This window comes from Pseudoalteromonas sp. SM9913 (assembly GCF_000184065.1).
GTDB classification, from domain to species: domain Bacteria; phylum Pseudomonadota; class Gammaproteobacteria; order Enterobacterales; family Alteromonadaceae; genus Pseudoalteromonas; species Pseudoalteromonas tetraodonis.
In genome coordinates this window covers 403,700-634,385 of sequence record NC_014800.1, presented here as the reverse complement: position 1 = coordinate 634,385, position 230,686 = coordinate 403,700, and the positions used below count along the sequence as shown (strand labels likewise).

Sequence of the window (230,686 nt, the reverse complement as noted above, 5' to 3'; positions counted from 1 at the left end):
GATGTAGCTTGGCTATTTTGAACAACAGCTAATTGTTTTGCGTAATCATTCGCTTCTTCGAACGAACTATGCGCAACAAACCCACCACAACGGTTATAGTTCTGGTGCATAAACTCACTTAAATTGTTTACTGCGTCACGCGGTACACTGAGTAAATCAACGTCAGGTAAAATACTTGATTTTCTATGCGCAAATTGCATTTTTTGCAAAAATGTACCTTGTTCATGATGATAATGCTGGGCTGCAGTTGAGTCAATGGTGACCCAAATATTGTCTGGATTTTCATTTGCTAAGCAATTAAAACTTAAGGTTAAAGTAGTAATAACTGCTAACTGTTTAAAGTAGTTCATAAATATTCCTTATCTTGTCACTTTTATTTTAAGCATTAAAAAAGGGGCAAAGCCCCTTTTGATATGTATGCCTAATTAGCCGTTACGTTGAGTGTTACGCCGCTTGCTAAGCTGTAACCTCTTAAATCAATGTACCAAGTACCTGCTTGTGGGTTATCAAATGTACATTCTTCATTATTACCATTTTTGTAGGGTCTACATAAGTATGAAGACGTACTTGAAGGCGAGCCAAAGTTTACATAAAGATCAGCATCACCATTACCACCGGCAATACTAATATTTAAAGTGCTATACCCTTCTGATAAATCTTGAGTAAAGCGGCTCCAGTTATTAGTAGTCACATTAATATTAGACTCAGTTCTATTAATTGGCGTCACACCACCATTCCCATCAGAGTAGCTTCCCGTTAGCAATACACCAGATATCGCACTCCATGCTTCAACCATTACATAGTAAGTTCCTGCTTGTGCATTACTTATGTTGCAGCTTTCTGTACTGGTAGATGTTGTGCTATTGCAATCATAGTTATTTAAGCTTGGTCTACTAGCAAATTTAACATATAGGTCTGCATCACCTGAGCCACCCATTGTATTAAATTGAAGATTTGTTGCGCCGTCAGGGACTTCCAAAGTAAAGAATAGTTGCTCTTTTTCTGCGCCGCTAATACCCGTACGGGTTACCCCATTGGTTAACACTTCATCGTCAGTCGGTGGTTGTGGTGTAGCACAATCACTACCTGAACTAAGATTTGAATTAACACCTACCGCAGCCAAAGCGGCTTTTACATCATTAGGGTCATAATTTAAATCACACGCAGCATCCATCACACCGTTACCGGCTAAATCCCAGCCTACACCCGCACTCCAATATAGTTGGTTAGCACGTGCCATTACGATAAAGGCTTTTTGCGTATCCCAACCCGGCGTGGTTGCTAAATTATAAAATGCCTTGTTATAAACACCTGAACTATAATGCACGTCCATACCTGAATAATAGTTACTTTGGTTATCTATTGAACGGCCATCTTGGGTAGGGTTATTCATGTAACGCAGTGCACCATTACCTTTAAAAATATCCTTTCCGACTAGCCAATCGTTGCTGCCTTTCATATAAAATTCAGCGGCTTCACCAGCCATATCCGAAAATGCTTCGTTTAACCCGCCTGGTTTACCATTATAAATTAAGCCTGAATTTTGCTCAGTAAAGCCATGGCTAACTTCATGTGCAGATACATCTAAACTTACCAATGGATAAAACGTATTTTGGCCATCACCAAAGGTCATTGCACTGCCATCCCAAAACGCATTTTCATAGTTACTTGAGTAATGAACCCGCATTTGTAACTGAAAACTCAAAGGCGCAGTCCCTAACCAATCGTTATACATATTAAAAATAACGTTACCAAAAAAATGAGCATCGTTTAGCGGTGAATAAGCACCGTTAATTTCTTTAAACGTATTTTCAGGACATGTAAATGAATACGCAGAAGAGCCACTTGTTCCGCCATTTAAATTAATAGTGCGAACATTTGCGTTATTCATGCTACAAGTATTACCTGATTGACTAACATCTAGGCTGTCAAAATCAGTTCCATATAAATACTTGCCTGTTTTTAGATTACCGCCAGGGCCTGTTGCATTGGCATGTTGCAGGTTATCGTAACTAAGCAAGACCTCACCGGTATTAGCATCAATGATCAGGTATGGCCTTGATGGTGACTTGCCATAAGTAACATAAGACACTTCATAAACTAAATGCGCCTTATTTTGATCGTCAACCCAGATAGCAAGTCTGGATTGCTCATTATGTTTTTTTAAGCCTACTGATTTTGCAGCTATACCCGTTTTAGACCCTTTTAAAATCGCATCTTTTTTTGTCAATTTAGCCGATACATCAGATAAATCTTCATCAATATTATAAACAGCTGCACCATGGGCTTTTTTAAGCATCCCATTATTAAATGTTAAGCTGACCGTATCACCAATGACAGGAATGCCCTGATACGTTTGTTGATAGCGGCGGGTTACTTCTCCGTTATTGCTAGTAAATTCTTTTAATACAACTAATTCGTTCCCTACACTCAACCCAATCAACTGATTTGGACTTACTGATAATAAGGAAGCAGAGTTTGATTGCACCATATTATTAATTGTCGGTTGTTGATTTAGGTATTTCTTATTCGCAGCTACTGCATTTGTTGCTTGAACCAAAGTTAAAGCAGCAAAAGTTGCTATTGTGATTTTAGATAAATTCACGTTTACGCTCCGTTAAAGTTTAAGTTTTTAATATATTTGTATTAATCGGCACACCTTGTACCCGATTAAGGATCAGAGTAGGTTACAAACTTAAATAACGAAAATTAAACATTTAATTTACAATTAAAGTATTAGCTCGGAAATTAATCTATTATTTTACAATGATTTAAAAACTACTGTTTTAACTAATGAAGTCCAGAAACAACATTTCGTATACATATATTTACATAAAACAGCAAGCAAAAAGCATTAGATTTTAAAATCACACGCTTTATTGTTAATCACTAATCGACTGCTCAATGAGCATGTAGTTGCAAGGAAAAGACTTTACCTGTTGAGCTTTAAAAGAGGGGTAATCTATTTTAAATGGGTAGGGAGTAGTTTTAAAAACACGCAGTTCATAGCCATGCACCACTATTTGCTATGTTTAAACAAATTTGCTTTTATTGAGGGCGATTTTAACTTGAGGCAATAACGGTATCGCCAATCACTTGTACTAAGCCCATGTATCTAAATGGGGTTTGTCGTCATCTTCTTCAGCGGTTTTATTGCGCGATTTATTTTCGTCAAACGCCAGCTTATGTTGCTTTTCTACTTCTCTTTTTTTACGCTCTTCTAACTCGACTTTTTTGGCACTGGCACTTTGTTGAACCCCAGCAATATGAAAAGCCCCTTTAGATTCAAGCGTTAAACGCGTAATAGGCCCTAAATAAGGGATCATTATATCCATGCGTGCCTCCATTGAATTGAATGTAATTTAATCACTATAAAACTGTTGATAAATAAAGCAAACCTTTAGTTATTATCGACAGTTATAAGGTATTCTTTAATTTAAGAAAATTTTTCTTGCCATGCTATTGGTTTATGTGTTTTTATAAATGCGAAATTTATTAAACAAGCAACAGCTAAGCGTTAACATAATAACGAATAGCTAAACAGGATAAAAAATGCGCAACACTCTGACAGCAGTACATCACCACCATCATTCATCGGAATAACCTGTCAGGTCTTTCGCTGAGAGGTTGTTCCTAAAAGGAAACCTCTGGCGAATCAACATACCAAGATTCATTTTCGCCCTGAGGTTTCCCTCGGGGTTTTTAGTTTTAAAATTAAAGGAAAATGAGTAATGAATAATAGTAATCGTCTTCGTATCGCCATCCAAAAAGGCGGCCGCCTATCTAAAGATTGTCAAGATCTGCTTAAGCAACTGGGTGTAAAACTCAACCTTCGCGAGCAGCGCCTTATAGCACACTCAACCAACATGCCAATTGACGTTTTACGTGTACGCGATGACGATATTCCAGGTTTAGTTATGGACGGTGTATGTGACTTAGGTATTGTTGGCGAAAACGTTTTAGTTGAAGTACAAGCAGAAAGAGAGCGCCAAGGCGTTCCAAGCGAAGTAACTAAATTATCAAAATTAGATTTTGGTTACTGTCGTCTTGCACTTGCATGGCCACAAGAACTAGGTAAGCAAGACAAAAGCTGGTTTGAAGGCAAACGTATTGCAACCACCTACCCTGAAATTTTAAGCCAATATTTAAAACGTGAAGGCATCAACGCCAGCACTGTTATGCTCACAGGCTCTGTTGAAGTGGCGCCGCGTGCTGGTCTTGCTGATGCCATTTGTGATTTGGTCTCAACAGGTGCAACCCTTGAAGCTAATGGCTTAATGCAGGGTGATACAATTTTAGAGTCAAACGCTTGTTTAATTCAAAACACCCAACTGCAAGATGCTGACAAACTCGCGCTTATCAATAAATTGATGCCGCGTTTGCGTGGTGTTAAGCAAGCCAAAGAAAGCAAATACATCATGCTACACGCACCAAAAGACAAGCTGGATGAAATTTGTGAAATCCTGCCTGGTTCTGGTCAACCTACATTACTTGCACTAGCAGGATCTGACGAATATGTAGCATTGCACATGGTAAGTAGCGAAACGTTATTTTGGGAAACCATGGAGCAACTTAAAGCACTCGGCGCGAATTCTATTTTAGTTATGCCAATTGAAAAAATGATGGAGTAACAGCCATGCTTCGTTGGAATGAAGAATCATCACAGGTTCAAGCAGCGGCGCTGATGCGCCCTGCTGTATCAGCGAGTGAAAAAGTAGAAAGTATTTGCCAAACTATTTTGGCAAAAGTAAATGCGCAAGGCGATGCTGCATTACTGGCGTTAGCAAAAGAGTTTGATAACCGAGCTGAGCCGCGTTTACGTGTTCCACTTGATGAAATTAATGCCGCTGAGAAAATGCTAAGCCCTGAGCTTAAGTATGCAATTGATACCGCTTATGCAAATGTAAAATGTTTTCACCAAGCGCAACTGCCTAAAGATATTAAGTTATCGACTCAACCGGGCGTTGAATGTGAACTGAAATATCAAGCCATCGAAGCGGTCGGTATTTATGTCCCTGGGGGCAGTGCCCCATTGCCATCGTCAGTTATAATGCAAGGTGTATTGGCGCAGTTAAGCGGTGCAAAAACCGTGGTACTCACTACCCCAGTACAAGGCGATAAAGCAATAAATCCTGCTATTTTATATGCTGCTAAATTATGTGGTATCACCACTATTATTGAAAGCGGTGGTGCAGGCGCGATTGCTGCAATGGCCTACGGCACTGAATCAGTACCTAAAGTGAATAAAATTTTTGGCCCAGGTAATAGCTTTGTGACTATGGCAAAGCAGTTAGTTGCACAAACAATTCCAGGAATGGCGATTGATATGCCAGCAGGTCCATCTGAAGTATTAGTGATAGCAGATGAACGAGCAAATCCAGAGTTTATTGCGGCCGATTTACTCTCACAAGCAGAGCATGGCGCCGACTCGCAAGTTATTTTATTGTGTAACAGCGAAACTATTATTAAACAAACACAAGACGCGCTTACTCGTCAATTAGCTAACTTAAGCCGAAAAGACACCGCTGAACAAGCGTTGGCCAATTCGTCACTTATTTTAGTGGATTCAATAGCGCAAGCATTTGATGTATCAGCGCAATATGGGCCAGAGCACTTAATTTTACAGCTGGCAGATGCAAGCCCGTACCTTGATGCGGTTAAAAATGCAGGTTCAGTATTTGTTGGCGACTACACACCAGAATCGGCTGGCGATTATGCATCGGGTACTAACCACGTATTACCTACTTACGGTTATAGCGCGACATACTCAAGCTTAAACTTGCTTGATTTTTTCCGCACATACACAGTACAAACTATTAGTAAAAGTGGCTTAACAGAGCTTTCAAAAGCTATTTTACCACTGGCAGACGCAGAAGGCCTTGATGCCCACGCTAATGCGGTTTCAATTCGTTTAGAGGCAATAAACAATGAGCAATGAGAGCGCCCAAGCAACCAGCTTATTACCCGAGAATATTAAAGCGCTTGCTGCTTACAGCTCGGCTAAAAGTGAAAAGTTAACAGGCACAACGTGGCTCAATGCCAACGAAAGCCCATATGCTAAAAACCTTGAGTTGAGTATTGAAGATTTAAATCGCTACCCCGACCCTCAGCCACAATTGGTTATTGATCGCTATGCAGCTTATACCGAGCTTAAAAGCGACAATGTCCTTATGACGCGAGGTGCAGATGAAGGCATTGAGCTTTTAGTACGCACGTATTGCCAGCCAGCTAAGGACAGTATTGCGCTGTTTTTGCCTACCTACGGTATGTATAAAGTCACTGCTGATACGCACAATGTGGCTATTAACGCGCTTACTCAAGAGTTATTATTAACAGCCAATGTTGATGATATTGTCACTGCGGTCGGTAGCTCAAAACTGGTGTTTATTTGTAATCCAAATAACCCAACAGGTAGTTTAACGCCGCTAGATAAAGTAAAAGCCATTGCCACTGCGCTTGCAGGTAAAGCATTGGTGATTGTTGATGAAGCCTATATTGAGTTTTGCCCAGAGCAAAGTGCAACACAACTTATAAACGAGTTTAGTAATATTGTAGTGCTACGTACACTGTCAAAAGCGTTTGCGTTGGCAGGCCTGCGAACCGGGTTTACCCTCGCTCAAGCCAGTGTACTTGCGCCCATTCGTAAAGTCATTGCACCGTATCCGGTATCGAGCGTGGTAGCGAGTATTGCAGCGCAAGCCATTGCCCCTGATGCCATTACCTCTATGCGTCGCCAAGTGAGCATTTTAAACAGCTTAAAATTAAAGCTAATAGAGTGGTTAAACGCCTCCCCTGCTGTATTAAAAATTCTCACTGGTGAAGGCAACTTTGTTACCTTAAAATTGGCCGATAAAAACAGCTTTAAAGTTGCCCTTGAACAAGGCTTAGTCATGCGAGCATTTACCTTATACGGTGAAGACGACTGGCTACGCATTTCAATTGGTAGCGAACAAGAATTAGAACAAGTAAAAATTTGGCTCGATGGTTTAACCACCCCAACAGCCCTATCACAACAGGAAGTATCATGAGTAATCCCTATTTATTTATAGACCGTGACGGCACCATTATTGAAGAGCCAATCACCGACAAACAGGTAGATAGCCTTGAAAAGTTGGCTTTTTTACCTGGTGTTATTCCGGCATTATTGCAACTGCAAGCAGCAGGCTATCGCTTAGTGATGGTATCTAATCAAGATGGTTTAGGCACTGACAGTTTCCCTACTGCGGATTTTGACATAGCCCAAGACAAAATGATGGACATACTCAACAGCCAAGGGATTAACTTTGAAGATGTACTCATTTGCCCACACTTTGATGAACAAAACTGCGATTGCCGTAAGCCAAAAACAGGCTTACTGACCGAGCTTATGCGCTCTGGCAACGTAGATTTAGCGCGCTCTTTTGTAATTGGCGACCGCCAAACAGATATTGGTCTTGCGCAAAACTTATGTTGTGAAGGTATTTTATACGATGGTAGCTGGCCTGCTATTGTTACTAAGCTTACAACGGCAAACCGTGAAGGCCGTGTTACACGCAATACCAAAGAAACACAAATTGATGTAGCGGTTAATCTTGATCAAACTAAAAACGGTAGCATAGACACCGGCCTTGGCTTTTTTGATCACATGCTGGATCAAATACGCACCCACGCAAACATTGGCTTAAACATTAAAGCCAAAGGCGATTTACACATAGACGAGCATCACCTTGTTGAAGACATTGGTATTGCCTTAGGGGTTGCTCTTAAACAAGCACTTGGCACAAAATCTCAAATTGCGCGTTATGGTTTTGCATTGCCTATGGATGAATGTAAAGCCGAAGCACAAATTGACTTATCTGGACGTGCTTCATTTGTGTTAAACGCAAACTTTAGCCGCGAAAAAGCCGGTGATTTAGACGTACAAATGGTAGAGCATTTTTTCAAAAGCTTAAGTGATAACGCTGCAATTAGCCTTATTTTGTCGGTAAGTGACGGTAACTGTCATCACCAAGTAGAGGGCTTATTTAAAGCGTTTTCACGGGCACTGCGTATGGCAATTGCACAAGATACTAGTCAACAAACAGCCAGCTCTAAGGGGTGTTTATGATAGCGATAATTAATACCGGTTGTGCCAATATCAACTCGGTACGCTTTGCATTTGAGCGTTTAGGTAAAACCCCTACGGTTATTACCTCGCCAGAACAATTAGCGGGCTATGAGCGCGCTATTTTACCTGGTGTTGGCCATGCATCTGTGGCTATGAAGCGCCTAGTCGATAATGGTTGGCAGCAAGCCATTAACGAATATCAGCGCCCGCTAATGGGAATTTGCTTGGGGATGCAACTGCTGTGCGAAAGCACCGAAGAAGGTAACGTGCAATGCTTAGGTAAAATACCAGGCCAAGTAAAAGCACTGGATGTAGGTAGTTTAACGTCACCGCATATGGGGTGGAATAACTTATCTATCCAACAAGCGCACCCACTAACCAAAGGGCTGCATAAAGACGATCAGGTTTATTATGTGCACAGCTTTGCGCACACCGTTAACGATGCCACTTTAGTCAGTAGTGAATACGGGCAAACTTTTTCAGCCATTGTTGCTAAAGATAATTATGCCGGTATGCAATTTCACCCAGAGCGAAGTGCTAAAGTAGGCACTCGTTTATTACAAAACTTTCTAGATTGGCAGTTATAAGCGACTGTTAATAAATAATAAAAGAGATACACAGTGATTATTCCAGCATTAGACGTATTACAAAATCAAATTGTACGTTTGTATCAAGGTAAATATGATACCGCACAGTTTTACCCCTTTGAACTTGGCGCTCGCCTAAAAGAATACGCTGACAGCGGCGCGGGTAAACTGCACCTAGTTGATTTAGAAGGCGCACGCGATCCAAGTAAAAAGCAGTGGCAACATATTCAAGCAGCCACAAAAGCACTGGATGTACCCTACCAAGTGGGTGGTGGTATTCGTTCAGAGCAAGATGTGAGCGATTGGATAAAAGCCGGAGCAAATCAAGTGGTTATTGGTTCAATGGCAGTTGAAAAGCGTGAACAGGTTAAAGCTTGGATTGAACAATTTGGCGCTGAGCACTTTGTGATTGCCCTTGATGTTAATAAAACTGAGTCCGGCTGGGCGCCAGCAACCCATGGTTGGTTAAATGAATCTGAGTTTGGGCTATTTGAACTTATTGATTTTTATGTAGAGCTGGGCATTATTGATTTTTTATGTACGGACATCAGTAAAGACGGCACCATGACCGGCCCCTCTTTTGCGCTTTATGAAGATTTAATTAATCATAATGCAGATATTAAAGTACAAGCGTCGGGTGGGGTAAGTTCGTTAGATGATATTAAAAAGCTAAATGAACTTGGTGTTGGCGGCGTGATTTTAGGCAAGTCTTTATTAGATGGTGCTTTTAGCGTAGAAGACGCGCTTAAATTAAGCTAAAAATATAGCTCTAAAAAAGGCACAGGTGCGAGCGCATCTGTGCCTTTTTTGTATAAAACTATCAGTTTATTTATGCTTACCAGGTAACATAGAGCCTAATACGCCATCTTGCTTTATTAAACCATGATAAAGCGCGGCACTAACATGCATAAAAATAAACAATAAAAATGCGTAAGCAATTAAACCATGTGCTTCACGGAAAAAAGCATATAGTTCAATATCTTTACTAACTAAGCTAGGCAAAGTAAATAAATCAAAAAAGCCCACATGACGGCCATCAGCGCTTTGCATTAACCAACCAGAAATCGGCATTAAAATCATAGATGCATATAAACCCACTTGGGTTAAATGCGCGGCTAATGCTTGAGCCTTAGGCACACTCGGTGGTAATGCAGGACTGGTGGTGACGACTTTATTGATTAATCTAATAGCAACTAACACCAACGCTAAAATACCAAATGACTTATGCAGCGCAATGGCCTCTATTTGCCAAACCGCTAAACTTTGTACCATCGACAAACCAAGAAATAACATAGAAAGTATGATTAACGCCATCGCCCAGTGAATAAGCATACTCGACGCTGAGTATTTATTAATTGTTTTCATTCGATATTTCCTGTTATTAATTATTTAAAAGTACTTCTTTAGCACGACGACGAAATGACTCAGCATAAGCCGCGCCACGGGCACGTAATATAGGATCGGCGCTTGGCTCTATCCCTGTAGGAAGTACCAAGGGATCAAAGTTCATATCAGCACACACGCCTCCTTCTTGCGCCTGAAGCCTTGAGATAACTAACGTACCGGCATTTATGGTTTTACGTGATTGAGGCCATAAAACAGTTGGGTTATTTTCATCATCCTCTTCGGTTGCAAAGCTAAACAGCATGTCGAATTTAACGGGGGCTTGAGCAACTTGATCTTTAAGTTGTAGCTGCAATGCATCGGCTGAATCATTATTAAGTGGTTGAATGTTTTCATCACTTAATTGTGGTTTAGCTATCCAACGTACGGCGTGCTTTTTATTATTTTCATCAACCAAATAAAAGGCATTAATACTGTGGTATTGCTCAGTGGCAAAACTGCTGGTTGGTTTATAACTTGCTTTCCAGTTATTAAATGCGGCACTTTCAGGGTGTGCGGCAAAAAAGGCTTTAATTTTTTCAGGACTGCGTTTTTTAGTTACCGGATCAGGGGATAGCGCTTGTAACTGTTTAAAGAACGCATCTGGCGTCGCTACAGCCATAACTGGAGGCGTGTTCATTGCTACGCGCCATTCTTGGTTATCATCGGTAGTTATAGAAAACGCTAAACTGCGCACCGGTGCTTTTAAATCAGGCGCGGTTGGGTTATTGCCCGCAATAGAAAAACGGCCAACAAAAGGAGTGGCCCCTAAATCAAATACCTTTGCTTGCGAATATTTAGCAAGCTCACCGGTAGACTCAAACGACCCCGCTAAACAAATACCTTTTGCATGGGCTCGACGAAAACCCGCATGGGCTTGATCACCTTGTTGTAAATTAACAAAACGCTGCGCAGTAACCGCATCGCTGTTAAAAGCGCCGGTAAAATATAAAATCGTCAGTGCAAATAAAGTGATTATTGCAATTAAGGTGATTTTTTTACTCATGGTAGGATTAGACCTCGTATGATTATTTTCATGATGATTATGTTTGGAATTTTTCATAGTTTTAATTACGTCTTTAAATTAATGGCTAACCATTACTGAGATATGCTTTAGATCGGATAGCTTTTATTTAGTTATACCGACACGACACTCACAAGACCGACCCCAAGCAATTAATATTTCAATTTAATTAATAAAAACCGCACTTTAAGTATTTTAAATTCCAAAAATATAATCTTTATGAGCTGCGCTTTAAAAAAGCCGATTGTTAATTATACTAATGTTGATACAAAGCAAGCATTAGGGTACTGATTTATTACGTTCTACAAAATCACACAAATTAAAACAAAACCGTACAGCAATAATAAACTGTTGAAATTAAAATATTATTTATTACTCACTCGTTATCTACTGCTTTTTTCAAGTAGTAAGTAGTTATAGCTTAATAAACAGCAGTACAGGTAAATTCGAAAATAAACACATTTACGCATTTTATAATTTTGAACCACACAAAAATGCCAACGATTAACACCGCACTTTTTATTTAAGGTAAGCAAGATGATCAATAAACCATGTTTTACTAAATTTAATTTTATTAGTATTGCGCTACTGTTGTTAGCCGGTTGTTCAGATAGCGAAGTCAGCACTCAAAAGCAAAACAAGCCACGCCCTGTTAAGTTAATAACCATTGATGATGGCTCTCAATCAAAAACACTCACCTATCCTGCCACTATAGATACAATAAACAGCTCAAAACTGGCCTTTCAGGTCAGTGGTAAACTTGAAAAGCTCAACGTTATTGCTGCGCAAAACGTAAAAAAAGGAGACGTAATAGCCGCATTAGAGCAACGAAACTTTGTTAATGAGGTTAAGTCGAGCAAAATACAGTTTGAAACGGCCAACAATGATTATCAACGTGGTTTAAAGCTTGCAAAAGACGGTGTTATTTCACAGCGAGATATAGAGCAACTAAAATCTAAAAAAGAAATGGCCGAATCACAATATGACTCAGCGCAAAAGGCATTATCTGACAGTAAAATCATAGCGCCTTACGATGCCATTGTTGCAGAAGTTCCAGTAAAGCAGCTTGAAAACATCAGTGCTGGGCAACATGTAGTTACCCTATTTGGTAAAGGTGAAATGGAAGCGGTTGTAAATATTCCCGCGTCTATTGTGGCCACGGTAGATTCTAAACAAAACAATGTAGCGACTGTTATTTTACAAGATGTATCGGCTGCGCCTATCCCTGCCACATTTAGACGTGCGAATTTAGAAGCCGACTCAGCCAGTCAAACCTATGAAGTACGCTTTTCGTTTGCTGTACCCAATAACCTTAATATATTACCTGGCATGAATGCCAGCCTAAAAATAGAACGTCAAACAAGTTCAAACGCAACACGACTGGCTGTCCCTACCTTTGCTATTTTTGAAGAAAACGGCCAGCATTTCGTATGGACTGTTGACCAACAAACAATGCAAGTATCAAAAACACTCGTTGCTATTGAGCAAGGTATTGGCGAACAACTGATTATTACTGAGGGCTTAAAAGCAGGTGATGTGATTGTAGGTGCAGGTGCAAACTATGTGACTGAGGGTATGAAAGTACGTCCTTGGACTAAAGCATAGGAGCGCAGTCATGGATTTAGCAAAGTGGACAATAAATAATAAATTAATTAGCACTATACTCATCATTTTAACGCTTGGCTTTGGTTTTTCGTCATACAAAAACATGGCTCGGTTTGAAGATCCCGAATTTATAATTCGCACCGCGCAAGTATTTGTTTCTTATTCAGGCGCGAGCCCGCTTGAGGTTGCTAAAGAAGTGACCGAGCCGCTTGAGCGTGCCATTCAAGAGTTACAAGAAGTCGATACTATATCGTCGACCTCATCAACGGGCTTATCTGAAATTAAAGTAGAAATTAAATCAGAATTTTCGCCAACCAAATCTGAGCTACAAGTTATTTGGACTAAACTCAGAAACAAAATTAACGATACTCGCCCAACACTTCCTCCTGGTACAGGGACCCCCAAAGTGTTTGATGATTATGGCGATGTATATGGCTTAAGTTATTTAATTACTGCCGAAGGTTACTCCCCCGATGAACTGCATGCCTATGCTAAAACGCTACAAAGTGACATTTTACAAGTAGACGGTGTAGCGAAAGTTGCCATGACGGGCGTACAACAAGAGGGAATATTTGTAGAAATTGCTCGAGAAGAGTTAGCCTCTTTAGGTGTATCTATCAATAACATTTACGGTATTTTGGATGAACAAAACGCCGTATTGAGTGCAGGTAATACCCAAATTGGCGATCAACGTATTTTTATTGATCCCACCGGCGAATTAAACTCCGTTGATACCATTAAAAACCTACTGGTAAGTGCCAGCGCTAAAGGTAAAACAATTTACCTAAAAGATATTGCCAATGTATACCGCGGTTTTCAAAGCCCAGCAACCAAGTTAGTGCGCTACAACTCTAAGCCTGCCATATCCCTGGGGGTTGCCAGTGTATTAGGCGCTAATGTGGTAAAAGTGTTTGACCGCGTTGATGATAAAGTAAAGCAAACTGAAAACCTCAGACCGCTTGGCATCAGCGTGCATGAGTTTTACCACCAAGGAAAAGTGGTACAAGACTCAGTCGATAACTTTGTGGTTAATGTATTAGTCGCGCTGGTGATTGTCATGGTCACGCTACTGCTATTTATGGGGTTGCGCTCTGGGATTATTATTGGCGCCGTATTACTGCTAACTATTTTTGCGACACTTGCTACCATGGACTTTAGCGGTATACCCATGCACCGTATTTCCTTAGGTGCGCTTATTATTGCCCTCGGTATGATGGTTGATAATGCGATTGTGGTGACAGAAGGAATTTTGGTAGGCACACAACAAGGGCGTAAAAAGTTAGACATTGCCAGTGAAGTTGTAAAACAAACTAAATGGCCACTACTTGGCGGTACATTAGTCGGCATTGTTGCCTTTGCACCTATTGGCCTCGCACCGGGCGATACCGCTGAATTTACCGGCCATTTATTTTGGGTTATTTTAATCTCTTTGTTATACAGCTGGTTATTTGCCATTACCCTAACTCCCCTGTTTTGTTATTGCTTGTTTAAAGAACAAGATGGCGATACCTCCGGTTCAGCAAAACCTAATAAGCTCATGGCACTGTATCAATCGGTTGTAGTGTCGGCACTTCATCATCGCTGGTTAACGGTTACTGTTGTGGTTGCCATGTTTAGTGTGTCTATGTGGGGTTTTCAATTTGTAAAATCAGGGTTTTTCCCAGCTTCCACCACGCCGCAAATGGTGGTTGATTTTTGGTTACCACAAGGCACCGATATTGAAAAAACCAAAAAAGACATGCTCAAACTGGAAGCGTTTGTAAAACAACAAAACGGCGTTGAAGGCATACAAACGCTTATTGGCGGTGGCGGATTACGTTACATGCTTATTTATGGCAGCGAATCACCCAACAGTTCTTACGGGCAAATTTTAGCTAAAGTCGATGACTATAAAAAACTAGATCAACTCTTACCTAGGGTACAAAACTACATCGATAATAACTTTGTGGATGCGCAAGGCAAAGTATGGCGCTTTGTAATGGGCCCAGGTGGTGGCTCTAAAATAGAAGCCACATTTAAAGGCCCCGATCCGAGTGTATTAAGAGAGCTGGCAGCAAAAGCAAAAGCCATATTAATTGATGATGGCGGTGCGTTATCAATTAAAGACACCTGGCGACAACGCATTAGTGTTATTGAGCCACAGTACTCAGCCATTAATGCACAGCGCGCAGGTGTAACGCGCAAAGCTGTTGCTGAAGCACTGCAACAAAACTTTTCAGGGCAAGTGGTTGGGCAGTATCGTGAAGGCGAAGAGCTCATTCCTATTATCGTCAGAGCGCCACAAAAAGAACGCGTAGACATAAACGACATTGGTAACATTCAAGTGCAAAGCAATATCACCGGTGAAACACTGCCTCTTGCTCAAGTCACCAATGGCTTTAAAACCGTATGGCGCGACGGCATATTAAAACGTGAAGACCGTGAATGGACCATAAAAGCCCAAGCCGATCCACTGCCAGGGGAGCTTGCTTCTGAGTTATTTAATAGAGTAAAACCAAAAATAGAAGCCATTGAACTACCACAAGGCTACCGCCTAGAATGGGATGGCGAATATGGTCAATCGAAAGAGTCTAACGAAATGCTGGCCTCAACTATTCCACTGGGTTTTTTAGCCATGGTACTCATTGTTATTGTGTTATTTAACGCATTAAAACAACCTATTATTATTTGGCTTGTGGTGCCATTAGCCTTAATTGGTGTTGTTTTTGGGCTGGTTACTACACAAATCCCATTAGAGTTTATGGGTATATTAGGATTACTGTCGCTCTCTGGTTTATTGATTAAAAATGCCATTGTATTAGTGGATCAGATGGATATGGAAATACGCCAAGGAAAACCACGCTATGAGGCCATTATCGATTCGGCAAATAGTCGGGTAAGACCAGTAATGATGGGCACACTCACCACCGTACTAGGGGTAATACCACTATACTTTGATGCGTTTTTCCAATCGATGTCAGTGGTACTGGTGTTTGGGTTACTGTTTGCCACCCTACTGACTTTAATTGTGATCCCCGTACTCTACGCGATATTTATGAACGTAAAAACAGATGAACATATACATAGTTAATTGTTGATCACACTGAATCTTGGTCAAATGTTATGAACACTTTGATCAAGATTCACCCTACTTTAGTCAAAAATTACAGAATAAACGCACAACCATAATGGCAATAAACGCACTTTCTAATTATTATATTAATATCAAACAGCAGTATTTTTAAATTAACGATAACAATTCTACTGTCCGCCCTATATTAAATTTAGTCGCTTTTGTTATTCAATAATAATTGGCTCGGAAACTTTATATGCCATTACAACGCTTACTTATTCTATTTATATCACTGGCGTTAAGTGAAGCCATTATTATGATGTTATTGGCATCATTTGTTACGAAATATACAGGCATCTGGTTTTCTGTAATATTAGATGCCAGCCTTATCTCATTCATTGCTATTATTACTATTCACTACTTATTTAATGATAGTGACTTTGTAAAAAACCAACAATCGAGAACCGAATTCCTAACATTTAAAATAGCTATGATCGTTTTTACGATTGAGGCTTTAGTTATGTTTGCCTTTAATTTTGACGAATTTGTTTTACAGCAATGGCAAGTCATAGCAATTGATAGCTTAATACTCAGTAGTCTGAGTGTGCCTATAATTTACTTTTCCATTATTAAACCTGCCTTCTTGCCCTTACAAGAGCAAAATTCGCAAAAGCTAAACACAACCATATTTACTAGCCTACTGACCTATTTTTGCTCTGCAATTATTTTATATATTGCCTTGTATATGTTTTACGAAAACCAAATACAAACGCGTATAGGTTCTGTTATTCAAAAAGAGAAAAATGAGTTAAAACAAGCTAAATATTCGTTTTTACAACAACTTAATCATGCATCTCGTGATCTGTTAATTCTTAAAAATAATCACCACTTTAAGGAACAGCGTTTTTTTAGTAATGAAAACAAAACACTATTAGAACAGGACTATTTTAATTTTATCACCATAAAAAATTATTACACCCAAATAAGAATTCTTAGCTTAAAAGGCCAAGAGTTAATAAGGGTGCAAAGAGAAAATAACAGTACCGTTATCGTACCTCCAGACAAGCTTCAAGATAAAAGCGATCGATACTACTATAAACGCGGGATAAAGCTCAGCCCTGATGATATTTTTATATCTCCATTAGATTTAAATATTGAAAATGGTCAAATTGAAAGGCCATTAAAACCAATGATCCGTTTAGGCTCAGTGCTAGTTGACAAAAACAATGAAAAGATTGGCTTACTTATAATAAATCTCGGAGGTGTGCATTTACTTAGTCAATTAGAAAATATTTCTAAAAGCTCACTAGGTGACATTATGCTCTTTAATGAAGAAAGTTACTGGTTATTTGGTGATGTACAAAAACAATGGGCTTTTATGTTTGCCAATAAACCCCAGCAACGTTTTCAAGATATCCATCCAGATATATGGCAAGCGATGGAAACTAAAACAAATGGGATCATTGAAAAGGATAACAACATTTATATTTTTGAACACATGACCTTACTAGATCAAGTACCAACACTTGATAATCCGAGAAATAGCAACGGGAAATGGCCCAAATGGAAGTTAGTAAATAAGGTCCCTCTATCACTGATTGAAAACGAATTTAGTAGTTTAAAAAAATTGATTGTTTTGCTCTATCTAGGTGTAATGTTATTAATGATATTTGTTATTTACACCTTTGCTAATCACACTATCGCCAGACGAGAATACGAGGCCAAAGTAGAAAGTTATGCGTTTGTAGATAGCTTAACAGGACTTTATAACCGTAGGATATTTTTAGATAAGCTTGATAAAGAACTAAATAAAGCCCAGTTCAATGAGTCACCATTAGTCCTCATGTATTTAGATTTAGATTACTTCAAGCCAATAAATGATGAGTTAGGCCATGGTGCAGGCGATGAAGCACTTAAAGAAGTTGCAACGCGCATAAAAAGCTGTTTACGTAAGCACGATATTATTGCTCGAATAGGTGGAGATGAATTTGCAGCAATTTTGCCACAGTTAAATGATAAAGACGTGATCTCTGAGATAGCACAAAGAATCATTACAAATATTAGCAAACCATTTATTTTATTTGACCAAAAACGCACGCTCGGAATAAGTATAGGAATTACCATCACAAACGGACAAGCTCATACTAGCTTAGAAGTAAAAACACACGCAGACCAAGCACTTTACGAGGCTAAAAATTCCGGTCGAAACTGCTATCGGTTTTCTAAAGAAACACGCTAATTTTTAGTATTTTATGAATTTAGTATACGGTTTCAAGATTGCGCGTTTTTCCGGAATGAATTATCACTTTTAGTTCTAGCTTTTACCATTAACATAGCGCAAGTTTTATTATATAGTGGAGCCAAGAATTCATTGCATAGTAATGCATTTAGATTCATTCATTAAATTAACTATTCATTTTTATTAAAAATATAACATATCAAGTGCAGTCTATGTGTCTTCTAATGAGTTATACCAATAACAAACGTAATAATAACCATATTACAATCCAGAATTTTAAAAACGAGGTAAGCGCATGTTATCAAAACGCATAATTCCTTGTTTAGACGTAAAAGACGGCCAAGTCGTTAAAGGCGTTAAATTTAAGGGCCATGAGGTAGTCGGCGATGTTTTAACACTTGCTAAAGCCTACAGTGAAGCCGGTGCCGACGAACTGGTATTTTACGAGATCAGTGCAAGCGTTGAAAAACGATTACTCGATGTAAATTGGGTAGAAAATATTGCCCGCCATATCGACATTCCATTTTGTGTAGCGGGTGGCATTAAATCGGTAGCCGATGCAGCGCGCGTACTTGAACGCGGCGCTGACAAAATCAGTATTAATAGCCCTGCCATTGCCCGTCCTGAGCTTATAAAAGAGTTACACGATGAGTTTGGCAAGCAGTGTGTGGTTGTCGGTATTGATAGCTTTTACGATGAAAAAACCGGTGAATACTTAGTGTATCAGCTTACAGGCGATCCTAATGCCTCAAGCCGTACTCGTTATAAAACTCAAGAGTGGGTTCAGCGGGTACAAGACTTAGGTGCTGGCGAAATCGTTTTAAATTGTATGAACCAAGATGGTGTTCGCAACGGTTACGACAATGAGCAGCTGAGTAAAATACGCGAGCTATGCGACATTCCTTTAATCGCCTCAGGGGGTGCAGGCACAATGCAAGATTTTGTTGATGTATTTAAACAAAGCAAAGTAGATGGTGCACTCGCAGCCAGCGTTTTTCATAAAAACGTGATTAACATTGGCGAACTAAAACAATTTTTAATAGATAACCAAGTGGCAGCCAGATTATGCTAGTAACGCAAGAAAACCTAACTCAAGTTGATTTCGCAAAAAGCGAGATGATCCCTGCGATTGTTCAAGATGCACGCTCTGGCGTTATTTTAATGCAAGGTTTTATGAATAGCGAAGCGCTTGCTGTCACGCTTGAAAGTAATAAGGTTACTTTTTATTCGCGTTCTAAATCGCGTTTATGGACCAAAGGCGAGTCATCAGAAAACTACTTAAACGTGGTCTCTGTGCATACAGATTGCGACTACGATTCAATTTTAGTATTGGCAAACCCAGAAGGGCCAACGTGCCATTTAGGCACGCAAAGCTGTTTTGGCGATGCTGCAAAACCAAGCTTAAGCTTTTTAGCGCAACTTGAAGATGTGATTGTTGCACGTAAAAACGACGATCCAGCTAAAAGCTACACCGCGTCCTTATTTGCTGAAGACTTAAGCCGCAGCTGCCAAAAAGTAGGTGAAGAAGGCGTTGAAGTGGCGCTTGCGGCAATGAAACACGACAACAATGAGCTTACTAACGAATCGGCTGACTTGTTGTATCACTTAATTGTGTTACTACAGCGTCAAGGCTTAGAGCTCACCGATGCAGTTGCTTGCCTACAAGGGCGTCATAAGTAAAACCGCCTGTTACTGTGTGCGCCATTTTGTGGCGCACTCAGTATGTTAAAACCATAAATTCACTTTAAATTACACCTTGCGAATAGCATTTACTCCCTCCCTTAGGTATTCTTTAACTAGGGTCTGTTGACCTTTGCGGATTAAAATTTGTTCAAACTAGGGGCGGTTTAATCGCGGCGCGAGGTTTGCAACCTAGTGGGCTAAGTCAAAACCGAGCAACAAAGAGTAAATCGCCCCTAGGCAGAACCCGAAGGGCAGCGCCTGTTTGGCATTGATGCTGCGTTAGCACCTATTTATGGGGAATAACAACACTACATAGGCTCTGCCTTGCCTAAATACCAAACAGACTGCTGCAAATTCAACCTTGAAAGGTCAATAGACCCTAATGTTCAAGGAATAGCTATTACAAAAGGATAGCGCATTATGAAAACCTATATATCGCTGGTATTAACTGGCCTAATTTTATCTGGCTGTAGCAGTTTAACCACTGAGCAAAAAGCTAAACTAGATAACCTAACCCCCTGCGAAAAAATGGATGGGCTAATTGCCGCCTATGACAATCGCTTTGAAGCGTTAAAAGACACCAAAGTAAAAACACCTTATTTAGATGTGTGGAGCGCAAAGTACAACGTATTTGGCAATAACTGCCAAGTAACCAGCTTTAACAATCAAACCGTGACCTATCGCTGTCAAGAAAACTACAAAGACCAACAACAAGCCGTTGCCATGCATAAACAAGCCGTTGAGCTCACTCGCCAATGTTTAACAAAAAATAGCAACTGGTTAGAAACACAAAAAGAGTCGGAAACCTCTCTGCGCACCACCTTTGTACTTGATGATAGGTCGCCGGTTATTTCTGTTTATACCAGCAAAACCTTATCAAAAATTAAAACCTGGTCTACCTCGTTAGAAGTAGGAAAGCCCGTCGCCACTAAATAATTACGAGAGAATGTATGCGCCTAACACCCAGTAAACAATCCACTCATTTAAAAACAGACTGTATCGGTGAATGTTATAGAATGAATGGCTACTGTACTGGGTGCGGGCGCACAAGTGACGAAATATTCGACTGGATTATTTTAACCGATGAGCAAAAGCAAGCTATATTGGCCTCCCCTCGTGAAGATGCAAAAAAAGACTAGCTTAAATTTATAACCATTAAGGCGCATTACGTTGTGATGGGTCACGTTTAAAGTCTTTACTTAATCGCTTAGGGTCTAACGCTTCACGTTGTTTGCTAGCACCTTCTGCCCACCAAATTAATTGGTTAAACGTGCGCGAAAAATAGCTATCCCATGATGTTTGCTCTGCCGCATTATTTGCGTCACCACTTTCAATAAACACATCCTGCGCTTTTGGTACATGGATCATTGCTGATACCGGCAAACAGCCCAGTTCACTTAAAAAGCTGCGCATACCAACAGCAGCGCGCACGCCGCCCCACTGCCCTGCAGAATAGGTAACAATTGCGCTGGGTTTATAGCCAAATAAAGAACTACCAAAGTGGTTTAGCAAATTAGCGAGTGCCGGACTCATCGAATGATTATATTCAGGGCTCACCATAACAAAGCCATCGCTGGCTTTAATTTTTGCCGCTAAGTCATCAAGCTGTTTAGGTACCTCAGCCTGCGAATAAGCAAAGTGCGGTTTAAACACAGGGTCAAAATCGTAATCGAGCGGATCAATAACCTCTATTTCATGCTCAGAGTAATGCTCAAGCAAACAACGCTCACATGCTTTCGCTACTCTCTCCCCTAAACGCGCAGGCTTAGGTGGGGTACTTTTTCTAACCGAACCGAGAAAAATTAAAATTTCATGTATCGGCACTCCTTTTTAATTGCGAAAATAAATACCTCAAAAAAGTTTGAGGTATTTACTGTACGATTTAGGCCTTATCGAGCGCTTGGCTTACATCGGCAATAATATCGTCAATGTTTTCAATACCCACCGATAAACGAATTAAATCGCGGCTAACGCCAGCATTGGCCAGCTCTTCATCATTTAATTGTCGATGCGTGGTAGATGCTGGGTGGCAAGCCAGCGATTTAGCATCGCCAATATTTACCAAGCGTAAAATCATGTTAAGGGCATCAATAAACCGCGTACCAGCCTCTAAGCCACCCGCAATACCAAAACTTAAAATACCTGACGCTTTACCATTGGTAATTTTTTGGCTTATTTCGTTATACGGGCTTGATTTTAATCCCGCATAATTAACCCAAAGCACCTTAGGATGGCTCTCTAAATATTCAGCAATTTTTTGCGCGTTTTCACAGTGACGATCCATTCTAAGCCCTAATGTTTCAAGGCCAATTAAAATGTCTGATGCGTTTTTAGGCGCAAGCGCCGCACCGGTATTTCTAAGTGGTACAACGCGGCAACGCCCAATAAATGCCGCTTCAGCAAACGCATCGGTATACACTACATTATGGTACGACGGATCAGGCTCATTCATCATCGCAAAACGGGTTGCATTGGCTTTCCAGTCAAACTTGCCCGAATCAACAATCATGCCGCCAATAGCGGTTCCATGGCCGTTAATGTATTTAGTGAGTGAGTGCACCACAATATCGGCACCTAACTCAAATGGACGACACAGATACGGCGTAGCCACGGTGTTATCTACAATTAAAGGCACCCCTTTGCTGTGGGCAATTTTCGCAAGGCGAGCGATATCAACTATATTCCCAGCAGGGTTACCAATTGATTCGCAAAAAACTGCACGAGTGTTTTCATCAATGGCGTTTTCAAAACCGTCAAAATCATCGGCTTTAATCATTCGCGCCTCTATACCTTGGCGCGGCAAGCTGTGGGCAAATAAGTTATAAGTACCACCATACACTTGGCTGGTGCTTACAATATTAGTACCCACTTCACATAAACATTGAATCGCATAGGTAATCGCCGCCATACCCGAGGCCACAGCCAGCGCACCAATACCGCCTTCCATCGCGGCAATACGCTGCTCAAGCACCGCATTGGTTGGGTTCATTATGCGGGTATAAATATTACCAGGCACTTTTAAATCAAATAAATCAGCGCCATGCTGCGTATTATCAAAGGTGTACGAAGAGGTGTTATAAATCGGCACCGCCGCCGACTTTGTGGTGGCTTCAGATTCATAACCATGGTGCAACGCTAAAGACTCAAGTTTCATAATTTATTCCTTCAATATAGTTACATCTAACGTAGCATTTAATGGTTACAAAATGCACATGAAATATACTAAAGAATGTTGAAAGAAATAGATTTATCGCTGTATCTAGCTAAATGTTCAAACTACCGTTTGCTCATATATTAAATAAAATGAGCCAAGCGCGCATATTATTCCTCTAAGCGTTGCTTAAATACAATAAAAAACTAGTGATAGTAATATGTTAGGTAATTTGTTAAAACTATATAAAATAGAAAAGTGAGCGCAGCGCTGGTATAAATATGCGCGGTGAGCGCACTATTAAATTGTTAGGCATCAGTGTTAACCACAATAGTGGCACCAATATTAGGAGTAAATGTGGAATATATACTCAGTATATTATCAGGTGGTTTGAGTGGTGCCGTATTAGTTTGGTTAGCTAAAGGGTGGATATCTGAAAGGTTGAAACAATCCATTCAGCATGAGTACGCAGAAAAACTCGAAAGCTATAAAACAGAGTTGAACTCGAAAGTTGAGGGTATTAAACATGAAAATCAAGTTTCTCAACTTCGTACATCATTGTTCTTTGATCACCAAAGAGATGCGTTCGCCGCTTTGATAACGAAAATAGCTCAAGTGAATACTGATTGGTTGAAGCACTATGATCCAGACGAAGGGTTATATGAACCTGTACCATTTGAAGGATATCGAGAATTTAAAAGTCTGTTATACAAGCATCAATTGTTTTTGGACGAAGAATGTTTGATGGCAATGTCTTTAATCACTTCTGCATATACAAGATCTTTTCCCTATGATGATCGTAGTGGTGCTCCTCCACACCAAAATGATTCTAGTTCCCATGTTTCATATATTGAATACCTACAACCAAGAATCGCTTCAATTTTCCGAAGTAAAATTGGTGTGGCATCTGATCCCCAACATTTAGTTGATATTGCTGTTCTATCCGCTATCGAGCTTGTTAATGGCTACCACTTTCTAGAGGTTGATATCCCACCTAAAGGGAACTTATCAACAAAGGGCATTAACAACGCCTCTGATAAAGTTGCTTTAGGTTTGAAAAACAAAGATGAATTAATATCTCTACTTGAAAATTTTGATGTGTACTTAAACCGAGATGGTGGTTGGCTTCATGAAGCACAACTTAAAGTAAAACGAACCCTAAATGTACTTAGAAAAATGCCTAACAAGGGCATTCAAGTGGAAAAATAACAGTTGGCCATCGCTTCGCGATTATACGCCAACCATTATTTTCCACTTAATAGCAACGTTATGTCTACAAGGAGGTATTATGCAAGCACCATGGAACGGTGAAAAAGTTAATTTATTTATTCGCTCTTTAGCAATAATATTTATCATTTGCGCACTTATTGCGTTTAGTAGTTTACTAATTGCATTCTTTGAACGGGGTAATGTCAGTTTTGATAATCTAGATTTTAGGGCTGTATTCGGTATGCTATCAGCTCCTTATTTTTTCCTATTATTTTTAAAAGTTGCGGTAACAGGTCATGCGCCAAAATCATGGATTCCATGGAAGTAGTGTAAACATAACAAGCGCTTTAACAAAATATGTTAAAAGTAAAAGGAAATTTATGAGTCTATGTCCTCGCTGTGAACATAAAATAGATGTTTTCAGCCTTTATTTATCTGCATTCCCGTTTTACTTTAAATGTGCCAATTGTCAGTTGAGATTGAAACTTATCAGCTCAAAATTATTTTGGGCTATATTTTTATTGTATTCGGCAGTCGTGTTTACATTGATAATGTATATTCCAATTTTTAGCAAATATGGTTTAGGCGTAATATTAGCCATATTAGGCTGGTTCTTTGTTTACTATAAATCGTCACCTTACATACTCAGCAAAGATAACGTTGCACTATATGGTAGTGACTAGCTAAAAACAGCTTTGTTTTATCTCTTCCTCTAAAAGCGCAGCGTCTCCTGCCCTCTTTGTGCATAAATCACTTAAAGACCTTATTACACAAAGAGAAGTGGATGGGAGGCTTCGGGCTACGAGGCGCGAGTAAAATGCTAATGCCCATAAATACGCGATATGAAATCGCTGCTACTAAAGACATTTACTGATAAAAACAATTTTTTGCACCACAGAGAATCCCGAGGCGCTTTGCGCTACACAGAGGTGGATTGATATCTTTTAAGCATTTCTCTGTGAACTCTGTGTCCTCGGTGGTAAATACTTATTTAGGCTTAACTCTGGCTCGATATGAAATCGCTGCTACGAAAGACATTTACTGATAAAAATAATTTTTGCACCACAGGGAATCTCGAGGCGCTTTGCGCTACACAGAGGTGGATTGATATCTTTTAAGCATTTCTCTGTGAACTCTGTGTCCTCGGTGGTAAATACTTATTTAGGCTTAACTCTGGCTCGATATGAAATCGCTGCTACAAAAGACATTTACTGATAGAAACAATTTTTGCACCACAGAGAATCCCAAGGCGCTTTGCGTTACACAGAGGTGGATTGATATCTTTTAAACATTTCTCTGTGAACTCTGTGTCCTCGGTGGTAAATACTTATTTAGGCTTAACTCTGGCGCAATGTGAGATCGCTGCTACAGGGCAATATATGGCTTTTTTACGTTCACTAAAAGGTCTTATTCTACAAATAGAAGTGAATGAGCAGAAAACACAGGCATAACGTGTACTGGCTCAGACTGAAAAAAATCGTTGGCTAACTTGGTTTTTGGCTATTTTTCATCATTTCTAAATAGCGCCCTTCAATGAATTTTTTTTCTTTTGTAAGGTGTTTAAGTGCGTACTGTGTTTTTTCTAGCTCTTGCTTTAGTGTGTCTAACTCCTCACTACTTTCTGGCCCGTCTGTTTGTAACTGCAATTGCTGTAGTAGTTGGTCTTGCTCTGCAATTTGCCTTTTATATTCGTTTAAAGTGTTAAGTAGTCTTGTTTGATCGGGCGTTGAGGATGTATCTGCGCTTGATGTTTTATCACTATTTTCGCTTGCGGTTTTAAGCGCTTCATAATCTGCTTGTAGCTGGTCTTTTTCTTCTTGAAGCACAGTCACTGCATCATATTGTGCATAGAGCTTTTGACGGGTCACTTTTAATTTTTCAACACTTTTATCGAGATCCCCTTTTAGTTTGCGAATTAACTGATGCGAGCGTTTTAATTTTTTATTGAGATCATCAATTAGCTGTTGTTCTTTTTCGGTAACATGATCTTTGGTTGATGAAGTAACCTCTGTTAATTGCTGTTGTAACAGCATTTGTACACTGATTAACTCAGCGATAGTTTTTCGATTATCGTTAACATAGCTCATGGCATTGTCAACAGACTCTCTGCACATAGCTAACGTCGCATCATCCATTGTGCCGTTACTTTTAACCATACTCAACGCAAAAGCCCTAAACTCTCTGAGTATCAATAAAAGAATATAAAACCACGCGGCTAAAATAAGTAGCCCAAAATTTATAGCAATATAATGATAAACCTCTGGCGGAAAAACGGCATATGGCATTATTAAATTATCTTAAATTAAGTGTTTATTTACTAGAGTTTAGCGCTGTCAAAAAAATCTGCCATAATAACAACAACATTTAAAAAAAAGTAACATGCGTGAAAATACTTATCGTGGATGACAGCCAAGCAACACTCGAAATAGTACGCCGAGGGTTGGAAAAATTTGGCTATCGAAAGTTATTAATAGAAAAAGCTAGCAATGCTAAATCTGCGTTAACGCTGATTGGTAGTTGGCACCCCGATATTGTCCTTACAGACTGGCATATGCCTGATATGTGTGGAGTTACGTTATTACGTGCAATAAAGCAAAGGCAACTTAATATAATAGTGGCAATGCTGACCACCGTTGATGAAAAGTCTCAAATTGAAGAAGCTATTAGCTTTGGTGCATCCTTTGTATTATCAAAGCCTTTCACAGACGCGCAACTACACGATAAATTATTGCCTTTAGTACAGCTTGTTGAAAATAACGAAATCATCCCTGATGAAATTGAATTAAACAGTGATTTAGCGTTACCAAAACTGTCGCAATTAGAACGATTGTTTCATAAACATATAAGTCAGTCCTTAATCGTAAACACAATTCAACCTCAGGTATTTGATGAGTCTAAAGTACCCTGCGTCATGGCTGTTTATGAGGATCCAAAAAGTCAAAAAGTACGTGCCATTGCCATACTTGATATTTATGCTGCCTGCGTAATGGCAAGTGGCTATAGCAGCTTGTCGGCTGAAGATATCAGTAACTCTATATTGTCAGGCGTTGTAACGAATACAGCATTAAGCGCATGTAAAAAAGCGTTAACGGAAACGGCTTTTGCCTTTTTAGACAAACGAACACGCGTTAGTTTACAAATCAAAACGGTCAAAGTGATTACCACGCCTTTTCGTAAACTCACTTTGCTGTATAAAACACCTGCTGAAAAGCGCATTGATTTTAGTTGTCAGCTTGAGGGCATGGCACAAGGTAAAATCATGTTGGTTGGCATTTAGTAAATTAAACGCACGTATTTACCATTATTAAAAAGTTTATATTTAAAAACACCCTGCTCCTACAAAAGCGCAGCGTCTCTGCACCCTCATGGTAAATCAATCACTTAAAAACCTTATTCTACAAAGAGAAGTGAATGAGCAGTAAATTAGTAACCTAAACCACCAAACAACCTTGTTTTATACCTTCCTCTGAAAGCGCAGCGTCTCTTCGCCCTCTTTGTGCATAAATCACTTAAAGACCTTATTTAACAAAGAGAAGTGAGAGCTACGAGGCGCGAGTAAAATGCTAATGTCCATAAATACGCGATATGAAATCGCTGCTACGAAATACATTTACTGATAAAAACAATTTTTGCACCACAGAGAATTCCGAGGCGCTTTGCGCTACACAGAGGTGGATTGATATCTTTTAAGCATTTCTCTGTGAACTCTGTGTCCTCGGTGGTAAATGCTTATTTAGGCTTAACTCTGACGCGATATAAAGTCGCTGCTACGAAAGACATTTACTGCTAAAAACAGTTTTTTCACCACAGAGAATCCCGAGGCGCTTTGCGCTGCACAGAGATGGATTGATATCTTTTAAGCATTTCTCTGTGAACTCTGTGTCCTCGGTGGTAAATGCTTATTTAGGCTTAACTCTGACGCGATATAAAGTCGCTGCTACGAAAGACATTTACTGCTAAAAACAGTTTTTTCACCACAGAGAATCCCGAGGCGCTTTGCGCTGCACAGAGATGGATTCATATCTTTTAAGTATTTCTCTGTTAACTCTGTGTTCTCGGTGGTAAATACTTATTTAGGCTTAACTCTGACGCGATATAAAATCGCTGCTACTAAAGATACTTACTGCTAAAAACAAATTAACTCCCCCCCGCAACCCGAACCTCGCAGCTCGTAGCCCGCAGCCCGTACCCTAAGTTAAATTAATCGCCGAAAATGTTTAAACAAAAAAAGGCGCTTCCGATTAAGGTAAGCGCCTTTTTGTTATTTTAACTGCTTCTTATTTTACGATTTTCATTTCGTCTAATAAGTTTTGGGCGTTATCTACTTTATCCATTACCCACAGCATGTAGCGTGAATCTACATGGATTGAGCGATTTAGCTCTGGGTTGTAATCCCAATCACCAATAATGCTTTCGTACACACCGTCAAACAGTAAACCCACCAGCTCAGCTTTACCATTTAGTGTTGGTGAACCTGAGTTACCGCCAGTTGTGTCTACGTTTGATAAAAAGTTAACCGGTACGGTATTCATGCCACCTGTGTAATCACCATAAAGCTTGGCTTTAATTTGCTCTTGCAGCTTTTTAGGCGCATTAAATGGGTCAACATCGGTGTTTTTAGCCAGTAACCCTTCAAGTGAGGTAAACGGCGTGGCCACTAAACCATCTTGCGGAGAATACCCGCCTACCGTGCCGTAAGTTACACGTAATGTGCTATTTGCATCGGCGTAAACCGGTTTGTTTTGCGCTTTATTAAAGGCAATAATCGCACTCATTAACTCTGGGCGAGCGGCTTGTAACTTACCTGCAAGGGCTTTTGACTTATCTTCCTCAGCTTTCATTACCGTGAATATGGCTTTTGCATATTGCATGAATGGGTCTTGGCTTTGGTTTAATTGGCTAAGCGTTTGCTCAAATAATGAATTACGTACAATTTCGTTATCAAGCGTTGATTTAGCGTACATTTCATCAAGTAATGCACTTTGTTTTGCTTTATCAAACCCATTTTCTAAAGCAAAGGCTTTATCAATTTCACTAAAACGCTCTGCTTTAGGTAATGCTGCATATTGCTCTAAAAAGTGCAGTAATATGGCTTTATCTACGTTTGCGTCAAAGCGACGAGACATACGCTCTAAACCCGATTTAATACGCGGTAAATCACGTTCTTGATAACCCGATTCACGCTCGCTATTTGGCTTTTGTTTTCATAAGCTAAACGGTATAAACGACGTGCCGTGCTGATCATTTGTGAACGGTGAACATAGCCTACCATACGGTCGCGCTCACTGTGCTCTTGCGATTGTGCAACAAGTGCTGATAACTCATTAAGTACATTACCGTAGCGCTGTTTACGTTCGCTATCGCTGTTTATCCAGCTTGTAAGTTCTTGTTCAAACTGCTTTTTACGCTCAAACATGGTGCCTTTTTTAAAGCTTTCGATCATCGAGCCATAGTTTTTAATGTAGTTGTTATAACCAGCTATGGTGCTTTCGTAAGCAATACGCGCTTTGCTGCCGTCTTCTGAGTTTTCTTCAATAAGTGACACGTATTTAGTATTGTGCATGCGCGCTTTAGGGTAGCTGTCGTTAAATACATAATCGACCTCTGCCGCAATACGGTAACGATTGGTTCGTCCTGGATAGCCAGTAACCATGACAAAATCACCCTCTTGCACGCCTTTAGCACTTACACTTAAGTAAGACTCAGGCACGTACGGTACGTTGTCTTCGCTGTATTCTGCTGGTTTGCCGTCTTTACCTACATAGGCGCGGTAAAAACCAAAATCGCCTGTGTGACGCGGCCACATCCAGTTATCGATATCGCCACCGTATTTACCTACGCCCATAGCAGGTGCATACGCTAAACGTACATCTTTAATTTCCAGCGATTTAATAAGGTAAAACTCTAAACCACCATGAAACGAATATACATTACAACGGTAGCTAGCATCAGCTTCACACTCTGCAACGAGGGCTTTTTGATTTTTTTCTAACGCATCGTAGCGTGCTTTTGCACTTAGCTCGTTAGTGCCGCTAATTACTTTATCAGTCACGTTGGTCACTGTTTCTGTAACGTACACACGCGAACCTGGCGCAGCAGGTAAATCTTCAGCCGGTGTTTTTGCTAAAAAGCCGTTTTCAAGTATGTTGTTTTCAGGCGTTGAATTATATTGCACTGAGCCATAAATACAGTGATGGTTAGTAACAACTAAGCCCTTTGGCGAAACAAACGAGGCTGTACATCCGCCTAAGCTAATAACCGCATTCATTGGAAATTCGGTTAATTTTGAAATTGAATCAACACTGATTTCAAGGCCTTTGGCTTTTAAAATTGATTCCAGCTCTGGTAGCTGATGTGGTTGCCACATACCTTCATCGGCATTGGCCGCAGAAGAAAGTGCCAGTGAACAGGTTGCTACCAAAGTGGCAACAAGAGGTTTTAAACGCATTATAGAATCCCTTTTATTATTGAACCTGCAGATTACTCATTAAGTATGAGTAAGGTCAACTGCGCTGAGATAAATTGTTACAATATAGCGCCCAATAAACAAAAAAGGAGCTAAGCTCCTTTTTAAACAAAATGATAAACGATGTTAGTCGTCTTTTTTCACATCATTTGGATGCGCTACACCCATCCATGCTTTAAATAATGCTTTTTGCTCATCAGTGGCATTTTTATTCGCAACCACTTTTTTAGGTTTGTCGAAATCTTCAGACAACACAAGCTCAGTCGACATTAATGCATCACGACGAATAAAATCAACAGTGACTTTATCGCCTGCTTTAAAGGTTTCTAGGCTGGCTGTTAAGTCTTTACCTACATGCTTTTTATTAATAGCGACGAGTTTATCGTCGGTGGTTAAGCCGCCTTGCCATGCTGCACCATCGCGGCGTACATGGGTAAGCGTAAGTAACTCGCCAGTATTTTTAGTCAATGCATCTAAGCTTGGTGTGGCCTTGGCTTTTTCTGGTAACTCTAAGCTTAAACCTACTTTTGCTAGCAGTGCATCAAAATCAAGGTTGGCTGGTGAGCTAACATTTGCCTGCCACCACGCGCTGTAATCACGCCCTGATAGTTGTTTTAAAATAGCCAGTACGTCTTGCTCAGTAAACCCTGCCGGTAATTTATGCTGTTTATAAAGCGCTTTATGTACATCTCTGTAGCTAATTTTACCTTGGCTATTTTCAAGTAGGTCGATATCTAACGCCATCGACAATAATGAACCTTCAAGGTAAATATTAGTGCTGTAGTTACGTGCGTGATCGCCGCCTTGGTTTATCCATTTATCAAAACTGGTTTCGCTGGCACTTTGTACTTCACGCCCAGGGGTAGTGAGGTGGCGGTTAATGGTTTTGCTTAATACTTTAAAAAACTCATCGTTAGTTTGAATACCCGAACGCACTAATAAATGATCTTCAAAATAGCTGGTAGAGCCCTCTGCTATCCATAGCAATTTTGAATAATTAATATTAGTGTAGTCATATGGCGCAAGCCCTTTAGGACGGTACGCTTTTACATTCCAAGTATGAATAAACTCATGAGCTGCCGTACTTATAAAACCTAAATAGTCTTCACGTTTAGCAAAGCGGTCGCGTGGGCGCTGAATAATCGTTGAGTTTAAGTGCTCAGTTGCCCCGCTTGCGCCTGATGTAGCATGTACCATAAATACATAACGTTCATAAGGGTAGCTGTCCCAAATCACATTGCCGGTAGCCACTAGCTTTTTCAAATCGGTTAGCATCAGTTCAATATCGTAATTGCCCTCACCCCATACCACCAGTTCGTACTCACGACCATCAACTTCAAAAGTGCGTAGCTCGTTAATACCGGTTTCGATTGGCGAATCAACTAATACATCGTAGTCACTGGCTTTAAAGCTGTGCTTATTTTTATAATTTTCCATGCCTGACACAGAGCGCCATGCTTTAGGGACGTTTAATTCAACCGTTACTGGCTCTTGGCGAAATGATTCGCTAAACATAAAAAAGCCTGACGCATCAATAAAGGCATGGCTGTCGTCAATATGGCGGGCGCGCTTACCTAGCTCATTGGCATACACTTGGTAATCTATATTTACTTCAGTGGGTTCATTTAAATGAACGCGCCATGTGCTGTGGTCAATCTTTTCCCACTTTAATGCATTACCTTCATCATCACTGGCTTTAAAGTAGCGAACGCCATTGGCAAGATTTAAAATTTCATAACGACCAGTGCGCCATGCTGGAAGTTTCACATCTAAGAAAGACTGCGCCGTTTTAGGAAATTCTACGTTCACATCACCTAAATGATGCTCTGGCTGAGAAATGTTTAAAGCGTAATTAACGTCGGCAAATACCGGTGCTGAACAGGCAGCTAAAATTGATAAGGCAAGTAGCTTTTTCATAAAGGCTCTTTTTTATATAACGTATTGTTGTGCCAAGGTTAACAAGACCCATTTTAAAAGTGAATTAAAAGCGATAAATACACTTATATTTAAGATCGTTCGTATTTTGTTGCTAAAAACATTAAGTTTTTGATCTCATACCTACTATTAATATGTTTTTGTTGTAAACTAAACCAATAAAGGTATTAAAATAATGGTGTGTAGGTGTCTAGGAGCTCCAATACGGTGGAACAAAAACTAAAACAAGCAATTGACAGTAGAAAAGTAATAGAAAGCGCTCGTAAACATCAAGTTGACACCCTTTCTAACTTTGCGGCTAAGTTATCTTTAAGCTGTAAAGGACTTGATATTGAGCTTGATAACCGCCTAGCAAAGTTCCGTAGCGCATTAAACAAAGGAATGGATTTTGAAGACTTCTCTCCTTTGGTAGATGATATTTTGGCCTTGCTAAAAAATCAGGAAGCGATTCAACTAGCGCATCAACGCGACCTGTTAACCAGCGTACAAAATGCAGGAAAACAGTTACAACAAACGAAAGGCCTGCCTGACGAAACCCGCAGAACGCTGCGTCATTTATTAGATAACCAACTTGACGATATACAATCGGTGCATGGGTTTATCCCAATATTAAACCAATTGATCACCTTTTATCATCAAGCTTTAATTGCTAAAAGCAATAATACCTTTGAACCACCCAATCTAAGTGTGCTCACTGAAAAGCTGTTTAAATTAGTTAGTGAGCTCGTACTAGAAGAAGAAGCCAACGAATCACTGTATTTAATAAAAAAACGCATTGCTAAAAATAAAGCCGTTGACCAGCTACTTGATGCCGCAATAGATGTGATTACTTTAATTGTTAAAAGTATTCACGTTGAACGTGAATCAGCGCAAAGCTTTTTAGCTTCATTAAACCAAACACTTGAAGAGCTGCATCGCTCATTGGTATCAACCAGTGAACACTCTGAATCAATGAATGTTGAATTTGACTCAATAAATCAACGCATTGGTGAAAAGCTAGAAAGTTTAAATACACAAACAAAAAATGCGACCTCAATCACAGCGTTAAAGCAGCTAGTTGAAAACGAGTTACGCTCACTCAGTGCAGATATTTTAGAAAAAGAGCAACTCGAACAAAAAGATCGCAGAATTTTAGTTGCCAGCTTTACACAAATAAATGAAAGAATTAATAGCTTAGAAAACAAAGTCAGTAACTATAAAAAACGTTTAAATGAGCAACGGTTTAAAAGCTTACTCGACAGCCTGACAAAACTGCCTAATCGCGCGGCATTTGATGAGCGTTACAACCACGAAATTAATTTATTTAACGAACAACCGTCAGACATAACGCTAGTTGTTATAGACGTCGACCATTTTAAATCAATCAACGATCGATTTGGCCATACTGCGGGCGATATTACTTTACAAGTTATTGCCAAAGCGCTGCAAAAGTCGATTAGGCAATCAGACTTTATTGCACGCTATGGCGGCGAAGAGTTTGTGCTATTAATGCCACGCACTTCACTTGAAAACGCGACAGCGCACCTCAATAAATTAAGACAGTCTATTAAAAAGATACCGTTTAAATTTAAAGACAAACAAATTGAAATTACTGTTTCGCTAGGCGCAACCCAATTTAAAGAGGGTGATACCCCTCTAAAAGCATTTGATAGAGCCGATCAAGCTTTATACGATGCTAAAAATTCAGGCCGGGATCGTCTGTGCATTAGTAAATAGTGTTATGCATTTCTACCTTTGAGTACAAGGCATAATTACGCAGTAAATTTACCCAAGAAGTATCAAGGAGAATGCCGATGCTAATACAGTTAAACCCAACAGGGGTATTAGATTTATTATCGCAGCTAGAAGTAGACCTCTTAGAACAGTCATCAACAAGCGAACGCTACAGGTTATTCAGAAATTGTGTTTTAGCTGTGCTTAATGTAGGCAGCCATACCGATGTAAGTAACGATATATACGAAAAACATAAAGACTTTGATATTCGTTTGGTAAGCCGTGAACGCGGTATTAAAATTGAATTAGAGAACCCGCCGCAAACGGCCTTCGTTGACGGCCACATAGTCACCGGCATACATGAGCACATATTTTCGGTTATTCGCGATATCTTATTTATTTGCCAAAAGTATGAAAAAAATCTCCAAGAAACTAAAGCCATTACCCACATGGTTTTTGACATGCTTAGAAATGCCGACGCTCTTAAAGTAAATAGTGAACCTAACATGATTGTATGCTGGGGCGGCCACTCTATTAACGAAATAGAATATAAATACACTAAACAAGTAGGTTACGAATTAGGCTTACGCGGGTTAAATATTTGTACTGGCTGTGGGCCTGGTGCAATGAAAGGCCCGATGAAAGGCGCCACTATTGGTCATGCCAAACAACGTATAACTAACAACCGTTATTTAGGTTTAACTGAGCCCAGTATTATTGCAGCTGAGCCACCTAACCCGATTGTGAATGAACTGGTTATTTTACCCGATATTGAAAAGCGACTTGAGGCCTTTGTTCGCACCGCTCATGCCATTATTATTTTTCCTGGTGGTGCAGGCACAGCTGAAGAACTATTGTATCTATTAGGCATTTTGTTGCACCCTGAAAACGAAAAGCAATGTTTACCTGTTATTCTTACCGGTCCAAAACAAAGTGAAGCTTACTTTGAGGAGCTGTGTCAATTCATTCAAATGACTTTAGGCGATGCAGCCCTAGATAAATTTGAAGTGATTATTGATGATCCTCAATTAGTAAGCCAAAAGTTAAAGTCGGCAATGAATGGTGTACGCGAATACCGTAAAAGCCAAGGAGATGCGTATTACTTTAACTGGACCTTGAAAATAGACAGTGATTTTCAGCAACCTTTTTACCCCTCTCATGAGGCTATGGCGTCGCTTGATTTACACCTTGATCAACCCAAACAACAGTTAGCGGCTAATTTACGCCGTGCGTTTTCGGGAATAGTGGCGGGAAATGTAAAAGAAGAAGGTTTAAATGCGATTAAAAAAGACGGCCCGTATGTCCTCAGTGGCGAGCCTGATTTAATGAAAGCAATGGACACACTTTTACAAGCGTTTGTAGAACAAGGTAGAATGAAGCTCCCTGGTAGTAAGTATATTCCTTGTTATACAATAAAAGCGTGAGTTTATAATTGAATCCCCATTTACTTCTTATTGATGCGCTTAATTTAATTAGGCGCATCTATGCTGTTGATGCTAACCAAACGCATCACAGCGACGAACATATGTTAAAAGCATGCTGCGCTCGAGTAGCACATGCCTGCAAAAAACTCATAACAACCACTAATGCAACCCATGCAATTGCTGTATTTGATGGCGATAAAAGTTGGCGCTATCACTTTTACAAAGATTACAAACATTCGCGCGCCCCGATGCCACAAACGTTAAAAGAAGCCTTGCCACATTTTAAAGCGGCCATCGAAGAAACCGGCATTGTGGTATTTGAACCGACTAACGATGAAGCTGATGATATTATTGCAACATTAGCCCATAAAGCCGCCAACAATCAGATAAATAACACTATTGTCTCTACCGATAAAGGGTTTTTACCGCATTTAAATGAGCAAATTGAAGTGTATGATTACTTTAAAAAGCAACAGCTCACACAGCAGCATATCCAAGAACGTTTTGGCGTGGCACAACACAAACTCATAGACTTTTGGGCTCTGGCAGGAGACAAAACCAATGACATTCCAGGTGTTAAAGGCATTGGTGTTAAATCGGCGCAACAATTGGTGAATCAGTACAACACTCTCGAAGAGGCATTAAGCGATGAATCATTAAGTGCGCGCTTACAAAAAAAGCTTGCTGATGATATGGATATGTTTGTTATTTCTAAACAATTGGTGAGTTTGCGTACTGATATCCACTTAGGCTTTAGTTTAAAGCAGTTAAGGCTTAATTAGTCGCAAGTTAATGGCACTGAACGATCGCAATACGTATACTAGTAATAGTTATATTGGTCTGGGTAGGCAATGTTTAAAAAGTTTTTTAGGTATTTGATATTGGGATTAGGTTTATATGCACTGATAGCCACGTCGGTTATTATGTTTTATAAAGACGATCCACAAGCAATGATTTGGCAAGACCGCGAAGCATTCAATAAACGCTATATTGAAAAACTGCGCTTAGAAGATTCTTTTACGCTAAATGCTGTGCTTGAATATTTAGGCAGCCCAGATTTAACCTACGCCAAGCGCGATGGTGAACAGGTGTGGCAAGTTATATTTTATCGTACACAACATAAAACCTCGGATGGCATTACCACCATGGATGAATGTACCGGGTTATTATTTAAAAACGGCCAACTAATAATGTGGGGCCCAAGTGCTTATGAAAAATACCTTGAGCAAAATGATGGAACAATTTAATGGAAGCACCACTGTCGGGTAACCTAAAAAAGCTACTCGAAAGCACACAGTTGCTTTTAGGTTCACATAATAATAAAAACCAGTGGCATACTTTTTACCCGATTGTTTGTAAACTTGCAGAACAATACGCAGCGTTATATAAACAAAACCCAGCGGCGTTACAAGCTCAGCTCAATTTGTATAAAACACACTATAGCTTTGCAACCAATTTAGTGGTTAATCAATGTGTTTTAACCTGTGCATTAAGTGCTAGCCAAAATTACGATAAACACTTAACAGAGCTTTATATCAGTGTCTCATTGGTGGAACACCTTTGTGTTGCTAATCAGTTGAATAAACTAGCCCAACAGCAAACATTTACTAATACCGACACTAAAATGTGGCAGTTACGCCATAAACTTGCTGCCAAAGTGATATTGACATCACAACAACCAGCACATCAAATTGCCCATATTTTAGCTAAACTAGCCAAATACAAACACGCATTATTAAACACGCCTAAAGTCATGCTTTATGACGGAGCCAGTGTATTGGTTGCTTTGGCAAATATTTTGGCGCTTAACGTAACCTGCAACGCAAAACAGCAGCATATTAGTTTTTATAAAGCAGTAGCTGATTTGTACATAAGAACCCCCAACTCATTTGCACAGAGGCTATTAAAAGACTTAGTGGCACACGTTGGACAATATGTACCAGGTAGCCAAGTAGTTTATGCTGACCAAACAATGATTTATTTGGCTACAGATTCGGCAGGCCGTCATATTATCGTTAATAATGCCAATTCAAAAATGGCCTGGTATCGGATAAAAGCATCATTAGAGGATGGCTCAAAGGCATGGCCGTGTAATGACGATCGCTTGTTTTTAAAAGTTTGGGACAGTGAGTACCTGCATATTGTTCATAAGAGTGACGATACACAGTCTTCTTTGTACGAATTAGTTAAACAAATAAAAAACCAACAAGAGTACAGTTACAAAGCATTAAGTACATTACTTACCCCTTATCCTAATGTTATAAAATCAGTGTGCCATGCAGTAAAACAGTATAATAAAGAGCTGCAGCCGGCAAAAGATTTAAGGCATAGCTTGTCTATGGTCGGTTACGATAAGGCCCCTGCGATTATTCAAGGCATGGTTTTCGAGCAGTTAGTAAATAGTATTGCCCATCCTTTACATACATTTTTGTGTACCCGCATGGGTTGTTTAATCAACATTGTAGAGCTGTTAGTAAAACACGATAAAAATTTGCAAAGTGAACGCATTAGTTTGAGCCTATATGCCTATTTATATTATCTATTAATTAATTACAGCCCAGAAGTTTCTAGAAAAATCACCTTAGACCAAACACCGAATAAATCCTTAGATACGCCAATATGCACATTTTTTGGCATAAACAATGTTGATACCCCTCATTTAACTAATGAGCTTAATGAATTACTTAGTAGCGACCCTTGGGCAATAGCGTTATTAAAAGCTGAAACATTGCCTAAAAAGCAGCTCGATGATAGCGCTAAGTTGTGGGCAGCTTTGAAAGTTGTAGCCCAGCGCGTACTTAAACCTAACCAGCCATTAACAGCATGGCAACAGCAGATATTAAATCAACAACTCACCCGCCATGGCTGGAAAAGTGAGGCCATTTTTTATCAATCCCTGCAGCAATTAGGTCTGCACAATAGTATTTAGCTGACTTATTATCACTATAAATTAAAGTTATACCCTGTATTTGCAGTATAAACTGGCAAAATGTTCAATAAATTGGTATAAATGCCGGCTTAAATTTAGCACCCCTGTCATATAAGTAGTCTAAACTCTGTGAGTATTTTTTATTTATGTGTGTATCCAAATCTTTAAAGGAAAAGTTCATGGCCAAACAAACCATAACAGTGATCAAAGGCGACGGCATCGGCCCAAGCATTATCGACTCAGCACTTGAAATACTAAAAGCCGCAGGATGCGATTTTGATTATGAATTTGTTGACGCTGGCCTCGCTGCGCTTGAAAAAACGGGCGAATTGCTTCCACAAGAAACAATTGACACGATTGCTAAAAATAAAATCACTTTAAAAGGTCCATTAACGACCCCTGTAGGCGAAGGCTTTACATCAATCAATGTAACACTTCGTAAGCAGTTTGGTTTATACGCTAATGTTCGTCCTGTGAAGTCGTTCGCAGGTACTAAAGCACGTTACGATGACATTGATATTATTACTGTTCGTGAAAATACCCAAGGTATGTACTCAGGTGCAGGTCAAGTAGTGAGTGCTGATGGCAACGAAGCTGAGGCAATGTCTGTTATCACGCGTGAAGGCGCTGAAAAAATCGTTACTTTTGCATACGAGCTAGCTGTACGCGAAGGCCGTAAAAAAGTAACCGCTGTTCATAAAGCAAATATTTTAAAATCAACATCGGGTTTGTTCTTAAAAGTTGCTCGTGAAGTGGCTGAACGTTACCCTGAGATTGAATCAACTGAAATGATTGTTGATGCAACCTGTATGAAACTAGTAATGACACCGGAAGAGTTTGACGTAATTGTAACGACTAACCTATTCGGCGATATTTTATCTGATTTATGTGCTGGTTTAGTTGGTGGTTTAGGCATGGCGCCTGGTGCTAACATTGGTGAAGATGCGGCTATCTTTGAAGCTGTTCACGGTAGCGCACCTGATATTGCAGGTAAAAACCTAGCAAACCCAACGTCAGTTATTTTAGCGTCTATTCAAATGCTAGAGCATTTAAATATGGGCGATACGGCAGAGCGCATTCGTAGCGCAGTGGCTGATGTAATTAAATCAGGCGACCGTACTACTCGCGATTTAGGCGGCAGCCATGGTACAACTGACTTCACTCAGTCAGTAATCGACCGTCTGTAACAGTATAATTGAATTATAAAGCCAACATCTGTTGGCTTTTTTTATGCCTGCTCAAAACCGCTTGTATCACTTTAATGTAATTAATGTGTATTTAAGCTCCCTACTCCTTAAAATTAAAAATGCATAATTTCTGCTTTTAACGTGAGGATATTTCACAACAATTAGAATTTAAGATTAAAAAAGATATAAAAATGAATTTTTAATCCAAAAACGTTAGTTTTGGGTTGACATGAGCGCGCAAAAGCCTTAAAAATAACCACATACAAAAATTGTAATTTAAACAGCATTTTATTTTAAAGAGCAAAACATCATGAACACACAATTTCGTCTTTTAGTCTTACTCGTACTGGTCTTAGTGATAAGCCCAGCGGGGATGTATTAAAAGGTGAAACATGCTTTTTAAAACCCTCGCACTACGCGGGGGTTTTTTTTTGCATAAATCAGTCAACAGAGGAATGAGGATGAGTAAACAAGAATATAATGGCTCTGAATTGGTTGTTAAGTCATTAAAAGAGTTAAACGTTAAGTATATATTCGGTTACCCCGGTGGCTCAGTATTAGACTTATATGATGCGCTATTTCAGCAAGATGATATTGAACATATTTTAGTCCGTCACGAACAGGCCGCCACACACATGGCCGATGGTTACGCAAGAGCAACCGGTGAAGTCGGTGTTGTACTTGCCACTTCTGGACCAGGGGCAACAAACTGTGTAACAGGCATAGCAACTGCGTATATGGATTCTATTCCGATGGTGGTGTTATCAGGTCAAGTGCCAACCAACTTAATTGGCGATGACGCGTTTCAAGAAACGGATATTGTTGGCTGCTCTCGTCCGATTGTAAAGCATAGCTTTAATTGTAGAAGCGCTAGTGAAATCCCCAATATTCTTGCTAAAGCCTTTTATATTGCCAGCTCAGGTCGCCCAGGCCCAGTTGTCGTTGAACTTCCTAAAGACATGCTTAACCCTGAGCTAACTTTTGCTTACAACTTTCCAGCGGCAACAGAACTCAGAACCTACAACCCTAATACCAAGGGTCACTCTAAACAAATTCGTAAGGCCGTTACTGCTATTTTAGAAGCGAAAAAGCTGGTTATTTATTCTGGTGGCGGAATTGTGCTTTCAAATACATCAGAGCAACTAACCCACTTAGTCGAATCGCTTAATGCCCCTATTACCAATACCCTAATGGGACTAGGTGGTATATCAGGCATTCATCCTAACTTTATTGGTATGTTGGGTATGCACGGTACATTAGAAGCAAATAAAGCCATGGCCAATGCTGATGTTATTTTAGCCCTTGGCGCACGATTCGATGATCGGGTTACCAATAACGTACAAAAGTTTTGCCCTAATGCCACTATCGTGCATGTAGATGTCGATCCGACTTCAATTTCCAAAACCATAAAAGCACATATTCCGGTTGTTGGCTGTTTAGCCACGGTACTTGAACAGTTACAAACTGCTATAGATAAAAGCCCAATAAAAATAGACCGCAGTGCACAAGAAGATTGGTGGCGACAGGTGATCAGTTGGCGCGAACAAAAATGCTTAAACTACAATACCGATGGCGATAAAATTAAACCTCAAGCAGTTATAGAGGCTATTTATAAAGCGACTAATGGTGATGCTTATGTCAGTTCAGATGTGGGCCAACACCAAATGTTTGCAGCGCAGTATTATCCATTTAAGCACCCTCGTCAGTGGATCAACTCAGGTGGCTTAGGCACCATGGGCTTTGGCTTACCAGCAGCTATGGGGGTTAAGCTCGCCTTTCCGGATAAAGAGTCTTTATGTGTGACTGGCGACGGCTCTATTCAAATGAACATTCAAGAGCTTTCTACCTGTTTACAATACAACTTAGCGGTAAAAGTGATCTCGTTAAATAACCGTTCACTAGGTATGGTTAGACAATGGCAAGATATGATTTATGGCGGCAGACACTCCTCTTCCTATATGGAATCACTTCCTGACTTTGTAAAACTTGTAGAAAGTTACGGCCATGTAGGAATACGAGTCAATACACTGGATGAATTACAGCCGGCAATAGACAAAGCCATGTCGATAACCGATAGATTAGTGTTTTTAGATATTTTAGTAGACGAAAAAGAACATGTTTACCCGATGCAAATTAAGCACGGTGGCATAGATGAGATGTGGTTAAGAAAAGGAGTAAAGGCATAATGCGTCGTATATTATCTATATTATTAGAAAATGAACCCGGTGCGTTATCACGTATAGTGGGGCTTTTTTCTCAACGAGCTTACAATATTGATAGTTTAACTGTTGGAACCACTGATGATGAGTCACTCTCGCGTATTACTGTCACCACTAAAGGCGATGATAGAATTGTTGAGCAAATCACCAAACAGGTAAATAAACTGGTCGATGTACTTAAGGTGATTGATTTAACCGAAATGAGCCACATAGAGCGCGAACTGTTACTAGTAAAAGTATTTGCTCAAGATGAAGCTACGCGAGCTGCTGTAACGCGGGTTGTAGATGTATTTCAGGGCGCTATTTTAGATATGGGGCGTCAAAGTTACAGCCTACAGTTGGTAAGCAGCACCGATAAAATAGAGTCGTTTTTAGATACCTTACGTCATGAAACAGACATTATAGAAGTGGTTCGCTCTGGCGCGGTCGGCATTGGTCGCGGAGATAAGGCGCTTAAAGCTAAATAAGCGTTAAATTTACGGCAAAAAAAAAGGGCTTAATAGCCCTTTTATTATTTTTATAAACCTAAACCTTATAGGTTTACTTGGTCTTTAAGACCTTTACCTGGTTTAAAGCTTGGAATAGTCGCTGCTGAAATTTGGATTTCTGCACCTGTTTGTGGGTTACGACCTGTGCGAGCAGCACGTTCTTTAACTGAAAAAGTACCAAAACCAACTAATGCAACAGAGTTGCCTTCTTTTAGTGAAGAAGTTACAGCGCCTGTGAATGCATCAAGTGCACGTGTAGCGGCTGCTTTAGAGATTTCTGCGTCAGTAGAGATTTTTTCAACTAGTTGAGCTTTGTTCATTATTAGATTCCTATTCGTTATTATTTTGCCTTCGCAAATCCTATCTTTATGCATTTTCGAAGAGTTAGCAACAGCAAATTACGTTTTTTATCTAAAATACTAAAAAATTAGTAAAATTATAATAATTCACTGTAAAATACAGCGAGTTGGGTTAACAAAAACTTAATTTAAGCACAAATATAGTGCAGCTATGCACTGTGATGAGTCGCTATATTTTTTCTATTACTAAGGTCACTTCCCCGACCTCAACGCCAAACTTAACAATAGATGTGCGGTTTATCAAGCGCGTGTTGGTGACTAAATACATCCAATCATCAAAGTTAACTTCAAAAGTGCTGCCATCGTAAGGAATTTCTACATTGTAGTTCCAATGAAAAACACTGCCTTCACTTTTGCCTGTGGCCGTGCCTAAAACATCAGAAGCAGTACCGGTTAACGTGTTGTCGTCGTTTAAGGTTATTTTCCAAATACGTTTTTGGGTTTCGCCGTCATCATAAACGAAGTCTTCCTCAATAACGCCTTGGTTGCCATCCCACGTAGCGCTCAAGTCTACAACAAGCTTTCGGGTTAATTCGCCTTTAAAGTCTTGTACAACACCGTAGGCTTTTAAATCGCCGCTAAAAAAAGTCTTAAAATCGAAATTAGGTTCTGAGCCTTTGTAATGCTCTACACTCGGCGCTGAACAACTTGCAATAAAGAAGCTTACTACCAGTAGCAAAGTTACTTTGATACGTTTTAGATTAATCATATTAAATCCCTAAAAGTTGATTTCTAATCGATGGTTCTGAGGTGTTCTCACTTAGCCAAATAGCTAAGAAGTCATCTGCAAAAGTGGTGTCTTCTATGCGGCCTATTTCATTGTCATTGTGAAAGAAAATACTGTGTCCTTGCTGATCGGTCAGTAAGGTTAACGATTCACCCTTTTTAATGTCTGGCCATATGGCTAATAATTTATCTGCATAGCGAGCTGATAATTGTGATTTACCTAAATGTTGCCATTGCTCTTTAGTGGCTTTTACAATGTCTTTAGCATCAAAGTCGCGCAGGTAAGTTAAAGTAAATTTAACCGGCGTTTGCTTGGGACTATAAGATCCAGAGGGAGTAAAAAGCGTTGCATCATAAACATCCCAAAAAAGGTATTCCATACGTGCCTCGCCCACTTTGTTAAACTGGGTATCAGCATAAGCAGCATGGTTAAACAGGGCATAAATTAGTACTAAATTTAAAAGCGTTTTCATAATCAGCTCCAAGCAGTAAATACAATTGTTTTATTGCTTAATAAACGCGCCAATTTTACCGTTAATAAATAAAATAACGCTAAACGTTGCAGCCCATAAAGCACCGTATAAAGGCCAAAATTGCCATAACGGCAAGCCGAGCTCTAACACATCGAATCGCGCCCCTGCCCAGTAACTTCCTGGTGCAAACACTAAGCATACAATAAACGCTTGCCAAGGTTTAATGGTTGTTAAAAACGACATAGAGGTGTTAATACATAGCAATAAAGCAGCCCATAAAAACACTAACCAAAGTGGAAATGGCGCTACTTTAAATTCAATCAGACCGAACTTAACCGCGATAAACTCACTTAGTAAGGCTAGTGGTAAGCACTTTAGAAGCAAAAAAGCATCCTGTTTTTTTTGCGCTGACAAATAAAACATTAATGCAATGACTACTGTTGAATAGACAATTGAATGCTGTTCAAGCAGTAGGCATAAAAACCACACTACTTGAAACAGTACAAAATTAATAAGCGAGTGCAATCTCATCATTACTACTCGTAAAACGGGGTTTGCGTGCCATTAAATGCACGGTGCTTGTTGCGCGAGTTCTAAATGCGCCCTCGCAATAAGCAAAATAAAATAGCCATAGACGGTAAAATCGCTCATCAAATTTATTACTATCGAGGTTTGGCCAACTTGCAATGAAACGATCTCGCCAATCAGCAAGGGTTCTTGCGTAGTGAGCACCAATATCGCTAACTGTGTGGATATTCATATCGGTATGATTTTTTATTTGCTCACTCATTTCGTTGAGCGAAGGCAAACACCCACCAGGGAAAATATATTGCTGAATAAAGTCAGAATTTTTTAAATAATGCTGGTAACGCTGGTCGCTAATTGTAATTGCTTGAATAAGCATAGCACCGTCGTCTTTTAATAGCTGACCGCACTGTGTGAAAAAACTAGGCAAGTACTCATGACCAACCGCTTCTATCATCTCAATTGATACTAGCTTATCGTATTTACCGGTTAGTAAACGGTAATCTTGTTTGAGTAAAGTTATTTTATTTTCAAGCCCAAGCTCTTTAATTTTATTTGCAACATAATCGTGCTGTTCATCAGAGATGGTAGTGGTTGTTACATGGCAGTCGTAGTGAGTAGCCGCATAAATTGCAAATGCTCCCCAACCTGTACCAATTTCAATGACGATGTCGCCTTGTTGTAACTCGACTTGTTCACAAATACGCTGTAGTTTGTATTGCTGTGCTTGCTCAAGGGTGGCGTCTTTACTTGGGTATACGGCACTTGAATAAAGCATTTCTTTGCTTAAAAAAGACTCGTATAAGTCATTGCCTAAGTCGTAGTGTGCAACAATATTCTTTTTAGAGCCCGAGTGAGAGTTTTTATTTTTAATGTGGTTTATACGATGAGCAATGTTACTAAAAAAAGCGAATTTCTTTTCAAATGCGTCTAGTTGGTCTTGGTTAATTGCAAAAATTTCTATCAACCGAGTTAAGTTATCACACTGCCACTGCCCTAATATGTAAGATTCTCCCGCGCCAATACTTCCCGAGAGCGCAAATGCTTTATACATAGCAGTATCATTAACGGTTACCGTTACTTTAAGCTCTGATGACGTATCGCCAAATACAGACTGCTGATTATTGTCTACAAGCACTATTTGGCCTGTTTCAATAGACGAGAACGCTTTGAATACTAACTTCTTGTATAAGTTAGTAAACCAACTTGTGCGTTCTTGAACGCGTAAGCTCGATACCTTTTCCATACACTTACCTATATTATTGTTATTACTTGTTAAACAACATAAATTAATAAAAAATTATGATCTACCTGAATGACCTAAAAATGGGACTTTTTTTACAAACAGTTTAAATGCCTGATAGTAAATACCTTTGAAAATAGACCATGTCATTGCTGGAAAACGCTTAAGCAATTTACTCATTTGTGCTGTGCAGAGTGTTTGACGCTGTAACCTTAACGATGCGTCAAAAAGTAATTCGTCATCACGCTTATTTTCTATACGTATCAGTATATTGTCTTGCTTTTGTCGAACAGTCCAATGGTAGTTCATATCTAAGTTCATAAAAGGTGATACGGAAAAAACTTTCTTAAAGTTCACTTTTTTTTGTAGTGGAACCAAGTAGTAATGTCGTTCATTCCATGGGGTATTACTCACCTCAGCGACCATGTAGCTAAATTGATTATCGTCATGGCCAAAAAAATAAAAATTAACGGGGCTAAAGTAAATACCCAAGCAACGTAACTGCCCTAACATATAAACATGACTGAACTTTTCTGTAACCCCTAGCGCAGCTAACTGAGCGTGAGCACGCTCTACAATGGGCTTATTGTCAGTGTTCGCCAATCCTTTCAAATAGTCAGACTGTTTAAATTTTAAAGCCTTAAATCCTGTGGTACCAAGTTGTTTATGTACCCCATTAAGTGCTTCGATGTTATTTAAGTCAACCCACATCATATAAAGCGGGTAACTAAACGCATGATGTTTAACAGCAAAACGGCGATGTTTAACATCGCCTAAATACACTGCATTAGTCAAACTCTACTCCAAGTTGCTTGGCCACATCAACGGCGCTGCGCACACCATCCTCATGAAAACCGTTGTACCAATACGCTCCGCAAAAGTACGTGTTATTTTGTCCATCAACGGTATGTTTTTGCTGTTGGGCGGCAATAGACTCTTGGTTAAATACAGGGTGGTGATAGGTAAATTCACGTAAAATTTTACTCTGATTAATACCTTCTAAATGATTCAAGGTAACGCAGAACTGTGTATCTGATTCTATCCCTTGCAGTATATTCATTTGATACGTAACCACCGCCGCTTTATCGGTATTATTATTGAGCAAATAATTCCAACTTGCCCATGCGGCTTTTCTATCCGGTAATAATGATTCATCAGTGTGAAGTACTACTGAATTTTCTGTGTACGGGATAGCACCCAAAACAGTGGTTTCTTGCTCACAAGGATCGCCAAGCAAAGCTAAAGCTTGATCAGAGTGACAGGCAAAAATGACTTTATCAAACTGTGCTTGCTGATCATCTGCAAAGGTAATTGTTACGCCTTCTGCGTTTCTAGTCACAGACTTAATGTGACTGTTAAGTTTTATGTTGTCGGCAAAACCGGCAATTAAAGGCTTAATGTATTCTCGCGAGCCACCGGGAATAACGTACCATTGAGGTCTATTGGTAATGTCTAGCAAACCATGGTTAAAGAAAAACTTTACAAAAAACTCAACCCCTACATTTTCCATTTCTTTAATGCTAGTAGACCAAATGGCAGCACCCATAGGTAAAATGTAGTGGTATTTAAAGAAATCATTAAAACCATGTTGTTGTAATAATTGACCTAGTGATTGCTCTGTGTAGTGACCTTTTGCGTGCAAAGCCTTACATAACTTATTAAAACGCACGATGTCATACAATAAACGCCAAAATTTAGGTCTAACTATATTTCTGCGCTGAGCAAATAAACTACTAAATGTATGCCCATTGTATTCAAAGCCGGTTGCTTCGTTATGCACACTAAAACTCATTTGTGTCGGTTTACGTTTTACACCAATGCGTTCAAGCAACTTTTCAAAATAAGGGTACGTTCTATCATTAAATACAATAAACCCCGTATCTACCGCGTAATTAATACCGCTGTGCTCTACATCTACAGTTGCTGTGTGACCACCAATATAATCATTTTTTTCAAATAATGTGACATCGTAATGCTTGTGCAGTAAATGCCCGCAGGTTAAACCTGATACGCCAGTCCCAATTATTGCTATTTTTTTCAACGGGTTAATCCTTTTGCAATTTTAAGCCAAAGCGAAAGTGGCAATATTCGCAATGCTTTAAGTATAAGTGTAAAACGATAGGGGAAATGAACTTCTTTGCGGCGTTTAGCGACGCCTTTTATTATATAGTCAGCCGCTTTTTCGGCTGTAACAGCCATCGGCATAGGGAAATCATTTTTATCAGTTAAAGGGGTTTTTACAAAACCAGGGTGTACTAATGTCACATCAACATCGGTTAAATCTACCGCTAGGCTCTTAGCTAAATAACTAACGCCTGCCTTTGATGCACCGTAGGCTTCTGAACGTGGTAATGGTAAATAAGTAACACTTGAACTAACCATTACTAATTGCCCGCCAGAGACTATTTTTGGTAAAAGCGCCTCTAAGCAGTAACCCATTGATAACAAGTTAACGTTAATAACGCGCTCAAATAAGGCGCTATCAAAATTACGTGCATCGTCAACATACTCGCAGTTTCCAGCATTAAGAATTACGCGGTCAAATTGAGTGTACCCTAACGTTGCCGCTTTTATATCTTGTAAATTAGTGGCGTCAAATTGGCAGGTTTCTATGTTGTTGTGTTTGGCAAGTTCAGCGAGCTTTTGCGTATTACGCCCGCAGGCAATCACTGTATCACCCTGCTCGGCATACTTAATAGCAAGTTGTTCACCAATACCCGACGTTGCACCTGTAATAAGGGTAATCATAGTTAACCAGCCCTTTTATCAATAAAATTAATGATATTACCTAGTAATGGGATATGCTTGTATAACAGCTCACCAGCATTAAAGTAATCTCGATGTTTTACAATTTTGTCGCCTTCAAATACCAACTTGCTGTGCCCTTGCACTGTGATTGTTTTACCGGCATTCAGTTTTGGATGAGAGTAATACATTGTCCAATACACAAATGCGTTATTATCGTTGGTAAATGAATCGGTTATGTCAAATCGACAATCCTTAACATTACTGTATAAACCACAAAAATAACGCCTTAAATCTTCTAGACCATTAATTTCGTGCAGCGGATCTATAAATTGTATATTTTTTGCGTAAATTTCGGTTAATAACTCAAGGTTATTTTTATCAAGCTTTTGATATATTTCTACAAATTTATCGACTGATAATTGGTTATCCATATCACACCTTAAATGCATCTAAAGCCCTAGCTCGTGCTGCTTTATGATCAACAATTGCCGGCCAGTAACAGTGTTCACTTTGCCCCGTTGCTGCTAAATAGGTATGAGGAAAATGAATGTGTTTATCTGGGACTTTTTCTAATTCAGGCAGATATTTACGAATAAATTGACCACTTGGATCAAAGCGTTCACTTTGAGTAATAGGGTTAAACACTCTAAAATAAGGCTGTGCATCACAGCCTGTACTTGCCGCCCATTGCCAGCCGCCATTATTCGAGGCTAAATCACCATCAATAAGGTGCTGCATAAAAAACTGCTCGCCCTTACGCCAGTCGATTAAAAGATGTTTAGTTAAGAAACTTGCCACTACCATTCGCAAACGGTTGTGCATCCAACCAGTTTGCAATAGCTGTTGCATGGCAGCATCAACAAGTGGATAGCCAGTGCGGCCTTCACACCAAAGCTTAAACTCAGCCTCATTATCACGCCAAGCAACACTATCGTACTTTTCGTTGAAATTAGCACCGCGCGATAATTTAGGAAATTCGGCAATGAGGTGTTTATAAAATTCACGCCAAATCAGCTCGTTCACCCACGTAAAGGTTTTACTTTTTGAGGTAGTCAAAATATCTGGATACTGCTGTTGTATGTTGACCATTAACTGCTTACTGCTAACAACCCCTAATGCTAAATATGGGCTTAAACCCGATGTTCCTTTTACACTAGGTATATCGCGTACATCATCATAACTTGCTAATTTATCATGGATAAAATTATCGACCACACTCGCTAAGGTGTCGTCATCAACCGGCCATTTCTTTGAACTGTCATCACTGCTGAGTAATTCACACGATTCAATATCAATAGGGTTTGAAGATAATGGCCACGACACCAAGCTAAAGTGAGTATCTTGATACTGTTTTAACCACGCCCGCTTAAAAGGCGTAAACACTTTATACATTTCATTGTTTTGAGTGCGTACACTGCCAACAGGTGCAATGATGTCACCTTCGTATAAAGTAAATGTTATTTGCTGTTGATCGCATTGCGCTTGAATCGCTTTATCTCTATTAAACTCATTAAGCTCATATTCTTTATTGGCTATTATGTGTTTAATCTCATACTGCTGACAAAAATCGAGAAGCTTAGTTTGGCAGTCTGTGAAATAAGGAGCCTCTATCACGTGTAAATTAATGCCATACTCAGCTAATTTTTCACGTATGTAACTGACTCTGCGTTTTAGTAAATCAATTTGAATTGGGGCAGTGTTATGCTGTGCCCATTGTTTTTCGCACACAAAAAAAATGGTGTGTTTAGCACCATTATTTAACGCTTCAATAAGCGCTTCGTTTGAAAAAAGGCGCAAATCACGCCTAAACCAAAATAGTGTATTCATTACAAACCGTAACGTAACTTTAATTCATTAGGATAAGGGTTAAAGTATATTTGCTTGCTTAAATATTCATTAGGATGAACCTTTAAATGATGCTTAAGTAAGGTTAGTGGTACATAAAGCGGTACCAACCCTTGGCGATATTCGTCTATTGCATCTCGCATTTCTTCTTTTTCGATTTTCGATAAATCTCTTTTGAAGTAACCTTGCAAGTGCATTAAAGTATTTGAATTGTTTTTTCTTGACGCAGGACGTTTCAACGCGGTCATTAAACCGAGAATATACTCATCGGCTAATGCGTTTATATCATCACCTAAATAAGTACCAAGCAAGTGGCCTAAGTCACGGTAAGCTTGATAGTTATGAGCCATCAACAAGTATTTGTATTGCGCGTGAAACTGAGTTAACCGATGAACTGTAATAGGTTCTTTCACCAACTGCTGCCAGTTATATAATGTATAAACACGCATAACAAAATTTTCGCGTAAATGAACGTCGTTCAAGCGACCGTTTTCTTCACAGGGCAGTAATGGGTTGTGTTTCATGATTTGTTCTGCAAAAAAACCAATCCCTTCAGAGGTGTTACCGGTTCCTGCTTCATTGTAAATTTTAACGCGCTCCATGCCGCAACTCGGGCTTTTAGCACAAAAAACAAACCCACTTAAATGACCGGCTTGCTCTGTGGCTATTTTTTTGCCGTATTCTGTTAGCTGAGGGCCAACATCACCTGTACCATCTGGACGACACACTTTAATAGTATCAGCAGTTCTTACTTGACGAATTGTCGGGCGCGGTATAGGTAAGCCAACCGCAACCTCAGGACAATACATTTTATATTCAACATGTTTTGCCAGCTCTTCCATACAAAAGTTAGATTTTTTGTGGCCGCTGTCAAATCTTACCTTTTCGCCTGCTAAGCAGGCGCTAATACCTATTTTTATTGTATCTGTTTGCATAGATTCTCTTAATAAATCAAGCTGCCAATTGGATTAAGCAACTTGCTAAGTCCTTTATTGAAATGTAGCGCACTACTGACTACAGTAAAGCACAAACATCCCTCTTTTGTTAAAGGAGTATGTTGATGACGGCCATCTTGCCAAATAAAATCACCTGGTACATAACTGCCTTCTTCATCTGTAAATTCGCCATCAAGAAGTAGCGTAACTTCAAAACCTGTATGTGTATGCTCAGGAATTTCACCGCCTGCGTCTATGTGCAATAAACTCGAGCGCAAATGCCCATCGTCAAGCGCTATACGTGAACGAGCAAGCTTACCTACTTGTGTAAATTTGCTATGAGAAATACGTGTTAATGCTCTTGGTAAGCTGTAATTATAGTCATTCACTTCAATAGTGACAGGTTCAACGGCATAAACTTCATCAATCGAATCGTCTGACGTGATTAATTCAAGCAACCCTGAGTCCGCTATATCGTCGCTTTGCTCATCGTTATTAACATTCATGTTGTCACTAAACACTGCTTTTGCATTACTTGCCTCGAGTTTTTCAACCTCAGCTTGGCATATTGGGCACATATCTACATGAATAGATACGGCTAAGCTTAGTGATGCGGGAAGTGTTGCTGCACAGTATTGTGTCAGTAGTGTTTCACTCGGGTGATGTTTAATCATGCTGATCTCCCATTTCATTACGTAATTTCTGCAAGGCTAAACGTAATCGTGATTTTACCGTGCCTACTGGAATGTTTAATTGTTGAGCAAGCTGCTCTTGCGACATATCTTGAAAGTAAACACCGCGTACCACTTCTCTTTGTGCTTGTGGCAGTTTATCTAGGTAGCGCTTAATTTGTTTATCTTCAAGGTGGTCACTGTATTCGTGATGTGTATCTTCTGATTCATTCAATAACGGCCAGATGTCTTCGCTGATATTTTCTTCTTTGTTACTTTTCATTTTTCGAAGCATATCAAAGGACGCATTACGCATTACCGTATAAACCCACGTAGTGGCTGCGCCTTTGTCGCTGTTGTACAAATGCGCTTTTCGCCACACTGAAGTGAGCGTTTCTTGCACCAACTCCATTGCTTGGGCTTCTACACCAAACTGCTTAATGCCAAAGCGTTTGATCTTTGGTGCAAAATATTCAAACAAGTACGCGAAAGATTTTTTATCGCGAGATTGGGCTACATTAACTAATGCTTCCCTGAGTTCCGTACTTGGCGTTTCTGGCATGGCAGTATACTTACCTGTGTTAGGTTCACAACGTAATGTTTGTTGTTGACTTACCATAGTAAAATGTCCCGTTATAGCTTTTGTAAGTAGCATTACGAGCTAAGATTATAAGTGGATCAAAATTATTTTAGGCAAATTCGTTATTAATCACAGTATGGAGGAAATTCAGCAAGTTATCAAAATTAGTTTCAAATGCAAGTTGTTGTTTTTTCTCAATAGAAATAGGGAGAAGCTCAAGCCATCTGGCAACAACCCAAGTAAGTTGATTAAACTGGGTATGTTTATAAAGAGACTGTAGCTGTGGGTTATTAGAGAATACTTCTTCTAGTGCCACTTGAAGTAGTTGATGTTCACCAATGTCATGGTTACTGCTGTTGTACCAATAAGGTGTATTGCACGCAGAGACCTCGCCATGGCGTAACTCCTGTTCGTCTTGGTACACGTTATCTAGTTGCACACTTTTTGATGCAAAAACATCAATCAACAGCATACCGCTTTCGTCTTGGTCGAAATCAATAATATCCATTAAACACCCTTGGGCGCTTATATTAAATGGTGTGTCGTGTTCGAAGGTGCAAAGTACAAAACCGCTGTTTGTTTTTAATGCGTTTTTAACCATCGTCAAATAACGAGGCTCAAATATACGTAATCGCGTATAGCCTTCAGGTAATATAAAAATCGGTAATGGGAAAATCGCACGTTTCATAAAGTCTACTTCTTTCAAACACTCTGCCTTTATTTACGTGCGCTCTATTGAAGTCGATCAGCTTTAGTTACATCGATTGTTTTACCGTGTAAGTGCATTCGCTAATTAAACCTCGTTCCCACATTTTTTATCATGTAAACGATGTAATATATACTCAGTACACTTGCCACTGGCGCCAACATCAGGGCTAACAATTCGAACTCGCTGTTCATCACTTATTCCCTATTTTTATTGCTTTTGTTGTGTTTTTACTACAAGTTGCTTTTCATCAATGCCACTATTATCAACAACTGGATTGGTTTGTAGTAAACCATCTAAAATAGCTTGGGCATCAAAAGAAACGGCTTCTTTTACTGACTGTTCAAGTTCATGGGTTGCTTGTGATACATAAGTTGTCACCGTTTTAGTCAACATATCTGTAATATCTAAATCGACCTCTGTTGCATGTACTTGAGATGAACCTAATAAAAGTAAACTAGCCAGTGTCATGTTAATTGAAGTTTTCATAATGTTATTCCTTGTTTGTTTATTGGTTAATACACCTAGATACAATCAAGGGCTGTGCCATAAAGAAAAAAATCAATAAACCTTTGTTTTATAAAGATATAAAATAAAAAGGTTAAGATTTATAAAATATGGGTTAGTTAATTTAACTAACAATTTAAAAAATATAACCAAATAATAGTGTATTTTTTAACATACTTTAATCCATAAACTGGCAGCACCATGTCAATCAATTCTAAATTGATAATTTCAGCGCACACTTGTACACTAAACGTTAATTTGTAAGTGGTAGGATCTGTTATGTCTGTTGAAGCGCCCTATTCTAAAAAAGAAGAGCTATTAAATGTTGTTAGCCATGCTTTAGGGATTTTATTTGCTGCATTTGTAATTTGGGATTTATTTAAACAAGCTAACTCTGTAAAAGGTTACGCCAGCACAGTCGTTTATGGCAGCAGCTTATTTATTTTATTTTTGTCCTCTACACTTTATCACGCCAGTGTTCGTCCTAAATTAAGAGCGTTTTATAAAAAATGTGACCACTGTGCTATTTACATGCTTATTGCTGGCACATATACCCCTTTTTTATTACTCTCTTTATCTGGGGTTTGGTCTTGGGCTACCTTGGTATTTATTTGGACAGTAGCTTTAGCCGGTGTTGCTTATAAACTGCTTGTTAAAAATGGCAATAAAAAAGTGTCACTCGCTACCTATTTATTAATGGGCTGGTTTGCACTGGCAATTATATACCCACTTTACTCAAACTTACCTATCAACGCACTATACTGGCTACTTACTGGTGGTTTATTTTATAGCGTGGGTACATTGTTTTACAGCGCTAAAAACACTCAATATAGCCACGCTATTTGGCATCTTTTTGTCATTGGCGGTTGTGTAAGTCATTATATTGCCATTACTCACTATGTGTATTAACTAAATACACATAGTGCCTTCCTAGCTAATCTCACAATGTAGCCTATTATTTTACTCAAGCTTTAGTAAATCACGGTGGTTATTTTAAAGTATAATTAAATCTCCCTAATGCTTTAGATGACTGTTTGCTATACTGTTTCAGGAACTTAAAACGCCATTGTTCTAAATGGACGCGGCTTAAACAACGCTAGGTGTTATTTACATTGTCACCATCTAATACTCGACCACAGATACTGAGCTTGTTTATAAAAGCAAGACTGGTGTTGATCACATTGTTAATCTCAACGCTTGCATCTGTGTATTCAATCTCCTTACTTGATCAATACATTTATCAGCAAAAGCAAAACTCTATTAGAAAGGTGGCGGGTAGCTACGTTAACCATATTAGAAATAACCTTAACCAAGCACTTTCTGCAGCCTACCCAATTGCGGCATTAATTCGTACCCAAAATGGCGAGACTAAAGGCTTTGAAGAACTCGCTTCTGAAATGTTAAGTCTTTATCCAGGTCTTGACGCCTTACAACTTCATAAAAACGGTATTCTTACACACGTTGTTCCACTTAAAGGCAATGAAAGTGCTATCGGTAATAATGTTTTAGAGAACCCACTGCGAACGCAAGAGGCATTTTTAGCCAAAAAAACAGGTAAATTAACCCTTGCTGGCCCTTTTGAATTATTTCAAGGTGGTATGGGTGCAGCGGCTAGGCTGCCTGTGTATCTAGATACCTCACAAGGAAACCAGTTTTGGGGATTTGCCACTGCGCTTATTCGTTTTCCTGATATTCTTCAAGGCGTTAATTTAGCTCAACTGCCACAGGCAGGCATTGGTTATGAGCTTTCAAAAGTCATGCCCGATACAAATGATGTGCAAATCATTGCTACCTCAGACAACCAAATAACAAAAAATACGGTCGACTTTAACATACAAGTGCCAAACGGCGTTTGGGTATTTAAAGCCTACCCTATCATGGGCTGGCAAGACAATAGTATGCTGTTACTTGGTATTGCTATTGCGGTTGCGTTTACTTTTTTAACTACACTTTCATCTTATCTGATAACCCGATTAAGAGCGAGCCACCTAAAATTAGAAAAAAAAGTAGAGCAACGTACTCATGCATTACAAAATAACATTAAAGCACTAACTGATACCGAAAGACGACTTCTTTTAAGCCAAAAAGTGGGAGGAATTGCGACTTGGGAATGGGACATAAAAACCAATATAATCCGCTTTTCTGAACATGGTATAAGACTAATTACCGGCAATGTTAAACAATTAGAAATGACTAAAAATGAATACCTAGCCAGTATTCACCCAAATGATCGCGCCAATATAGTAAGCGATATAAATCAATGTATTGACGCTGCGAAAGAATATAACGTTGATCATCGTATTATTACTAAACGGGGTAACGTTCGTTGGTTTAATACTAAAGGGACTCTTGTTAGAGACAACTCTGGTAGCGCAATTACCATGCTGGGTGTCTCGGTTGATATTACTGAACGTAAATTATTTGAAGAAAAACTGCATTTATCCTCTCGGGTTTTTAGAGATACCCACGAAGGGATAATTATTACAAATGCGGATAAAGTTATTGTTGATGTCAATCCTGCCTTTTGTCATATAACCGGTTATAGCCATGATGAAGTTATAGGTCGCAATCCATCATTTTTAAATTCGGGCAAACAAACTGAGTCATTTTACAAAAACATATGGAAACAGCTCAGCCTATATGGTCATTGGCAAGGTGAAGTATGGAACTGCAAAAAAGACGGTGAACTGTATGCTGAACTACTCAATATTTCAGTTTTAAAAGACGACAACAACGTTACTTTTTACTTAGGAATTTTTACCGATATCACCCAAGCTAAACGCCAACAAGAGCAACTTAGCCGTATTGCACATTATGATTTATTAACTAACTTGCCAAACCGCGTATTGCTTGCCGATAGGCTCAGCCAAACCATGTTGCAATGCCGTCGCCATAACAATTCTCTGGCGGTGGTGTTTCTTGATTTAGATGGATTTAAGCATGTTAATGATTCTCATGGCCATGATATTGGCGATAAGTTATTAATTGCACTTTCAATCCGTTTAAAAGATGCACTTCGTGAAGGTGATAGCTTGGCCCGTATTGGTGGCGATGAATTCGTTGCTGTATTAACTAATTTAGGATCAGTTGCCGATTGCGTGCCCGTACTTGAGAGGCTTCTGGCCGCAGCAGCTAAACCTGTCACTGTTAACGATATTGTTTTGAATGTCTCTGCCAGTATTGGCGTAACAATATATCCAGAAGATAATTTAGATGCTAAACAACTGATGCGCCATGCCGATCAAGCCATGTATATTGCCAAACAAATGGGCAAAAATCGTTATCATTTATTTGATACGAGTCAAGGAGATACAGTTAAATTACAGCAAACCGGTATTTCACTTATCCGTGAAGCCTTAGCCAATAATTGGTTTGTACTTTATTATCAACCAAAAGTAGATATGCGAACGGGCAGTATGATTGGTGTTGAGGCATTAATACGCGTGCAACACCCAGAGCGCGGGTTGCTTAGCCCTATTGAATTTTTACCTGTAATTGAAAACAATGCGCTAATGATAGACGTTGGCGAATGGGTTATTAACGCTGCATTATCTCAAATTAACCACTGGCAAATTTTAACACCTAGTTTAAACATAAAAGTGAGCGTTAATGTTGCCGCAGTTCAATTACAGCAGCCTGAATTTACAGCGCGGCTAACTGAATTACTATTGGCACATCCACAGGTCGATGCTAGAAACCTAGAGCTAGAAGTACTGGAAACCAGTGCGCTTAACGATGTAGCCCACGTATCTAAAACCATGCAAGATTGTAAAGCTTTGGGCGTTGAGTTTTCATTAGATGACTTTGGTACGGGTTACTCCTCACTCACATACTTAAGGCGTTTACCTGCAAGCTTAATAAAGATAGATCAAAGCTTTGTTAGAGATATGCTTGAAGACTCGAACGATTTAGCAATTGTAAAAGGCGTTATTGCACTGGCTAATTCGTTTAAGCGAAGCGTTATAGCTGAAGGCGTAGAGACCCCTGAGCATGCAGCAACACTAATGCTACTTGGCTGTTATCTAGCACAAGGCTATGGTATTGCTAAGCCAATGAAAGCCGAAGATATTCCTATTTGGCTAGACGAATGGACCGCAGATGAAATTTGGGCTTTAACTGACTTACAAAAAATGGATAATTAGTTTATTGCCAGCGGTGTTTTGCCATATTGATTCGTTGATTGTTAAAAGTAACACCCTCAGAAAGTAGCTTTTCTCGTTGCGTTTGATACAGCGCACTCCCCTGTGCAAACGCTATTTTACCTTGGCTGTTAACCACTCTATGCCATGGGATAGTAGAATCTTTAGGCATCTCTTTTAATAATCGGCCAACTAGCCTTGCATTATTAGGATACCCTGCAAGCGCCGCTACTTGGCCATAACTGGCAACACACCCTGAGGGTATACTCGCAATAATAGTATAAATAACCGTTTCTTTATTAACGTCCATTATTGTTTAAGTACTCCTGACTGAGTAATTCAAATTGCTGCCAAATTTTACGGGCAACAGGACCATGGTGCATAGCATGTTGACGAAAAGCACGAATTTGCGCGCTAAACTGGTGCTCTCTGTCTGTTACTATTATTTGCTGTAATGAGCCCGCGGTAATTTCTTTTTTACAGTGGCCTAAGCTCATCATTGCCCATCCTGCACCTGACAATAAAAACGACTTTAGGGTAGATATGTCATCTATTTTCATCACCGCAGCCCCTTTAGAATAAGACAGCCTGTCGCTGTCTATGCTCAAGCCACTTTCAAACATCGCTAAACACGGGTAAAGTTGTAACTCATCGTAGGTAAGCTGCTTAGGTAAAATCCCTTTTGCGCCAACAATACCTATATCGAGCTTGCCTATCGGTAAGCTTTCTAAATCGCCTGTGGCATGAAATAAATCAAACCATGGGCCAATCCCAAGCTCGGCTTGGCCGGTATTCACTTGCTCTAAAGATACAAACCGTTTACCACTGGTTAAACGAAATTCTGTACTAGAAAAATGCTTAAAAGTATTACTTATGATCTCGTTATAACTTTGCACATGACAAATTTGCTCATAGCAAACTCTATATTGCGCTTCATTCCCCAGCGCCAGCTCGGTTGCAAGCTGTGTAAGCTGCTCATTCGCGTTTAAAAGCTGTTTAGCTTCACGATGAAAAATACGTCCTTTTTCGGTAAGTTGTAATCGGTATTTAGAACGGTCGAGTAGATCAAAACCTAATTTCGCCTCTAAGTTTTTAATCGCCAGTGTCAATGCAGGCTGAGTTTTATGTAACTTTAATGCAGCGCCACTTAAGCTCGCACTTTGCACAATAGCATCTAAAATTTGTAATTGATTAAGTTTCATAGTCAGCCCAGCACATTATAAGTAAAACTTATTGAGTTTCTAAAATTTAATGAATTTTATTTTATATGTTTGCAGCGTATGCTGCACTGACTTATTTAGCCTTTTTTTATCATGGAGATATCATGCCACTGTTTCGCTTATGTTTACTATCTGCGACATTACTAAGTTTAATAGGCTGCTCGGAGCCCGAGAAAATAGTTAAAGAAGAGCCGATTCGCCCTGTTAAATTATTTAGTATTGGTCATGATTCGCAAACAAACATACGCAGTTTTCCTGCGGAAGTCGTTGCAAACCAGGGCTCGTACCTGGCTTTTAGGGTCAATGGTGAGTTGGTTGAATTTCCTGTATTAGCCGGTGAGCAGGTAAAAAAAGGGCAACTATTGGCGAAATTAGACCCTGAAGATTTTCAATTACAATATAATGAGCGCAAAGCGCGCTATGAACTGGCTAAGTCGCAGCTAAAACGTATTAAACAACTATTTGATAAAAATATCACCAGTCAATCCGAGCTTGATCAAGCGGTTGCCAATGAACAAGTCGCTGAGTCAGCGTTTAAAATTGCAGAAACGAATTTAGAGTACAGCGAACTTCGCGCTCCTTTTGCTGGCATAGTAGCCAAAGTATTTGTAAAAAACTTTGAAAGTATTCAAGCAAAACAAAATGTTTTGCGCTTAGAAACCCGCGATTTTATGGATGTAGCAATACAGGTTCCTGAAAAAATCGTGGCACGTATTCAAAAAGATACCCAATATCAACCTATGGTTGAATTTGATGGCTATCACGACAAGCAATACAAACTCACGCTTAAAGAATGGGATACCCAAGCCGATCCTGCAACACTCACCTATAAAGTGGTGTTTTCATTACCGGTGCCAGAAGATTTTAACTTACTTGCGGGTATGTCGGGACAAGTGATGATAGATTTGAGCAAAGTTACACGCTCACAAACCCCCTACACTATTTTACCTATTGAGTCGGTATTTTCAGATCCTAATAAAAGCCTAAGCGATAATGCCTATGTGTGGGTTTTTAATCAGCAAACTGGCACTGTGCATAAACAAGCAGTACAAGTGGGTCAATTGCATCACGACACTATTGAAGTTCTTAGCGGCGTAAAAGAAGGCCAACAAATTGTCTCTGCTGGTGTTCACTCTTTACAAGAGGGCATGTCTGTTCGTCCTTGGAATAAAGAGCGAGGCTTATAATTATGGGCTTTGCGCAACTATCTATTGAGAAAAAAGTCATTAGCTGGATGTTTACGCTGTTGCTGTTAATTGGCGGCAGTGTATCTTATTTTGATTTAGGCCAGCTGGAAGACCCTGAATTCACTTTAAAAAAAGCCATGGTGATCACTTTATACCCGGGCGCCTCTCCACAGCAAGTCGAAGAAGAAGTCACATTTCCGATTGAAAATGCCATTCAACAGCTCCCCTATGTTGATTATGTCACCTCTATTTCATCCAATGGTAAATCACAAATTACCGTAGAAATGAAAAGCACCTATCGTAAACAAGAGCTTAGACAAATATGGGATGAAATGCGTCGTAAAATAAACGACCTTAGCCCGTCGCTGCCAAGTGGTGTTTACCCCAGTAATGTGATTGATGATTTTGCCGATGTTTACGGCGTTATGTTTGCCGTCACGGGCGATGGCTACTCGTATGATGAATTAAAAGACTATGTTGATTATTTAAAACGTGAACTTGTTTTAGTCAAAGGAGTGAGCAAAGTTACAATTGCGGGCCAACAGCAGCCACAAGTAATGGTTGAGGTATCGACGCAAAAGCTTGCCCAACTTGGTATTGCGCCTAGTCATATTTATGATTTACTGCAATCACAAAACACCGTATCTAACGCTGGACGTATTCGCGTGGGTGATGAGTCTATTCGCTTGCACCCTACTGGTGAATTTAAAGATGTAAAAGAACTTGAAACCTTATTAATTTCAAAATCAGGTGCCAGCGAACTCATTTATCTAGGCGATGTTGCAAAGGTTTACCGTGAATATGCTGAAGTACCGACCAATGTGATTCATTACAATCAACAACAGGCTCTGCTTATTGGTGTGTCGTTTATGTCTGGGGTCAATGTTGTTGATGTGGGTAAACACATAGATGAGCACTTAGCATCTCTTGAGTATCAACGCCCGCATGGTATTGATATTAGCTCAGTGTATAACCAACCTAAAGAAGTAGAGCAGTCGGTAGATGGCTTTATTGTTAGTTTAATAGAGGCCATTGCAATAGTTATTGTAGTACTACTTATTTTTATGGGCTTTAAAAGTGGGGTTTTAATCGGCGGTATATTATTACTGACCGTATTAGGCACCTTTATATTTATGAAACTGTTTGCGATTGACTTACAACGTATATCATTAGGTGCGCTAATTATTGCACTAGGTATGCTGGTCGATAACGCCATTGTTGTGACCGAAGGTATTCTCATCAACCTCAAGCGCGGACAAACAAAGCTTAAAGCGGCAGTTAATATTGTCGATCAAACTAAGTGGCCACTACTTGGCGCAACAGTTATTGCCATAACCGCTTTCGCACCGATTGGTTTAAGCTCAGATGCCAGTGGTGAATTTGCTGGTAGCTTATTTTGGGTGCTGTTTATTTCTTTGCTCTTGAGCTGGATCACCGCAATTACGCTCACGCCGTTTTTTGCCCACTTGATGTTTAAAGAAACCGAATTTAAACACGAACATAATCAAGAGCATGAAGACCCTTACCAAGGCATCATATTCAATGGTTATAAAGCGATATTAAATTTAGCTATGCGCTTTAGAAAAACAACCTTAGTCCTTATGGTTGCTCTTTTATGCAGCGCTGTAGTGGGGTTTGGTGCTGTGAAGCAATCATTTTTTCCAGCCTCGAATACCCCGATGTTTTATGTCGATTACTGGCAAGATCAAGGCGCTGATATTCGCGCAACCCTTGAGGGCATTAAGCAGCTAGAAGCTTATTTACAAAAGAATGAACTGGTCACAGAAATCACCAGTACGGTTGGCCAAGGTGCGCCGCGTTTTATGCTGACTTACGCGCCTGAAAAATCCTACCCTGCTTATGGACAGTTAATTATTCGTGTCACCAATCGTGAAGCCGTCGCAAAAGTCATGCAAAAAGTGCGCGATTACGCAAAGCAACATCCACTGTCAGCAAAGTTAAAAGTAAAACCAATGGAGATTGGCCCCTCAACTGATGCCAAAATAGAAGCGCGGTTCTCAGGCCCCGATCCGGTTGTTTTAAGACAGCTTTCATCACAGGCTAAAGAGATTATCGCTAAAGACGACGGTGCCTTTAACATTCGAGATGATTGGCGTGCACGCACTAAAATGATTCGTCCGCAATTTAATGAACAAAAAGCGCGCCGTTTGGGGATCACCAAATTTGATCTTGACCAAGTTCTGTTAACGAGCCTGTCGGGTAAGCAAGTGGGTGTGTATCGTGATGGTACGCAATTATTGCCTATTATTGCCCGTTCACCGGCAAGCGAGCGTTTAAATGTAGACAGTGTTCACGATTTACAAATTTATAGCCCTGTTTTACGCGTGTTTGTGCCGGTTACCCAAGTGGTTGATGAATTTATTGTTGAGTGGGAAGACAGCTTAATTATGCGTCGCGATCGTAAACGCACCATTACTGTGATGGCAGATCATGATGTTTTGGGTGATGAAACGCCTGCAAAATTATTTGCTCGGGTTCGCGCTGAGGTTGAAGCAATTGATTTACCCCGTGGCTATGAAATGCAATGGGGCGGCGAGTTCGAATCATCAAGCAAAGCGAAAAAGGCTATTTTTGGCTCGTTACCACTGGGCTATTTAGCAATGTTTGCAGTAACAGTATTACTGTTTAACTCAGTGAAAAAACCTTTGGTTATTTGGGCAACTGTACCGCTGGCTATTATTGGTGTTAGTGCAGGCTTATTAGTGATGAATGCGCCGTTTAGCTTTATGGCGCTACTGGGCTTATTAAGCTTAAGCGGCATGCTAATTAAAAACGGCATTGTACTGGTTGATCAAATAAACTTAGAACTGAGTGAAGGTAAATCGCCATATCAAGCAGTGTTTGACTCAGGCGTAAGCCGTGTACGCCCTGTAGCCATGGCCGCTATCACGACAATACTTGGCATGATCCCATTACTATTCGATGTATTTTTTCAGTCGATGGCGGTCACCATTATGTTTGGCTTAGGGTTTGCCACCATACTTACGCTAATTGTAGTGCCGGTTTTATACACTGTGGTATTTAGGATTGATTACCCCAAACAGTAGGCTAACAAAAAACGCAGCTAAGGCTGCGTTTTTATTTGCTTTTTTACACAAGCTTAATTACTTTTTTAAGCTTAACGTGCCACTGCTGCGGGTTTTGTTTCCTGTGGCAGTATTTGCTTTGTGAGTATTTGATTTACCCACATAAGTAGTAGAGCGTTTTTGGTAAGGGGTATTTCGACTATTTTTTTTAGCGTGCTTTTGTTGCTCGTCATTATTTTCACGACGTAGTTTCCCGCCCTGAAAATCACGCTTATGAGCAGATTTAGCGCCACTATTTTTATCTTGTTCAGTGTACTTGCGCTGTTCAGTATCATCATAAAGTGAGTGTTCTTGCGTTTTACCTGAATCAGCAATTGAATCGTTAATGACCGCCATTTCAGCGTCGCTTAAATGTCGCCACTGCCCTACTTTTAAGCCTTTGAGAGTTACGTTCATAATACGCACACGTTTTAGTGTAACCACTTCGTAACCTAAGTATTCACACATACGGCGAATTTGACGGTTTAAACCTTGGGTTAAAATAATGCTAAATTGCTGCGCACCAGTCTGAGTAACTTTACACTTTTTAGTCACGGTATCTAAAATAGGAATACCGTTCGCCATTTTATTTACAAACTGACGATTAAGTGGTTTGTCTACAGTTACCACATATTCTTTTTCGTGGTTATTGCCAGCTCGTAAGATTTTATTAACGATATCGCCTTCATTGGTTAAAAAAATCAGCCCTTCTGAGGGTCTGTCTAAACGACCAATCGGAAATATACGTTCAGGATAATTAACGGCTTTAACTATATTACTTTGAATTTTACGCTCTGTGGTACAGGTAATGCCCACAGGCTTATTATAAGCAATATACACACGTTTAGGTGGTGCTTTTAATTGTTTACCATCAACCAAAACTACATCTGATTGGGCAACTTTAACACCCATTTCTGGTAATTCGCCATTAACGGTAACACGACCTTGCTCAATATATTTATCGGCTTCGCGGCGAGAGCAAAACCCGGTTTCACTAATAAATTTATTTAAACGCTTCAAGTCTGTCATCAGGCAAATCTTCTTAAATATAAAGGCGCATAGTTTAAACTACTCAAGCTATTTTTTCGCGGTTAATTTTCGCTAATTTACGCCATAGGTATTCAAGCGGGCCTTGCTTAAAATACCGGCAATAAATAGCTGTAAATATAAGCTGTACAATCACTAAGCTAATGGCGAGCAGCCAATAATCGAGTCGATTAAAACCAAGCGTCCACTGCGGAAAAAACACTTTAAACAATAATAACTGCATAATGGTTTGGCTTATGTATAAAGTAAACGCTAAGCGTCCAACTTGTTGGATAAGCCCCCCTATGTGGGCGCTGTTGTCACAAAGTTTAACGATTAAATGAATATAAAGCAGTGCAACACATAAGGCAGCAAGTTCATTAACAGGCTCTTGTAAGGCATAACCAATACCTTGATTGTATGGCACTAACATTAACCTTAAGCTAATAAATAACGCACTTAATAGAATAAGCTTAATAAGCAGCGCCTTACTAAGCCCTTTACTAAACACACCGTATTTGTAAGCCAAAATACCAATTAGCATAAACCCAGCACTAGCCCACAATAATAAAATAGGCACAGCCAACAACATATAGGCGCTCATTGCTATATTTTGGCTAAAGTGAGCACCGATGCTTTGGTAGTAACTAGTGTATATTTCGTAGTACTCGGGGGAATCTCTGTATAAGGGCGTCTCATTAAGTCCTAACATAAATATGGCAATGGTCATTAAAGAAATAAAAGTAAAAAGCGCCGCTTTGTTTTTAAGCTCTTCATTCGTGTAATCTAAATAGCGCAATATAAATAAACCTGACACCCCATACAAAAACAAAATGTCGCCCGCCCACAATAAAAAACCATGTATTAAGCCAAACACAATTAGCCAATGTAATCGTTTTTTTAGTGGCTCAGTGCATTGGTATCGCTGATACTGAATATAAAGACCCGCACCAAACAGTAAAGTGAATAAAGTGCGAAACCGACCTTCAAAAAATATAAGGCTTAGTATGTTTAGAAACTGATCGCTAGGTGGTGGTGTTGTGAGTGGCGTATAATTAAGCTCGAAAATAGCGAAGGAAAAACAGTTAATAAACACCAGACCAAGTACGGCTATGCCCCTTATAAAGTCCATATTATAATTGCGCAAAGCATGAATTCCCTAAATATTATCTTTATAGCTATCGGCCCATTGTACCGCTTGTTTGTATAATTTTGGTAAAAAAGCACTGTCTAAATTAATCAGTAATACCGCTTTCTCAAGCGCCCACCAGCTTCCTGTTTCGTAGGCTTTGACTGTTTCAAGGATATAATATAAGTTATTTTTTTCACCAGTTAACGCTGCTTTTATATCTTCCGGGAATGGAAGTTTATCAACCAGCAAGTCCATTGGCTTGTCTAAAATAGCATCGAGCAGTGAAAAAAGCCCCGTTAAAAATGCTTCACCTTGAACCTGCTTAGCAACTTTAGCGGCTATTAATTCACAAAACCGTGCGCGAATAACGCACATCTGCATGAGCTCTATAGGCTTAGAGCGTGCTGTATGGGCAGTGACAATTAAACTAACAAACTTTTTTAAACGCGCTTGGCCGAGGTAAACTAACGCTTGTTTTAATGACGAAATTTGGCTTTGTAGCGGAAACACACCGCTATTTAATAAACGCAGTAACTTGTAGGCCAATGCCGCATCAAGCTCAAATAAACCGGTGATCACTTTAACATCAGGATCTGGCTTCATTACTTCCGAGTAAATGGCGATCACTAGGCCGTAATTATAGTGAATATCTTTTTGTTCTATCATCACTGGGCGCGCAAAATAATAACCTTGAAAATAATCAAAGCCCATTTTACGGGCCAATTTATATTCTTCATCGGTTTCTATTTTTTCGGCTAGTAGTTTAATATTTTTGTGCTTTTTAAGCTTATTAACCACCAGCGGAATTTCAGCAAGTGGAGTAAGGCGAATATCAAATTTAATTAAGTTGACCAGCTTTAAAAAGCGCTCCCACTGCGGCGTATAAACAAAATCATCAAGGGCTAATTTGTAGTTACTGTGAAATAGTTTGCGACATAGCTCGTAGGTATCGTCGGTGGGCTCTATGGTTTCAAGTAATTCAATGACAACATCTTTACAAGGTAAAAAATCACACAAATCAAGTTTTAACGACTCAGGGCCAATATTGATCAATGCTTTTTTACCCGAGGTAATGTGACGAGTACCTAGGTTAAGCTGGTTTTCCATGATAAGCCTCGCCGTTGCTTGACCATCAGATACACCAGGAAAGCAATTTTCAGGACTATCGCGAAATAGCAGTTCATAAGCAACTACATTTTGATTTCGATTTAGTATTGCTTGCCTTGCCACAAATACAGACACATTACCTACTTTATATTATTTCCACCAGACTAAGTAATTAAAGCGTAAATAAGAACGGATGTCACTGAACTTTATAAAATTTTTTAATATAAGTATGTTATATAATCAGTTACCACACTATCCCAACTAAATCGTGCATCAGCAGCTCGCCTTTTTATTGCTTGCCATTGCTTAGGGTTTGTTTGATATAGGCTAAGTGCCTCAGTTAAACTCTGCAAGAGTGCATCAGCTTGTGTACTTAGCGTATCGCCGTTAAAACAAAATCCACTGACATTATGCTCTACGGTATCTTTTAAACCTCCGACACTGTGCACTAAGCAAGGTTGGCCGGCTCGCATTGCGAGCATCTGGCTAATCCCACAGGGCTCAAAAGAACTCGGCATTAAAAATAAATCACCTAATTGATACATTAAATCGCCAACACCTTGCCCATAGCCTTTTAAAAACAAAAAGTTGTTATTACGTGCCATGGCGCAGGTAAAAAGGTGTTCAAGTTTACTATCGCCTGAGCCAAGTACAAGTAAACGCCCCTTAAATTGATTAATGATCTGACACACTGAATCAATAGTCAGGTCTTTGCTTTGTTGCTGGCAAAGTAACAATACTTTTTGCTCAGTGAGCCGCCCTACACTTGTTACAAGTGGCCCTTGCTTATCACACGCCATAAATTGTAAAACACGCTGATGGGCAATGTAGTGGCTGCTGTGTAATTGCGCGCTTTTTGCCATCCAACTAAACAAAGTCGATTCTATTTGCTCTAATAGCTGACTATAGGTTGCTTCATGTTCGTCTTGAATTGCGTAATCACAGCCGTTGAGTATGCCAATTAATTTGCCTTGCTCAGCCGCTTGTTGTAAATCTCGTTCAAGTCCTTCGCCACCAAAGAATCCGTGGGCGTCATTACTTGCTATTTGCACTTCTTGGCTATAACTCGGTGAAACCACATGTACTTTGTCGGCTAAATTAATGGCACTGCGCATAGGGTTAAAGCAATGCGGATAACGAGGGTCACATAATCGTTGCCCGTCGTAACTTAACGAGGGAAACCATGCTTCTAAGCTGGAATCATCCCCTTTAAAAGGACGAATTCCCTGCAAAGCTAAATTGTGCACCGTATATACCAAGCGCAGCTTAGCAAGCTTGCCATAACGAGGGTTAAATTTAAGTAACACGGCCACACAGGCAATGTGCCAATCATGCAAATGTAATGTGTTGGGTTGTGTTAATACGCCCTGTATCAGGGCTTCACAAATAGCGGCATTAAACAGTGCAAACTTGGTTGCATCGGTAGCAAATGGTCTATTATCGTTGTCGTTACAATACACACTCAATGATTGACTAAAAAGAGGATGACTTATAACTATTTGCCTCACTCCTTTTTGATTCTGTGGAATTTCAAACAAAGATAAAACGTGGGTCTCTGACTTAAATGCCACACTCACTTCACCAATAAAACAGCGCTCACCTAGTTCAAAACCATAATCAGGAATAACCACATCTACCGTCAGCCCCTGCGCCACTAACGCCTTTGGTACATCACGAATAACATCAGCAACACCACCAACTTTGGCATTAGGTAACGCATCATTCTCTGCAGCAACCATTAATACATGCATTAATTTACTCTTATAGTTTGCTGCAAGGCTTTCGCCTTGCTCTTTTAATTATTATTTATTAACGATGTGACTTATTGTCTAACTTCATCAGCATATCGCGGGTGACCAATACAATCCCTTTTTTTGATACCCGAAATCCATTGGCTTCATCGGTTTTACGATCAAAACCAATCTCTAATCCAGGTGGGATCTCACAGCTTCTATCTATAATTGCTCGCTTAATTTTACACCCTCGATTTACAATAGCACCGGGCAAAATAACCGACTCCTCAATGGTACAATATGAACGAATATGTACATTAGAAAATAATAATGATTTTCTCACTAACGAGCCGGAAACAATACACCCACCCGACACCGTTGAGTCAACCGCCATCCCTCGGCGATCATCATCATCAAAAATAAATTTGGCAGGAGGAAGTTGCTCTTGGTAAGTCCAAATTGGCCAAGTAGGATCGTACAAATCCAGTTGAGGCTCCGGCATAACTAGTTCCATATTTGCTTCCCAAAACGAATCTAGAGTTCCCACATCGCGCCAATAGGGTTGTCCTACTTGTGCGGGATCTCTAAACGGGTAGGCAAACACATTATGTTCTTCAATAATGGCAGGAATTATATCATGGCCAAAATCACGCCCTGAGCCCTCTGTTTGCGCATCTTTTTGTAGCTGCTCAAATAAAAACTCAGTATTAAATACATAATTTCCCATTGATGCTAAACAGGTGCCTGGTTTACCAGGCACTGAGCTGGGCTCGGCAGGTTTTTCGTCAAAACGACGTACACGACTTTCTTCATCAACCGTCATCACACCAAAGGTACCCGCAGCTTCTTCAACCGGTACTTCTAAACAGCATACCGTCATGTCGGCGCCATTTTCTACATGCTTTGCCAACAGCCCGCCATAATCCATACGATACACATGGTCGCCAGATAAAATCATCACATATTTAGGTAACTCATGGCGAATGATATCCATATTTTGAAATACCGCATCGGCAGTACCGCAATACCATTCATCACCATGGCGCTGTGACGCAGGTAATATTTCAACTGACTCACCTAATTCCTTTTTAAAATGCCCCCACGCACGATTTACATGGCGAATCAGTGAGTGTGATTTATATTGCGTTGCAATTCCGACACGTCTTACACCTGAGTTAATGCAATTTGATAGTGGAAAATCAATAATACGATGTTTACCACCAAAATAAACGGCGGGTTTAGCACGCCAGTCGGTTAGCTCATGCAAGCGAGAACCGCGACCTCCGGCAAGAATTAAAGCGTAGGTTTCTCTGGTTAAATTACTTATATAACGATTTGCATAACTGGGCATATTACTCTCTCCGTTTAGTGTCAGCTGTTAGTGTCAGTGTTTGTTTTTACTGTTTGGTGTGTGGTATCTAGTGGAGTTAAATGCCATATATCATCACAATATTGACTAATTGTTCTGTCACTAGAAAATGAGCCACTGGCGGCAGTATTTAAAATACTCATTTGAGTCCAGTAGGTTTGATCTGCATAGGCTTTATCAACATCACGTTGCGCAGCTATATAGCTGGCAAAGTCATGAGCGGTTAACCAAGGATCGTTGTTACCTTTAATGCCATTAATCACATCGTCAAATAAGCCAGGTTCAAATAGATTGAAATGGCCACTTTCGAGTAAGTGCATCACACTATTCAAATCAGGGTTATTCGCAATTATTTCACTGGGGTTATAATGCGCTTTTATGTCGTCAATGTGCTCAGCTTGTGCGCCAAATAAGAAGAAGTTCTCAGCCCCAACAGCGTCACGTATTTCAATATTAGCGCCATCTAGGGTGCCTATTGTTAGCGCGCCATTCATCATAAACTTCATGTTGCCGGTACCTGAGGCCTCTTTGCCTGCTGTTGACACTTGCTCCGATAAGTCCGTTGCAGGGCAAATGGTTTCCATGGCGGTGACATTATAATTAGGTAAAAACGCGACTCTTAGAAAAGCAGATACCTGTGGGTCTTTATTGATCACCTCAGCAACATTATTAATGAGTTTAATGATTTTTTTAGCCATCATGTAACCCGGTGCTGCTTTACCACCTAATAAAACGCAACGAGGCACCATACCTTGTGTGTCGCCACGGCGTATGCGGTCATATAAATGAATAACGTGTAAAATGTTAAGTAACTGGCGCTTATATTCGTGAATACGTTTTACCTGCACATCAAATAGCATATTAATATCAAACTCTACGCCACATCTTTGTTTTACTAAATCAACTAAGCGTTGTTTGTTTTGCTGTTTTGCTTGCTGCCACTTTATATGAAACTGCGGGTCATCGTAGTAACGACGTAATTGGCTAATTTGTGCAAAATCACCTATCCAGTCTTTGCCTATTTTTTCGCTAATGATCTGGCTTAAACTCGGATTGCAGTATGCAAGCCAGCGCCGTGGAGTAACACCATTGGTTTTGTTGTTAAATTTATCAGGCCATAGCGCATAAAAATCTTTAAACAAACCCGCGGTTAATAACTGCGTGTGTAGTGCTGCCACACCATTAACAGAATAGCTGCCGACAATGGCTAAAAAGGCCATACGTATTTGCGGCTCGCCCCCTTCTTCAATTAATGATAAATCCCGTTGTTTTTGCACATCACCTGGCCAATGCATGGCCACCTCGGCTAAAAAGCGGGCATTAATTTCATAAATAATCTCTAAAATACGCGGTAATAATTTAGCAAATAACGATACCGACCACTTCTCTAATGCCTCTGGTAGTAAAGTATGATTTGTGTAAGCCATGGTTTTGGTGGTGATATTCCATGCCTGATCCCAATCCAGTTCATGGTCATCAACTAAAATTCGCATAAGCTCGGCAACCGCAATACTTGGGTGGGTATCGTTAAGCTGAAACACATGATGCTGAGCAAATTCAGTAAAATCATTACCGTATTGTTCAATCCATTGTGTAAGTACATCTTGAATACTTGCCGATGATAAAAAGTATTGTTGACGTAATCTCAGCTCTTTACCATTTTCACTGCTGTCGTTAGGGTACAACACCATGGTTATTTGCTCAGCGAGATTTTTTTGTGCTACCGCTTCAGAATAACTTCCAGCATTAAATTCTGTTAAGTTAAATTCGTCCGTTGCTTCAGACTTCCAAAGTCTAAGGGTATTAACAATATTATTTTTATAGCCCGGAATAGGTACATCATAAGGCACTGCTAATACATCTTGAGAACTGATCCATTGGCGATGCTCACGGCCAAATTTATCGGTGTAGCTTTGTACATAACCAGAAAACTTAACCCGTTTAGCTTGCTCCGGTGCGCTCAATTCCCAAGGATGACCTTCTCGTAACCAGTTATCTGGTTGCTCAACCTGATTACCCTCTTTTATTGACTGATTAAACATGCCATATTCATAACGAATACCGTAACCGACCACTGGCAGCGCTAAACTGGCACAGCTATCTAAAAAACAGGCCGCTAGTCGCCCTAAGCCGCCATTGCCTAAACCGGCATCATGCTCAGCTTGTTCAACACTTTCAAGCTCAGTACAGTAAGCTTGCAGTGCCTTTGTAACTTGTGATTCTAAATCTAAATTTAATACTGCATTACCCAGCGCTCTGCCCATTAAAAACTCTAACGATAAATAGGCTGTTTTACGGCGTTTTTGTTGTTTTATTTGTTGATTGGTTTCCCTACAGCGTGCCACTAACCGGTCTCTGATCGTCAGTGCTAATGCATGATACAAATACAGCTGTGACTCGCCCACCACATCACGCCCTAAGGTGTAATAAAAGTGTCGTGTTAAATCATCACTTAAAGTACTTTCGTCAATCACTGGGCCTGCTTGCCAGCCTTTTACTACACACACTTGCTCGTCTTGCTTAGTCATAATCATCGCCTTCTAAATTGGCACTAAAAACCCAACTACTTTGTGCTGAAATATTTACGGTTGCATCTTCTTGAATAACAGATGATGCGTTATTTACACTTGATAATACTAACGTCCATGGCGCGATAATGGGCGATTGTGGTAATTGGCAGACCACAGGCTGTTTACTAGCATTAAGAATAATTAATAACGCATGCTTATTTTGCTTATCAAGTAAGCTATACATTAAAAATTGCCGTGTATCTTCATGCCAATGTGTTTCATCCATTTTTTTACCTTGCTCGGTAAACCACTTAACGGTGAAGCGCTCATCAATATCATCCAAAAACACACTGTGTTTAAATGCACTGTGACCACGCCTGATTTTTAGCGCATCATCAATAAACTGAATCAATGAATGATTCAGTTGTGAGTCTTTCCAGGCAAGCCAGCTGGTGCGATTATTTTGACAGTAAGCGTTATTATTACCGCCTTGCGAGTGCGCCATCTCACTGCCAGCGGCTATCATTGGCACGCCTTTGGAGAGTAATAAGGTGAGTAGAAAGTTTTTTTGTTGTTGTAAGCGCAAACTCATTACTTCTGGGTCGCTGGTAAATCCCTCAATCCCGCAGTTAAACGAATAATTAGCGCTATGGCCATCTTGGTTGTTTTCACCATTGGCCTGGTTATGTTTTTGCTCATAACTGACTAAGTCGGCTAACGTAAACCCATCATGGCTGGTAATAAAGTTAATGCTATTTAGCGGGCCTCGGTTACTGTGTTCAAAAATATCAAACGAGCCATGTAAACGCTTTGCGACATCACTAATAATGCCTTTTTCACTTTGCCAAAAGCGTTTAATCACATCACGATATTGATCGTTCCACTCTCGCCAAGGTGAAGGAAATGCACCAAGCTGATAACCACCAGGGCCTATATCCCACGGCTCACTGATCAGTTTAACTTTATTTAACACAGGATCTTGGGCAATTGCTTGTAAAAAGGTGTGAGACGCACTAAAGCCCGTATTTGAACGCGCTAAAATGGTGGCTAAATCAAATCGAAAGCCATCAACGCCCATAACTTCAACCCAGTAACGTAAGCTGTCGAGTACCAATTGTAAGGTTTTAGGGTGATCGATATTTAACGTATTGCCACACCCTGTATCATTAATATAAACATTGGGTTGCCCCTCAATGGTGCGATAATATGTCAGGTTGTCGAGCCCTCGCAGAGATAAAATAGGGCCATCATTTCCTCCCTCTGCGGTGTGGTTGTATACCACATCCAAAATAACTTCAATATTGGCGCGATGTAACTCACTCACCATTTGTTTAAATTCGTTTATATCGTCATTAACCAAATAGTCTTTATGAGGAGTAAAAAAATTAAGACTATTATAGCCCCAGTAATTTTGCAGTCCTTTAGCGGTTAAAAACTGTTCGCTTATAAAAGCATGCACAGGCAAAAGCTCAATAGCCGTTACCCCTAAACTTTTTAAATGCTCAATAAAACTGGGATGACTCAAACCTAAAAATGTCCCTTGTAGCGCTTTAGGGATATCAGGATGGCGACAGGTAGCACCTTTAACATGGCACTCATAAATAACGGTATTGGCCCAACTATGCTGTGGCTTATTATTTGAATAAGCAACCGGCGCAGTCACTTTTGATTTAGGCATATCTATCGCATTATTAACCACGCTTTTAGTGCCAATGGGCATTTGCCCGTAATGACGTTCGCTCCAAGTAAATTCGTTAAACAAGTCTTTTGCATACGGATCAATCAGTAATTTATGCTCATTAAACAACATGCCTTTTTCTGGGCTGTATTCGCCATCAACCCTAAAGCCATACAATGCGCCTGTGCTTAATGGGGCTATGTGAATGCTCCATACGCCGCCTTCATTAATATTCATGGCTATTTTTAATATTTCTGTATGACCACTTTTATCAAATAAGCACACAAAAGCTTGGCTTGCATTAGGGGCATACAAGGCAAAGTTAACGCCTTGGTTTTGTACACTCGAACCCAGTGGCAAAGGCGCACCCTGAGTAACCTCAAAGCAATTACTCATCATTCACCTTTTCTAAGTAAAGTGTGGTTAAGCCACCAATATTAACTGTAATACTGTGATCAAACCCATGACTTGGCTGAACGACTGAATGGATAAGCTGGTTTTTATCCTCTGTGACACGATAACCTGAGCCAAAAAAGCAAACTTCATCGGTATTTAATACCACTTTATATGTGCCCTTCGCTGGCACACCTAAGGTGTAGTGTTGATAAGCCGTTGGTGTAAAGTTAGCGACAATAACCATAAAGTGGTCAGCATTTTTAGCATAACGAATAAAGCTAAACATACTCTGCTGGCTGTTATTATTATCTATCCATGAAAAGCCCGTTGCACAGCTATCAAGCTCATATAAAGATGGATGCGCTTGATACACTTGATTAAGACGTTTAACCGTATGCTGAATCCCTTGATGGCTTTGATGCTCAAGCAAGTGCCAGTCTAGTGAATGGTCATGATCCCACTCTTTGCGCTGTGCTATTTCGGCGCCCATAAACAGTAATTTTTTGCCTGGATGTGCCCACATAAACGCATAATAAGCACGTAAGTTTGCAAACTGCTGCCAATCGTCACCGGGCATTTTGTTTAGTAGTGATCCCTTGCCATGCACCACTTCATCATGACTGAGCGGTAAAATATAATTTTCACTAAATGCATACACCATAGAAAATGTCATTTTATGATGGTGATATTTTCTAAATAACGGATCTTGCTGCATATAATCTAAGCTGTCATTCATCCAGCCCATATTCCATTTATAACCAAAACCTAAGCCATTGTGTTCAACACTTTGCGTGACCCCAGGCCAAGCCGTTGACTCCTCGGCAACCATCATAATGCCGGGGTTATTTTTATAACTGCGTAAGTTCACTTGTTTTAGGCACTCTATTGCCCCTAAGTTTTCTCGACCGCCATAACAATTAGCTACCCACTGTCCTTCTTTACGACTGTAATCAAGGTAAAGCATTGACGCCACCGCATCTACACGCAGTCCGTCTATGCCAAATTGGCTAAGCCAATACATCGCATTAGAAATTAAAAAGCTTTTTACTTCAGGGCGGTCATAATTATAAATATAGGTGTTCCAATCAGGATGAAACCCTTGGCGCATATCAGCGTGTTCGTATAAATGGGTGCCATCAAAGCAATGTAAGCCATGTGGGTCGCTTGGAAAGTGCCCAGGAACCCAATCAAGTAATATGCCTATGTTAGCTTTATGACATTGCTCAACTAAGTATTTAAAGCTGTTGTAATCACCAAAGCGGCTCGTAGGTGCAAACAGCCCTACTGGCTGATAACCCCAAGAGCCATCAAACGGGTATTCACTGATCGGCATAAGTTGTAAATGCGTGAACCCCATTTCAATCACGTAGCCTACAAGCTTATCTGCAAGCTCGGTGTAGCTTAAGTAACGGTTATGCTCAGCGCGTTGCCAAGAGCCTAAGTGCACTTCATAAATACTAATAGCGGCATCAATATGATTACGCTTTTGGCGATTTATAATCGCTTGTTCACTTAGCAAAATAGGCGCTGGTTTGTACTGTAATATACTGGCAGTGCCCGGTGCTTGCTGCATTTTAAATGCAAAAGGATCGGCTTTATCTAAAACTTCGCCACTGAGCGTAGTAATAGCAAATTTGTAGCACATGTCTGCACTTAAACCCGGGATAAATAATTCCCATACCCCACTTGCCGGATGAAATCGCATAAAATGGCGATTCGCTTGCCAAAAATTAAACTCACCAATAACCGATACACTGGCGGCATTAGGCGCCCACACACAAAAACGAACACCATCTACCCCTTGTTGTGTAGTAAATTGCGCACCTAGGTGAGTATAAGCATGCTCAAGGCTACCTTCGTTAAACAAGTACATAGCCTGTTCATCCAATGTACTGCTGAAGCTGTATTCATCATAAAATCTAACATCGCTATTTTCATAACTAACCTGGCATTGGTAAACACTGCTAGGCATGCTTGATAACTCAGCGATAAATAAATCACTGTGTTTATAGCGTAACGCGCTAATAACTTGACCATCAATTAACAGTTCGACGCGTAATGCCGCTGGCAAATACACGCGTATTTCAGTGCCACTTTGGGTGTTGTGCGCGCCTAAAAAACTAAACGGGTCTTTAAATCGCCCTGCAGTTAATGCGTTTACCTGTGCGTCATAATCAACTAATTGCGTTGATACCCTATTTTTAGTACTGCCCATTTACGCATTCCTTATTGAATGTATTGCAGCCAAAAGAGCAGCATTATCTTTAAAAATATCGTCGCACGTATGTGTGAGTACCCGTCGCCAATTAGGATACTCTTTATCGGTGCCAGGAATATTGACTGGGTAGTGTTGCTTGTCTAAATCATCAAGCTGTAATGCAAATAAACGAGACGGCGATTTAGCTAAACATACAGCCAAAGTGCTATAAACGTCAAAAGCATCCGTGTTAAGTGACAAGGAAGTGTTTTGTGGGTTTAAAAAGCGTAATAACCGGTGTTGCTCTTGCTCTCGCTGCTGAACTAACTGCTGATACTCATCAGTATCAATCAGCCCATACTGCTGTTTAATTTTTAAATCGCTATGCTGCCACCAGCCCACAAATGGCGGTACATCATGATTGGCTATCATCAGCAGGCATTGATCGCTAAGGTCATCGCTGTTTACAAACTCATCATTTTGTTGTTTTTCAAAATAAAATAAGCTGTTTGAGAAAATGCCACTATCAACCAGTGCCTCTTTTACCTCCGGTGGAACAACCCCTAAATCTTCGCCTATTACTATGGCCTGATTAAGATGAGATTCAATTTTTAAAATTGCTAATAAATGCTCAAATGGGTAGTACACATAACAGCCATCTTGGGTATTATTGTTTATGAAACACCACCACAAACGCCTAATCGCCATTACATGGTCGATTCGTAACCCGCCTACTGCATCCATATTGGCGCGTATGAGTGAACGATAAAACTGATAGTTATTGTCAGCAAGGCGCTGCGGGTTTATTGCTGGCAGCCCCCAATTTTGGCCGTTAGGTGCCCAAGGATCTGGTGGTGCGCCAAGGGTTGCATCTTGACTAAATAATCCCTGCTGATATTTAAATTCAGTGCCCTCATTAGCACAGCCCACCGCTAAATCATTAATTAAACCAATCGCCATCCCTTGGGCAATACAATGCTGTTGGCATTGCGTAAGTTGGCTGTGTGCTTGCCATTGGAGGTAATATTCAAATGTGGGCTCTGTGGTTTCTAACATAGCAAGTACATCACTGTACTGTTTACAAAACGCACTAAATTCGTTTTGCCGTGCTTGACTGCCCTGTTGTTGAAAATGCTTAAAAAGCAGCTTAAAAGCAGCATATTTACACTCAGTAACCGTTTTATAATCAATAAAGGCTACACCTTGGTCGCTGTATTTACTTGAGGTATTAGCAGATAACAACTTAGTTAAATCCGAATTGTTAAAGCTGTCTGGCGATAAATTAATTGCGATATATAGCGGATTGAGTAAGGCACGATTGTTTGGGTTGTAGGGGCTGGCGCACTCAGGGTTATCTGCAAACAATAAGTGCAATGGGTTAAGTAAAATATAGTCCATATTTTGCTTTGCACATAAGGTTGCCAACTCAAGTAAATCACTAAAATCGCCAATCCCGAGTCCGGCTTTATTTTTTAATGTATATAACTGAATTGATAAGCCAAAGCGTTTTTTATCCGCTATTTGGTAGGCTTGTTTAGGGGTCGACCAAATTTGTGTTTTCGCTGATTGCTCACCCATCGTTAATAACGCATCATAATAGCCGGTTGGTAAATGCGTCAGTGGTAGCGCTATTTCTATATAACGACACCCATTTACAAAGTACTCACCTAATGCTGCATACTGAGCAATGTGTTCAAATTGCAGCTTTATATTTAATGCTGCCACAGTTAATGTAATTTTGTGATGCGTATCAGCTTCATTAACACGCACCTTTAGCACATTACTAGCCTGATCTATTATGCTAACAGCAGGTGCGAGTGTTAACCACGTAGCCGCATCCAATTGATAATTTAACTGGGTTATTTGCGCCGTATCACGTGTGTCAACGCCACAGCAGTGCAAAGCAGATTTACGGGTGTCTTCGCTAAATATAACGTGTTCACCCGTATACTTAGTGTATTCGTAACCAATACCATGCAAATAAAACAATTGCGATAGTGCGTCCATTCAGCGACCTTAATTAATGCGTTGTGTATTTACTATACTATTTTCTGTACCAAAATTATTAGCAATATACCCATCAGCCTGATGATCGTTATCCCACTGTTTACCATTTATTAAATAGCGAAAATGAAACTCTTTATCAACGGGAAGACGTTGCTTGCATTTAAATACACCAAGCTTTTTGTTGTGCTTCATTGGCACCGGCTGCCAATCATTAAATTCTCCAAGTAAACAGACATCATCTGCATCTGGGTGAGAAAATTCAAAGGTTACTTCTGCTTCATTTTTTGTTTTAAAAAAGCGTTTATTCAACATAATAGGCTCCAACTAAACCATAAGGGTTATTCATCTTTGCCACAGGCCAAACAGCTTAAAAAGGCGATGTGGAATCCATTCATTCACATAAAAACAGCTTTAAAGTTAATCAAAACTTTATTTACGCATTATTACAGTGCGTTATTTATTTTACCGCACTGGTTTGGTGCAATTTTAACCATTAAAACTGATTTTTAAGTAAGCACTGCAACTGAGCAACTTTTAAACCAACTACACCATAACAGCTAATTAATTTGCTTTTGTCCTTAAACACATACTTATTAATTTTTATTACTACATTAAAACTATAAAAACCTTTAGCTTAACAACATCATCAGCGATAATAACTATCTACTCAGCCAACCCGATGAACACTTAAATACAATGTTGAAAAAAAGCATCCTTATTACTTCTGTTATCGTCTTTAGCATCATTACGGCTGTTGTAGGCAGTTCAATTTATACACTATATAGTAAAAAGGTGGTCTCTGTAGACCCAAAACTAAAAGAAATTTCAGGCATTGAGTTTGATAAACATAAACGGCTTTGGGCTATTAACGATAGTGGCGACGAGCCTAAGCTTTATAGGCTCAATGACGATGGTTCAATTGCAAAAGAAGTACTCGTCACGAATGCAAAAAATATAGACTGGGAAGATATGACGCAAAATAAGTTTGGTCATTTCTTTTTAGGCGACTTTGGTAATAATAAAAATGAACGTAAATGGCTAACAATTTATAAAATAGAAAACCCCATAGATATAAAAACCAATACAACAGAAGCTGAAATTATAAAGTTTACCTACCCAGAATTAGATGGCAGCCCAATACAACCTGATCAACGTAATTATGACTTAGAAGCGTTTGTGGCTTTTGGTCGACATTTATACTTGTTTACTAAAAATCGCACAGAGCCATTCGATGGAATTACTAACGTTTACAAAGTAGGTGACCATGCAGCGAATTTTGATGCCCAGCTGATAGATTCATTTAAAACGTGCACCACCATGGAAAAGCTTTGCTGGATCACATCCGCAGCACTTAGCCCAGATAGAACAAAGCTCGCACTATTAGATTCAACCAGTATTTGGCTGTTTGAAAACTTTAAAGGCGATAAGTTTTTCTCTGGCGATGTATTTAAAATTGACTTAGGTATTGTAACCCAAAAAGAGGCAATCACCTTTTATGATGACAATACCATCGCCTTTACCGATGAAGAATTCAAAGGCATTGGCGGCAATGTTTATTTTATAAAGCTCGACCAAGTAACCAAAGTGAAAGTGCAGCGAAGCCATCCTCAGCCGCAGTAGTTTAAAATAAATCTATTTCTGAGGAATTAACTTGTACACTGATTAAGTTCTCGGCAAGTAAATCTTCATAGATACAAAATTTATCTCGGCCATTATTTTTTGCATAATAAAGCGCTTTATCTGCGCTTTCTAGCACTGCAATTGGAAAATCATAAGGACTAATACGCGCTAAACCAGCACTGATCGTCATATTTTCAACAAAAGGAAACGATGTATCTCTAATGAGCTGTATAAATTCAGCCATTTTATTACTGATTGAGTCAGCGTCTGTGGGCTCAAAAACAATCACGAATTCTTCCCCACCAAAACGAAAAATTAAATCTGTTGAGCGAAAAAAGTGACGCATTTTTTGCGCTAATACGAGTAACACTTCATCTCCACAGATATGACCGTATTGATCATTTATATTTTTAAAATGATCAATATCTAAAATAGCCAGCCAAGATGTTGATGCCTGCTTTTGTTGCCTTTTATCCTTATCTCGGGATGAGCCGTGCATTTTTAATACTTGTTTTTCAATTAGCTGTTTTATTTTTTTCTCAAATGTCTGTCTATTTAACAGCCCCGTTAATTTATCTCTTTCGTTTTCATGGAGTATCACTAAATAGTTTTCAAATATGCGGCAAAAAGCATTTAGCATCACTTGAGCCGAACTATCTAAACTTTTTGAAACCACAGAAATGGCAGCAACTGTTTTTTCTTGGCGGGTAATGGGGAGCCAACGGCGTTCAATTCCATCGGCAGACTGAACAGTAATAATACAGGCAGAACGTAAACACGATAGAAGTTCATCCTCAGGCTGTGCAACAATTTGTCGTTGTACCCACTCGAATTGCTTTTCACCCGTGACTTTTAAGCAAAGACTTTGCTCAATAGTCAGTTGGCCTTGAACTTCTATATCTTTATAAACTGAGACTTCTTTACAGCCTATAAATTCTTGGATGGTCGATATCAAACTATATTCAAGAGAATCTACATCTCTATTTTTTGTTATTTTGATGACTGAATTCAGTAAATTTTCTTGCATTGTACTCCCTAAAGCAAACTGGGCGTTTGAGCATTAATAAAATTTAGCATAGACCACGCAGTGGAATATGCTAAATAAAAATTAAAGCATCAATGCTCATCCAGTTTAGGAGCCGCATTATTAATAGATTAAGAACTGTAAGTGCTATTTTAGCTATTGGTCATGCAATTAATAAACTTCTCAGAGAGCTGTGTTATAGCCACTTTATCAGTGTACATAGGCTCGTTATTTTTTATTATAAACTCAGCACATTGTGCTTGAGATTGTTTGAATTTTTGCTTACATGAATTTACCGATTCGCCAATTACTTCTTGGTAGATGCTTTCATCACACAAGCTATCGGCAAATTGACTCGCCCCGGTAATAATTTCATTAATGCTGACAGGAGAGGATTCTAATTTGAAGAATATATCGCTGTAAGTTTCAACCGTTATGCTCTGTGCAGGGTCAAATAAAGTCGCTTTTGCACTTAAATATGAGCCACCTATTAATAATGCCACAGCAGCCATTGTTGTGTATTTCATAACTTTTCCTTGTAAAGTCTTTGCGCAGTGGTGCCAAAAACGTCCTATTTCACTCACACCTTATTAGCCAATGCTAATAAGATTAATAACTGTATTGATGAGATTTTTTAAGTACTGGAGGATTGCAACAAATGCAGGGCTATAAACCTATTGATTTGGTTAAAAACATTCCTTGTTCCTAATATCAAGTAGACTACAATCAAGTTAGCTTAAATGCAAATAATTAATGCTCACTGAATGTACTAAATAAATCGAATTAACGCTTAAATTTAGTCTCTAAAATAACCGATGAACGGGTACGCTCTACCCCATCTAAGTTACCAATATCATCCAGCAAGTGGCTTAACTGCTCAAGGTTCTGTGCTTCTACAATAGCAATTAAATCAAACTCTCCACTAATTGCATACAACTGAGAAATCGCATCAATTTGCTTTAATTCAATATTAGTTTTTGTTGTTAGCTTCTGTTTTACTTTTATTGAAACATGCGCAGAGACCAAGCTATTTAAAAAGTCATCTCCAAAGTCAACGCTATAACCCTTAATGATCCCACTTTGCTCTAATTTTAGCATTCGGCTTTGCACCGTTGAACGAGATAAACTCAAATGCCTTGCAAGATCAGAAATGCTAGCGCGGGCGTTCGTTTTTAATACTGAGAGTAGTTTTTCATCTTGGGGAGTTATCATAATGCTAATTAAATTCGTTAATTTGACTATTATTCTAATCATTTTTCACAAAATAGCACTGCAAATTTCATTCATAACCTTTGATAATGACATTTTTAATAAGTAAAACACATTGTATTGCTGAATCATCCTGACCTTATCGTTATTTTTTCAGCAACGTATTTTTTTATGTGAATAATTTAGGTGTAAAAATGCAAGTAACCAGAGATTTATTTAACGACGTAATGGTCCCTAATTACAACCCTTCAGCTGTTGTTCCTGTTCGCGGTGAAGGCTCACGTGTGTGGGATCAGAACAATAACGAATTTATCGATTTTGCCGGTGGTATTGCAGTTAATTGTTTAGGGCATTGCCATCCTGCATTAGTCGGTGCACTTAAAGAGCAAGGCGAAAAAATTTGGCACTTATCAAATGTAATGACCAATGAGCCAGCTCTTCGTCTAGCTAAAAAAATGGTTGATGCCACGTTTGCTGAAAAAGTTTACTTTGCAAACTCAGGGGCTGAAGCAAACGAAGCAGCATTAAAATTAGCACGTCGCTTTGCACTGGATAAATTTGGTGCTGAAAAAACTAAAATTATTGCTTTCAATAAAGGTTTTCATGGTCGTACATTTTTCACTGTGACAGTGGGTGGCCAAGCTGCTTATTCTGACGGTTTTGGTCCAAAACCTGCTGATATCGTGCATTGTGACTACAATGATATTGCCGCTTTTGAAGCCTTAATTGGTGATGATACCTGTGCGGTAATGATGGAGCCATTACAAGGTGAAGGCGGCATTGTGCCACCAACCAATGAATTTGCACAAAAAGTACGTGAACTGTGTACTAAACACAACGCACTACTTATTTTTGATGAAGTGCAAACCGGCGTTGGCCGTACAGGTCACTTATACGCATACGAAGGCTTAGATGTTATTCCTGATATCTTAACGACGGCTAAAGCCTTAGGTGGCGGTTTTCCAATTGGCGCTATGATCACCACCACGGAAATTGCAGCACACCTAAAAGTAGGCACGCATGGTTCTACATATGGTGGTAACCCGTTGGCTTGTGCTGTTGCAGAAGCGGCATTTGATACCGTTAATACGCCTGCTGTATTAGATGGCGTAAAAGAGCGTGAACAAATGTTCCGTGATGGTTTAAATGCAATTAATGAAAAATACCATGTATTTAGCGAAGTCCGTGGTAAAGGCTTACTAATCGGTGCGGTATTAAATGAGAAATTTGAAGGCCGTGCTCGTGACTTTTTAGTAGCAAGTGCAAATAACGGCTTAATGAACTTAGTAGCCGGTATGAACGTTATTCGTTTTACACCTTCATTAGTGATCCCATTTGAGGACATTAAAGAAGGCTTAGCTCGCTTTGAAAAAGCAGTAAGAGATGTAGTAAACGGTTAATAACTAAGTAAAACATAACTAAGTCCTGAGGCAAACACACGTTTACCTCAGGATTTTATATGTTGTTGGAGCAAGTAGTTAATGCAAGTATTACGTCCTATTACTGTCAATGATTTTGCAGCACTTAAAGAGATTGCCATTGAGTCTGGCCATGGCTTTACCTCTTTACCTGTCGATGATGGGCAACTACAAGAAAAAATTGATCGTGCGCAAAACAGTTTTACTAAAAACGTAGATAAGCCCATCGACGAAAGCTATCTATTTGTTTTAGAAGACAGTGAAACCGGCAAGGTAATTGGTACTACCGCCATAGAAGCGGCCGTCGGGTTATCTGTACCTTTGTATCATTATCATCTAGGTAAAACCGTTCACCATTCACCCACTTTAAACGTTTACAATACCGTAGATATTTTGAGTATGTGTAATGACTACACTGGCTGCTCAGAAATATGTACTTTATTTTTACGTGAAGACAGTAGAAAAGGCTTAACGGGACGTTTTTTATCACGTTCACGTTTTTTATTTATGGCGCAACACAGTGAGCGCTTTGCCGACACAGTAATTGCTGAGATGCGTGGTGTTAGCGATGAAGACGGTCACTCGCCATTTTGGCAATGGTTGCAGGAACACTTTTTTAGCATTGAATTTCCACAAGCCGATCATTTAGTGGGGTTAGGCGATAAAGTGTTTATTAGCGAACTCATGCCTAAATATCCTATCTATGTGAATTTGCTGAGCAAAAAAGCACAAGCGGTGATTGGCCATGTGCATGATAAAACCAAACCAGCACTTAAACTGCTTGAAAAAGAAGGTTTTGAACACCGCGGATATGTTGATTTATTTGACGCAGGCCCCACAGTAGAAGCAAAGCTCGGTAATATTCGCAGTATTCGTGATTCACAGGTGTGCCCTATTACTATTGGCGAGCTTGAACATATCAATGAGCAAAGCTCAGACACCCTTGCTATTTGTAATCAAGGGGTTAGTGATTTCAGAGCCACATTCACCAAACATGCTCATTACAATCAGGCAAAGCACACCTTAATCATCAGCCAAGAAGTAGCTGATGCACTTCATTTAAAACAAGGAGATGCAGCGCGATTTTTCCGCCTGTAACATTATTTATGAACACACAACTAATTAATAATCAATGGCTTGTAGGCAAAGGCCCTGCGTTTGATTCTATTAACCCAAGTAATGGTGAAATTGTATGGCAAGGTAATGGCGCCAACGCAGAGCAAGTTGACAGTGCCATTAAAGCGGCAAGAGCCGCGCAAGTTCAATGGGCAGACATGCCAATTGAGCAACGTATTACCATTTTAGAAAACTTCGTAGCCCAACTAAAAGAACACAGCGAAGAGTTTGCCACTATTATTGCTCGTGAAACAGGTAAACCGCTATGGGAAACACGCACAGAAGTGGGCGCGATGACAGGCAAAGTGGCCATTGCGATCCGTGCTTACAATGAACGTACTGGTACAACCGAAAACCCAATGCCTGGTGCAAAAGCCCTTATTCGCCACAAACCTCACGGTGTGGTCGCTATTTTTGGTCCGTATAATTTCCCTGGGCATTTACCTAACGGCCATATTGTACCAGCCATACTAGCCGGTAATACCGTGGTATTTAAACCATCAGAATTAACTCCTCATGTAGCGCAGTTTACCTTAGAACTATGGTTAAAAGCAGGCTTACCTGCTGGGGTTATAAACCTTGTTCAAGGTGAGTTAGAAACAGGTAAAGCGCTGGCCTCACATCAAGATATAGATGGCCTATTTTTTACTGGTAGCTCAAACACAGGTCATTTATTACATAAACAATTTGCCGGCCACCCAGGTAAAATTTTAGCGCTTGAAATGGGCGGTAATAACCCGCTAGTGGTTAAAGATGTTGCTGATGTCAGCGCCGCCGTGCACGATATTATTCAGTCTGGTTTTATCACCTCTGGTCAACGCTGTACTTGTGCACGCCGTTTATTTATTGAAAAGTCGCCCAATGGCGATGCTATTTTAGAAAAGCTGATCAGCGCCACCAAAAATATCCTAGTAGACGATAGCTTTGCGGACGATCAACCTTTTATGGGTGCTATGATCAGTGAAAAAGCCGCATTAGGCATGGTTGCAGCGCAAGCTGAGCTAGTTAAACAAGGTGCTGAGATTCTTGTTGAGCTTAAACAGTTAAAATCAGGCACTGGGTTTGTAAGCCCAGGCATTATTGATGTCACTAATATAAGCGAAATTGCCGATGAAGAACACTTTGGCCCGCTTATAAAAGTATATCGTTACACTGATTTCAATAGCGCTATAACAGAAGCAAACAACACCAGCTTTGGTTTATCTGCTGGTTTACTTGCTGATAGCGAAGATGATTACAGTCACTTTTTAAAACGTATTCGTGCCGGCATTGTTAACTGGAACCGCCCTATTACAGGCGCATCAAGCGCAGCGCCATTTGGTGGTATAGGTGCCAGTGGCAACCACAGAGCCAGTGCATACTACGCTGCAGATTATTGCGCATACCCAGTGGCCTCTGTAGAGTCAGAAAAAGTTAACTTACCGCAAACCCTCGCGCCGGGCTTAATAATTGAATAACAATTTAAATAGATTTAAGGATTTACCATGCATACTGATGTAAACACATTATTTGATAACCTGTGGCAAAACTACCTAAGCGTAACGCCATCGGCTGACAAAATTCATGACCTATTAGGCTCAACGCAAAAAGACGACATAATCAACGATCATATTGCGCTGCGTACTTTTAATATTGAAAAAGTAGGCCTTGAAAAACTAGCTGCACACTTTTTAGCCATTGGCTACAAAGAATGTGGTGAGTACCATTTTGAAGCAAAAAAACTCTACGCTAAGCACTACGAGCACAGCGATCCAACGCAACCTAAAGTGTTTATTTCTGAGTTATTAGTTGAAAAATGCTCGCCTGAGCTTCAAGCAATTGTTACTGATATGGTTGCACAAATTGACGAAAGTGCGGTGACTGCCGATAACTTTTTATATTCAGGTACACATTGGCAAGTAAGCACTGATACTTACAAAAAGCTATTAGCAGAGAGCGAATATGCGGCGTGGATGTCTGCGTGGGGTTACCGTGCAAATCACTTTACTGTGAACATTAACACCTTAGCTAAGTTTGATAACATCCATGATGTAAACCAAGCTCTTAAAGATGCAGGTTTTTCACTTAATACCTCAGGAGGCGAAGTAAAAGGCTCACCAGAGGTGCTATTAGAGCAATCATCAACTTTAGCTGATGAGTACGCCGTAACCTTTAGCGATGGCGATATGCGCATTCCTAGCTGTTTTTACGAGTTTGCTATTCGTTATCCAAAACCTGATGGTGAAATTTACACCGGTTTTGTCGCTGCCTCTGCAGACAAAATATTTGAAAGCACCAACGCACGATAACCAAAGTGTGTTGAATTTAAAAAGCCCACTTTTGGGCTTTTTTTATGCCTAATGAATGGTTTAAAACAATTTTATGCATCGATAAAACAATAAAAAATGAGAATAATCAATTGCCCCCTTATGGGCATGCAGGCTTATGTGTGTAAACTTAAACGCAGTTGCTTATTCCCACTGCGTTTTTTTGCTAAAAAAGGAGCCGCTTTCCTCTTTAATATTATAAAAACAACGGCTTATAGTCATTTTCTAATTGTTCAAAAGACAAATCGCCAATAAATCGACCAAAGCTGAGCCACGTAGCAAGGCCTCTTAAATCTTTAAAATGAGGCGGCACAAATTGCGGATTTTCAATGACACCTAAGTCATGCAATTGCGATATTAATCTAAAGTCATCAATTGATATTTTACCCACCAGCAATAATGGCAACTGATCAATTCGACCAAGCTGTATCGCCACCCTAATTAAGTTGTAAACTAAAACAAAGCCTTTTATGTAAGCAATATCTTTGGTAAACGGTAAGCCCGTTGCGGTACTGCCTCTAAAAACGCGCTGTGCAAGGGTATAGCTGTCGTCTTTTGATAAACCTTGAGCAACGTAATCTCGGTAAATATCGATAAACTCAGCGCCATCAATCACTTTCGTCACCGCTTGAATACGGTTTACTAATTTGGATAAGCGACGTGGTGTTGATTTAAGAGTAATAATTTCCGTCAGTACTGCAAGCCCCTCTTGGGTAACCGTAGAGCTTGGTGTGCCTTTACTCAAACAGGTTAAATAAGGTTGCGCTAAGCCATTTTGAGTGGTGCCTACATGGATCCAGCCCTCATGCACTTCTAAAATATCTAATTCGCGCTGAGAAAACTTAACATCTTGATTGAGCTTAATATTATTAGCACCTGCTGCCGCATCGCTGACAATACCATCACTTAGCATCACTTCTACGTTTATTCCCGGCATGCTGGTATTGACCTGTTCAGATAAAATCCGCACCGCGTCGCTAGCATCAATATTTTTAGGATCTTCAGGCAAAATATCCGCTGCAAGTAAATTTTTTAAAGGCTGTTCGAGCATATTAGCCAGTTCTGATAGAGATGGCTCACCAGCATGAAACAAATCTTTAGGATGACCAAATAGCTCCACTGATAAGTCATGAAACTCTGGCGTACCGCGGTATTCAAGCATGCTCAGAACCGTTTTATATTCGGTACACATTTTACCCATATATTGTGCAATTGGGTTTAATTGCCCCAACTGGTTAATAATATTGCGGTGCAGTGTTGAAAATGCTTGGCGCAACTCGCTAGGAACAAATCCTAAATCGCGCTGTTGATAATAAGCACGATCAATAAGTGGATTTTTTTGACATTTTTGTCTAAAAAACTCCTCTTTAATTTGTTTATCCCAATTTATTGCATCGAGTATTCTAATGGGTGTTTGCAATGCAATGAGTTGGTCGGATAATTCACGAGTTTTCAAAAGTAACGCTTTGTCTATCATGGTAAAAGCTCAACAAAAAGTGAACTTTGAGCATAATTTATAAATGAAAAATAACAAAGCAATATCATACTTTTTAGACTATTGTTTTTATGATGATCGACCCTCACTTCTATAGCGTATGAGTGATTAAATAAAAGGGACAAACAATGAAAAATGAAATCGACAATAAACAAATTCTAGCGGTTTACGAACGCATTCAACAACGCGGAGAAGTCACAGAAGAAGGTAAATTTTATCAAGGGATCACTGCATATTCTGACATAGATGGCTATACCGTCTATTTACAAGGCAGTGGTGTTTTACTTCGCTTTGGGTTTCATAATACTTATCACCTTGATTATGAACATGACAAACACAAAGACGACTTTTTGAAAAAACTTTATAACATAGCTAATGAAGAGTGATGCGATCAACAAATAGAAGAAACAGACCAACCAGTTCGCGCAATTTGCTGTTTATTAACCAAGTTATTGCGCAATTAAAAGCAGAACCTGAAAAGCTGCAACTCATCAAAAACAACCTTGCTTATTACCGGGCGCAAACGCATTTAAAGCGCGGTTTTTTACTTGCAATAGAACGCTTTGATTGGGTATTTGAAGCGACCGATAATATTGATGAAATTTGCGACCAAATTATGGCAGACGATTATATTGGCAACCGTTTAAGACGTTATCCTTTGCTCTTTAAAGGCGTTGTTGAAACCTAAACAGCGTCTTTATTTATCTCTTCACTAAGTTAACATTTCTGTAAATTAATCTCATATTTCACTTCCTAAATCTTTTTTCTTGGATCTTCCCACAAACTCGCCTTACCGCTTTTTAAAGTAACCTGCCCACAAAAAATACAATTAGTACTCTAATAGTTATCACACTAATAAATAAATCACTAAAAGTTTCACCAATTATGTAAACAAATAATTACACAGCAAAAAGCAATCAAAAAAACACACGTAAAAAATTGTTATTAAATGATATTTTATAAAAATTCAGCTTGTTGATATAACTTCATTTTAGACTTATTTTATTAATTATTTATCCACATTTCAGACACTCACCATTTGCATGAACCTTGAATTGTTAGAGCTATTACCTTAAGCTTATCTTTATTGAACGATCAATTAATAAAAATTATGCCTAAAGTTGGAATGGAACCTGTAAGGCGTCAGCAGCTAATTGACGCAACAATAGAGTCAGTTGCTCAAAAAGGGTTACAAGCAACCACAATTAATAGTATTAGCAAAAATGCGGGGATGTCTTCTGGCATAATTAGCCATTACTTTGGTGGGAAACAGGGGCTAATTGAAGCAACTGTGCGTTACTTACTGTCTAACTTGAAAGATGACTTGATCAGCAAAGTAAATGAAAAGACCACGCCAACTCAAAGGTTAATGTTTATTGTTGAATCAAACTTTGCGCTAGTACAACAACGAAAAGACACCACTCGGACGTGGTTAAGTTTTTGGGCGCAATCAATGCACGACAAGGAACTTCATCGTTTACAAAATGTAAACAGCAAACGCTTGCAAAGCAATTTAACCGTTTCATTTAAGCAATTAATGCCTTTAGCGCAAGCGAATCTCGCGGCAGAGTTAACCGCAGCAATGATCGATGGTTTATGGCTACGAGCCGTATTAAGCCAATCAGACGAAAATCAGTTTAAACACAGTGAATCACTGGCTAAAAACTACGTGCATTCACTTATCAAGCAATATGGAGCCTAACGTGACTACACCTATCTATCAAAACTTTATCAACGGTCAATTCCTTGCAAACAAAAGCGGCGAAACATTTGATGTAGTAAATCCTGCAACCGGCCAAGTAAATTATGCCGTTGAAGTTGCCGATGAATACGTTCAAAACGCAGCAATTGAAAGTGCAAAACAAGGCTTTAAAGTTTGGTCAGCCATGACCCCTATTGAGCGCAGCCGTATTTTATTAAACGCCGTTGCTATTTTACGCAAGCGTAATGATGAGCTTGCACTAGTTGAAGTGCTCGATACCGGTAAACCAATGCAAGAAGCTAACTGCGTAGATGTTGAAACAGGTGCAGATGTAATTGAATATTTTGCAGGCCTTGCCCCTGCGCAAGTTGGTCAACAACAAATGGTTGGCGATGACTTTTACTACACACGCAAAGAGCCTTTAGGTATTTGTGCTGGTATTGGTGCATGGAACTACCCATTACAAATTGCATGTTGGAAGTCTGGCCCTGCCCTTGCAGCGGGTAATGCATTTATTTTTAAACCTTCAGAAGAAACCCCGCTTGGCGCAATTAAATTAGCAGAGGTGTTTATTGAAGCAGGTGTACCCGCTGGCGTATTCAATGTAGTTCAAGGCGCGAGTGAAGTAGGCCAATGGCTTACTGCACACCAAGATATTGAAAAAGTATCGTTTACTGGTGAAGTAGGTACCGGTAAGAAAGTCGTCGCCAGTGCTGCAGGTACATTAAAAGATGTGACTATGGAACTAGGTGGTAAATCGCCGTTACTTGTCTTTGACGATGCCAATATAGAGCAAGCAGTAAGCGCGGCAATGTTAGGGAACTTTTATACCCAAGGTGAAATTTGTACTAATTGCACTCGTATCTATGTTCACAAAAATGTGTACCAGCAGTTTATTGATGAGCTTAAAACTCGCACCGAAAACAATATTATTGCCGGTGATCCACAAGATTTAAACACTAACTTTGGCGCGCTTATTTCTAAAAAGCATCAAGATTTAGTGCTGAGCTACATCAACAAAGGCCTTGAAGAAGGGGCAACGCTATTAACCGGTGGCTCAACGCTTTCACCAGCATCTGCGCCAAATGGTTATTTTGTAGCGCCAACCGTATTTGTTGATTGCAACGATGAAATGACCATCGTTAAAGAAGAAATTTTTGGCCCAGTAATGAGCGTTTTAGTATTTGATGACGAAGATGATGTAATTGCACGTGCTAACGGCACTCACTTAGGTTTAGCTGCAGGCGTTTTCACCAGCGATATTAAACGTGCTCATCGCGTTATTCATCAGCTACAAGCCGGTATTTGTTGGATCAATGCTTACGGTAACTCGCCGGCAGAAATGCCTGTAGGTGGCTATAAGCAATCAGGTATCGGCCGCGAAAACGGCATACAAACGCTTGATCATTACACGCAAACTAAGTCTGTTTATGTTGGTATGGCTGACATAGAAAGCCCATTTTAAGGAATCATTATGAACCACTCTTTTGATTATATTATTGTAGGCGCAGGCTCTGCAGGCTGTGTGTTAGCAAATCGCTTGTCTGAAGATTCAAGTAACAAAGTATTGTTACTTGAAACCGGCGGCAGCGATAAAAGCATCTTTATTAAAATGCCCACTGCTCTGTCGATTCCAATGAATACCGATAAGTATGCGTGGCAATTTCATACGCAGCCAGAAAAGTACTTAGATAACCGTGAAATGCACTGCCCACGCGGTAAAGTGCTTGGCGGCTCATCATCTATTAATGGCATGGTGTATGTACGTGGTCATGCGAAAGATTTTGATGAATGGCAGCAACATGGCGCTAATGGCTGGGATTATCAAGCCTGTTTACCGTATTTTAAAAAAGCAGAAAGCTTTTATCTAGGTGAAAACAGCCATCGTGGTGGAAAAGGCCCCCTTGGCGTTAATAACGGTAATAACATGGAAAACCCTTTGTATAGCGCCTTTATTGATGCTGGTGCTCAAGCGGGTTATGCCACTACAGCTGATTATAATAGTGCTCAACAAGAAGGCTTTGGCCCTATGCACATGACCGTTAAAAACGGTGTGCGCAGCTCAGCCTCTCGTGAATATTTAGATCCGATTAAGCATCGCAGTAATTTAACAATTGTAACCGGTGCACTTGCTCAGCGCGTTATTTTAGACGGCAAAAAAGCAACCGGTGTTGAATACAAGATCAATGGCACAGTTAAAACAGCCACAGCAAGTAAAGAGGTTATTTTAAGTGCGGGCTCTATCGGTTCACCTCACCTGTTACAACTGTCCGGTATTGGTGATACACAAATACTTGAAAAAGCAGGTGTTGAAGTAAAACATCACCTACCAGGTGTTGGTCAAAACTTGCAAGACCATTTAGAGTTTTACTTTCAATATAAGTGTAAACAACCCATTACCTTAAACGGTAAATTAGGCTTGTTTTCTAAAGGTTTAATTGGTGCAAAATGGCTGCTTACCCGAAAAGGTTTAGGCTCAACTAATCACTTTGAATCGTGTGCCTTTATTCGCTCAAAACCGGGTGTAGAGTGGCCTGATATTCAGTATCACTTTTTACCGGCAGCGATGCGTTATGATGGACGCAGTGCTTTTGCAGGGCATGGTTTTCAAGTGCATGTAGGTCATAACAAACCTAAAAGTCGTGGCAGTGTCACTATTGCCTCAGCAGATCCGACGCAGCCGCCAAAGATTGTGTTTAATTATCTTGAGCATCAAGACGACATTGAAGGCTTTAGGGCGTGCGTACGTTTAACGCGTGAAATTATTGAACAAGCTGCCTTTGACGACTTCCGTGGTGAAGAAATTCAACCAGGGCAACAAGTTCAAACGGATGAGCAAATTGATGCCTTTGTGCGCCAAGCAGTGGAAAGTGCTTACCACCCTTCTTGCTCTTGTAAAATGGGTGAAGACGACATGGCTGTAGTTAACTCAAATACCCAAGTGCATGGCATGCAAAGCTTGCGTGTAGTTGACTCGTCGATTTTTCCAACCATACCTAATGGTAATTTGAATGCCCCTACAATTATGGTGGCCGAAAAAGCCGCTGATATTATTTTAGGTAATAAGCCTTTAGCTCATACAGGAGTTGATGTTGTGAATGCCACTGATTGGCAAACTTCACAACGAAATAAAACCCTTTAATTTAGCCTGCCATAAAGGCCACTCTTTTAAGCAAAATGCTTTAAGGAGTGCCTTTATGCGCCTTGCAGTGGCTCACAAGCATAAATAGGTTATGCCTGTGTTAATGCAAGCACAATAAAAAACGGAGTATATATGTGTTATTTTTATTCATTCTGGGAGGGCGATAATGACTATTTGGCTTAATGCAGGCATTATTTTCACCTTACTTGCCATTGTTACTATTTTAATAAAATGGGGCAATGTACGCGTAGTAGGCGTCACACCAGTGAGAACATTCACTTTTATAGCAATCCTGTTTACCTCAGGCCTAGACGTTGGCCTTATTATGTTCCCTTTAACCGAATTTGCCGGTTATGCAGACATAAAAGCAAGCCCAGAATATGCATTTGCCAATCCTCTCTCAATTGAGTTTGGTTATTGGGGATTTTTAATTTGGGGATTTTATTTTCTTACGTGCTTTTATTTCTGTGTAATAGAACCCAAAGTGAAGTTTTTTGAAATTCCATGGGTTAAGTTTTTAAACAACGTGGTCATTATTGGTACTTGTGCGTTTACCGCTTACTTATTACTGAGTAACTTGCCATGGTATTTACCTGAACTCGGTGATGGCTCAAATGTTATTCCTGCGTTTTACTTAATCGTGCTTGCCGCTATTTGCTTTGCGGTGTATTCAAGTACCGATATTAAATATGTACGCTTTTTAAGTATTGCAACTACTTGGTTGTTTATAGCCCTAATTGGCTTTATGTGGGCTGATGCCTTCTTATTTGGCGACAGTGAACTCTCTGCATTTACTAAAAACATCGGATTAATTGGTAATTACTTTGCCAACATCAATGAGTTTGTATTACCACTGAATGATTACCATGAGTTTTACTTATTTTGGTGGTTTGCGTGGAGCATTATGATTGGTCAATTTACATCGCGTTTTGTGGGCGGTTTAAAAACCTATCAAGTCCTTGGTGCTATGCTGATTTTCCCATCGATTCCAATCGCTATCTGGTTTAGTGTGTTATATCACTACCATGAAGCCGGTATTCCAACCGAGGGAATCAAAAACTTTGCTATGGTGTTTGTAGGTATCGTATTTGTTATTAACTCGCTCGATTCACTGATCCGTTTATACACAGATAATTTAAACCTAACCGTAAAACGCTTTGGTAAATTTAAATATATTGCCATGAACGTTGTCGCTTTGTCGCTACTAACACTGCTATTTAAGCTTGAGTTTTTGCAAATTCAATGGGTGGGTGCTTTAGTTATAGGGTTATTCTTTATTTGCCTTGGTTTTATTGCCTACAGCAAACTTAAAACGGTCAGCAATATCGAAGGATCGCCTAAAGCGAATAAAATTGATTACACAAAAATAGAAACTATCAGCTAGTAAAACACATGAACAATAAATTAAAACAACTTTTTATCGCTTTACCGTTCACCGTTTTATCAACAACGGCAGCGGCTAACTGGTCAACAACGATTACGGCTGCATCTGATTACACCTTTAATGGTGTATCACAAACAGATAACGATCCGGCACTGCAAGCAAGCCTTGACTACGCGTATGATAACGGTGTTTATGCCGGTGTATGGGCATCAAACGTAGATTTTGGTGATGACACCGACTTTGAACTAGATGCTTATGTAGGCCGATACATTCAGTTAAACGAACAAGTAAGCCTGGATTACGGTATTGCTTATTACACTTACCAAGGTAATAACAGCGATGGTAACTACGCCGAAGCGTATACTAAATTTGGTTACACCAGTGACTACGGCCAAACAGAGCTTAACTTTTGGTACAGCTGGGATTACTTTGGCTACGATACTGGCCATGTGATTTCTATGATTGCGCACACTTACGAGCTTGCGCCAAATCATGCGATTCGTGCCAGCTTTGATATTTCAAACTCACTCGATGGCAATAAGTTCCAATGGGATGAAGCTAAGGGCGACAAATCGTATTATCACTACCGCTTAGCATACCAAACGAGCTATGAAGGGTTTGGCATTGAAGTGGCTGCTGAGAATACCAGCCTAGATTACGATTACGCAGATGAGCGAATTGTACTTGCTATCTCACGTACATTTGACTTGTAATAACTAGGTTTACCATTTAGTAAACACAAAAAAACACGCTACCCAGTAGCGTGTTTTTTTATTGCCTAGCAAAATCTTACTTTTATATTATTTATAGCGTTATAACTGCCACGCATAACTGACTTTAGTAAAGAAAGTACGTTGGTCTCGCTCAATGCTTTTTAACGAGTCATCCTGATAACCTTTATCTGAATACCCTAAGTAAAATAAGGTTTGTGCGTTAATTTTGTATGAGTACACCAGCTGACTACCGTAATCTTTGTTGATTTCGCTAACCTGATAAAAGTAAGCATCCTCATTTCTGTCTATATCTTCAAACTGTAAAATCAGCTTAAGCATAGCGCGCATACTAAACTTATAATAAAGCCTAAAATCAATAAGGTTTGCGGTAAAAACACGTCGCCCTTGGTAATCATCTAAATGGCTATAATTATGCCTAACATCGACCTGCCAATGGTTATTAATATCCCAAACAGCCTGCGATTGTGTGGTTAAAACATCGCCTAGCTGCTCATTAGTGTAATCTATACGGCTTGCGTATTCGGCATATAACGATAATCTCAGATCTTTTGACGGTCTAAAAGCCGTATAAAAATAACCAATATTTTGGTTATAAAACTTGCCGTTATAATTTTCATAGCGATTTAATAAACCCAGCTCAAATACAGACTGCTTTTGACCTTGAAAGGTCATGTAACCTTCGTATTCTTCTTCAAGTAACTCGCCATTTTGCGCCCAGGTTTTATCCCAATCGGCGGTGTATGACCAGGTTGTTAGCATGTCATGTTCATCACCATACCAAGTTTGTCCGCCACCAAAGCCTACTTTTTCATAGTCTACCTTTTCTTGATAACCTAAATCGGTGCGGTAATCCTCACCAATATTGTCATAGGTCGCGTAGAGCTTATAATCACGCTTATCGCGTGTCAGCTTTAATGCATACGCCATATCCGACTGAGTGTCTGCTAAATTGTAGTTATCAACTAAAAACTGCGAGTTGTTGGTATCAGCATGGGCTATTTGGTAATTAAGCGTATCTGACTGATTAAACCAATAGCTGCCATCAACCGATAACACCGTATTATGGTAATCACTACTTTCTCTATATGTTGAAGTGACACCAATAGTACCTTGTTGGCCAATATCATATTGGTATCGAGCCACCGCCGCCTTAGTTTTATCATTTAGGCTGGCAAAGCCTGAGCCTTGGTTGCTGGGCAGTAAAACATTACTGTTGTCGTCATCGGCAAACATTAGCGCATAACTGTGGCTATCGGTTTTACCGGTGAGCTTTGCACCAATATTAGGCTCAGCTATGGTACGGGTATAAAGCAGTTCAAATAAATTACTTTTAAAATAAGACGCGCCATCTAAGAAAAACGGACGCTTTTCAGCGTAATAAATAGAGTAAGTGGTGTTTACATCCAGTTCTAAAGAATCGGTTTCTACCTGAGAAAAGTCTGGATTTATGGTGGCATTGATCACGGCATCTTTGGTGATTCCCCAACGAAGATCAAGCCCTACTTCAGTGTCTACATCGCCATTATCCCACGCACCCGGTACCTGTGTTTTTTGATCGTTTCTCAGTGCGGTTAATGTTGGCGTTAGCTGTAGGTTTTTACTTGGTGCTAAATTATTAAATCCGCTTATTTTGTCAAACTGACATAAACTACATTTAATATCACGGTCAAAGCCTGTGCTTGATAATTGATACAACACATCACGCTGATAGTTTCGCATTACAGCAAAACCCCAGGTAGATTGATCTTTATTTTGCGCAAATCGCAGCGCTTTAAACGGAATACGCATTTCAACTACGTAACCTTGCTCGTTTATGGTACCGGCACTGTCCCAAATGGCATCCCACGATAAGTCTGACACCCATTCATCGGTATCCGTCATGCGAAGGTCACCTTGAGCGCCCAGTGGGTTTACATAAAACTCATAGCCTGTACGTTCATCGTTAAAGGTATCAATCACCAAACCGACAGTATCATCTTGCCAGAGGGTATCTCTGTCACGAAGCGCCGCGCGAATTTTACTCGGATCGGGGTCGTAAGCTACAAACGCCACATATAAATTATGACCATCGTCATAAAGGTATGCATCTGTTTTTACTGGCGGTGTGCCTTTTTCATTCGGCTCATCTTGGTAATTTACCGCAACATGTGTTGCTTGTTGCCAATGTGGCTCGTTAAGCACGCCATCTACATCAATATTTTTATTAATGTGCGCGAGTTGATAATTAAGCTTATCGGCAAGTGCATTAGGGCTGAGAGTTAAACCGAGGCTGAAGCTGATAAAAAACAGCAATGTTGTTATTTTTATAGGTATAAAGTACTGCATAAACATCCATTTAGGTTTATTTACTTGTTAAAAGTAAACTTTGCTCAGGAGTGTAAATTATACAGGTACATTTGTTAATAGTTGCGCGCTATTATTTGCAATAAAATTAACAAAAAACTAATACACAACGAAGTGGAATGATTATGTGTCGAGAAGTTTTAATTTATTAGCCACACCATTCCAGCTATCGGCATCTTCCGGGGCGGGTTTAACTTGCGTTATACGTGGCCATATTTCTGCTAGCTCCGCATTTAATTGGGTAAACTCTTTTTGCGATTCAGGTAATTCATCTTCTTGAAAAATAGCATCAGCGGCACACTCAGGTACGCATAAACCACAGTCAATACAGTCAATAGGGCTAATAGCCAAAAAATTAGGACCTTCAAAAAATGCATCTGCAGGGCATACTGATACGCAATCAGTGTACTTACATTTTATACAATTTTCGGTGACTACAAACGCCATAATGGTTTAATACCTAATGTTTCACAATAACAGCTGCGGATCATACCCAACCCTTACCAAAACACAATAAATAAGTGCCAAAAGTGGGCAATTTAACGTAACATATGGCGCTTATAAATCAGCGCTTTGTGCACACCCCTTATTGTGAGCGGAATTTAATCCCCGCTATGACACCTAAAGAGATATTAATGATACGTTTAACCGAAATAAAGCTGCCGCTTGACCATGACGAAAATGCCATTGGCCAAGCCATCATCAATAAATTAAATATAAGCCCAGAGCAGCTACACAGCTACAATGTGTTTAAACGCGGTTACGATGCACGTAAAAAAAGCGCCATTTTACTGATTTACACGCTTGATGTTGAAGTGGATAACGAAGCACAACTGTTAACCTCGTTTGAAAAAGACCAACACGTTAAAGTCTCCCCTGACACCAACTACAAATTTGTAGCGCACGCCAATAGCAGTATTAAAGAACGCCCTGTGGTAATTGGCTTTGGCCCTTGTGGCTTATTTGCCGGTTTAGTGTTGGCACAAATGGGCTTTAACCCAATTATTTTAGAGCGCGGTAAAGAAGTGCGTGAGCGCACCAAAGACACCTTTGGCTTTTGGCGTAAAAAGGCCCTTAATACAGAATCAAACGTACAGTTTGGTGAAGGTGGCGCAGGCACGTTCTCAGACGGTAAGCTCTACAGCCAAGTAAAAGACCCTAAACATTATGGTCGTAAAGTCATTACTGAGTTTGTAGAGGCCGGCGCTCCTGAAGAAATTTTATACGTGAGTAAGCCGCATATTGGTACCTTTAAACTGGTAACCATGATTGAAAAAATGCGTGCACGTATTATTGAACTTGGTGGAGAAATTCGTTTTAGCACGCGCGTTGACGATATCCATTTAGACAACGGCCAAGTGACTGGGCTTACGCTTTCTAATGGTGAACAGCTCGAAACTCGCCATGTGATATTAGCGGTTGGCCACAGTGCCCGCGATACGTTTAAAATGATCCACGATAAAGGCATTTATGTTGAAGCTAAACCCTTTTCAGTGGGCTTTAGAATAGAACATAAGCAATCAATGATTGATGAATGCCGCTTTGGCGATAATGCGGGTAACCCTATTTTAGGCTCTGCAGATTACAAATTAGTACACCATTGTAATAACGGCCGTACTGTATATAGCTTTTGTATGTGCCCTGGCGGCACAGTAGTTGCCGCAACATCTGAAGAAGGCCGAGTCGTCACCAATGGCATGAGCCAATATTCACGTAGTGAACGTAATGCTAACAGCGCTATTGTAGTGGGTATTTCGCCAGAAAAAGACTTCCCTGGGCATCCCCTAGCCGGCATTGATTTACAGCGTAAACTAGAAGAGCAAGCCTATGAACTTGGTGGTAAAAACTACGATGCCCCTGCACAGCTTATTGGCGACTTTTTAAAAGGTAAATCATCGGCTAATTTAGGCGATGTACAGCCTTCGTATACGCCGGGCATAAAACTGACTGATTTGAGCAACGTATTACCTCCTTTTGCGATTGAAGCCTTGCGTGAAGCAATTCCTGCTTTTAACAAGCAAATTCGTGGTTTTTCAACTAATGATGGCTTACTAACGGGTGTAGAAACACGTACGTCTTCACCTATCAGCATCAAGCGCGATAAAACTTTCCAAAGCATTAATACCAAAGGGCTTTACCCTGCAGGTGAAGGCGCAGGTTATGCAGGCGGTATTTTATCAGCAGGTATTGATGGCATTAAAGCCGCTGAGGCGGTTGCGTTATCGATGTTAGAAAACGCTTAACTCTATTAGATTATACTTTATCGAAAAACCTCACAACGTGAGGTTTTTTTGTGCTAAAAATAACCTATGTTTTCACAAAATAGATAATAACAATGATTATAAAACGGCTACTTTTAACATTATTTGTTTGTACAATACCTAATTTATACGCAGCGGATAATAATACAGAGCTTAAAACCATTAGTGACATTCACAATGCCTATAAAAATAATACCACCACGGCTGAGCAGCTTACCCGCACTTATATCGACAGAATAAACGAGCTCAATCCTAAATATAATGCGGTAATTAGTATTGAGCCCACTGCAATTGAACAAGCCAAACAACTCGATGCGCTGTTTAAAGCCGGAAAATGGGCAGGCCCTTTACATGGTATTGCGGTATTACTAAAAGATAACATTGAAACAACAGGTACATTACCCACCACAGCGGGTTCATTAGCACTTAAAAATAACGTTACTAATAAAGATGCCTTTGTGGTTAAACAATTACGCCAAGCAGGCGCTATTATTTTAGGCAAAGCGAACTTAAGTGAATGGGCTAATTTTCGCTCATCGTATTCGTCATCTGGCTGGAGTGCCATTGGCGGACAAACCCATAACGCCCATGATGTAACTCGTAATCCGTGTGGTTCAAGCTCAGGCTCTGCTGTGGCGGTTGCTTTAAATTTTGCGCCTATTGCGCTGGGCACAGAAACTGATGGTTCGATTACCTGCCCTGCTTCGGTTAATGGGGTGTACGCCATTAAACCCAGTATGGGGCAAGTTTCACGCGCAGGCGTGATCCCCCTTTCTAGTAGCCAAGATTCGGTAGGTCCAATGGCGCATTCTTTAAAAGATGCACTCGCGGTATTATCAGTCATTCAAGGTGAAGACTCAGACGATGGATCGACACTCAACGTAAATAGAACGCTTGATGGCATAGCGCCTAAGCCATCACTGAGGATAGGCGCGTTACCTGCCAATAAGTTTACTGTGGCAACACAAAAGCTTTACGCTAAGCAGTTACAAACATTAAAAGACGCAGGTCATACCGTTGTCAATGTTGCAGTAAAAGATGACTTAAGCACGCTTTACGTTGATGAATACGCCATCCTACTTTACGACTTTAAAGCCGAAATTAACCACTACTTAAGCAAAACACCAACGCAGGTAACCGTAAAAAGTTTAGACGAGTTAATCGCATTTAATATCGCAAATAAACAGCAGGAAATGCCCTACTTTGAGCAAGATATTTTACAACAAGCTAACGCAGTTGATTTGAGTGAAAAACAACAATACAAAAGCACCAAAGCGCGATATCGCGCACTTGCAAAGCGCGCTATTAGCAATTTATACCGCAATAACAAGCTCGATATTGTGATTGCGCCCACCGTTTCACCGGCTTGGAAAACCGATTTAATTAACGGCGATAACTTTAAAGGCAGTAGCAGTTCATTACCTGCCATTGCAGGGACTACCCATATTACTTTACCGGTTGGCAAAGTAAGCCACTTACCGGTTGGTTTGTCAGTTATTGCTAATCAAAACGATGAAGCGGCTGCTTATGCTTACGCTGCTATCATCGATAATGTATTAGGCACAAAAAAACCTGAGTAAACTCAGGTTTTTTAATGGCTTAGCTGTCTTACTTTTTAAGTGACAGCTTTTCGCCTTTTAAGCTTTTACGTACATTAGAAATTCGCGAGCGGTTTTTCGCTCTCGCTTCACCGGTAGCCTGGCCTGATGGCTTATTAGCACGGGTGCGGCGTAAATGCGCTGGCTTTTTACCAATTTTATCAATCAGTACTTCACGATTACTTACTTCGTAACCTTCTAAGTAAACACGTTTAATTTTTTGACCAATTAAGGTTTCAATTTCAAACAACATGTTTTCTTCTTCGCGACTCACAAACGAAATTGCTTGTCCTTGGTTACCAGCACGGCCTGTACGGCCAATGCGGTGTACGTAATCTTCAGCAAGCCAAGGTAAATCAATATTAATAACGCGCGGTAAACCGTCAATATCAATACCACGTGCTGCAACTTCTGTTGCAACTAGAACGCGTACTTTGCCTTCTTTGAATTCACGTAACGCACGACGACGGTTACCCTGCGATTTATCACCATGACACACTGCCGCTGGGATACCGTCTAGGTTAAGCTCAGTGACTAGCTCATCTGCGGTTTCTTTCATGTTTACAAACACCAGCACTTGCTGCCAGTTTTTCTTACCAATTAGCTCAGAAAGTAACTCTTGCTTACGGCGCTCTTCTACCGGGTAAACCACGTGTTGTACTGTGCTTGCGGTGCTGTTAGTTTGATCAACACGCACAATTTCAGGTTGCTTTAGCACTTTAGAGGCAAATTGTTTAATTGCTGCTGGGAAAGTTGCTGAAAACAATAAGATTTGACGCTCATCAGCACAGCTTTTTATCACGCTTTGCATGTCATTAATAAAGCCCATATCGAGCATACGGTCAGCTTCATCAAGTACTAAGTGTTTTACTTGGGCAAGGCTTAAGTTACCTAAACGAATATGATCAAGTAAACGCCCTGGTGTTGCTACTACAATATCCACACCTTCTTTGAGTGCAATTTCTTGTCCTGCGGTATTAACACCACCAAATAAACTCACTACTTTTAGCGAAGTGTACTTAGCAAAGTCTTTAAAGTTATTCGCTATTTGCTCTGCAAGCTCACGCGTAGGTGCAAGGACTAAGGCGCTTGGCGCATTCGTAGTACTGCTATCTGACTCAAATAACTTTTGGATAATAGGGAGTGCAAAGGCAGCGGTTTTACCTGTGCCGGTTTGAGCACTCGCTAAAACGTCTTTACCTTTACGAACAGCCGGAATAGCTGCGCGCTGAATGGGCGTAAGGGTGTGGTAATTAAGTTCGTCTAACGCCTGAATAAGTTCAGGGGCAAAACTAAAAGATTTAAAATTCATTGCTGTATAACCTGCGGCCACATTATCAAGGGTCGCAAATTATACAGTAAAATCGCTTAAACAGTTAGTTTTAAACACCAGAAACCACTAATTTATAAAATGCGGGGTAATTAGCTATTATTAGACGCTGTTTGAGTTAGCTAAATGATTTTAACTCGCAATATTAATCCTCGCTTATTCACTTCTTTATTGCGATTTTATAAACTTTACACCGTTCTTTTACATTGTGTTACATAACCATTTGCATTTAAATAAAAAAAGCAGGTACACTTTCCCGCCCATTTTGTTGGGTGAATATAAATTAAAGGAAATTAATAATGATAAAAAGATGTTTAACTGCTGCGGTATTAGTAAGCGCGTTTGTTTCAATGCCGTCACAAGCAAAAAGTGGCATCAACCCATGGCAACAATGTGGTATTGGCGCGATGGTTTTCCCAGATAATGGCGTTGCTGCAGCAATTTCTAATATTATTTGGGATTTAGGCACAACTGCAGTGTCTTCTAACATCTCTTCAGTAGAAAGTTGTGAAGGCGCTAACGTAAAAACAGCGCAGTTTATTCAACAAACTTTTCCTGTATTAGAACAAGAAATAGCACAGGGTGAAGGCGAGTATATCGCTGCAATGCTTAACGTACGTGGTTGTGATGTAACTGCACATCAACAAATTATCACTTCGGTACGTAACGATTACGCAAACGCGCCAATAGACAATGCACAAGCATTTTATGAATTAGTTGAAGGTAAAATTACAACTAACTTTTCATCTCAATGCGCTGCAATCTAATAATTAAAGGGCTTAACAGCCCTTTTTTTTGGTTAAACAATGAAACCTCTATTTTATTTAATTAGTGCTTTTTTATTCATCTCTTTCTCAAGCTCTGCCACGCAATCTATCTCTGTTTTAGCCAAACACCCAATATGGTTGAAATTAGGGCATTACAAAAACCAACCAGCTACCATCAGTTATATTACTAACGCATCATTTTTTATTGCAGATAACGGACGTACTGATCCGGCTGCCGAATTAAAAGCAACAATCCATGCTTTTAATAACCTGCCCTCAATGCCATGTCGCTACCCTGCTCGTTACCAATGGCTCAAAGAGCAAGGTTTAACCTTTTCAATGCCAGCTGCAGAGTGCCCAAAATTAAAGCAATGGCGAGAGCAACAAGCAATTCACTCTGTTAGTTTAGTATTTGCATCTGGTTATATGAGTAATCCCGCATCATTATATGGTCATTTATTACTTAAACTTAATCGCTCGACCGAATCAAAAAACAAATTATTAGATTACATTATTAATTATGGCGCACACGTTCCAGATAATGAAAACGGCTTGGTGTATATTCTCAAGGGCTTGTTTGGTGGTTATAAAGCCGGTTTTTCAGATCAATTATTTTATCGCCACCAGCACAACTATGGTGAAATAGAATTAAGAGATTTATGGGAATATACCCTCAATCTAAACGAGCGCGATGTGGTTTTTATTGCTAATCACTTATGGGAAATTTTAGGCACTGAATTTGATTATTACTTTGCCGATGAAAACTGTGCATTTCATCTTGCGCAAATTATTGAACTTGTTATTGGCGATCAACTAACCAGCGAAGGCGCTCCTTGGGTAATACCTGCCACTATTTTTTCAAGGTTAAACTCGGCCACTTACCAAGGGCAATCAGCGGTTAAAAACATCACATTTACCCCCTCGCGCGACACTGTATTTTCAAAATATGTGCAATCTTTAAGTGAAAAAGAGCTCAGCTTTGCTAAACAAATTTTTGCCGAATCAGCAGTACTTAAAAACGAATCGTTTTTAGCTTTGCCAGTGCAGTCACAAAAAGCCATTATTGGCGCTCTATTTGAACTTGTACAAGTTAAACAAATTCAAAAACAAACTCCTGTAAAAATAAGTGAGTTAAAGAATGCGCTAATCAAAGCGCGCTTAAAGCTGCCAATGGGCGAAAACAAAGTTAGATTTCAATTTACCCAGCAGCCACCACATAAAGGCCAAAAGCCCTCTAACAGCTCAGTTTCTGCGGTGCACACGGCTGAGCAAACACAGTACACTTTGGGTTTTAGGTTGAGTTATTTTGATACCCTTGCCTCTGATATTGCCCGCATTCCATTTTCTAATTTAGAAATGTTAGATACCGAGCTGATGTTTACTGATGGCGAAACTTACATAAACAAAGTTCATTTATTAGATTTGGAGTCATTCAATCCAAACCAATTATCTTGGGCTAATGAATCTAAGTGGTCGTGGAAAATTAATGTTGGATTCGACAGACAACCAGCACTGTGCAGAACCTGTAAACGTAGCTTTGTTATGGGGGGAGCCGGACAAGCTTGGCAATTTAGCAACAACACCTTAGCCTATAGCTTAATTAATGGTTATTTAGGTGATTTAGCTAAAAACAGCCACTTTTATGATTCGTCGGTAGAAGTGGGGATTATTACTGGTACTAACTCAGGTATTAAACTTAAAGCATCCTACGAAAAGTCATTCTTAAATGCCAAAAACCCTGCGCAAACCAAACTAGAACTGGCAGTGCCTTTAAGCCAAGATATTGATATTAGATTAGCGGTCACTCGCGCTAATTCAGCTATGTGGCAGCTTAAACTCAACTACTATTGGCAGTGACATAAAAAAGCAGCCTCTGTGTATACAGTAGGCTGCTTTGAAAATTTAGTATTTAATAAATAGTCTAACAGTTTAAGATAAAATCAAAACCTTACTAATATCCACACACTGCGCTCGACTACCGACAAAATCTTGCTCATTAAGCTGATTAATTAGGGTTTCACCTTGTTGCTGTTGCTCATCGCTAAGCGGCACATAAGGCATTCTAAACACAGGGTTTACCGCGCCTGTCATGATCATCGCGGTGTTAATGGCAATTGGGTTTGGCTCGCAAAACAGCCAGTTCATTAATGGTTGTAATGAATTATTTAGCGCATCATTTTTGCTATCCATTAATTGACGGAACAAACCCGGGATCAGGTTAGACGTAACTGAAATAACGCCATGTGCTTTATGAGTATGGCGTGCATCGTGTGCTTCGTCATCATTACCAGACCAACACGCAATACCCTGTCGTTCATAGTGTGCTATACGCTCATTGCCACCACATTCTTTAACACCAATAAAGTGCTCATGCTGGGCCAGTGGTTCAATAATATCAGGGGTGAGGTCTTGACCTGTGCGCCCTGCTACGTTGTAAATAAACGCCGGACCAATATCAAGCACACGTTTAAAGTGCTCTTTAACACCGGCAATTGATGTGCGCCCGTAGTAAGGGTTAATTTGTAATGAGGCATGCATGCCGCTGGCAAAACCATATTTTGTTGCTTTAATTGCTTCGCGCGTATTATTACTGCCGGTGTTACCTACAATCAGTAATTGCTCACCAAACTTATTGGCACTGTGCGCAATTAGCATTAAGTGCTCTTCCCAGTTCATTAACTGGCCTTCACCGGTGGTGCCACCAACAACTATGCCGTCAACACCCGCTGCAATTTGTATTTCAACGAGTTCATCATACTTTGCAAGATCGATCTCACCATTGGCTAAGTAAGGTGTTTTAATTGCAGTAATAAGGCTTGCTTGTTTAATTTGTTCTAGGGTGCGCATAAAAAAATCATTGTTATTAATACTTGCTCTATTTGTACCATATTTACCGCGCTATTTGCAGTGATAGCCAGTATTTAATTATAAAATGGCTTGTGTTATTGAGTTTGATGATACAAAATAAATAACTGTATAAATAAACAGTATTTTGTTTTTTACTATTAAGCGAGCCACTATGCGTTTATCTGACTATTTAAGCACTCACTTTTATCACACTGATGAGTTATGCCAAGCACTCAACATAGACACTGAAACTCTTGAAAATTGGCAAGCACAGAGCATTTTCCCTAAACCCAGTTATTGCATTAAAAATCAAATGAGCTGCAGCTCTTATTCAGGGTTATATGAATGTGAAGAATACGACGATTATTATCCCCGTGGCTGCGTAAATTGGGGGCAAGGATTAGTTAAGCAAAAAATTGAGTCATCTAACCAAGCTTTTAATTTGTTTGCTCAGCACTATACCCAGAGCTTGGCTAAGCTTGCACAGCAAGGCTTTATATTTAACGAAGAATTGTTTGGCTGTGAAATAGAAGAGCATTTACAGCAAGTGTGGCAACAGTTTTTATGCAGCAAATATGGCGTGCTCACCCAAAATGGCCTAATTGATGAAATTGTGGCTGTGGATATTGGCAGATTATTCGTAGACGATATAACCGAACTGCGCAGCAAAGCCAGTTTAGATAAAGATGAGCGCACCCGTATTCACCCTGCCATGAAGCTTTTAAATAAAGCCCTCAGCCATGGCGCCGATCACGAAAAGCAACTCACATTACGTAGCCGCTATATTGATGCTCTTATTTTAAAATACGATTTATCGATTAAGTAAAGGGTCGTGTTTGGCTGAGGAGTTTAGCTATGTATGGATTGTTGGTTTTATTAAACAATGCCAACACTGTGCTTTGCGGCTTATTTTTAGTGCAACGAGACAAACAGTCCGACAACTACGCCTTGTTAATTGCAGATTTACGATTTAGATATGATTTCATTAACCGCATGAGATACATCATCTTTTATTACTGACTCTTCAATAATTGGTATTACCCATGAGACACCAAGCATTTCTAAAGAAAAGCGCCAATCTTTCCATAACTTTCCTTCAATGGTATCAAGACTATCAAGTCCAAATCTTGAAGATGCCCCCCACTGAGCAATTGAAGGCAGCTTAGGATCAACACTTTGCGCACCTAAAATAAACGGACGCTCCATATCTTCTAGCATAATTGCAAAATAATACTCTACTTTTTCAGTCTTATTTAGAAATCTCGAGATAATTACCATTTTTTACCAAACTGAGCTGTCATATAAAAGGATTGAAAGTTTTTTCTAAAATTATGGAAATGTTAATATGGCACTCATCTTGAAAAAAGTTGATAATTTGACTTTATTTTCAATAAATTAAATAACTATAGAAGCTGTAATTATATAAATATACATTGATTCCAACACTAAACTATTTGTAAGGCTGAAGCTTCAACAACTGACATTAGCGCGAAATTGATTGTTCTGTTAGACAATGCGTTTACAAAAATGAGCAGCCTCGGGACATTTCAGGAGAAACGGAGCAAGGCCACTTGAATTTTCAGGCACCCATAACAGCCTAAATTCTCTTTGTGTTGCATAAAGATCAGGCGGTTTTACGAAACCAATACGACCTGGAGGCGACTCCATGCCGGTATAGCTTCGATCTTTGTAAATGACCTTACCTGCAGCAGCTTCTTTTATCTTTTTTGATTTTTCCAAGGATTCAGAAATTAAAACAAAAAAGTCCTTCGGGTTTGTAACTTCTACGCAGTATCGACCAAACGTTTCGCTTAATTTTTCAGGAGAAAATTCTGTAGTTGTGCACAATACATAAGCATCTGGAAGTATGGTTTTCATTGTATTGTTACTTAAGGTTATGTTACTACAACCGGGGCCAATATAAACCCCACTTCTTCGGGCTACCTCAACAAAGCCCGGATCATTACTACCTCCTACAGCATAACCAGAATTGTAGGTTTCATAGGCCTCTTCAGGATCTCCTTGCTCAGGATCTTCGTATGCCCTGCAAGCCTCTAACGTGCTTAACCAAACTTCGCCACGCGCAAGGGCATCAGCTTGCCACTCTTCTTGAAAAAAACGATAAATAGATTGATTGTGCTCACCAAACAACAAAAGTGTATTGGCTGTTCGTTCAATTAATCCATGCTGTTCTAATCCCCTACGCTCTTTTTTTAACCTACTTTTTCTTCCCACGACAATTATCCTTTCGCCTAATCATTTTTTTAAGACTTTTGTCGGTTTATAAACCGTCAAATGTCCCTATATTCCTTTGTGTTTATATTAATCATCAAAAAATATTTGTAAACAATTAGTTAGCTTTTAACCTGCTTATGGCCGTGTAAAGTTACATAAAAAGGGTGTGCTCAGTAATATCAGAAAAACTACTACTACCAATGCAAACAGTATTTCTTATTTAAGATGGCTATTATGAAACAGTCTTTATAAACATCTTTGGGTTTAAGAAAGCAGCTGCAAGAAGTGATATTTGGAAATGACATTTAAAAAGGGAGCTGTAAGTTACAGCTCCTGCTTTGCTATTAACTGAGTGTCATTTAACCAATGGTTTTATATACATCAATATTGGTAGAGGTAATAAATGCACCTACTGCATCACCAAACGCTTTAAAGTGGGGCGCGTTTTTATGGGCTTCAAAATGCTCATTAGACGCCCATTGCTCACTCACTAAATAGGTGGTTTGCGCAGCATCGTTTTTAACTGATAGCTCGTAACGCAGGCAGCCTACTTCTTGGCGAGAGGACTGTTGTAAATTTTCGAGCTCGGTTAAGAGGCGCTCTGCATCGCTATTTTCACTCGATAGTGTGGCAATTACCGTTAACATAGGTGTTCCTTGTTAAAAAAATAAAGGTGCAGCTCAACTGCACCTGTTTTAGTTCTGGCTTTTTGGTTATTGATCCCACTGTGGTGCAAAGTCAGGCGTTGCTTGGCGGTCGTTGCAATCAAGGCCATCAATTCGCGCTATATCTTCATCATCAAGTTTTACCTTGTCGTTAAAGTTATCTTCTAAGTTTTTACGCTTGGTCGATGATGGAATTGTGGTCATGCCGTTCGCATTTTCCCATGCAATAACCACTTGCGCTGGCGTTGCATCATGTTTATTAGCAATATCTATTATGGTTTGATCGTTTAACACTTTACCAACCACAAACGGCATATAGGCTGTTACATGTATGTCATGTTGAGCACAAAAGGCGCGCAGTTTGGTATTGGTTAAATAGGGATGCACTTCTACTTGGTTAGTAAATATTTCACGCGAGTCTAACGTTTGCATCGCTTCTTTTAAGTTCGCAATAGTGAAGTTTGATACACCTATATGTTTGGTTAACCCTAACTTTTTAGCTTTTAGTAGCTCAGTCAGGTATTCGCTCATAGGCTCATTGTTTGATGGTGCAGGCCAGTGAACTAGCAATAAATCAACCGAGTCAACTTGTAACTTTTCTAATGATTTTTCTACACTTGCGATAAAGTCGTTTTTATTGAGTTTATTGTTCCATACTTTGGTAGTAATAAATAACTCATCTCTGGGAATATTACTGTCTTTAATGGCTTGGCCGACTTGCTCTTCGTTGCCATAAATTTGCGCGGTATCAATATGACGAAATCCTACTTCTAACGCCATTTTTACAGATTCATAAGCAGTTTTACCTTCTAAACGAAAAGTACCCATACCTAAGTCTGGCATTTCAATTACACGTTGTGTCATAGCTTTATCCTTATTAAATAATTGGTTTAAAATTCAAACGTCGTGTTTACTAAATACACCGATTACTTTTTGATTTAAAATTTCGACCTCATGAAAATACTGAGGTCATTCATTTTTATTTCAAGACTAACCTACATAAGTTTCGCTTTATTTAGCCTGAACATTTTGTTTATCTAGCCTGCCACTGTACCGGGTGACTATTAAAGCCAGCAATGAAACAACGGCGCCAATCCATGCGGTATCTTTTAGTTCCATGTGCTCTACTACAAGGCCCCCCGTAATAGAACCCAATGCTATGCCAATGTTAAATGCTGCTATATTTAATCCAGATGCAACATCGACTGCGTTAGGAGTATGTTGCTGAGCTTGCTTAACAACATAAAGCTGCAAACCAGGTACATTACCAAATGCAAATGCCCCCCAAACTAATATGGTTAATACGGCAGCAACCTTTGACTCCATGGTAAAAGTAAATATCAGTAGAATTACAGTAAGTGCACTAAAAATAATGCTCAGCGCACTGATCGGGCCTCGCTTGTCAGCTAATTTTCCACCCCATATATTACCAACAGCCACTGAGACACCATATACCAGCATAATTATGCCAATTGTTGAAGATGCAAATCCAGTCTGCTGCTCTAAAATGGGGGCCAAGTAAGTAAACGCAGTAAACGTGTCGCCATAGCCTAAAATTGTCATTAAATACACAAGCAGTAATCTAGGTTTAGTAACAACTTGAAGTTGCTCTTTAAAGGTTGCCGGTATTGATTGCTTTAAATTTTTAGGTACTAATACAGCACTTCCAATTAAAGCGATAATACCAAGTGATGACACCACTAAAAATGTAGCGCGCCAACCAAAGTGCTGCCCTATCCAAGTACCTAATGGCACACCCGTTACTAGCGCTACCGTAAGGCCGGTAAACATAATTGCAATGGCGCTAGCCTCTTTATCTTTACTTACTAAGCTTGTCGCTATCATTGAGCCAATAGAGAAAAATACACCGTGAGCAAGTCCAGTTAAAATGCGTGCTATTATTAACGTTTCGTAGCTAGGGGCTTGCCAAGCTAATAAGTTACCCATAACAAATAAGCCCATAAGACTTATAAGTACCACTTTTCGGCTCCAGCGACCCGTTAATGCAGTGAGAACCGGTGCGCCAATAGCTACACCAACCGCATATAAGCTCACTAGTAAGCCTGCTGATGGTAAGCTCACGCCTAAATCGTTTGCAATAGTTGGCACTAAACCCACTATAACAAACTCTGTTGTTCCAATTGCAAATGCGCTTAAGGTAAGCGCCCATAAAGCCAATGGCATAGTTACATCCTCATTTTTAAAATAGATGTACAGTGTGAGTAAAAATGCCTTTGCAATAAATGGCATAAATGGCAAAATACTTTTGTTTATTTTGCAAATATAAATGAGTGAATTTATGCCTGTTCAAGCTAAAACTGAAGATCTAGAAATGTTTATTACCATTGTTGATTGTGGCAGTTTTTCCGGTGCGGCTAGTTTACTTGATTTAAATGTAGCTAAAGTTTCAAGAGCACTATCTCGTCTTGAAAGCAGGCTAAACTGCACATTACTAAACAGAACAACTCGGCGCTTAGAACTGACCGAGGAAGGGCATATATACATAGAATATGCGCGAAAGGCTTTAAACACGCTGCTCTTAGGGGAAGAAACAATAAAGCTACTAAAGCAAGCACCTAGCGGGCACTTGCGTATAGATGCAGCAAGCCCTTTTGTTTTGCATCAACTAGCGCCACTAGTTAATGAGTTTAAAAAGCAATACCCGCAAATCACGCTCGATATTACCTCACACGACAATATTATTGATTTACTTGAGCGCAAAACAGATTTAGCTATTCGCATTGGAGACTTAAAAGATTCAAACCTGCATGCGCGTAAATTAGGCCAAAGTAAATTAAAATTGGTCGCAAGCACTGATTATTTAAAAAATGCGCCACCGTTACAGCAAGTTTCAGATCTTAAAAACCATAACCTAATTGGTTTCAGTGAACCCAATACTCTTAATCAATGGCCCTTGAAGCATGAGCAATCGCTGCACTTTGATTTAAGGGCTAGCAGCGGCGAAACCATTAGGCATTTATGTATTGCTGATCAAGGCATAGCACTTCTCTCACAATTTATGATTGCAGAAGATTTAGCCAAAAAACGATTAATAGAAGTTTTACCTCACAGCGTAAGTAGCCCAAATAATCGAGAATCTATTTATGGCGTTTATTACAAAAATGAGGCGGTTTCTTCCCGTATCGTTGCATTTTTAGATTTTATACAACCGCGACTGAGTTTATAAATCACTTTTAAATTGAGTTTAAAGAGCAACTTAATGAAATAATTTACATTATTGACGGTTTTAAGATTAAGCTGAGTATAAACATTGCAGTTGCATTATTTAGATGAGGTAGTATGGATTCTTTAACACAAGTTGCGTTAGGTAGCGCCGTAGGGTACGCAGTATTAGGTAACAAAGTGGGCCGCAAAGCGGTGTTATGGGGCGCTATTTTGGGCACTTTACCCGATTTAGATGTGTTTTTACCCTATGGCGGCAGTGTTGAAGCATTTACTTATCACCGTGGCTTTAGCCATTCATTTTTTGTGCACTTGTTAATTAGCCCTTTGATTGTTTGGCTAATTTTAAAAATACACACTGGCATGCAAGCGTATAAAACACGTTGGTTTTGGTTAGTGTTTTTGTGTTTATCAACCCATGCACTATTGGATGCACTTACTGTGTACGGTACGCAATTAATGTGGCCACTTACAGAGCATCCGTTTGCAATTTCAAATATGTTTATTATTGATCCCCTCTACACGTTACCGCTATTAGTAGGGGTTATAGGCACTTTAATACCAAAAATAACCGCCCCAACCGCCTACAAAATTAACGCAATTACGCTCACAGTAAGTACTCTCTATTTATGTTGTTCGCTTATTCTTAAAGTTGTTATTGACGATAAAGTCAACACTGCGCTACAAAACAGAGACATCACAGTCAATGAATACATTAGCACTCCAGCACCGTTTACTACTTTACTTTGGCGGGTGGTTGTGATGTCGGATGGGAAATATTATGAAGGCTATGCATCGGTGTTTGATACACCCAACGAGGTTACCTTAAATGCATACCAAACAACCCCTTCTTTACTAAACGAGATTAAAAATGAATGGGGTGTTAAACGCTTGCAGTGGTTTACAAAAGGGTTTTATTCCGTTCGCGAGCAGCAAGACAAAGTTATTCTCTCTGATTTACGCATGGGCATGGAGTGTGCTTATGTGTTTAATTTTGTTGTCGGTCAGAAAGATGGCTCAGCAATCAGTGTCGGTAATTTTGAAAAAATAAGTCAAAGACCCAACTTAAACAACCTACCTAAAATATGGGATAGAATTTGGCACCCCGATACCGTATTGGCATCGCCATTAGCAAAAAATAATTGTGTAGAGCAATAATACCAACTATAACTGCCATCTTTTGAGTAAACTCAACTCAATACCTTGTTGAGTTTACCTCTATTTAGTTAGGGGTTATCGTATAATTGGGTTCTGTTTTTTCCGCGCTCTTTGGCTTCATATACCGCATTATCGGCTTGGGCAAATAAATCAGTAAACGTCGTTTTCGCAGTACTCAAACTTGCCCCAATACTGGCGGTTACTGGGCGATTACCTACTTTAATTTCAGCAATTAATAAATGCAGCCTTTGGCAAAATGACAAAGTATCTGCTTTATTTGTATCTGGCACCATAATTAAAAACTCTTCACCGCCGTAACGAGAAATAAGGTCGGTTTGTCGACCAAAATGTTTAAGACGTTGCCCCAACTCTTTTAAAACTCGATCCCCTTCTAAATGCCCAAAGGTATCATTAACGACTTTAAAATTATCAATATCGATAATTAACAATGCAACCGACTGCTTTGATCGCATAGCCTGTTCGAGTAACAGCACGCTGCGGCAATTCATCTCTCTTCTATTTAATAAATTGGTTAACTCATCGGTAGACGCTAAAGATTGTAAGCGTTCAGTTTGCGCTTCTAACTTTTCCCGTGTTTTAATCAGCTCGTCGTAAAGCTTATCTCGCTGAGTAGCGTTAAAAAAGCTCCAGTATATATAGCCCTTTTCATCAAGCTGAGCATTAACGGTAACGGCCATACGCTCGCCTTGGGCGCTGAGCATAATTAACTGCATTTCTTGACACGCTTTCTCATGCAGTAAGGTAGGAAGCACATAACTTTGTAAAAATATTTTTGATGATTTAGTTATAATTTTATCAACCGACTTGCCAATAAGCTCATTACAATTCCACTGTAATTCCTTTTGAAAATAAGTATTTGCATAAACAATAATGTTATCTGCATTTGTCACTAATGCACCATTTAAAAAGTGATCTGCGGAATAATCAGCAAGCTTTTCATCTACTTTATCAAGTGACATGTGGCTAACTCACAAAATCAAAAATTAAACGGCTGACTGTTTCTGGGTGCGTCATATGAATACAGTGGCCATGCGCACTAATAACCTTAAGTGTTGCATTTGAAATTTCATTCGCTACAAACTCCCCAACAGAAGGCGCGGCTAAAGCATCATTTTCACTTTGTAAAATTAAAGTAGGCTGTTTTATATGTTCAAGTATAAAACGGTAGTCGGATAAAAACGTGGCTTCTGCAAAGGTTTTTGCAATAAGGGGATCGGTTGAGCAAAAACTTCCCGATAGTTCCGCTATAAATTCATCTGGATGAGAGTTGCCCATTACTAGAGGCGCTAAATAATTTGCCCAACCAATGTAATTTTTATCCATTAGGTTTAGTAATTCGTGAAGGTCTTGTTTTTCAAATCCACCAAAATAATCAGGGGGTAAATTTAAAAAGCACGGTGAGGGGCACACCATAACCAGCTTAGAAAATAGCTCTGGTTGCTCAATGGCAGCAAGTGCGCCAATGGTGCCACTAACCGAGTGGCCTATAAATGTAATATCGGTAAGTTCAAGTGCGGCACATATTTCTAGTACGTCTTTGGCATACCCATCAAGGGTTGAGTAGCGCTGTTTATTATATTTAGACACATCAGAGTTACCTGAGCCTACATAATCAAACAGCACTAAAGTAAAATGTTGTTCAAGGGCAGGAATAATAAATCGCCACATGTTTTGGTCGCAACCAAATCCGTGAGCCAACACTAAGGTTTTATCACCCTTGCCAATTATTTTAACGTTGTTTCTGCTGAGTATTTCATTTAAATGTTGCATGCTGAATTATCCCTTTCTTATTTCAACTTATTAATGGTAGTTCAACTACGAGCCGAAACTACTATTTTAACACTAAATGTAGTTTAACTTATTATAAAGCTTTAAACATCAATTAGTTAGTTGAAAAATAATCAAGGGGCAAAGTACATACTATTGTATTGAATAAGTGTAATTAATTATTTCGCTTATCTATAAAAACAATGCCTTTTTAACATTAAATTACAATCGTATAGCCAGTGTTAGCATAATGACTAATTAATATGCCTAATCCAAACAGTTAGTTTTGGTGCTCATACTGTCCGCGATATACTTCAAATACTTTTAGCACGGTGTGTTGTTCTTTTGAAAGAGAGTCAAACCAGTCATCAAATAACTCATCATCTTCTTGTTCGCTTAATGCTAAATAATGAGCAAGCAATTCAATGATATCGTTATGAGAACATGCGAGTGAGTCAACTTGTTTTGCCAATACACTATGATCGCGCTCCCTAAGAGTGTCCATAACTCCTTGGTCGATTTGGTCCTGTTTCGTTTGAGCGTCACTCATAAACTACCTCTATTCTACGTGTTTAAATTTTTATTATTTTTTTTGCTGAAACTAGTTATAGCAGCCTAAATACTAATAGCCAGTACTTTTGATCTAAGTGCTTATTTTTTGACTAGATTGTGCAAATACCCAGCAATTACGGTGCATTAAAGACAATTTAACCAAAGTTCAAGCTATTTAAAATGATTTGCAAAGGGAAATTAAATGCGCTAAATTAAATGATATACTATCACATAACATTAAAGGCGTTTAATGAAACCAAATATTCACCCTGATTACCATGTGGTTGCTTTTCATGATACTGCAGCCGATTCATATTTCATTATAGGTTCAACCATCAAAACCGACCGCACTATCGAAATAGACGGTAATACATATCCCTATGTGCCTATTGATGTTTCATCTGACTCACACCCATTTTATACAGGCAAACAAAAAACGCTCGCATCTGATGGCCGCGTTGCGCAATTTAATCGTCGTTTTAAAAACTTATCTTCGGCTAAAAAGGAAAGCAAATGAAAGTATTAAGTTCATTAAAAAGCGCAAAGCAACGACCTGGTTGTCAAATTGTAAAGCGTAAAGGGCGCGTGTTCGTGATATGTAAAGATAATCCTAGATTTAAGGCCGTACAGGGTATGAAGAAAAAATAGTGGGATAAAATAATAATGCCGAGTTTATTACTCGGCATTATTGTTAAAGGGTATTTACTTTACTTCAACAGAAAACTCAGGCACTGCCTGAGAGGGCGTTCAGAATTCTGTGTCAGCCTAAGTTGCTAAATATCTAGCACACCATCTAACCTACCTTCGAAGTGGATGGCCAATTGCGACAATGTCAGATTCCAATTATGGATTGGCATTGTCCATTTCTTCGAGGCATTCAATATGCCTGCATACAATAATTTCATCAAGCTGTTTTCATTAGGGAATGCTCCCTTAGTCTTGGTGAGTCGTCTAAACTGACGATGTACAGCTTCAATTGCATTTGTGGTATAAATAGCTTTACGCACGTAATCTGGATACTTGAAGTAAACCGACAGATTGCCCCATTTACGACGCCAAGACTCGATAACGATAGGGTATAACTTGCCCCATTTGGCATCTAATTCGGCGAGAGCGGCTTCTGCTGCATCTTTAGTGGCTGCCTTATAAACGGGTTTCAAGTCAGCCATAAACTCTTTTTGGTGCTTTGAAGCAACATACTTCATCGAATTACGAATTTGATGAATAACGCACTCCTGCACTTCGGCGTCAGGATAGATTGTTGCTATTGCTTCAGGGAAACCTTTTAGTCCATCAACACAGGCAATTAAAATATCGGATACACCACGATTATGTAAATCTGTTAATACTGATAGCCAATAGTTAGCCCCTTCACTTTCAGAGATATATAAACCAAGTAACTCTTTGCGGCCCTCGATATTGACACCTAGTACGGTATAAATAGCCTTACTCACGTAGCGCCCATTTTCTTTAATCTTATAATGAATGGCATCAAGCCAGATAAACGGGTAAAGCGTGTCTAAGCTGCGCGCTTGCCATGCTTTAAGCTCTGGTATCAGTTGGTCTGTTACGGCAGTGATGGTGGCCTCTGATACCTCAACGCCATACATATCCTGTATGTGGCCTCGAATATCTCGGTAGCTCATACCTAAAGCAAACATAGATAGGATTTTCTCATCAATTTCAGGCGTTAACTTGGTTTGGTTCTTTTTAACAAACTGAGGTTCAAACGAACCTGAACGATCTCTGGGCGTTTCAAGTTCGAATTGACCTATGGATGACTTAACTGTTTTTTTGGTTGAACCATTTTTACGGTTAACTTCGGTCTCAGATTCTAAATGCTGCTCTAATTCAGCTTTAAGAGCCGCTTCGGTGAGTTGTTTAATTAATGGTGTTAGAACACCGTCTTCGCCAGTAAGGCCTTTACCAGCTTGAAGTTCAGCTAATGCTTTGTTGAAGTCGAAAGATTGAGTCATGTGTCACTCCTGTTTTCTTAATAATACTGAAATGACACAGATTTCTAAACACTACCCTGCCTGAATAACCTTTTTCACGGTACATGTATTTACAGCAGCAATAAGTGCTTTTTTATATTTATCGGGGAAACCTTCAGGCAACCCAATTTCAATAGAAAAACGTTTTTTACCGTTTTCATCTACATTCTCGTTATTTTGTGTCAGCGTCATGCCGTCGGTTGAGATCTCTCTTTGCTGACAAAATTTACGCGCATAAAAACCAGCGCACAAAACCATGCTAACCAAAAAATAGTCAAATGGTTCTGGGTGCTCTGCCCCACCACCGGCATTGATGCTTTGATCGCTTATTACTTCATGCTCACCAAACTTAGCACTCAACTTTTGACCGTCTAACATTGAAACTGAAATTTCCATTGCTAATCCTTATTTTCCAAACAGTAATTCAAAAAAGCCTGGAGGCTCATGTAATTTATGATATTTTTTGCGTAAATTATCGATGGCTTTAAGTGGTTTTTTTGCAGCTTCGAGTCCCTGCTCATTCGCTACTTTTTTTGCCAACTGAGCTTGAACCAGTACTTTATCGAGCCCTTGCACCGACTTCTGAGCTTCTTTATAAAATTTGGCTTTCTTACCTTGCTCTATCAATCCAATAAATTGATCGATAGCACCATTAAATTCTTGCAGCTGGGTTGCTTCAACACTTTGTTTATAAGCCAGCCCAATATTTTTCATGGTCTTTTCTAAATCACTTACGTCATTAGCGGCAACTGTTTGACTAAAGAGTAATACTATTAACAATAAAACTGCTTTCATTCATAAATCCTAAAAAATTAATTGCTGCATACATGCTAAACTTACTGGGGTATTATATAGCATAACGCTTAGATGTCACCACGGAGCTAGTTAGCAAGGTAAAAATCGAGCTTTATAAAATCTATAGAGAAACATATGCCTTTGTTTAAATTATACCGCCTGATAACTTATACCTGCCTGCTATTCAGTAGTTACAGTATTAATGCCTTAGAGATCATATTCATCAATCCTGGCTTTTCAAATTCCATTGAGGCTGAGAGCAATAAAACAGGTGATTTTTGGTTTCATGTTTCTAAAATTATGCAAAATGCTGCCACTGATTTAGATGTGACATTAACTATAAAGTACGCCAACCGAAATCATATTTTAATGAAAGAGCTGATCCAGCAGGCCATTAACGATAAGCCTGATTATCTGATATTAGTAAACGAAAAAAATGTCACCAGCCAATACCTATCTAAAATAGACAGTAACAAGGTTCCCATTTATTTTTTATTAAATCGCCCTTCCCCTGCGTCTCTCGAGCAATTGCAAAAAAATGGCGTCAATGTGGTCGGCAGTATTACCCCAAATAATCGTGTTGCAGGTAAATCATTGATGCAGCAGCTTTATAAAAAGTTTACCAATAAAACAAAAACGCCAGCTCATACATTAGCTTTACTAGGGGACTACACAACCCCTGCTTCCACTTTACGTACCCAAGGGTTAATGGATTTTTTAGCGCAAACACCCAAAGTAACCTTAACCGCTAAAGAGGTTGCAAATTGGTCTGAGCAAGAAGGCTATATAAAAACCATGGCCTATATGCAACTTGCGCCTGAAATTAACATTATTTGGTGCGCTAATGATGCCATTGCGTTTGGTGCTAAAAGAGCATTAACCCAACTAAACAAACAATCGCAGGTTTTTGTGGGTGGGATTAACTGGGATTCTGCGCCTAATAACGCATACGCGCTTGATATATCGATAGGGGGTCATGTTTTATTAGGGGCTCATGCAATTATAAACTTATTTGATAACCATACTGATTTAAAGCGTTGGCCACTTTTTCACAGCACTAATGATATTTTTCAGCCACTCAACGATACAAATAAGCCTTTATATAATGCAATTAATGCGAATAATCTAGCCGAAATAGACTTTTCGCAGTTTAGTAAAACCCGCCCAGACAAAGTTGAATTTACTATAGAGAACTTACTACTCGCGCTTGAGTAATGTAACTGTAAAGCCCCTTTACAGTTACATTGATTACTTTAAACGTCGTTATTTATGCTCTATTAGATAACCAGAGTGTTTGATACGGTGCTAATTGCATAGTTTTAAGCTCTTCATCCAGCACTGTTTTAGAGAGCAGCTCATACCATTGCTGTGTATTTATTAAGTTCAAATCGGCCAAGGTTAAGCTTTGTGGCTGACTGCTGATATTATAAATACAAAAAATACTTTGCTGGCGGTCAATGCTTTGTCGCCAAAAACCAAATAACCCCTCTCCTAAATGCAAAGTGAACTGTGTTGCATTAGGATGAAATGCCGCTTGCCTTTTACGCACTGCTAATAACTGTTTTACTCCGTTGAATACTTGATGATGATGACTATATTTTTCTGCAATTGCCGCTAATAATTTTGACTCTTGCCAGCGATGACGGTTAATGGCGCGATTGTGCTGCGAATTATCAAAGCGTTCATAGTCATTAGTGGTGCCAAGTAAACTATGTATATACAGCCCTGGGATCCCCTCCATTGCAAACATAATGGCGTGAGCACATAAAAAGCGCTCAAGGCCAAATTTATCCGCGCCATTATGCGTCCCTTGTAAGGCATCAAACAAGGCAATATTTAGCTCATACGGGGTATGTGTGCCATCGTGACTAGTACGCATTGAAACGCGCCCACCAAACTGCATGGTGGTACTGACTAATGAAGCAACCTCACTGGGTTGCAGCAAGCCTTCAATTGGCCTTAAACCAATGCCATCGTGAGAAGCAATAAAATTAAAATACGCAGTGCCGTTTTGTGCAGGCGGCATACTCATCATCCAATGCTTAAGCGCCGTACTATCGCCACTAAGTAAGGTATGCAACAACAACGGCGGCAAGGCAAAGTTGTAAATTGCATGGGCTTCGTTGGCATTACCAAAGTAAGACAAGTTCTCCTGATTGGGAATATTAGTCTCGGTGATGATCACCACACTTGGCTCGGCATGCTCAATCAGCGTTCGTAATAAACGTACTACTTCGTGGGTTTGCGGTAAATTTATACAACTGGTATTAAGTTGTTTCCATAAAAAGGCCACAGCATCAAGGCGAAATAAGCGAATACCGTTGTCTAAATAATGACGAATAATGCCGACAAACTCTTTTAACACCTCGGGATTTTCAAAATCAAAATCCACTTGATCATGACTAAATGTGCACCATACATGTTTTTCACCACTGGTTGTTGTTACCGTATTTAATAGTGGCGATGTACGAGGACGAACTACTTGGCTTAAATCGTCAGTTAAACTGGCTGTTTTAAAGTAATCTTTTCCGGGGTGTGTATCAGTTAAAAAGTTTTCAAACCAAATACTTCGACTAGAGCAATGATTAATGACTAAATCCGCCATCAGTTTTACATCTTTTGCAATCGCGTTAATGTCTTGCCAGTCACCCAGCGCTTCATTAACGTGTGCATAGTTCATTACCGCAAATCCTTCATCTGAGCTATACGGATAAAAGGGTAAAATGTGCAGTGCATTAAGCTGATGATCGCACTGCTCTTTTATAAAGCGATGCAAGGTTTTTAAAGGCGCCTCTAAAGGGGTGCCTACGGCTAAATCACTGTCTTCATGGTTTATTATCGAATCGCCATAGGCAATTAGCACAACATCTTGCTCATCCCAGCGGTTAGTGTGTGGCGTGGGATCGCGAAGTGGGTTATCACCTAAAATTAAGGTGATCAATTCTTCAGTCAATTCGCTTATTGCTATCGGTAATTCAACATCTTGATAAATAGCATGTAAATGTTGTTCAACTCGTTGAAAAAAAAGTTCTTTAACTATATTCACAGGCGCCTCGTTTAATGATGTTAACTGTATTGTTCGTTATCTAGCTCAACGGCTTCTTTTAAACGCTCAAGTACGTCTGGCATTGCCGAGGCCACACGATTCCAACTCGGCACAAAGGGTGCTTCCATTGGGTTTTCTAAAAAGTGCTGACCGGCATTCATGATATTTTGCGCAAACATTTCAACGGCTTTTTCTTCTTGGTGAATATCCAGGGTTAAACCGTTCATTAGTGCATCATTATGATAGGTTTCAATAAAATCTAAACCAATACGGTAATATGTGGCTTTTAATGAGCGAATAGTTTCGCTGGTAAAGGTAACCCCTTGCGTTGCTAATTTTCTAAATAGTGCTTTGGTGATATCAATCGACATTTTAGAAAGGCCAGCGGTTTGGTCGTCGAGCGATAATTCCTGATGTTTATGATCGTAGTTATCGGCAATATCGACTTGGCATAATCGGTTATGAGAATAGTTACGGTACATTTCGCTTAATACGCCAATTTCTAATCCCCAGTCGCTAGGAATACGAATATCGTTTAATACATCGCGCCTAAACGAAAACTCACCCGCTAATGGGTAGCGAAACGAGTCCATGTACTCAAGGTAATCACGGCTGCCTAAAATGGTTTTAAACGAGCGCAATAACGGAGTAACCAATAGCCGAGAGACACGGCCATTAATTTTTCCATTGGCGGTACGCGGGTAAAAGCCTTTACAAAACTCATAGTTAAATCGAGGGTGTGCCACAGGGTATATTAACCGCGCTAATAAGCCTCGGTCATAAGTTAAAATATCACAGTCATGCAAGGCGATTGATTCAACCTCAGCGGTGGCTAATTTATACCCCATGCAATACCACACATTACGCCCTTTACCGAGCTCGCGTGGCGCCACACCTAAGGCTTGAAGCTCTTTGTCGAGCGCTTGTAAGCGTGGCCCGTCGTTCCAAAGTACTTTGTGGTTTTGATCAAGCGCTTTAAAAAAGTTCAGTGCATAACGATATTGGCTTTCGTCGGCTCTGTCTAAGCCTATGGTAATTTGTGATAAATAAGGTACTTTTTGCAGCTCTTTAACAATATTTTGTAGCGCGGGGCCTTCTAACTCACTAAATAATGAGGGCAAAATAAGCCCCATGGGTCGCTGCTTACTAAAACTCAGCAACTCTTTTTCTAAATCGTCTACGGGTCTGTTGGCAATATTATGTAACGTTGTAATGATGCCATTTTGATAAAAATCAGCCATGTAAACTATACTCCTCAAAATTGGGTAAAATGCTGTTAATACAAGGTAATGCAGTGATTTCTTCTACCCAGCCTAACGGCGCTGGCAACTGAGAATAACGCGCTTTGTTATGGGTTAATTTAACCGGCTTTTTACTCTCTGGATTGGCAATAATAATGGCAATATCTGCCTCTTCTAGCATTTGCTTATCGTTATCACTATCCCCAAGCGCAATAATGCTTAGCGGCTTAGTAAACTGCGCAGTAAACTGTTTCACCAGCCATTGCTGCGCCATGCTTTTATCGGTATTTTTACCAATGTGGATAAAGCGCCCGCCTACTTTAACGTCGTAGCCGTACACTGTTATTGCGTTTATAAATTCGTTAAGTTTGTGCTCTTCGCCATGCCAGCAGAGCGGATCTGAATATTGACGATTCTGTGCTTGCGCCGCCTGTATCTCGTTTAACCCTGTGATGTGCATTACCTGCTCACACGATAACTCACTGAATAAACTATATTGGTCGCTGTAGTCTTTTTTTAAATGTGTTAAATCAGCCCATAAATTGCTAATGGGCGCCGCAAATGAATAACACCAATAGCCTTGGTATTCGCTGCAGCCAATGGGTCTGAGGGTAAAGTAATTTTCAGGAATATAGACAGCCGAGCCATTTTCAACAATAAAAGGCTGTTTAATATTGAGCGCTTGTTGCAGTGCCACCACTTCACTAAACGTTTTACTGGTGTTAAATACCACCGGCACACCGCTGTATTGCAGCTCTTGTAATAAAGTGTCGACCGCTTCGGTGTTGTAGTCTCTATGATTTAATAACGTACCATCTAAATCGGTAAAAATAATGGGCTGACCAATATTGTCGCTAGTTAACTGCATTGCGACTACATCACGGTGACTATCAAGCTCTATTAACGCATTTGCTTTGGCACTGAGGGTACTTAAATTTTCTCGGGTAATACGCTCAAAGTGAGAAATAAACCAAAGCAGCTGCTCGTCGGTCATGGTACCTGCGCCTTGGCCTTGTTTTGCGATTAGCTTGTGCTCTTGCTCTTGTCGCCATGCAAATACATCGTCAAAACTCGGCGCTTTAAGCATAATTGTGTAGTCAATTTTATTAAATACGGTTTTATACTCATTGGCTAAACAGCTATTAATACAGCGGCGCCATAGTCCTTGCTGATCGTATGATTTTTCTAGCTCATTAATAGGCTCAATTAAGGTAAAAGGCTGCTGTGGCTCACTGGCTACACACCACCCTTCTAAAATAACAATATCGACTGGCTGGCTATTGGTTAACCATTTATTTTTTGCTACGGGTTCATCTTGTTGTTTGTCAAAACGTGGCAGCGGTACATTAACCTCTTTATTTAACAAGCGACTAATGGTTTTATCCATAAGGGCAACATCATGTGTGCCTGGAACTCCACGGGTGGCAAATAAACAATGCACATCTTGTGCTAGCTGCTGACGTTTTTGGGTTGATAAATAAAAGTCATCAATAGAGAGTGCGACACAATTTAGGTGGGTGTTTTGCTCAAACCAAGTCACTAAATAGTCACCAAGCGTGGTTTTTCCTGAGCCTTGGCAGCCGTTGATGGCAACAAATAAAGGCGCATTTTTTTTGCTGGTTAAAATATCCTGAGCAATCACAGAAAAATACTGCTCACTAATATATTGATATTTCAACGGCAATTGATGTTTTACTAAAAAAGCATTTATATCCACACTATTGGCCTCCAATATAACAATCCCTGATTCAACTATAGGGTATGAATAAGGAAATGCAGTTACTAGACCAATATTATTTATTGTTACTTTTTAGTAGGTTAAAAAAAAAAGCGCATTTAAAATGCGCTTTTTTGGTGCAATATTTTTAACCACAGTGCAAATTTAATTCTCGTTGCTCTGTGCTTTTGGGAATACTAAATTTAATACTATGCCTAAAACAGCGCATAAGCTCACACCTTCAAGGCTGAACTGGCTGCTACCAATGTGCATACCACCAATACCGCAAATTAAAATAAGCGCCACAATACTTAAATTGCGTGGTTCGCTTAAGTCATCGCCCGATTTAACTAAGGTATTTAAGCCAATAACGGCAATAGAGCCAAATAATAAAATCATTATGCCGCCCATTACAGGGACCGGAATGGTTTGCAAACCCGCGCCCATTTTAGCCACAAACGCTAAACAAATTGCAATAATGGCAGTCCACATCATCACTTTAGGGTTAAAGTTTTTAGTTAGCATTACCGCACCGGTTACCTCTGAGTAAGTGGTGTTAGGTGGGCCGCCAAATAATGATGCAGCAGACGTGGCTAACCCATCACCAAATAAAGTGCGATGTAGCCCTGGCTTTTTCAAATAGTCTTTTTTTGTAACTTGGCTAATTGCCATCATGTCACCAATGTGTTCAATAGCAGGCGCAATTGCCACCGGCACCATAAACAAAATTGCTTGCCATTTAAACTCTGGCAGTACAAAGTTAGGCACTGCCAACCACTGTGCATTACTGACTGTTTCAAACTGCACTACACCCATAAATAACGAAAGCGTGTAACCGGCAACAACACCGGCTAAAATTGGGATCAGTTTAAATACTCCTTTGCCCCACACGGCAAACAATAAAGTTACTAGTAATGAGAACATAGAAATAATAATGGCACTGTCGTAGGCAATAATTTGTGTACCACCATCGCCACTTTTACCCATTGCCATATTAACCGCAGCTGGCGCGAGTGCTAGGCCAATCACCATAATCACTGGGCCGACCACAATTGGCGGCAAAATTTTATGTAAGGTTTTTGTGCCTTTAAACTTCACCAATAAACTCAACAGCATATAAGTAAAGCCCGCTGCCATTAAGCCGCCCATAGTGGCGGGTATGCCCCACATTTGCACTGAGGCAATAATGGGTGCAATAAACGCAAATGACGAGGCTAAAAAAATAGGCACTTGGCCTTTAGTGACAAATTGAAACAACAAAGTACCTAAACCTGCGGTAAACAACGCAACACTCGGATCGAGGCCGGTTAAAATAGGTACTAATACCAGCGCACCAAACGCTACAAATAGCATTTGGGCACCCGTTAAAATGGTTTTTATTGAAAACGTAGAATTATTTTGCACTGCTAAACCCTAGTAAACCGTACCGAAAATTTTATCACCTGCATCCCCTAATCCTGGGATAATGTAGCCTTTTTCATTAAGGTGGCTATCAACTGAGGCAGTAAAAATCTCTACATCTGGGTGAGCAGCTAATGTTTTTTCAACGCCCTCAGGCGCAGCAACCAGTACAATAACTTTAATTTCTTTACAGCCCGCTTTTTTAAGCATATCGATAGTGGCGATCATAGAGCCACCAGTAGCCAGCATAGGGTCAATCACTAAGCTCAAACGCTCATCAATATTACCTACTAGCTTTTCAAAATAAGGTACTGGCTCAAGTGTTTCTTCGTTACGCTCTAACCCCACTACACTCACTTTAGCTGCTGGGAGTAATTGCATTACGCCGTCCATCATCCCAAGGCCCGCACGTAAAATTGGCACAACGGTAATTTTTTTACCTTTAATATGCTCAACTTTAAGTTTATTACCGTCCCAACCTGTAATTTCGTTATCTTCTAATTCTAGGTTTTTAGTGGCTTCGTAAGTTAATAATGTCCCAACTTCTGAACACAACTCTCGAAAACTTTTCGTGCTAATTCCATGCGCGCGCATTAAACCTAACTTATGTTGAACAAGGGGGTGAGAAATAACGTGAATAGCCATAGTAATAAACCTAGTGATAAAAAATTTGACGTATTTTATATTAAAACAGGCCGTTTGACTGTTAATTTTAGCCCTGATTTCATAGTTCGTGCCAAAATATTTAATTTAGCCATAACTGTTCAACTTTTTGTGTTTATGAGTTGTTACTGGCTAACCAATTATTTACCTGGGCTTGCATGTAGCCGTTAATTTTTTTGTGCTCGGGGCTCCACCCAAGTAAAAACCGATAAAAGTCTGCCCACGCCACCGGCCATAAATGAGCCCATTGTGCAATAACGTCATCCGCATTCACTGCTGGTTGGTAGTGACTGAGTGCGTTTTTAAACTGGCTAAAATAATAATCGAGGTAAGTTTGTGCGTGTTTGTGAAGCTCAGAATCATCCATACAACTGGTCATAAAATACATAACATCTACCACCCCAACACCCGCACCCACATATTGAAAGTCATAACCGAGTATATGCCCTTGGCTATTAGCGGCAAAATTAGCAAGCTTGGCATCACCATGAATTAACGTTTGGTAGTCACATTGTTTTAACGCGTTATTTAATTGAGTAGCTGCCTGTTTAATATCGGACTTTTCGGGCAAGTTATTAAATTCATCAGGCCGGGTATCTAAATGCCAATAGCTTCCTTGCGGCCATAAGCCATCAAACTTTGTATTTAAATGAAAGGCATGAAACTGTCCCAACCACTTTAATATGGCTTTTATATTCTCGGTGGTTGCTTGGGTGTATCCCAGCTTTGAAAAATCTTTAAACACCAAGGCAAATTCATCGCCTTTGTTGATTGCTTTAATGCATTCAATAGCTGCCGCTTGCTTGGGCAGTTTATGGCTAAATTGCTGATAAAACGTATATTCAACGTGGTAAGAGTCACGCTTCCTAGTCAGCGCAAAGCTGCTTTGTTTAATTTTAGGGTGATTAATATGATCGGGTACTTTAATCGCTTTAATCACACAGGCTTGTTCATCAAGTTGGCACTTCACAATTTGACCACAGCCACTCCAAAGCGAGGTTAGGGTTTCGCCAATAGCTATACGTTGAAAATGCGGGATAAGTAACGGAAGATAAAAAGACATAGCCATATTAGGTTGCTAAATTTTAGTTAGCTTAACATTAGACGGTGTTTTTAATAAAAGGTCTTAGTAAAAAGCTCTGTATGTTTTTTCACAACCCTGTATGTAAAAAACGAATGCTAGTTTTTGAATGGGCGGCAAAATTATCTATGCCACTACAAACTTATCGTCGAATTGAGCGCTTTACCCGCTGAAATACTTTGTTGTATCCATTTTAGTTATGGCTTTGTTTAACAATAGAAAGGATAAGACTATCAATGTCATTATTCACTGCGCAAATACTACTATTACTTAAAATCACATAACCAAAGTTAAGGTCAGTGATAGAGCGTGATAGCGAGACCCAACCACGATTAAATCCAGCAAAGCCAAGACTGCTATTCTTTGCGTCAACAACATAGCTCATACTCCAGCGCCCATTAGTGTTTGGCGCGGGCTTTATCATCAGATCAATTAATTTTTCTGGTAGCAACCCTAAACCATTATAATCACCATCGTTGTTGCGCAACACAGCCATATTAAAGCGTGCTAAGTCTATTGGCGTTGTCTGTAAACCAGCAGCTGCTTTCTCATTAAAATAAACCATGCCCGTGACTTTGCCGGAATTATCGTAAGGTGTTGCCGACTTTTTGATAACTTTTTTAGTAATGTTAAAAGTAGAATCCTTCATATTTAGAGGCTTAAACACGTATTGCTGCATATAGTCTTCAAATGCCATGCCTGACACATCTTCAATTAAAAGTTGCACCACTGAATACCCACCACCAGAATAAGACCATTTTGTATCGGGCACATGAATAAGTTCAACAGATCCGGCGCCATTGTTATTGCCATTTAGTGAGTCAACTATAGATGTTAACTTTTCTGGAGACTCCCAGCCTGTATATGGGCCAAGTGACAAGCCTGAAGTGTGAGATAAGATATTTCTCAATGTTACTTTTTTTGCGTTAAACTCAGACTTAGGGATCTGCCAACGTTTGAGGTATTGGTTTATTGGCGCATCTAAATCGACTTTGCCTTGAGCTACAAGTTGCATTACTCCCCAAACAGTAACCAGCTTAGAAATAGACCCTACGTTAAACATTGTGCTTTGGGTAATCTCAGTTTTGGCTGCTACGTCGGCAAAACCATAGGATCGAAACTCTAGAACTCTATTTCCATTGACAAATGCAAGTGCAACACCAGGAGCTTTGTGTTTATCTAAAATCTTTGGTATGTCATCTTCCAAGCGCTCTGTGATCTCAGACACATCAGTAAACTCTTCAGCGGTAGCAAGACTAGCTAAAAACAATGTAAATATTATCAGTATTGATTTAATCATAACTTTCCTTAGTTCGTAAAACGCCAATATAAACAGACTTGAAATAGTTGGCTAAAATATTAAACAGTGTGAAAACAACCAACGGTTTTTTTTCGTTTGAATATTCTTACTAAATACCGTTTGTTACCGATAAGTATTTGCTTTTACCGAAACTGACATAATAAATAGTTAAAAAAAGCAATTTGAATATATTACTACCAAAAGAATTTTTAATAATAATTCCTTTGTCAGTAATTGAGGCTACAGGAAAAGTTTGGCTTGAACTGTAGTGGTCAACTAATTTTGGCCACAGTTTTAGAATCTTGATATCTAATCTCAGATTCATTCGGCGCTAAACCAGCATTATAATGATGTGGTCTAACATTATTGTAATATCCGTTGATATAATCACTCACACTATATTTAGCGTCTCTAAAGTTTTCATATCCAACTTTTGGCATCCATTCCGTCTTAAAGCTTCTAAAAAATCGTTCCATTGGCGCATTATCCCAACAATTTCCGCGCCTACTCATACTTTGTTTGATTTTATAGCGCCATAAACGTTGACGATATTTTAAACTTGTATAATGACTACCCTGATCTGAATGAAACATCAGTCCTGTCGGTTTTCCTCTGCTTTCATACGCGAGTTCAAGTGCTTTTAGCGTTAAATTAGTATCTGGCGACAACGACATGGCCCAGCCAACTACTTTACGTGCAAATAAATCAATAACAACGGCTAAATAAGCCCAGCGATTACCTACCCAAATATACGTCACATCACCGCACCACACGGTATCTGGCTCAACAACATCAAATTGTCTATCAAGCAGGTTTGGAATTTCAAGGTGTTCATTACCACCACGTTTATATGAATGTTGAGGTACTTGGCAGCTTTCAAGCTTTAATTTAACCATTAGCTTAGCAGCACGATAACGACTCAATTCAAAACCATTGTTCGTTGCTATTGCCGCGATTGTCCGCGCCCCAGCTGAGCCGCCGCTCATTGCATGTATTGCTTTAACTTCAGCCTCTAGCCTTACTTGCTCTGGCGTCGGCGTTGTATCCCGTATAGCCCAATATTTATAGCTGCTCCGATGCACATTGAATACGTTACACAGCACGCTAATTGGGTAACGCTCTCGTTGGTTTAGTTTCTCAATTAACGAGAATTGTTCAGGGAGTCGGACATCAAGAGAGCGGTAGCCTTTTTTAATATATCCTTTTCTAATTCAATGCGTTGGATTTGCTTTTTAAGTTCGCGGATTTCAATTTGTTCGGGCGTCATTGGCGAAGCAGATGGTGACTGACCATTACGCTCTTGCTTTAATTGGGTAACCCATTTACTGACGGTTGATTTACCCACCCCCATAGCCTTGGCTGCATCTTCTTGTGTATAACCTTGGTCCACCACAAGCTGAGCCGTTTCTAATTTGATTGCCGCAGAGTATGTTGCGCGTTTTAATTTCGTCATTTTTTCACCCAAATTTGTATGCTTATTAGCATAACATTTCTTTCTTAATGGGTGACCAAATTAACTATGCCACTACAAACACCAATCTATTTTCGCTTGAATGTTTTTAGTTGAATCAGGGATGTTTACTGTTTGCGTAACCCCTCTTTTTATAGTGGCAACTTCTACGTCATCCGCAAACAACTTATAGTCTCTCGCCATATCCACAAATTGTTTTGGTCTAAAAACTTGAATATTCATCTAAACTCCATTTAGGTATTTAACGCCCCAAAAGAGGCAATAAAATTGTTGGCAAAATTAGAGACGCAGGAACAAAAGCCAACTGTTTTATTCTGCTTAATGTGTTTGTTGACTAAATAAAGCTATTAGCAAGTAATCCTACGCCAAGCCCTAAACCAAATATAGAGAAGTTGCGTAATATATATACTTTTTTTGAGATATCATAAATAGTTTTACCTTTTGTTAATGACTCAACTATATAGTCTTGAGCAATTAAAGAGTTAAGAATTGAAAAACAAAAACAACCTAAAGGAATATAAACCTTTGAGCCAAAGGTAAGTACTTTTAATTGAATAAGTATAACAACAGCACCTATTATTGCTGAGGATAGCCATGCATACTGTTTTAACAACTCAAAATGTAACTCTGTTGTAATAGTTTCATTTTGGATTTTATTTTTTTCTACACTTCGAGATTTCTCTATACTATCTTCATTATTTTTGACTTGAACTGATTCTTCCATAATTAAAATAAAACTCCATATTTTGATGAAAACCTAAAGCCCGGATAATGGGCTGATAATTGTTGGCTAAAATGTGTAACGAAGCGAAACTAAGTCAACTGTTAGCAGTTCCGCGCTCAAAGCGCCTGTTATGTGCACTTGTTGACCGTTGCTAAACCTAAATCTATATTTGCAACAATATAGCCATACTCTTTCTTAGTTAACTTTTTAGCCTGATATTGTTGCTTAGCTAATTCGTGAGTCCAAGCCTTTTCACATGGGGCTAATGGAATGGTTGTATCAACCATTAAAAGGTGTTCTTCCTGAATCACGCCCCCTTTTTTGACAATGCTTTTAGCGCAAAGGCTTAAAGCATATTCAACAGCAAATTTATCAACTCTTGGCATACCTACAAATTCTACATCACAACCAAGTTTCTCATTACCTTTAGTATCAATATAATAAAGCTGACCTGACGTGGTGCAACCAGATATAAATAAGATGATAACGAGTAATAAAATATGTCTGATATTCACTTTGCCTCCTTGTGCAAATAAGCCCGTATAAAGGGCTAAAACGTAACGGCGATTTAGTTAAACTTGGCCAAGCCCAAACTCAATCCCCGTGTAGTTTTGATATCCTAGCGAGATTGCGAGCATTTTGATGTGTTTGTTATTTGCCAGACCTTGAATAGATTGATAGCAAAGGAAACTTACTTTCACCAAAGTTGATGGTTAACGATAGTGTCTCATCTGCTTTGAATGATTGTAAAAACTCCAATGGTGCAATTCGTTGCCCGTCTGCAACGATAGCCATTAGGTGTTTATTAGTTAGACTTCTTCGACCTGATGCCATATTAGTCAAAGTTACTACCGCCCAACGCTCACCAGAATCATTACTCATTAATACAAAATTATTTACACTAAAATCACTCTGCTCTGGCTGAATGTTTGATTCATTTGGAAAGGCTAAATTAAAACTATTAGGTACAACTCTATCAATGGAAAGTACCTCCTCACCTGAATGGGCACCGAATGTACAAACCAGCAATATCAAAGACATCCTTCTCAACATAAATTCTCTCCTAATTTCATATAACACCTTACAACAGGTGCTCATGGGAGCGTTTTGGCCGTTGTTTGGCCAACTAGCATTTGTCCCTGCCTGATTGCTTGTTAGCTATTCTTTGCACTTGAATTGATGATATCAACTATCTTTTTAGACATAGCTTCTAACTGTCTAGAAGTTGTAGCACCGAATATTCCTTCACTAAACTCTGAACGAGTGTCTAGCTGCGATTCACTAACTATTTGGTTTGTGGATAGGTCTACGAGCTTAACGTTTAGCATCAATTCGGCATCACCTACCATTACACCAGCCATAAATCGACCAAACCCTGAAACATAACGAAAATGCTCTATTGTTATTTCCACGGAGATATCAGCCTGATTAGATGAGTTGCTTGGTATCAAATTACCTTTGTAATCTGTAGTTATTAATGTATTAAGTTCAGTGATACTTTTAGTTAAATCTCTACTTTTAGAGATTGAATTAGATGAGGATATAGCTACTGATATACTATTTGGTATGGCTCCTTGCTGCATGTTCGATGTTTTTACTGATTGCTTAATGTTTGCAGCACAACCCGCAATTAAGCTTACTAAGATGATTAAAATAAAGTTTTTCATTGAATGCTAAATTTCCTTGAATAGCTAACTTCTAAATATGGGGCACAAACACGTAGGCTAAACTGCGAAGCAGAGCCTGCGTGTTTGTGTCCCACATAATTATTTTGTTAGGTGCGTTTTTCATAATGCCTTATGATCTTTTTGCAAACATCGACGAGTTCTTCGTGGCTTAAGTCGTTTTTACAATCATTTGTACGCCAACCACAAATTTTAAAATTTGCATGAGATAGTCCGTCGTCCACATGATCTACAGAAGGTAAAAGAGCAAACCGCTTTTTATACTCTCGTTTGAGTTTTTTAGAATCATCGTTGTTATATTGACTAAGCAACGTCCAATCTAGTTTTTCACCAGTGTAAAAATCAAAACCACCGGATTCACAAACCGCTTCATGAATTGCCACTTTATAACTTGATGTGGTTGCGACTACGTTCCCTCTATTTCGATCTCTTTTTATGTGTGCAACTGCCTTACGAGTCAGCCACTTTAAATATGTTTCCTGCGTCTGAATCCCTTCTAAAAAATGAGGCAAAGCAAATTTAACCGACATAGCACCTAACGCCGCAATATGGAGCGTATGAAGCTTGGCTAAAATTAGCGAAGAATGAGCGCCAGCCAAGCTTTAGACGTCCCACCCATAATTGCCTTGTTAGGGTTACCAAACACCACAACCTTCAGCTTCCTTACCGTTAAGCCAACCAACTATTCTACTCGTGTGTTTTTTCCAAGCCGAGCTGATTTCATAGACTTGTACCAATGTAGAATTGTCGTTTGTTGGTTTTATCTCGATTAGCTGTTGATAGAACCGATTCCAACCTGCTTCACCTACTAGTGCAAGTTGTCTTGTGCCATTGGGCAAAATATTATATTCAACATAAGAAGATTGGCTTACTTTAATGGCAGCATTAACAGTAGGTATTGGAATTATCGAAGATATTTCCCGTTATAAAATTCATTTATAGCTTTGGGTGGTGTTGACACACAACCAACCAAAGTAAAAACAAATAAGAACGCTATATATTTCACCGAAACTCCTTGTAACCCTAACGCTTTGCTAAGAGGCTAAAATGGTTGGCTGGCTTTTTTGCGGTACTTTGCAAAAAACGAGCAAACTGTTTTAGTCCTTTTAAGCACCTTGTTATGCGCTACTGCCTATTAATTCAGATACTGTAACAAAGCGATAACCTTTATCTTTTAACTGCTGAACAATTAAAGGTACCGCAGCCATTGAATTACCTCTAGATTTAAACATTACATGTAAAAGAATAATTGACCCTGGCTTAGTATTTTGGACAACGTAATCGGATATATCACTTGCACTAGCATTTTTATCTAAATAAGTTTCAGGCTCCACATCCCACGTAACGGTAGTTATATTATTATTATTTAGATAATAAGGTAGCGAAAACAATTTTTTACCATAAGGTGGTCTAAAATGTATTTCACCTTTATAACCTGCCTCTGTAATTAACTCATTAGTTTTTTCTAGATCATCTGCAACAAAGTTATAACTTTTCAAAACCATTCGTTGATGAGTATATGAATGGTTTCCAACTTCATGACCTTTATCAATGATATTTTTTGTTTCTTGAATGTTTTCTTCTATAGCTTTGCCGACTAGGTAAAATGTAGCTTTAATTTCTGATTCATCTGGGATTTGGAGAAATTCTTTTGTTTTAAGTCTAGTCGGACCATCATCAAAAGTTAATGCGACTACTTTTTCAGTTGTTTCTACTCGATCTATAAGGTTACCAAAAAATTGAAATTTTTCATTCTTACTCAGCTGCCATAAAGCAATAAATATGATCAGCACTAATGCTGATAGTTTGATTATTTTACTCATGCAGACTCCATTTGCGCATAACAATTTTATAGTGTGCTCATCGCGCATATCTCTGCCAGCGCCCCACTAATATATTTATTAATTTCTTTTTAACAAATAAGTTAACACATTGCCAACTTTAAACTTTTAGTCAGGGTGTTCTTTTAATACAGTGCAGAAAAGAGGAAAGCGTCCTCATTTCTTGGCTTTGGAAGAAAACACCAAAAATGCCAAGCGTTTCGAATCTGCTTAAATTGTTTGTTATGTTCGAAGTTTAACGGCTGTGCCAAACACTAATATTTCTGATGCCCCATCAGTAACTGAGCTAGTTGTAAATCGTATTCCTACTATTGCATCGGCATTTAACTTTTTTGCATCTTCTATTAATCGTTCTAACGCTACATTTCGAGCTTCCATCAACATCTCGGTATAGCCTTTGAGTTCGCCGCCCACTATTCCTTTTAAACCAGCCATGATATCTCGACCAACATGTTTAGACTGAACCATGTTGCCATTAACTATGCCCAATACAGCTTCGATTTCCTTACCAGGAACAGTTTCCGTTGTCGTATAAATCATAATTTTTCCCTAAAACATAACAGCTTATTAAACACCACTTTGGGGGTTATAACCCTCAAAACAGCGTATATTATATACGCTCAATAATTCCACTAAACAACTCTAATGTAAACAAGTAATTACGTAGCTTATTTACCACCCATTGTTAAAATACACTAAAACAACGTTTAATAATGTTCTGTACCATCAAATTAGTCGTCATTAGTTATGAGCTTAAATCACCCCCATAAAAAAGCCCCGCTTGATGTTACTCAAGCAGGACTCCACACTAATTTTGTATCAATAAAAGCGCCTAAACTGCAGGCGCTTTGCATTATTGAATTTTATTGGTTAACCACGCTTTTAAGCGGATTAACTGGCTGTGCGTTGTCGTCTAGGATGTTCATATCGAAGTCGAACTCATCAACACGAATCGCTTTTTCACGCTTTTTGTTATAATCACTTAACTGAACAAATTCAGCGTCGTTAATTACTTTTGCAGCAAGTGCATTTTCAAGTGTGATTGAAAAACGCGTACCCGGCTTAAAGGTTTTAGCACGTAGCGCTTTTTTCACTTTTGCTAATAACTCAAGTGACGCCATTTTAGCTTTGTAAGCTTGCTCGTTGATGTGATGACCATCACCTTCAATTGGCTTAACTAAATGGGTAATTTGCGCTTTAAATGCTGTATCAAGCTGAGCTTGTTTCGCTAATTCACGAATTAAATCATCGCTGATTTTTGGCATTTTAGTTGAGTAGTTCATGGTAATGAAACGAATGAACTTACGAGTACCACTTGCAGGGAAGTTATCTAAAAACTTGTGCAATGCTTCTTCAGCACTTTGTAATGCAAAACGAGTCGCATAATGGAAGTAAGGAGCCGCTTGCTCGCGCTCACTACTTGCTACTTTTTGCTCGTAATACTTAATAGATGCCATAGCTGCATATAAGAAGCTCATTACATCGCCTAAGCGTGCTGAAAGCATCTCAGCTTGCTTTAATTTACCGCCAAGTACTAGTAACGAAAAGTCAGCATATACAGCTAATTTAGCTGATAGTTTATGCACTGCTTTTTCGTAGTCACGTACTTCTGGTAATGCCGAGTTTGCACCAGCAGTAAACGGTAATACACCTAAACGGAATGCACGTAAGCTATTTGCTGTACTGTAGCCAATTGTTTTACGTAAAATACCATTAAATTCTGCATCTGCGTTTTTGTCATCGCTGTGGATAGACTCAACCATAGATTGTAAGTATGGGTGACAACGCATAACACCTTGACCAAAGATCATCAGGTTACGAGTCAGAATGTTTGCGCCCTCTACCGTAATGGCAATTGGCTGCGCCACATAACCACTAGCAAGCGTGTTTTGAGGACCATTCTGAATCGCTTTACCCGCTTGAATATCCATTGCTGAGTCAAGCACATCACGGCCAAGCTCTGTCATATGGTATTTAGCAATTGCAGTCACTACCGATGGTTTTAAGCCCATGCCTAAGCCTTCAGTTGTCAGTACACGCATTGCTTCTTGTAGGTATGTTTTACCTGCAATGTCAGCTAGCTTTTCTTGAATACCTTCAAATTGACCAATTGATAAACCAAACTGTTCACGCACTGCTGCGTACTCAGAAGCTGATTTAAATGCAACTTGTGCTGTACTTACACCTAATGCTGGTAATGAAATACCACGACCTGCGCCTAAACAGCTAACTAGCATTTGCCAACCGCGACCGATGTTTTTCTGACCACCGATAATAAAGTCCATTGGTACAAATACTTTGTTACCACGTGTAGTACCGTTGTAAAAACGGATACCCATAGGATCATGACGGTTACCAAGTTCTACACCAGGGTGCTCTTTTGGAATAAGTGCACAGGTAATACCTAGGTTTTCTTTACCACCTAGTAGACCATCGGGGTCAACCACTTTAAACGCTAAACCAAGTACAGTAGCAATTGGCGCGAGTGTAATGTAGCGTTTGTCCCATGTGATTTCTAAGCCGAGTACTTCTTCACCGTTGTACATACCTTTAGTTACAGTACCTACATCTGGAATACCGCCTGCATCAGAGCCTGCTTCTGGGCTGGTTAGTGCAAAACATGGAATGTCTGTACCATTTGCAAGACGTGGTAAGTAGTGTGCCTGTTGCTCCTCTGTACCAAAGTGAAGAAGTAACTCACCCGGGCCTAACGAGTTTGGTACCATTACGGTTACCGCAACCGCTGAGCTTTTAGTAGCAATTGTACCTACAATTGTTGAGTTAGCGTATGGGCTGAACTCTAAACCGCCAAACGATTTAGGGATGATCAGCGAGAAGAAACGCTCTTTTTTCAAAAACTCTAAAATGTCGTTTGGTAAATGAATACCATTTTGAATGACTGAATCGTCAATCATGCCAAGTAATTCTTGTACTGGGCCATCTAAGAACGCTTGCTCGTCTGCGGTTAATTTAGCCGCAGGTACATCGCGTAGCGCGCTGAAATCTGGTTTACCTCGATAGATAGACCCTTCTAGCCATACATCGCCAGCGTCTAGCGCTTCTTGCTCAGTAACTGAAATGCTTGGTAATACTTTTTTTAATTTTGTACGTAAACTCATAACGAACTCATCCGACCAGATAAATAATACCTACATTACGTCATAAAAATCGCTTTAGATCAATTACTCCATTCAATTAATTAACAGTTTTTGCAATTTATTTTCTTTACCTGAACGTAAACTGTTGAAATAAAAGGCTTACATCTGTACGCTGAATTGTTATTTTTTTTTGTTAAAAATTTAATAATTCTGGTTGTTGGCGCCGCAAATACGGATTTGGTAATAAAGTAGAAACAAAAAAACGCAGCCTAAAATTAGGCTGCGTTTTTTAAAAGCGAGAGATTAAATCGAGTCTAACTTATTTTAACTACCTGTTTGCCAGTAAAACCACCTGCTAACTGGTTATTTAGTGCAGCCGAAACAGCGTTTGCATTAAAATCAACAGCTAAAACTTCTGGGGGAGTTATCTCGCCATTTGCTACCGTTTCAAGCAACAAATTACCCATAAAACTCATCCGCTGCTGCGCACATAAGCTGTTAGCTAGCCACGCACCTCCTAAGGAGACAATACTAATATTAGGCGCACGCCGATACATTAGCTGCTGTTCGAAGTTAGGGAGTGGATTTAAACAAGCAATACGACCACAAAAACGCATTAGTTCGATATTTTGAATGGTCGATTCCCCACCCATAATATCAATAACAGCGTCAAACCCTTGTGGACCTAACTCTCGACGAATTTTGTCACATAAGGCTTTATCGTTGTAATCAAAGACCACATCGGCGCCGAGTTGCTTAACTAACTTATGATTGCGCTTAGAGGCGGTGGTAAATACATCTGCACCGCGCTGCTTGGCAAACTGAATAGCAAATTGCCCTACAGCGCCAGCACCACCTTCAACAAAAAGTGTATCGCCCTCAGTTACTGATAGTTTATCTAAGCTGATCAATGCCGCCATTCCGGCGCAGGGTAAAGTTGCAGCTTTGTCACTGGCTAATTGCTTGGGAATAATAGACACCGCATAATTAGGCACTTTTGCGTATTCGCTCAGTACCCCTTGCTCACCTACGCTGGCGTGCCACATAACACGCTCCCCTACCCCCGGGAAAATACCTTTACCCGCTTTAACCACTGTCCCCACTGCATCCAAGCCTAAAACATGCGGGTATTGCCACGTACAAAAGCCAGACTTGGCAAATTGTGCATCCACCGGGTTTAAACCAACGTACTCTACTTTTACTAATAGCTCATTACCTGTGCACTGAGGCACAGGTAACTGAGTATCCGATAAGTTAATATCCTCATTGGGCTCATTTAACACAATAGAGCGCATTAATGTAGGAATAGTATTTGGGTTTGTATCTGCAGTATTAGGCATCAAAAACTCTACTTGTTAGTATTACTTAACGCGTAACTCCATCGCCCATTAAATGACTGGTAGGCATTTACTTTAGCAAGTAGCGATGAAATAGTTGAATCAACGGCATTTTCTTGCGCTATTAAAACATCCTGACGCGCATCTAACAACTCTAAGTAAGGAATTTGCCCTTCTTCGTACATTGCTTGTGCTTGTAAAAATGCATTATTAGCAAATTGATAACGCTCATCAGCAAAGCGCGATTGCTGTGCTTGATTGACCAAGTATTGCAATGAAAGTTCACTCTCGTTAATCGCTTTTAATACCACTTGTTGGTAATCGGTATACGCCGCTTGGCTTAAAAACTGCTGCGCATCGCGTTGTGCTAAAAGCGCAGGGTAACTTAATAATGACCACTGCAATTGCGGCGCTACTTGCCATTGTTGCTGGGTATCACTAAAACCGTTGCTCCCTAAACTTAACACGCCTGCAAAGCCGCTTAAGCTAATATCCGGCAATAAAGCTTTGCTGGCTGCCACACTCAGGCTATTTGCTTGGCTAAAATCAAATAAAGCACGACTTATATCAGGCCTTAATGCTATTGCATCATTAGGTTTTGCCAATGACACCGCAAATGCCTTAGTTAATATAGTACGTTCATCATTAATGCTCAGTGATTGCGTAGTTTGCGCGCTTAATACGGCCAAAGTAGATAAGTCACGGTACTTCGCATATTCAATTGCTGGCACCAAGGCTTGCTGCTGCCTAAGTTGCGCCATAGTGCGGTTTAAGTCGAGCTCATTAGCCACACCTTCATCAACTTGGGCCTGTAGCACTTGAATGCTTTGTTCAAGCGCTTCTATTTGCATCTCAATAATTTGCTGCTTTTGCAGATTACCTTGATAACTCACAAAGCCTTTAACCACAGCCGACACCACTTCAATTTGCAATAACCTAACTTGCTCAGCTTGGCTCATTGCTTGTGAATTCGCGGCATCGACTAGCGCAGTAATTCGACCAAATAAGTCGAGCTGCCAATCAAGTGCTACATTCGCACTTGATTGTCTGCTATTGGTATCGCCTAGCCCGCTTCGCTTTGCACCAACCGCAACACCGTCTTGCGGTAAGTATTGCGCTTGTTGCTCGCCAATACGCGCCAAAGCACTTTTTAATACCAGCTGACTAGTTTGTAAGTCGTAATTATTAGCAAGTGCGTTGATCACCAGTTGGTTTAGCTGCGTTGAGCCCAGCTTGTGCCACCAGTTTTGCTCATCTTCACCCATAAACTGCTCTGCAGATATTGCCTTGGCAACAAACTCATTAATCTGTTGTTGATGAACGGCTGTGTCAATTTTACTCGCACAACCTGATAACACAGCAACCGCTAATGCAGAACTCAACCATGGCGATAATTTAAGAGCGCTTAAGTTAAATTTAGTCATGCGAAGGCTCCTCAACGCGCTGCTTTTTTACCACCAGCATATAAAACACCGGTGTAAATAATAGTCCAAACACAGTTACACCAATCATACCCGAGAACACCGCATTACCCATGGCATGACGCATTTCTGCCCCAGCACCGGTTGCCAATACAAGCGGTATAACACCTGCGGTAAACGCAATTGATGTCATTAAAATTGGGCGTAAACGTAATCGACACGCCGCTAACATCGCCTCAAGGTGTGATAACCCAGTGTCATGCTTATCTTTAGCAAATTCCACCATAAGGATGGCATTTTTAGAAGCCAATGCGACCAGTACAATCAACGCTATTTGGGTAAATATGTTGTTGTCTGAACCTACAAACCACACCCCTAATAACGCTGAGAAAATAGTCATAGGTACAATTAAAATAATGGCCAGTGGTAAACGTAAGCTTTCATACTGTGCAGCCAGTACCATAAACACCAGCAATACAACCAGAGGGAATACATACACCATGGTATTACCTGCTAATACTTGCTGGTACGTTACCTCAGTCCACTCATATTCAATGCCAGTAGGCAATGTTTTAGCTAGTACAGCTTCAATCGCCAATTGCGCTTGATCAGAACTATAACCAGGCGCTGGGCTGCCATTAAGCTCTGCACTAGGGTAGCCGTTGTAATGCATTACACGATCAGGACCAATAGTAGGCGTTACCGTTAATACTGAGCCTAGTGGCACCATATTATCGGCACGATTACGCACTTTTAGGTTTAGTATTTGCTCTGGGTCTACCCTAAAATCAGCATCAGCTTGGGCATTAACCTGGTAAGTACGGCCAAATAAATTAAAGTCGTTTACATACACTGAGCCTAAATAAATTTGCAACGAATTAAACACTTCATCTAATGGAATGCCTTGAATAAGCGCTTGCTCACGGTCAATATCAATATCCATTTGTGGTACTTGAATTCTAAAGCTTGAATACAGCCCCATCAACGCTGGATCTTTTTGCGCCGCAGCAATCACTGATTGCAAACTGTTAAATAAGGCTTCAAAGCCTTTGTTAGCTCTATCTTCTATTTGCAATTTAAAGCCACCTGTGGTACCAAGGCCTTGAATTGGCGGTGGCGGAAACACAGCGACAAAGGCTTCATCAATGGCCGCAAAACGTTGGTTTAGTTGCGCTGCAATAGCCGAAGCCGACATACTCGGATCAGTACGCTCTGCAAAAGGCGCCAGTGGCGTAAATACGATGCCGCTATTTGGGCTATTAGTAAAACCATTCACTGAAAGACCAGGAAACGCCACGGTGTTTGCAACCCCAGGGACCTCTAATGCAATTTGCTGCATTTGTTTTACCACCGCTTCTGTACGGTCTAAACTGGCAGCGTCAGGTAACTGCGCAATAGCGACTAAGTATTGCTTATCTTGTTGTGGAATAAACCCACCCGGTACTGCATCAAACAATTTAATCGTACCGCCAACTAAAGCAATATACGCAACCATAACCACAACACTCATACGAATAAGCTTTTGTACCAGCTTTTCATACCCTTTAGCACCACGGTCAAACACGCGGTTAAAAGGTTGAAATAACCAACGGCCAAATAATTTATTAAGCACGCGGGTAAACGCATCAGGCTCGGCATCATGTGATTTTAACAATAAAGCGGCCAGTGCTGGCGACAGCGTTAATGAGTTAAACGCCGAAATTACCGTTGAAATCGTAATGGTTAATGCAAATTGTTTATAAAACTGCCCTGAAAGCCCAGTAATAAAAGCCGTCGGAATAAATACCGCACATAATACTAATGCAATCGCAATAATAGGGCCGGTTACTTCCGTCATTGCCACGCGGGTGGCTTCAAGCGGTGATAAGCCATCTTCTATGTTTCGCTCAACATTTTCTACAACCACAATTGCGTCATCAACCACAATACCGATTGCCAGTACTAAACCAAATAGCGATAAGGTATTAATAGACACCCCAAGCCACTGCATTACTGCAAAGGTACCAATGAGTGAAATAGGCACCGCAATTAACGGAATAATAGACGCGCGCCAGGTTTGTAAAAATACGATAACCACAATCACCACCAGCACGATTGCTTCGAGTAAAGTGGCGATTACCGCATCAATTGAGCCACGAACAAATACCGTTGGATCATAAACAATGTCGTATTCAACACCTGCAGGAAAGTCTTTTGATAAACGTGCCATGGTTTCACGCACCTGATCAGAGAGCTCAATGGCATTTGACCCTGGACGTTGAAATATTGGCATCGCTAAAGCGGGTTGATTATCAAGCTCAGCACGCAATGCATAAGAATCTTGGCCTAAATCAACACGTGCCACGTCTGACAAACGCGTAAGCTGCCCTTGCTCCCCAACTTTAATAATGACTTGTTTAAACTCTTCAATGCTATTAAGGCGTCCTTTGACGTTTAATAGAATTTGGAACTGACTGTCATTTGAAATCGGTTGCGCACCTAAACTACCTGCTGCAACTTGCTGATTTTGCGAGCGTAGTGCATTGACCACGTCACTTGCAGTAAGCTCACGTGATGCTAGCGCATCGGGGTTAAGCCAAACTCGCATTGCATATTTACCGCCACCAAATAAACGAATATCACCCACACCAGGTAAACGCGCTATTTCATCTTTAATATTTAAATCGGCATAATTTGATAAATACGCGGTGTCATGGCTGTTTTGGGGTGAATATAAATGCACCACCATGGTTAAATCGGGTGATGATTTTTCAGCAACAACCCCTAAACGTTGCACTTCTTGTGGCAAACGCGGCAGCGCACTATTTACTCGGTTTTGCACTTGCACTTGGGCACGGTCTAAATCAGTGCCTAACGCAAATGTCACCGTGAGCGTCATACGTCCGTCACTGGTTGCTTGTGAAAACATATACAGCATGTTTTCGGTGCCATTTATTTCTTGCTCAAGCGGTGTTGCCACTGTTTGTGCAATAACCGTCGGGTTCGCACCTGGATAACTGGCAGTCACAACCACTGTCGGTGGTACGACTTCTGGGTATTCACTGACAGGCAGCTGAAATAATGAAATGCTACCTGCAATTAAAATAATCAACGACAGCATGGCCGCAAAAATCGGTCGCTGTATAAAAAAGTGTGAAAATTTCATCTAATAACCTTATTGCTTAGCAACTAAATCGGCAGGGTTAGCACTTAGCGTAAATGCCACGCCTTGGGTATTAATTGCCACTTTATTTGGTGATATCGGCATACCGGGTCCTACACGAGCAGGGCCGTTTACAGCAATAACATCGCCTTGCTCAAGTCCTGATGTGATGGCTCGCAACGGTCCATAGCGCTCACCTACAGTAACCAATTTATATTGCAGCACATTATTTTCGCCTACAGTTAACACAAAGCGATTTTTTAAATCTGTGCCTATGGCTCTGTCTGGAATAATGACAGTTTCACGCACTGCATTAGCAGCTAACTTAATGCGTGCAAATGAGCCTGAGCGCAGCTCATTACTGCGATCATCAAATACCGCACGAACGCGTAAAGTGCCTGTAGATGCGTTAATTTGATTATCTATAAAGTTAATATGGCCGCTATAGTTAAAATCGTCTTGCCCTACTTTTTGCATTACAACAGGCTGTTTGCTTGCAGCTGTTACTTCGTCAAATGCGCTATTCCAAGTACGTTCATCTACATCAAAGTAAGCGTACATTTTGTCATTAGAAACAATTGAAGTAAGCACGCTTTGCCCTGCAAGTACGTTGTTACCTTTGGTAATATTTGCGCGAGAAATCACGCCATCAATAGGAGAAACCACTGACGTAAACTCTAAATCGAGCTTTGCAGCTTTAAGCTGCGCTTGCAGTGCAGCAAGTTGTGCTTCACGCTGACGTAAAGTCGATGTACGCGCTTGTGCTTGCTCAGTCGAAATGGCTTTTCGCTCAGTTAAGCGTACAGCACGCGATGCTTCGCTTTTTGCTTGTTCAAGTGCTGCTTGAGCACTTTTTACCTGAGCGCTTAAACTGTCAACGGTTGCAGCGAATGAGCGATCGTCTAAACGAAATAATACATCGCCTTGTTTAACGCTATCCCCTTCTTTAAATTCAATTTGCTCAATAATGCCGGATACACGCGGCATTAATGCCACTTTTTGCGGTGACTCTAAGCGTGTTGTATAGGTATGCCAACTTTGAACTGGCTTAACCAAGACTTCGGCTACATCAATAGCTTGTTGTTGCTGTGCGGGGGCTGATTGCGCTGTACTTTCATCGGCACAACCGGCCAGTGTGATTAATGCAACAGATAGTGCTGTAGCAATTAAGTGTTTGTTCATAACGACGCTCCTTTTAATTTAGCATTGCATAATACGGAACATACTTGATGACAAAAACAATAGATTTTTAAATTCATTAGTGCCAAAATGGCATCAATACTCACTAAGTAATGAAATAATGGATACAACCAGTCGACTATTAATGCTGCTTGAAGTGGTAGAGCAAGGCTCATTTGCAAAAGCAGCCGAAATACGAAATATTGACCGCTCAGTGATCTCTAAGCAAATTAGTCGGTTAGAGGATGAACTTGGGGTAAGACTATTAAACAGAACAACCCGCTCATTCTCTCTTACAGCAGCGGGCGCTGAAATGATAAAAAAAGCGGGTGAGCTGCGAAGCCTGCTTGGCGAAACGGTGCGCATGGCAGAAAACTACCACCAAGAGCCTCGCGGCGTATTAAAAGTGACCGCATCGACTTTAATAGGTCGACGCTACTTACAGCCAGTGATCAACGATTTCCAAAAACGCTTTCCACAAGTGGAAGTAGAACTGCGTTTAGATGACCGACTGGTTGATATTGTATCTGAAGGATTTGATTTAGCGTTTAGAGTGGGTGAACCCAAAGACTCATCATTAATTGCTCGTAAAATTGCCCGTAATCGTTTGTTACTATTAGCCGCGCCAGCGTTTATAGAAACATACGGTATGCCAATAACAATCACTGATTTGGCACAATTGCCAGCGGCCAGTTATGCCAGCAACTCACTGCGGGTAGAAGGCATAAATTACTATAACCACACTGGCGAGCACTGCGAGCAAAAAATAAAAAGTGTGTTTAGAGCAAACGATGCAGAAGTATTACTGATGAAAACCCTCTCTGGCACCACCTACTTTTTAGCGCCGGCATTTATTTTAGATAAAGAAGTGATTGATGGGCAACTGGTGCCCTTACTTACCGATGTAAAATTAATGGAACACAGTGCAATGTATGCTGTATACCCACACCGAGATTTACCGGTAAGAACACGATTGTTTTTTGATGCCGTGCGTGAATACATTGGCAAAGAAAGACCGATTTGGGAGAACAGTATTCCTAATTTTGATCAAATGTATTAAGCCGCATTTGCACAGAGGTTAATATCAGAAAAAACCGCATTGCGCCCCGCATCTTTTGCCTTATAAAGTTGCTTATCTGCTTGCGCTATTAATTCAGCCAAATTTTGTTGTTGGTACTTAACAACGCCAACACTGGCTGTTAAATTTATGGTTATACCATTGGCTTCAATATATTTATTTGCAACGGCTTGTCTAAGATTTTCAGCCTTTGCCAGCGCGGATTGTGCACTATCAAAATTGCTCATTAAAGAAAATTCTTCACCCCCTACCCTAAACACATACCCTTTTGCAAAAGTAATCCTAAATAGAGTTGCCAACTCAACCAGCACTTTATCTCCTACATCATGGCCGTATTCATCATTTATTTGTTTAAAGTGGTCAAGATCAATTAAAAACAAGTACAGCTGTGACTTGTCTTTTATCTCCACTTCAAAATAATGACTCATAGATAAACGGTTTCCTGCCCCCGTGAGAGGATCAAGTAAGGCCAAGTTTTTAAGTCGCTTCGAAAATTCGGCCCTATTTCCTTCAAAAACATGAGAAATGACCCATATAATAATATAAATAAACAGTAAGTTGAGCGCTAGGTTAAAAGAGGAAAAATAAGGGCTTGGTAATTTATAAATCAACACTGATGATTGCATAACCAAAAGTGTGGCCGATAACACAATACCGTATTTTCGACCAAGAAGTAGATAATACAAAATGGGTAAAGAAAACGCCCACAAAAACAGACCATTTTTAAGTGGTGCCAAAAAGGTTCCACATAATATAACGAGCGTTACAGTCATACAAACCGTTATGGCATACCAGTTTCGTTGCTTGTTTTTAACCAATTGTATAAAAATATAAAAACAAAGTGCGGAAAAACACACCTCTAAGCCGCCTACAATATAAAAATGATTTTTTGATAGGTTAAACACAGCAAAAATAAATGACAGCAAACCAAAAAATAAACACATCCATTTTAAGACATGCTTACGTAATATTTTTGTACTGTTAAGAGCGGCTATATCCATAAAAAACTTAAATCAAAACTAATCGTTTATGTTAACCCTGAAATGCAATAATCACAATTTTATGCTTAACAACCCCCTTTAAAATAAGCAAAAAGGATTGGTTAAATGCAGCTATTCTGTAAGCAGTTCATTAACTGTGCCAACCAAGTCAGCAAATTCCTCATCAACATGTGCGATTTGTTTAGAGCTTAAGGTTTGATTTAATTTAACCAGCAACTGTGCGTATGCCCTTAAATTTTCCTCATTTCTCTCAATGAGTTCAGCACTCATAAACAGCTCTCGTTCTGTAATGATAGTGCGTAACTGATGCGCAAATTGGGCATCATCAAGGGTTTGCTGATTAAACAGTGCTTCAAGTGCACCTAACCGAGTTAGTTTATAGTCATACCATAAATTGCTGGTACTGATATATTCACTGTTGGCTTGTGACACTAGCGTTCGCTGCTCTGAGGTGAGCTTACCAAGCCATTGTTCGTAGTAGTCTAGTTGCTTGTCTAAACGAGACTGCTGATGCTCCTCTTTGGTTAATGAAGCGTGCTCTTTTATTTCATCATTAATTTGCTCACGAATGTTTTCTACCATTTCACTGCGTTGTGATGGAGTTAACGTTTTTGCCAGCTCAATTAAGGGATCACTCGCGTACAAAAGTAAATTACGCCAATGCTGCTTTACCTGTGTTATTTTTGCCATTAACTGCGCTGTATCGGCTTGTTTATCGAGCAACTGCCTTAAGTCGAGTAAATCGGCTTTATATTTTGGTAACTCAATCTCTCGATGCCAATCTCGGGTGTTATTAATAATCACTTTTAACTGCGTTGATTGGCTTTTGTTTAAGTCGACATAATCGTCTATCCAAAACGAAGACAGCCAACCAAGGTTGTTATAAGCAAAGGAAGTAGAACAACTGGCAATAAACAATAAACTGGTTATAAAAATAATTTTGCTTAGTTTTATATTTTTTAAATTATTTAACATTAACAGACCCCGTTTTATGATGCTTTGGTTGCCAAAAATCATCATAAGTAATTATGTAAGCTATTGCTCGCTTTTATTTTTTTCATTTTTCTATAGAATCGCAAGCTAACGCAATTTATATTATGACTATATGCTTAAGTTTAGAATTTTTGAGCTATAGTTAAAACTACTTGTTAATACGTTTGTATACCTAGGTTATAAACGTTGGCGTTATTAATTTAGCTCATAATTTTTTACCTATCCCTAATAGATTCACTAGGTAAGTTTTACTTTTATGGCGCTTACATAGAACGACAACTAATTTGGAGACATGCTTATGTCACAGTCTAATTTTAAAGCACTGCTACTGGCCGGTATTATGCTCGCTACCCCTCTTGCTCATGCTGGACTAGAAGAAGGGATCAGAGCTGCTAATGCGGGTGAATTTGAAGAAGCACTTAAAGAGTTTAATTATTTAGCTGACAAAGGCTATGCACCGGGTATTTACGAATTAGGTAAGCTATACGAAGGTGGCCATGGCGTTACCCGTGATTATTACAAAGCAGCTGAGCTGTACCAACAAGCCGTTAAAAAGAACCATGTAGATTCAATGTTTGCACTTGCGGTTTTATATGACGAAGGCAATGGCGTTAAATTAGACAAACAAATGGCCATAACCTTATTTGAAAAAGCAGCAAATAAGAACCTTCCCGCAGCACAGTATAACTTAGGTGTAATGTACGCAAATGGCGATGGTGTTAGCCAAGATTATAAAGCCGCCAGAACATGGTATGAAAAAGCCGCTGCTAATAATTACACATTGGCGCAGTTTAATTTAGCACTGATGTATTTTGAAGGCTTAGGAATGCCAAAAAATCTTGAAATGTCGTATGTGTGGAATACCATTGCCGAGTATAACGGCAACATGCAAGCCAGTCACAGCCGTAAACTTGATGAACGTACTATGCTTCCTAAAGAGGTAGCTGAGGCAAAAGAAAAAGCCGATGCAATTTATACCAAAATTTTAGCGGGAACGTATGCTGGCGAAGGACGCCTGTTTTAAGTTAGCTATTAAAAAAGCTGAATGAAGTGATTCATTCAGCTTTTTTGTTTTAAACGCTACAGGCTATTTTACATAAAGCCACTTTAGCACTTTGATCAGTAATTTATTTTGTTTAAGTAATAAACCAATGCGCGGGTTAACCGAGCCAGAGACTAAGGTATTTTTTGCATGGCTAAAGGTGAGAAAACCTTCTTTGCCGTGATAATGCCCCATCCCCGAATGCCCCACGCCACCAAACGGCACATCATCGGCAGCTACTTGTATTAATGTGTCGTTTACCGCAACTGTTCCGCTAAGTGTTTGCTTAATAATGTACTGTTGCGCCTGTTTATCTTGACCTAAAATGTAAAGGGCTAATGGGTGGTCGCGTAATCGAATATAATTAAGCACGTCCTCTAATTTGTCGTAACTCATAATGGGTAAAATGGGACCAAATAGCTCTTCTTGCATTAATGTCATCTCATCTGTTACGTGCGTAACAATATGCAGACCCATACGATGCTTTTCGCCATCTTGCTGGTTTTGTTCAAGCGGTTTAGTAATTTTAGCGCCTTGCTCTTGTGCTTGCTCTAAATAACCTAGCAAACGTTGATAATGTGCAGGGCTTATAATCGAGGTCAGGTTTTTACCTTCAACACCTTGCTTAAAGTGTTTTTTATAAAGGGTACAAAGCGCTTTAATGAATTGATGCTCCAATGCTTTAGGAACAAACACGTAGTCAGGCGCTACACATATTTGCCCTGCATTGGCCATTTTTCCAAATAATAATGCACGCGCGGCTTTATTTACATCGGCTTTTTCTAACACAATGACGGGCGATTTTCCGCCGAGCTCTAATGTTACCGGCGTTAGATTTTTACTGGCCGCGGCCATAACTAACTTGCCAACAGCCGTCGAGCCTGTAAACAGTAAATGCGCAAACGGCAATGATGAAAACTCACTTGCCACGTCGCTACCACCTTGAATAATTGTGCAGTGTTGGCTTAATTCACCTGCAAATATTTTTTCAATATCGGCATTGGTGTTAGGCGTAAATTCACTGAGCTTTAACATCACCCTGTTACCCGCTGCAATCGCAGTAATAACAGGTACCAATGCTAGTTGAATGGGATAGTTCCATGGTGCAATCACACCCACCACACCAATAGGCTGATAGGTGACACTTACTTTTGAGGGCCATAAGCTTAACCCCGCGCTGCGCTGACTAGGCTTAGACCAGCGAGGTAGCTTTTTAATAATATGCGCAAGTCCCTGCATGGTGGGCAAAATATCCCCCACTAAGGTATCGAACGCCGTTCGGTATCCAAAATCTTTAGATACTGCAGCAATCAAGTCTTGCTCTAACGTTACAATGTTAGCGCGTAATTTTTTGAGTAAAGCAAGACGTTGCTCAATGGGTAAATAAGGGGTGTCTTCAAAAGCATGCTTTAGTTCATTAAATTGCGAACGCAAAGACCCTGTAGATAATGTGTCAGTGTTCAAAATAGGCTACCCGATTTATAACGTTTTCAAGACTATAACCTTGTTCTGTTACTCGAGCAATAAAGAGTGATTTTGCAACACGAGGTAAAGGATTGCAAAAACACTCAACAGGTTGGTTGGAACGCATACCGATGCACTGCTTTTGTGTGCATCGGTTATCTGTTTTGTTAGTTGATTAAAGTGGGTTATTAAAAACCAAAAACTTGGGCTGCTATGGTCATTGTTACTAAGGTAATTAAAACAATAGCGACAATATTTAACACAAAGCCAGCACGGATCATGTCTTTCATTTTAATTTCACCCGAGCCAAACACAATCGCATTGGGTGGTGTGGCTACTGGCATCATAAACGCACAACTACACGCAATCGCAGCTGGAATAACCCACACTAACGGACTGCCTGTTACTGACTCAGCAACGGGGCCTAGCAGTGGTAAAAAGCCTGCTGCTGTTGCCGTATTACTGGTTATTTCGGTTAAGAACGTAATCAGCGCAACCACAACAAGAATGCTCATTACTAATGGAATAGTACTCGCCCCTTCAATCATATTGGCAATGTAGTCAGCTAATCCTGATGACTTTATTTGCGAGGCAAGTGTTAATCCGCCACCAAATAAAAGCAACACACCCCACGGCACTTTAGCGGCACTTTCCCAATCTAAAATACGCGCATCGCTGCCTTTATTTGCCGGTAGTACAAACAGTAATAATGCAGCGGCAATAGCAATACCGGTATCTGAAATTTTAAGCCCAGTAACATCGCCTAATAAAGGTCTAAATATCCAACAAATAGCGGCAAGCACAAATACAAACAACACGCCCTTTTCAGCACGTTGCATTAGACCTAAGTCTTTTAATTGTGAAGAGAATACCGCTTTGGTATCAATACGCTTGTTCGCTTGTACATTCGCATCGACTTTATAAGTGAATTTAGTTAACCAAATCCAGCTGATCAGCAACATACCGAGCGCTAATGGCACACCAACAATCATCCACTCGGCAAAGCCAATTTCAATCTGATAACTGTCTGATAGGTACGCAGCCATTAATGCATTTGGTGGAGTACCGATTAAAGTAGCAATACCACCAATACTTGCGCCATAAGCAATCGACAGTAAAAGGGCTTTACCAAAACCTTCATTACTAGGATCTGAGCTTTTAACTAAATGGGTAATAGATAAAGCGATAGGAAGCATCATTACTGCGGTAGCGGTATTAGACATCCACATTGATAAAAATGCAGTCACTAACATCATCGCTAAAATTTGTAAGCTTGGTTTTTTACCTGCATAAAGCATTGTTTTTAGTGCAATACGCTTGTGTAATCCCCAACGCTCCATCGCTATTGAGATTAAAAAGCCACCTAAAAATAAAAAGATCAGCGGATGCGCATAAGGCGCTGCAACACTTTTTATCGCGGCTATATCAACAATCGGCGAAATCACTAAAGGGAGTAACGCAGTAGCAGGAATAGGCACTACCTCACTCACCCACCACGAGGCCATCCAAAATGCTAAGCCTGCGGTTTTAAACGCTGCCGCCGACATACCTACTGGCGGCTCAACTAAGCAAGTAAGTAGCATGACACATGGGCCAAGTAACAAAAACAGCCATTGCATAAATGGCTTTTTATTCGCGTTATTTTCTAAAATACGTTTTGTCATTTGTTCAGCCCTTAAAATTTATATTTAAGACCAAGTGCAACACTGCTATCAGCATTTTCTTCTAGGTCGAGGTCAGTGTATAAAAGGTAAGCTGTGGTTTGCTTGTCAAATACATAATCTACACCCGTGGTCCACTGGGTAGCGTCTGATGTTTGACGTAGTTTTGAATCATCTTTTGCAAATTGTACTTTAGGTACCCATTTGTCTAACTTATAGCTTGCGCTTAGTACATAACCGTTGCCAGACTTAGCGCCGTCAATCGATTCTGAATGCTGGTACAATGCCCCTAATTGTAATTTTTCAAACTTATACACACCCGCAATACGGCTTGCTTTAATGTTATTAAGCGAATCAACATGGCTGATTGAAATAGAGTAAGGTGTTTTATTTAAATTACGATCACCATAAATAAGGGTTGCCGCAAATCCTGCTTCGTTATCTTTGTTGTCATCTTTTGGCGCATAGGTAAATGAAAACTGTGCATTGTGCCAGTACTTAGAGGTATAGGTAATGGTATCGCCTAAGCGATCTTGTCCTGCAATAACTTGTGAAATATCTGCTTGGGTTTCGTTAAAGTTATCAAGCTTGCCTTCAGAGTATTTAAAACGCGTGTCGTTTCGCCCTACGACCACTTCACCAAAAGCACCTTTTAGACCAAGGTAAGTATTGCGTGCTGCAAAAGGCTCATTGGTGTCGTCGTGTTCAAAACCTTTTACTTGAACTTCGTATTTAAATACCGCGGTAAAATACTCATTTAATTTATGGTTACCTTTAATGCCAATACGCGAAAAAGGGGCATCTATTTGCGTGCCTTCGTCAGCGTAACGCATTATGCCTGTATCGGTGTTAGCAATTTGTACTTCGGCTTTACCATACACTGTGTAGTCTGCAGCAAAAGTGGTTGCAGGTAACGTGGCAGCACTGCATAACGCAGCAAGTACTGAACCTTGGAATATATTGTTTTTCATTATGTGTCCTAATTATGTGATGCTACTTGTTGTCTGCACCTACAAAGCAAGAACATGACCAACTAAAAAATAACAATAATTTTCAGTGATTTAAAAAATAAAGGTTTAAAAACAAACACTGAAATGTGCGGGTTTCCACACATAAAAAACACTCAATATCACCATTTCCACCCATTAATCGGTGAACATATCTCGATTAAGGTTATATTTACTCATTTTATCGTAGAGGGTTTTACGCGCAATTTGTAAGGTTGTCATGGTGTCTTTAATGCTGCCATGGTTAAGCTCTAGCGCCTCTTCAATTAAGGATTGCTCATAAAAGCTGACCTTTTCGGCTAGGCTCAAATCTAATGATAGCGTGCTGTTGCTTGAGTCACTTTGTGCAAATGCCAGATCGGGGCCTAGCAATACCACGCGCTCGGCTTGATTTCTCAATTCCCGCACATTGCCAGGCCAATCATGCGCTAGTAAACGTTGTTGTAGTTCTATATTGAGCGCCCCTAACGGTTTATGAAAGCGGGTCGCAGCTATAGAGCTAAAATGTTTAAACAACAGTGGAATATCTGCTTTTCTGTCTCTTAATGCAGGGATGCTGACTTTTACTAAACTAAGTCGGTAATATAAGTCGGCTCTAAACTCACCTTTTTCTACCAGCGAAAGTAAATCGACTTTGGTGGCTGCGACAATACGAATATCAAGCTCGATGGCTTTATTAGCACCAACGGGGGTTACTTTTCGCTCTTCAAGCACCCGTAGTAATTTAACTTGAAGCGATAAAGGAGTGCTTTCAATTTCATCTAAAAAAACGGTGCCGCCTTGTGCAAACTCAAATTTACCTTTGCGATCGTGTGTTGCGCCAGTAAAGGCTCCGCTGATAGCCCCAAACAGTTCGCTTTCTATTAATTGCTCTGGGACTGCCCCACAGTTAATAGCCACAAACTGACAGCTTGAACGGTTACTATGGTCGTGTAAATAACGGGCAACCAATTCTTTACCTGTGCCAGTTTCACCTTCAATCAGCACATCAGCTGGTGTATCAATCACCGTGTTGAGTAGGTTCATCATATGCTGCATTTTAAGCGTATCACCTAAAATACGTACACCGGGCGCCGACGTTTTCTCAACCGCGCGCTTCAGCGCTCTGTTTTCCATTACTAAAGCACGTTTATCTGAGGCTCTGGCAATACAATCTAATAAATTTTCGTTCAGTGGTTTTTCAAATAAATCATACGCGCCTAGTTGCATCGCTTTTACCGCAACAGAAACATCAGCATAACCGGTTAAAAATATCACGGGTAGTTCGCTATCAAATGCTTTTACCTGATCAATAAAGGTTAAACCATCCATAGTGGGCATGTTTATATCACTGAGTACAATGCCACAAAAACTACGATTTAAGCGACTTAAGGCAACACTTGCATCACTGAAACACTGTACCTCATACCCCTCGAGCGTTAATAGCTGATTCAATGAATCGCGGATCATCGCTTCATCATCAATAACAATAATCTGTTTGCAAACAACGGCTTCAATCATTTTTAGTGGCCTCTATGCTTGATAAACTAATAATAAATTGCGCACCGCCTTCAGGGCGGTTATGTGCAGTTAAGTAACCATTAAATGATTCAATAATTTGCTTTGAAATCGATAAGCCCAGCCCTAAACCGTTACTTGATTTGGTGCTATAAAAAGGTTCAAAAATAGACCCCAACACGTGATGCTCAATACCAGAGCCACTATCTAATATAGAAAGCTTAACGCGCTCTTCAAAGCATTCAACATCAAAACTGAGCTCTCTAACTGGCTCACCTTTCATTGCCTGTGATGCATTGGTGATCACATTAACCAATACTTGTTCAAACTTTAACGCATCGACCCACACAGTGATCTCTTGCGAAAACTGCGGTGCACTTACGTTAACATCGTCTTGTTTAAGTTGCGGATGGGTGATCATCAACGCATTGTTTAATAACGCCGACAGTGGATGAGGCCGAAGTTGCATGGTCGCCGGTTTACTAAAGTGTTTAAGCTGCGCCACTATTTTATGCACCCGCTCTACTAAATTCTCGATAATGATTAAGTTTTCATTTAATGCGTTGAGCTTTCCCTTTTTTAGGAAAATTTTAGCACTGGCTAAATAGGTGTTCATTGCGCTGAGCGGTTGATTAATTTCGTGATTAATGCCCGCACTCAATTGCCCTATGGTGGCTAACTTTGCCGACTGTACTAATGCGGTTTGGGCTTTTTCGAGTGCTTGAGTACGCTCTAGTACTTCGAGCTCTAAACTGTGACGCGAATACAGTAATTTTTTATACCCGGCAAAGCGTGCCAATAAGCTATATCCAACAAAAATAAACACCCAATAAAATAACACTAGCCATAGTAATCTAGGCACCTGTAAGGCGTTAATGTTTGAAATATCAACAAGCACTGTCATGGTTGCATTCAGATGCGTTAAGGGTCTTGAGGCGGCAACGTATTCATCTTTAGCAATTTTAAATTGCTCAATGCCTTGGCTTTTGTAGCGCTGTTGTTTAATTTGTAACGGTTGATGATCTAAGTAAGCACGGCGCTGTTTAATATCACGACGCGCGGTAATATCAAGCTCTGTAAAACTATTTAAACGCCATGCGGGTTCATCCGACATGGCAATAATATTATCGGCAAGTTGCAAATAAAAATGGCTTCCTTTTGAGGTATTTAAAAGCGAACGATCGTTTTCAAATTTAGCGACATTAATTTTAAGCGCCACCACGCCAATGGCTTTTCCATCTAGGTAAATAGCTTGAGAAAAATAAATTCCGCGCTCTTTTGAGCGCTGACCAAGTGCAAAGTATGCGACCTTTTCACCGGCAAACGCTTGTTTAAAATAAGGTCTAAATGCAAAGTTACTACCTAAAAATGTATAGTCGGTTTGCCAGTTACTACTGGCAATAACATCGCCATGAGTATCTAGTATGTATACATCTGAGGCACCACTGGCTTGTTGAATATCAGCAAGGTAATTGTTAATTGCATTAAAGTGTTGTGATTCATTATTAGTAAAACGAATCAATACGTTATTTTCAGTTAGCAGCTGAGGGATAGCCGCAAATCGAGCGAGTTCGTTATCGATATAATTATTTAATTGGATGACTTGTTGATCAGCTTGAATTTTGGCTTGCCCTAAATCATAAGCACGACCAAACGAAAAGGTGACCACCAATAATAGTACTAACAATATACAGGCAAAAATAATTTTTTTGGGGATGGAGAACATAAACGCCTATGACAACTATGATGCCAATAATAAGTAATAGCCAATATTGTAACGAGTTATCCCCCTTTGCAGAAGAAACTTTTTGTTAACAATTGTACTGAAACTAAAAAACCGTGAAATATTACATTCCACGGTTTAATCACCTTTTAAGGTGTGCTGTTTTAGCTTAATTTACGCTTTTACAACGACAGGTTTGTCTTTAAAGTATTTGTATAAGCCAATTAATGAGGCTGCAATCCAGAATATTTCAATCACAAAGCTTGCTAAGTTAAAGTTATAACAAAGGCTAATAAGTAACAAAATAGCGCCACTTAAATTCATTAAGTTATACGTTAAACTTTTAGGTGAAACTTTATTTAGTTGCAGCAAAAAAAATGAACCAACCACTAAAAAAGTGCCACTCATACCAACAATATCAAATAAAAGTGCGATCACACGTCTATCCTTTTCCATTTTAAAACCCAACTGACTGGCCCAATCCATGGGGAGGGTTTTTTTCAATCATTGAAACAGCAAAACCAGCGAAGTTTACCAGTGAAATAAAAGCAAACAAGGGCTTATGTCCGCCCCTCACTACTTTAGACTATAAACAAAACGTTTATTTAAACGTGACTTTGCCACCAATCATTTTATAGGCTGGGGTTCCTCTTATAATTGTAGGGCGGGCAAAAGGTCGTTCACAGCCTGGGCATACACATTCAGTATGGGTGTGATCTTGGGTTATTCTTTCTATAAAACATTTTACTAAAGCACCTTTGCCACCTTTACGGTATTTGAATAACGGTGCCTTACACGCAGAACAAAATATATCGACCGTTTTTGTAGGCCCTTTTTTATTGGGCTTAGCCATACTTCCTCAATAATTACTTTACGATTAGTTAATAGCATAATGCTATCACATCAGCGGTAGAAAATAATGAATGGCTGTTGCGCTAATATATTTTTTAAACAGTCGGTAGATAACTCTACTTTATAAACGATTCGCTTTAGGCTTTTATCGATAAACGGGTTAATTGAGCTGATAACACATTCATATTAAAAGGCTTTACGATAAACCCTGACACTTTAGCATTAATCGCTTTTTTGACAGTCGAAGAACTATCTTCACAGGTCACCATAAGTACAGGAAGGTTTTTCAGCTCGGCATCTTTTCTAATATTATCAAGTAAAGTAATGCCATCCATTTTAGGCATATGAAGATCTGTTATAACCAAATCAAACATTTGATTTTGCAGTATGTTTAATGCTTGAAGCCCATCTGTGGCTTCAACAATATCTTTATAATCTAACTGCCTTAACATATTAATTAATACATGACGCATTAACGGCATATCATCAACAACAAGTATTTTCATGCGTATGTTTTACCAAAATAGCTGCGAGCAAATTTTCATTAAAACAAAGTAAAGGCGACACGCCAATCTAAAAGGTATTAACAAAAACGTGTTATGTAAAGTAACAACATTAGTTAACAATACCTATTGCCGCAAGTAATCAGATGGATACTTATATCCCTTATTTTAGCTAAACAAAAGTTTAAAAAACTGCAAACGAAGCTTGAGTTATATGTGCTAAGCTTTTTGCACTTAGTGTTACTTCTAACCCTCGTTTTCCGGCACTAACATATATCATTTCAAAATCTAACGCACTGGAGTGTATGTATGTTTTTAGCCGTTTTTTTTGGCCAAGGGGGCTTACTCCTCCCAAAATATAACCGGTACTCGCCTGCACTTTTTGTGGGTCTGCCATCATCACTTTTTTTACTGTACAAAGCTTCGCAAGCTGTTTTAAATTAACCTGCTGAGTGACGGGAGTCACCGCTACAATAAGCTGTTGCTCTGAGGTTTCAAGCACTAGGGTTTTAAATACTTGGGCGCTATTTAGATTTAGCTTTTCAACCGCTTCGAGGCCGTAATTAGTATTGTTTATATCGTGCTCGTAACTAAGTATGTCAAACTTAATATCGCTTTTTTTTAGCTGCTCTATAGCGGGGGTCATCTGATAAAGTCCAAAATAAATTTCCCTAATAATTTAGCACATTAAACATAAAAAAACGGCGCTAAAAAAGCGCCGTTTTTACTAGGGTCTATTGATCCGACTAATTACTTAGTTAAGTCATCAAAAAACTTTTTAACCCCATCAAAAAAGCCTTGCTCTTTAGGACGGTTTTTTGAGCTGTCTTTGCCCATACTTTCATCTAATTCTTTAAGTAAGTCACGTTGACGCTCGTTTAAATTAACTGGCGTTTCAATCACAACCTTACAAATTAAATCGCCTTGAGCACCACTGCGTACTGACTTAACACCTTTGCCACGCATACGGAACATTTTGCCCGTTTGTGTTTCTGACGGTATTTTAAGTTTTGCACGCCCATCAAGCGTTGGCACTTCAATTTCACCGCCAAGGCCTGCGGTGGTAAAGCTTATTGGTACTTCACAATATAAATTATTAGCTTCACGAACAAATATTTTGTGTTCACGAACAGATACTTGCACATACAAGTCACCTGCTGGTGCACCATGCATGCCTGCTTCGCCTTCACCTGATAAGCGAATACGATCGCCAGTATCTACGCCTGCCGGGATTTTAACCGATAGCGTTTTAGTTTTTTCTACACGGCCTTGCCCATGACATTTATTACAAGGATCTGAAATGATCTGACCTTGTCCATGACACGTCGGACAGGTTTGCTGTACGGCAAAAAAACCTTGGCGCATTTGTACTTGGCCTGCACCATGACAGGTTGTACATGTCTTTGGCTTTGAACCCGCTTTAGCACCACTGCCATCACATGGTTCACAACTAACCCAAGTAGGTACTTTAATCTCAACGTCTTTACCACGAACCGCTTCTTCTAAGCTTAAGTCCATGTTGTAACGTAAATCTGAGCCACGTTGCTGGCGTGATTGACGTCGACCACCGCCGCCACCAAAAATATCACCAAATACGTCTCCAAAAATATCACCAAAATCACCTTGGCCGCCGCCAAAGCCACCGTGACCACCGCCACCACCTTGTTCGAAGGCTGCATGGCCGTATTGGTCATACATTTGACGCTTTTGCGCATCAGTCAGTATTTCGTAAGCTTCTTTAACTTCCTTGAATTTAGTTTCAAGGTCTTTATCACCGGCGGTACGATCGGGGTGATATTTCATCGCTAAGCGTTTATACGCTTTTTTTATGTCTCGCTCACTCGCATCTTTGCTTACGCCGAGGACTTCGTAATAATCGCGTTTTGACATATCTATCACACTACTCTTTTCTATTTACAGCGTTAGCTGCTGGACAAACCGATAAATCATATCGATTTATCATTGAATTTTTAAAGCGTTTTATTCACTTCTCTTTACATGCAAAAGGCGCGTTAAGCTTTAGCCTACGCGCCTCATGTGTTCATCCTAACTCAAACACTTGATTTGGTCATGTGTTTTAAATTAGCGAGAAGCGTTAGCAACAATTACTTGTCGTCTTTAACTTCTTCGAACTCTGCATCAACAACATCGTCATCTTGTTTAGCTGACTGTTGTTGTTCACCAGCGTCACCACCAGCTTGTTGTGCTTTAGCTTGAGCGATTTCCATTAGCTTTTGAGACTTTTCAGCAAGCGCTTGCGTTTTCGCTTCAATCTCTGCTTTGTCGTCACTCTTAATTGCTGCTTCTAGGTCAACAACAGCCGCTTCAATCGCGTCTTTGTCTTCGCTTGGCAGAGCATCACCCGCTTCTTCAATTTGCTTACGTGTACCGTGAACAAGTGCATCAGCTTGGTTACGTGCAGCTACTAACTCTTCAAACTTTTTATCGTCTTCAGCGTGCGCTTCTGCATCACGAACCATTTTTTCAACTTCTTCATCGCTTAAGCCAGAAGATGCTTGAATAGTGATTTTTTGCTCTTTACCTGTATCTTTATCTTTTGCAGATACATGTAAGATACCATCGGCATCAACATCGAATGTTACTTCGATTTGTGGCGTACCACGTTGTGCTGGGCGAATGCCTTCTAGGTTAAATTGACCTAGCGATTTGTTATCACTTGAACGTTTACGCTCACCTTGTAACACATGAATGGTTACTGCAGATTGATTATCTTCTGCTGTTGAGAATGTTTGCGATTTCTTAGTAGGAATCGTGGTGTTTTTCTCAATCAGTGCTGTCATTACTGACCCCATCGTCTCAATACCTAGAGATAATGGTGATACGTCTAGTAATAGTACGTCTTTCACGTCACCTGCAAGTACACCACCTTGAATCGCAGCACCCACAGCTACCGCTTCATCAGGGTTAACGTCTTTACGTGGTTCTTTACCAAAGAATTCAGCAACTGTTCTTTGAACAAGTGGCATACGCGTTTGACCACCCACTAGAATGATATCGTTGATATCGTTCACAGACAGGTCAGCATCAGCTAGTGCGCGTTTAAGCGGTTCAATCGACTTAGTCACTAAGTCTTCAACCAGTGACTCAAGCTTAGCACGTGTTAATTTCACGTTCATGTGCTTAGGACCTGATGCATCAGCGGTTACGTACGGAAGGTTAACTTCTGTAGATTGTGCTGATGAAAGCTCAATTTTTGCTTTCTCTGCTGCTTCTTTAACGCGTTGCATAGCAAGCGGATCATTTTGTAAATCGATACCTTGATCTTTCTTGAATTCAGCAACTAAGTAGTTGATTACACGGTTATCAAAATCTTCACCACCTAAGTGAGTGTCACCATTTGTCGCAAGTACTTCAAATGTGTGCTCGCCTTCAACTTCATCAATTTCAATGATTGATAAATCGAAAGTACCACCACCTAAGTCGTATACCGCTACTACGTTTTCGCCACGGTTTTTATCCATACCGTATGCAAGGGCTGCAGCTGTTGGCTCATTGATAATACGTTTTACTTCAAGACCCGCAATACGGCCCGCATCTTTTGTAGCTTGACGTTGTGAATCGTTAAAGTATGCCGGTACTGTGATTACCGCTTCAGTTACTTCTTCACCTAAGAAGTCTTCAGCCGTTTTCTTCATTTTTTTCAGTACTTCAGCAGAAATTTGTGGTGCAGCGCGTTTTTCACCGCCTGCTTCTACCCATGCATCGCCATTATCTGCTTTGATAATTTTGAAAGGCATGATGCCGATATCACGTTGTACTTCTTCGTCTTCAAAGCGACGACCAATTAAACGTTTGATTGCAAATAACGTGTTTGTTGGGTTAGTTACCGCTTGACGTTTTGCAGGTTGACCTACTAACGTTTCACCGTCTTGCGTGTAAGCAATAATAGACGGGGTTGTGCGATCGCCTTCCGCATTTTCAATAACACGTGCTTTGTCACCATCAAGTACTGCAACACAAGAGTTAGTAGTACCTAAATCGATTCCAATAATTCTACCCATGAATCTTCTCCAACTTCTAAATTCGTTAATACATTCGATGACTAGTTAATAGGGATGCCACAAACTTAATTCAACTGTAAAAATGAAAAAAAACGCATTTTTTTTAATTTATTTACTAAATAACCCTAAAAAGAGTAGGGATTGCTCATTTTTTGTAATTTGGGAGCTTATTTATTGTCTGGTCTGATGAGTTTGGGTGTGATATAAATTCAGCAAATAACAGCAAAAGGACATTATTTGTGCACTTTGAACAATTATTAAAACAAGCAGCCCAAGCGAGTCAGGAAACTGACCCGTTAACCAATACCATGCAGTTTCCTGCTAACTGGTGCCAAGGTCGTACTGCTTTTGGTGGCCTCTCTGCTGCGCTACTTTATCAAGCAATGCGCAATAAAGTTGATTCATCAAGAAGACTGCTTTCTTTAAGTACAAACTTTGTAGGGCCATTATTAGCTGAAAAACCGTTTTTATTATCGGTAGAAATATTACGTGAAGGTAAAAGCAGTACCCAAGTGCTCGCCAAAGCGATTCAAGATGATGCGGTATGTGTCATCGTGCAGGCCTGTTTTGCCAAAAATCGTAACTCATCAATTAATGTGCCGGTATCAAAGTCGTTAACCTTACACCCTGTAAACGAAGCCCATTGTTTAGGCTTTGTACCTGGGAAAATGCCAGAATTTTTTCAGCATGTTGATTTATGCCCACAGCAAGGTGCCATGCCGTTTAGTAGTGCGCAAACCTCTCACCTTGGTGGTTGGATGCGATTTAAACACACGCCACAAGAAATTACAGAAGCTCATGTTATTGCTCTTACTGACGCATGGCCACCAACATTACTACAAATGTTTAAGCAACCTGCACCGGCTAGTAGCATGTCGTGGTATTTAGAATTTGTACAAGAGCCTAATTTAGTGCCAGGTGAATGGTTGGGTTTTGAAGCAATCACTCATCATTCAAAAGATGGCTACGGCTTAGAAGATGGCTGTATTTGGTCGCAATCGGGTGAGCTTATTGCGCTCACCCGTCAAACTGTTGCTTTATTTGATTAATTAAAGAGCAGTGAAATCGCGCTGTGTATATTGCTTATCTAAGTTAAGCATTATGGTGCGATATTCACCGCTTTGAATTATATTTGCTAAGCCTTTGTCAAACTGCTGTCTCAGCAAATCATTGTTAAAATACGCAGGTCTTGCCGCAGGTGGAAAAATAGCATGAATAACAAAATCTTTAGTGGTATTGGTTTTTTGATATTCCTTTAAGTAGTGAAGAAATATACGTCTATCGAGAATAATCGTATCAACCCATCCTGCCATTAAATGGTGTATCTGCGCTTGTTGATTGAATACTTCTTCATAGCCTCTCAAGTTTTCCAAGTTATGACCAAATTCTTTGGGTAAATAAGCAGGCGCATTTTGAAATGCTAAAACACTTTTAGTCGCCAGATCGTAAATACTATTAATAGTGAAGTTACTCTTTTTAAGACTCACCACCACATTCTCATAACTAACAACCGATTGGCTTCGATATATGCCAGAAATTAAAATACCCGAGTAATTTAATGCAATATCAACATGGCCTTGGTTCAATAAAGCATCTGCACGCTGATTTGACATGTAATGTACATCAACCTCATTTATGTCTTGATTGTTAAGTGCTGCCTTTACAATCTCGAGCTGAATACCTGAATCATTTTCACTTATTACATAAGGCGCAACAGTAGGGTTAGCCGCAATAATGACTCGTTGCTGCTTATTATCATTAACAAATGCAAAACTATCACCACATAAACACACTAAGGCCAATAAAAATACAACTTTCACTCTTTCACCTAATCCGTTTTTATTTTCAGTTGTTGGGGTTACTTTTCTTTAGTAATTTAGCCGCAGCGTTTGTATTTAACTATTATTTATAGCAATATTTAAATTATTGAATTAATTATAAGCTAACATTTTGCAAACTGCCTGCCCAAGCTGTGATCTTATCATTGATATTCCTGAGATTAATGCCAAACAAGTGGCATTGTGCCCACGCTGTAGCCATAAAGTCCGCGGTATTAATATAAACCATGACACTGAAATAGTCGCACTGAGTTTAAGCGCGTTATTAATGTTGCTCAGCAGTATGTTTTATCCGTTTATCTCTTTTAGTAGTAATGGTATTACCCAAACTATTACCCTGCCCGACGCAGCACGGATTTTATTTAACTATGATAGTGACCTACTCGGCCTATTTATCGATATCAGCATTATTATTTTACCTATGAGTTTGCTGATTATTTTGATCCCTTTGCATTTAGGCGCACTCAAAGCACTGCCGCAAGCAGTTGCAAGAAGACTATTAAAATTCACTTTAACGCTAGAGCCTTGGATCATGTCAGAAATATTTCTGATTGGTGTTTTAGTTAGCATGGTAAAAATAATGTCATTGGCTGAAGTTAGCTTTGGTATCAGTTTTTTTGCCTATGTGGGATTTGTTATTTTTTATGTTAGTGCATTGACGCGTTTAAATCGTGCTAGGCTGTGGTCACAAGTAAGCCCTGCCACTACACTTCAAAATACTTCAACCGCTGAGCGGGCTATTGATGAGAATATAAAAGCCTGCCATGTTTGCCATCAACTAAGCGTTGAATCAATCTGCCCTCGTTGCCACAGTAAAACGTATTTAAGAAACCCCAACAGCGTACAAAAAGCGGCTGCATGGTTAGTTACTTCTCTGATTTGTTATATTCCTGCGAATTTGCTCCCCATTATGTACACTATTAGCCTAGGGGATGAAACACCTGCAACCCTTATTTCGGGTGTTATTACGTTATGGAATAGTGGATCGTATCCTATTGCTATTATTATATTTTTTGCCAGTGTGGTGGTACCGTTAGCCAAAGCGCTTATTTTAAGCTTTTTGTGTTTTATGGTTACAAAACCCGCTAACCTGCATACAAAAGGTTACACAAAAGTGTATCAACTTACTGAATTTATAGGTAAATGGTCTATGATTGATGTGTTTGTTGTGGCTATATTAGTTGCACTGGTGCAGCTAGGAAATTTAATGTCGGTTACACCCGGTTTGGGCATTGTCTTTTTTACCGTTATGGTATTATGCCAAATGATGGCGGCACACGCATTTGACCCTCGCCTACTGTGGGACTCACCAAAAATAATAACGCAGAGAATAAAGCATGACTAAAACAGCTAACGTAGCACAAAAATCAAGTATTTCTGCAATTTGGATCATTCCTGTGGTTGCCTTATTTGTTGGTGTTTGGATGCTTTATCAGTATCAATTAAATAAAGGGCAAACAATCTACATCACTATGCCCCAAGCAGAGGGGATTATTGCTGGTAAAACAGAAATAAAAGTGCGAAGTGTTAAAATAGGTCAAATTGATCACGTCCGCCTTTCTGACAGCCAAGACAGTGTAATTGCCCGAGCACAAATAGATAAAAACTATGATAATTTACTCACCGAAGATGCCAGTATTTGGGTAGTAAAGCCACGCATTGATGAAACTGGGATCAGTGGTATGAGTACCCTACTTTCAGGGGTTTATTTAGAGCTTTCACCGGGAGAAAGTAACCGACTTAAAAAGCGCTTTACCCTGCAAGAAGAGCCCGCATTAATTGGTAAACATGTTCAAGGTGGACGCTTTAAGTTACTCAGTTACAATGCTGAGGTACTTGATGTGAGTACTGGTATATTTTTCAAAAACTACAAAATAGGCCAAATAGAAACCGCCACCTTTGATTGGAAAAACCAAGCAATGCAATACGGTATTTTTATTAAAGCCCCCTATGAGAACCTGATCACTTTAAACTCTATTTTTTGGGTTAACTCAGGTATTGAGATAGATCTTTCTGCTGATGGCATAAATATTAATACCGGTTCACTAAGCAAATTATTAAAAGGCGGTATTTCTGTTGGCTTACCTGATCAGCAAGCCCCTGGCGATTTAGCACAAGATGGTCATAGCTTTTCTTTGAGTCAAAGTTATAAGCAAGCTTTAGAAGAGCGTTTCTATGATTTTGATTATTACCTTATTGAATTCGAACAATCGATTAGAGGACTCCGTGTTGGTGCGCCAGTTGAGTATAGAGGTACTCGCGTCGGCACAGTGGTTGAAGCGCCCGCCAATGTAATTATAGATGGGAAACCGGCTCATTTTCGCGCTAAAAATACCGCAGTTCCGGTATTGATAAAAGTAGAATATGGTCGTTTATACCATATCACCTCGGTAGCAAAAGAGTATTGGGAAACAAGCATTAACGAGTGGATTGAAAATGGCATGAGAGCGTCACTTAAACCGGGTAATTTGCTAACCGGTGCAGTTTACGTCGATTTTGACTTTTATACCGACACCCCAAAAAGCGAGCTTAAAAAGCTTGCTCAATACGATGTGTTTCCTAGTGTATCGAGCGGTATAACGGTACTTGCCGATCAAGTATCGGATGTACTTAATAAAGTGAATAATTTAAAAATTGAAGACAGTTTGGCAAAAATGCAATCAACCTTTAGCGAGTATCAAGCTCTGGCCAGTGAGATGCGCACATTATTAAATAAGCCCGATACACAAAATTTACCTGGCGACTTTAATCGTAATCTCGAAAAAATAACCAAAAGTATGGAACAATTTGAAATAACCATGCGCCAGTTTGATAAAACCATGGCAAGCTATCAAGCAGGCTCTCAAATGCACTATCAACTTGAGCAAACACTGCTACAAATTAAACGTTTAACAGAAGAGTTTCAGCCTCTTACCCGTGGCTTAAACGAGCAACCTAATATGCTCATTTTTGACAAATCACTACCTAACGATCCACAACCGAGGAAGCAATAATGAAGGCACTATTTTTACTTTTAACGGGTGTGATCTTTATCAGTGGTTGCAGCTCTGCTATTCAAACAACAATTCAGTATTACCAATTTGAGCAGCCCATTAATGACTCTTCGCGAAATGTGCAAGATACACAGGCACAACTGCGCGTGCAAACAGTCACCCTAAGAGGCGCATTGAATAATCGGGGTATTGCTATGAAAGTAGATAGTAATCAAATCCATGCTGCTAATTATCATCTATGGGGTGAGTCGCCAGATGTTATGCTCAGTGCCAGCGCGCAGCAAACATTATTTAATACCATGACAAACTGGATGGTTATTAAAGGCTTACCCGTTATTACTGACCAACAGCAACAAACATTTTACGAATTAGAATACGAACTACACCACTTTAACGGTGATCTGCAAGGTAATGCAGATATTTCAGGGCTATGGCGTTTATACTACACTCACCCAGAATCGGGTAGGCGTTTACTAAGCATCCATAATTTCTCATCTGTTATGCCAATCAATGATGATGGCTATGATTCATTGGTGGCTACTCTTGAAAAAATGTGGCAACAAATCAACATCCTTGCGGCAAAAGAAATTGAAAAAGCGCGAATTTAATTTCGCTCTGTATTAAGTAAATATACATCTACCGAAATGTTAGTGCTTTCTATGATCACTTGACCTTGGGTTTTAAAACCGAGCTTTTGTAATACATTTTTTGATGCACGGTTATCACAGCGGGCGATCGCCGTAACCTGGTTAATCCCCAAGTTTTGTCTATGGTTTAGCAAGGTATTTGCCGCCTCAAAAATATAGCCCTTTTTTTCAAAACCGTCTTTTAGCGCAAACCCTAAATCGGGATATTGCAGAACAGCTCGCTGATAAAACCCAACAATACCAACTAGTGTTTCATCATGTAATGCGATTATATAAGGCCCAAAGCCATGCTGCTTATGGGCAGATATAAAACTGTCTTTGATGTATTTTTTAGCGTCGTCTAAGGTATAAATACCTTTATCACCAATGTATTTGGTGAAATTAGCCTGATTAACCAACTTAAATAACTCTGCCGCATCTGCTATTTGTGCGAAGCGAATGTGTAAGCGCTCTGTTGTAAAAGCAATATTCAAAATAACTCCTAATAAATTTTTAACGACCCGATATTTTTTTATTGACTGAAATAAAAAAGAAGATTATTTTTGCGCCGATGTTTTTAAAGGCACAACAATAGCGGCATGCATTCCTTGCGCCGTCTGGCGCCAAAGCCAACGCGTTTCACTAAAACTATTAATTTAACATAATTTTTTAAGTGCCCTCCACGCGTGCAAAAGCAGTGACTTGGAAAATGATTTAACAACAAACTTATCATCTTCTTTGTTTTTGTATAAGCAGTTTACTTTTTAAATCTGCTTTTAATTTTGTGATCTTATAAATGCTTGAACCTTCTGCGTTAACTCTACTGCCGCCTGCGGTAGTGGTTGTATTGGCTGTTGTTTTACGCCGCCCTATTTTATCGTTACTGATTGGTGCATTAGTTGGCCTTGTTTTAGCTGACCCTAGCAAAGTTCTCTCAAATTTTGCCAACACATCACTCAAAGTAATGACTGATGAAACCATTGGTTGGTTAATACTTGTGTGTGGCGGCTTTGGTGCGCTTATTGCCTTATTAGTGCGCACTGGAGGGGCTTCTGCGTTTGGTAGTTTGGCTTTAAAGTACACCCGAGGTAAACGATCCTCCTTATTTATGACCTTTTGTTTGGGTGTCGTGATATTTATTGACGATTATTTAAACGCGCTTACCGTGGGTGAAACCATGAAGCGGATCACCGACAAATTTAAAGTGAGTCGTGAAATGCTCGCTTACGTTGTTGATTCAACGGCAGCGCCTATTTGTGTACTCGTCCCTTTGTCAACGTGGGCTGTATTTTTTGGTGGCCTGTTAGTCGATAACGGCATTGCAGAAGAAGGCAAAGGCATTGCCATTTATATTCAAGCCATTCCGTACATGTTTTATGCCTGGTTTGCGGTGTTGACTGTGGTGCTGGTTATTGCCGGCGTGATCCCTACTTTTGGCCCCATGAAAAAAGCCGAGCAACAGGCGCTAACTCACGCTCCTACTTTAGAGCCTGCGATTTATACTCAAGTACAAACCGCCGATGAATATGCAGTAAAAGCAGCGGAAGAACACTTTGAAGATGCGGATCCTAAAGGTAAGTTATATAACTTTTTGTTGCCGATTATTTTATTAGTCGCATTTACCGTATATTTTGAAATAGATGTGTACAAAGGTCTATTAGCGACAATGGCTGTCACTTTGCCATTTTATGCGTTACAAAAATTAATGAGCTTTAGCGAAATGATTGAGCGTATGCTGGATGGTTTTAAAAGTATGATCCCCGCAATTGGAACCGTGATTGCCGCCTTTATTTTTAAAGATGTATGCGATTTAATTGGCAGCTTAAGCCCGTATATGACCGCTGGCTATTTACCTGCGGTGGTATTTATTGCGATGTCGATATTAGCGTTTGCGACGGGTTCAAGTTGGGGGATTTTTGCGGTTTCAATTCCTATTGTCATGCCTCTGGCAACAGCGGTTGATGCAAATATTCCATTGGTGATTGGCGCATTGCTTTCAGCGTCTTCATTTGGTAGCCAAGCCTGTTTTTACTCTGATTCAACCGTACTAGCAGCACAAGGCTCTGGCTGTAATTTGATCAGTCATGCTGTAACGCAATTACCTTATACCTTAATTGCTGCAGGCTTTGCCATCATTGGCTTTTTACTTATGGCCTAACATGGCAATGGTAGCCATTTTACTAAAACCATAATTAACGCCGTTAAAACAAAACCCAGTCAACAATGGCTGGGTTTTGTTTGGTTTTTGAGTAATTTCAACTTACTTTTGCAATTTTATATCGCTGTAGTAAGCATCTAAACTCGTCACTTTAGTTTGGTTTGGCAAATCAGCAAACTCGCTATCACTAAACTTACTGCCACGTAATTGCACATTTAAGCGTGCTGCTTGTGGATTTAACATGGTTTGCTGGTAGTAGTCTTTAATATCAGCAAGGGTGACCTTTTCTACTTCTGCAATTAGCTTTTGTTTTGAATCAAAATCAAAGTTTTCACGGTACCAATCGTTAATCAATGGACTCATTTCGTCGCTTAAATTCTTTGGCTGTTCTTTTAACGAGACCAACGTTGCATTTTTAAGCTGTGCAAATGTCTCTTCACTCATGGCATTAAGCTCAGAAGCGTACTCTTTTTTGAACTTATCAAAGCGTACTTGAATTTCTTTTGGCCCTTTGACCGGTGTTTGAATAAACAAACCAATACCAGAGTAATCCTCAATAGGACGCGCTAATGCCCCTACCGCATAAGCTAGTTGCTCTTCGGTACGCATTTTGTCAAACGCGATTGTTCTAAAGTGCCCTTGTAAAACCGCCGCCTGCGCTTTTTGTTTATAACCTGGCGTTGGGTGAATGGTCATATCGACAACGGCTACATCGGCTACATCAATATCTTTGTGTAATACGCGCGCTTCACCTTGTTGTGGTAACCAGGCTTTACTGCGAGCAAACTCAGATTTTGTATGATTATTTGGTAAAATAGCCGTTAATTCAGCAGCAATGGCATCAATATCTTTTTGGTTATAGTTGCCATAGCTAAATACGCGTAAGTTATTATTCGCTAAGGTGCTTTGCTTTAATGCTTGTAAATCAGCGAGCGTCAGTGATTGAGCTGCCTTAATAAGCGCGTCAGTATCAAAACTACCGGTTCGAGTCAGTTTTGAATATTCACTAAACGCTTGTGCATACGGGAACTGTTTTTGCTGATTGAGTAAATCACGTTGATAACGGTCAATCGCTTGATTAAATGCTTGTGATGAAACTTCATCGTCAAATCCAGCTAACGCTTGTTTAAGTAAGGTATCTTGTTTATCGGTAAAACCACTTAATGATAAAACTAAGCCATTGCTTGAGCTTAAATTAACATTCATACCGGCAATAGCCGCTTCGGTTCGTAGCTGACTTAATTGAGTGTTATATAAATCTGCCCACACAGAATAAAGGACGGTTGAGTTAATATCATGCAACCCTGTTTGTGTGTTGATATACACCTCAACTAAACCTTTGGGTTGCTCTGCAAACTGCTGGCTTGCTTGGCGCCAGATTTTTACACCGTTTTTATCATAGCTAAGTTCTGGGTGTTTTTGCTCTTTAAAGGCCTGCGTTTTAATTGCAAAACTCTCTGGCAGTAAGTTGTTAACACTTGGTAAAGCTAAATTAAATTCACTTGGTTTTTCCCAGCTGGCGATTTCTGCGTCGCTAATATCACTAATTCGGTATTTACCATCATAAAAATGTAATTGTGAATCAGTGTCTTCTTGTTGAGAAATATACCAAACACGTAAGGTATCTGCGTTAAGTTGTTTTAGTACATTATTAACCGCATCAGCATCAAACTTAGCGTAGTAGTATGGTGCGTTTATCGCATGATTTAACGGATAATCTTGCATGCTTTGAGTCAGCGCACTGACGTAGTTAAACTCATCGCCTTTTTCTAAAAATTTAAACTGGTTATTTAAAGAGGTGCGAATTTCATTAAAGTACTTACTATTAACACCTTCACGTTTAATTAAATCAATATATTGCATAATAGTCGCAACAATGGCTTCGCGGTTTTTCATGCCTTCATCAGTCAGCTCTATGTTCACATTTAAAGAGCCATAGTTACCATATTGATTTGGTGAAGCAGATGCTGATAACTGCGATACCCAGCCTTTATCACGTAATATTTGTGCTGGGCTACCTGGCATTTCATTGCTAAGTAAATAGGCAACAAAACGATTAGGTTTTACTGCAAATTCAGTTTGATTATTAGTGATTGTAAAGTCGAGCTGTAATTGTTTAACGTCTTCGTTTGGCGAGTAAAAAACACGTTTACCACCGGCATTATCAAAATCTAGCTTGGCTGATACTTTTGGCTTTTCAATATTTTTATTTTTAATATCAGCGAAGTATTTTTCTGCTTTTTTCTGCATTTCTTTAAGCGGTAAATTAGAAATTAACGCCACTTTCATAATATTTGATGAATAATATTTATTATAAAAATCAACAGTTTCTTTGTGTAATGAACTATCAGCTTTATCGCCTAACGTTTCAAGGTTACCAATTAAGAATCGATTAGCTGGGTGTTCACCCATCATTTTACGTGCAAGTTTAAATTGGCCAAAAAAGTCCATTTCACGACGCATTGACCACTCAGCATTCACTGCGTTTTTTTCTTTTTCTGTGTATTCTGGGTAAAGCTTAGGGGCTTTAAAAAAGTCTGAAAAGCGGTCTAAGCCTTCATCAAACGCATCGTTATTAATTTTAAACATGTAGTTTGTAATATCGAGCCACGTATAGGCATTATGCGCTCCGCCGTTTTTAGTCATAAAATCAGAGTACCCTTTAGTGTCAGGGTAGCGCTCAGTGCCTAAAAACAACATATGTTCTAAATAATGCGCCATACCTTGCTGGCTCATTGGGTCGTGCAGCAGGCCGACGCCGACACTCAATGAAGCAGCCGATTTTTCTGCGCTTGGATCAGAAACTAAAATCACTTCAATATCATTGGCAAGTGTTAGTGTTTTATATTCACGGTTATCGTTAGGACTGACAACAAGCGTTGGTGATAAAAGTGACGTTTGTGGTGATTGAGTAAGTGTGGCGGTATTCGAACAACCGCTTAATATTGCCAGTGCAATTGCACTTAAGCCGATGATGTGTTTCATTTTAGTTATATCCATTGCTGTTAAATATGGGCTTAGTGTTATAAAAAGACTAAATCACTTATAAACTACCATTATCAATTAATACTATGCTACTAATTAGCACTTAATTGTGTAACACATTGTGAATAGTTAATATAAATAATAAGGTAAGTTATGGAAAAGATAATAATAATAGCCATGTTCGTTCAGGTAACACTTTCATTAGTTGTGATGGTAATAATGGGAAAACGACGTTTTGCGGCGGCTAAAAACAAACACATACAGTTAAGTGACTTTGCTGCTATGCGACTTGATAATGCGGGCGATCATGTCAGAGTCGCTGATCGTAATTTTAGCAATCAATTTGAAATACCTGTGCTTTTTTATGCGGGTTGTTTACTTGCTTTACAGCTTAATATGGCGAGTGTCCCTATTGCAGTATTGGCGTGTATATTTGTAGCGACACGCATTATTCATAGCCTCATTCACCTTGGTAGTAATCATTTAAGAGCCCGTTTTAGAGTATTTTTGCTAGGCTGCTTATCTGTGTTTGTAATATGGGTAATGTTACTGGTGAGCGTACTTTACAACTAGGGTCTGATGACCTTTCAAGGTTAAATTTGCAGCAGTCTGTTTGGTATTTAGGCAAGGCTGAGCCTATGTGGTGTGGTTATTCCCCATAAATAGGCGATAACGCAGCATCAATGCCAAACAGGCGGTGCCCTTCGGGTTCTGCCTAGGGGCGGTTTACTCTTTGTTGCTCGGTTTTTACTTAGCCCACTAGGTTACAAACCTCGCGCAGCGATTAAACCGCCCCTAGTTTGAACAAATTGTAATCCGCAAAGATCAACAGACCCTAACTAAAAAACGGCGGCTATGATAAGTCGCCGTTATTTTTACGGCTTATTTAGTGCGTTTTAACCTAGGTGCTACAAGCAATAGTGCGCCTAATAACCATGCCATACTGCCACTAGAGTCTGAACTTTGTGGTGGTGTCACTTCTACGTTATCAATTAATGTATTCTCTTTAGGTGTTAAATTTTGTGCTGAATTAGGATCGTCATCAAGCACAACCACCGTTTGTATTGATACTAAGTTTTGATTACTAATAACCACATTTTCATCTGAACATTGCTCTTTAGTAATACCAACCAATGGTACCTCTGCACAATGAACTAAGGCCGCTATTTTATCTAAAGTTTCTTGGCTTTGTGCTGTTATTTGTCCGAAAACGGTAAACCCACCATTTTGTAAATCTAAGTTTTGGCTGTTATCACTCATATTAAAAAACCATTGGCTAGTGGCGCTGTTTTCGTTGCCGCCCTGCTTTGCCATGGCAATTGTGCCTTTTACATTTGAGTAAACAGGTTCGTTAATAACCGCTGGCTTGGTTGTAATGGGATCCATTTTGTCAGAAAAAGTAAAACCTCCTCCTTGAATGACAAACTTATCAACAGAGCGGTGTATTACTGTTTGGTTATACGCTGCATCATTAACATAACTTAGGAAGTTTTCTACTGTTTTAGGTGTTTGTTGATCAAACAAGTTAATTTCTATCGTTCCTTGGCTCGTTTGCATTTCGACTATGGTTGCTGCGCTTGAAAAGCTCGCTGCAGTTAAAATTGACGCTAAGATAAGCTTCTTCATTATTATTCCTATTTTTTATTGTCATTAGGCGTCATAGAGTAGTGTTATTCATTTTATAAATCGATACATAAGCACTTAACGCTACAATTCATATCAAAGTAATTACACTGTAGTTACAACTGTTTACATTTTAATTTTAAACACGTGATGGAGAGTTAATTGTCTGAGTGCCTTGGTGTACATCACGGTGACTCTTTTTTAATTAACTTTAAGCCTAGCAAGGTACTTAAAAAGCCCCTTATCAATCACTCTTTTTTTGTTATTATCAGCCTACACAGTGATAGGAGTAAATATAATGGCAAACAACACGACTATTTGTGACTTTGGGCTACACCAAGGTGAACCATACACCCAGCTTCCCGTCAGCTTTTTGAAATGGATGATTGATGTAAATCATCAAAAATCTCAATACGCACATGATGAGCTCGCACGCAGAAAACGGGTTGTAGAGCAGCAACGTGAAGTCTCATTGGCTGAAAAATATGAATAAGTGCGTTTTTTTAACCTCGAACTAGTTTAAACTAGCCGCCTACTATACTGAGTTTTGTTAATCGATAGGTATTTTATGCGTATTCTTGTTTTTCTCATTTTATTTCTTGGTTTATATGGCTGTGTCAGTGACTCAGTCAATAAACCTGCAGCACACTATTTAACTGTTCTTCATACCAATGATAATCATGGTCGCTTTTGGCATAATGAAAAAGGCGAATATGGTATGGCTGCGCGTAAAACCCTAATCGACCAGCTAAGAGCCGATGCAAAAGCACAAGGGCATCAGGTTTTATTATTATCAGGTGGCGATATTAATACCGGTATCCCTGAATCAGATCTACAATTTGCTGAGCCCGATTTCAAAGGCATGTCGAAAATTGGCTATGACGCAATGGCACTAGGTAACCACGAGTTTGATAATCCATTAAGTGTATTAAGACAGCAACAGCAATGGGCTAATTTCCCTCTTTTATCAGCTAATATCTTTGATAAACAAACTAATGAAACTATCTTTGAACGTTATAAAATATTCAACAAAGGCGGCTTAACCATTGCTGTAATTGGGTTAACAACGACAGACACCGCTAAAATTGGTAACCCGCAATACATTGGCCATTTAGATTTTAAAGATCCGGTTGAAATAACCGCCTCACTTACCCAAACATTAAAAGCAAAATACAATCCTGACATTACCATTGCGGTAACGCACATGGGGCATTATGTAGATGCCAATTATGGAATAAATGCCCCAGGTGATGTCACACTTGCCCGCTCTTTAGATAAAAATGCCCTTGATATGATTATTGGTGGCCATTCCCAAGAGCCAGTGTGTATGGCTGCAGAAAATGTCACAGATGAGAATTTTAAGCCAGGTTTAGCCTGTAAACCTGATCGACAAAATGGAACCTGGATAATGCAAGCCCATGAATGGGGTAAGTATGTGGGTAAAGCGGAGTTTAAATTAGAAAACGGTCAATTATCACTGCTAAGTTATCAATTATTGCCCGTTAATTTATACGTAGATAAAAAGCAAAAAGACGGTAGCGTAAAATCCGTACTTGCTGCAAATTACATTAAACCAGATCCAGCACTGCAAACCTTTTTAGCGGCATACCAACAAAAAGGGGCAAAGCAAATTGAAGGTAAAATTGGCTTTGTGAATGACAGACTCGAGGGAGATCGAAATAAAGTACGCTTTGAGCAAACTAACCTTGCCCGCGTTATTATTCAAGCGCAAATGAATACCGTAGGTGCCGATTTTGGCATTATCAGTGGTGGCGGTGTTCGCGATAGCATCAATGCGGGTGACGTGAGTTATAAAGACATACTCAAAGTACAGCCTTTTAAAAACCGTGTCGCTTATATCGATTTCAAAGGCAATGATATTTTAACCTATTTAAATGTCGTGACGCGTTTCCCACCAGACTCTGGAGCCTACATGCAATACCACAACTTAGCCTTTGAGCTTAAAGAGGATCAAGTAACTAACGTGTTCATCGCCGGCAAGCCGCTTGATATAAACAAAACATACCGCATGAGTATTAATGAATATAATGCTTCTGGTGGCGATAGTTACCCTAAAATTACTCACATGAAAGGATTCGTAAGCACCGATGAAACGGACGCTCAGGCATTAAAACGATTTTTTGCAGAGCACAGCCCTGTTGATGCACATGAGTTTGCACCTAAATAGTAATCTGTATTGAACAGTGATGAGTGTCATTGATATAGTCATGACACTCATCGTTGAGGTTTATGTGCTAACCAAACCAATTTAAGCTCTCTTAATCAGAGTTATGGTTAAGTAGCAAAGCACGATTACTTTCCTATTATTTCTATATTTCCTTGACCCACATTTGCTAACCCATAACTGTGCATTCGTGAGCGTGAGCCCTCTCCAAATGCTTTCGGTGGGTAGTATAATCCCTTTTGTTCAGGGCAATCATTTAACACGTCATCCAGTGCCGCACGAATTTCACTTAATGTTTTCTCTAGACTGTTATTAAAGTTTGGACGTTTTCTTACTGTATGACCAAGCTCAACTAAACGATAGAAATACTTATTGGCAAGCTCTATCAATTCCTCGGGTACATTCTTGTTATGATTAAGCTTGATCTCTGGATTGTTAGTGCAATATTCAACAAGCGCTAAATAAAAACATAGAGGTTTGTTTGCCAAAGCCACTTGGTGCTCCAAAGAAACGCTACTAGATAAGGTTTTACTTTTTAAATCAATAATCAGGGTTAATGGTTTTGACTCTGTAGTATTTGATTCTGCGTGAATAACCTGTTTATCATCATTTTTGTTGATATATGCTAATTTTATTAGGTATGTTAGTAATATGCTAAGAATAAAAAGCATCCCATAAATAGCTATCACATCACGCGTAAAATACGGCTGCCTCAAAGACAAAACAATAAACACCACACCATTATTACTATTTAACTCTCGAATAAACTCTGTGGAAGTTTTTAAAGAAGCATCAAATTCATGTTTTGGCGTTATAGCTACAACCTCAATACCGGTACTATCAATAAAGGTGTTTAAGGTTTGAATATAATTAAGTAAAGCTGCTTTATTACCTGAGTGTTTAAGCAGCTCATTTGATAAATCTAACAAAGGTAAGTCTAAAGCGATTCGTTTTTCTATTTGTATTATTTGTAATTTATTTACTTGCTGTTGTTTTTGTATTGTCGAAAAATAAAATACTGACGAGAAAACCAAGAATAAAAAAATTGTGCATATTATCCATATTAACCTATTCATTACGACTCCCCTATAAAGGTAACGGGGTAACTATTGCACTGCCAATATGGCTCAACATCTTGATAATATTGAAACGATTGTTCCTTAGACATACTCAATAAGTGAGACTGTACAGCACAGAGTAAATCAGTATTGTTATGCTGCATTTTTAAGTACCAACGGGTGCCTGCCACATTACTACTAATAGGCGTAATATAATTTTTTGAAAAACGCTGACTGTCACTTTCTCTCCAAAAAGAGGCAATAAGGTCTACTTCCCCGTTCGCCAATAATTCTCTCAACTCATTGTGTGAACTCGCATAGGTTATTTTTAGCTGAGCAATGTTTAGGCCTAGCTCTTTAAAGGCTTGCTTGGGTAAAATGTGTCCTGAGCGACTCGTTGGATAATCTAACAGACCGATTTTTTTATCTAAAAAATATTGTTTGCTGATCTTAGGTTTTTCTTTTGAAGAGATAAAAAATGCAGTGTAATCAGAAAAGCCAACCACAGGCTGATAGTTGTAAGTAGATTCAGCCTTAAACGCATCCATGATATTATTTTTCGCTAAAATTAAATCTGCAATACCTTTACCTACAAACTCTAAGCTATCAACGGTTCTATATCCCCAATAGCCAATGACAGAGCCATACTGTTTTGCCACTACTTTGTCGCCACAGAGATTTTGAGTAAGTAACTGAGCAACGTATTTTGAGGGGGTAAATACTATAAGTTGACTCTTATTAGCCGTTGCCGTTGTTTGACATGTCGTTGATGTCTCTATTATCACTGGGAATGTTATATCTTCTTCGCCCACAATAACTTGACCTGAAAACCAACTTAGCAACACGCCCAGAAACATAAATATAACAATCGCTGTTTTATGCAACATTAACTTCTTAATATTCAAAAAACACCCATTTAAATTAGAGTAATAGCTCATTTGAACAATTTTAATTACTTATTACAACAGGTAATTTTACCTGTCAAACCCAAGCCATTGAATAAAAACAATTTTAAACAAGAAAATATGAATTTTATTGAGTCCTTTCTATCAACCAAAAAAATGAGGACAATTGACCTTATCAGCGTTTACAAAATAAATGTCACACTAACTAGGATGCTTCAATGTACAAAAATGTAAAATATTCGCTTTCTTTAACACTTTTAATTAGTGCAATATTTGCAAGCACAGATTGTAATGCTTGGGGCCAAAACGGGCATCGTGTAGTGGGTAAAATTGCAGAGTCGCACATAAGCGAAACTACTAAGACTGCACTTATCCCCTATCTCAACGGCGAATCTTTAGCTCAGATTTCAACATGGCCTGACGAAATGCGATCTGCACCAGGTGACTTTTGGCAAAAAAAATCATCTCGTTGGCATTACATTAATGCTGATGACAACGCGACCTTTAGTTTTGACCACGACCACACTAAACACAAAGAATCAGTAACAAACATATTAGAAGGCATTCACTACTCTATCCGCGTGTTGAAAGATGATAAATCAAGCCTTGCGGCCAAACAGTTTAGCTTGCGTTTTTTGGTGCACTTAGTCGGCGACAGCCATCAACCATTTCATGCAGGAAGAGCAGAAGATAGAGGCGGCAATCGCGTTAAGGTTTCTTTTTTTAACCAACAAACCAATCTTCATAGCTTATGGGATACCAAGTTAGTAGAAAACGAAAACTTATCTTTTACTGAATACGCTCAGTTTATAAATACCAACAACAGCGAGCTAATTAGTGAATATTTACAAAGTACACCAGCAAGCTGGCTTGAAGAGTCGCACAACTTAGCCCTAAAAATATATGACTCAACAGAAGAACAGATTAGCTACGACTATATCTACAACAACACCCCTATTGTGAAAACACGCTTGCAACAAGCGGGAATTCGCTTGGCTGGATTGTTAAATACATTATTTGATCCTGCTAACACGCAATCAAAAATGGCCTTAACACAGCAAACACAAAAATAAATTTAGTTTCTAACTTAAATCATCTACATGGGAAATCAACATTATGACTAAGCTTCGCCTTTCGAAATTAACTGGGGCTGTAATTCTAGCTCTAGGAGTTTCAACAAGCGCTATGGCTGCTGACACTTCATCTGCAATGCGTGGTAAAATAACCACACCTTCAGGTGCGAGCGCTGCAAACGTTAAAATTAAGGTTGTTCATCAACCAACTGGCACAATTAGTGAACTAACGACCAATGAAAGTGGTACTTTCATTGCGAATGGTTTGCGTGTTGGTGGACCTTACACTGTGATCATCGACTCTGATACGTTTAACGATACCACCGTTGAAAACATCTTTTTAAACCTTGGCGAAACTTACAGATTAACATCGCAATTAGCGCCGCTAAACATTGAAAAGATTGAAGTCTCTGGTTATAAAATTGTACAACAGTCAGGTGGCTCTAGTAGTACGTTTGGCGAAGATACTATCAATAATATGCCTAGCTTTAATCGTGACATTAAAGACATCGCACGTTTAAACCCACTTGCTAGTATTAATGGTAGCGGCGAGCTAACCTTTGCCGGTAGCAACCCACGTACAAATGGTTTAACTGTAGATGGTATTGGCCAAAATGACGACTTTGGTTTAAGTTACGGCGGCTACCCTACTTCGCAGCCCCCTGTAGCCCTTGATGCGATTGAGCAAATATCTGTTGATGTTTCTCCATTTTCAGCCTCTAAAGGCAACTTTGGTGGTGGTACTATTAACGCGGTAACTAAGTCAGGTACTAACGAACTTAAGTTTTCTGGTTTTTACGAAACATCGACACCAGATATTGCTGGCGATGTAGACAGCATATCTCAAGTGTTTGCTGATAACCGCCCTGTTTTAGATGACGATGGTCACCGCACATACATTGTTGAACAAGTAGAACCTAATCAAACTGAAAAACGCTACGGTTTTAATGTTGGCGGCCCACTTATAGACGATACCTTATTTTACTTTGTTAACTACAACAAATGGTCGAGTGAACTAGATTTAGATTATGGTTTTGAAGGTTCAGGCGCAACCAACGAATACGATGTGAGTGAAGAAAGCTATAACCGTTTCCTTAATATTCTAAATAACGAATACGGCTTAACAGACTCTCTTGGAGGCGACCCTAAAGACACCAACGAAACATTACTTGTAAAATTAAGCTGGAACATTGCTGATGATCATCGCTTAGATTTTACCTATCAGTGGCAAGATGACAAAGATGAAACAAACTTTGGTACTGGTGGCACATCAGTTCAGTTTGCATCAAGTCGTTATACCTACGCAACCAAGTTTAATAACTTTGCTACCAAGCTATATTCAGATTGGAATGAAGACTTTTCAACTGAAATCGGTATTGCATACAAAGATGTATCATCGAGAAGTTTAACAAATTCTGATATTGGTAGCGTTAAAGTTGAAGAATACTTCCGCGGGCCTTCTTATAACTTTGGTACAGATGAGTTTCGCCATGCAAATAGCTCAGCAACAGAAAATTTAACACTTTCTCTTGATGCCACTTATTTAATGGACGAGCATGAAATTAACTTTGGTATGCAATATGAGTCGTTAAACTTATACAACCTTTTTGCAGCTAACTCTCTCGGTTCATGGGAATTTGATAACTTTAATGGTTTCGAAAATCGTGAAGTAGGTAACTACAAAGGAAAATACGATTTTAGCTACAGCAATGCCTTTACAAATAACCCTAATGACACTGCTTACGACGCAACCCGTAATCAATTAGCACTTTACATTGAAGATACTTTTTATGTTGGTGATGATTTAGAAGTAACGGCAGGTGTTCGTTATGAGCGTTTATCTTCTGATGATAAACCAACACTCAACGAAAACTTTTTAAACACCTATGGCTTTAGCAATCAAGAAAACCTCGATGGGTTAGATATTATTCTACCGCGTATTGGCTTTAAGTATTACGCTACAGAAGCATTAACAGTTAACGGTGGTGTAGGTCGTTTCCAAGGTGGTATCCCTAACGTTTGGTACAATAACTCATTCCAAAACGATGGCATTACTTTTGTAGATGCACCTCAAAGTGCTATTAACGATTATTATGCTAATAATCAAGCTGATATCACTCAAGTACCAGATGCCATAAAAGGCTCTTTAGTTCAAGGTGCAGGTAGCACTAACTATGTTGATCCTAACTTTGAACTACCGTCAAGTATTCGTGCACAACTTGGATTTGAGTACGACTTTGATTCTGAATTACTAGGTGAAGGCTTTAAATGGCAAGCAGAAATTGCTTATCACAAAAAAGAAAACGAAGCTGTGTGGCATAACACCGCCATTAAACCTGTAGGTGTAGCGGCCGACGGCGAGCGTATCATCTATGAAAGTATTTACAGCGGTGATTTAGCTGATAACTTTGATATAGCAATGACTAACTCAACTGATGATGGTCGTTCTGTTATTATTACAACAGCACTAGCTAAAGAGTGGGAAAATGGCCTTTATATTTCAGCAAGCTATGCACATCAAGATGTAACAGAAGCGTCTTCAGGTTCTTCATCACGTGCACAAAGCAACTATCAGTACAATATCACTAAGAGCCGAAATGAAGACTTTGCTGCCCGTGGTGCGTATGAAGTAGAGCATAGCTTTAAAGTTAATTTAGCGTATAACACTGAGTTCTTCAGTGGTTATGCCACAAGATTTAATGTGTATTTCGAACGTCGCTCTGGTCGTCCATTTAGCTATACTATGGGTATGTATCAAGATAGTGACTTAGGTGATACGCGTGACTTTTATTCAAGCTCAGCTTATTTAGCGTATATTCCAACTGGTGCAGATGATACCAATGTAAATTGGGATGAATCAGGGCTATCATGGAGTGAACTTGAAACACTACTTAATAGAGCGGGTATTTCTGAGCGAGGTCAAATCTTAGATCGTAACTCAGGCACGCAACCATGGGTTACCACTATGGATATTAGCGTTAAACAAGAGATCCCTGGTTTTGCAAAAGGTCATAGCGGTGAGGTTTACTTTATGATTGATAATTTTGCTAACTTATTAAACAGTGATTGGGGCGTAGAAAAGCGCTTAGGTTTCTCTGACCAAGCAGTTTACGACTTTGGCGGCTTAGACGATCAAGGTCGTTATATAATTGATAGCAGATTTAATGGCGCTGATGTTCGTAACTATAGCCAATATCAAACTAGCTCGTCTGCTTGGCAAGCTAAAATTGGTGTTAGCTATAAGTTTTAATACATAGCCTGTACATCAAAAACTCGTAAAATTAAAAAAGCCATTACATGCATGTAATGGCTTTTTTTATGGAAAAAATCACTTTTCATCTGTTTGTCATAAAAACTACTTACTATTTGCACGGTAAAATATTGAAACATAGATAAAATGCTAAATTTCATAAATAAAGTGTTTTATAATAAAAAAATTACAGTTGTATTTTATTTGTAACAAACAAATGAGGTACACTATGTAAGTATTTTGGGTTAAGTGTATTTTGCGGTCGCTTAATCCAAAATTAAAATAAAAAAGCTATTAAAAGTTTATTTAACTACACGGGAAAATAAAATGAAAATTCAACTTCGCAAAACAGCTCTATCACTTGCTATAGCAGCATGTGTTGGTGTGAGTGGTGCTGCAATTGCAAACGAAACAACCTCTGCAATTAAAGGTCAAATAAAGGGTCCTAACGGTAACCCTGCTGCAGGAACTAAAATTACTATTTTACACGTTCCTTCAGGCTCTGTTAAAACAACTGAAGTAAATGACGCTGGTTACTTTACTGCTAAAGGTCTTCGTGTTGGCGGCCCTTACAAAGTAATCGTAGACTCAGACATCTATGCTGACCAAGAGTTCAATAATATTATCTTGAACATTGGTAGCGACTACCCTGTTAATACTTCACTTGAAAATATCTCAGATGTTGAACAAATCGTAGTAACTGGTCGCCCTATTAGCACTATGTCTGGTGGTACGGGCCCTGCTTCAACATTTACGTTAAGCGATCTTGAAAATCAACCAGCTATTAACCGTGATTTAAAAGATATTATTCGTATTGACCCTCGCGTTGCTATCGATGATAGCCGTGGTTCAATCAACTGTGGTGGTGGTAATCCACGTTTTAACAGCTTAACCCTTGATGGCGTTCGTATGAACGATAACTTTGGTTTAAGCTCAAACGGTTACCCTACTATTCGCGCTCCATTCTCTTTTGATTCAATCGAGCAAGTAGCGGTAGAATTAGCCCCTTTTGATGTTCAATATGGTGGTTTTACATCATGTAACATCAATGCAGTTACCAAATCTGGCGGCAACGACATTCACGGTGGTGTATTCTACGATTACACTAACGATTCGATGAAAGGCGATAAGATTGAAGGTAATGACGTTGATAACGGCGATTACAGTGAAAAACGTTATGGCTTTAATGTTGGTTTACCGCTAATTAATGACACGCTGTTCCTTTTCACTTCTTACGAAAAACTTGAAGGTGTTAAACAGTTTAACTATTCATCTTTAGTGTCTTCTGCAGAAATTGATGAAATTAAACAAATTACACGTGATGTTTATGGTTACGAAGCCGGTGCAACACCAGCTAGCTCACCAGTAGAAGATGAAAAAATCTTAGTGAAGCTAGATTGGAACATCAACGATGACCACCGTGCTAACCTAATTTATAACTACAATGATGGCTTTACTTTATCGCAATCAGATGCAGATGGTGATGAGCTCGCATTTGACAGCCACTTTTATGAGCAAGGCGCAGAGTTCACTTCAATCGTTGCATCACTTTACTCTGATTGGAATGACAACTTTTCAACTGAAGTTCGTTTAGGTAAATCAGAGCTTGACGCTCGCGTTCAATCTTTAGACGCAGCAAGCGGTTTTGGTGAGTTCCAAATCAGCACAGATAATGCCACGGTGTACGTTGGTCCTGATGACTCTCGTCAATCAAATGATTTAAACTACGATACCACAACAGCTAAATTCTCAGGTACCTACTACCTTGATCAGCACACGATTACCGCTGGTTTTGAGTATGAAAAGTTAGAAGTATTTAACCAATTCGTACAACATACTGAAGGTGAATGGCGTTTTGCTTCGATTGACGCATACAGAAATGGGATTGCTAATGCAGTTTATTATAATAACTCTGCAAGTACGAATAACCCAAATGATGCAGCTGCTAACTTTGCTTATTCACAAAATACATTTTATGTACAAGATGAATACAGCTTTTCAGATATCGATGCATCATTAACATTTGGTCTTCGTTACGACAGCTATTCAAGCGATGACAAACCAACATTAAATCAGAATTTCACTAATCGTTACGGTTTTAGCAATCAGTCAACGTTTGACGGTATTGATTTAATTCAACCACGCGTAGGTTTTGAGTGGTATGCAACCGATGCACTAGAAGTACGTGCGGGTGTTGGTTTGTTCTCAGGCGGTAACCCTAATGTATGGTTGTCTAACTCATATTCAAATGATGGTATCACCAATATTGGTGCTTATATCAGCGATATCAGTAATTCTTATAAAGTTGGTTCTGGTGATGATGAAGTCACTCTAGTTGACCTATTTGATACGCCAAATGTAAATGGTGGTACTCCAGGTTACGACGTTCCACAAGATATGTTTGATAAAGTAGCAAATACTGAAATTGGTTCGGGTGATGCTACAACAAACGCGGTAGATCCTAACTTTGAAATCCCATCAGAGTGGAAGTACTCTTTAGGTGCTACATATACTACAGAAAACGACTATGTTATTGCTTTGGATTATCTTTACACTAAGAAGCGAGATGCAGCGACTCTTGTAGATATTGCTTTACAAGATTCTGGTAAAACTACTTTTGATGGTCGTCCTATCTATGAAAGAAAAGAAGATCCATTAAATCCAGGTAAATATCGTAGTGGTGAACTATTACTAACAAATGTGAATGGTGATAGTGGTGAGTCTTCAATTATATCTGCTGCAGTAAGTAAAGCATTTGATAATGGCGTTAGCGTTCAGTTCTCATACGCTTACACTGATGCAGATGATGTAAACCCAATGACTAGCTCTGTAGCCAGCTCAAACTACGGTAACCTAGCAACATCAAACCCAGGTAACCCTGGCGTGGCATCATCTGATTACGAAATCCCACATCGCTTTACATTAAACCTAGGTTATAAACACGAGTTCTTCGATGGTTATAACACCCGCTTTAACCTATTTGGTGAAGCATACAAAGGTTTACCATATAGCTTTACCTACAAGAGTAATCGCGACACGGGTGCGGGCGATATTCAATTTGGTGATAGAAACTCTAATGGCGCGCGTCAATTATTGTATGTACCACTTGAAAATGATCCAAACGTTGTCTACAACATGAGTGCTGATGAAATCAATGAGTTTAATGACTTTATCGCATCTGAAGGTCTTAAACGTGGTGAAATCACTGGTCGTAACCAACAGAACTCTGATTGGTTCGTTAAATTTAACTTTAAAATCACTCAAGAAGTACCTGGCTTTATGGATGGCCATAAAGGTGAAGCATTCTTCGTAATCGATAACTTAACGAATATGTTAAACGATGATTGGGGTGTGTTAAGAAAAGGTTCTTTCGTGGGTAATAAGATGGTTGAAGTAAATATTAATGACCAAGGTCAATACGTTTACTCAAACTTCAGTGCACGTAGTGCTGAACAGTCTGTACAACGCGATGCCTCTTTATGGGAAATGCGTGTAGGTGTTCGTTACACGTTCTAATTTGATTGATTAAATTAGTGTATTTAAAAGCCCACTTAGTGGGCTTTTTTATGCCTGTAATTTATTTTTTAATTTATCAAAAATTGCGATTAGCTGATGCTGTTCAGCATCCGATAGGCAGCTTAATAATGCACGCTCCCACTGCAATGCTTGTGGCGTTATTTTTTCATATAAAGCCATGCCCTTATCACTTAGCATCAAAAATGCAGCGCGCTTATCATGCTTATTTAACTCGCTATAAATAAGCCCTTCATCAATTAGCGTTTTTACTGCCCTTGATACTGTCGACTTATCCATATCTGCTTGAATGCATAATTGCTTAGCTGTGCTTTGGCCTGATTGCGCTAAATTAGCCATTATTCGCCACTGAGGAATAGTTAAATCAAACTCTTTTTTATAAATACTGGAAAAATCATTACTTACCTGTGTTGCTAAGTGTGTTAATTGATAAGGTAAAAATGTCGTTAAATCTATTTTCATATTGAATCACTTATTTATTTACATACGACTTTTATTTGTTCACTTTTATTTACAAGGGTCATAATCAGTGTGTTTGATATTAGTCTCACTTGAGAGTATCTTAGCGTAAATAACAAAAATATAACACTCCCCCACTTTCACAGGAGTCAGTAATGGCGACACAATTAAACTATATGACCGGCTTTGGTAATGAATTTGAAACTGAAGCGCTGCCTGGTGCATTACCGATAGGGCAATTTAGCCCGCAAAAAGTAAAATACGACTTATACGCAGAGCAATTTAGTACCACTGCATTTACTGCTCCGCGCGCCGATAATCGCCGCACGTGGATGTACCGTATTCGTCCATCTGTTGTGCAAGGTGATTACACAGCCATAGACAATGGCTTAATTAGAACAGCACCCATTACTGAAGTGCCAACGCCGCCCACCATGCTTCGTTGGGATCCCATTGATATACCAGCAGAACCTACTGATTTTATTGATGGGTTGATCACAATGGCTGCAAATGGCAGCGCCAATGGGCAAGCCGGTATTGGCATTCATGTTTATGTCGCTAACAAATCAATGGACAAGCGCTTTTTTTATAACGCCGATGGCGAAATGTTATTTGTACCACAACACGGCGAGCTATTACTTAAAACAGAACTCGGGCATTTAAGTATTAAAGCCGGTGAAATTGCGGTCATTCCGCGTGGCATTAAGTTTCAGGTTCAATTATTAACTGACACAGCCCGTGGGTATATTTGTGAAAACTACGGCCATGCTTATGTTCTTGCTGAGCGCGGCCCTGTGGGCGCAAATGGTTATGCTAACGACCGTGACTTTCAATATCCAGTAGCGGCTTTTGAAGACATTGAAGGCGAATTTGAACTTATTGCTAAATTTAATGACAATATGTTTCGTTGTGATATTGGTCATTCTCCTCTGGATGTTGTTGCTTGGACAGGCAATAGTGCGCCTTACAAATACGACTTAGCTCGCTTTAATGTCATGAATACCGTTAGCTTTGATCACCCCGATCCATCAATTTTCACGGTACTAACCTCGCCATCAGGCACTGAAGGCGTTGCAAATATCGATTTTGCTATTTTCCCACCGCGTTGGATGGTGGCTGAAAACACCTTCCGCCCACCTTATTATCACCGTAATATTATGAGTGAGTTTATGGGTTTAATTGAAGGCGTTTATGATGCAAAAGAGCATGGTTTTGTACCTGGAGGGATGAGCTTACATAACTGTATGTCGCCGCATGGTCCTGAGGCGGATGTATTTGAAAAAGCGTCAAACGCGGACTTAGAACCACAACGCTACGATAATACGCTGGCGTTTATGTTTGAGTCACGTTATGTAATATCGCCAACTAAATACGCATTAGAAGGTAAAGAGCGCCAAGCTAATTACACTGACTGCTGGCGCACAATTAAAAAACACTTTAACGGCAATCAAGGGTAATTAGATTATGAAGCTTTATACTTATTTTCGCTCATCTGCAGCGTATCGTGTGCGCATCGCATTAAACCTAAAAAATATTGATCACCAGTTGGTGCCGGTAAACTTATTAAAATCAGAGCAACAAAGCACAGATTACTTACAGAAAAACCCTCAAGGACTTTTACCTGCTTTAGAAACAGAAAACGGCGTATTAGGACAATCTCTAGCAATTTTAGAGTACCTTGAAGAGCAATACCCTGAAACACCATTGCTGCCTGGTAATGCATGGCAAAAAGCACACATTCGCAATTTAAGTTATGCAATTGCCTGTGATATCCATCCGATTGATAATTTACGAGTGCTTAAATATTTAAGTAGTGAACTCAATGTTGATGATGAAGCAAAAAATAAATGGTACCGCCACTGGGTTGAAGTGGGTTTTGAAAAAATAGAACGCATGCTCGATAGTAAAAATACATTTTGCGCAGGCGAGTCGCCAAGCTTAGCTGATGTATGTTTAGTACCGCAGGTATTTAATGCCATTCGTTTTAAAGTAGATATGGCTGCCTACCCTAAAATAGCAGCCATATATCAGCGTTGTAATGAGTTGGCAGCCTTTATTGATGCAGCCCCTGAAAATCAACCTGATGCAAACTAATAGAGTAAATTAACTTTTAAGTGCACTGTGTATTACCGTCACATGCTCAATTAAATCTAAGCCCAGTTCGGTTAAATAACCGCCATCTGGGCTATCTATAACCCCTTTATCGAACAAACGTTGTGCTGCGCTTAGTAAGGCGGGTTCAGCGTCTGAATGAAGTTTAATTCCCTGCATTTTGCTCTCGCGTGGAAATTTTGCTAGTAGTGTAAATTCGTCAATCATGGTTTGATTAAATAGCATATCAGTTCACCTTTTTATTGTTCTGTGTTTTACTTATATTGTCTTACTTACCCTAGCATGTTTTTTGCTAAGTGTACTTATTTTAAACACTGGAGGTTTTTGATGCGTTATTATTTTACTTCGTTTATTACTGTTTTATGCTTGTGTTTTTCAGCTTTAAGCTTCGCTAGCACAATAAAAACGCTTCCTATTGTTGATGCTACCCAGCTTATAAACACTAACACTGAGTGCTGGTATGATAATAAACGTTACAGCGAAGGAGCTATACTGCAGGTTCACTCAGTTACGCTTATTTGTGCTGCAAAGTACCCCCAACATAACAACAGTCAATTGATTTGGCTAAAGCTTGATAAGCAAGGTAACCTTATTTACCCCAAGAAGCCTGCAACTATTACTGTAAATTAATCAAGATTAACAATCTGGAATCTGCCAGCCATCTCCAAACTATTAAGATGCGGTGGGATACGTTACAATACATGCAGTTTAAAAAAGCAGTGTGACTATGAATAATCAACCAAAAAACCCGCTACATGGGATAACTTTAGAGCAAATTCTTGTAGAACTAGAGCAACGTTTAGGCTTTAAAGCAATGGGTGAACAAGTAAACATAAAATGCTTTACTGATTCTCCGAGTATCAAATCAAGCTTAAAATTTTTACGTAAAACCCCATGGGCAAGAGATAAAGTAGAAGCACTTTATATTCATACCATGAGTAATAAACCGCTACGAAAACCCAGAAATAAACCAAAACCAACAGAGCCCACGCAACCTGATACATCAGATTTTGTATGGCCCTCTATTAAAAAATAAATGAGTGCTAAATGGCGTAATATTTACGCCATTTTTAGTCAGTTAGTTTTGTTCTTGGCATATTACATTCAATGAAGCAGGGTTAATATTCACTACCACTTTATCGGCAGATTTAACCTCACCATCAATTACATAATCTAGCGTTTTATCTGCGCTTATCTCTACACGTTTTGCGTTAGTATAATGCGAGTTAATAGCAAAATGTGTTTGCGTGATACTGCTAAACATTAGCTCAGCAATACTCAATACTGTGGTTTCATTGTCTTTGTTTGGCGTTAACCAGTTTACGTCTAATAATCCATCACGGTGGTCGGGTTGTCCCCCACCTTGGGCTAAAAGGGTTGTAAATGGGGCAGCATTAGCGACAATAAAGCTATTTGTATTAATAGCTTCAGGCTCATTATCATCGAGTTTAACCATCAGCTTTTGCGCTTTATTCTCGCCAAAGGAATGTAAAAACCCATTTAAATAAGCAAGCTGGCCAGATTTATTTTTCGACTCTCTATCTGCTTTTTCAATCATTGCATGCTCAAAGCCAATGCCAATTAGCAATAACATCAAATCGTTATTACAATATGCGGTATCGATCAGGTTTGTCTGACCATCAATTATTAAATCGCACGCTTGCTCAACAGGAATAAATTTAGATTTTATTCCCATCAGCACATGGGCCAACGCATTAGCTGTCCCCAACGGTATAATTCCTAATCGACAAGACGTACCCACTAAAACACTCGCAACCTCAGTGACTGTGCCATCTCCACCGCAGGCAATTATAATATCAGGCTCGTGCTCTATAGCTTGTTTAGCCAATGTAATGCCGTTTTGTTCCGGTGTAGTTTTTAAAATGGTTAAATCATAATAAGCAGATAAACGTGTAACGATTAAATGCTCTTTTTCAGACCATAACTTAGTGCCTGATACAGGATTAGCAATTAAATATGCTTTATTTTTTATCAGTAGCTCCCCCCTGCGATGACGCTTAACTAAATGGCGTAATTGGCGTTTATTAAGATTGGCTGTTTCACGTGTTTCTTTGATTTGAGCAAGAATGTCATGTACATCAGCTTCTTTATTTTGACTCAATAAATACGCTGCCATAACAAACACCGAACGTCCGCGACCTAATGCACAATGCACCACAACACGACGGTCTTTCTTTATATGGTGATGGATCCAGTTAATTGCCTGGTTTAATTGCGAGTGAGTAGGCACACTATGATCAAGAACAGGAATGTTTAAATAACTAATATTTTCTTGGGTAGATGTCCACTCAAGTCCATCAAATTCACAAGTCACATCTAAAATAGCGGTAATGCCATTTTCTTTTAATGTATCTATATCAGAGGGAAACAAACGACATGCTAAAAATAAATTATCGTTTATTTGTTGAATTGGGGGTACCTTATCGTGTTTGCGTGACCATGCATTATAAATTTGTGCACCTAACAAAAAAGGAACAAATGCCCAACGAATGTAAAAAGGGATAACGCCATTTTCTCGCTTTCTGAATATTTTTCCCGCATTAAAAAAATAAGCACCGCTGACCAATATCAGCGACAGCGCCGTCCAAAAAAACGCAACCGCGAAGTAAACAGAATTAACCTTTAATCCCAGTACTATAAATACTAATGCTGTTACAAGATAACTGACTGCAGCCCACATGTGCTCTCCTTTAAGTTGGCAGCGCCATATTAGCGCCTTTAATATAGTCCTAATTTGCAAGTAATACGCCAAAAAAGCAATTTATCTTGTTTGTTGTCGTTTCGCCACCGGCGTTGATATCACATCAACTGGCTATAACCCACTGTTAATCAATGCTTTTTTAATATAAAAAAGGAATAACTTTACGCTAAAACATCGTACTCAGTTTTTATTGATTACGCTTAAATAAAAGCAGCTTAATTTATATAACTCTTTCATATTTACAACAATATCAGTCAAATATTCATAGTTATTTAATGCTTCAACTTATTATTTATCAAATGGCATAAGTAATGTTTTCATCGCTGGGCGCAGTGCAATCAATACAGTTTCCTCGGTCAATTCAGGAAATAACATTTTTCGTAATAGCAGTCCCGCCATCACTGAGAAAATCACATTAATGCGGCTTTCGAGTTCTTGCTCTGAATGTGATTTTATTAAACTACTTTCATTGACTAATAAATCACGCATTCTGTTACGTGCTTGCGTATCAGCCTCGCGTAGTAATAAAGCGACTTTTTTGTTTCTACTGGCCTCTGCCATCATGTCTAAGTCAACTACGCAGGCCCCCGTGTCCATATGACGCTGCACACCATGGTGTAAGCCATCAAGTAACACTGTTAAAATATCGCCAGGTTGATCTTCAAACTCTTGAAATATGGAAAACATTTCTTCCATATCTTGTTCAATAATACTTTCAATTATGGCTTCTTTACTTTCAAAGTAATTATAAATATGGCCGGCACTCATCCCGGCTGTTTTAGCTATTTCTGCCATACCTGCGCCATGGTAGCCTTTGCGACGAAAACAATCAGCAGCGGCGGTTAATACCTGCTCGCGACGCGCTTGTGCTTGCACCGGATCTAGGTGTTTTTTATTTTTAGGTTTCATTTGAAACTCCAGTATCGAGTCTCTCAACTCGAAATATTTAGCGTTTACTGCTTTGATCACAAAAAATAAACGCTAAACGGGCATTACTTTAATCACGCATAAAACCTTTTATTGTTAACAGGCTTTATGCGTACTAATTTACTTAACGGTTGAAGTAGTGGTCTGCCAGCCACCGCCAACCGCTTTGTATAAATTGATTTGGCTTGCAAGCACAGCTTGTTGGCCCGTGATCAATTGCTGCCTTGCGCTATACCAAGTTCGCTGAGCGTCAAGCACTTGTAAAAAGCTATCAACCCCTTTGTCGTAGCGCGCCTGCGATAATTCAAAGGTTGTCTTTCGGCTTTGTAATAACTCCTCAAGAGCCATTAACTGTGCGTTATAGCCTTCTCTATCCGCAAGTACATCAGCAACTTCACGAAATGCTTGCTGTATTTTTTGCTGGTACGTTGCTACAGCAACTTGTTGCTCTGCGTTAGCGACATCTAAATTTGCTTGATTTCGACCCATATTAAAAATAGGTAAATTTACCGATGGCATGAAGCTCCATGTGCCTGAGCCTGCATCAAATAAATTACTTAAATCACGTGATGCAGTTCCTGCATTGGCAGTTAAACTAATGCTCGGGTAAAACGCTGCACGGGCAATACCAATGTTAGCGTTAGCGGCTAACAGCTGATGCTCTGCTGCTTTTATATCTGGTCGCTGCGTTAGTAAATCAGAAGGTAAACCCACAGGCACACTAGGCAAGTCTAATAAATAATTTAATGACTTACTTGGCAGTAAATCCTCACCTACCGTTTTACCTACTAATAAATCAAGCGCGTTTTTATCGCGTTTCACTAAACGTTGGTATTTAGCAATATCAACTTTCGCTGTGGCTACCGTACTTTTAAGCTGTTCCAGCGTAATTTTAGAAGCGGCACCTAAATCAACACTTTTTTGGGTTAATGATAAGGATGCTTGCTGCGATGATAACGTCTCTTGTGCCAACGCTAACAACTGTTGATCTGTCGCGTAATTTAACCATGCATTAGCAAGCTCTGTAATTAACGACACTTGCATGGTGTATTGGCTCAGCTGAGTTGAATAAAGCGTTTGTAATGCTTGCTCTGACTGATTGCGTACTTTACCCCATAAATCTAACTCGTAAGCCGTCATGCCTACCGTTGCACTGTATTGAGAACTTATTTGTGGTTGACCACTTGCTGATAAATCGCTGGGTAAACGCTGACGACTTCCTGATGCATTAAAATCCAGTGATGGATATAACGCTGAATCTTCAATCTGATACAAACCACGCACGCGCTGAACATTTAAAGCAGCTATTTGTAGGTCTTTATTATGTTCAAGACTTTGTGATATCAGTGTTTTAAGTTTTTCATCATTAAAAAACTGCTGCCATTGTAACGAGGACACCTGCTCATCCCCTGTCTCTGATGCATACGCATCAGGGACAGGTAAATTTAGCGCTTCTTGTTGAGGAGCTAACTGACATCCAGATAAAATTGCTAAAGTAAAAGCACTAAAACTGATTGCTCTTAAACTCATTATACTTCCTCCTCGGAGGTGGTTTTAGCCTTTCCTGAAAACAGTCTACGTACTAAAACAAAAAACAACGGTACAAAAATAACAACCAATGACGAGGCGGCAAGTGTTCCACCAATAATTGAAATACCTAATGCATTTTGTGCACCTGAACCAGCACTTGAGGCAATAGCTAATGGAAGCACACCACACACAAAGGCCATTGAGGTCATTAAAATAGGACGTAAGCGAAGGCGTACAGCGGCAATCGCCGAGTCAACTAAGCTTAAGCCTTCTTCCATTTTATGAATCGCAAACTCAACGATTAAAATGGCATTTTTAGAGGCTAAACCTATGGTGGTTAATAAACCCACTTGTAAGTAAATATCGTTTGATAAGTTACCCATAAAGGCGGCTACAATCGCACCAAAAATCCCCAGTGGCACAATCATCATTACTGCAAATGGTACTGACCAACTTTCATAAAGCGCAGCTAAACATAAAAATACAAATAACAGTGATAATCCATATAACAACGGCGCTTGACCGCCACTTGATCGCTCTTGATATGAAATACCAGTCCATTCAGAAGCAATACCTTGTGGTAACTGCTTAACTAAACGCTCCATTTCATCCATGGCTTGACCTGTACTGTAGCCTGGCGCTGCACTGCCTTGGATTTCCATTGCTGAAAAGCCGTTATACCTTTCCAAGCGAGGCGAACCATAAGACCAATAAGAACTAGCAAATGCTGAAAATGGCACCATATCGCCGTTTTTATTACGCACATACCATTTGTTTAAGTCCTCAGGCACCATTCTCGCATCGGCTTGACCTTGCAGGTATACTTTTTTCACGCGACCACGGTCGATAAAGTCATTTACATAACTACTACCCCACGCCGTCGAAAGCGTACTATTAATATCACCTTGCGACACACCAAGCGCTTCTGCTTTTGCAAGATCAATATCCAGCTGTAACTCAGGCATATCTTCTTGCCCATTAGGGCGAACACCTGCCAATATTGGACTTTGACTCGCCATACCTAATAACTGATTACGCGCTTTTAATAGCTCATCATGACCTAAACCGACACGGTCTTGTAAAAACATATTAAAGCCATTTGCGGTTCCAAGTTCAACAATCGCCGGAGGTGGAAATGCAAATACAAATGCCTCTTTAATCGTTGAAAAATACCCCATGCCTTTTCCTGCAACGGCGCCCACTGATAGGTCGTCACGTTGGCGCTCATCCCAGTGCTTTAAGCTAACAAAGCCAATTGCTGAGTTTTGTCCAGAGCCTGCAAAACTAAAACCTGTTACCGTAAAAATTGAACTAACGGCTTCAGATTGATCTTCTAAATAATGGTTTTCAACTTTTTTAACCACTTCAAGCGTTTGCTCTGTAGTAGAGCCTGCAGGAAGCATTACTTGGTTAAACAAAATACCTTGGTCTTCATCGGGTAGAAATGCCGTTGGTAAGTTTGAAAAAATAGCCACCATGCCGCCTACAATTAATGCATAGCTAAGCAGGTAGCGCTTAGAATGTTTGATCATGCGGCCAACAAAACCTTGCGCACCTTTATTGGTTTTATCAAAACCACGGTTAAAGCCTGAGAAAAAACGACCAATAAAGCTACCATCGGTGTGAACATGGCTAGGCTTTAATAACGTAGCACACAGTGCGGGAGTTAAAATAAGCGCAACCAGTACCGACAGCCCCATCGCCGACACTAAGGTAATAGAGAACTGACGATAAATAACCCCAGTAGAGCCACTAAAGAATGCCATCGGAATAAATACAGCCGACAGCACCATCGCAATACCTACCAGTGCTCCTTTAATTTCATCCATCGATTTTCGCGTTGCTTCAACCGCAGAGAGCTTTTCTTCGGTCATTAAACGCTCAACGTTTTCGACAACAACAATCGCATCATCTACGAGTAAACCAATGGCCAGTACCATCGCAAACATCGTGAGGGTATTAATGGAATACCCAAAGGTAAATAGAATACCAAACGTACCTAGCAATACGACAGGCACCGCAATGGTTGGAATAATAGTTGCTCTGAAGTTTTGTAAAAATAAGTACATTACAACAAATACCAAAACAACCGCTTCGATTAGGGTATGTACTACTTTTTCGATTGATAATGCAACAAAAGGAGTGGTGTCATAAGGCACAACCGCCTCTAAACCTTCTGGAAAAAATGGTTTAAGTTCTTCAAGTGCATCTTTTACACCTTGTGCTGTATCCAAAGCGTTTGCGCCACTGGCTAATTTAACCCCTAAACCCGATGCCGGTTTACCATTAAAGCGCGCTACAACACCGTAGTTTTCACCACCGAGTTCCACATCAGCAACATCTTGTAAACGCACTACCGAGCCATCGCTGTTGGTTTTAACTAAAATATCTTTAAACTGCTCAGGTGTTTGTAATCGGCTTTGAGCCGTTACCGTTGCATTAAGCTGCTGACCTGCCAATGACGGCATGCCCCCGAGCTGACCTGCCGACACTTGCGCATTTTGTGCTTTTATTGCCGCAGAGATATCGTTTGGCGTTAGTTTATAGCTTTGTAACTTAGCCGGATCGAGCCAAATACGCATTGCATATTGAGAGCCGAACAATTGTACTTCGCCCACCCCATCAACACGCGCAACAATATCTTGCACGTTTGATGACACATAATCACCAATGTCAATGTTGGTCATACTGCCATCTTGCGATACAAAACCAACAACGAGTAAAAAACTAGACGATGACTTAGCAACCACAACGCCCTGTCGTTGCACTTCTTCAGGTAATAATGGCGTAGCTGTTGCTAGTTTATTTTGCACTTGCACTTGTGCAATATCAGGGTTAGTTTCTGCATCAAAGGTAAGAGTCAATGTTGCTGAACCACTTGATTCAGAGGTCGATGACATATACAACAAGCCATCTAAACCTTTCATTTTTTGCTCAATAACCTGGGTCACCGAGTCCTCTAAAGTACGCGCAGAAGCACCTGGGTAGTTAGCAGTAATCGTAATAGCAGGCGGTGCAATAGACGGATACTGAGCAACGGGTAAACTTTTAACCGCAATAATACCTGCAAGCATCACCACAATAGCCAGTACCCATGCAAAAATAGGCCTGTCGATAAAAAATCGTGACATGAAATTCTCCGTTATTGGCTGTTATTTGCTGATGACTGTACTTGTGATGCAGCAACCGGTGCGCCTGGGCGAATTTTCTGTAGCCCTTCCACAATCAATTGATCGCCATCAGCTAAACCGTCGGTTACCAACCAGTTAGCGCCCAAAGTACGCTCTACCTTTAATACACGGCTTTCAACGGTATTGTTTTTGCTAACAACCATAGCAGTAGGTTCGCCTTTAGTATTGCGGCTAACGCCGCGTTGAGGAGCGAGAATTGCATTAGATTTCACCCCTTCAACAACCTCAGCACGTACATACATACCAGGTAGCAATAGTTTTTCAGGGTTTGGAAACTTCGCGCGTAACGTTACCGAACCCGTACTTGGGTCAACCGTCACTTCAGAGAACTGTAATGTTCCCTTATGGGGATACGCAGAGCCATCTTCCATAATAAGTTCAACATCTGTTTGCGTGGTTGAATCAACCCCTAAAGAACCCGATGCCAATGCTCTTTTTAGCTTGGTTAGTTCATTGCTTGATTGGGTTAAATCTACATAAATTGGATCAAGCTGAGTAACGGTTGCCAATGCTGTGGTTTGAGCTGCGCTGACTAGTGCCCCGACAGTGACACTTGATTTACTAATTTGGCCGCTAATTGGCGAAGAAACATGGCTATAATCAAGATTAATTTGCGCGCTTTGTAACTGTGCTTTCGCCGTTAATAGTTCTGCAGATGCTTGCTTGTATGCTGCATCTGCTTCATCAAAGTCTTGCTGGCTTACCGCTTTAATTTCTAGTAATTCTTTATAACGCGACGCTTTAGATTTACTGCTTGCAATACTAGCCTCTGCGCGCGCAACGGCCGCTTTGCTGGCTGCGAGTTCTGCTTCAAAAATGTCAGGATTAATTTGATAAAGCGCTTGGCCTTGCTCAACCTGTGTGCCTTCTTCAAATAACCGAGATTGAACAATGCCACTGACTTGAGGACGAATTTCAGCAATTTGAAACGCACTAACACGCCCTGGTAATTCTTTTTTAAGTGTAATAGCTTGGCTTGTTAAAGTGACCACACCAACAGGTGTCGCTGCAGGAGCAGAAGCCTTAGGTTGTTCAGCTACCTGATCACAACCACTTAGAGCAACAGAACCAACGAGGGCCGAAAATACAAAAAAAGCGATGCGGGAACGCTGCATGTCAAATACCTTTTAGTTTAGAATGAACGATCATTCTAAACTATAGTACAGCAATTAAAAATAGCCACTGAGCAACATTTACACATTTTTACAATTGAATAGATAAGTAACACAAATAACACAAACAATAGCTGAGTTATTTAAGCGACACCCATAAAAAAGCAGCCAATGAACTTTCATTGGCTGCTCTTAAGCTATGTTGGCTGTCATTATTCGTTGTCAGTATTAACTCTAGATACTAGTAACTGCTCAATACGAATTCCTTCCACGTCCACAACTTCAAATTTAAAACCTGCAAATAAAACAAACTCTGCGCGTTTAGGAATATGTTTCATGGTATAAATTAAATATCCGGCCACGGTTTCATAATGATTTTGATCAGGAAATTCATCAATTTCAAGTACCTTCGCCAGCTCAACAATCGGGGTTAAGCCATCCACTAACCAAGAACTCGCGTCGCGTTCAATAATTAACTCTTCACTTTGATGAGTAATTAAATCGCCCATAAAACCTTTCATTAAATCTTTAACCGTAACAATCCCAACCACCAAAGCATACTCATTAACTACCACCGCAAAAGGATGCACAGCGGTTTTAAACGCATTTAACGCTTCAGATAAACTCAATGTTTCGGGCAAGTAAAAAATATCTTTATCAAGCATGTCATCGTTAATATTTGCCGCCTCACCTTTGAGTACTTGGCGTAAAATATCTTTAGACTCAACAGAGCCAATTAACTTATCAAGATTGCCTTTGCACACTAAAAAGTGATTGTGCGGGTGATCTATAATTTTATTTGCTATATCGTCGCTAGATTCATCAATATCAAAATAAACAATTTGCTCACGCGGTGACATAACGCTTGATAAGAAACGCGCTTCTAAATCAAATACATTTCCTATTAAATCATACTCTTGTTGCTGTAAACTGCCATATTCAGCACCAGCATCCATCATCGCAACAATATCTTCAGTGGTCACAATATCTTCACGTTCACTGGGCACTTTAAACACCCGTAAAACAATATTGGTTAAGCCATTAAAAAATAATACCAGTGGCGTGAGCGCAAAAGTAACCCAGCGCATAATTGTCACCACCCTCACGGCAACGGCCTCAGGTAAAATCATCGCTAAACGCTTTGGTAGTAAATCGGCAAATAAAATAAATAACGAGGTAATAATTAAAAACGATAATACAAAGCTAATTTGCCCAAGTAATGGACCTTGATAAAACAGCTGTAGTATTTCTTGCATGTAAGGAGACAATGCTTGCTCGCCAACAATCCCGCCTAATATCGCAATCGCATTGAGCGTAATTTGGATCATGGCGAAAAAAGCCCCAGGCTGCTCTTGCAGCTTTAAAACCGCCAAAGCGTGCACATTGCCCTCGTCCGCCATTACTCTTAACTTAATTTTGCGTGAAGCGGCAATCGAAATTTCTGACATCGCAAATAACGCACTCATCAAGATTAATAACGCAATCCCGATTAAATCACCCATTTATAACTCCAAAATAATCGCTTTTACAAGCAAAAGCAGCTGGATTATAGACGCTTTTATAGACAGGGCAATTGATATTTAAATAATATTAATAACTAATAAAAATCAAAAGCTTAATATTTATAGTTTAGACTCATATGAAGAAAAAGCCGCGCTAAGTTGTTGCTTTACGTTATCGGGTAGATTTTTATTACAGGCGAAATATAAAGGGGCTTGATGGGCATTGATGGGCATAAGTAATTCGAGTTGTAATTTATTTAATAAATGAGATTGTTCATGGTTTATTCGCTGCGCTGGTATAACAACTAAATCAATACTCGAACTTCGGGTTTGGATTATCTTAAAAATATTATCAAAACTACTAAACAGCATTAAATTTTCGTTTTCTTTAAAGCCCTTTGAAAGTAAGTAATGATGGCTGTAGTTATCTTTTAAAACCGCAATACGGTATTGCTTTGCCTGCTCTAAATTAGTTAAGGAAATACCTTTGCTTTTAAGGGAGTAAAAATTAGTGTCAAATTGGGCAAGCTTAGCAAACCAAATAAAATTATGTTCCCGCTCAGGCGAACGAGAAATAGAAAATATACAGGTTTGGGGATCTCTCAGTGCAATATTGTAAGCCATACTCCAATCATTTACAGAAATTGAATAATCAATACCTGCGCTATCAAGCACTAATCGGACTTTATCGGCAGCATCACCTACTAAATTGTTATTCGCGTCCAGATACTGCGCAGGCGCAAAGTTCTCTGTTACAACAGTAAGTTTAGCCGCACAATGATGACTTACAATGAACAATAATACACAATACCACTTAGTCACAATAACCCACTATATAAAATTTAAGATGTTACTTTTTTGATTAAAGCAAATTTAATATAGCGGATTATTTACAAATAGCCAATTTTGACCTTTAGGATTAACGATTCATTGCTGCAATTAAGAATGCTGAAATTTTAGCGCCTTCTCTAAGCGTCGTCTCTGAGCTTGATTGACCCACTAATGAGCTGTCGGTAAACGGCGCGATTTCCATCATATCTGCACCGGTTATTGGAAACTCATCGGCAATGGCTGACAAAATATCAAGCGCATGCTGTGGTGTTAATCCATTTTCTTCAGGTGTACCTGTTGCTGAAGCAAATTGAGCATCTAGTGCGTCAATATCAAAGCTTACATACACTTCATCAACCTTGTCAGCCTTTAGTTGCGCGATTGTATCGGCAGCAACAGCGGCTGCGCCACGCTCAATAATTTCAGCAGCCCAGTGCTGTTTAACGCCAAAGGTACTTTCCCAATGTGATTTAGGCTTACCACTTGAGCGAATACCAAATTGAATTAAATGATGTGGCGCGGGTAAAAATTCTAAAATATGGGTACACCAAGAGCCAAAACATAAATCGATACCCAAACGCTCTACGAGTAAGTCGGTGTGAGCATCAAAATGAATAATTGCCGTACGTTTACCTTGCTCGCGTTTGGCTTTTAAATACGCTTTTGTCAGCGGGTAACTAATAGAATGATCGCCACCAATGCCAAAAATGCCTTTATCTTGGAATGTTGCATAAAAGCTGTCACATACATCTTCGGTAATAGACAGTGGACTTACGAAATGATCGTTATTGTCATTGCCATAAAGCGCTTTTTGGCAATTGGTAATTGTTGCCTCGTTTAAGTATTTATCGTGTAATAAATGCGGTATTACGCGCACATCACCTAAGTCAAATGAACGACACTGTGTTTGCTGGTCAATTAAAGCTGAACGTAAAAATAAAGGCCCCCAGTTTGCACCGCGTAAAATACCACCACCACAATCAGAGCTAATCCCCAGCATAACCGCTTTGTGGGGTGAGTTAGGTAATTCATTTAGCGAGTCACGCCATAAAGCATCGACATTTTCAGTTTGACCATATAATTTATTTCTGAGTGCTGCTTTGCGTTCTTTTGCCGTATTAACCGTGAATACACCGTCGCCAGGTGCACATAAACAGTGTTCAACTTTATTTTTAAATGCTTGAAATTGTGTGCTCATTGTAAACCCTTTTTCAATCTGAATATCTTGTCTATTATTGAGTAGTTATGCAAAACGACGAACGCTGAATAAATTAAAAATTAATTGTCTGTGGTTATAAAAATCACTGAACGTTGTGTTTTGCGAGGTTAGGTCAGCGGCAAAACAATACAAAACCTACTAACTAACCTTATGAATATAAACAATTTAAAATTTAGCTAACAACTCTTTTAGCTAGCTACTGGTTTGCTCTGAGGTATGAATATAGTGTCTGAGCAAACAAGTCAACTGGCTCATTTTGTTAGTAATTTTAGCCATTGATTGAATATTCAGAGTTGATGAATAAATCAATACGGACATCCGTCCTGTACTTCATTTAGGTTTCTCGTAATCATGTTAAATTGACAACAACTCTTATTAAAAAGGCTTAGTTATGGAAAAGGTATTTCACTTAGGACTGTGTATTGATGATTTAAAAGGTGCAAAACTGGCTATTGTTCCAGGGGATCCAGATCGTGCAGCACGCATTTCACAGTTCTTAGATAATCCAACCTGCCTTGCTCAAACGCGTGAGTTTCACATTTATTTAGGCCAATTAAACGGCCACTCAGTGGTTGTATGTTCAACCGGTATCGGCGGCCCTTCAACGTCAATTGCGGTTGAAGAACTGGCTCAACTTGGCGTACGTAGCTTTCTTCGCATTGGCACAACAGGCGCTATTCAGCCGCACATTAACGAAGGCGATATTTTAATTAGCCAAGCCTCAGTTCGTTTGGATGGCGCGAGTCAGCATTTTGCACCGCTGTGCTACCCTGCTGTTTCTGATTTTTTTGCCACTCAAGCAATGGTAAAAGCCTGTGAAAACCTAAACATCGATTTTCATATCGGTATCACCGCTTCAAGCGATACCTTCTACCCAGGACAAGAGCGTTACGATACGCATTCTGGTTATGTTCCTAAGTCATTACAAGGTAGCTGTGAAGAATGGCAAAAACTAGGCGTGATGAACTACGAAATGGAATCGGCTACTTTATTTACTATGTGTGCCGCTCTTGGCCTACAAGCAGCCTGTGTTGCAGGTGTATTAGTAAATAGAACACGTCAAGAAATTCCTAACGTAGACCACGGCGAGATTGAGAAAAAATCGGTTGCCGTGGTACTTGAAGCCGCTAAAGTGTTACTTGGCTAATGTTGCGCTAATAACCTCAAGTGTTGGCAAGCCAGTAAAGCTTGCTAACACGGCTTTTGCCACCCCTGATTGGTTTTCATGACCAGCCGTTTCTAATAACGTAACTGATTTAACTGTTTGCTTATCAAAGCTCAGTCCTGCTAAAAACAACTGACTCACAGCACTTTGTAATGGCGATAAACTCGGGCTGTACGCTGCATTTTCTGCATAGCTGCCATAAAAATCACCGTTTTCAAACGTACTTATTTTTACTGCACTGTAATTTTGGCTGTATGGCACATAAGCCGCTAAAGCATAGCTCATCAGCTTTTCATCAAGTTGTTTGTTTTCAAAACAATTAGTTTGCTCTGCTGGGTTAAATAAGCTGTGCTCATTGCCTAAATCGGTTGGTCCAAATGAATGAGGTAATAACTCTGCCAATTTAAAGTTTTGTGCTGGCAGTAAAATATCAAGCTCTTTCGCATCAGCGAGTTCATTCATAAATTGACGACAGTACCCACATGGGACATCACTAATCGCTATTTTAAGAATTTTTTTACCGCCATTTAACCAGGCATTATTAATTGCAGATTGCTCACCGTGCACCACTAAACTAAGTGCTTGATGGTCAAACTCAGCGTTAGCGCCAAAGTAAAAAGTAGTGTTTCCTTGTGAATCGAGCCCTTTTACAATTGCGCCGACATGAAATTTGGAAATAGGTGCAACGGAAAACTCTGAAGCCATAGGCACTAAGCCTTGTAATAATGCATCGTCGCTAACATTAAGCTCGGTGCAAAGCGCTTTAATATCGCTTGAATATAAAATACCGCGTTGAGTTTTTAATTGACTGCGTAGAGCTTGCGTTTGCGCTACGTTTAGAGAAATGTGTGAATTGCTAAGTGCTGTATTATGTTGCACTTTAAAAGTTGCTGAAGCCATAATAGTTTTTATTTGTTCAATGGCCAAGTAGTGTAAAAGGTTGGCAAACTAAATACCAGCCTATTCAACGTAAAAAAAGGGAACACGTCGTGTGTTCCCTCTAAAACTAATCTAGTTTTGGATTAACCTGTATTACGCATACCCGCTGCAATACCGGTCATAATGATCATCAAGGCATTGTCTATATCATTTTCATTGCCTTTATCATCGCCACGAGAACGACGTAATAACTCAACTTGTAATACATTAAGCGGGTCGGTGTATGGGTTTCTAAGCCCAATAGACTCTTTGATCCAAGGCTGATCAGCCAATAAGCTTTTTTGTGGGCTTAATGATTGCACTAACGTCATCGCCTCACCAAGTTCCTCTCGCAAGGCAACACCTAAAGGCTTATACATCTCTTCCACCAGCGCATTATCGTAATGCTCACTCAACCAGCTATCCGCTTTACTAAATACCATTTCTAGCATTTCTAAACGTGCTCTAAAGAACGGCCATTGCAAACTCATTTCGCTTAAGGTTTCAATCCCATATTTTTCAAGCGCGGCTTTAAGTCCACTTAATGCACCTAACCATGCAGGTAACATTAACCGGTTTTGACTCCACGCAAAAATCCATGGAATAGCACGTAAGCTCTCAACCCCTCCATTTGGATTTCGTTTTGCAGGCCTTGAGCCTAACGGTAATTTTGACAGTTCCAATTCAGGTGTCGCCATTCTAAAGTAGGGCACAAAGTTTTCATCGTGGCGCACCACATTACGGTAATGCTGACACGACACATCGCTAATTAATGCCATCACTTCACGCCATTGTAATTTAGGCTCTGGTGGTGGCAATAAATTACTTTTTAGTACCGCACCTGCATAAATATTTAAGCTTTGTAATGCCACATTGGGTAATCCAAACTTAAAGCGGATCATTTCACCTTGCTCTGTTACCCTAAGCCCGCCTTTTAACGACCCCGGCGGCTGAGAATGCAATGCTTGTGCAGCAGGCGCACCACCACGTCCAACCGTACCACCACGTCCATGGAATAAAATAAGCTCAATACCGCGTTCATCCGCTAGTTGTACGAGCTTATCCATTGCCTCATATTGTGCCCAACCAGCAGCCATCATGCCTGCATCTTTGGCTGAGTCTGAATAGCCAATCATTACATTTTGGGTGTTTTTGATGTGTCCACGGTACCACTCATTATTTAAAAGCGTGGTGATGACGTTGTGGCCATCGTTTAAATCGTCCAAGGTTTCAAATAAAGGCGCCACGGGCAGTTCAAAACCACAGCCAGACTCTTTAAGTAATAGCTGCACTGCTAATATGTCAGAGGCGGTTCGTGCCATAGAGATAATGTATAAACCAAAGGTTTTTTCATCTTGCTGTGCAATAACATCAAAGGTATCAAGCACCTCTTGCACTTCTGGACTTGGTTGCCAATGCCTAGGAATAAGCGGACGACGTGAATTTAGCTCTGTCAGTAAAAAAGCTTGTTTGTCTTGCTCTTCCCATTGATTGTAATCGCCAATACCTAAATGACGAGTTAATTCTGAAAACACATCGCTGTGTCTTGACGAATCTTGTCGCACATCCAGTTTAGCCAAACGCAAACCAAAGCTATTTACACGATGGATCACATCTAATAGCAAGCCATCAGCAACCACTTGCATATTGCATTTTAATAATGAGCGATAACACACCTCAATTGGGTGCTTAATTTGGTTAATATCAGTAATTAAATCTTGTGATTCAGTACGCTTATTTTTAATTTTAGCGCTTAAGTACATCACTGTTTCAGCCACTTGATTTTTAAGCTCTTTGAGCACGGCTCGATAAGGTTCAAACTCTTGCCCTGCCAGTTTAATGAGCTCATCGCTGGCATCAGACATAGAAAGTTCAGCACACAAAGTTTCTAAATCACGCTGGTATAAATCCAGCGCCATCCAACGGCCATGATCGAGTACTTGCTTTGTCACCTCGGCGGTTACAAACGGGTTACCATCTCGATCCCCCCCCATCCATGACGTAAATTCTATCGGACTGTAGTTAGCTGGTAGCTCAAGGCTCAAATGCTGTTTAACATGCTGGCTAAACTCACGTAAAAAATGTGGCACGGCATCCCATAAGCTATTTTCAATTACCGCATAGCCCCATTTAGCTTCATCAACAGGGCTTGGGCGAGAACGACGAATATCGTCAGTATGCCAAGCTTGGCTAATTAGCTGCGCAATTCGATTTAATATCGCTTCGCGCTCTTGCGCAAGGTTATCGGTGCGCTCAAGTGATGCTAAACAGTCGCTTAGTTCAACATGTTTGTTAATAATAGTACGGCGAGTCACTTCGGTTGGGTGAGCGGTTAGTACTAAGTTTATGTGGAGTTTTGAGAGTGTGTCGGCTAAATGATTATGATTAAGCTGACCTTGTTCGGCCTTTGCTGCTAACGTTTTTAATGTTTGAGTGAGAGGATTTAGTTGGCAAAAACCAACATCATTAAAACGTGATACGGTATGAAACTGCTCTGCAACATTAGCTAAGTTTAAAAAATGATTAAATGAACGGGCAACCGGTAAAAGCTCCTCATCACTGAGCGCATGGAGTACATCAATTAACGCTTGGCGATCGGCTTCATTGCCACTGCGAGATGATTTTGATAAAGCCCGAATTTCTTCTACTTTATCTAAAATCTCTTGTCCTTGGGCATCTTTAATAGTTTGTCCTAATAATTGACCAAGTAGATTAACATTACCTCGCAAGGCGGCATATTGTTCACTCATTTCTAGCTCTCCTTCGTTTCTTGGAGACCTATTAATATCACTAAGAGGGAATATTTAATAGATCCATTTGCATTGTCTTGTCGTAAAAAAGCATATGTAAAATAAACACAAAGCGATAACATGATCATTTTTTACGATGGCAATTGCCCACTGTGCAATGCAGAAATGCAACATTTAAAACGTGCCGATGTTGATCATAAAATTACACTAGAAGATTTAAACGCGGATGATTTTAGTGAGCGTTTTCCCGCAATTGATAAACAAAATGCCATGGATTTATTGCACGCCCAAACTGATAAGGGGCAGATGATTTACGGCTTAGACGTCACTTATCAAGCTTGGCGCACCGTTGGGAAATACCGTTGGCTTAAAATAATTCGTTTGCCCGTAATTCGCTTTTTTGCCGATCATGCTTACACTTTTTTTGCAAAATACCGCCATTATATAAGCCGTTTTTTAATGCCCAATGCGCAGTGTAGTAATGGTCAATGCAATATCAAATCTAAAGGTGAAAAATGAAAACAGTGATTTTATTTGGCGCCAGTAGCGCCATTGCACAATCCTACGTAAGTCATTTAAATCAGCAAGCAGCACAATTTAATATAATTTGTGTCAGCTCATCGAATATTAATCACAGCGATATAAACGTAAACTATTTTCAGAGCGACTATTCAGCGCAAAGCCTAAAAGAGCTAACCCAGTCGTTAAAATCTCAGCAAGTTGATATAGCTCAAGTGATTATATTTAATGGTCAATTACACAACGACCAGCACATGCCAGAAAAAAAGCTTGAAGAAATCAACAGTGATTATTTTATGCAGCTTATGCACTCTAATACGCTTGTACCCCTGCTGTGTTTGCAAAGTATAGTGCCGCTGCTTAATCATAAAACTCACTGCACAATTACTGCTTTGAGCGCTCGTGTAGGCAGTATTAACGACAATAAATTGGGTGGCTGGTATACCTATCGCGCATCTAAGTCTGCGCTGAACATGTTATTTAAAACAGCCGCCATTGAACTTGCTCGTCGCGCTAAAAATACCAAACTTGTTTTATTTCACCCGGGTACTACAGATACACAGCTTTCTAAGCCATTTCAAAAAAATGTGCCCGCAGATAAACTGTTTACCCCTGACTTTGTTGCGCAGCAATTATTTAAATTTACTTACGAAAACCCACAGTTAGAACTCAACGGCGAACCTGCCTACCTAGATTGGCAAGGAAACACCATAAAATGGTAAGGAACAAATACATGCATTTTTCGAAAGACCGCATAGCCGCACTTGAAAAACATACCCGTACACACTTTATCAACTCACTTTCAGGGTTTAAAAGTGCAAACTTAATTGGCACACAAGACTTACAAGGTAATACTAATCTAGCCATTGTCAGTTCAGTTATTCATTTAGGCGCACACCCACCGCTAGTAGGCATGATAATGCGCCCGCACAGCGTACCAAGGCATACATTCGAAAATATTATAGAAACAGGCGTTTATACTATTAACCAAGTAAATAGTAATATTTACCAGCAGGCACACCAAACATCGGCACGTTACGCTAAAAATGAGTCTGAGTTTGATGCAACGGGTTTAAAAACAGAGTACTTAAACGACTTTAAAGCGCCTTTTGTTGCACAAAGCCGACTAAAATACGCAGTAAAATTTGTAGAGAATCAGCATTTAGCTGTTAATGGCACTGAGCTGGTTATTGGTGAAATAATGGATGTTTATGTAGATAAATCAGCACTCCAAAGTGATGGCTTTTTAGACTTACAAGCCATCGATACCGTTGCAGTAACCGGATTAGATAGCTACCACACGGCGAATAAGCTCAATCGTTTACCCTACGCGAAAAAATAGCCCAAGGTTATCAAGTCTTTGGTAATGAGAGACTTGATAACTCATCCCCATTTGTTCAATCCCTTGTTCACTAATCGCAATTAATTTGAATTGAACGCATTTAGCCTACACACTATGCAAAATTTTGTAGGAGAAATATATGACCACAGTTGGTATTGGTACACACACACCCGAACAAGCACTTGCTAGTTTAAGCAATATGACCCACTCAGTAACGCCAATTCAGGCCGATGAGTATTTAGTGCGTATGGCCAAAGCGCAAGCTTATATGCAAGCTAATAATATTGATGCGATATATTTAAATGCAGGTACCAACTTAACGTATTTTACCGGTATGAAATGGTACGCCAGTGAACGACTAGTCGGCGCTATTTTACCCGCCACGGGTGAGGTGCAATACATTGCCCCCCACTTTGAAATTGGCTCTTTAAATGGCTTTAAAGTCATTGATGGCCCAATACACGGCTGGCAAGAACACGAGAACCCTTTTGAGCTATTCGTTAAAGTGCTGAAACAGCTTAATATTAGCGACACCGCTACCGTGGGCATTGATGAAAGCGCACAGTTTTTTATTTTTGATGGCATCAATAAAGCCAGTTCAGGATTAAAACTAGTTAACGCACAACCTGTAACCGCACATTGTAGAATGCATAAATCAGCCAATGAATTAGCATTAATGCAATGCGCCATGGATATGACTTTAGCGGTTCATAAAGCCACCGCTAGTATGCTTTATGAAGGTATTAGCACCGTAGAAGTCGAAGAATTTATAAAAAAAGCGCATCAAAAAGTAGGTGCCCCGGGAAATTACTTCTGTATTGTATTGTTTGGCCTTGCTACCTCATTCCCACATGGTGTAAAAGATCCACAAATTTTGAAAAAAGGCGACATGGTGCTTATCGATACTGGATGTAAAGTGCACGATTACCTGTCTGATATTACCCGCACTTATGTATTTGGTGAAGCAACCAGCCGCCAACGCCTATTTTGGGATTTTGAAAAAGCGGCACAATTAGCAGCTTTCAATCAAGCAGCTCTCGGCGAAACCTGTGAATCGGTTGATCAAGCCGCTCGCAGCTACTTAGCAGCTCAAGGCTTAGGCCCTGAATACCAAACACCAGGTTGCCCACACCGCACAGGCCATGGTATTGGCTTAGACATTCATGAATGGCCATACTTAGTGGGCGGCGATAAAACCCCGCTTGCCACAGGCATGTGTTTTAGTAACGAGCCAATGCTGGTTATTCCAGATGAATTTGGTGTGAGATTAGAAGATCACTTTTACATGACAGATGACGGCCCGCGTTGGTTTACCCAGCCAAGCCACAGCATTGACGACCCATTTGGCTTGAACAGCTAACCTGAAAACATTCAATAAACGAGCAGCACTTTCGCTGCTCTTTTTATGTTCAATGATTGATAAACTAAACTTCATCCCAATATCCATTGTTATTAAAAAGCAATCCTTCAAGGATCCCTATGAAAAACTTAAAAATAGATATCGTCTCAGATGTAATGTGCCCGTGGTGTATTATTGGGTATAAAAACTTAGAAACCGCATTGGAAGAATTAAAAGACGAAATGAGTGCGGATATTACATGGCACCCTTTTGAGCTTAATCCAGATATGCCACTTGAAGGACAAGACTTAAACGAGCACTTGCAGCAAAAATACAGTTTAACTGAAGAAGAAAGCGCGCGAAATCGTCAAAACATGGCGGATGCGGGTGAACGAGCTGGGTTTACCTTTAACTTTGACGGTAAACGCATCATGATCAACAGCTTTGATCTACACCGCTTGCTAATGTGGGCGCGTGAAGAAGGCAAACAAACTGAGCTGAAATTGGCGTTTTTTGAAGCACACTTCACCGATTTAAAATATTTAAATCAAGAAGATGCGTTACTGGATGTGGTAGAAAAAGTCGGCCTTAACAAAGACACAGCCAGAGAAATTTTACACTCAGATAAATACGTACAAGCGGTACGCCAAGAGCAAAATAACTTTAAACAAATGGGAATAACCTCAGTACCTACTTTCATTATAAATGATAAGTACGCGCTTACCGGTGGGCAACCGAGTGAATCGTTTATTCAAGCACTTAAGCAAATAAGTGAAGAAGAAGCCAAGCAGGAGCAATAATTTTTCGGGTTAGGCTACATTTTGCGGCCTAACCTTATTAATTTTTTAAGTTAAACACCCGTCTGTTATTTAAATTAAGCCCGTCCTCAACATCACGATAATAGTGCTCATAAAGCGCATTTAACTCGCCGCTATCTGCTAACTTTGTTAAGCCTTGCTCTAATAACTCAATGATTGCTTTGTTATTTTCGTTTGCGTAAAAATAATAGTAATTATCGTATTGCAGCATAATATGAGGCTCAATAACAAAGTTATACTGAGGATGTTTACGTATTTCGGCTTTTATAGCAGTTACTGAACGCGGAAAATAATCGCCAAGTCCTTCATCTAACGCTTTTAACATGCTTTCATAACTCAAATCATCATTAACTGTTAAGCCATTGTTCTTTAATACATAATAATCAGACCAACTTTGCTTTTGTAAGGCTATGAACGGCTTTAGTTGTTCAAGGGTTTTTATATCTGAAAATTCGCCCAACCGGCTTTGTTTAACCATGAGCAAGCGCTTTGAATGCAGCCCATTATAAATAGGATAACTTGTGCGGATTAAATGTCTTTGCTCTGCAAGGGAGTTTGGCAAAGTTAACCAAGCTAAATTAACATCATCGTTACGTGTGAGCTCTTCTAAAATTCTTTTAGTATTCATTGGCTCAAGACTATAAGCAATATTGAGCTTTACATTAACCTTTGCAAAGCTCTTTTCTAATAATGTTAAAATATAGTGGTTTTTTGGTATGTCTTGGGTGCTTGGTTTGCCAAGCTTAAGGGCGATCGTTTGCTCAGTGCTACTGGCAAAAAATGACACTGCCATTAAAATTAAACTGCAGCATAAAATAATAAGCTTCATAGTTATTCCAAGTTGCTTTAGCAATGTAACAAACTAAACAAATGATAAGTATAGCGGCAACTTAAAATTGCGTTAGTTTATGTACGATAAAGCACCTTAATCACATGCCAACCAAATTTCGTTTTTACTAAATGCGGTTCTAAAATTGCACCACTAAAGGCCACCTTATCAAACTGTGGAACCATTTGGCCTCGTCTAAACTCACCTAAATCACCGCCTTTTTTACCCGATGGGCATGACGAATACTTTTTAGCTAAAGTTTGAAACTTTGCGCCTTTGCCTAATTGCTTGATGATGTCTTCTGCAATCTCTTTATGTTTTACTAAAATATGCAGTGCGTGCGCCGTATTTGCCATGTAAGTGCCTTTTTAATGCTTAAATTTAAACGCCGCGATTTTAGCACAGCCAATACATTCAGGCATCTATTAAAGCACTTATAAATAGTGGGCTTGGTCTTGCTTTGAAGGGATCCTGCAATAGTGATATTTACCAAATAAGGTATATCGATTTGATGCAATTTTATCATAAAGCCAATTGTTAAAACGATTTGGCAACACACTAAATATACCACTAAGTTTCCACGGATAGCCTAGCTGTTTAATCACCTCAAAAAATGCATGGCTTTGTATAAATGCTTGAGCGTTTTCAATGTAAACCATAGAGGCAAAATCAGTTGTCGAATAGCCAAAGTGCATTAATATTTGTTGTCCTTTTGGCGATTGTACACTGCACAGTTTAAACATGGCCTGAGGATCGTGAGCAATAATAAAATTACACCACGCACTACAAAGCTTGCACTGGGCGTCGAACAGTATAATTTTTTGGCTTTTTATTAGCGCGGCGGTATGAGTCATTAATTGCTTGCTCAAGTGAGGGCTTATTGCTGCACAGGTTTTTTTTGTAGCTTGCGCTGCAAAGTGCGTCTATGCATATTAAGCTGCCTTGCAGTCATTGATACATTACCGTTGTTACTGTGTAATACATGTTGAATATGCTCCCACTCTAAACGCTCGGGTGACATAACCTCTTCAGGAATTTCGGTTACTGTCGATACCGGCTCTACTTTTAGCGCTTTTAATAAGCTTGCCATATCGACAGGCTTAGTTAAATAGTCATTAGCGCCCAAGCGCATCGCCTCTACGGCTGTAGCTATACTTGCAAAGCCGGTAAGCAATACAATATGAGCATGTGTGAGTAAATGGCGCAGCGGTGCAATAAGCGCCAGCCCATTTTCATCTGCTAACTTCATATCTAATAAAATACAATCAGGTTGCTGCTGGCGAGCCCTAAGTAAAGCCTCTGTTTGGTTATGTGCAACCTCACAGTTAAAGCTGTGTTTTGTTAAGCGCCTTGCCAAAGTGGTAGCAAGGTTAATGTCATCTTCAATAATTAGCAGCTTCATAGCGCCGACTCGGTTATTAATAGTGGCATTTGTATCTTGGCCACCGCCCCACCATCGGGGTGATTATAAACAGTTAACGAACCATTTAAACGCTCAAACGTGACATTTGATAGCATAACCGCTATTCCCATGCCTTGCTCGCTGGGCATGAGCTGCCCGCCTAACTCCGCTAACTCTGAGGATAAAAAACCAGCGCCAAAATCCCGAATAATTAACGCAATACTTTGCGCATCTGGCTGTTGCCAACTCAACTCTAATTGCATTTGGCCTTTTTTTTCGTTAGCAAGCGCTGCATTTTGTAATAAGTTTAAAATAGCAGGTAGCAGCATGGCATCACTTTTTAATGTGGCTTTAGGCGCCTCATTAAGCCAGTTTATTTGTTGATTAGGGTATTGTAATAGCAACGTATCATGAATTTGATTTTGCAGCTGCTCTGCTTTTATAGGTGTTTGCGTGTTTTTATCTCGTAGCTGCATAGAGAGCTTTCTAAAATCATTAAGCTGAGTGCGGCATTGCAGCAAGGGTGATTGCATTTGCTGAATAATTTCATTGTTGGGATACTCTTCTACAAGCTCTTCAAACAATAATTGTAAATTAGCAATAGGCGTTGCTAATTGATGAGTAATTTGCGCCGCTGCGCCATCGAGAGTAACCAGTTGTTCACTACGCAACTGTTTCTCTCTAACTTTGGCAATAGTGCGCTCACGTTGTTGTAAAGCACGGTTCATTGCACCAATAACCAACGCAATCACGCAGGCACTGATAACAAAATTAACCCACATGCCAATAAAGTGGCCACTCATGTTCATTTGGTGCATGCTATGCTCTGGCATTTTAATCAGTAGCATGCTGTAGGCAGCGATAGCCAGCACAGCAATATAGGCAAGCCCACGAGCGCTCAATGTAATTGCCGCTATCATAATAGGTAACAATAATAACGACACAAATGCGTTAGTTGCACCGCCACTTAAAGACAACAAAATAGTTAAAAAAAGTACGTCAGCGGTCAGTTGCATCAGCATGCCAACTGGCTTTGCTTGGCTAACATTTCTATAAGCAAAGATACTTGCTAACTGAAAAACCGCCTCAAGCGTAATAACGGCTAGCAACGGCATGAGCGCAATTTGATGCTCTAATAAAAAATAAACGCTTAACACCGCAATAAGCTGCACAGCAATGGCGCCACTGCGCAGCATTAATAACCGGCTAATAGCAGGATCGGTTTTAATTAACACAATAAGATTCACCTGACTGAATATACATTGCTTTGTTATCCATTATAAATAATGCTTTTTAAGTAATGCTTTTTAAGTAATGATTTCATAATATGCGCCCCATATTAGCTGCTCACTCAGCCGCACTCAAGCATATATGGTCAACAAAGTATTCGTATTCTATTAAGCTTAGAAAGCCTATGAGCTATCGTGTAAAACACGCAAAATCATTAAAAGCATTTAATTAACACAATAAAAACAAGCCACTTACCTTTAAACAAAAATGCAGCAAATAGTCCGTAAAATAGCAGTAATTACTAAGCAAACCATGCTATAAACTAGTGTTAACAGCTAATTTTTGATATAACGTCCTCATTAGACGAACACGTCATACCACTTTTAAGAGAACACACTATGCCTTACGCACATATCACTGGTTGGGGTAAATGCATTCCACCAGCAAGCATCAGCAACGACGAAATAAGTGAAATTGTAGATACAACCGATGAGTGGATCACCACACGCACAGGTATCAAGGCACGAAGAGTTAGCCATGTAAGTACTGCTGAACTTGCTAGTGTGGCTGCAAAACATGCCATTGCTTGTGCTGGCGTAGATGCAAAAGATATCGATTTAGTTATTTTAGCAACGTGCACCCCCTCAACAGTAGTCGCAAACACCGCCTCATTAGTACAAAAAAATATTGGTGCCACAGGCGCTGCAGCCATGGACACCAACGCGGCATGTTCTGGTTTCTTATATGCTTTACAAGCTGCGACAGCGCAAATTCAAGCTGGCATGATCAAAAAAGCTGTCGTTATCGCGGCTGAGCGCATGACGTGGTATGTAAACTGGGCACGACGCGACAGCGCAGTATTATTTGGTGATGGTGCCGGTGCCGTTGTGCTTGAAGCAGCAGAAACTCCTGCAGGCTTATTAGGGACTAAAACCGGTTGTGACAGCGAAGATCGTGATATTTTACACATTACTAATTTTGGCAGTGATTTAAATAAATATGAGCCAATTGGTCCATCAGACCTTTTATTTGAAGGCCGTGAAATATTTAAACGTGCCGTTAAAGGCATGAGTGAAGCCTGTGACGACGTGCTTGAACAAGCCAATCTTAAGTTAGACGATATCGATGTACTAGTTCCGCATCAAGCCAATCTACGCATTATTCAAGCTATTCAAAATCGCTTAAAAGTGGATGACGAAAAAGTAATGGTCAATATTGGTGAATATGGCAACACCTCTGCTGCCACCATTGCAATTGCATTGTGTGAAGCCGTTGAGCAAGGCTTAATTAAACCGCATGCAAACATTATGTCGGCGGCATTTGGGGCTGGCCTTACTTGGGCGGCAAGCTATATAAAATGGGGCGAGCGAGTAACGCCTATTGCTGTTAGTGATGCTGAGCTTCCACCGTGTGATAAAACGGGTTTAGAGCTTGTTGCACCGGCTGTAAAAGCGTGTAAAGACGCAGAGCCTAGCTAAAAGCTAATATATAAACATGCACATGTATTGATAAACAGCGCACTGCTTTTAGTGCGCTTTTTGCTTTTTAAGGAAAATATATGCAACTACTAGGCATTCATCATGTAGCCATCATTTGTAGCAACTACCCACGCTCTAAACATTTTTATAGTGAAATATTAAAACTCACGATTATTAATGAGCATTATCGTGCACAGCGTCAGTCTTACAAACTCGATTTAGCTTTACCTGATGGTAGTCAGTTAGAATTATTTTCGTTTAATGATGCGCCAAGTAGACCAAGCTACCCCGAAGCACAAGGACTTAGACATTTAGCATTTAAAGTTGGGTGTATTAATACTGCTAAACATTATTTAGAGTCACACAATGTCATCGTCGAAAATATTAGAGAAGATGAAATAACCGGCAAAAAATTCACCTTTTTTGCCGATCCAGATGGCTTACCCCTTGAGTTATATGCACTTTAACATCAAATAACTCAAGGTAAACCTTAATCCAAGTTCAGGTTAGTTAAATCGATTTTGTAGGTAAGTAAATACTGCACGAATACCCAGTGCTTCACCACCAGCTGGACGCCCGGGTAATGCACGTAAATTCCATGCCATTACGTCAAAGTGAACCCATGGTGTATTTGGCTCTATAAACTCTTTCAAATAAAGCGCAGCGGTTATTGCGCCACCAAATGGCGTACTTGCACAGTTAGCCATATCAGCCACATCGCTTTTCAAAAATGGTTTGTATTGTTCGAATAACGGCAATTGCCAAACAGGGTCGTTAACTTGCATTCCCGAGTCCATAATGGCATTTGCTACAGCGCGATCCGTTGAGAAAAACCCCGGTAACTCCGTACCTAACGCAATACGGCACGCACCAGTTAGTGTAGCAAAATCAATGATTAATTCAGGATCATCGTTTTGTGCTTCGCTTAGTGCATCACACAGCACTAGTCGCCCTTCTGCATCGGTATTGTCTATTTCGACCATAATACCTTTACGGGTTTTTACTACATCGCCAGGGCGAAATGCATTACGCGAAACAGCATTTTCAACCGCAGGCACTAAAACACGAAGGCGTATTGGTAAGTTAGCGGCCATAATTAGCTGAGCCAGGGCAATAACATGCGCGGCCCCACCCATGTCTTTTTTCATGTTGCGCATGCCTGAACTAGGTTTTAAATCCAGTCCACCGGAATCAAAACACACGCCTTTACCGACTAACGTAATTTGTGGCGCATCGACTGCCCCCCATTTCAAGTCAAGTAATCGTGGTTTATTTTCACTCGCGCGCCCTACCATGTGAATAGTTGGGTAATTTTGCTCTAATAACTCATCACCTATCCACTGCGAAAATTCACCGTCGAATGTATCTGCTAGGTCACTCATTACCTGCGATAAATGCTGCGGCATCATATCAGCAGCTGGGGTATTAACTAAATCGCGTGCTAAATTAATGGCGTCCGCTTGTTGTTTTACTTGTTCATATAATGTTTTATCAGCAATGCCAAGCTGAGCTTTTGCTGTGGCTTTTTGCTTGTACTCACTAAACTCATAACCACCTAAGACAAAGCCTAAAGCAAGTTGAGCAACTAAAGACTCATCACCTTGAATTTGATAACAACCCGCAGGTAATTTACTGGCAAGCTCGCCAGCGGCCCAAAAATCATCAGTGCTTTGCATTACACAAAATACCTGACTTAGTTCACCCGTTTCTGGGTTTGGTACTAGTGCGAGTCCTGATTTTTCAAAATCTGTGTTTGCTAGCCAGCGCTGTACAAAACTCGGTTGCTGCGTAAGCCAATCGGTTAGTTCGTTTTTAACGATAAAAGATAGAGGAATTCCTGAAGAGGTATGACGAAGTAAAGCACTCATTAAATGACTCACATAATAGAAAATGATGCCTTAGCATAACAATAAGCACTATTAAAAGGTATAGCTAATTATGTTCTGCTAGCTTACTTCTTCTTTGAGGGCGTTGAGTCTTGCTCTTGGTTTTGTTGAGCAATTTCTTGATCAATTTCTTTAATCGGCTTATTCATACTAAAAGAACTCGGTAATACATCAACACCTACTAACTGCCCTAGTTTAACAACCAGTGGAATAGTTAATGGTGCAAACGGTAATAACGCAAAAACGCCTAGCCCTAGTCCTTTTAATATATCAACAAACTGCTCGTTGGCGCGTTTTAGTTCTGCTTTATTTGTTTGCCCTTGGGTATAACGCCTATAAATTATTAGCATTTCTTTGGTTTCTTGCCTTTCTTGGGCAAGCGCAATTTTAAGCGCGACCATAGCACGACGAAAGCGTAGTTGTTGTCGCTTTTTACTTATTTTAGCAACCCGCCAGGGTGCACGATGGATAACTTTATATAATCGCATAGCCTGTATTCTCACACAGCGCTTTCAGTTCACAAAGAATAATTTACACGGTTTATTCAATCATTTATTCTTAAAGTTCATTTTCCTCAGTTTTAATTAAAAACATGCAAAAAAACATACCCAACACTAAACCCGAAAGGCCAAAATCTGATGAGTGCTGCGGCGGCGGTAGTTGCTGTCCATGCGTATGGGATGAGTACAAAGAAAAACTTGCACAGTGGAAAAAACATCATGGTGAAAATATCAATAGCAAGTCAGTTTAATTCAATAATAGAAAGTAGCTAAAATAGCTTATTTAGTTAATAACTATGTATCAATGCCTGCTTTTACCCCCTTTCCCTGCCCTACTTATGATTAACTCTGCGTTATTTTTAGATAAATCATTTGTTTCAACTTGTTAAATAGTGGTTAATTACCCATTGCCCTCTTTAGTTTTTTTATCTATAGTCTATTTCGAGGACTCACAGGAGGTGCGCTTAGTTTATTAAGCTTTTAGGAGTGAGTTGGCAATATCTGCTCCCCATTGAATGTGAACCGTCCACAATAAAGTCATTAAATAGACTATACAAATCAATTCTAACTGGGGATATTTAGAATGAAATTAAAAAGCAATGCGCTTCAACAGGCCATCAAATTTGCTCTAGCAACAACAGCCGCAGGCTTATTTGTTTCTGGTTCAGCAATTGCTCAAGAAGAGCAAACCGAAGTTAAAGTTAACAAAAATGTAGAAAAAATTGCCGTAGTAGGTACGCGCTCTGCGCCTCGTTCTATTGGTGACTCTCCTGTACCTATCGATATTATTGGTGGTGAAGAGCTAAGTAAATCAGGTAACACTGATATGCTAGAGCTATTAAAAGGGGCTATTCCTTCTTTAAACGTACACTCAATGCCAATCAGTGATGCTGCTTCATTAGTGCGCCCTGCAAACTTACGCGGACTACCTTCAGATAGCACACTAATTTTACTTAACGGTAAACGTCGTCACCGTGCTTCAGTTATCGCCTTTTTAGGTGGTGGTATTAACGATGGTGCGCAAGGTGCTGATATTTCAGTAATTCCAAGTATTGCACTGAAACAAGTAGAAGTACTTCGTGATGGTGCCGCTGCACAATATGGTTCTGATGCGATTGCTGGGGTTTTAAATTTCCAACTTAAAGATGCCTCGGAAGGCGGATCTTTCGAAGTTCGTAAAGGCCAATATTACGAGGGCGACGGTGATACAACCCAAATTTCAGGTAATGTGGGCTTACCGTTTACCGATAGCGGTTTTGCAAATTTAAGCTTTCAGTACAAAACAGCCGATGCGACCAGCCGTTCAGTTCAACGCTACGATGCAACTCAACTTATCAAGGCTGGAGTACCAGACATTGCTCCGATCACTCAAGTATGGGGTGCACCAGAGGTTGATGACGACATCTCTATCTTTGGTAATGTTGGTTTAGAACTTACTAACGACTCACAATTTTACATGTTTGGTAACTACTCAGAGCGTGATGTACGCGGTGGTTTTTATTACCGTAACCCACATACTCGCCCTGGTGCATACTCAAATGATGGTGGCGAAACACTGCTTGTTGGTGATTTAACCGGTGATATGAGCGGTAACTGTCCAACAATCATGATTGATGACAACGTTCTTGATAACCCTGACTACATTAATGGTGTAGCAAATAACCCTGATTGTTTCGCATTTAACGAAATGCTTCCGGGCGGTTTTACACCAAACTTTGGTGGTAATATTACAGATACGTCACTTACTATCGGTACTAAAGGTGAGTTTACTGGCGGCTTTTTAGAAGGCGCTTATTATGATCTAAGTGGTACGGTAGGGTATAACGAATCTCGCTACTTTATATACGACACAATCAATGCTTCACTGGGTCCAGATAGCCCGCGTGATTTTAGCCCAGGTAAATATGAACAATTAGAGAAAAACTTTAATTTTGATATTTCAAAAGGGTTTGACTTTGATTTAGCTTACGATGTAAATATTGCCGGTGGTTTAGAATGGCATGAAGAAACCTTTACTGTAGTGGCAGGTGATGAGGCTTCGTTTATTGCAGGTCCATTAACTGATCAAGGTTTTGGTATAGGTTCTAACGGTTTCCCTGGATTTAAACCATCAGATGCAGGCGAATATGACCGTCGTAACTATGCAGCTTATATTGATATTGAAGCGCCATTTACTGAAGAATTCTTAATGGGCTTAGCGCTTCGCTACGAAGATTACGATACCTTTGGTTCAACCACTAACTATAAGTTAATGGGTCAATACCACCTGACTGAAGATCTAAATATTCGTGGCTCTATCAGCACCGGTTTCCGTGCGCCTACCGTAGGCCAAGCGAATGTTAGTAACGTACAAACTAACTTAAGCAGTGGTGTACTAGTAGATTCGGCTTTGCTACCACCTACAAACCCAATTGCTATTCAACTAGGTGGTACTGAACTTGAGCCTGAAGAATCACAAAGCTACACCTTTGGTGCGGTGTATACTATTGGCGATTTATTCTTAACGGTTGATTACTACAACATCCAAGTAGATGACCGTATTAGCCAATCAGATAAAATTGAACTTAGCCAAGCAGATAAAGACACGCTTGAAGCTGCGGGCGTACCTAACGTACAAAACCTTGCGCAAGTTAGTTTCTTTACTAATGACTTTGATACCACTACACAAGGTGTTGATTTAGTTGCTAACTACTCAGCTGAATTGTTCAGTGGTAGCTCTACATTTAGCTTAGCGTACAACTGGAATGAAACAGAAGTAACACGCTCAAGTGATATAACTGGTGCATTTAAAGTAAGCCGTCTTGAAAATGACTTACCTAATCACCGTGCAACACTGAGCTGGGCACAACAATGGGAAAGCTTTTCAGCATTTTCTCGCCTTAACTACTTTGGTGAGTACCAAGGCGTTCACGTAGATTATGATGAAACAGCTAAAATGGCTGACGCAGCAGTCACGTTAGATGTTGAAGTCACTTACTTCATGAATGACTCAATTAGCTTCTCATTGGGTGCACAAAACTTACTGGATCAAGAAGCAGAAAAACTTGATTTCACAGTGGCACCAAATAACAACTGGGGTGGTAAGTACTACGAAACATCTCCATACGGAATTAATGGTGGCTTTTACTACGCTAAAGCAACCTATACTTTCTAACATGTGTTAATAATAATCAAAGGCGAAATGTGTAATGCATTTCGCCTTTTTATTGCCCTTTATAAACCCATTTAAAATGACTTTTACACTCGCATTTTTTGTGACTTTGGGGTTATAGTAATTAAAAAGAATATTAGTTGTATTATGCTACTAAAAAAAGCGGACCAGTTATTATCACAAAACAAGCTCAGAGAAGCTGAGTTTCATTACAAAATGCTATTACAAGCAGAGCCTGATAATGGTGACGCCCTGTTTGGCTTAGGTAAAGTAGCACTGCGTTTAGAACAATTTGATGCCGCTGTTTATATACTACAACGAGCGTGTCAGCATCTCCCTTATGCATTAGAACCTTTGTATGCACTAAGTGATGCATTTAATGCGGTCAACTCTCCTGAAGATGCGCAAAAAGTACTCGAATACGCAACAAGTATTGCCGCAGACAACCCAGACACTCATTATTATTTAGCCCAGCACTATTTAACCTTTGGCGAGCTTGATAAAGCGCATGCCACGTTTGAGGAAGCATTAAAGCTTGGAATAGCACCAGTTACGGCTTATGTTTTATTTGAATTGGTACAATTAGGGCGCTTTAATAAAGCAAATAATTACATCGATCAGTTACACCACTTTTTAACGCAAACAAATAACCTACGCTTAAAAATGGTCTGCTACTATGCTTTAGCTAAAAGTTACGACAAGTTAGACGATACTGATCAAGCGTTTAACTATTTTGTGATTGCCAATCAGCAACAACACAAACTCAGTGAATTTAATACTGAAGATTTAATTGGGTTTTATGATCAACTTATTGAATATAATAATGAAAGTGTGCTCAATTTAGCAAACCTAAATAAGCAGTATCCTGTTACGCCCGTGTTTATTATTGGTATGCCACGAAGCGGCTCAACCTTACTGGAGCAGATGTTAGCAGGACACAGTCAATGGGCAACGCTTGGAGAAGACACCAGTATTAGTAATAAGGTCGTCGCTTTTTTAGAACATAAAACAGGGTTACGCTACCCTCAATGCTTAACTAAGCTAGCAACGCCTTTAATTAACCAAGCCAGAGCTATATATTTAGATACCTTAAGTTCTTCTGGGAGCAATTGCGCATTTGTGATCAATAAACTGCCTAGCAACTACCAAAACTTAGGGTTAATTTATATTCTATTCCCAGACGCTAAGTTTATTAACCTGAGTCGCAACTTTCATGCAACCGCATTTTCAGTGTTTACTAATTACTTTGCTGAAAACGAACCCTATTTTTGTGATTTAAATGAATTTACTTTGTACCATCAGCTTTATGAAAAACTGATGAGCCATTGGCAGCAATTTAACCGCTTAGCTATTTATAATTTAAGTTATGAGCAGTTAATTGAAAACCCTAAAGATCAATTAACCACACTATTGAGTTTTACTGGCTGTGAATTTGAACAGACTTGTTTAGACTTTTACAAAAATAAAAGCGCCGTTACAACGCTCAGTAAACATGCCATCAGGCAACCTGTAAATAACAAAAGCCTTGATAAATGGCAGCGTTATGAAGCCCCTTTACTTAGTTTGCTCTCGTTGCCTCAAACCAATTAAGCACATCTATAAATTGTTCTTGGCGTGCCTGTGGATGGGTAAGCATATTAATATGGTCGTAATCTACTTTGTGCCCAAAGCGGCGGCCATATATTTGCATTTTTTGCACCCCAGTACCTGACTCATCAATAAACTTTTGAATATCGATAGGCTGTGCCAATGCTTTATCTTTTACTGCCGCAATATGTAACGTCGGAGGAAGCGTGAGATTTGCTAATGTTTTAGCGTAATCAAAGCCATCATCACTGTCTATCCACGGATTTTTCTTAGCCCACTGCATACTTTGATAATGGGACTTTTGAGTTTCATCATCACTGCCCCACTTTAAGCGTTTTGCTGGTAAATAACCGTGTTTTTTCGCTAATATTGGCGCCATAAAATACCAAATTAAATTGGCCTGAAATAACTTTTTAGGGTGGTTATTAAATAGCGAACGCTTTGAACCAAAATAGGCACACGCTTTTACATCGTTTATCAGCTCAGGGAAGCGAGCAAACACGCTATTAAGCAACACCCCACCCCAAGAATGAGCAACTAAAAAGTCAGGTTTTTTACTCTCTAACTGTTCAATTTTTTCAATAAATGCCGGAATATCTTCAACAATCGCCTCAGTTTGTCCATACCGTGCTTGCTTACAAATAGCAGGTTTACTTTCACCACGCCCGCGTAAATCAGCGACATAACAACAATACCCTTGTTCAGCTAAAAAAGGCGCTAACCCTTTATTGCTATGAGTGTAAAATATTTTGCCATTTTCTACCGCACCATGAATTAATAACACCACAGGGCCGCTCGGCTTCTGGTTGGCGATACGGCGCAAATGCAGTGTTTGATGGTCATCTAATTTAATAAAAACAGATTGTTGAGTAACTGCCAAAGCGAATTCCTTATAATTGCTAACAACTCATCCTACCAGTAATGTCTGGTAAGCCAAAGGGAAAATTATGCACTTTTTCTGTCTGTATTTGTTACTATTGGCTTTTATTCCTGTTGTTAAAAAAGCCTCATGAAAGCAAAATCAACTCGTTCTAAATTACATCCGCGCAATCAACACAAAAATGGTTACGATTTTAATTTGCTTACCTCGCAAACCCCTTCGTTAACTGCTTTTTTAATTACGACGCCAGCAGGCAATCAAAGTATTGATTTTAGTAATAACTTAGCTGTAAAAACCTTGAATCAGGCGCTATTAAAAAGTCATTACAACATTAACTTTTGGGACATACCTAAGCACAACTTATGCCCACCTATTCCAGGAAGAGTTGACTATATTCATTACTTAGCTGACTTACTCAGCGAAGATAATCAGCAGGTTATTCCCACTGGCCGACAAATTAAAGTGCTTGATATAGGCACTGGCGCTAACTTAGTTTACCCGCTAACGGGCAATAGCGAATACCAATGGCACTTTACTGGCAGCGACATCGATTTAGCAGCAATAAAAATAGCCAAGCAGCTCGCTCAGTTTAATGATTTAAAAATAACGCTTAAACAACAAAAAAATCCCGAGCATATTTTTAAAGGGGTGGTTAATGCGAAAGATTTATATCACCTAACGATGTGTAACCCGCCATTTCATGCCAGCGCAGAAGAAGCCAATAAAGGCAGTGAGCGTAAATGGAAAAACTTAGGTAAAGCCCCCAGTAACGCCCTCAACTTTGGTGGCCAAAGTAATGAGTTATGGTGTGAAGGCGGCGAGCTGACCTTTATTTCTAACATGATCAAAGAAAGCGCTCAGTTCAGTGAGCAAGTGATCTGGTTCACCTCGTTGGTTTCTAAAAAAGAGACCCTTGCTGCTTTACAAACACAGCTAAAACAGCTCCCTATTTGCGACTATAAAATCGTTGAAATGGCACAAGGGCAAAAAGTCAGTCGCTTTATTGCGTGGAGTTATTTTGATAAAACGACCCGTGAACAAATTTGTGAAGAATTCATATAACAACCATAAGGACCACTCATGATAGATTTTCGCTCAGACACAGTGACCAAGCCTTGCAATAAAATGCGAGATATTATGTATCATGCCCCGGTTGGCGATGATGTATACGGTGATGATGAAAGCGTTAACCAATTGGAAGCCTATGCTAGATTGCGTTTTAATGTGGCCGATGCATTATTTTGTAGCTCCGGCACGCAAGCAAACTTATTGGCATTAATGGCGCATTGTGAGCGAGGTGATGAGTATATTTGTGGGCAAAGTGCTCATAACTACAAGTTTGAAGGCGGTGGCGCTGCCGTTTTAGGCTCTATTCAACCACAACCTATTGAAAATGAAGCCGATGGTAGCCTATGTTTTACTAAAATTGCTGCTGCAATAAAACCCGATGATAGCCACTTTGCGAAAACGCGATTACTGAGCCTTGAAAACACCATAGGTGGCAAAGTACTGGGTATTGATTATTTAATTAAAGCACGTGAATTTGTTGATCAACATAACTTAGCACTGCATTTAGATGGCGCGCGAGCATTTAATGCCGCAGCCGAGCTTAACCTTGATATTAAAGAAATCACCAAACACTTTGATTCAGTCTCTATTTGTTTATCAAAAGGCTTAGGTGCACCTGTTGGCTCATTATTATTAGGTTCTGAGCAGTTAATCGCTAAAGCAAGACGCTGGCGTAAAGTGCTTGGCGGCGGTATGCGCCAAGCGGGTATGTTAGCTGCTGCGGGGCAATATGCGTTAGAAAATAACACTCAACGTTTAGTCGATGATCACGCTAATGCGCGTTATTTAGCACAGCAGTTAAGTGAAATTTCAGGCTTTGAAGTAAATATGAGTAATACCACAAATATGGTTTACGCTACGTTTGATAACAGCATAAACATCACAAAGCTAGCAGCCGATTTAAAAGCACAAGGCATTCTTATTAGCCCAAGTAAGCAACTTAGGCTAGTAACCCATTTAGGTATTACCCAAGCGGATATAGATACCTTTATTAAAGCCTTAACGGCCCATATTTAACGCGGCTTTATAATGTTTGCGGCACACCGACTCATAACGGTCGTTGCCGCCAATTTCTACTTGCTTACCATCGGCAATAGCCTCACCATTTTCATCGGTACGTAATACGTGATTTGCTTTACGCCCACAATGACACACCGTTTTAAGCTCAATTAGCTTATCAGCCCAAGCAAGTAAATACTGTGACCCTATAAACAGCTCCCCTCTAAAGTCGTTGCGCAATCCGTAACACAATACGGGTATTCCTAACTCATCAACCACATCGGTTAACTGCATAACTTGGTCTTTTGATAAAAACTGACATTCATCTACCAGCACACAATGGCGTTTTTTATCTGCATTAAGAGCTTGAATAAGCGCAAAAACATCTATATCTGCATCATAAATATGCGCATCTGCTTGCAAGCCAATACGTGAGGATACTTTACCCACTCCGGCTCTATCATCGATAGCCGCCGTGAGGATCACCGGCTCCATACCACGTTCTTTATAATTGAATGCAGATTGTAGTAAGGTGGTTGATTTACCTGCATTCATTGCAGAGTAGTAAAAGTATAATTGCGCCATTGTCGTGCCTTCAAATAAAAAGTGCGCTTATGCTACCTTAAAGTGCTCAGAATACAAATTTGGATACGTTATTTAGCTATTTATTTTGCTTCATGCTCTAGTAACCATTGCTTGCGCTCTAAACCACCTGCATAACCAGTTAGTTTTTTATTTGCGCCAATAATACGATGACACGGCACAATAATACTGATTGGGTTTTTTCCATTTGCAGCCCCTACCGCTCTCACAGCTTTAGGGTTGTTTAACTGCTCGGCAATATCTTTATAAGTCGCCACTTTTCCATAGGGTACGCTACACAATGCTTGCCATACACTTTGCTGAAATGGCGTACCGCCAGTATCGAGTTCTAAATCAAACTCGGTACGCGAATGAGCAAAGTACTCATTAAGCTGCGCCACACAAGATAAAACATGCGAATTATTTATCTCGTTTAAAGGCGTACTGATATAACTGGCCGGTGGATAAAACCCCACATAACTAATACCTTTTTCAGTTGCCTGAATAATAATGTCATCAATCGGGCTGGGTAAACTGGTTTGCACTATCATAATTGCTGCCAAAGTTGAAAAGTTAAGTAAGATCGAAATGGTGCGCAGTTCTTAGGTTCAAAAGAACGTACTGCCGCTTGGGCTTTTTTAACCCCTAAATCACCATCGAGTAAAATATCGGGCTGGCTTTGGCCGCGTAACTTTGCATAATTAACCGTCCATGGGCCAATCCCTTTTAAACTAAGCCATTGATCTAAGTCATCACAATCTGGATTCACGGCACAAAATTCAGCGAGGTTATGCAATGCATTTTTACGCGCCTGTGGCATTTTAAAGAATGCAAAATCACTGTGTGCTAACACTTCAGGCTCAGGAAAATAGACCTGTTGGTGTTGCTTTTCACCAAGCTGTGTTACTAAATTAGTCACTAGGTTGTGCGCCGCTGCTACACTGACTTGTTGCCCAAGTACAGCCCTAACTCCCGCCTCAAAACTTGACCAAATACCCGGTAACCTTAAGCCTTTAGTAAGTGGAAATGCATTATTAATGTGTTCGCTTAAATGCGCCTCAATTAAATAAGTATCTGCATCTAAATCAAGTATACGGCGAATGTTGTTAATAACTGGATGTAAATATTGCGTATTATCTATATCAATTTGCACCCGAAAATGATGTTTATCTGCAACAAACTCAGCATCAAAACGCCCTCTACACGATTTATAAGTAAAAGTACGCCCATAACTGGTTGGCGTTAACCACTCTATTGGCTGAATTAATCGTTTTGCTAAAAACCCATGCAATGCCTGCCAGTTATACGGCGGACGAAAAGGCAAAATTAAGGTGAGCCCAATATCAGCTGGGTGCTTGGCGGTTCTGAGCGCTGAGGGCGCAATATTAAGTTGTTTTAAAAAAGCATCATTAAAACGCCTAACACTTTTAAAGCCTGAGGCAAACGCTATCTCGGTAAGCGGTAAGCTAGTTTCTTGAATCAATTTTTTTGCAAAATGACATTGGTTAAACAATCGATATTGCGTGATAGAAATGCCAAAATATTGAGAAAATAATCGCCTTAAATAACGGCTGCTTATTCCTAAACGCGTGGCGAGCTTTTCGCAGTCGTGCTGATTATCCTGATCAATTAATTGCTTGGCTCGTAGAGCCGTTGTTTTTGTTCCCTGCCAAGCCGCACTTCCTGGTGCACTATCGGGCCGACAACGAATACAAGGCCTGAAACCAGCTTGCGCGGCAGAGTGCGCAAACTGATAGTAGACTACATTTTTTTCGTGAGCTGTGGGCGCAGGGCAAATTGGCCTGCAATAAATACCGGTACTTTTAACGGCTACATAAAAAAGCCCATCGAAACGCGCATCACGACTTTGACGTGCTTTTTGCCAGTGCTGATCACCCATAAAATGCTCTTGTAAATTAGGTAGCGCTTAGCTTAGCAAAAACTAAGCGTATTACTGGCCATATTCGGCACTAATCTTTATTTGCAAAATCAATTAATGCCTGACCCGTTAAACGATATATAATCCATTCATTTTGTGGCTCAGCGCCCATACTATTATAAAAATCAATCGCGGGTTTATTCCAATCAAGTACCACCCATTCAAAGCGACCACAGTCTTTATTGATTGCTCTGTTTGCCAGTTCTTTCATAATGGCTTTACCAGCGCCATTTCCGCGGCTATCTGGGCTCACGTATAAATCTTCTAGATAAAGACCATTTTTACCTAACCAAGTCGAGTAGTTGTGAAAATATACTGCAAAGCCTATTGGCTCATCATCTTGTAAACATATTAAACTGTGCGCCGTTGCGCCTTCACAAAACAGGGTGTTTAAAATGGCTTGCTCATCGGTTTTAACTGCATCAGGTTCTTTTTCGTAAATAGCAAGCTCATTGATAAAGTGTAGAATTGTTTTTGCATCACTTGGCTTTGCATCGCGAATTTCTATTGCTGTGTTCATTGTTATTGACCCTTAAAAAACTACTTTTATGCCTGGTAAGCATCTAATTTAATATAAAAAGTGCTTAACTAATTATGATAATTTAAGCCATTAATACATTTATTTATACCCTAGCATATCGTTTTATATTCAATAAGTAACGTTCATGAGCTTATTTCAATTTATTCATTAGGGCATTAAAAAAACAAATTAAAACAACGCTTTTATATATGGCAAAAAGTTGTCATTATGAGTACACAGTAAAGCAATGAGGAAGTTTAACTAAAATGGGTCATGGTCATTCACACAGTCACGTTGATGATAACCAAAGTGATAAACAGCTCACTCTTGCCGTATTTATAAATGTTTTACTGACTGCAGTGCAAGTTGTTGGCGGCGTATTTTCCGGCAGTCTTTCATTAATTGCCGATGCATTACATAACCTAAGTGATGCGGCCTCAATTTTTATTGCCCTCGTTGCTCGAAAAATTGGCAATAAGCAAGCTGATACAACCCACCATTTTGGCTACAAACGTGCAGAAATTCTAGCAACTCTTTTTAATAGCACCACGTTAATAGTCATCGGTGGTTATTTAATTTTTGAGGCCATAAGTAGTTATTTAAACCCTCAACCTATCAATGGCTGGATCATTGTGTGGGTTGCTGCAGTAGCGCTATTCATTGATTTAGTCACTGCATTATTAACCTTTAAAGCCGGCGCTAAAAACAACATGAATATAAAGGCGGCGTTTATTCATAATGTGTCTGATGCCATGGCCTCTATTGTGGTTATTATTGCCGGTACTTTAATTATTTTATACCAGTGGTATGTAGTTGATTTAATAGCGACGATATTGATATCACTGTATGTTATTTATCACGGCGTATTATTACTTAAAGCCAGCTGCAGCATTTTAATGCAGGCAGCCCCCATTGGTTTTGACCAGCAACTTATCAGTAAAAAGTTACTGCAACAGTTTGCCATTACTCAAATAAAATCAATAAAAGCATGGCAACTCGACGATAACACCACACACTGTGAAATTGTGATGCAAACAGATACCCTTATTGAGCTTAACGCCATTAAACATTATTTACATGATGAATTTGCAATTGAGCACTGTGTAATCGAGTGTTACTAATCACTGTTTTCAATAACCAAAATGATTACATTAAAGCTCTAAGTAGGTTTACTTATATTAGATAGACTTCTCAGCGGTTTTTATTTAAACCGCTACAAAAATACGATAGATAAGTATTATCACAAATTAATTAAATTAAAGAGTACTGATAGTTGCTGCTGCAAGAGGCAGCATTAAGTTTTCAGCTTTATCTGCTTTTTTCACGGATATTTGTGTAAACAATAAATGTCCACTTCCCTGCTCCTTAGCCTTTCTTACTTCATTAATTACAGAGCCGTGAGCTGGGTGCAAAGACATCACCCCGCTACAATAGCAATAATTAGATTACGAGAGTGGCTACAAAATAAATTGAGTGAAAAAACTCAGTTGTGTAAATATTTCAGTTTTACTGTATTCATCCCAGAATTCGAAGTAATAAAGCGTAAAAGAACAACCTCAACACTTAGAATAGCTGCAATACTTTACTTAATAACCTTAGTAAGTATGCCT

201 protein-coding genes and 1 pseudogene (1 of these 202 only partly in view) are annotated in these 230,686 nt (G+C 39.8%); 81 read left to right on the top strand and 121 right to left on the bottom strand.

Annotated elements, in window-relative coordinates:
• The 3 genes from PSM_RS17985 to PSM_RS17975 all read right to left on the bottom strand — a co-directional run.
• Positions 1-350, bottom strand: the beginning of a protein-coding gene (locus tag PSM_RS17985) for a M28 family metallopeptidase (RefSeq protein ID WP_013463301.1). 1,507 nt of this gene lie to the left of the window's left edge; only the first 350 of its 1,857 coding nucleotides appear in the window; it begins with the start codon at positions 348-350; the stop codon falls past the left edge of the window.
• Positions 351-421: 71 nt separating this feature from the next.
• Positions 422-2,605, bottom strand: a complete 2,184-nt coding sequence (locus PSM_RS17980) for a M4 family metallopeptidase (RefSeq protein WP_013463300.1) — start codon at positions 2,603-2,605, stop codon at positions 422-424.
• 496 nt (positions 2,606-3,101) lie between these two features.
• Positions 3,102-3,335, bottom strand: a complete 234-nt coding sequence (locus PSM_RS17975) for a hypothetical protein (protein ID WP_013463298.1) — start codon at positions 3,333-3,335, stop codon at positions 3,102-3,104.
• Between the two features lie 396 nt (positions 3,336-3,731).
• Between PSM_RS17975 and hisG the strand changes: the two genes are divergently transcribed.
• Genes hisG through PSM_RS17945 form a run of 6 tightly spaced genes read left to right on the top strand, consistent with a single transcriptional unit; the run spans position 3,732 to position 9,432 of the window.
• On the top strand, positions 3,732-4,631 hold the full coding sequence (gene hisG / locus PSM_RS17970) for an ATP phosphoribosyltransferase (RefSeq protein ID WP_013463297.1): 900 nt from the start codon (positions 3,732-3,734) through the stop codon (positions 4,629-4,631).
• Positions 4,632-4,636: 5 nt separating this feature from the next.
• Positions 4,637-5,938, top strand: a complete 1,302-nt coding sequence (hisD, locus tag PSM_RS17965) for a histidinol dehydrogenase (RefSeq protein WP_013463296.1) — start codon at positions 4,637-4,639, stop codon at positions 5,936-5,938.
• On the top strand, positions 5,928-7,028 hold the full coding sequence (gene hisC, locus PSM_RS17960) for a histidinol-phosphate transaminase (protein WP_013463295.1): 1,101 nt from the start codon (positions 5,928-5,930) through the stop codon (positions 7,026-7,028). Before hisD ends, hisC begins: the two co-directional genes overlap by 11 nt.
• Entirely contained in the window at positions 7,025-8,086 is a 1,062-nt protein-coding gene (gene hisB / locus PSM_RS17955) for a bifunctional histidinol-phosphatase/imidazoleglycerol-phosphate dehydratase HisB (RefSeq protein WP_013463294.1), read from the top strand. The genes hisC and hisB overlap by 4 nt, the downstream gene beginning before the upstream one ends.
• A complete protein-coding gene (gene hisH / locus PSM_RS17950) occupies positions 8,083-8,673 on the top strand; it encodes an imidazole glycerol phosphate synthase subunit HisH (protein WP_013463293.1) in 591 nt (196 codons plus the stop codon). Before hisB ends, hisH begins: the two co-directional genes overlap by 4 nt.
• A gap of 33 nt (positions 8,674-8,706) precedes the next feature.
• The gene (locus tag PSM_RS17945; protein WP_013463292.1) at positions 8,707-9,432 is read left to right on the top strand and encodes a 1-(5-phosphoribosyl)-5-[(5-phosphoribosylamino)methylideneamino] imidazole-4-carboxamide isomerase; all 726 of its coding nucleotides are present in this window, start codon (positions 8,707-8,709) and stop codon (positions 9,430-9,432) included.
• 66 nt (positions 9,433-9,498) lie between these two features.
• On the opposite strand, the gene PSM_RS17940 is transcribed toward PSM_RS17945, so the two are convergent.
• Positions 9,499-10,038, bottom strand: coding sequence for a cytochrome b (locus tag PSM_RS17940; RefSeq protein ID WP_013463291.1), 540 nt, complete (start codon positions 10,036-10,038; stop codon positions 9,499-9,501).
• A 16-nt stretch (positions 10,039-10,054) separates the two neighbouring features.
• Positions 10,055-11,062: a catalase family peroxidase gene (locus tag PSM_RS17935; RefSeq protein ID WP_013463290.1), complete on the bottom strand. Its 1,008-nt coding sequence runs from the start codon at positions 11,060-11,062 to the stop codon at positions 10,055-10,057.
• 555 nt (positions 11,063-11,617) lie between these two features.
• On the opposite strand from PSM_RS17935, the gene PSM_RS17930 reads away from it, so the two are divergent.
• From PSM_RS17930 to PSM_RS18550, 7 genes are all read left to right on the top strand, one after another.
• The gene (locus tag PSM_RS17930; protein ID WP_013463289.1) at positions 11,618-12,685 is read left to right on the top strand and encodes an efflux RND transporter periplasmic adaptor subunit; all 1,068 of its coding nucleotides are present in this window, start codon (positions 11,618-11,620) and stop codon (positions 12,683-12,685) included.
• A 10-nt stretch (positions 12,686-12,695) separates the two neighbouring features.
• On the top strand, positions 12,696-15,755 hold the full coding sequence (locus tag PSM_RS17925; protein WP_013463288.1) for an efflux RND transporter permease subunit: 3,060 nt from the start codon (positions 12,696-12,698) through the stop codon (positions 15,753-15,755).
• A 238-nt stretch (positions 15,756-15,993) separates the two neighbouring features.
• Positions 15,994-17,976 carry a GGDEF domain-containing protein gene (locus PSM_RS17920; protein WP_013463286.1) on the top strand — a complete coding sequence of 661 codons (1,983 nt, stop codon included), beginning with the start codon at positions 15,994-15,996 and terminating at the stop codon, positions 17,974-17,976.
• Between the two features lie 295 nt (positions 17,977-18,271).
• Positions 18,272-19,048: an imidazole glycerol phosphate synthase subunit HisF gene (gene hisF / locus PSM_RS17915; RefSeq protein WP_013463285.1), complete on the top strand. Its 777-nt coding sequence runs from the start codon at positions 18,272-18,274 to the stop codon at positions 19,046-19,048.
• A complete protein-coding gene (gene hisIE, locus PSM_RS17910; protein WP_013463284.1) occupies positions 19,042-19,656 on the top strand; it encodes a bifunctional phosphoribosyl-AMP cyclohydrolase/phosphoribosyl-ATP diphosphatase HisIE in 615 nt (204 codons plus the stop codon). Before hisF ends, hisIE begins: the two co-directional genes overlap by 7 nt.
• A gap of 423 nt (positions 19,657-20,079) precedes the next feature.
• On the top strand, positions 20,080-20,595 hold the full coding sequence (locus PSM_RS17905; protein ID WP_013463283.1) for a hypothetical protein: 516 nt from the start codon (positions 20,080-20,082) through the stop codon (positions 20,593-20,595).
• Between the two features lie 14 nt (positions 20,596-20,609).
• Positions 20,610-20,798: a DUF1289 domain-containing protein gene (locus tag PSM_RS18550; protein WP_016900157.1), complete on the top strand. Its 189-nt coding sequence runs from the start codon at positions 20,610-20,612 to the stop codon at positions 20,796-20,798.
• A 16-nt stretch (positions 20,799-20,814) separates the two neighbouring features.
• On the opposite strand, the gene PSM_RS17900 is transcribed toward PSM_RS18550, so the two are convergent.
• Positions 20,815-21,483, bottom strand: a complete 669-nt coding sequence (locus tag PSM_RS17900; protein WP_016900156.1) for an NADPH-dependent FMN reductase — start codon at positions 21,481-21,483, stop codon at positions 20,815-20,817.
• A 58-nt stretch (positions 21,484-21,541) separates the two neighbouring features.
• Positions 21,542-22,813, bottom strand: coding sequence for an O-acetylhomoserine aminocarboxypropyltransferase/cysteine synthase family protein (locus PSM_RS17895; protein WP_013463280.1), 1,272 nt, complete (start codon positions 22,811-22,813; stop codon positions 21,542-21,544).
• Positions 22,814-23,167: 354 nt separating this feature from the next.
• Between PSM_RS17895 and PSM_RS17890 the strand changes: the two genes are divergently transcribed.
• The gene (locus tag PSM_RS17890; protein WP_013463279.1) at positions 23,168-24,019 is read left to right on the top strand and encodes a hypothetical protein; all 852 of its coding nucleotides are present in this window, start codon (positions 23,168-23,170) and stop codon (positions 24,017-24,019) included.
• Between the two features lie 79 nt (positions 24,020-24,098).
• Positions 24,099-24,347, top strand: coding sequence for a hypothetical protein (locus PSM_RS17885; protein ID WP_013463278.1), 249 nt, complete (start codon positions 24,099-24,101; stop codon positions 24,345-24,347).
• Positions 24,348-25,503: 1,156 nt separating this feature from the next.
• On the opposite strand, the gene PSM_RS17880 is transcribed toward PSM_RS17885, so the two are convergent.
• The gene (locus PSM_RS17880; protein ID WP_013463275.1) at positions 25,504-26,304 is read right to left on the bottom strand and encodes a hypothetical protein; all 801 of its coding nucleotides are present in this window, start codon (positions 26,302-26,304) and stop codon (positions 25,504-25,506) included.
• 98 nt (positions 26,305-26,402) lie between these two features.
• Here PSM_RS17880 and PSM_RS17875 point away from each other — a divergent pair, with 98 nt between their 5' ends.
• Positions 26,403-27,296 (top strand): response regulator, encoded by an 894-nt coding sequence (locus tag PSM_RS17875; RefSeq protein WP_013463274.1) that lies wholly within the window; start codon positions 26,403-26,405, stop codon positions 27,294-27,296.
• A 1,000-nt stretch (positions 27,297-28,296) separates the two neighbouring features.
• On the opposite strand, the pseudogene PSM_RS17870 reads toward PSM_RS17875, so the two are convergent.
• Positions 28,297-30,467, bottom strand: a pseudogene (locus PSM_RS17870) (S46 family peptidase).
• 144 nt (positions 30,468-30,611) lie between these two features.
• Positions 30,612-32,402, bottom strand: a complete 1,791-nt coding sequence (locus PSM_RS17865; RefSeq protein ID WP_013463273.1) for a M61 family metallopeptidase — start codon at positions 32,400-32,402, stop codon at positions 30,612-30,614.
• A 225-nt stretch (positions 32,403-32,627) separates the two neighbouring features.
• On the opposite strand from PSM_RS17865, the gene PSM_RS17860 reads away from it, so the two are divergent.
• From PSM_RS17860 to ilvN, 8 genes are all read left to right on the top strand, one after another.
• Positions 32,628-34,136: a GGDEF domain-containing protein gene (locus tag PSM_RS17860; RefSeq protein WP_013463272.1), complete on the top strand. Its 1,509-nt coding sequence runs from the start codon at positions 32,628-32,630 to the stop codon at positions 34,134-34,136.
• A gap of 77 nt (positions 34,137-34,213) precedes the next feature.
• Positions 34,214-35,557 (top strand): nucleotide 5'-monophosphate nucleosidase PpnN, encoded by a 1,344-nt coding sequence (gene ppnN, locus PSM_RS17855; protein ID WP_013463271.1) that lies wholly within the window; start codon positions 34,214-34,216, stop codon positions 35,555-35,557.
• 8 nt (positions 35,558-35,565) lie between these two features.
• Positions 35,566-36,339: a flap endonuclease Xni gene (gene xni, locus PSM_RS17850; protein WP_013463270.1), complete on the top strand. Its 774-nt coding sequence runs from the start codon at positions 35,566-35,568 to the stop codon at positions 36,337-36,339.
• A gap of 69 nt (positions 36,340-36,408) precedes the next feature.
• Complete coding sequence (locus PSM_RS17845; RefSeq protein WP_029609954.1) at positions 36,409-36,804, top strand: DUF3192 domain-containing protein; 396 nt, start codon at positions 36,409-36,411, stop codon at positions 36,802-36,804.
• Positions 36,804-38,486: a hypothetical protein gene (locus tag PSM_RS17840; RefSeq protein ID WP_013463268.1), complete on the top strand. Its 1,683-nt coding sequence runs from the start codon at positions 36,804-36,806 to the stop codon at positions 38,484-38,486. The genes PSM_RS17845 and PSM_RS17840 overlap by 1 nt, the downstream gene beginning before the upstream one ends.
• Positions 38,487-38,665: 179 nt before the next feature.
• Complete coding sequence (locus tag PSM_RS17835) at positions 38,666-39,673, top strand: isocitrate dehydrogenase (RefSeq protein WP_013463267.1); 1,008 nt, start codon at positions 38,666-38,668, stop codon at positions 39,671-39,673.
• Positions 39,674-40,134: 461 nt separating this feature from the next.
• Positions 40,135-41,859: an acetolactate synthase 3 large subunit gene (locus tag PSM_RS17830; protein WP_013463266.1), complete on the top strand. Its 1,725-nt coding sequence runs from the start codon at positions 40,135-40,137 to the stop codon at positions 41,857-41,859.
• Complete coding sequence (gene ilvN, locus PSM_RS17825) at positions 41,859-42,359, top strand: acetolactate synthase small subunit (protein WP_013463265.1); 501 nt, start codon at positions 41,859-41,861, stop codon at positions 42,357-42,359. The genes PSM_RS17830 and ilvN overlap by 1 nt, the downstream gene beginning before the upstream one ends.
• Positions 42,360-42,424: 65 nt before the next feature.
• Here the strand turns inward: ilvN and PSM_RS17820 are convergent, their stop codons facing one another.
• From PSM_RS17820 to PSM_RS17750, 15 genes are all read right to left on the bottom strand, one after another.
• The gene (locus PSM_RS17820; protein ID WP_008112559.1) at positions 42,425-42,700 is read right to left on the bottom strand and encodes an HU family DNA-binding protein; all 276 of its coding nucleotides are present in this window, start codon (positions 42,698-42,700) and stop codon (positions 42,425-42,427) included.
• 208 nt (positions 42,701-42,908) lie between these two features.
• Positions 42,909-43,448 (bottom strand): DUF3833 domain-containing protein, encoded by a 540-nt coding sequence (locus PSM_RS17815; protein WP_013463264.1) that lies wholly within the window; start codon positions 43,446-43,448, stop codon positions 42,909-42,911.
• 1 nt (position 43,449) lies between these two features.
• Positions 43,450-43,938, bottom strand: a complete 489-nt coding sequence (locus PSM_RS17810; RefSeq protein ID WP_013463263.1) for a chalcone isomerase family protein — start codon at positions 43,936-43,938, stop codon at positions 43,450-43,452.
• 30 nt (positions 43,939-43,968) lie between these two features.
• Positions 43,969-44,469 carry a DUF2878 domain-containing protein gene (locus tag PSM_RS17805; protein WP_013463262.1) on the bottom strand — a complete coding sequence of 167 codons (501 nt, stop codon included), beginning with the start codon at positions 44,467-44,469 and terminating at the stop codon, positions 43,969-43,971.
• Positions 44,447-45,709: an SAM-dependent methyltransferase gene (locus tag PSM_RS17800; protein WP_013463261.1), complete on the bottom strand. Its 1,263-nt coding sequence runs from the start codon at positions 45,707-45,709 to the stop codon at positions 44,447-44,449. Before PSM_RS17800 ends, PSM_RS17805 begins: the two co-directional genes overlap by 23 nt.
• A gap of 54 nt (positions 45,710-45,763) precedes the next feature.
• On the bottom strand, positions 45,764-46,501 hold the full coding sequence (locus PSM_RS17795; RefSeq protein ID WP_013463260.1) for a DUF1365 domain-containing protein: 738 nt from the start codon (positions 46,499-46,501) through the stop codon (positions 45,764-45,766).
• On the bottom strand, positions 46,494-47,747 hold the full coding sequence (locus PSM_RS17790) for an NAD(P)/FAD-dependent oxidoreductase (protein ID WP_013463259.1): 1,254 nt from the start codon (positions 47,745-47,747) through the stop codon (positions 46,494-46,496). Before PSM_RS17790 ends, PSM_RS17795 begins: the two co-directional genes overlap by 8 nt.
• Positions 47,744-48,454 carry an SDR family NAD(P)-dependent oxidoreductase gene (locus PSM_RS17785; RefSeq protein ID WP_013463258.1) on the bottom strand — a complete coding sequence of 237 codons (711 nt, stop codon included), beginning with the start codon at positions 48,452-48,454 and terminating at the stop codon, positions 47,744-47,746. Before PSM_RS17785 ends, PSM_RS17790 begins: the two co-directional genes overlap by 4 nt.
• Before the next feature lie 2 nt (positions 48,455-48,456).
• Positions 48,457-48,885, bottom strand: coding sequence for a nuclear transport factor 2 family protein (locus tag PSM_RS17780; protein ID WP_013463257.1), 429 nt, complete (start codon positions 48,883-48,885; stop codon positions 48,457-48,459).
• 1 nt (position 48,886) lies between these two features.
• Positions 48,887-50,281: a deoxyribodipyrimidine photo-lyase gene (gene phrB, locus PSM_RS17775; RefSeq protein WP_013463256.1), complete on the bottom strand. Its 1,395-nt coding sequence runs from the start codon at positions 50,279-50,281 to the stop codon at positions 48,887-48,889.
• Entirely contained in the window at positions 50,281-51,234 is a 954-nt protein-coding gene (locus tag PSM_RS17770) for a YbgA family protein (protein ID WP_013463255.1), read from the bottom strand. The genes phrB and PSM_RS17770 overlap by 1 nt, the downstream gene beginning before the upstream one ends.
• An 8-nt stretch (positions 51,235-51,242) precedes the next feature.
• On the bottom strand, positions 51,243-51,908 hold the full coding sequence (locus PSM_RS17765) for a ChrR family anti-sigma-E factor (RefSeq protein ID WP_013463254.1): 666 nt from the start codon (positions 51,906-51,908) through the stop codon (positions 51,243-51,245).
• Positions 51,901-52,524 (bottom strand): sigma-70 family RNA polymerase sigma factor, encoded by a 624-nt coding sequence (locus PSM_RS17760; RefSeq protein WP_013463253.1) that lies wholly within the window; start codon positions 52,522-52,524, stop codon positions 51,901-51,903. The genes PSM_RS17765 and PSM_RS17760 overlap by 8 nt, the downstream gene beginning before the upstream one ends.
• A gap of 70 nt (positions 52,525-52,594) precedes the next feature.
• Positions 52,595-53,173 (bottom strand): LON peptidase substrate-binding domain-containing protein, encoded by a 579-nt coding sequence (locus tag PSM_RS17755; protein WP_036950068.1) that lies wholly within the window; start codon positions 53,171-53,173, stop codon positions 52,595-52,597.
• Between the two features lie 228 nt (positions 53,174-53,401).
• Positions 53,402-53,680 carry a hypothetical protein gene (locus PSM_RS17750; protein ID WP_013463251.1) on the bottom strand — a complete coding sequence of 93 codons (279 nt, stop codon included), beginning with the start codon at positions 53,678-53,680 and terminating at the stop codon, positions 53,402-53,404.
• 297 nt (positions 53,681-53,977) lie between these two features.
• On the opposite strand from PSM_RS17750, the gene trhA reads away from it, so the two are divergent.
• Positions 53,978-54,607, top strand: coding sequence for a PAQR family membrane homeostasis protein TrhA (gene trhA, locus PSM_RS17745; protein WP_013463250.1), 630 nt, complete (start codon positions 53,978-53,980; stop codon positions 54,605-54,607).
• Positions 54,608-54,810: 203 nt separating this feature from the next.
• On the top strand, positions 54,811-57,840 hold the full coding sequence (locus PSM_RS17740) for a bifunctional diguanylate cyclase/phosphodiesterase (protein WP_174961916.1): 3,030 nt from the start codon (positions 54,811-54,813) through the stop codon (positions 57,838-57,840).
• Between the two features lies 1 nt (position 57,841).
• Here the strand turns inward: PSM_RS17740 and PSM_RS17735 are convergent, their stop codons facing one another.
• Positions 57,842-58,147 (bottom strand): MGMT family protein, encoded by a 306-nt coding sequence (locus PSM_RS17735; RefSeq protein ID WP_013463248.1) that lies wholly within the window; start codon positions 58,145-58,147, stop codon positions 57,842-57,844.
• Positions 58,137-59,039, bottom strand: a complete 903-nt coding sequence (locus PSM_RS17730) for a LysR family transcriptional regulator (RefSeq protein WP_013463247.1) — start codon at positions 59,037-59,039, stop codon at positions 58,137-58,139. The genes PSM_RS17735 and PSM_RS17730 overlap by 11 nt, the downstream gene beginning before the upstream one ends.
• Before the next feature lie 122 nt (positions 59,040-59,161).
• Between PSM_RS17730 and PSM_RS17725 the strand changes: the two genes are divergently transcribed.
• Together PSM_RS17725 and PSM_RS17720 are read left to right on the top strand one after the other, a co-directional pair.
• On the top strand, positions 59,162-60,244 hold the full coding sequence (locus tag PSM_RS17725) for an efflux RND transporter periplasmic adaptor subunit (RefSeq protein WP_013463246.1): 1,083 nt from the start codon (positions 59,162-59,164) through the stop codon (positions 60,242-60,244).
• A 2-nt stretch (positions 60,245-60,246) separates the two neighbouring features.
• Positions 60,247-63,312 (top strand): efflux RND transporter permease subunit, encoded by a 3,066-nt coding sequence (locus PSM_RS17720; RefSeq protein WP_013463245.1) that lies wholly within the window; start codon positions 60,247-60,249, stop codon positions 63,310-63,312.
• 57 nt (positions 63,313-63,369) lie between these two features.
• On the opposite strand, the gene rluF is transcribed toward PSM_RS17720, so the two are convergent.
• The 10 genes from rluF to PSM_RS17670 form a co-directional block, all read right to left on the bottom strand.
• Positions 63,370-64,359, bottom strand: coding sequence for a 23S rRNA pseudouridine(2604) synthase RluF (rluF, locus tag PSM_RS17715; protein WP_013463244.1), 990 nt, complete (start codon positions 64,357-64,359; stop codon positions 63,370-63,372).
• Positions 64,360-64,402: 43 nt separating this feature from the next.
• Positions 64,403-65,488, bottom strand: a complete 1,086-nt coding sequence (locus PSM_RS17710) for a DUF418 domain-containing protein (protein WP_013463243.1) — start codon at positions 65,486-65,488, stop codon at positions 64,403-64,405.
• A 27-nt stretch (positions 65,489-65,515) separates the two neighbouring features.
• The gene (locus tag PSM_RS17705) at positions 65,516-66,730 is read right to left on the bottom strand and encodes an EAL and HDOD domain-containing protein (protein ID WP_013463242.1); all 1,215 of its coding nucleotides are present in this window, start codon (positions 66,728-66,730) and stop codon (positions 65,516-65,518) included.
• Between the two features lie 83 nt (positions 66,731-66,813).
• On the bottom strand, positions 66,814-68,346 hold the full coding sequence (locus PSM_RS17700; protein ID WP_013463241.1) for a glycogen synthase: 1,533 nt from the start codon (positions 68,344-68,346) through the stop codon (positions 66,814-66,816).
• Between the two features lie 58 nt (positions 68,347-68,404).
• Positions 68,405-69,679, bottom strand: a complete 1,275-nt coding sequence (glgC, locus tag PSM_RS17695; RefSeq protein WP_013463240.1) for a glucose-1-phosphate adenylyltransferase — start codon at positions 69,677-69,679, stop codon at positions 68,405-68,407.
• 20 nt (positions 69,680-69,699) lie between these two features.
• Positions 69,700-72,225: a glycogen/starch/alpha-glucan phosphorylase gene (locus PSM_RS17690; protein ID WP_013463239.1), complete on the bottom strand. Its 2,526-nt coding sequence runs from the start codon at positions 72,223-72,225 to the stop codon at positions 69,700-69,702.
• Positions 72,218-74,281, bottom strand: a complete 2,064-nt coding sequence (gene glgX / locus PSM_RS17685; RefSeq protein WP_013463238.1) for a glycogen debranching protein GlgX — start codon at positions 74,279-74,281, stop codon at positions 72,218-72,220. Before glgX ends, PSM_RS17690 begins: the two co-directional genes overlap by 8 nt.
• Positions 74,274-76,496, bottom strand: a complete 2,223-nt coding sequence (gene glgB / locus PSM_RS17680; RefSeq protein WP_013463237.1) for a 1,4-alpha-glucan branching protein GlgB — start codon at positions 76,494-76,496, stop codon at positions 74,274-74,276. The genes glgX and glgB overlap by 8 nt, the downstream gene beginning before the upstream one ends.
• Positions 76,497-78,485: a 4-alpha-glucanotransferase gene (gene malQ / locus PSM_RS17675; RefSeq protein WP_013463236.1), complete on the bottom strand. Its 1,989-nt coding sequence runs from the start codon at positions 78,483-78,485 to the stop codon at positions 76,497-76,499. It abuts the gene before it with no gap.
• Positions 78,486-78,494: 9 nt separating this feature from the next.
• Positions 78,495-78,797 carry an isoamylase early set domain-containing protein gene (locus PSM_RS17670; protein ID WP_013463235.1) on the bottom strand — a complete coding sequence of 101 codons (303 nt, stop codon included), beginning with the start codon at positions 78,795-78,797 and terminating at the stop codon, positions 78,495-78,497.
• 384 nt (positions 78,798-79,181) lie between these two features.
• On the opposite strand from PSM_RS17670, the gene PSM_RS17665 reads away from it, so the two are divergent.
• Positions 79,182-80,105 (top strand): hypothetical protein, encoded by a 924-nt coding sequence (locus PSM_RS17665; protein ID WP_013463233.1) that lies wholly within the window; start codon positions 79,182-79,184, stop codon positions 80,103-80,105.
• 1 nt (position 80,106) lies between these two features.
• On the opposite strand, the gene PSM_RS17660 is transcribed toward PSM_RS17665, so the two are convergent.
• From PSM_RS17660 to PSM_RS17650, 3 genes are all read right to left on the bottom strand, one after another.
• Positions 80,107-81,132, bottom strand: coding sequence for a GGDEF domain-containing protein (locus PSM_RS17660; protein ID WP_013463232.1), 1,026 nt, complete (start codon positions 81,130-81,132; stop codon positions 80,107-80,109).
• A gap of 149 nt (positions 81,133-81,281) precedes the next feature.
• The gene (locus PSM_RS17655) at positions 81,282-81,656 is read right to left on the bottom strand and encodes a hypothetical protein (protein WP_008112502.1); all 375 of its coding nucleotides are present in this window, start codon (positions 81,654-81,656) and stop codon (positions 81,282-81,284) included.
• A gap of 256 nt (positions 81,657-81,912) precedes the next feature.
• Positions 81,913-82,341 carry an Lrp/AsnC family transcriptional regulator gene (locus tag PSM_RS17650; protein WP_013463231.1) on the bottom strand — a complete coding sequence of 143 codons (429 nt, stop codon included), beginning with the start codon at positions 82,339-82,341 and terminating at the stop codon, positions 81,913-81,915.
• 191 nt (positions 82,342-82,532) lie between these two features.
• Between PSM_RS17650 and PSM_RS17645 the strand changes: the two genes are divergently transcribed.
• The 4 genes from PSM_RS17645 (at position 82,533) to PSM_RS17630 (ending at position 87,160) form a co-directional block, all read left to right on the top strand.
• Complete coding sequence (locus PSM_RS17645) at positions 82,533-83,738, top strand: aspartate aminotransferase family protein (protein ID WP_013463230.1); 1,206 nt, start codon at positions 82,533-82,535, stop codon at positions 83,736-83,738.
• An 81-nt stretch (positions 83,739-83,819) separates the two neighbouring features.
• Positions 83,820-84,854 carry an arginine N-succinyltransferase gene (gene astA / locus PSM_RS17640; RefSeq protein WP_013463229.1) on the top strand — a complete coding sequence of 345 codons (1,035 nt, stop codon included), beginning with the start codon at positions 83,820-83,822 and terminating at the stop codon, positions 84,852-84,854.
• 8 nt (positions 84,855-84,862) lie between these two features.
• Positions 84,863-86,329 (top strand): succinylglutamate-semialdehyde dehydrogenase, encoded by a 1,467-nt coding sequence (gene astD, locus PSM_RS17635; protein WP_013463228.1) that lies wholly within the window; start codon positions 84,863-84,865, stop codon positions 86,327-86,329.
• Between the two features lie 27 nt (positions 86,330-86,356).
• Positions 86,357-87,160, top strand: coding sequence for a DUF1338 domain-containing protein (locus PSM_RS17630; protein ID WP_013463227.1), 804 nt, complete (start codon positions 86,357-86,359; stop codon positions 87,158-87,160).
• Positions 87,161-87,374: 214 nt separating this feature from the next.
• Here the strand turns inward: PSM_RS17630 and PSM_RS17625 are convergent, their stop codons facing one another.
• Positions 87,375-88,655 (bottom strand): flavohemoglobin expression-modulating QEGLA motif protein, encoded by a 1,281-nt coding sequence (locus PSM_RS17625; protein WP_013463226.1) that lies wholly within the window; start codon positions 88,653-88,655, stop codon positions 87,375-87,377.
• Between the two features lie 146 nt (positions 88,656-88,801).
• Here PSM_RS17625 and PSM_RS17620 point away from each other — a divergent pair, with 146 nt between their 5' ends.
• From PSM_RS17620 to PSM_RS17590, 7 genes are all read left to right on the top strand, one after another.
• Positions 88,802-89,059, top strand: coding sequence for a DUF3081 domain-containing protein (locus tag PSM_RS17620; protein WP_013463225.1), 258 nt, complete (start codon positions 88,802-88,804; stop codon positions 89,057-89,059).
• Positions 89,059-89,361, top strand: a complete 303-nt coding sequence (locus tag PSM_RS17615) for a hypothetical protein (protein ID WP_016899726.1) — start codon at positions 89,059-89,061, stop codon at positions 89,359-89,361. The genes PSM_RS17620 and PSM_RS17615 overlap by 1 nt, the downstream gene beginning before the upstream one ends.
• 438 nt (positions 89,362-89,799) lie before the next feature.
• Positions 89,800-90,375, top strand: coding sequence for a transcriptional regulator BetI (gene betI, locus PSM_RS17610; protein WP_049775601.1), 576 nt, complete (start codon positions 89,800-89,802; stop codon positions 90,373-90,375).
• Position 90,376: 1 nt separating this feature from the next.
• Positions 90,377-91,840 carry a betaine-aldehyde dehydrogenase gene (betB, locus tag PSM_RS17605; protein WP_029609952.1) on the top strand — a complete coding sequence of 488 codons (1,464 nt, stop codon included), beginning with the start codon at positions 90,377-90,379 and terminating at the stop codon, positions 91,838-91,840.
• Positions 91,841-91,849: 9 nt separating this feature from the next.
• A complete protein-coding gene (gene betA, locus PSM_RS17600) occupies positions 91,850-93,517 on the top strand; it encodes a choline dehydrogenase (RefSeq protein ID WP_013463221.1) in 1,668 nt (555 codons plus the stop codon).
• A 166-nt stretch (positions 93,518-93,683) separates the two neighbouring features.
• The gene (locus PSM_RS17595; RefSeq protein WP_013463220.1) at positions 93,684-94,901 is read left to right on the top strand and encodes a BCCT family transporter; all 1,218 of its coding nucleotides are present in this window, start codon (positions 93,684-93,686) and stop codon (positions 94,899-94,901) included.
• An 8-nt stretch (positions 94,902-94,909) separates the two neighbouring features.
• A complete protein-coding gene (locus PSM_RS17590; RefSeq protein ID WP_008111449.1) occupies positions 94,910-95,614 on the top strand; it encodes a TorF family putative porin in 705 nt (234 codons plus the stop codon).
• A gap of 99 nt (positions 95,615-95,713) precedes the next feature.
• On the opposite strand, the gene PSM_RS17585 is transcribed toward PSM_RS17590, so the two are convergent.
• Positions 95,714-97,960 carry a carbohydrate binding family 9 domain-containing protein gene (locus PSM_RS17585; RefSeq protein ID WP_008114037.1) on the bottom strand — a complete coding sequence of 749 codons (2,247 nt, stop codon included), beginning with the start codon at positions 97,958-97,960 and terminating at the stop codon, positions 95,714-95,716.
• Between the two features lie 141 nt (positions 97,961-98,101).
• The gene (fdxA, locus tag PSM_RS17580; protein ID WP_008114035.1) at positions 98,102-98,425 is read right to left on the bottom strand and encodes a ferredoxin FdxA; all 324 of its coding nucleotides are present in this window, start codon (positions 98,423-98,425) and stop codon (positions 98,102-98,104) included.
• Positions 98,426-98,613: 188 nt separating this feature from the next.
• Here fdxA and PSM_RS17575 point away from each other — a divergent pair, with 188 nt between their 5' ends.
• Together PSM_RS17575 and PSM_RS17570 are read left to right on the top strand one after the other, a co-directional pair.
• Positions 98,614-100,221 carry an NAD(P)/FAD-dependent oxidoreductase gene (locus PSM_RS17575; RefSeq protein WP_013463219.1) on the top strand — a complete coding sequence of 536 codons (1,608 nt, stop codon included), beginning with the start codon at positions 98,614-98,616 and terminating at the stop codon, positions 100,219-100,221.
• A gap of 92 nt (positions 100,222-100,313) precedes the next feature.
• Positions 100,314-101,819: an amidase family protein gene (locus tag PSM_RS17570; protein WP_013463218.1), complete on the top strand. Its 1,506-nt coding sequence runs from the start codon at positions 100,314-100,316 to the stop codon at positions 101,817-101,819.
• A gap of 28 nt (positions 101,820-101,847) precedes the next feature.
• Here PSM_RS17570 and PSM_RS17565 read toward each other — a convergent pair whose 3' ends face one another.
• Entirely contained in the window at positions 101,848-103,149 is a 1,302-nt protein-coding gene (locus PSM_RS17565; RefSeq protein ID WP_008114027.1) for a DEAD/DEAH box helicase, read from the bottom strand.
• A 317-nt stretch (positions 103,150-103,466) separates the two neighbouring features.
• Between PSM_RS17565 and PSM_RS17560 the strand changes: the two genes are divergently transcribed.
• Both PSM_RS17560 and PSM_RS17555 read left to right on the top strand, forming a co-directional pair.
• Positions 103,467-103,934, top strand: a complete 468-nt coding sequence (locus tag PSM_RS17560) for a DUF3015 family protein (protein WP_008115277.1) — start codon at positions 103,467-103,469, stop codon at positions 103,932-103,934.
• A 39-nt stretch (positions 103,935-103,973) separates the two neighbouring features.
• Positions 103,974-105,791, top strand: a complete 1,818-nt coding sequence (locus PSM_RS17555) for an Lnb N-terminal periplasmic domain-containing protein (RefSeq protein ID WP_013463217.1) — start codon at positions 103,974-103,976, stop codon at positions 105,789-105,791.
• A 72-nt stretch (positions 105,792-105,863) separates the two neighbouring features.
• Here PSM_RS17555 and dapA read toward each other — a convergent pair whose 3' ends face one another.
• Positions 105,864-106,781, bottom strand: coding sequence for a 4-hydroxy-tetrahydrodipicolinate synthase (gene dapA / locus PSM_RS17550; protein ID WP_013463216.1), 918 nt, complete (start codon positions 106,779-106,781; stop codon positions 105,864-105,866).
• 172 nt (positions 106,782-106,953) lie between these two features.
• On the opposite strand from dapA, the gene PSM_RS17545 reads away from it, so the two are divergent.
• Positions 106,954-107,607, top strand: a complete 654-nt coding sequence (locus PSM_RS17545) for a DUF6058 family natural product biosynthesis protein (RefSeq protein ID WP_013463215.1) — start codon at positions 106,954-106,956, stop codon at positions 107,605-107,607.
• A 137-nt stretch (positions 107,608-107,744) separates the two neighbouring features.
• Here the strand turns inward: PSM_RS17545 and PSM_RS17540 are convergent, their stop codons facing one another.
• The 5 genes from PSM_RS17540 to PSM_RS17520 form a co-directional block, all read right to left on the bottom strand.
• On the bottom strand, positions 107,745-107,999 hold the full coding sequence (locus PSM_RS17540; protein ID WP_013463214.1) for a hypothetical protein: 255 nt from the start codon (positions 107,997-107,999) through the stop codon (positions 107,745-107,747).
• A gap of 288 nt (positions 108,000-108,287) precedes the next feature.
• Positions 108,288-109,016, bottom strand: a complete 729-nt coding sequence (locus PSM_RS17535; protein WP_013463213.1) for a hypothetical protein — start codon at positions 109,014-109,016, stop codon at positions 108,288-108,290.
• 359 nt (positions 109,017-109,375) lie between these two features.
• Positions 109,376-109,663, bottom strand: coding sequence for a putative quinol monooxygenase (locus tag PSM_RS17530; RefSeq protein WP_013463212.1), 288 nt, complete (start codon positions 109,661-109,663; stop codon positions 109,376-109,378).
• Positions 109,664-109,729: 66 nt separating this feature from the next.
• Entirely contained in the window at positions 109,730-110,545 is an 816-nt protein-coding gene (gene dkgB, locus PSM_RS17525; protein WP_013463211.1) for a 2,5-didehydrogluconate reductase DkgB, read from the bottom strand.
• Between the two features lie 147 nt (positions 110,546-110,692).
• Positions 110,693-111,865 carry an MFS transporter gene (locus PSM_RS17520; RefSeq protein ID WP_174961913.1) on the bottom strand — a complete coding sequence of 391 codons (1,173 nt, stop codon included), beginning with the start codon at positions 111,863-111,865 and terminating at the stop codon, positions 110,693-110,695.
• Between the two features lie 115 nt (positions 111,866-111,980).
• On the opposite strand from PSM_RS17520, the gene PSM_RS17515 reads away from it, so the two are divergent.
• Positions 111,981-112,868, top strand: coding sequence for a LysR family transcriptional regulator (locus PSM_RS17515; protein WP_041695999.1), 888 nt, complete (start codon positions 111,981-111,983; stop codon positions 112,866-112,868).
• Between the two features lie 113 nt (positions 112,869-112,981).
• Positions 112,982-114,022 carry a metal-dependent hydrolase gene (locus PSM_RS17510; RefSeq protein ID WP_008115296.1) on the top strand — a complete coding sequence of 347 codons (1,041 nt, stop codon included), beginning with the start codon at positions 112,982-112,984 and terminating at the stop codon, positions 114,020-114,022.
• 68 nt (positions 114,023-114,090) lie between these two features.
• Here the strand turns inward: PSM_RS17510 and PSM_RS17505 are convergent, their stop codons facing one another.
• From PSM_RS17505 to PSM_RS17495, 3 genes are all read right to left on the bottom strand, one after another.
• A complete protein-coding gene (locus tag PSM_RS17505; protein ID WP_013463208.1) occupies positions 114,091-115,002 on the bottom strand; it encodes a sensor domain-containing diguanylate cyclase in 912 nt (303 codons plus the stop codon).
• A 4-nt stretch (positions 115,003-115,006) separates the two neighbouring features.
• Entirely contained in the window at positions 115,007-115,813 is an 807-nt protein-coding gene (locus tag PSM_RS17500; RefSeq protein ID WP_013463207.1) for an alpha/beta fold hydrolase, read from the bottom strand.
• A 277-nt stretch (positions 115,814-116,090) separates the two neighbouring features.
• Positions 116,091-116,360 carry a hypothetical protein gene (locus tag PSM_RS17495; protein ID WP_013463206.1) on the bottom strand — a complete coding sequence of 90 codons (270 nt, stop codon included), beginning with the start codon at positions 116,358-116,360 and terminating at the stop codon, positions 116,091-116,093.
• 252 nt (positions 116,361-116,612) lie between these two features.
• Here PSM_RS17495 and PSM_RS17490 point away from each other — a divergent pair, with 252 nt between their 5' ends.
• Complete coding sequence (locus PSM_RS17490; protein WP_013463205.1) at positions 116,613-116,879, top strand: type B 50S ribosomal protein L31; 267 nt, start codon at positions 116,613-116,615, stop codon at positions 116,877-116,879.
• Positions 116,876-117,010, top strand: coding sequence for a type B 50S ribosomal protein L36 (gene ykgO / locus PSM_RS17485; RefSeq protein WP_004586489.1), 135 nt, complete (start codon positions 116,876-116,878; stop codon positions 117,008-117,010). The genes PSM_RS17490 and ykgO overlap by 4 nt, the downstream gene beginning before the upstream one ends.
• A gap of 125 nt (positions 117,011-117,135) precedes the next feature.
• On the opposite strand, the gene PSM_RS17480 is transcribed toward ykgO, so the two are convergent.
• Genes PSM_RS17480 through PSM_RS17470 form a run of 3 tightly spaced genes read right to left on the bottom strand, consistent with a single transcriptional unit; the run spans position 117,136 to position 119,151 of the window.
• Positions 117,136-118,338, bottom strand: a complete 1,203-nt coding sequence (locus tag PSM_RS17480) for an IS256 family transposase (RefSeq protein WP_013463204.1) — start codon at positions 118,336-118,338, stop codon at positions 117,136-117,138.
• A 51-nt stretch (positions 118,339-118,389) separates the two neighbouring features.
• Positions 118,390-118,752, bottom strand: coding sequence for an OsmC family protein (locus PSM_RS17475; protein WP_013463203.1), 363 nt, complete (start codon positions 118,750-118,752; stop codon positions 118,390-118,392).
• Positions 118,753-118,761: 9 nt separating this feature from the next.
• On the bottom strand, positions 118,762-119,151 hold the full coding sequence (locus PSM_RS17470) for a cytochrome b562 (protein WP_013463202.1): 390 nt from the start codon (positions 119,149-119,151) through the stop codon (positions 118,762-118,764).
• A 135-nt stretch (positions 119,152-119,286) separates the two neighbouring features.
• Between PSM_RS17470 and PSM_RS17465 the strand changes: the two genes are divergently transcribed.
• Positions 119,287-120,366, top strand: coding sequence for an ABC transporter substrate-binding protein (locus PSM_RS17465; protein ID WP_013463201.1), 1,080 nt, complete (start codon positions 119,287-119,289; stop codon positions 120,364-120,366).
• A gap of 52 nt (positions 120,367-120,418) precedes the next feature.
• On the opposite strand, the gene PSM_RS17460 is transcribed toward PSM_RS17465, so the two are convergent.
• The 21 genes from PSM_RS17460 to PSM_RS17355 all read right to left on the bottom strand — a co-directional run bounded on the left by PSM_RS17460 (position 120,419) and on the right by PSM_RS17355 (position 145,501).
• Complete coding sequence (locus PSM_RS17460) at positions 120,419-122,197, bottom strand: sugar phosphorylase (protein ID WP_013463200.1); 1,779 nt, start codon at positions 122,195-122,197, stop codon at positions 120,419-120,421.
• Between the two features lie 20 nt (positions 122,198-122,217).
• Entirely contained in the window at positions 122,218-123,438 is a 1,221-nt protein-coding gene (locus tag PSM_RS17455; RefSeq protein WP_013463199.1) for a glycosyl transferase, read from the bottom strand.
• Positions 123,431-125,173 (bottom strand): HAD-IIB family hydrolase, encoded by a 1,743-nt coding sequence (locus PSM_RS17450; RefSeq protein ID WP_029609948.1) that lies wholly within the window; start codon positions 125,171-125,173, stop codon positions 123,431-123,433. Before PSM_RS17450 ends, PSM_RS17455 begins: the two co-directional genes overlap by 8 nt.
• A gap of 147 nt (positions 125,174-125,320) precedes the next feature.
• Entirely contained in the window at positions 125,321-126,559 is a 1,239-nt protein-coding gene (locus PSM_RS17445; RefSeq protein WP_013463197.1) for a uracil-xanthine permease family protein, read from the bottom strand.
• A gap of 9 nt (positions 126,560-126,568) precedes the next feature.
• On the bottom strand, positions 126,569-127,201 hold the full coding sequence (gene upp, locus PSM_RS17440) for a uracil phosphoribosyltransferase (RefSeq protein WP_008115315.1): 633 nt from the start codon (positions 127,199-127,201) through the stop codon (positions 126,569-126,571).
• Between the two features lie 133 nt (positions 127,202-127,334).
• Positions 127,335-128,282, bottom strand: coding sequence for a phosphotransferase (locus PSM_RS17435; protein ID WP_174961919.1), 948 nt, complete (start codon positions 128,280-128,282; stop codon positions 127,335-127,337).
• Between the two features lie 211 nt (positions 128,283-128,493).
• Entirely contained in the window at positions 128,494-129,600 is a 1,107-nt protein-coding gene (locus PSM_RS17430) for a serine hydrolase domain-containing protein (protein WP_013463194.1), read from the bottom strand.
• A 272-nt stretch (positions 129,601-129,872) separates the two neighbouring features.
• A protein-coding gene (locus PSM_RS17425; protein ID WP_086008870.1) for an IS3 family transposase occupies positions 129,873-131,053 on the bottom strand; the annotation gives its coding sequence in 2 pieces (ribosomal slippage) (positions 129,873-130,795 and positions 130,795-131,053; 1,182 coding nt in all).
• 72 nt (positions 131,054-131,125) lie between these two features.
• Positions 131,126-131,293 carry a hypothetical protein gene (locus tag PSM_RS18675; RefSeq protein ID WP_013463193.1) on the bottom strand — a complete coding sequence of 56 codons (168 nt, stop codon included), beginning with the start codon at positions 131,291-131,293 and terminating at the stop codon, positions 131,126-131,128.
• Between the two features lie 112 nt (positions 131,294-131,405).
• A complete protein-coding gene (locus PSM_RS17415; protein ID WP_013463192.1) occupies positions 131,406-131,795 on the bottom strand; it encodes a hypothetical protein in 390 nt (129 codons plus the stop codon).
• Positions 131,796-131,923: 128 nt separating this feature from the next.
• A complete protein-coding gene (locus PSM_RS17410; RefSeq protein WP_013463191.1) occupies positions 131,924-132,310 on the bottom strand; it encodes a hypothetical protein in 387 nt (128 codons plus the stop codon).
• Positions 132,311-132,446: 136 nt separating this feature from the next.
• Positions 132,447-132,836, bottom strand: a complete 390-nt coding sequence (locus PSM_RS17405; RefSeq protein ID WP_083808148.1) for a hypothetical protein — start codon at positions 132,834-132,836, stop codon at positions 132,447-132,449.
• 113 nt (positions 132,837-132,949) lie between these two features.
• Positions 132,950-133,462 (bottom strand): DUF4410 domain-containing protein, encoded by a 513-nt coding sequence (locus tag PSM_RS17400; protein ID WP_010388992.1) that lies wholly within the window; start codon positions 133,460-133,462, stop codon positions 132,950-132,952.
• 107 nt (positions 133,463-133,569) lie between these two features.
• A complete protein-coding gene (locus PSM_RS17395) occupies positions 133,570-134,079 on the bottom strand; it encodes a hypothetical protein (protein ID WP_013463188.1) in 510 nt (169 codons plus the stop codon).
• Between the two features lie 519 nt (positions 134,080-134,598).
• On the bottom strand, positions 134,599-135,303 hold the full coding sequence (locus PSM_RS17385) for a polysaccharide deacetylase family protein (protein ID WP_013463187.1): 705 nt from the start codon (positions 135,301-135,303) through the stop codon (positions 134,599-134,601).
• Positions 135,304-135,543: 240 nt separating this feature from the next.
• On the bottom strand, positions 135,544-135,861 hold the full coding sequence (locus PSM_RS17380; RefSeq protein ID WP_010388994.1) for a heavy metal-binding domain-containing protein: 318 nt from the start codon (positions 135,859-135,861) through the stop codon (positions 135,544-135,546).
• A 323-nt stretch (positions 135,862-136,184) separates the two neighbouring features.
• Positions 136,185-138,440 (bottom strand): acyl-CoA dehydrogenase, encoded by a 2,256-nt coding sequence (locus PSM_RS17375; RefSeq protein ID WP_013463185.1) that lies wholly within the window; start codon positions 138,438-138,440, stop codon positions 136,185-136,187.
• A gap of 293 nt (positions 138,441-138,733) precedes the next feature.
• Positions 138,734-139,759, bottom strand: coding sequence for a zinc-binding dehydrogenase (locus PSM_RS17370; RefSeq protein WP_013463184.1), 1,026 nt, complete (start codon positions 139,757-139,759; stop codon positions 138,734-138,736).
• 8 nt (positions 139,760-139,767) lie between these two features.
• A complete protein-coding gene (locus PSM_RS17365) occupies positions 139,768-141,180 on the bottom strand; it encodes a TolC family protein (protein ID WP_013463183.1) in 1,413 nt (470 codons plus the stop codon).
• Entirely contained in the window at positions 141,173-144,322 is a 3,150-nt protein-coding gene (locus PSM_RS17360; protein ID WP_013463182.1) for an efflux RND transporter permease subunit, read from the bottom strand. Before PSM_RS17360 ends, PSM_RS17365 begins: the two co-directional genes overlap by 8 nt.
• A gap of 9 nt (positions 144,323-144,331) precedes the next feature.
• Positions 144,332-145,501 (bottom strand): efflux RND transporter periplasmic adaptor subunit, encoded by a 1,170-nt coding sequence (locus PSM_RS17355; protein WP_013463181.1) that lies wholly within the window; start codon positions 145,499-145,501, stop codon positions 144,332-144,334.
• A gap of 118 nt (positions 145,502-145,619) precedes the next feature.
• On the opposite strand from PSM_RS17355, the gene PSM_RS17350 reads away from it, so the two are divergent.
• On the top strand, positions 145,620-146,558 hold the full coding sequence (locus PSM_RS17350) for a LysR family transcriptional regulator (protein ID WP_013463180.1): 939 nt from the start codon (positions 145,620-145,622) through the stop codon (positions 146,556-146,558).
• Here PSM_RS17350 and PSM_RS17345 read toward each other — a convergent pair.
• A complete protein-coding gene (locus PSM_RS17345; protein ID WP_147154726.1) occupies positions 146,555-147,577 on the bottom strand; it encodes a GGDEF domain-containing protein in 1,023 nt (340 codons plus the stop codon). The genes PSM_RS17350 and PSM_RS17345 overlap by 4 nt on opposite strands.
• Positions 147,578-147,688: 111 nt before the next feature.
• Positions 147,689-148,552, bottom strand: a complete 864-nt coding sequence (locus PSM_RS17340; protein ID WP_013463178.1) for a DUF6279 family lipoprotein — start codon at positions 148,550-148,552, stop codon at positions 147,689-147,691.
• 316 nt (positions 148,553-148,868) lie between these two features.
• On the opposite strand from PSM_RS17340, the gene PSM_RS17335 reads away from it, so the two are divergent.
• Positions 148,869-149,594: a tetratricopeptide repeat protein gene (locus tag PSM_RS17335; RefSeq protein ID WP_013463177.1), complete on the top strand. Its 726-nt coding sequence runs from the start codon at positions 148,869-148,871 to the stop codon at positions 149,592-149,594.
• Positions 149,595-149,657: 63 nt separating this feature from the next.
• Here the strand turns inward: PSM_RS17335 and PSM_RS17330 are convergent, their stop codons facing one another.
• From PSM_RS17330 to dnaK, 11 genes are all read right to left on the bottom strand, one after another.
• Positions 149,658-151,076, bottom strand: a complete 1,419-nt coding sequence (locus tag PSM_RS17330) for a coniferyl aldehyde dehydrogenase (RefSeq protein WP_013463176.1) — start codon at positions 151,074-151,076, stop codon at positions 149,658-149,660.
• Positions 151,077-151,264: 188 nt separating this feature from the next.
• Positions 151,265-152,740 carry an SLC13 family permease gene (locus PSM_RS17325; RefSeq protein WP_013463175.1) on the bottom strand — a complete coding sequence of 492 codons (1,476 nt, stop codon included), beginning with the start codon at positions 152,738-152,740 and terminating at the stop codon, positions 151,265-151,267.
• A gap of 11 nt (positions 152,741-152,751) precedes the next feature.
• On the bottom strand, positions 152,752-153,708 hold the full coding sequence (locus PSM_RS17320; protein WP_013463174.1) for a porin: 957 nt from the start codon (positions 153,706-153,708) through the stop codon (positions 152,752-152,754).
• A gap of 174 nt (positions 153,709-153,882) precedes the next feature.
• On the bottom strand, positions 153,883-155,244 hold the full coding sequence (locus PSM_RS17315; RefSeq protein WP_013463173.1) for a sigma-54-dependent transcriptional regulator: 1,362 nt from the start codon (positions 155,242-155,244) through the stop codon (positions 153,883-153,885).
• Positions 155,237-156,967: a sensor histidine kinase gene (locus PSM_RS17310; RefSeq protein WP_013463172.1), complete on the bottom strand. Its 1,731-nt coding sequence runs from the start codon at positions 156,965-156,967 to the stop codon at positions 155,237-155,239. The genes PSM_RS17315 and PSM_RS17310 overlap by 8 nt, the downstream gene beginning before the upstream one ends.
• A 171-nt stretch (positions 156,968-157,138) precedes the next feature.
• Positions 157,139-157,402 carry a CBU_0592 family membrane protein gene (locus PSM_RS17305; protein WP_029609945.1) on the bottom strand — a complete coding sequence of 88 codons (264 nt, stop codon included), beginning with the start codon at positions 157,400-157,402 and terminating at the stop codon, positions 157,139-157,141.
• A 163-nt stretch (positions 157,403-157,565) separates the two neighbouring features.
• Positions 157,566-157,817 (bottom strand): hypothetical protein, encoded by a 252-nt coding sequence (locus tag PSM_RS17300; RefSeq protein WP_013463170.1) that lies wholly within the window; start codon positions 157,815-157,817, stop codon positions 157,566-157,568.
• A 136-nt stretch (positions 157,818-157,953) separates the two neighbouring features.
• Positions 157,954-158,322, bottom strand: coding sequence for a response regulator (locus PSM_RS17295; protein WP_008112370.1), 369 nt, complete (start codon positions 158,320-158,322; stop codon positions 157,954-157,956).
• Between the two features lie 181 nt (positions 158,323-158,503).
• The gene (gene ybaK / locus PSM_RS17290; RefSeq protein ID WP_013463169.1) at positions 158,504-158,965 is read right to left on the bottom strand and encodes a Cys-tRNA(Pro) deacylase; all 462 of its coding nucleotides are present in this window, start codon (positions 158,963-158,965) and stop codon (positions 158,504-158,506) included.
• A gap of 104 nt (positions 158,966-159,069) precedes the next feature.
• Positions 159,070-160,209 (bottom strand): molecular chaperone DnaJ, encoded by a 1,140-nt coding sequence (dnaJ, locus tag PSM_RS17285; RefSeq protein WP_013463168.1) that lies wholly within the window; start codon positions 160,207-160,209, stop codon positions 159,070-159,072.
• A gap of 215 nt (positions 160,210-160,424) precedes the next feature.
• Positions 160,425-162,341 carry a molecular chaperone DnaK gene (gene dnaK, locus PSM_RS17280; protein ID WP_013463167.1) on the bottom strand — a complete coding sequence of 639 codons (1,917 nt, stop codon included), beginning with the start codon at positions 162,339-162,341 and terminating at the stop codon, positions 160,425-160,427.
• Positions 162,342-162,580: 239 nt separating this feature from the next.
• Here dnaK and PSM_RS17275 point away from each other — a divergent pair, with 239 nt between their 5' ends.
• Positions 162,581-163,390 (top strand): thioesterase family protein, encoded by an 810-nt coding sequence (locus tag PSM_RS17275; protein WP_013463166.1) that lies wholly within the window; start codon positions 162,581-162,583, stop codon positions 163,388-163,390.
• On the opposite strand, the gene PSM_RS17270 is transcribed toward PSM_RS17275, so the two are convergent.
• Positions 163,391-164,161 carry a substrate-binding periplasmic protein gene (locus PSM_RS17270; protein WP_013463165.1) on the bottom strand — a complete coding sequence of 257 codons (771 nt, stop codon included), beginning with the start codon at positions 164,159-164,161 and terminating at the stop codon, positions 163,391-163,393.
• Between the two features lie 130 nt (positions 164,162-164,291).
• Here PSM_RS17270 and PSM_RS17265 point away from each other — a divergent pair, with 130 nt between their 5' ends.
• The 3 genes from PSM_RS17265 to PSM_RS17255 are packed head-to-tail and all read left to right on the top strand — an operon-like array spanning position 164,292 to position 167,780.
• Positions 164,292-165,524 carry a paraquat-inducible protein A gene (locus tag PSM_RS17265; protein WP_013463164.1) on the top strand — a complete coding sequence of 411 codons (1,233 nt, stop codon included), beginning with the start codon at positions 164,292-164,294 and terminating at the stop codon, positions 165,522-165,524.
• Positions 165,517-167,172 (top strand): intermembrane transport protein PqiB, encoded by a 1,656-nt coding sequence (pqiB, locus tag PSM_RS17260; protein ID WP_013463163.1) that lies wholly within the window; start codon positions 165,517-165,519, stop codon positions 167,170-167,172. The genes PSM_RS17265 and pqiB overlap by 8 nt, the downstream gene beginning before the upstream one ends.
• Positions 167,172-167,780, top strand: coding sequence for a PqiC family protein (locus PSM_RS17255; protein WP_013463162.1), 609 nt, complete (start codon positions 167,172-167,174; stop codon positions 167,778-167,780). Before pqiB ends, PSM_RS17255 begins: the two co-directional genes overlap by 1 nt.
• Here the strand turns inward: PSM_RS17255 and PSM_RS17250 are convergent.
• Entirely contained in the window at positions 167,777-168,292 is a 516-nt protein-coding gene (locus PSM_RS17250; protein ID WP_013463161.1) for a GNAT family N-acetyltransferase, read from the bottom strand. The genes PSM_RS17255 and PSM_RS17250 overlap by 4 nt on opposite strands.
• Before the next feature lie 302 nt (positions 168,293-168,594).
• Between PSM_RS17250 and PSM_RS17245 the strand changes: the two genes are divergently transcribed.
• Entirely contained in the window at positions 168,595-169,956 is a 1,362-nt protein-coding gene (locus tag PSM_RS17245; RefSeq protein ID WP_013463160.1) for a Na+/H+ antiporter NhaC family protein, read from the top strand.
• Between the two features lie 102 nt (positions 169,957-170,058).
• Here the strand turns inward: PSM_RS17245 and PSM_RS17240 are convergent, their stop codons facing one another.
• Entirely contained in the window at positions 170,059-172,941 is a 2,883-nt protein-coding gene (locus PSM_RS17240) for an insulinase family protein (protein WP_013463159.1), read from the bottom strand.
• A 153-nt stretch (positions 172,942-173,094) separates the two neighbouring features.
• Here PSM_RS17240 and PSM_RS17235 point away from each other — a divergent pair, with 153 nt between their 5' ends.
• Positions 173,095-173,514: an MAPEG family protein gene (locus PSM_RS17235; protein WP_029609943.1), complete on the top strand. Its 420-nt coding sequence runs from the start codon at positions 173,095-173,097 to the stop codon at positions 173,512-173,514.
• A 309-nt stretch (positions 173,515-173,823) separates the two neighbouring features.
• On the opposite strand, the gene PSM_RS17230 is transcribed toward PSM_RS17235, so the two are convergent.
• Positions 173,824-174,567: a peptidylprolyl isomerase gene (locus PSM_RS17230; protein ID WP_013463156.1), complete on the bottom strand. Its 744-nt coding sequence runs from the start codon at positions 174,565-174,567 to the stop codon at positions 173,824-173,826.
• Between the two features lie 295 nt (positions 174,568-174,862).
• Between PSM_RS17230 and PSM_RS17225 the strand changes: the two genes are divergently transcribed.
• Together PSM_RS17225 and ushA are read left to right on the top strand one after the other, a co-directional pair.
• Positions 174,863-175,057 carry a hypothetical protein gene (locus PSM_RS17225; RefSeq protein ID WP_013463154.1) on the top strand — a complete coding sequence of 65 codons (195 nt, stop codon included), beginning with the start codon at positions 174,863-174,865 and terminating at the stop codon, positions 175,055-175,057.
• Between the two features lie 75 nt (positions 175,058-175,132).
• A complete protein-coding gene (ushA, locus tag PSM_RS17220; protein WP_013463153.1) occupies positions 175,133-176,752 on the top strand; it encodes a bifunctional UDP-sugar hydrolase/5'-nucleotidase UshA in 1,620 nt (539 codons plus the stop codon).
• A gap of 125 nt (positions 176,753-176,877) precedes the next feature.
• On the opposite strand, the gene PSM_RS17215 is transcribed toward ushA, so the two are convergent.
• Together PSM_RS17215 and PSM_RS17210 are read right to left on the bottom strand one after the other, a co-directional pair.
• Positions 176,878-177,825: a hypothetical protein gene (locus PSM_RS17215; RefSeq protein ID WP_016899144.1), complete on the bottom strand. Its 948-nt coding sequence runs from the start codon at positions 177,823-177,825 to the stop codon at positions 176,878-176,880.
• On the bottom strand, positions 177,825-178,694 hold the full coding sequence (locus tag PSM_RS17210) for a hypothetical protein (RefSeq protein WP_013463151.1): 870 nt from the start codon (positions 178,692-178,694) through the stop codon (positions 177,825-177,827). The genes PSM_RS17215 and PSM_RS17210 overlap by 1 nt, the downstream gene beginning before the upstream one ends.
• 236 nt (positions 178,695-178,930) lie before the next feature.
• Between PSM_RS17210 and PSM_RS17205 the strand changes: the two genes are divergently transcribed.
• The 3 genes from PSM_RS17205 (at position 178,931) to PSM_RS17195 (ending at position 186,551) form a co-directional block, all read left to right on the top strand.
• Entirely contained in the window at positions 178,931-179,785 is an 855-nt protein-coding gene (locus PSM_RS17205) for a S1/P1 nuclease (protein ID WP_013463150.1), read from the top strand.
• A gap of 43 nt (positions 179,786-179,828) precedes the next feature.
• A complete protein-coding gene (locus PSM_RS17200; protein ID WP_013463149.1) occupies positions 179,829-183,035 on the top strand; it encodes a TonB-dependent receptor in 3,207 nt (1,068 codons plus the stop codon).
• Positions 183,036-183,362: 327 nt separating this feature from the next.
• A complete protein-coding gene (locus PSM_RS17195) occupies positions 183,363-186,551 on the top strand; it encodes a TonB-dependent receptor (RefSeq protein ID WP_013463148.1) in 3,189 nt (1,062 codons plus the stop codon).
• A 48-nt stretch (positions 186,552-186,599) separates the two neighbouring features.
• Here PSM_RS17195 and PSM_RS17190 read toward each other — a convergent pair whose 3' ends face one another.
• Positions 186,600-187,031 carry a MarR family winged helix-turn-helix transcriptional regulator gene (locus tag PSM_RS17190; protein ID WP_013463147.1) on the bottom strand — a complete coding sequence of 144 codons (432 nt, stop codon included), beginning with the start codon at positions 187,029-187,031 and terminating at the stop codon, positions 186,600-186,602.
• Positions 187,032-187,183: 152 nt separating this feature from the next.
• Between PSM_RS17190 and hmgA the strand changes: the two genes are divergently transcribed.
• Together hmgA and maiA are read left to right on the top strand one after the other, a co-directional pair.
• The gene (gene hmgA / locus PSM_RS17185; RefSeq protein WP_013463146.1) at positions 187,184-188,485 is read left to right on the top strand and encodes a homogentisate 1,2-dioxygenase; all 1,302 of its coding nucleotides are present in this window, start codon (positions 187,184-187,186) and stop codon (positions 188,483-188,485) included.
• 7 nt (positions 188,486-188,492) lie between these two features.
• On the top strand, positions 188,493-189,122 hold the full coding sequence (gene maiA / locus PSM_RS17180) for a maleylacetoacetate isomerase (protein ID WP_013463145.1): 630 nt from the start codon (positions 188,493-188,495) through the stop codon (positions 189,120-189,122).
• Positions 189,123-189,131: 9 nt separating this feature from the next.
• Here maiA and PSM_RS17175 read toward each other — a convergent pair whose 3' ends face one another.
• Entirely contained in the window at positions 189,132-189,365 is a 234-nt protein-coding gene (locus PSM_RS17175) for a TIGR02647 family protein (protein ID WP_008112333.1), read from the bottom strand.
• Between the two features lie 102 nt (positions 189,366-189,467).
• Here PSM_RS17175 and PSM_RS17170 point away from each other — a divergent pair, with 102 nt between their 5' ends.
• Positions 189,468-189,770: a DUF1496 domain-containing protein gene (locus PSM_RS17170; RefSeq protein ID WP_013463144.1), complete on the top strand. Its 303-nt coding sequence runs from the start codon at positions 189,468-189,470 to the stop codon at positions 189,768-189,770.
• 97 nt (positions 189,771-189,867) lie between these two features.
• Positions 189,868-190,176, top strand: coding sequence for a VF530 family DNA-binding protein (locus PSM_RS17165; protein ID WP_013463143.1), 309 nt, complete (start codon positions 189,868-189,870; stop codon positions 190,174-190,176).
• 42 nt (positions 190,177-190,218) lie between these two features.
• On the opposite strand, the gene PSM_RS17160 is transcribed toward PSM_RS17165, so the two are convergent.
• From PSM_RS17160 to PSM_RS17125, 8 genes are all read right to left on the bottom strand, one after another.
• Positions 190,219-191,841, bottom strand: a complete 1,623-nt coding sequence (locus PSM_RS17160; protein WP_013463142.1) for a diacylglycerol kinase family protein — start codon at positions 191,839-191,841, stop codon at positions 190,219-190,221.
• A 309-nt stretch (positions 191,842-192,150) separates the two neighbouring features.
• Positions 192,151-192,771 (bottom strand): TetR/AcrR family transcriptional regulator, encoded by a 621-nt coding sequence (locus PSM_RS17155; protein WP_013463141.1) that lies wholly within the window; start codon positions 192,769-192,771, stop codon positions 192,151-192,153.
• 138 nt (positions 192,772-192,909) lie between these two features.
• Positions 192,910-194,319, bottom strand: a complete 1,410-nt coding sequence (locus PSM_RS17150; protein ID WP_013463140.1) for an efflux transporter outer membrane subunit — start codon at positions 194,317-194,319, stop codon at positions 192,910-192,912.
• Positions 194,319-197,450 (bottom strand): efflux RND transporter permease subunit, encoded by a 3,132-nt coding sequence (locus tag PSM_RS17145; RefSeq protein ID WP_013463139.1) that lies wholly within the window; start codon positions 197,448-197,450, stop codon positions 194,319-194,321. The genes PSM_RS17150 and PSM_RS17145 overlap by 1 nt, the downstream gene beginning before the upstream one ends.
• Before the next feature lie 11 nt (positions 197,451-197,461).
• On the bottom strand, positions 197,462-198,625 hold the full coding sequence (locus tag PSM_RS17140) for an efflux RND transporter periplasmic adaptor subunit (RefSeq protein WP_013463138.1): 1,164 nt from the start codon (positions 198,623-198,625) through the stop codon (positions 197,462-197,464).
• 209 nt (positions 198,626-198,834) lie between these two features.
• Positions 198,835-200,124 (bottom strand): hemolysin family protein, encoded by a 1,290-nt coding sequence (locus PSM_RS17135; protein ID WP_013463137.1) that lies wholly within the window; start codon positions 200,122-200,124, stop codon positions 198,835-198,837.
• Positions 200,125-200,244: 120 nt separating this feature from the next.
• A complete protein-coding gene (locus PSM_RS17130; RefSeq protein WP_041695991.1) occupies positions 200,245-200,946 on the bottom strand; it encodes a substrate-binding periplasmic protein in 702 nt (233 codons plus the stop codon).
• 97 nt (positions 200,947-201,043) lie between these two features.
• Positions 201,044-202,153, bottom strand: a complete 1,110-nt coding sequence (locus tag PSM_RS17125) for an arginase family protein (protein ID WP_013463135.1) — start codon at positions 202,151-202,153, stop codon at positions 201,044-201,046.
• Positions 202,154-202,565: 412 nt separating this feature from the next.
• Here PSM_RS17125 and udp point away from each other — a divergent pair, with 412 nt between their 5' ends.
• Entirely contained in the window at positions 202,566-203,321 is a 756-nt protein-coding gene (gene udp / locus PSM_RS17120) for a uridine phosphorylase (RefSeq protein ID WP_008112319.1), read from the top strand.
• On the opposite strand, the gene cdd is transcribed toward udp, so the two are convergent.
• Both cdd and ppc read right to left on the bottom strand, forming a co-directional pair.
• On the bottom strand, positions 203,310-204,239 hold the full coding sequence (cdd, locus tag PSM_RS17115) for a cytidine deaminase (protein WP_024600943.1): 930 nt from the start codon (positions 204,237-204,239) through the stop codon (positions 203,310-203,312). The genes udp and cdd overlap by 12 nt on opposite strands.
• 122 nt (positions 204,240-204,361) lie before the next feature.
• Positions 204,362-207,007: a phosphoenolpyruvate carboxylase gene (ppc, locus tag PSM_RS17110; RefSeq protein WP_013463133.1), complete on the bottom strand. Its 2,646-nt coding sequence runs from the start codon at positions 207,005-207,007 to the stop codon at positions 204,362-204,364.
• Positions 207,008-207,127: 120 nt separating this feature from the next.
• Between ppc and PSM_RS17105 the strand changes: the two genes are divergently transcribed.
• The 5 genes from PSM_RS17105 to PSM_RS17085 all read left to right on the top strand — a co-directional run bounded on the left by PSM_RS17105 (position 207,128) and on the right by PSM_RS17085 (position 211,007).
• Complete coding sequence (locus tag PSM_RS17105) at positions 207,128-207,526, top strand: thiol-disulfide oxidoreductase DCC family protein (RefSeq protein WP_013463132.1); 399 nt, start codon at positions 207,128-207,130, stop codon at positions 207,524-207,526.
• Positions 207,523-208,248: an SDR family NAD(P)-dependent oxidoreductase gene (locus PSM_RS17100; protein WP_013463131.1), complete on the top strand. Its 726-nt coding sequence runs from the start codon at positions 207,523-207,525 to the stop codon at positions 208,246-208,248. Before PSM_RS17105 ends, PSM_RS17100 begins: the two co-directional genes overlap by 4 nt.
• A gap of 11 nt (positions 208,249-208,259) precedes the next feature.
• The gene (locus tag PSM_RS17095) at positions 208,260-208,868 is read left to right on the top strand and encodes a flavin reductase family protein (protein WP_013463130.1); all 609 of its coding nucleotides are present in this window, start codon (positions 208,260-208,262) and stop codon (positions 208,866-208,868) included.
• A 139-nt stretch (positions 208,869-209,007) separates the two neighbouring features.
• A complete protein-coding gene (locus PSM_RS17090) occupies positions 209,008-210,228 on the top strand; it encodes a M24 family metallopeptidase (RefSeq protein ID WP_013463129.1) in 1,221 nt (406 codons plus the stop codon).
• Between the two features lie 119 nt (positions 210,229-210,347).
• Entirely contained in the window at positions 210,348-211,007 is a 660-nt protein-coding gene (locus PSM_RS17085) for a DsbA family oxidoreductase (protein ID WP_013463128.1), read from the top strand.
• 37 nt (positions 211,008-211,044) lie between these two features.
• On the opposite strand, the gene PSM_RS17080 is transcribed toward PSM_RS17085, so the two are convergent.
• The 5 genes from PSM_RS17080 to PSM_RS17060 all read right to left on the bottom strand — a co-directional run bounded on the left by PSM_RS17080 (position 211,045) and on the right by PSM_RS17060 (position 214,491).
• Positions 211,045-211,854: a substrate-binding periplasmic protein gene (locus PSM_RS17080; protein WP_013463127.1), complete on the bottom strand. Its 810-nt coding sequence runs from the start codon at positions 211,852-211,854 to the stop codon at positions 211,045-211,047.
• 77 nt (positions 211,855-211,931) lie between these two features.
• Positions 211,932-212,210 (bottom strand): peptidylprolyl isomerase PpiC, encoded by a 279-nt coding sequence (ppiC, locus tag PSM_RS17075; protein WP_008464312.1) that lies wholly within the window; start codon positions 212,208-212,210, stop codon positions 211,932-211,934.
• A gap of 78 nt (positions 212,211-212,288) precedes the next feature.
• Complete coding sequence (locus PSM_RS17070; RefSeq protein WP_013463126.1) at positions 212,289-212,708, bottom strand: thiol-disulfide oxidoreductase DCC family protein; 420 nt, start codon at positions 212,706-212,708, stop codon at positions 212,289-212,291.
• 23 nt (positions 212,709-212,731) lie between these two features.
• On the bottom strand, positions 212,732-213,256 hold the full coding sequence (locus PSM_RS17065) for a response regulator transcription factor (protein ID WP_013463125.1): 525 nt from the start codon (positions 213,254-213,256) through the stop codon (positions 212,732-212,734).
• Positions 213,253-214,491 carry a sensor histidine kinase gene (locus PSM_RS17060; RefSeq protein WP_013463124.1) on the bottom strand — a complete coding sequence of 413 codons (1,239 nt, stop codon included), beginning with the start codon at positions 214,489-214,491 and terminating at the stop codon, positions 213,253-213,255. Before PSM_RS17060 ends, PSM_RS17065 begins: the two co-directional genes overlap by 4 nt.
• A 393-nt stretch (positions 214,492-214,884) precedes the next feature.
• Between PSM_RS17060 and PSM_RS17055 the strand changes: the two genes are divergently transcribed.
• Together PSM_RS17055 and gloA2 are read left to right on the top strand one after the other, a co-directional pair.
• Positions 214,885-215,964 carry a ketoacyl-ACP synthase III gene (locus PSM_RS17055; RefSeq protein WP_013463122.1) on the top strand — a complete coding sequence of 360 codons (1,080 nt, stop codon included), beginning with the start codon at positions 214,885-214,887 and terminating at the stop codon, positions 215,962-215,964.
• A gap of 80 nt (positions 215,965-216,044) precedes the next feature.
• Entirely contained in the window at positions 216,045-216,431 is a 387-nt protein-coding gene (gloA2, locus tag PSM_RS17050; RefSeq protein WP_008464296.1) for an SMU1112c/YaeR family gloxylase I-like metalloprotein, read from the top strand.
• A gap of 39 nt (positions 216,432-216,470) precedes the next feature.
• Here gloA2 and PSM_RS17045 read toward each other — a convergent pair whose 3' ends face one another.
• Complete coding sequence (locus PSM_RS17045; RefSeq protein ID WP_013463121.1) at positions 216,471-217,832, bottom strand: leucyl aminopeptidase family protein; 1,362 nt, start codon at positions 217,830-217,832, stop codon at positions 216,471-216,473.
• A gap of 83 nt (positions 217,833-217,915) precedes the next feature.
• Positions 217,916-218,338, bottom strand: a complete 423-nt coding sequence (locus PSM_RS17040) for a hypothetical protein (RefSeq protein WP_013463120.1) — start codon at positions 218,336-218,338, stop codon at positions 217,916-217,918.
• A gap of 104 nt (positions 218,339-218,442) precedes the next feature.
• Here PSM_RS17040 and PSM_RS18535 point away from each other — a divergent pair, with 104 nt between their 5' ends.
• The 3 genes from PSM_RS18535 (at position 218,443) to PSM_RS17030 (ending at position 223,091) form a co-directional block, all read left to right on the top strand.
• Complete coding sequence (locus tag PSM_RS18535; RefSeq protein WP_076921669.1) at positions 218,443-218,601, top strand: oxidoreductase-like domain-containing protein; 159 nt, start codon at positions 218,443-218,445, stop codon at positions 218,599-218,601.
• A gap of 332 nt (positions 218,602-218,933) precedes the next feature.
• Entirely contained in the window at positions 218,934-221,504 is a 2,571-nt protein-coding gene (locus tag PSM_RS17035) for a TonB-dependent receptor plug domain-containing protein (protein WP_013463118.1), read from the top strand.
• Between the two features lie 144 nt (positions 221,505-221,648).
• Entirely contained in the window at positions 221,649-223,091 is a 1,443-nt protein-coding gene (locus PSM_RS17030) for a tetratricopeptide repeat-containing sulfotransferase family protein (RefSeq protein WP_013463117.1), read from the top strand.
• Here the strand turns inward: PSM_RS17030 and PSM_RS17025 are convergent.
• Complete coding sequence (locus PSM_RS17025) at positions 223,060-223,968, bottom strand: alpha/beta fold hydrolase (RefSeq protein ID WP_013463116.1); 909 nt, start codon at positions 223,966-223,968, stop codon at positions 223,060-223,062. The two genes, PSM_RS17030 and PSM_RS17025, sit on opposite strands and share 32 nt — an antisense overlap.
• Positions 223,969-224,097: 129 nt before the next feature.
• On the opposite strand from PSM_RS17025, the gene rlmF reads away from it, so the two are divergent.
• Both rlmF and ltaE read left to right on the top strand, forming a co-directional pair.
• The gene (rlmF, locus tag PSM_RS17020; protein WP_013463115.1) at positions 224,098-225,030 is read left to right on the top strand and encodes a 23S rRNA (adenine(1618)-N(6))-methyltransferase RlmF; all 933 of its coding nucleotides are present in this window, start codon (positions 224,098-224,100) and stop codon (positions 225,028-225,030) included.
• A gap of 18 nt (positions 225,031-225,048) precedes the next feature.
• On the top strand, positions 225,049-226,053 hold the full coding sequence (gene ltaE / locus PSM_RS17015) for a low-specificity L-threonine aldolase (protein WP_013463114.1): 1,005 nt from the start codon (positions 225,049-225,051) through the stop codon (positions 226,051-226,053).
• On the opposite strand, the gene PSM_RS17010 is transcribed toward ltaE, so the two are convergent.
• The 4 genes from PSM_RS17010 to PSM_RS16995 all read right to left on the bottom strand — a co-directional run bounded on the left by PSM_RS17010 (position 226,036) and on the right by PSM_RS16995 (position 229,076).
• Positions 226,036-226,620: a thymidine kinase gene (locus PSM_RS17010; RefSeq protein WP_013463113.1), complete on the bottom strand. Its 585-nt coding sequence runs from the start codon at positions 226,618-226,620 to the stop codon at positions 226,036-226,038. The two genes, ltaE and PSM_RS17010, sit on opposite strands and share 18 nt — an antisense overlap.
• Before the next feature lie 80 nt (positions 226,621-226,700).
• The gene (locus PSM_RS17005) at positions 226,701-227,168 is read right to left on the bottom strand and encodes a methylated-DNA--[protein]-cysteine S-methyltransferase (RefSeq protein WP_013463112.1); all 468 of its coding nucleotides are present in this window, start codon (positions 227,166-227,168) and stop codon (positions 226,701-226,703) included.
• Positions 227,165-228,517 (bottom strand): DNA-3-methyladenine glycosylase 2 family protein, encoded by a 1,353-nt coding sequence (locus PSM_RS17000; protein WP_013463111.1) that lies wholly within the window; start codon positions 228,515-228,517, stop codon positions 227,165-227,167. The genes PSM_RS17005 and PSM_RS17000 overlap by 4 nt, the downstream gene beginning before the upstream one ends.
• Positions 228,518-228,587: 70 nt before the next feature.
• Positions 228,588-229,076: a GNAT family N-acetyltransferase gene (locus PSM_RS16995; protein WP_013463110.1), complete on the bottom strand. Its 489-nt coding sequence runs from the start codon at positions 229,074-229,076 to the stop codon at positions 228,588-228,590.
• Between the two features lie 266 nt (positions 229,077-229,342).
• On the opposite strand from PSM_RS16995, the gene PSM_RS16990 reads away from it, so the two are divergent.
• Positions 229,343-230,197, top strand: coding sequence for a cation diffusion facilitator family transporter (locus PSM_RS16990; protein ID WP_013463109.1), 855 nt, complete (start codon positions 229,343-229,345; stop codon positions 230,195-230,197).
• A 135-nt stretch (positions 230,198-230,332) separates the two neighbouring features.
• Here PSM_RS16990 and PSM_RS18670 read toward each other — a convergent pair whose 3' ends face one another.
• Positions 230,333-230,494: a hypothetical protein gene (locus PSM_RS18670; protein ID WP_013463108.1), complete on the bottom strand. Its 162-nt coding sequence runs from the start codon at positions 230,492-230,494 to the stop codon at positions 230,333-230,335.
• Positions 230,495-230,686 lie beyond the last annotated feature (192 nt).

Coding starts and splice junctions, on each gene's coding strand:
- PSM_RS17975 (WP_013463298.1), bottom strand. CDS start 3,335: ATGGATATAATGATCCCTTATTTAGGGCCTATTACGCGTTTAACGCTT.
- hisG (WP_013463297.1), top strand. CDS start 3,732: ATGAATAATAGTAATCGTCTTCGTATCGCCATCCAAAAAGGCGGCCGC.
- hisD (WP_013463296.1), top strand. CDS start 4,637: ATGCTTCGTTGGAATGAAGAATCATCACAGGTTCAAGCAGCGGCGCTG.
- hisC (WP_013463295.1), top strand. CDS start 5,928: ATGAGCAATGAGAGCGCCCAAGCAACCAGCTTATTACCCGAGAATATT.
- hisB (WP_013463294.1), top strand. CDS start 7,025: ATGAGTAATCCCTATTTATTTATAGACCGTGACGGCACCATTATTGAA.
- hisH (WP_013463293.1), top strand. CDS start 8,083: ATGATAGCGATAATTAATACCGGTTGTGCCAATATCAACTCGGTACGC.
- PSM_RS17940 (WP_013463291.1), bottom strand. CDS start 10,038: ATGAAAACAATTAATAAATACTCAGCGTCGAGTATGCTTATTCACTGG.
- PSM_RS17935 (WP_013463290.1), bottom strand. CDS start 11,062: ATGAGTAAAAAAATCACCTTAATTGCAATAATCACTTTATTTGCACTG.
- PSM_RS17930 (WP_013463289.1), top strand. CDS start 11,618: ATGATCAATAAACCATGTTTTACTAAATTTAATTTTATTAGTATTGCG.
- PSM_RS17925 (WP_013463288.1), top strand. CDS start 12,696: ATGGATTTAGCAAAGTGGACAATAAATAATAAATTAATTAGCACTATA.
- PSM_RS17920 (WP_013463286.1), top strand. CDS start 15,994: ATGCCATTACAACGCTTACTTATTCTATTTATATCACTGGCGTTAAGT.
- hisF (WP_013463285.1), top strand. CDS start 18,272: ATGTTATCAAAACGCATAATTCCTTGTTTAGACGTAAAAGACGGCCAA.
- hisIE (WP_013463284.1), top strand. CDS start 19,042: ATGCTAGTAACGCAAGAAAACCTAACTCAAGTTGATTTCGCAAAAAGC.
- PSM_RS17905 (WP_013463283.1), top strand. CDS start 20,080: ATGAAAACCTATATATCGCTGGTATTAACTGGCCTAATTTTATCTGGC.
- PSM_RS18550 (WP_016900157.1), top strand. CDS start 20,610: ATGCGCCTAACACCCAGTAAACAATCCACTCATTTAAAAACAGACTGT.
- PSM_RS17895 (WP_013463280.1), bottom strand. CDS start 22,813: ATGAAACTTGAGTCTTTAGCGTTGCACCATGGTTATGAATCTGAAGCC.
- PSM_RS17885 (WP_013463278.1), top strand. CDS start 24,099: ATGCAAGCACCATGGAACGGTGAAAAAGTTAATTTATTTATTCGCTCT.
- PSM_RS17880 (WP_013463275.1), bottom strand. CDS start 26,304: ATGCCATATGCCGTTTTTCCGCCAGAGGTTTATCATTATATTGCTATA.
- PSM_RS17865 (WP_013463273.1), bottom strand. CDS start 32,402: ATGAAAAAGCTACTTGCCTTATCAATTTTAGCTGCCTGTTCAGCACCG.
- ppnN (WP_013463271.1), top strand. CDS start 34,214: ATGCTAATACAGTTAAACCCAACAGGGGTATTAGATTTATTATCGCAG.
- PSM_RS17845 (WP_029609954.1), top strand. CDS start 36,409: ATGTTTAAAAAGTTTTTTAGGTATTTGATATTGGGATTAGGTTTATAT.
- PSM_RS17840 (WP_013463268.1), top strand. CDS start 36,804: ATGGAAGCACCACTGTCGGGTAACCTAAAAAAGCTACTCGAAAGCACA.
- PSM_RS17835 (WP_013463267.1), top strand. CDS start 38,666: ATGGCCAAACAAACCATAACAGTGATCAAAGGCGACGGCATCGGCCCA.
- PSM_RS17830 (WP_013463266.1), top strand. CDS start 40,135: ATGAGTAAACAAGAATATAATGGCTCTGAATTGGTTGTTAAGTCATTA.
- ilvN (WP_013463265.1), top strand. CDS start 41,859: ATGCGTCGTATATTATCTATATTATTAGAAAATGAACCCGGTGCGTTA.
- PSM_RS17820 (WP_008112559.1), bottom strand. CDS start 42,700: ATGAACAAAGCTCAACTAGTTGAAAAAATCTCTACTGACGCAGAAATC.
- PSM_RS17815 (WP_013463264.1), bottom strand. CDS start 43,448: ATGATTAATCTAAAACGTATCAAAGTAACTTTGCTACTGGTAGTAAGC.
- PSM_RS17810 (WP_013463263.1), bottom strand. CDS start 43,938: ATGAAAACGCTTTTAAATTTAGTACTAATTTATGCCCTGTTTAACCAT.
- PSM_RS17805 (WP_013463262.1), bottom strand. CDS start 44,469: ATGAGATTGCACTCGCTTATTAATTTTGTACTGTTTCAAGTAGTGTGG.
- PSM_RS17800 (WP_013463261.1), bottom strand. CDS start 45,709: ATGGAAAAGGTATCGAGCTTACGCGTTCAAGAACGCACAAGTTGGTTT.
- PSM_RS17785 (WP_013463258.1), bottom strand. CDS start 48,454: ATGATTACCCTTATTACAGGTGCAACGTCGGGTATTGGTGAACAACTT.
- PSM_RS17780 (WP_013463257.1), bottom strand. CDS start 48,885: ATGGATAACCAATTATCAGTCGATAAATTTGTAGAAATATATCAAAAG.
- phrB (WP_013463256.1), bottom strand. CDS start 50,281: ATGAATACACTATTTTGGTTTAGGCGTGATTTGCGCCTTTTTTCAAAC.
- PSM_RS17770 (WP_013463255.1), bottom strand. CDS start 51,234: ATGCAAACAGATACAATAAAAATAGGTATTAGCGCCTGCTTAGCAGGC.
- PSM_RS17765 (WP_013463254.1), bottom strand. CDS start 51,908: ATGATTAAACATCACCCGAGTGAAACACTACTGACACAATACTGTGCA.
- PSM_RS17760 (WP_013463253.1), bottom strand. CDS start 52,524: ATGGTAAGTCAACAACAAACATTACGTTGTGAACCTAACACAGGTAAG.
- PSM_RS17755 (WP_036950068.1), bottom strand. CDS start 53,173: ATGAAACGTGCGATTTTCCCATTACCGATTTTTATATTACCTGAAGGC.
- PSM_RS17750 (WP_013463251.1), bottom strand. CDS start 53,680: ATGAAAACTTCAATTAACATGACACTGGCTAGTTTACTTTTATTAGGT.
- trhA (WP_013463250.1), top strand. CDS start 53,978: ATGTCTGTTGAAGCGCCCTATTCTAAAAAAGAAGAGCTATTAAATGTT.
- PSM_RS17735 (WP_013463248.1), bottom strand. CDS start 58,147: ATGGACGTTAATAAAGAAACGGTTATTTATACTATTATTGCGAGTATA.
- PSM_RS17730 (WP_013463247.1), bottom strand. CDS start 59,039: ATGAAACTTAATCAATTACAAATTTTAGATGCTATTGTGCAAAGTGCG.
- PSM_RS17725 (WP_013463246.1), top strand. CDS start 59,162: ATGCCACTGTTTCGCTTATGTTTACTATCTGCGACATTACTAAGTTTA.
- PSM_RS17720 (WP_013463245.1), top strand. CDS start 60,247: ATGGGCTTTGCGCAACTATCTATTGAGAAAAAAGTCATTAGCTGGATG.
- rluF (WP_013463244.1), bottom strand. CDS start 64,359: ATGACAGACTTGAAGCGTTTAAATAAATTTATTAGTGAAACCGGGTTT.
- PSM_RS17710 (WP_013463243.1), bottom strand. CDS start 65,488: ATGGACTTTATAAGGGGCATAGCCGTACTTGGTCTGGTGTTTATTAAC.
- PSM_RS17700 (WP_013463241.1), bottom strand. CDS start 68,346: ATGCATGTATTAATGGTTGCTGCAGAGAATGATGCGTTACCTAATGCC.
- glgC (WP_013463240.1), bottom strand. CDS start 69,679: ATGCCCAGTTATGCAAATCGTTATATAAGTAATTTAACCAGAGAAACC.
- PSM_RS17690 (WP_013463239.1), bottom strand. CDS start 72,225: ATGACTAAGCAAGACGAGCAAGTGTGTGTAGTAAAAGGCTGGCAAGCA.
- glgX (WP_013463238.1), bottom strand. CDS start 74,281: ATGAGTAATTGCTTTGAGGTTACTCAGGGTGCGCCTTTGCCACTGGGT.
- glgB (WP_013463237.1), bottom strand. CDS start 76,496: ATGGGCAGTACTAAAAATAGGGTATCAACGCAATTAGTTGATTATGAC.
- malQ (WP_013463236.1), bottom strand. CDS start 78,485: ATGGACGCACTATCGCAATTGTTTTATTTGCATGGTATTGGTTACGAA.
- PSM_RS17670 (WP_013463235.1), bottom strand. CDS start 78,797: ATGTTGAATAAACGCTTTTTTAAAACAAAAAATGAAGCAGAAGTAACC.
- PSM_RS17665 (WP_013463233.1), top strand. CDS start 79,182: ATGTTGAAAAAAAGCATCCTTATTACTTCTGTTATCGTCTTTAGCATC.
- PSM_RS17660 (WP_013463232.1), bottom strand. CDS start 81,132: ATGCAAGAAAATTTACTGAATTCAGTCATCAAAATAACAAAAAATAGA.
- PSM_RS17655 (WP_008112502.1), bottom strand. CDS start 81,656: ATGAAATACACAACAATGGCTGCTGTGGCATTATTAATAGGTGGCTCA.
- PSM_RS17650 (WP_013463231.1), bottom strand. CDS start 82,341: ATGATAACTCCCCAAGATGAAAAACTACTCTCAGTATTAAAAACGAAC.
- PSM_RS17645 (WP_013463230.1), top strand. CDS start 82,533: ATGCAAGTAACCAGAGATTTATTTAACGACGTAATGGTCCCTAATTAC.
- astA (WP_013463229.1), top strand. CDS start 83,820: ATGCAAGTATTACGTCCTATTACTGTCAATGATTTTGCAGCACTTAAA.
- astD (WP_013463228.1), top strand. CDS start 84,863: ATGAACACACAACTAATTAATAATCAATGGCTTGTAGGCAAAGGCCCT.
- PSM_RS17630 (WP_013463227.1), top strand. CDS start 86,357: ATGCATACTGATGTAAACACATTATTTGATAACCTGTGGCAAAACTAC.
- PSM_RS17625 (WP_013463226.1), bottom strand. CDS start 88,655: ATGATAGACAAAGCGTTACTTTTGAAAACTCGTGAATTATCCGACCAA.
- PSM_RS17620 (WP_013463225.1), top strand. CDS start 88,802: ATGAAAAATGAAATCGACAATAAACAAATTCTAGCGGTTTACGAACGC.
- PSM_RS17615 (WP_016899726.1), top strand. CDS start 89,059: ATGCGATCAACAAATAGAAGAAACAGACCAACCAGTTCGCGCAATTTG.
- betI (WP_049775601.1), top strand. CDS start 89,800: ATGGAACCTGTAAGGCGTCAGCAGCTAATTGACGCAACAATAGAGTCA.
- betA (WP_013463221.1), top strand. CDS start 91,850: ATGAACCACTCTTTTGATTATATTATTGTAGGCGCAGGCTCTGCAGGC.
- PSM_RS17595 (WP_013463220.1), top strand. CDS start 93,684: ATGACTATTTGGCTTAATGCAGGCATTATTTTCACCTTACTTGCCATT.
- PSM_RS17590 (WP_008111449.1), top strand. CDS start 94,910: ATGAACAATAAATTAAAACAACTTTTTATCGCTTTACCGTTCACCGTT.
- PSM_RS17585 (WP_008114037.1), bottom strand. CDS start 97,960: ATGCAGTACTTTATACCTATAAAAATAACAACATTGCTGTTTTTTATC.
- fdxA (WP_008114035.1), bottom strand. CDS start 98,425: ATGGCGTTTGTAGTCACCGAAAATTGTATAAAATGTAAGTACACTGAT.
- PSM_RS17575 (WP_013463219.1), top strand. CDS start 98,614: ATGATACGTTTAACCGAAATAAAGCTGCCGCTTGACCATGACGAAAAT.
- PSM_RS17570 (WP_013463218.1), top strand. CDS start 100,314: ATGATTATAAAACGGCTACTTTTAACATTATTTGTTTGTACAATACCT.
- PSM_RS17565 (WP_008114027.1), bottom strand. CDS start 103,149: ATGAATTTTAAATCTTTTAGTTTTGCCCCTGAACTTATTCAGGCGTTA.
- PSM_RS17560 (WP_008115277.1), top strand. CDS start 103,467: ATGATAAAAAGATGTTTAACTGCTGCGGTATTAGTAAGCGCGTTTGTT.
- PSM_RS17555 (WP_013463217.1), top strand. CDS start 103,974: ATGAAACCTCTATTTTATTTAATTAGTGCTTTTTTATTCATCTCTTTC.
- dapA (WP_013463216.1), bottom strand. CDS start 106,781: ATGCGCACCCTAGAACAAATTAAACAAGCAAGCCTTATTACTGCAATT.
- PSM_RS17545 (WP_013463215.1), top strand. CDS start 106,954: ATGCGTTTATCTGACTATTTAAGCACTCACTTTTATCACACTGATGAG.
- PSM_RS17540 (WP_013463214.1), bottom strand. CDS start 107,999: ATGCTAGAAGATATGGAGCGTCCGTTTATTTTAGGTGCGCAAAGTGTT.
- PSM_RS17530 (WP_013463212.1), bottom strand. CDS start 109,663: ATGTTAACGGTAATTGCCACACTATCGAGTGAAAATAGCGATGCAGAG.
- dkgB (WP_013463211.1), bottom strand. CDS start 110,545: ATGACACAACGTGTAATTGAAATGCCAGACTTAGGTATGGGTACTTTT.
- PSM_RS17520 (WP_174961913.1), bottom strand. CDS start 111,865: ATGCCATTGGCTTTATGGGCGCTTACCTTAAGCGCATTTGCAATTGGA.
- PSM_RS17515 (WP_041695999.1), top strand. CDS start 111,981: ATGCCTGTTCAAGCTAAAACTGAAGATCTAGAAATGTTTATTACCATT.
- PSM_RS17510 (WP_008115296.1), top strand. CDS start 112,982: ATGGATTCTTTAACACAAGTTGCGTTAGGTAGCGCCGTAGGGTACGCA.
- PSM_RS17505 (WP_013463208.1), bottom strand. CDS start 115,002: ATGTCACTTGATAAAGTAGATGAAAAGCTTGCTGATTATTCCGCAGAT.
- PSM_RS17500 (WP_013463207.1), bottom strand. CDS start 115,813: ATGCAACATTTAAATGAAATACTCAGCAGAAACAACGTTAAAATAATT.
- PSM_RS17495 (WP_013463206.1), bottom strand. CDS start 116,360: ATGAGTGACGCTCAAACGAAACAGGACCAAATCGACCAAGGAGTTATG.
- PSM_RS17490 (WP_013463205.1), top strand. CDS start 116,613: ATGAAACCAAATATTCACCCTGATTACCATGTGGTTGCTTTTCATGAT.
- ykgO (WP_004586489.1), top strand. CDS start 116,876: ATGAAAGTATTAAGTTCATTAAAAAGCGCAAAGCAACGACCTGGTTGT.
- PSM_RS17480 (WP_013463204.1), bottom strand. CDS start 118,338: ATGACTCAATCTTTCGACTTCAACAAAGCATTAGCTGAACTTCAAGCT.
- PSM_RS17475 (WP_013463203.1), bottom strand. CDS start 118,752: ATGGAAATTTCAGTTTCAATGTTAGACGGTCAAAAGTTGAGTGCTAAG.
- PSM_RS17470 (WP_013463202.1), bottom strand. CDS start 119,151: ATGAAAGCAGTTTTATTGTTAATAGTATTACTCTTTAGTCAAACAGTT.
- PSM_RS17465 (WP_013463201.1), top strand. CDS start 119,287: ATGCCTTTGTTTAAATTATACCGCCTGATAACTTATACCTGCCTGCTA.
- PSM_RS17455 (WP_013463199.1), bottom strand. CDS start 123,438: ATGGCTGATTTTTATCAAAATGGCATCATTACAACGTTACATAATATT.
- upp (WP_008115315.1), bottom strand. CDS start 127,201: ATGGCTATTCACGTTATTTCTCACCCCCTTGTTCAACATAAGTTAGGT.
- PSM_RS17435 (WP_174961919.1), bottom strand. CDS start 128,282: ATGTCTTTTTATCTTCCGTTACTTATCCCGCATTTTCAACGTATAGCT.
- PSM_RS17430 (WP_013463194.1), bottom strand. CDS start 129,600: ATGATTAAATCAATACTGATAATATTTACATTGTTTTTAGCTAGTCTT.
- PSM_RS18675 (WP_013463193.1), bottom strand. CDS start 131,293: ATGAATATTCAAGTTTTTAGACCAAAACAATTTGTGGATATGGCGAGA.
- PSM_RS17415 (WP_013463192.1), bottom strand. CDS start 131,795: ATGGAAGAATCAGTTCAAGTCAAAAATAATGAAGATAGTATAGAGAAA.
- PSM_RS17405 (WP_083808148.1), bottom strand. CDS start 132,836: ATGTCTTTGATATTGCTGGTTTGTACATTCGGTGCCCATTCAGGTGAG.
- PSM_RS17400 (WP_010388992.1), bottom strand. CDS start 133,462: ATGAAAAACTTTATTTTAATCATCTTAGTAAGCTTAATTGCGGGTTGT.
- PSM_RS17385 (WP_013463187.1), bottom strand. CDS start 135,303: ATGAGTAAAATAATCAAACTATCAGCATTAGTGCTGATCATATTTATT.
- PSM_RS17380 (WP_010388994.1), bottom strand. CDS start 135,861: ATGATTTATACGACAACGGAAACTGTTCCTGGTAAGGAAATCGAAGCT.
- PSM_RS17375 (WP_013463185.1), bottom strand. CDS start 138,440: ATGAGTTTACGTACAAAATTAAAAAAAGTATTACCAAGCATTTCAGTT.
- PSM_RS17370 (WP_013463184.1), bottom strand. CDS start 139,759: ATGCCTAATACTGCAGATACAAACCCAAATACTATTCCTACATTAATG.
- PSM_RS17365 (WP_013463183.1), bottom strand. CDS start 141,180: ATGACTAAATTTAACTTAAGCGCTCTTAAATTATCGCCATGGTTGAGT.
- PSM_RS17360 (WP_013463182.1), bottom strand. CDS start 144,322: ATGAAATTTTCACACTTTTTTATACAGCGACCGATTTTTGCGGCCATG.
- PSM_RS17355 (WP_013463181.1), bottom strand. CDS start 145,501: ATGAACAAACACTTAATTGCTACAGCACTATCTGTTGCATTAATCACA.
- PSM_RS17350 (WP_013463180.1), top strand. CDS start 145,620: ATGGATACAACCAGTCGACTATTAATGCTGCTTGAAGTGGTAGAGCAA.
- PSM_RS17345 (WP_147154726.1), bottom strand. CDS start 147,577: ATGGATATAGCCGCTCTTAACAGTACAAAAATATTACGTAAGCATGTC.
- PSM_RS17340 (WP_013463178.1), bottom strand. CDS start 148,552: ATGTTAAATAATTTAAAAAATATAAAACTAAGCAAAATTATTTTTATA.
- PSM_RS17335 (WP_013463177.1), top strand. CDS start 148,869: ATGTCACAGTCTAATTTTAAAGCACTGCTACTGGCCGGTATTATGCTC.
- PSM_RS17325 (WP_013463175.1), bottom strand. CDS start 152,740: ATGACAAAACGTATTTTAGAAAATAACGCGAATAAAAAGCCATTTATG.
- PSM_RS17320 (WP_013463174.1), bottom strand. CDS start 153,708: ATGAAAAACAATATATTCCAAGGTTCAGTACTTGCTGCGTTATGCAGT.
- PSM_RS17315 (WP_013463173.1), bottom strand. CDS start 155,244: ATGATTGAAGCCGTTGTTTGCAAACAGATTATTGTTATTGATGATGAA.
- PSM_RS17310 (WP_013463172.1), bottom strand. CDS start 156,967: ATGTTCTCCATCCCCAAAAAAATTATTTTTGCCTGTATATTGTTAGTA.
- PSM_RS17300 (WP_013463170.1), bottom strand. CDS start 157,817: ATGGCTAAGCCCAATAAAAAAGGGCCTACAAAAACGGTCGATATATTT.
- PSM_RS17295 (WP_008112370.1), bottom strand. CDS start 158,322: ATGAAAATACTTGTTGTTGATGATATGCCGTTAATGCGTCATGTATTA.
- ybaK (WP_013463169.1), bottom strand. CDS start 158,965: ATGACCCCCGCTATAGAGCAGCTAAAAAAAAGCGATATTAAGTTTGAC.
- dnaJ (WP_013463168.1), bottom strand. CDS start 160,209: ATGTCAAAACGCGATTATTACGAAGTCCTCGGCGTAAGCAAAGATGCG.
- dnaK (WP_013463167.1), bottom strand. CDS start 162,341: ATGGGTAGAATTATTGGAATCGATTTAGGTACTACTAACTCTTGTGTT.
- pqiB (WP_013463163.1), top strand. CDS start 165,517: ATGACTAAAACAGCTAACGTAGCACAAAAATCAAGTATTTCTGCAATT.
- PSM_RS17255 (WP_013463162.1), top strand. CDS start 167,172: ATGAAGGCACTATTTTTACTTTTAACGGGTGTGATCTTTATCAGTGGT.
- PSM_RS17245 (WP_013463160.1), top strand. CDS start 168,595: ATGCTTGAACCTTCTGCGTTAACTCTACTGCCGCCTGCGGTAGTGGTT.
- PSM_RS17240 (WP_013463159.1), bottom strand. CDS start 172,941: ATGAAACACATCATCGGCTTAAGTGCAATTGCACTGGCAATATTAAGC.
- PSM_RS17235 (WP_029609943.1), top strand. CDS start 173,095: ATGGAAAAGATAATAATAATAGCCATGTTCGTTCAGGTAACACTTTCA.
- PSM_RS17230 (WP_013463156.1), bottom strand. CDS start 174,567: ATGAAGAAGCTTATCTTAGCGTCAATTTTAACTGCAGCGAGCTTTTCA.
- PSM_RS17225 (WP_013463154.1), top strand. CDS start 174,863: ATGGCAAACAACACGACTATTTGTGACTTTGGGCTACACCAAGGTGAA.
- ushA (WP_013463153.1), top strand. CDS start 175,133: ATGCGTATTCTTGTTTTTCTCATTTTATTTCTTGGTTTATATGGCTGT.
- PSM_RS17215 (WP_016899144.1), bottom strand. CDS start 177,825: ATGAATAGGTTAATATGGATAATATGCACAATTTTTTTATTCTTGGTT.
- PSM_RS17210 (WP_013463151.1), bottom strand. CDS start 178,694: ATGTTGCATAAAACAGCGATTGTTATATTTATGTTTCTGGGCGTGTTG.
- PSM_RS17205 (WP_013463150.1), top strand. CDS start 178,931: ATGTACAAAAATGTAAAATATTCGCTTTCTTTAACACTTTTAATTAGT.
- PSM_RS17200 (WP_013463149.1), top strand. CDS start 179,829: ATGACTAAGCTTCGCCTTTCGAAATTAACTGGGGCTGTAATTCTAGCT.
- PSM_RS17195 (WP_013463148.1), top strand. CDS start 183,363: ATGAAAATTCAACTTCGCAAAACAGCTCTATCACTTGCTATAGCAGCA.
- PSM_RS17190 (WP_013463147.1), bottom strand. CDS start 187,031: ATGAAAATAGATTTAACGACATTTTTACCTTATCAATTAACACACTTA.
- hmgA (WP_013463146.1), top strand. CDS start 187,184: ATGGCGACACAATTAAACTATATGACCGGCTTTGGTAATGAATTTGAA.
- maiA (WP_013463145.1), top strand. CDS start 188,493: ATGAAGCTTTATACTTATTTTCGCTCATCTGCAGCGTATCGTGTGCGC.
- PSM_RS17175 (WP_008112333.1), bottom strand. CDS start 189,365: ATGCTATTTAATCAAACCATGATTGACGAATTTACACTACTAGCAAAA.
- PSM_RS17170 (WP_013463144.1), top strand. CDS start 189,468: ATGCGTTATTATTTTACTTCGTTTATTACTGTTTTATGCTTGTGTTTT.
- PSM_RS17165 (WP_013463143.1), top strand. CDS start 189,868: ATGAATAATCAACCAAAAAACCCGCTACATGGGATAACTTTAGAGCAA.
- PSM_RS17160 (WP_013463142.1), bottom strand. CDS start 191,841: ATGTGGGCTGCAGTCAGTTATCTTGTAACAGCATTAGTATTTATAGTA.
- PSM_RS17155 (WP_013463141.1), bottom strand. CDS start 192,771: ATGAAACCTAAAAATAAAAAACACCTAGATCCGGTGCAAGCACAAGCG.
- PSM_RS17150 (WP_013463140.1), bottom strand. CDS start 194,319: ATGAGTTTAAGAGCAATCAGTTTTAGTGCTTTTACTTTAGCAATTTTA.
- PSM_RS17145 (WP_013463139.1), bottom strand. CDS start 197,450: ATGTCACGATTTTTTATCGACAGGCCTATTTTTGCATGGGTACTGGCT.
- PSM_RS17140 (WP_013463138.1), bottom strand. CDS start 198,625: ATGCAGCGTTCCCGCATCGCTTTTTTTGTATTTTCGGCCCTCGTTGGT.
- PSM_RS17135 (WP_013463137.1), bottom strand. CDS start 200,124: ATGGGTGATTTAATCGGGATTGCGTTATTAATCTTGATGAGTGCGTTA.
- PSM_RS17125 (WP_013463135.1), bottom strand. CDS start 202,153: ATGAGCACACAATTTCAAGCATTTAAAAATAAAGTTGAACACTGTTTA.
- udp (WP_008112319.1), top strand. CDS start 202,566: ATGGAAAAGGTATTTCACTTAGGACTGTGTATTGATGATTTAAAAGGT.
- cdd (WP_024600943.1), bottom strand. CDS start 204,239: ATGGCTTCAGCAACTTTTAAAGTGCAACATAATACAGCACTTAGCAAT.
- ppc (WP_013463133.1), bottom strand. CDS start 207,007: ATGAGTGAACAATATGCCGCCTTGCGAGGTAATGTTAATCTACTTGGT.
- PSM_RS17105 (WP_013463132.1), top strand. CDS start 207,128: ATGATCATTTTTTACGATGGCAATTGCCCACTGTGCAATGCAGAAATG.
- PSM_RS17100 (WP_013463131.1), top strand. CDS start 207,523: ATGAAAACAGTGATTTTATTTGGCGCCAGTAGCGCCATTGCACAATCC.
- PSM_RS17095 (WP_013463130.1), top strand. CDS start 208,260: ATGCATTTTTCGAAAGACCGCATAGCCGCACTTGAAAAACATACCCGT.
- PSM_RS17090 (WP_013463129.1), top strand. CDS start 209,008: ATGACCACAGTTGGTATTGGTACACACACACCCGAACAAGCACTTGCT.
- PSM_RS17085 (WP_013463128.1), top strand. CDS start 210,348: ATGAAAAACTTAAAAATAGATATCGTCTCAGATGTAATGTGCCCGTGG.
- PSM_RS17080 (WP_013463127.1), bottom strand. CDS start 211,854: ATGAAGCTTATTATTTTATGCTGCAGTTTAATTTTAATGGCAGTGTCA.
- ppiC (WP_008464312.1), bottom strand. CDS start 212,210: ATGGCAAATACGGCGCACGCACTGCATATTTTAGTAAAACATAAAGAG.
- PSM_RS17070 (WP_013463126.1), bottom strand. CDS start 212,708: ATGACTCATACCGCCGCGCTAATAAAAAGCCAAAAAATTATACTGTTC.
- PSM_RS17065 (WP_013463125.1), bottom strand. CDS start 213,256: ATGAAGCTGCTAATTATTGAAGATGACATTAACCTTGCTACCACTTTG.
- PSM_RS17055 (WP_013463122.1), top strand. CDS start 214,885: ATGCCTTACGCACATATCACTGGTTGGGGTAAATGCATTCCACCAGCA.
- gloA2 (WP_008464296.1), top strand. CDS start 216,045: ATGCAACTACTAGGCATTCATCATGTAGCCATCATTTGTAGCAACTAC.
- PSM_RS17045 (WP_013463121.1), bottom strand. CDS start 217,832: ATGAGTGCTTTACTTCGTCATACCTCTTCAGGAATTCCTCTATCTTTT.
- PSM_RS17040 (WP_013463120.1), bottom strand. CDS start 218,338: ATGCGATTATATAAAGTTATCCATCGTGCACCCTGGCGGGTTGCTAAA.
- PSM_RS18535 (WP_076921669.1), top strand. CDS start 218,443: ATGCAAAAAAACATACCCAACACTAAACCCGAAAGGCCAAAATCTGAT.
- PSM_RS17035 (WP_013463118.1), top strand. CDS start 218,934: ATGAAATTAAAAAGCAATGCGCTTCAACAGGCCATCAAATTTGCTCTA.
- PSM_RS17030 (WP_013463117.1), top strand. CDS start 221,649: ATGCTACTAAAAAAAGCGGACCAGTTATTATCACAAAACAAGCTCAGA.
- rlmF (WP_013463115.1), top strand. CDS start 224,098: ATGAAAGCAAAATCAACTCGTTCTAAATTACATCCGCGCAATCAACAC.
- ltaE (WP_013463114.1), top strand. CDS start 225,049: ATGATAGATTTTCGCTCAGACACAGTGACCAAGCCTTGCAATAAAATG.
- PSM_RS17010 (WP_013463113.1), bottom strand. CDS start 226,620: ATGGCGCAATTATACTTTTACTACTCTGCAATGAATGCAGGTAAATCA.
- PSM_RS17005 (WP_013463112.1), bottom strand. CDS start 227,168: ATGATAGTGCAAACCAGTTTACCCAGCCCGATTGATGACATTATTATT.
- PSM_RS17000 (WP_013463111.1), bottom strand. CDS start 228,517: ATGGGTGATCAGCACTGGCAAAAAGCACGTCAAAGTCGTGATGCGCGT.
- PSM_RS16995 (WP_013463110.1), bottom strand. CDS start 229,076: ATGAACACAGCAATAGAAATTCGCGATGCAAAGCCAAGTGATGCAAAA.
- PSM_RS16990 (WP_013463109.1), top strand. CDS start 229,343: ATGGGTCATGGTCATTCACACAGTCACGTTGATGATAACCAAAGTGAT.
- PSM_RS18670 (WP_013463108.1), bottom strand. CDS start 230,494: ATGTCTTTGCACCCAGCTCACGGCTCTGTAATTAATGAAGTAAGAAAG.